Annotated in this window: 204 protein-coding genes, 6 tRNA genes, 3 rRNA genes, 1 other RNA gene, 6 pseudogenes and 1 riboswitch (1 of these 221 only partly in view); of the genes and pseudogenes, 108 read left to right on the top strand and 112 right to left on the bottom strand. The window is 58.3% G+C overall.

Annotation, left to right across the window (positions count from 1 at the left end):
• Both AABC73_RS05435 and AABC73_RS05430 read right to left on the bottom strand, forming a co-directional pair.
• Positions 1–268: the start of a FecR family protein gene (locus tag AABC73_RS05435; RefSeq protein ID WP_341522759.1), read on the bottom strand. Its footprint begins 695 nt before the window's first position; 268 of the gene's 963 nt are visible here — the first part of the coding sequence; its start codon is at positions 266–268; its stop codon lies off the left edge, out of view.
• Positions 265–810: a sigma-70 family RNA polymerase sigma factor gene (locus AABC73_RS05430; protein ID WP_341522758.1), complete on the bottom strand. Its 546-nt coding sequence runs from the start codon at positions 808–810 to the stop codon at positions 265–267. Before AABC73_RS05430 ends, AABC73_RS05435 begins: the two co-directional genes overlap by 4 nt.
• Positions 811–975: 165 nt before the next feature.
• On the opposite strand from AABC73_RS05430, the gene AABC73_RS05425 reads away from it, so the two are divergent.
• Positions 976–1,308 (top strand): DUF3509 domain-containing protein, encoded by a 333-nt coding sequence (locus AABC73_RS05425; protein ID WP_065833216.1) that lies wholly within the window; start codon positions 976–978, stop codon positions 1,306–1,308.
• A gap of 120 nt (positions 1,309–1,428) precedes the next feature.
• Here the strand turns inward: AABC73_RS05425 and AABC73_RS05420 are convergent, their stop codons facing one another.
• Entirely contained in the window at positions 1,429–1,878 is a 450-nt protein-coding gene (locus AABC73_RS05420) for a phosphate-starvation-inducible PsiE family protein (RefSeq protein ID WP_341522757.1), read from the bottom strand.
• Positions 1,879–2,147: 269 nt separating this feature from the next.
• Between AABC73_RS05420 and AABC73_RS05415 the strand changes: the two genes are divergently transcribed.
• Positions 2,148–2,411 (top strand): YebG family protein, encoded by a 264-nt coding sequence (locus AABC73_RS05415; protein WP_020294416.1) that lies wholly within the window; start codon positions 2,148–2,150, stop codon positions 2,409–2,411.
• 67 nt (positions 2,412–2,478) lie between these two features.
• Here AABC73_RS05415 and AABC73_RS05410 read toward each other — a convergent pair whose 3' ends face one another.
• The 4 genes from AABC73_RS05410 to AABC73_RS05395 all read right to left on the bottom strand — a co-directional run bounded on the left by AABC73_RS05410 (position 2,479) and on the right by AABC73_RS05395 (position 6,802).
• On the bottom strand, positions 2,479–3,582 hold the full coding sequence (locus tag AABC73_RS05410; protein ID WP_341522756.1) for a dihydrolipoamide acetyltransferase family protein: 1,104 nt from the start codon (positions 3,580–3,582) through the stop codon (positions 2,479–2,481).
• A 24-nt stretch (positions 3,583–3,606) separates the two neighbouring features.
• Positions 3,607–4,593 carry an alpha-ketoacid dehydrogenase subunit beta gene (locus AABC73_RS05405; RefSeq protein ID WP_341522755.1) on the bottom strand — a complete coding sequence of 329 codons (987 nt, stop codon included), beginning with the start codon at positions 4,591–4,593 and terminating at the stop codon, positions 3,607–3,609.
• Positions 4,583–5,683, bottom strand: a complete 1,101-nt coding sequence (gene pdhA, locus AABC73_RS05400) for a pyruvate dehydrogenase (acetyl-transferring) E1 component subunit alpha (RefSeq protein WP_341522754.1) — start codon at positions 5,681–5,683, stop codon at positions 4,583–4,585. Before pdhA ends, AABC73_RS05405 begins: the two co-directional genes overlap by 11 nt.
• Positions 5,684–5,764: 81 nt before the next feature.
• A complete protein-coding gene (locus tag AABC73_RS05395; protein WP_341522753.1) occupies positions 5,765–6,802 on the bottom strand; it encodes a Glu/Leu/Phe/Val dehydrogenase dimerization domain-containing protein in 1,038 nt (345 codons plus the stop codon).
• A 193-nt stretch (positions 6,803–6,995) separates the two neighbouring features.
• Here AABC73_RS05395 and AABC73_RS05390 point away from each other — a divergent pair, with 193 nt between their 5' ends.
• Positions 6,996–7,799, top strand: a complete 804-nt coding sequence (locus tag AABC73_RS05390) for a transglutaminase family protein (protein WP_341522752.1) — start codon at positions 6,996–6,998, stop codon at positions 7,797–7,799.
• A 282-nt stretch (positions 7,800–8,081) separates the two neighbouring features.
• On the opposite strand, the gene AABC73_RS05385 is transcribed toward AABC73_RS05390, so the two are convergent.
• The 5 genes from AABC73_RS05385 to AABC73_RS05365 all read right to left on the bottom strand — a co-directional run bounded on the left by AABC73_RS05385 (position 8,082) and on the right by AABC73_RS05365 (position 12,302).
• The gene (locus AABC73_RS05385) at positions 8,082–8,660 is read right to left on the bottom strand and encodes a hypothetical protein (protein ID WP_341522751.1); all 579 of its coding nucleotides are present in this window, start codon (positions 8,658–8,660) and stop codon (positions 8,082–8,084) included.
• 201 nt (positions 8,661–8,861) lie between these two features.
• Complete coding sequence (locus AABC73_RS05380) at positions 8,862–9,773, bottom strand: SDR family oxidoreductase (protein ID WP_341522749.1); 912 nt, start codon at positions 9,771–9,773, stop codon at positions 8,862–8,864.
• Between the two features lie 69 nt (positions 9,774–9,842).
• Positions 9,843–10,796: an alpha/beta hydrolase gene (locus AABC73_RS05375; protein ID WP_341522748.1), complete on the bottom strand. Its 954-nt coding sequence runs from the start codon at positions 10,794–10,796 to the stop codon at positions 9,843–9,845.
• Positions 10,796–11,572: a class II aldolase/adducin family protein gene (locus AABC73_RS05370; RefSeq protein ID WP_341524178.1), complete on the bottom strand. Its 777-nt coding sequence runs from the start codon at positions 11,570–11,572 to the stop codon at positions 10,796–10,798. Before AABC73_RS05370 ends, AABC73_RS05375 begins: the two co-directional genes overlap by 1 nt.
• 274 nt (positions 11,573–11,846) lie before the next feature.
• A complete protein-coding gene (locus AABC73_RS05365; RefSeq protein ID WP_341522747.1) occupies positions 11,847–12,302 on the bottom strand; it encodes a flavodoxin in 456 nt (151 codons plus the stop codon).
• 98 nt (positions 12,303–12,400) lie between these two features.
• Between AABC73_RS05365 and AABC73_RS05360 the strand changes: the two genes are divergently transcribed.
• Together AABC73_RS05360 and AABC73_RS05355 are read left to right on the top strand one after the other, a co-directional pair.
• Entirely contained in the window at positions 12,401–12,862 is a 462-nt protein-coding gene (locus AABC73_RS05360; protein WP_341522746.1) for a PAS domain-containing protein, read from the top strand.
• A gap of 51 nt (positions 12,863–12,913) precedes the next feature.
• Positions 12,914–13,519: a hypothetical protein gene (locus AABC73_RS05355; RefSeq protein WP_341522745.1), complete on the top strand. Its 606-nt coding sequence runs from the start codon at positions 12,914–12,916 to the stop codon at positions 13,517–13,519.
• A gap of 29 nt (positions 13,520–13,548) precedes the next feature.
• Here AABC73_RS05355 and AABC73_RS05350 read toward each other — a convergent pair whose 3' ends face one another.
• A complete protein-coding gene (locus tag AABC73_RS05350) occupies positions 13,549–14,511 on the bottom strand; it encodes a MerR family transcriptional regulator (protein WP_341522744.1) in 963 nt (320 codons plus the stop codon).
• Positions 14,512–14,746: 235 nt separating this feature from the next.
• Between AABC73_RS05350 and AABC73_RS05345 the strand changes: the two genes are divergently transcribed.
• The 6 genes from AABC73_RS05345 to AABC73_RS05320 all read left to right on the top strand — a co-directional run bounded on the left by AABC73_RS05345 (position 14,747) and on the right by AABC73_RS05320 (position 17,889).
• A complete protein-coding gene (locus AABC73_RS05345) occupies positions 14,747–15,313 on the top strand; it encodes an antibiotic biosynthesis monooxygenase (RefSeq protein ID WP_341522743.1) in 567 nt (188 codons plus the stop codon).
• Between the two features lie 235 nt (positions 15,314–15,548).
• Positions 15,549–16,259, top strand: a complete 711-nt coding sequence (gene folM / locus AABC73_RS05340) for a dihydromonapterin reductase (RefSeq protein WP_341522742.1) — start codon at positions 15,549–15,551, stop codon at positions 16,257–16,259.
• 21 nt (positions 16,260–16,280) lie between these two features.
• Positions 16,281–16,844 carry a GTP cyclohydrolase I FolE gene (folE, locus tag AABC73_RS05335; protein WP_020294432.1) on the top strand — a complete coding sequence of 188 codons (564 nt, stop codon included), beginning with the start codon at positions 16,281–16,283 and terminating at the stop codon, positions 16,842–16,844.
• Positions 16,844–17,215 carry a dihydroneopterin triphosphate 2'-epimerase gene (folX, locus tag AABC73_RS05330; RefSeq protein ID WP_341522741.1) on the top strand — a complete coding sequence of 124 codons (372 nt, stop codon included), beginning with the start codon at positions 16,844–16,846 and terminating at the stop codon, positions 17,213–17,215. Before folE ends, folX begins: the two co-directional genes overlap by 1 nt.
• Positions 17,216–17,258: 43 nt before the next feature.
• The gene (locus AABC73_RS05325; protein ID WP_020294434.1) at positions 17,259–17,555 is read left to right on the top strand and encodes a DUF1244 domain-containing protein; all 297 of its coding nucleotides are present in this window, start codon (positions 17,259–17,261) and stop codon (positions 17,553–17,555) included.
• Positions 17,548–17,889: a HopJ type III effector protein gene (locus AABC73_RS05320; protein WP_341522740.1), complete on the top strand. Its 342-nt coding sequence runs from the start codon at positions 17,548–17,550 to the stop codon at positions 17,887–17,889. Before AABC73_RS05325 ends, AABC73_RS05320 begins: the two co-directional genes overlap by 8 nt.
• A 301-nt stretch (positions 17,890–18,190) precedes the next feature.
• Here the strand turns inward: AABC73_RS05320 and trxB are convergent, their stop codons facing one another.
• Together trxB and AABC73_RS05310 are read right to left on the bottom strand one after the other, a co-directional pair.
• Positions 18,191–19,153, bottom strand: coding sequence for a thioredoxin-disulfide reductase (trxB, locus tag AABC73_RS05315; protein WP_331151962.1), 963 nt, complete (start codon positions 19,151–19,153; stop codon positions 18,191–18,193).
• A gap of 140 nt (positions 19,154–19,293) precedes the next feature.
• Entirely contained in the window at positions 19,294–19,893 is a 600-nt protein-coding gene (locus tag AABC73_RS05310; protein ID WP_020294438.1) for a peroxiredoxin, read from the bottom strand.
• 195 nt (positions 19,894–20,088) lie between these two features.
• Here AABC73_RS05310 and cysZ point away from each other — a divergent pair, with 195 nt between their 5' ends.
• The gene (cysZ, locus tag AABC73_RS05305; RefSeq protein WP_341522739.1) at positions 20,089–20,844 is read left to right on the top strand and encodes a sulfate transporter CysZ; all 756 of its coding nucleotides are present in this window, start codon (positions 20,089–20,091) and stop codon (positions 20,842–20,844) included.
• 253 nt (positions 20,845–21,097) lie between these two features.
• The gene (locus tag AABC73_RS05300; RefSeq protein WP_341522738.1) at positions 21,098–21,613 is read left to right on the top strand and encodes a hypothetical protein; all 516 of its coding nucleotides are present in this window, start codon (positions 21,098–21,100) and stop codon (positions 21,611–21,613) included.
• Positions 21,614–21,675: 62 nt separating this feature from the next.
• Here the strand turns inward: AABC73_RS05300 and AABC73_RS05295 are convergent, their stop codons facing one another.
• Both AABC73_RS05295 and AABC73_RS05290 read right to left on the bottom strand, forming a co-directional pair.
• Entirely contained in the window at positions 21,676–22,095 is a 420-nt protein-coding gene (locus AABC73_RS05295) for a hypothetical protein (RefSeq protein WP_341522737.1), read from the bottom strand.
• A gap of 151 nt (positions 22,096–22,246) precedes the next feature.
• A complete protein-coding gene (locus AABC73_RS05290) occupies positions 22,247–22,432 on the bottom strand; it encodes a hypothetical protein (RefSeq protein WP_341522736.1) in 186 nt (61 codons plus the stop codon).
• Between AABC73_RS05290 and AABC73_RS05285 the strand changes: the two genes are divergently transcribed.
• The gene (locus AABC73_RS05285; RefSeq protein ID WP_341522735.1) at positions 22,419–23,591 is read left to right on the top strand and encodes a glycosyltransferase family 1 protein; all 1,173 of its coding nucleotides are present in this window, start codon (positions 22,419–22,421) and stop codon (positions 23,589–23,591) included. The genes AABC73_RS05290 and AABC73_RS05285 overlap by 14 nt on opposite strands.
• 46 nt (positions 23,592–23,637) lie before the next feature.
• Here AABC73_RS05285 and AABC73_RS05280 read toward each other — a convergent pair whose 3' ends face one another.
• From AABC73_RS05280 to AABC73_RS05270, 3 genes are all read right to left on the bottom strand, one after another.
• Positions 23,638–24,747 (bottom strand): NADH:flavin oxidoreductase, encoded by a 1,110-nt coding sequence (locus AABC73_RS05280; RefSeq protein ID WP_341524177.1) that lies wholly within the window; start codon positions 24,745–24,747, stop codon positions 23,638–23,640.
• Positions 24,748–24,965: 218 nt separating this feature from the next.
• A complete protein-coding gene (locus AABC73_RS05275; protein ID WP_331151967.1) occupies positions 24,966–25,448 on the bottom strand; it encodes a glutathione peroxidase in 483 nt (160 codons plus the stop codon).
• Positions 25,449–25,565: 117 nt separating this feature from the next.
• A complete protein-coding gene (locus tag AABC73_RS05270) occupies positions 25,566–26,051 on the bottom strand; it encodes a peptidylprolyl isomerase (protein ID WP_341522734.1) in 486 nt (161 codons plus the stop codon).
• 13 nt (positions 26,052–26,064) lie between these two features.
• Here AABC73_RS05270 and AABC73_RS05265 point away from each other — a divergent pair, with 13 nt between their 5' ends.
• The 3 genes from AABC73_RS05265 to AABC73_RS05255 all read left to right on the top strand — a co-directional run bounded on the left by AABC73_RS05265 (position 26,065) and on the right by AABC73_RS05255 (position 29,523).
• Entirely contained in the window at positions 26,065–26,361 is a 297-nt protein-coding gene (locus AABC73_RS05265) for a DUF3565 domain-containing protein (protein WP_341522733.1), read from the top strand.
• An 88-nt stretch (positions 26,362–26,449) separates the two neighbouring features.
• Positions 26,450–28,540, top strand: coding sequence for a phosphate acetyltransferase (gene pta / locus AABC73_RS05260; protein WP_341522732.1), 2,091 nt, complete (start codon positions 26,450–26,452; stop codon positions 28,538–28,540).
• Positions 28,541–28,617: 77 nt separating this feature from the next.
• Positions 28,618–29,523: an acyltransferase gene (locus tag AABC73_RS05255; protein ID WP_341522731.1), complete on the top strand. Its 906-nt coding sequence runs from the start codon at positions 28,618–28,620 to the stop codon at positions 29,521–29,523.
• A 151-nt stretch (positions 29,524–29,674) separates the two neighbouring features.
• On the opposite strand, the gene AABC73_RS05250 is transcribed toward AABC73_RS05255, so the two are convergent.
• The 3 genes from AABC73_RS05250 to AABC73_RS05240 form a co-directional block, all read right to left on the bottom strand.
• Positions 29,675–30,379, bottom strand: a complete 705-nt coding sequence (locus tag AABC73_RS05250) for an OmpA family protein (RefSeq protein WP_341522730.1) — start codon at positions 30,377–30,379, stop codon at positions 29,675–29,677.
• A 98-nt stretch (positions 30,380–30,477) separates the two neighbouring features.
• Positions 30,478–31,119, bottom strand: a complete 642-nt coding sequence (locus tag AABC73_RS05245) for an MBL fold metallo-hydrolase (RefSeq protein ID WP_341524176.1) — start codon at positions 31,117–31,119, stop codon at positions 30,478–30,480.
• A 61-nt stretch (positions 31,120–31,180) separates the two neighbouring features.
• Positions 31,181–32,107: a Gfo/Idh/MocA family oxidoreductase gene (locus AABC73_RS05240; RefSeq protein ID WP_341522729.1), complete on the bottom strand. Its 927-nt coding sequence runs from the start codon at positions 32,105–32,107 to the stop codon at positions 31,181–31,183.
• A gap of 402 nt (positions 32,108–32,509) precedes the next feature.
• On the opposite strand from AABC73_RS05240, the gene AABC73_RS05235 reads away from it, so the two are divergent.
• Positions 32,510–33,712, top strand: a complete 1,203-nt coding sequence (locus AABC73_RS05235) for an HD-GYP domain-containing protein (protein ID WP_341522728.1) — start codon at positions 32,510–32,512, stop codon at positions 33,710–33,712.
• A gap of 113 nt (positions 33,713–33,825) precedes the next feature.
• Here AABC73_RS05235 and AABC73_RS05230 read toward each other — a convergent pair whose 3' ends face one another.
• The 5 genes from AABC73_RS05230 to AABC73_RS05210 form a co-directional block, all read right to left on the bottom strand.
• Positions 33,826–36,561 carry a LuxR C-terminal-related transcriptional regulator gene (locus AABC73_RS05230; protein WP_341522727.1) on the bottom strand — a complete coding sequence of 912 codons (2,736 nt, stop codon included), beginning with the start codon at positions 36,559–36,561 and terminating at the stop codon, positions 33,826–33,828.
• 269 nt (positions 36,562–36,830) lie between these two features.
• Positions 36,831–38,195 (bottom strand): DUF1329 domain-containing protein, encoded by a 1,365-nt coding sequence (locus AABC73_RS05225; RefSeq protein ID WP_065833325.1) that lies wholly within the window; start codon positions 38,193–38,195, stop codon positions 36,831–36,833.
• A gap of 28 nt (positions 38,196–38,223) precedes the next feature.
• The gene (locus AABC73_RS05220; RefSeq protein ID WP_341522726.1) at positions 38,224–40,161 is read right to left on the bottom strand and encodes a DUF1302 domain-containing protein; all 1,938 of its coding nucleotides are present in this window, start codon (positions 40,159–40,161) and stop codon (positions 38,224–38,226) included.
• A gap of 360 nt (positions 40,162–40,521) precedes the next feature.
• Positions 40,522–42,198, bottom strand: a complete 1,677-nt coding sequence (locus tag AABC73_RS05215) for a fatty acid--CoA ligase (protein WP_341522725.1) — start codon at positions 42,196–42,198, stop codon at positions 40,522–40,524.
• A gap of 435 nt (positions 42,199–42,633) precedes the next feature.
• A complete protein-coding gene (locus AABC73_RS05210; RefSeq protein WP_065833251.1) occupies positions 42,634–43,263 on the bottom strand; it encodes a LysE family transporter in 630 nt (209 codons plus the stop codon).
• Between the two features lie 87 nt (positions 43,264–43,350).
• On the opposite strand from AABC73_RS05210, the gene AABC73_RS05205 reads away from it, so the two are divergent.
• From AABC73_RS05205 to AABC73_RS05195, 3 genes are all read left to right on the top strand, one after another.
• Positions 43,351–44,313: a 2-hydroxyacid dehydrogenase gene (locus AABC73_RS05205; RefSeq protein WP_341522724.1), complete on the top strand. Its 963-nt coding sequence runs from the start codon at positions 43,351–43,353 to the stop codon at positions 44,311–44,313.
• A 147-nt stretch (positions 44,314–44,460) separates the two neighbouring features.
• On the top strand, positions 44,461–45,459 hold the full coding sequence (locus tag AABC73_RS05200) for a class I SAM-dependent methyltransferase (RefSeq protein WP_341522723.1): 999 nt from the start codon (positions 44,461–44,463) through the stop codon (positions 45,457–45,459).
• A gap of 40 nt (positions 45,460–45,499) precedes the next feature.
• A riboswitch (yybP-ykoY riboswitch) is annotated at positions 45,500–45,619 on the top strand.
• An 89-nt stretch (positions 45,620–45,708) separates the two neighbouring features.
• On the top strand, positions 45,709–46,293 hold the full coding sequence (locus AABC73_RS05195; RefSeq protein WP_065833254.1) for a TMEM165/GDT1 family protein: 585 nt from the start codon (positions 45,709–45,711) through the stop codon (positions 46,291–46,293).
• 169 nt (positions 46,294–46,462) lie between these two features.
• Here AABC73_RS05195 and AABC73_RS05190 read toward each other — a convergent pair whose 3' ends face one another.
• On the bottom strand, positions 46,463–47,278 hold the full coding sequence (locus AABC73_RS05190; RefSeq protein ID WP_341522722.1) for a M48 family metallopeptidase: 816 nt from the start codon (positions 47,276–47,278) through the stop codon (positions 46,463–46,465).
• A gap of 232 nt (positions 47,279–47,510) precedes the next feature.
• Here AABC73_RS05190 and AABC73_RS05185 point away from each other — a divergent pair, with 232 nt between their 5' ends.
• Positions 47,511–49,652, top strand: a complete 2,142-nt coding sequence (locus tag AABC73_RS05185; protein ID WP_341522721.1) for a methyl-accepting chemotaxis protein — start codon at positions 47,511–47,513, stop codon at positions 49,650–49,652.
• Between the two features lie 46 nt (positions 49,653–49,698).
• On the opposite strand, the gene AABC73_RS05180 is transcribed toward AABC73_RS05185, so the two are convergent.
• From AABC73_RS05180 to AABC73_RS05170, 3 genes are read right to left on the bottom strand one after another with little or no spacing between them, the layout of a single operon-like run.
• Positions 49,699–50,328, bottom strand: coding sequence for an SOS response-associated peptidase (locus AABC73_RS05180; protein WP_341522720.1), 630 nt, complete (start codon positions 50,326–50,328; stop codon positions 49,699–49,701).
• A gap of 51 nt (positions 50,329–50,379) precedes the next feature.
• Entirely contained in the window at positions 50,380–50,640 is a 261-nt protein-coding gene (locus AABC73_RS05175; RefSeq protein WP_341522719.1) for a DUF2007 domain-containing protein, read from the bottom strand.
• Complete coding sequence (locus AABC73_RS05170; protein WP_003318204.1) at positions 50,640–50,822, bottom strand: CPXCG motif-containing cysteine-rich protein; 183 nt, start codon at positions 50,820–50,822, stop codon at positions 50,640–50,642. The genes AABC73_RS05175 and AABC73_RS05170 overlap by 1 nt, the downstream gene beginning before the upstream one ends.
• A 122-nt stretch (positions 50,823–50,944) precedes the next feature.
• On the opposite strand from AABC73_RS05170, the gene AABC73_RS05165 reads away from it, so the two are divergent.
• Positions 50,945–52,108 (top strand): 1-acyl-sn-glycerol-3-phosphate acyltransferase, encoded by a 1,164-nt coding sequence (locus AABC73_RS05165; protein ID WP_341522718.1) that lies wholly within the window; start codon positions 50,945–50,947, stop codon positions 52,106–52,108.
• Positions 52,109–52,175: 67 nt separating this feature from the next.
• Here AABC73_RS05165 and AABC73_RS05160 read toward each other — a convergent pair whose 3' ends face one another.
• Positions 52,176–52,445, bottom strand: coding sequence for a hypothetical protein (locus AABC73_RS05160; protein WP_341522717.1), 270 nt, complete (start codon positions 52,443–52,445; stop codon positions 52,176–52,178).
• Between the two features lie 143 nt (positions 52,446–52,588).
• On the opposite strand from AABC73_RS05160, the gene AABC73_RS05155 reads away from it, so the two are divergent.
• Positions 52,589–52,795 carry a hypothetical protein gene (locus AABC73_RS05155; protein ID WP_020290451.1) on the top strand — a complete coding sequence of 69 codons (207 nt, stop codon included), beginning with the start codon at positions 52,589–52,591 and terminating at the stop codon, positions 52,793–52,795.
• A 177-nt stretch (positions 52,796–52,972) separates the two neighbouring features.
• Here AABC73_RS05155 and AABC73_RS05150 read toward each other — a convergent pair whose 3' ends face one another.
• Positions 52,973–53,554, bottom strand: coding sequence for a YajG family lipoprotein (locus AABC73_RS05150; RefSeq protein ID WP_341522716.1), 582 nt, complete (start codon positions 53,552–53,554; stop codon positions 52,973–52,975).
• A gap of 172 nt (positions 53,555–53,726) precedes the next feature.
• On the opposite strand from AABC73_RS05150, the gene AABC73_RS05145 reads away from it, so the two are divergent.
• Both AABC73_RS05145 and mqo read left to right on the top strand, forming a co-directional pair.
• Positions 53,727–53,960 carry a hypothetical protein gene (locus tag AABC73_RS05145; protein ID WP_341522715.1) on the top strand — a complete coding sequence of 78 codons (234 nt, stop codon included), beginning with the start codon at positions 53,727–53,729 and terminating at the stop codon, positions 53,958–53,960.
• A 729-nt stretch (positions 53,961–54,689) separates the two neighbouring features.
• Entirely contained in the window at positions 54,690–56,198 is a 1,509-nt protein-coding gene (gene mqo, locus AABC73_RS05140; RefSeq protein WP_341522714.1) for a malate dehydrogenase (quinone), read from the top strand.
• A 57-nt stretch (positions 56,199–56,255) separates the two neighbouring features.
• On the opposite strand, the gene AABC73_RS05135 is transcribed toward mqo, so the two are convergent.
• The 3 genes from AABC73_RS05135 to AABC73_RS05125 all read right to left on the bottom strand — a co-directional run bounded on the left by AABC73_RS05135 (position 56,256) and on the right by AABC73_RS05125 (position 57,870).
• A complete protein-coding gene (locus tag AABC73_RS05135) occupies positions 56,256–56,543 on the bottom strand; it encodes a PA4642 family protein (RefSeq protein ID WP_341522713.1) in 288 nt (95 codons plus the stop codon).
• A 67-nt stretch (positions 56,544–56,610) separates the two neighbouring features.
• Positions 56,611–57,099, bottom strand: a complete 489-nt coding sequence (locus tag AABC73_RS05130) for a hypothetical protein (protein WP_341522712.1) — start codon at positions 57,097–57,099, stop codon at positions 56,611–56,613.
• Positions 57,100–57,312: 213 nt separating this feature from the next.
• Positions 57,313–57,870 (bottom strand): hypoxanthine-guanine phosphoribosyltransferase, encoded by a 558-nt coding sequence (locus tag AABC73_RS05125; RefSeq protein ID WP_065833264.1) that lies wholly within the window; start codon positions 57,868–57,870, stop codon positions 57,313–57,315.
• Between the two features lie 184 nt (positions 57,871–58,054).
• Between AABC73_RS05125 and upp the strand changes: the two genes are divergently transcribed.
• Both upp and AABC73_RS05115 read left to right on the top strand, forming a co-directional pair.
• Positions 58,055–58,693 (top strand): uracil phosphoribosyltransferase, encoded by a 639-nt coding sequence (gene upp / locus AABC73_RS05120; protein WP_331151638.1) that lies wholly within the window; start codon positions 58,055–58,057, stop codon positions 58,691–58,693.
• Complete coding sequence (locus tag AABC73_RS05115) at positions 58,693–59,970, top strand: uracil-xanthine permease family protein (RefSeq protein WP_065833266.1); 1,278 nt, start codon at positions 58,693–58,695, stop codon at positions 59,968–59,970. The genes upp and AABC73_RS05115 overlap by 1 nt, the downstream gene beginning before the upstream one ends.
• 96 nt (positions 59,971–60,066) lie before the next feature.
• On the opposite strand, the gene hemH is transcribed toward AABC73_RS05115, so the two are convergent.
• Both hemH and AABC73_RS05105 read right to left on the bottom strand, forming a co-directional pair.
• Complete coding sequence (hemH, locus tag AABC73_RS05110) at positions 60,067–61,092, bottom strand: ferrochelatase (protein ID WP_341522711.1); 1,026 nt, start codon at positions 61,090–61,092, stop codon at positions 60,067–60,069.
• A 13-nt stretch (positions 61,093–61,105) separates the two neighbouring features.
• Positions 61,106–62,008 carry a TIGR01777 family oxidoreductase gene (locus tag AABC73_RS05105; RefSeq protein ID WP_341522710.1) on the bottom strand — a complete coding sequence of 301 codons (903 nt, stop codon included), beginning with the start codon at positions 62,006–62,008 and terminating at the stop codon, positions 61,106–61,108.
• Between the two features lie 294 nt (positions 62,009–62,302).
• Between AABC73_RS05105 and AABC73_RS05100 the strand changes: the two genes are divergently transcribed.
• The 12 genes from AABC73_RS05100 to AABC73_RS05045 all read left to right on the top strand — a co-directional run bounded on the left by AABC73_RS05100 (position 62,303) and on the right by AABC73_RS05045 (position 72,356).
• Positions 62,303–63,289 carry an NAD(P)/FAD-dependent oxidoreductase gene (locus tag AABC73_RS05100; protein WP_341522709.1) on the top strand — a complete coding sequence of 329 codons (987 nt, stop codon included), beginning with the start codon at positions 62,303–62,305 and terminating at the stop codon, positions 63,287–63,289.
• On the top strand, positions 63,286–63,501 hold the full coding sequence (locus AABC73_RS05095; RefSeq protein WP_341522708.1) for a TIGR02450 family Trp-rich protein: 216 nt from the start codon (positions 63,286–63,288) through the stop codon (positions 63,499–63,501). Before AABC73_RS05100 ends, AABC73_RS05095 begins: the two co-directional genes overlap by 4 nt.
• 138 nt (positions 63,502–63,639) lie before the next feature.
• Positions 63,640–64,602, top strand: a complete 963-nt coding sequence (locus tag AABC73_RS05090; RefSeq protein WP_341522707.1) for a DUF523 and DUF1722 domain-containing protein — start codon at positions 63,640–63,642, stop codon at positions 64,600–64,602.
• 3 nt (positions 64,603–64,605) lie between these two features.
• Positions 64,606–65,535, top strand: a complete 930-nt coding sequence (locus AABC73_RS05085; RefSeq protein WP_341522706.1) for a MerR family transcriptional regulator — start codon at positions 64,606–64,608, stop codon at positions 65,533–65,535.
• A 9-nt stretch (positions 65,536–65,544) separates the two neighbouring features.
• Complete coding sequence (gene phrB / locus AABC73_RS05080) at positions 65,545–66,993, top strand: deoxyribodipyrimidine photo-lyase (protein WP_341522705.1); 1,449 nt, start codon at positions 65,545–65,547, stop codon at positions 66,991–66,993.
• The gene (locus AABC73_RS05075) at positions 66,986–67,408 is read left to right on the top strand and encodes a nuclear transport factor 2 family protein (RefSeq protein ID WP_341522704.1); all 423 of its coding nucleotides are present in this window, start codon (positions 66,986–66,988) and stop codon (positions 67,406–67,408) included. Before phrB ends, AABC73_RS05075 begins: the two co-directional genes overlap by 8 nt.
• On the top strand, positions 67,405–68,187 hold the full coding sequence (locus AABC73_RS05070) for an SDR family NAD(P)-dependent oxidoreductase (protein ID WP_341522703.1): 783 nt from the start codon (positions 67,405–67,407) through the stop codon (positions 68,185–68,187). The genes AABC73_RS05075 and AABC73_RS05070 overlap by 4 nt, the downstream gene beginning before the upstream one ends.
• A complete protein-coding gene (locus tag AABC73_RS05065; RefSeq protein ID WP_331150217.1) occupies positions 68,184–69,431 on the top strand; it encodes an FAD-dependent oxidoreductase in 1,248 nt (415 codons plus the stop codon). Before AABC73_RS05070 ends, AABC73_RS05065 begins: the two co-directional genes overlap by 4 nt.
• Complete coding sequence (locus AABC73_RS05060; protein ID WP_341522702.1) at positions 69,428–70,228, top strand: DUF1365 domain-containing protein; 801 nt, start codon at positions 69,428–69,430, stop codon at positions 70,226–70,228. Before AABC73_RS05065 ends, AABC73_RS05060 begins: the two co-directional genes overlap by 4 nt.
• Positions 70,215–71,483 carry a cyclopropane-fatty-acyl-phospholipid synthase family protein gene (locus tag AABC73_RS05055; RefSeq protein WP_341522701.1) on the top strand — a complete coding sequence of 423 codons (1,269 nt, stop codon included), beginning with the start codon at positions 70,215–70,217 and terminating at the stop codon, positions 71,481–71,483. The genes AABC73_RS05060 and AABC73_RS05055 overlap by 14 nt, the downstream gene beginning before the upstream one ends.
• Entirely contained in the window at positions 71,476–72,015 is a 540-nt protein-coding gene (locus AABC73_RS05050) for a DUF2878 domain-containing protein (RefSeq protein ID WP_341522700.1), read from the top strand. The genes AABC73_RS05055 and AABC73_RS05050 overlap by 8 nt, the downstream gene beginning before the upstream one ends.
• 26 nt (positions 72,016–72,041) lie before the next feature.
• Positions 72,042–72,356 (top strand): YkgJ family cysteine cluster protein, encoded by a 315-nt coding sequence (locus AABC73_RS05045; protein ID WP_341522699.1) that lies wholly within the window; start codon positions 72,042–72,044, stop codon positions 72,354–72,356.
• A 246-nt stretch (positions 72,357–72,602) separates the two neighbouring features.
• On the opposite strand, the gene AABC73_RS05040 is transcribed toward AABC73_RS05045, so the two are convergent.
• The 6 genes from AABC73_RS05040 to hemA all read right to left on the bottom strand — a co-directional run bounded on the left by AABC73_RS05040 (position 72,603) and on the right by hemA (position 77,981).
• Positions 72,603–73,121 carry an acyloxyacyl hydrolase gene (locus tag AABC73_RS05040; protein WP_341522698.1) on the bottom strand — a complete coding sequence of 173 codons (519 nt, stop codon included), beginning with the start codon at positions 73,119–73,121 and terminating at the stop codon, positions 72,603–72,605.
• A 112-nt stretch (positions 73,122–73,233) separates the two neighbouring features.
• Positions 73,234–74,034 (bottom strand): glutamate racemase, encoded by an 801-nt coding sequence (murI, locus tag AABC73_RS05035; RefSeq protein ID WP_341522697.1) that lies wholly within the window; start codon positions 74,032–74,034, stop codon positions 73,234–73,236.
• Positions 74,027–74,797: a molybdopterin-synthase adenylyltransferase MoeB gene (locus AABC73_RS05030; protein WP_341522696.1), complete on the bottom strand. Its 771-nt coding sequence runs from the start codon at positions 74,795–74,797 to the stop codon at positions 74,027–74,029. The genes murI and AABC73_RS05030 overlap by 8 nt, the downstream gene beginning before the upstream one ends.
• Positions 74,791–75,624: a peptide chain release factor N(5)-glutamine methyltransferase gene (prmC, locus tag AABC73_RS05025; protein WP_065833283.1), complete on the bottom strand. Its 834-nt coding sequence runs from the start codon at positions 75,622–75,624 to the stop codon at positions 74,791–74,793. Before prmC ends, AABC73_RS05030 begins: the two co-directional genes overlap by 7 nt.
• Positions 75,625–76,707 (bottom strand): peptide chain release factor 1, encoded by a 1,083-nt coding sequence (gene prfA, locus AABC73_RS05020; protein ID WP_341522695.1) that lies wholly within the window; start codon positions 76,705–76,707, stop codon positions 75,625–75,627.
• Positions 76,704–77,981 (bottom strand): glutamyl-tRNA reductase, encoded by a 1,278-nt coding sequence (gene hemA / locus AABC73_RS05015; protein ID WP_341522694.1) that lies wholly within the window; start codon positions 77,979–77,981, stop codon positions 76,704–76,706. Before hemA ends, prfA begins: the two co-directional genes overlap by 4 nt.
• A 226-nt stretch (positions 77,982–78,207) precedes the next feature.
• Here hemA and AABC73_RS05010 point away from each other — a divergent pair, with 226 nt between their 5' ends.
• The 8 genes from AABC73_RS05010 (at position 78,208) to ychF (ending at position 85,126) form a co-directional block, all read left to right on the top strand.
• Positions 78,208–79,935 (top strand): tetratricopeptide repeat protein, encoded by a 1,728-nt coding sequence (locus AABC73_RS05010; RefSeq protein ID WP_341522693.1) that lies wholly within the window; start codon positions 78,208–78,210, stop codon positions 79,933–79,935.
• A 4-nt stretch (positions 79,936–79,939) separates the two neighbouring features.
• Positions 79,940–80,557, top strand: a complete 618-nt coding sequence (lolB, locus tag AABC73_RS05005; RefSeq protein WP_341522692.1) for a lipoprotein insertase outer membrane protein LolB — start codon at positions 79,940–79,942, stop codon at positions 80,555–80,557.
• 2 nt (positions 80,558–80,559) lie between these two features.
• A complete protein-coding gene (gene ispE, locus AABC73_RS05000) occupies positions 80,560–81,411 on the top strand; it encodes a 4-(cytidine 5'-diphospho)-2-C-methyl-D-erythritol kinase (RefSeq protein ID WP_341522691.1) in 852 nt (283 codons plus the stop codon).
• Between the two features lie 37 nt (positions 81,412–81,448).
• Positions 81,449–81,523 (top strand) — tRNA-Gln (locus tag AABC73_RS04995).
• A gap of 45 nt (positions 81,524–81,568) precedes the next feature.
• On the top strand, positions 81,569–82,510 hold the full coding sequence (locus AABC73_RS04990; protein WP_002552145.1) for a ribose-phosphate pyrophosphokinase: 942 nt from the start codon (positions 81,569–81,571) through the stop codon (positions 82,508–82,510).
• A 136-nt stretch (positions 82,511–82,646) separates the two neighbouring features.
• Positions 82,647–83,255: a 50S ribosomal protein L25/general stress protein Ctc gene (locus tag AABC73_RS04985; protein ID WP_341522690.1), complete on the top strand. Its 609-nt coding sequence runs from the start codon at positions 82,647–82,649 to the stop codon at positions 83,253–83,255.
• 164 nt (positions 83,256–83,419) lie between these two features.
• The gene (gene pth, locus AABC73_RS04980; protein ID WP_341522689.1) at positions 83,420–84,004 is read left to right on the top strand and encodes an aminoacyl-tRNA hydrolase; all 585 of its coding nucleotides are present in this window, start codon (positions 83,420–83,422) and stop codon (positions 84,002–84,004) included.
• A gap of 21 nt (positions 84,005–84,025) precedes the next feature.
• A complete protein-coding gene (ychF, locus tag AABC73_RS04975; protein WP_341522688.1) occupies positions 84,026–85,126 on the top strand; it encodes a redox-regulated ATPase YchF in 1,101 nt (366 codons plus the stop codon).
• 90 nt (positions 85,127–85,216) lie between these two features.
• Here ychF and AABC73_RS04970 read toward each other — a convergent pair whose 3' ends face one another.
• Positions 85,217–86,125 carry a LysR family transcriptional regulator gene (locus tag AABC73_RS04970; RefSeq protein ID WP_341522687.1) on the bottom strand — a complete coding sequence of 303 codons (909 nt, stop codon included), beginning with the start codon at positions 86,123–86,125 and terminating at the stop codon, positions 85,217–85,219.
• A 144-nt stretch (positions 86,126–86,269) separates the two neighbouring features.
• On the opposite strand from AABC73_RS04970, the gene AABC73_RS04965 reads away from it, so the two are divergent.
• The 3 genes from AABC73_RS04965 to AABC73_RS04955 are packed head-to-tail and all read left to right on the top strand — an operon-like array spanning position 86,270 to position 89,844.
• Positions 86,270–87,160: an NAD(P)-dependent oxidoreductase gene (locus AABC73_RS04965; RefSeq protein ID WP_341522686.1), complete on the top strand. Its 891-nt coding sequence runs from the start codon at positions 86,270–86,272 to the stop codon at positions 87,158–87,160.
• 3 nt (positions 87,161–87,163) lie between these two features.
• Positions 87,164–88,681 (top strand): aldehyde dehydrogenase family protein, encoded by a 1,518-nt coding sequence (locus AABC73_RS04960; protein WP_341522685.1) that lies wholly within the window; start codon positions 87,164–87,166, stop codon positions 88,679–88,681.
• A 5-nt stretch (positions 88,682–88,686) separates the two neighbouring features.
• A complete protein-coding gene (locus AABC73_RS04955; protein WP_341522684.1) occupies positions 88,687–89,844 on the top strand; it encodes a M20 aminoacylase family protein in 1,158 nt (385 codons plus the stop codon).
• Positions 89,845–90,037: 193 nt separating this feature from the next.
• On the opposite strand, the gene AABC73_RS04950 is transcribed toward AABC73_RS04955, so the two are convergent.
• Positions 90,038–91,414, bottom strand: a complete 1,377-nt coding sequence (locus AABC73_RS04950) for an L-serine ammonia-lyase (RefSeq protein WP_341522683.1) — start codon at positions 91,412–91,414, stop codon at positions 90,038–90,040.
• A 119-nt stretch (positions 91,415–91,533) separates the two neighbouring features.
• On the opposite strand from AABC73_RS04950, the gene AABC73_RS04945 reads away from it, so the two are divergent.
• Positions 91,534–92,448 (top strand): LysR substrate-binding domain-containing protein, encoded by a 915-nt coding sequence (locus tag AABC73_RS04945; protein ID WP_065833295.1) that lies wholly within the window; start codon positions 91,534–91,536, stop codon positions 92,446–92,448.
• Between the two features lie 47 nt (positions 92,449–92,495).
• On the opposite strand, the gene AABC73_RS04940 is transcribed toward AABC73_RS04945, so the two are convergent.
• Positions 92,496–93,824: a DUF3100 domain-containing protein gene (locus tag AABC73_RS04940; protein ID WP_341522682.1), complete on the bottom strand. Its 1,329-nt coding sequence runs from the start codon at positions 93,822–93,824 to the stop codon at positions 92,496–92,498.
• A 548-nt stretch (positions 93,825–94,372) separates the two neighbouring features.
• Entirely contained in the window at positions 94,373–96,430 is a 2,058-nt protein-coding gene (locus AABC73_RS04935; protein ID WP_341522681.1) for a methyl-accepting chemotaxis protein, read from the bottom strand.
• Between the two features lie 311 nt (positions 96,431–96,741).
• On the opposite strand from AABC73_RS04935, the gene AABC73_RS04930 reads away from it, so the two are divergent.
• Together AABC73_RS04930 and AABC73_RS04925 are read left to right on the top strand one after the other, a co-directional pair.
• Positions 96,742–97,851, top strand: a complete 1,110-nt coding sequence (locus AABC73_RS04930; protein WP_341522680.1) for a molecular chaperone DnaJ — start codon at positions 96,742–96,744, stop codon at positions 97,849–97,851.
• A gap of 121 nt (positions 97,852–97,972) precedes the next feature.
• Positions 97,973–98,049: transfer RNA gene (locus AABC73_RS04925), tRNA-Met, on the top strand.
• Between the two features lie 132 nt (positions 98,050–98,181).
• Here the strand turns inward: AABC73_RS04925 and AABC73_RS04920 are convergent.
• Positions 98,182–98,709: a transporter suffix domain-containing protein gene (locus AABC73_RS04920; protein ID WP_341522679.1), complete on the bottom strand. Its 528-nt coding sequence runs from the start codon at positions 98,707–98,709 to the stop codon at positions 98,182–98,184.
• A 203-nt stretch (positions 98,710–98,912) separates the two neighbouring features.
• Here AABC73_RS04920 and AABC73_RS04915 point away from each other — a divergent pair, with 203 nt between their 5' ends.
• From AABC73_RS04915 to AABC73_RS04890, 6 genes and pseudogenes are all read left to right on the top strand, one after another.
• Positions 98,913–100,451, top strand: coding sequence for a TolC family protein (locus AABC73_RS04915; RefSeq protein WP_341524175.1), 1,539 nt, complete (start codon positions 98,913–98,915; stop codon positions 100,449–100,451).
• Positions 100,444–101,592, top strand: a complete 1,149-nt coding sequence (locus tag AABC73_RS04910; RefSeq protein WP_341522678.1) for an HlyD family secretion protein — start codon at positions 100,444–100,446, stop codon at positions 101,590–101,592. Before AABC73_RS04915 ends, AABC73_RS04910 begins: the two co-directional genes overlap by 8 nt.
• Entirely contained in the window at positions 101,582–102,619 is a 1,038-nt protein-coding gene (locus AABC73_RS04905; RefSeq protein ID WP_341522677.1) for a DUF2955 domain-containing protein, read from the top strand. The genes AABC73_RS04910 and AABC73_RS04905 overlap by 11 nt, the downstream gene beginning before the upstream one ends.
• A gap of 200 nt (positions 102,620–102,819) precedes the next feature.
• Complete coding sequence (locus tag AABC73_RS04900; protein ID WP_341522676.1) at positions 102,820–105,198, top strand: TonB-dependent siderophore receptor; 2,379 nt, start codon at positions 102,820–102,822, stop codon at positions 105,196–105,198.
• Positions 105,199–105,567: 369 nt separating this feature from the next.
• Positions 105,568–108,069 (top strand): annotated as a pseudogene (locus AABC73_RS04895) (PAS domain-containing protein).
• Positions 108,070–108,214: 145 nt separating this feature from the next.
• A complete protein-coding gene (locus tag AABC73_RS04890; RefSeq protein WP_341522675.1) occupies positions 108,215–108,430 on the top strand; it encodes a DUF6434 domain-containing protein in 216 nt (71 codons plus the stop codon).
• Here the strand turns inward: AABC73_RS04890 and AABC73_RS04885 are convergent.
• Positions 108,427–109,329 carry a LysR substrate-binding domain-containing protein gene (locus tag AABC73_RS04885; RefSeq protein WP_341522674.1) on the bottom strand — a complete coding sequence of 301 codons (903 nt, stop codon included), beginning with the start codon at positions 109,327–109,329 and terminating at the stop codon, positions 108,427–108,429. The two genes, AABC73_RS04890 and AABC73_RS04885, sit on opposite strands and share 4 nt — an antisense overlap.
• A 107-nt stretch (positions 109,330–109,436) precedes the next feature.
• On the opposite strand from AABC73_RS04885, the gene AABC73_RS04880 reads away from it, so the two are divergent.
• Positions 109,437–110,834, top strand: coding sequence for an MFS transporter (locus tag AABC73_RS04880; RefSeq protein ID WP_341522673.1), 1,398 nt, complete (start codon positions 109,437–109,439; stop codon positions 110,832–110,834).
• Positions 110,831–112,105, top strand: coding sequence for a glucarate dehydratase family protein (locus AABC73_RS04875; RefSeq protein WP_341522672.1), 1,275 nt, complete (start codon positions 110,831–110,833; stop codon positions 112,103–112,105). Before AABC73_RS04880 ends, AABC73_RS04875 begins: the two co-directional genes overlap by 4 nt.
• 299 nt (positions 112,106–112,404) lie before the next feature.
• Here the strand turns inward: AABC73_RS04875 and AABC73_RS04870 are convergent, their stop codons facing one another.
• Positions 112,405–112,617, bottom strand: a complete 213-nt coding sequence (locus AABC73_RS04870) for a DUF3077 domain-containing protein (RefSeq protein ID WP_341522671.1) — start codon at positions 112,615–112,617, stop codon at positions 112,405–112,407.
• A gap of 572 nt (positions 112,618–113,189) precedes the next feature.
• Between AABC73_RS04870 and AABC73_RS04865 the strand changes: the two genes are divergently transcribed.
• The 4 genes and pseudogenes from AABC73_RS04865 to AABC73_RS04850 all read left to right on the top strand — a co-directional run bounded on the left by AABC73_RS04865 (position 113,190) and on the right by AABC73_RS04850 (position 117,773).
• A complete protein-coding gene (locus AABC73_RS04865; RefSeq protein WP_341522670.1) occupies positions 113,190–113,975 on the top strand; it encodes a sulfite exporter TauE/SafE family protein in 786 nt (261 codons plus the stop codon).
• A gap of 91 nt (positions 113,976–114,066) precedes the next feature.
• Positions 114,067–114,718 (top strand): annotated as a pseudogene (locus tag AABC73_RS04860) (HD domain-containing protein).
• A gap of 157 nt (positions 114,719–114,875) precedes the next feature.
• The gene (locus AABC73_RS04855; protein WP_341524174.1) at positions 114,876–116,501 is read left to right on the top strand and encodes a methyl-accepting chemotaxis protein; all 1,626 of its coding nucleotides are present in this window, start codon (positions 114,876–114,878) and stop codon (positions 116,499–116,501) included.
• A gap of 105 nt (positions 116,502–116,606) precedes the next feature.
• Complete coding sequence (locus AABC73_RS04850; protein ID WP_341522669.1) at positions 116,607–117,773, top strand: hypothetical protein; 1,167 nt, start codon at positions 116,607–116,609, stop codon at positions 117,771–117,773.
• Between the two features lie 24 nt (positions 117,774–117,797).
• Here the strand turns inward: AABC73_RS04850 and can are convergent, their stop codons facing one another.
• On the bottom strand, positions 117,798–118,439 hold the full coding sequence (gene can / locus AABC73_RS04845) for a carbonate dehydratase (RefSeq protein WP_065833316.1): 642 nt from the start codon (positions 118,437–118,439) through the stop codon (positions 117,798–117,800).
• A 150-nt stretch (positions 118,440–118,589) separates the two neighbouring features.
• Here can and AABC73_RS04840 point away from each other — a divergent pair, with 150 nt between their 5' ends.
• The gene (locus AABC73_RS04840) at positions 118,590–119,000 is read left to right on the top strand and encodes a serine kinase/phosphatase (protein ID WP_341522668.1); all 411 of its coding nucleotides are present in this window, start codon (positions 118,590–118,592) and stop codon (positions 118,998–119,000) included.
• A gap of 172 nt (positions 119,001–119,172) precedes the next feature.
• On the opposite strand, the gene rimI is transcribed toward AABC73_RS04840, so the two are convergent.
• A complete protein-coding gene (gene rimI / locus AABC73_RS04835) occupies positions 119,173–119,625 on the bottom strand; it encodes a ribosomal protein S18-alanine N-acetyltransferase (protein WP_341522667.1) in 453 nt (150 codons plus the stop codon).
• On the bottom strand, positions 119,618–120,415 hold the full coding sequence (locus AABC73_RS04830) for an energy transducer TonB (protein ID WP_341522666.1): 798 nt from the start codon (positions 120,413–120,415) through the stop codon (positions 119,618–119,620). Before AABC73_RS04830 ends, rimI begins: the two co-directional genes overlap by 8 nt.
• Before the next feature lie 143 nt (positions 120,416–120,558).
• Here AABC73_RS04830 and mksB point away from each other — a divergent pair, with 143 nt between their 5' ends.
• The 3 genes from mksB to mksF are packed head-to-tail and all read left to right on the top strand — an operon-like array spanning position 120,559 to position 125,358.
• Positions 120,559–121,827 carry an Mks condensin complex protein MksB gene (gene mksB / locus AABC73_RS04825; RefSeq protein ID WP_044901267.1) on the top strand — a complete coding sequence of 423 codons (1,269 nt, stop codon included), beginning with the start codon at positions 120,559–120,561 and terminating at the stop codon, positions 121,825–121,827.
• On the top strand, positions 121,817–122,527 hold the full coding sequence (gene mksE / locus AABC73_RS04820; protein ID WP_331149643.1) for an Mks condensin complex protein MksE: 711 nt from the start codon (positions 121,817–121,819) through the stop codon (positions 122,525–122,527). The genes mksB and mksE overlap by 11 nt, the downstream gene beginning before the upstream one ends.
• The gene (mksF, locus tag AABC73_RS04815) at positions 122,524–125,358 is read left to right on the top strand and encodes an Mks condensin complex protein MksF (RefSeq protein ID WP_341522665.1); all 2,835 of its coding nucleotides are present in this window, start codon (positions 122,524–122,526) and stop codon (positions 125,356–125,358) included. Before mksE ends, mksF begins: the two co-directional genes overlap by 4 nt.
• A gap of 152 nt (positions 125,359–125,510) precedes the next feature.
• On the opposite strand, the gene rrf is transcribed toward mksF, so the two are convergent.
• The 11 genes from rrf to AABC73_RS04760 all read right to left on the bottom strand — a co-directional run bounded on the left by rrf (position 125,511) and on the right by AABC73_RS04760 (position 137,256).
• A 5S ribosomal RNA gene (rrf, locus tag AABC73_RS04810) occupies positions 125,511–125,626 on the bottom strand.
• Between the two features lie 151 nt (positions 125,627–125,777).
• Positions 125,778–128,671: ribosomal RNA gene (locus AABC73_RS04805) — 23S ribosomal RNA — on the bottom strand.
• A gap of 251 nt (positions 128,672–128,922) precedes the next feature.
• Positions 128,923–128,998: transfer RNA gene (locus AABC73_RS04800), tRNA-Ala, on the bottom strand.
• Positions 128,999–129,028: 30 nt separating this feature from the next.
• Positions 129,029–129,105 (bottom strand) — tRNA-Ile (locus AABC73_RS04795).
• 123 nt (positions 129,106–129,228) lie between these two features.
• Positions 129,229–130,767, bottom strand: a 16S ribosomal RNA gene (locus AABC73_RS04790).
• The 16S, 23S and 5S rRNA genes sit together here with 2 tRNA genes alongside, the layout of an rRNA operon.
• A 495-nt stretch (positions 130,768–131,262) precedes the next feature.
• Positions 131,263–131,883, bottom strand: coding sequence for a protein-methionine-sulfoxide reductase heme-binding subunit MsrQ (msrQ, locus tag AABC73_RS04785; RefSeq protein WP_341522664.1), 621 nt, complete (start codon positions 131,881–131,883; stop codon positions 131,263–131,265).
• A complete protein-coding gene (msrP, locus tag AABC73_RS04780; protein ID WP_331150867.1) occupies positions 131,883–132,896 on the bottom strand; it encodes a protein-methionine-sulfoxide reductase catalytic subunit MsrP in 1,014 nt (337 codons plus the stop codon). The genes msrQ and msrP overlap by 1 nt, the downstream gene beginning before the upstream one ends.
• A gap of 64 nt (positions 132,897–132,960) precedes the next feature.
• Entirely contained in the window at positions 132,961–133,818 is an 858-nt protein-coding gene (gene pssA, locus AABC73_RS04775; RefSeq protein WP_331150868.1) for a CDP-diacylglycerol--serine O-phosphatidyltransferase, read from the bottom strand.
• Between the two features lie 155 nt (positions 133,819–133,973).
• Positions 133,974–134,990 (bottom strand): ketol-acid reductoisomerase, encoded by a 1,017-nt coding sequence (gene ilvC / locus AABC73_RS04770; RefSeq protein WP_331149392.1) that lies wholly within the window; start codon positions 134,988–134,990, stop codon positions 133,974–133,976.
• Positions 134,991–135,037: 47 nt separating this feature from the next.
• Entirely contained in the window at positions 135,038–135,529 is a 492-nt protein-coding gene (ilvN, locus tag AABC73_RS04765) for an acetolactate synthase small subunit (protein WP_020293234.1), read from the bottom strand.
• A 2-nt stretch (positions 135,530–135,531) separates the two neighbouring features.
• Positions 135,532–137,256, bottom strand: a complete 1,725-nt coding sequence (locus AABC73_RS04760; protein ID WP_331149120.1) for an acetolactate synthase 3 large subunit — start codon at positions 137,254–137,256, stop codon at positions 135,532–135,534.
• 403 nt (positions 137,257–137,659) lie between these two features.
• Between AABC73_RS04760 and AABC73_RS04755 the strand changes: the two genes are divergently transcribed.
• On the top strand, positions 137,660–138,088 hold the full coding sequence (locus AABC73_RS04755) for a DUF4124 domain-containing protein (RefSeq protein ID WP_341522663.1): 429 nt from the start codon (positions 137,660–137,662) through the stop codon (positions 138,086–138,088).
• Between the two features lie 28 nt (positions 138,089–138,116).
• Here the strand turns inward: AABC73_RS04755 and AABC73_RS04750 are convergent, their stop codons facing one another.
• From AABC73_RS04750 to mrcB, 3 genes are read right to left on the bottom strand one after another with little or no spacing between them, the layout of a single operon-like run.
• Positions 138,117–138,446, bottom strand: a complete 330-nt coding sequence (locus AABC73_RS04750; RefSeq protein ID WP_341524173.1) for a YqcC family protein — start codon at positions 138,444–138,446, stop codon at positions 138,117–138,119.
• Positions 138,446–139,201, bottom strand: a complete 756-nt coding sequence (locus tag AABC73_RS04745) for a hypothetical protein (protein WP_065836057.1) — start codon at positions 139,199–139,201, stop codon at positions 138,446–138,448. The genes AABC73_RS04750 and AABC73_RS04745 overlap by 1 nt, the downstream gene beginning before the upstream one ends.
• A gap of 16 nt (positions 139,202–139,217) precedes the next feature.
• Positions 139,218–141,539: a penicillin-binding protein 1B gene (gene mrcB / locus AABC73_RS04740; protein WP_341522662.1), complete on the bottom strand. Its 2,322-nt coding sequence runs from the start codon at positions 141,537–141,539 to the stop codon at positions 139,218–139,220.
• Positions 141,540–141,668: 129 nt separating this feature from the next.
• Here mrcB and AABC73_RS04735 point away from each other — a divergent pair, with 129 nt between their 5' ends.
• The 3 genes from AABC73_RS04735 to AABC73_RS04725 all read left to right on the top strand — a co-directional run bounded on the left by AABC73_RS04735 (position 141,669) and on the right by AABC73_RS04725 (position 144,155).
• Positions 141,669–143,207: an AAA family ATPase gene (locus AABC73_RS04735; RefSeq protein WP_341522661.1), complete on the top strand. Its 1,539-nt coding sequence runs from the start codon at positions 141,669–141,671 to the stop codon at positions 143,205–143,207.
• 100 nt (positions 143,208–143,307) lie between these two features.
• The gene (locus tag AABC73_RS04730) at positions 143,308–143,655 is read left to right on the top strand and encodes a pentapeptide repeat-containing protein (RefSeq protein ID WP_020293227.1); all 348 of its coding nucleotides are present in this window, start codon (positions 143,308–143,310) and stop codon (positions 143,653–143,655) included.
• Positions 143,656–143,861: 206 nt separating this feature from the next.
• Positions 143,862–144,155: a TfoX/Sxy family protein gene (locus tag AABC73_RS04725; protein ID WP_341522660.1), complete on the top strand. Its 294-nt coding sequence runs from the start codon at positions 143,862–143,864 to the stop codon at positions 144,153–144,155.
• A gap of 176 nt (positions 144,156–144,331) precedes the next feature.
• On the opposite strand, the gene deoC is transcribed toward AABC73_RS04725, so the two are convergent.
• Together deoC and AABC73_RS04715 are read right to left on the bottom strand one after the other, a co-directional pair.
• A complete protein-coding gene (gene deoC / locus AABC73_RS04720) occupies positions 144,332–145,120 on the bottom strand; it encodes a deoxyribose-phosphate aldolase (RefSeq protein WP_341522659.1) in 789 nt (262 codons plus the stop codon).
• Positions 145,121–145,258: 138 nt separating this feature from the next.
• Positions 145,259–146,164, bottom strand: coding sequence for a ChaN family lipoprotein (locus tag AABC73_RS04715; RefSeq protein WP_341522658.1), 906 nt, complete (start codon positions 146,162–146,164; stop codon positions 145,259–145,261).
• Positions 146,165–146,276: 112 nt separating this feature from the next.
• Between AABC73_RS04715 and AABC73_RS04710 the strand changes: the two genes are divergently transcribed.
• On the top strand, positions 146,277–146,606 hold the full coding sequence (locus AABC73_RS04710; RefSeq protein WP_341524172.1) for a Rieske (2Fe-2S) protein: 330 nt from the start codon (positions 146,277–146,279) through the stop codon (positions 146,604–146,606).
• On the opposite strand, the gene sfsA is transcribed toward AABC73_RS04710, so the two are convergent.
• Entirely contained in the window at positions 146,567–147,325 is a 759-nt protein-coding gene (gene sfsA, locus AABC73_RS04705) for a DNA/RNA nuclease SfsA (RefSeq protein ID WP_341522657.1), read from the bottom strand. The genes AABC73_RS04710 and sfsA overlap by 40 nt on opposite strands.
• Positions 147,325–148,497 (bottom strand): pyridoxal phosphate-dependent aminotransferase, encoded by a 1,173-nt coding sequence (locus tag AABC73_RS04700; RefSeq protein ID WP_341522656.1) that lies wholly within the window; start codon positions 148,495–148,497, stop codon positions 147,325–147,327. The genes sfsA and AABC73_RS04700 overlap by 1 nt, the downstream gene beginning before the upstream one ends.
• 392 nt (positions 148,498–148,889) lie before the next feature.
• Between AABC73_RS04700 and dksA the strand changes: the two genes are divergently transcribed.
• From dksA to AABC73_RS04615, 17 genes are all read left to right on the top strand, one after another.
• Positions 148,890–149,333 carry an RNA polymerase-binding protein DksA gene (gene dksA, locus AABC73_RS04695; RefSeq protein ID WP_331151023.1) on the top strand — a complete coding sequence of 148 codons (444 nt, stop codon included), beginning with the start codon at positions 148,890–148,892 and terminating at the stop codon, positions 149,331–149,333.
• 143 nt (positions 149,334–149,476) lie between these two features.
• Complete coding sequence (gluQRS, locus tag AABC73_RS04690) at positions 149,477–150,364, top strand: tRNA glutamyl-Q(34) synthetase GluQRS (protein ID WP_341522655.1); 888 nt, start codon at positions 149,477–149,479, stop codon at positions 150,362–150,364.
• 123 nt (positions 150,365–150,487) lie between these two features.
• Positions 150,488–150,664, top strand: a complete 177-nt coding sequence (locus tag AABC73_RS04685) for a hypothetical protein (RefSeq protein ID WP_004879930.1) — start codon at positions 150,488–150,490, stop codon at positions 150,662–150,664.
• On the top strand, positions 150,648–153,602 hold the full coding sequence (locus AABC73_RS04680) for an ATP-binding protein (RefSeq protein ID WP_341522654.1): 2,955 nt from the start codon (positions 150,648–150,650) through the stop codon (positions 153,600–153,602). Before AABC73_RS04685 ends, AABC73_RS04680 begins: the two co-directional genes overlap by 17 nt.
• 22 nt (positions 153,603–153,624) lie before the next feature.
• The gene (locus AABC73_RS04675) at positions 153,625–155,055 is read left to right on the top strand and encodes a sigma-54 dependent transcriptional regulator (RefSeq protein WP_341522653.1); all 1,431 of its coding nucleotides are present in this window, start codon (positions 153,625–153,627) and stop codon (positions 155,053–155,055) included.
• 716 nt (positions 155,056–155,771) lie between these two features.
• Positions 155,772–157,181 carry a polynucleotide adenylyltransferase PcnB gene (locus AABC73_RS04670; protein WP_341522652.1) on the top strand — a complete coding sequence of 470 codons (1,410 nt, stop codon included), beginning with the start codon at positions 155,772–155,774 and terminating at the stop codon, positions 157,179–157,181.
• A 15-nt stretch (positions 157,182–157,196) separates the two neighbouring features.
• Positions 157,197–157,682, top strand: coding sequence for a 2-amino-4-hydroxy-6-hydroxymethyldihydropteridine diphosphokinase (folK, locus tag AABC73_RS04665; protein ID WP_341522651.1), 486 nt, complete (start codon positions 157,197–157,199; stop codon positions 157,680–157,682).
• A gap of 238 nt (positions 157,683–157,920) precedes the next feature.
• Positions 157,921–158,721 carry a 3-methyl-2-oxobutanoate hydroxymethyltransferase gene (gene panB, locus AABC73_RS04660; protein WP_341522650.1) on the top strand — a complete coding sequence of 267 codons (801 nt, stop codon included), beginning with the start codon at positions 157,921–157,923 and terminating at the stop codon, positions 158,719–158,721.
• Positions 158,718–159,575 carry a pantoate--beta-alanine ligase gene (gene panC, locus AABC73_RS04655; RefSeq protein WP_341522649.1) on the top strand — a complete coding sequence of 286 codons (858 nt, stop codon included), beginning with the start codon at positions 158,718–158,720 and terminating at the stop codon, positions 159,573–159,575. The genes panB and panC overlap by 4 nt, the downstream gene beginning before the upstream one ends.
• 2 nt (positions 159,576–159,577) lie before the next feature.
• Positions 159,578–159,958 (top strand): aspartate 1-decarboxylase, encoded by a 381-nt coding sequence (panD, locus tag AABC73_RS04650; RefSeq protein ID WP_065836072.1) that lies wholly within the window; start codon positions 159,578–159,580, stop codon positions 159,956–159,958.
• A gap of 182 nt (positions 159,959–160,140) precedes the next feature.
• Positions 160,141–161,805, top strand: a complete 1,665-nt coding sequence (gene pgi / locus AABC73_RS04645; RefSeq protein ID WP_065836073.1) for a glucose-6-phosphate isomerase — start codon at positions 160,141–160,143, stop codon at positions 161,803–161,805.
• Between the two features lie 137 nt (positions 161,806–161,942).
• Positions 161,943–163,880: an acetate--CoA ligase gene (gene acs / locus AABC73_RS04640; protein WP_341522648.1), complete on the top strand. Its 1,938-nt coding sequence runs from the start codon at positions 161,943–161,945 to the stop codon at positions 163,878–163,880.
• 131 nt (positions 163,881–164,011) lie between these two features.
• Entirely contained in the window at positions 164,012–164,878 is an 867-nt protein-coding gene (locus tag AABC73_RS04635) for an oxygenase MpaB family protein (protein WP_341522647.1), read from the top strand.
• 149 nt (positions 164,879–165,027) lie between these two features.
• The gene (locus tag AABC73_RS04630) at positions 165,028–166,206 is read left to right on the top strand and encodes an acetyl-CoA C-acetyltransferase (protein WP_341522646.1); all 1,179 of its coding nucleotides are present in this window, start codon (positions 165,028–165,030) and stop codon (positions 166,204–166,206) included.
• Between the two features lie 159 nt (positions 166,207–166,365).
• A complete protein-coding gene (locus AABC73_RS04625; RefSeq protein WP_341522645.1) occupies positions 166,366–167,382 on the top strand; it encodes a class I SAM-dependent methyltransferase in 1,017 nt (338 codons plus the stop codon).
• Positions 167,383–167,490: 108 nt separating this feature from the next.
• The gene (locus tag AABC73_RS04620; protein WP_341522644.1) at positions 167,491–170,457 is read left to right on the top strand and encodes a DUF748 domain-containing protein; all 2,967 of its coding nucleotides are present in this window, start codon (positions 167,491–167,493) and stop codon (positions 170,455–170,457) included.
• 27 nt (positions 170,458–170,484) lie between these two features.
• The gene (locus tag AABC73_RS04615; RefSeq protein ID WP_341524171.1) at positions 170,485–170,778 is read left to right on the top strand and encodes a DUF2845 domain-containing protein; all 294 of its coding nucleotides are present in this window, start codon (positions 170,485–170,487) and stop codon (positions 170,776–170,778) included.
• 251 nt (positions 170,779–171,029) lie between these two features.
• On the opposite strand, the gene AABC73_RS04610 is transcribed toward AABC73_RS04615, so the two are convergent.
• The 20 genes and pseudogenes from AABC73_RS04610 to rlmE all read right to left on the bottom strand — a co-directional run bounded on the left by AABC73_RS04610 (position 171,030) and on the right by rlmE (position 191,343).
• Entirely contained in the window at positions 171,030–171,380 is a 351-nt protein-coding gene (locus AABC73_RS04610) for a BON domain-containing protein (protein WP_341522643.1), read from the bottom strand.
• A gap of 240 nt (positions 171,381–171,620) precedes the next feature.
• Positions 171,621–173,146, bottom strand: a pseudogene (locus AABC73_RS04605) (IS66 family transposase).
• Between the two features lie 61 nt (positions 173,147–173,207).
• Positions 173,208–173,543, bottom strand: coding sequence for an IS66 family insertion sequence element accessory protein TnpB (tnpB, locus tag AABC73_RS04600; RefSeq protein WP_341522642.1), 336 nt, complete (start codon positions 173,541–173,543; stop codon positions 173,208–173,210).
• Positions 173,540–173,866 (bottom strand): transposase, encoded by a 327-nt coding sequence (locus tag AABC73_RS04595; RefSeq protein WP_230000022.1) that lies wholly within the window; start codon positions 173,864–173,866, stop codon positions 173,540–173,542. The genes tnpB (AABC73_RS04600) and AABC73_RS04595 overlap by 4 nt, the downstream gene beginning before the upstream one ends.
• A gap of 204 nt (positions 173,867–174,070) precedes the next feature.
• Positions 174,071–175,493 (bottom strand): annotated as a pseudogene (gene ltrA, locus AABC73_RS04590) (group II intron reverse transcriptase/maturase).
• Between the two features lie 483 nt (positions 175,494–175,976).
• On the bottom strand, positions 175,977–178,082 hold the full coding sequence (gene pnp / locus AABC73_RS04585; protein WP_341522641.1) for a polyribonucleotide nucleotidyltransferase: 2,106 nt from the start codon (positions 178,080–178,082) through the stop codon (positions 175,977–175,979).
• A gap of 174 nt (positions 178,083–178,256) precedes the next feature.
• A complete protein-coding gene (rpsO, locus tag AABC73_RS04580) occupies positions 178,257–178,526 on the bottom strand; it encodes a 30S ribosomal protein S15 (protein WP_002555121.1) in 270 nt (89 codons plus the stop codon).
• Positions 178,527–178,677: 151 nt separating this feature from the next.
• Positions 178,678–179,595, bottom strand: a complete 918-nt coding sequence (truB, locus tag AABC73_RS04575) for a tRNA pseudouridine(55) synthase TruB (protein ID WP_065836082.1) — start codon at positions 179,593–179,595, stop codon at positions 178,678–178,680.
• Between the two features lie 3 nt (positions 179,596–179,598).
• Entirely contained in the window at positions 179,599–180,012 is a 414-nt protein-coding gene (gene rbfA, locus AABC73_RS04570; protein WP_341522640.1) for a 30S ribosome-binding factor RbfA, read from the bottom strand.
• Positions 180,013–180,172: 160 nt separating this feature from the next.
• A complete protein-coding gene (gene infB, locus AABC73_RS04565) occupies positions 180,173–182,704 on the bottom strand; it encodes a translation initiation factor IF-2 (RefSeq protein WP_341522639.1) in 2,532 nt (843 codons plus the stop codon).
• 27 nt (positions 182,705–182,731) lie between these two features.
• Positions 182,732–184,213: a transcription termination factor NusA gene (gene nusA, locus AABC73_RS04560; protein ID WP_341522638.1), complete on the bottom strand. Its 1,482-nt coding sequence runs from the start codon at positions 184,211–184,213 to the stop codon at positions 182,732–182,734.
• A gap of 59 nt (positions 184,214–184,272) precedes the next feature.
• A complete protein-coding gene (rimP, locus tag AABC73_RS04555; protein WP_341522637.1) occupies positions 184,273–184,731 on the bottom strand; it encodes a ribosome maturation factor RimP in 459 nt (152 codons plus the stop codon).
• A gap of 130 nt (positions 184,732–184,861) precedes the next feature.
• Positions 184,862–184,938 (bottom strand) — tRNA-Met (locus AABC73_RS04550).
• Between the two features lie 95 nt (positions 184,939–185,033).
• Positions 185,034–185,119: transfer RNA gene (locus AABC73_RS04545), tRNA-Leu, on the bottom strand.
• A 46-nt stretch (positions 185,120–185,165) separates the two neighbouring features.
• On the bottom strand, positions 185,166–185,546 hold the full coding sequence (secG, locus tag AABC73_RS04540) for a preprotein translocase subunit SecG (protein WP_065836085.1): 381 nt from the start codon (positions 185,544–185,546) through the stop codon (positions 185,166–185,168).
• 4 nt (positions 185,547–185,550) lie between these two features.
• Positions 185,551–186,306, bottom strand: a complete 756-nt coding sequence (gene tpiA / locus AABC73_RS04535) for a triose-phosphate isomerase (protein WP_341522636.1) — start codon at positions 186,304–186,306, stop codon at positions 185,551–185,553.
• A gap of 66 nt (positions 186,307–186,372) precedes the next feature.
• Positions 186,373–187,713 carry a phosphoglucosamine mutase gene (gene glmM / locus AABC73_RS04530; protein ID WP_341522635.1) on the bottom strand — a complete coding sequence of 447 codons (1,341 nt, stop codon included), beginning with the start codon at positions 187,711–187,713 and terminating at the stop codon, positions 186,373–186,375.
• A gap of 16 nt (positions 187,714–187,729) precedes the next feature.
• Positions 187,730–188,581, bottom strand: a complete 852-nt coding sequence (folP, locus tag AABC73_RS04525) for a dihydropteroate synthase (protein ID WP_341522634.1) — start codon at positions 188,579–188,581, stop codon at positions 187,730–187,732.
• 8 nt (positions 188,582–188,589) lie between these two features.
• Positions 188,590–190,500, bottom strand: coding sequence for an ATP-dependent zinc metalloprotease FtsH (ftsH, locus tag AABC73_RS04520; protein ID WP_341522633.1), 1,911 nt, complete (start codon positions 190,498–190,500; stop codon positions 188,590–188,592).
• A gap of 192 nt (positions 190,501–190,692) precedes the next feature.
• Positions 190,693–191,343, bottom strand: coding sequence for a 23S rRNA (uridine(2552)-2'-O)-methyltransferase RlmE (gene rlmE / locus AABC73_RS04515; protein WP_020293191.1), 651 nt, complete (start codon positions 191,341–191,343; stop codon positions 190,693–190,695).
• Positions 191,344–191,447: 104 nt separating this feature from the next.
• Between rlmE and AABC73_RS04510 the strand changes: the two genes are divergently transcribed.
• Positions 191,448–191,756 carry a YhbY family RNA-binding protein gene (locus AABC73_RS04510; RefSeq protein WP_020293190.1) on the top strand — a complete coding sequence of 103 codons (309 nt, stop codon included), beginning with the start codon at positions 191,448–191,450 and terminating at the stop codon, positions 191,754–191,756.
• A gap of 21 nt (positions 191,757–191,777) precedes the next feature.
• Here the strand turns inward: AABC73_RS04510 and AABC73_RS04505 are convergent.
• From AABC73_RS04505 to grpE, 8 genes and pseudogenes are all read right to left on the bottom strand, one after another.
• Positions 191,778–192,179 (bottom strand): annotated as a pseudogene (locus AABC73_RS04505) (MFS transporter).
• Positions 192,180–192,198: 19 nt separating this feature from the next.
• Positions 192,199–192,675: a transcription elongation factor GreA gene (gene greA, locus AABC73_RS04500; protein ID WP_020293188.1), complete on the bottom strand. Its 477-nt coding sequence runs from the start codon at positions 192,673–192,675 to the stop codon at positions 192,199–192,201.
• On the bottom strand, positions 192,672–195,893 hold the full coding sequence (gene carB, locus AABC73_RS04495; RefSeq protein ID WP_341522632.1) for a carbamoyl-phosphate synthase large subunit: 3,222 nt from the start codon (positions 195,891–195,893) through the stop codon (positions 192,672–192,674). The genes greA and carB overlap by 4 nt, the downstream gene beginning before the upstream one ends.
• 119 nt (positions 195,894–196,012) lie before the next feature.
• Entirely contained in the window at positions 196,013–197,149 is a 1,137-nt protein-coding gene (gene carA, locus AABC73_RS04490; protein WP_341522631.1) for a glutamine-hydrolyzing carbamoyl-phosphate synthase small subunit, read from the bottom strand.
• 275 nt (positions 197,150–197,424) lie between these two features.
• Positions 197,425–198,228 carry a 4-hydroxy-tetrahydrodipicolinate reductase gene (gene dapB / locus AABC73_RS04485; protein ID WP_341522630.1) on the bottom strand — a complete coding sequence of 268 codons (804 nt, stop codon included), beginning with the start codon at positions 198,226–198,228 and terminating at the stop codon, positions 197,425–197,427.
• Between the two features lie 22 nt (positions 198,229–198,250).
• On the bottom strand, positions 198,251–199,387 hold the full coding sequence (gene dnaJ / locus AABC73_RS04480) for a molecular chaperone DnaJ (protein WP_341522629.1): 1,137 nt from the start codon (positions 199,385–199,387) through the stop codon (positions 198,251–198,253).
• Between the two features lie 327 nt (positions 199,388–199,714).
• The gene (gene dnaK / locus AABC73_RS04475) at positions 199,715–201,634 is read right to left on the bottom strand and encodes a molecular chaperone DnaK (RefSeq protein ID WP_065836092.1); all 1,920 of its coding nucleotides are present in this window, start codon (positions 201,632–201,634) and stop codon (positions 199,715–199,717) included.
• Between the two features lie 103 nt (positions 201,635–201,737).
• Positions 201,738–202,301, bottom strand: coding sequence for a nucleotide exchange factor GrpE (gene grpE / locus AABC73_RS04470; protein ID WP_341522628.1), 564 nt, complete (start codon positions 202,299–202,301; stop codon positions 201,738–201,740).
• Positions 202,302–202,574: 273 nt separating this feature from the next.
• Here grpE and recN point away from each other — a divergent pair, with 273 nt between their 5' ends.
• Positions 202,575–204,248 carry a DNA repair protein RecN gene (recN, locus tag AABC73_RS04465; RefSeq protein WP_341522627.1) on the top strand — a complete coding sequence of 558 codons (1,674 nt, stop codon included), beginning with the start codon at positions 202,575–202,577 and terminating at the stop codon, positions 204,246–204,248.
• Positions 204,249–204,415: 167 nt separating this feature from the next.
• Here the strand turns inward: recN and fur are convergent, their stop codons facing one another.
• On the bottom strand, positions 204,416–204,823 hold the full coding sequence (gene fur, locus AABC73_RS04460) for a ferric iron uptake transcriptional regulator (RefSeq protein WP_065836130.1): 408 nt from the start codon (positions 204,821–204,823) through the stop codon (positions 204,416–204,418).
• Between the two features lie 98 nt (positions 204,824–204,921).
• Here fur and AABC73_RS04455 point away from each other — a divergent pair, with 98 nt between their 5' ends.
• Complete coding sequence (locus AABC73_RS04455) at positions 204,922–205,443, top strand: outer membrane protein assembly factor BamE (protein WP_065836095.1); 522 nt, start codon at positions 204,922–204,924, stop codon at positions 205,441–205,443.
• A 69-nt stretch (positions 205,444–205,512) separates the two neighbouring features.
• On the opposite strand, the gene AABC73_RS04450 is transcribed toward AABC73_RS04455, so the two are convergent.
• The 3 genes from AABC73_RS04450 to AABC73_RS04440 are packed head-to-tail and all read right to left on the bottom strand — an operon-like array spanning position 205,513 to position 207,671.
• Positions 205,513–205,833 (bottom strand): RnfH family protein, encoded by a 321-nt coding sequence (locus AABC73_RS04450; protein WP_341522626.1) that lies wholly within the window; start codon positions 205,831–205,833, stop codon positions 205,513–205,515.
• Positions 205,826–206,260 (bottom strand): type II toxin-antitoxin system RatA family toxin, encoded by a 435-nt coding sequence (locus tag AABC73_RS04445; RefSeq protein WP_020293177.1) that lies wholly within the window; start codon positions 206,258–206,260, stop codon positions 205,826–205,828. Before AABC73_RS04445 ends, AABC73_RS04450 begins: the two co-directional genes overlap by 8 nt.
• A 7-nt stretch (positions 206,261–206,267) precedes the next feature.
• Entirely contained in the window at positions 206,268–207,671 is a 1,404-nt protein-coding gene (locus tag AABC73_RS04440; protein WP_341522625.1) for a sodium-dependent transporter, read from the bottom strand.
• A gap of 114 nt (positions 207,672–207,785) precedes the next feature.
• On the opposite strand from AABC73_RS04440, the gene smpB reads away from it, so the two are divergent.
• Complete coding sequence (gene smpB, locus AABC73_RS04435) at positions 207,786–208,268, top strand: SsrA-binding protein SmpB (protein WP_341522623.1); 483 nt, start codon at positions 207,786–207,788, stop codon at positions 208,266–208,268.
• Positions 208,269–208,451: 183 nt separating this feature from the next.
• Here smpB and AABC73_RS04430 read toward each other — a convergent pair whose 3' ends face one another.
• Positions 208,452–209,219: a GntR family transcriptional regulator gene (locus AABC73_RS04430; RefSeq protein ID WP_020293174.1), complete on the bottom strand. Its 768-nt coding sequence runs from the start codon at positions 209,217–209,219 to the stop codon at positions 208,452–208,454.
• A 402-nt stretch (positions 209,220–209,621) separates the two neighbouring features.
• Between AABC73_RS04430 and AABC73_RS04425 the strand changes: the two genes are divergently transcribed.
• From AABC73_RS04425 to AABC73_RS04385, 9 genes are all read left to right on the top strand, one after another.
• A complete protein-coding gene (locus AABC73_RS04425; RefSeq protein WP_341522622.1) occupies positions 209,622–211,319 on the top strand; it encodes a lactate permease LctP family transporter in 1,698 nt (565 codons plus the stop codon).
• 79 nt (positions 211,320–211,398) lie between these two features.
• On the top strand, positions 211,399–212,544 hold the full coding sequence (gene lldD / locus AABC73_RS04420) for an FMN-dependent L-lactate dehydrogenase LldD (RefSeq protein ID WP_331150833.1): 1,146 nt from the start codon (positions 211,399–211,401) through the stop codon (positions 212,542–212,544).
• 71 nt (positions 212,545–212,615) lie between these two features.
• Positions 212,616–215,426: an FAD-binding and (Fe-S)-binding domain-containing protein gene (locus AABC73_RS04415; RefSeq protein WP_341522621.1), complete on the top strand. Its 2,811-nt coding sequence runs from the start codon at positions 212,616–212,618 to the stop codon at positions 215,424–215,426.
• Between the two features lie 209 nt (positions 215,427–215,635).
• Entirely contained in the window at positions 215,636–215,920 is a 285-nt protein-coding gene (locus AABC73_RS04410; protein WP_341522620.1) for a hypothetical protein, read from the top strand.
• A gap of 113 nt (positions 215,921–216,033) precedes the next feature.
• Positions 216,034–216,431: a transfer-messenger RNA gene (gene ssrA / locus AABC73_RS04405) on the top strand.
• 123 nt (positions 216,432–216,554) lie between these two features.
• Complete coding sequence (locus tag AABC73_RS04400) at positions 216,555–216,881, top strand: transposase (RefSeq protein WP_341521453.1); 327 nt, start codon at positions 216,555–216,557, stop codon at positions 216,879–216,881.
• Positions 216,878–217,213, top strand: coding sequence for an IS66 family insertion sequence element accessory protein TnpB (gene tnpB, locus AABC73_RS04395; RefSeq protein ID WP_230000024.1), 336 nt, complete (start codon positions 216,878–216,880; stop codon positions 217,211–217,213). The genes AABC73_RS04400 and tnpB (AABC73_RS04395) overlap by 4 nt, the downstream gene beginning before the upstream one ends.
• Positions 217,214–217,274: 61 nt before the next feature.
• Positions 217,275–218,843, top strand: coding sequence for an IS66 family transposase (locus AABC73_RS04390; protein ID WP_341521454.1), 1,569 nt, complete (start codon positions 217,275–217,277; stop codon positions 218,841–218,843).
• Positions 218,844–219,102: 259 nt separating this feature from the next.
• Entirely contained in the window at positions 219,103–219,306 is a 204-nt protein-coding gene (locus tag AABC73_RS04385; RefSeq protein ID WP_341522619.1) for a DUF3077 domain-containing protein, read from the top strand.
• 116 nt (positions 219,307–219,422) lie between these two features.
• Here the strand turns inward: AABC73_RS04385 and AABC73_RS04380 are convergent.
• From AABC73_RS04380 to AABC73_RS04365, 4 genes and pseudogenes are all read right to left on the bottom strand, one after another.
• Positions 219,423–219,996: pseudogene (locus AABC73_RS04380) on the bottom strand (aldo/keto reductase); the annotation flags it as partial.
• Between the two features lie 190 nt (positions 219,997–220,186).
• A complete protein-coding gene (locus tag AABC73_RS04375; protein WP_341522618.1) occupies positions 220,187–220,588 on the bottom strand; it encodes a response regulator in 402 nt (133 codons plus the stop codon).
• Positions 220,585–223,593 (bottom strand): ATP-binding protein, encoded by a 3,009-nt coding sequence (locus AABC73_RS04370; RefSeq protein WP_341522617.1) that lies wholly within the window; start codon positions 223,591–223,593, stop codon positions 220,585–220,587. The genes AABC73_RS04375 and AABC73_RS04370 overlap by 4 nt, the downstream gene beginning before the upstream one ends.
• 606 nt (positions 223,594–224,199) lie before the next feature.
• Positions 224,200–225,033: an inositol monophosphatase gene (locus AABC73_RS04365; RefSeq protein WP_341522616.1), complete on the bottom strand. Its 834-nt coding sequence runs from the start codon at positions 225,031–225,033 to the stop codon at positions 224,200–224,202.
• A 462-nt stretch (positions 225,034–225,495) separates the two neighbouring features.
• On the opposite strand from AABC73_RS04365, the gene AABC73_RS04360 reads away from it, so the two are divergent.
• Positions 225,496–227,046 (top strand): sensor domain-containing diguanylate cyclase, encoded by a 1,551-nt coding sequence (locus AABC73_RS04360; protein ID WP_341522615.1) that lies wholly within the window; start codon positions 225,496–225,498, stop codon positions 227,044–227,046.
• Positions 227,047–227,058: 12 nt separating this feature from the next.
• Here the strand turns inward: AABC73_RS04360 and AABC73_RS04355 are convergent, their stop codons facing one another.
• The gene (locus tag AABC73_RS04355; protein WP_341522614.1) at positions 227,059–227,898 is read right to left on the bottom strand and encodes a DUF1206 domain-containing protein; all 840 of its coding nucleotides are present in this window, start codon (positions 227,896–227,898) and stop codon (positions 227,059–227,061) included.
• Positions 227,899–228,097: 199 nt separating this feature from the next.
• On the opposite strand from AABC73_RS04355, the gene AABC73_RS04350 reads away from it, so the two are divergent.
• Together AABC73_RS04350 and AABC73_RS04345 are read left to right on the top strand one after the other, a co-directional pair.
• The gene (locus tag AABC73_RS04350; protein WP_341522613.1) at positions 228,098–229,117 is read left to right on the top strand and encodes an alpha/beta hydrolase; all 1,020 of its coding nucleotides are present in this window, start codon (positions 228,098–228,100) and stop codon (positions 229,115–229,117) included.
• A 171-nt stretch (positions 229,118–229,288) separates the two neighbouring features.
• A complete protein-coding gene (locus AABC73_RS04345) occupies positions 229,289–229,486 on the top strand; it encodes a hypothetical protein (protein ID WP_341522612.1) in 198 nt (65 codons plus the stop codon).
• Positions 229,487–229,946: 460 nt separating this feature from the next.
• On the opposite strand, the gene AABC73_RS04340 is transcribed toward AABC73_RS04345, so the two are convergent.
• Entirely contained in the window at positions 229,947–230,423 is a 477-nt protein-coding gene (locus AABC73_RS04340) for a hemerythrin domain-containing protein (protein WP_341522611.1), read from the bottom strand.
• Positions 230,424–230,686 lie beyond the last annotated feature (263 nt).

Genomic DNA, 230,686 nt, shown 5'->3' with positions numbered 1-230,686 from the left:
TCGTCTGCAGATAGCGCCGGGAAGACTTGCCCGGCGAACGCGCGAAAGCCTGGTCCAGAGCCATCCGTGCCGGAGCCGTCGGCAACTGCTCGAAACTGCCCCACAAGGATTGCATGCGCGCCACGGCCAGGAAGTGTCGGGGATCTTCCTGGCGCCAGGCATTGAAGGCCTGGCGATCCGCCGCCGTGACCCCGTCGTCGTGCAGCAACGCCAGCCAGCTCGCGGCCTGGCCGATCATTGCTTCGGTCGGCTCGTACTCGGCGCTCATGACAGGTGGCCCGAACCATGCAGTGCTTTGTAGCAATGCACCAGCACGCTGGCCATGTACTGTTTGACCATGCTGCTGGAGACACCTGACACCGTGGCGATTTCGCTGTAGGTCAGGCCGTCCAGGCGATTGAGCAAAAACGCCTGACGCGGCTTGGCCGGCAAACCCTCCAGCATCTGGGCGATTTTTTCCAGGATCTCCAGGGCGGCATGAATCGCTTCCGGACTTGGAATAGAGGCTTCATCGGCATGCAGCGCCAGAGCATTAAGGTAAGCGCGCTCGACCTTGCGCCGCCGTCCACCGTCGATCATCAGGCGCGTGGCCGTCGTCGTCAGGAAGGCGCGAGGCTCCTTGAGATTTTGCGGCTCGGCCAGGGTCAGCACCCGAATGAACGCGTCATGGGCCAGATCGGCAGCGCGTTGCGAGCAGCCGAGTTTCTTACGCAGCCAGCTGTGCAACCAGCTGTGATGGTCGGCGTAGAGTTCGGAGATTTGCCGCTGACGGCTGATCAGATCGCGATCAGATGCGGAGAAGTCGTGCATGTGTCAATACTTCTCAAACACGAAAAATTATCATTAGCGCGGAAGATGCCAGTTTTCAGCACTCACAGCAAGCGTACGAAATTTCCCATCAATCCACTTCAGCCGAGAACTAAAGTGCCAAAAGCCCAGTCAATTTATGCAGCCCCATAAAGCAGGTAGCCGATAATGGACAATCCTTTTCAACAGATCACTGACGCGTTCCACCCTGATTATCGGGTGAACCTGAGCATTCAAGGGCTCGACGGCAGCATCATGCTGACCCTGTCCAACGAATCCGGCGTTGTCGCCAAACGCTTGATCAGCGCCGCACAGCGCAACGATCCCAAGCGCCTGAACCGTTTGATTGAAAGCGTGCAATTTGGCATCGCGATCGAGCAAGGCCACAGCGCGATCAAGATCCTCGCGGCCATGACCGATGGCGACCTCAAGCAACTGGCACCGCCACCGATACGCAGCAACTGGTTGCGCGATCGTCCGCGATTGGCGGTAAGTGTTTAATGGCGTGTCATCGCGGTCGTGATGATGCGCAAGATTTCCACACCCACCTGATGTCCGATTCAGGCCCCGTGGCTGAGCCATTCCAGCGGGCCTGAACATCTTCTCGGCGTTTCTTGCGCCTCAGTTTTCGGCCCTGTCCTTGACCGATGGGTATTTCGACGACGCATATCGAACCACCAGAATCGAAAACGCCAGCAGCAATATCCCGCCACACAAATAAATGATCCCCAGGTCAGGCGCGTTGTGATGCGACACGTCGCCGATCAAGAGCCGGGTCAGCGCTGTGATCGCCACATAGAGCAGGAAGCGGATCGGCATGTGGTTGGTCTTGAAATAGATCCCCGTCATGGCACCCAGCTCAAGGTAGATAAACAGCAACAGAATATCGTCGACGCTGATACTGCCTTTTTCCAGCATGCCAATAAACGTCGTCACCGCCGCGTAAGCCGTGATCGCACCAATCCCGAACAGCGCCAGATAGTGAAAGGCTTCGACACAGAGATTGCCGAGCGAGTCGGCCTGGTCGTGCAGGTTCTTGCGCAGCTTCTCAGCCCATTTCAGTTCTGACATATCCAACACATCCTGTACAAAAATTAAGCAGCGGTTCCAGATTGGATGATGCTGCGTGCGCGTGACACTTTGATTTGCCTGAATACCAAGCAGGAACGAGGCCATTAGCTATGGTTGAGAGCGTGGCGGGTTGTCGCAAGACACATCCATGATTGAAAAAGATGTATGAAGGCCACTATCCAGCGCGAAAAAATTCGCCTATGCTAGGCACTGTATAAAAATACAGTAGTCGTTAAAGACAACTATCGTGAAGGCATGTGAGGTGGTGAATGGCCGTCGAAGTGGTATACCGCAGCAGCCGAGATCTGGAGCGTTTGTTCATGGATAAAGCCGAAGCTGATCGTCATGACAAAATGCTCGAACTCGCTGAGTTGCTGGCAGCAGTGTTGAACAAGGCCGTGCCTTCCCTGAGCGAAGCCCAGGTCGAAGAAGCCGGGATTTATATGGCGAAGAATCGCGATATTTTTGCCCGTGCATTCAAGAGTCAACCGGATGCGTTGAATGAACTGCTCAACGGTTCAGGGGCAGAATAAAGCCCGGTCCCCGTTGGAGCGCCGTCTGCTCGCTCCAACGGGGCCGGTGTTTGTTGCGTGACTATGCTCAGTCAGGTTTCTCCAGCTCATCCACCAACGCCCGGAAAAACCGCGCGGCTTCGCCGCCGGTAACAGCCCGGTGGTCGAAGGTCAGTGACAGCGGCAAAATCGGGTGCACCACCACTTCGCCGTTGAGCGCTACCGGCTCATCGCGAATCGCGCCCGCGCCAATGATCGCCACCTGTGGCGGGACCACGACCGGACTGGCGTAGCGGCCGAACAAGGTGCCGAAATTGGACAGGGTAATCGTCGCGCCCATCATTTCCTTCGGCGGGATCGACCGCGCCTGGACATCCGCTCGCAGCCGGCTCATGCCTTCTTTGAGATCGGCAGACTCGCGATTGCCCACATCGCGCAGGACCGGCACAAACAAGCCGTCTGGCGTGTCCACGGCAATGCCCAGATCGAGCTGTTGATGCTGTTTGATCGACAAGGATTTGCCATCGAACCAACTATTGAGAACCGGCTCCACTTTGCAGGCGGCGGCCATGGCTTTGCCGAGCCGGATCAACGGGTCGCGGGCTTGCGACCAGCGGTGCAGATCGGCATCGCCATAGATCGTCACCGGCACGACCTCCGCGTGGGACCTGGCCATGTTCAGCGCCATGCTGCGTCTGACGCCGCGCAGTTTTTCGCCGCCAAAACGGTCGCGGTCAGCTTGCGCTGCGCCCTCGACATCGGCACGGGTGATCAGGCCGTCATTACCCGAACCGCTCAACGCGCCGATGTCCACGCCCAATTGCCGCGCCAGTTGCCGGACCGCCGGTGTCGCTTTGGCAGCCAGATGCTCGCGGGTCGAAGGCGCGGCGCCGACGAAGAATTGATCATCCTGGCTGCCACCGCCTTCAAGACGCCCGACGACCGTACCCGCATCGCCCTCGCCTTCGAATGCCATCAAGGGTTCGCCCACATGCAGGATGTCGCCATCGCCGCCGTAGACCTTGGCGACCACGCCGTCATAAGGCGCGGGAATATCGACAATGGCCTTGGCGGTCTCCACTGAAACCATCAATTGATCGGCCTTGACCGTATCGCCCGCCTTGACGTGCCATTCGACGATTTCCGCTTCCTGCAAGCCTTCGCCCAGATCGGGCAGTTTGAAATATTTCATCGCAAGTCTCCTGAATCCGGGCCGTCAGGCAAAGTTGAGCACTTGATCGCAGGCGTGAAGAATGTCTTCCACGCCTGGAATGTACAGCTGCTCCAGTCGATACAGCGGCGGCGGAATATCCGGCGCCGTAACTCGCACGATGGGCGCCTGCAAATCCAGCAAGACCCGCTCGTAAAGACTGGCGGCGATCTCCGCACCGACGCCGCAGGAGCGTGGCGCTTCATGCACGATGACGCAGCGCCCGGTCTTGCGCACCGATGCTTCGAGGGTGTCCAGATCCAGCGGCTTGACGCAGGCCACGTCGATCACCTCCGCCGAGATGCCTTGTTCACTCAATGCAGCGGCGGCCTGCAAAGTTTCATGGACGCTCGCACCCCAACTGATCAGGGTTAAATCGCTGCCTTCGCGCAGGGTGAAACAGGTGTCCAGCGGCAGGCGCTTGCCGTCGTCGAGCAGCGCTTGCGGGTTCATGCGATACAGCCGGGTCGGCTCCAGGAAGATCACCGGATCAGGATCGTCGATGGCCGCCAGCAGCAGACCATAAGCCCGCGCCGGCGAGGACGGGATGACCACGCGCAGGCCGGGAATGTGAGCGAACAAAGCCTCGGTACTTTCGCTGTGATGTTCCGGCGCGCGAATGCCCGCGCCCATGGGCGAGCGCATGACCATCGGGCAACTCAGGCGTCCGCGAGTCCGGTTGCGCATGCGGCTGGCGTGGGAAACCAGGTGTTCCATGGCGGCATAGATAAAGCCCATGAACTGGATTTCCACCACCGGTTTCAATCCCTGTGCCGCCATGCCGATGACCAATCCGCCGAGCATGGTTTCCGCCAGCGGCGAATCGATCACCCGCTTGAAACCAAAACTGTCGCGCAGACCTTGTGTGGCGCGGAACACGCCGCCATTGACGCCAACGTCCTCACCCAGCACTACGACGTTTTCGTCTTCGGCCATGGCCCGATGCAGGGCAAGGTTGACCGCTTCCAGCAGGCTGACTTTTTCACTGGTCATGATGCTCACCTCCGGCGCGGCGTGCGGCCCGCTCAAGGAACCATTCACGCTGCTCGGCGAGTGCCGCCGGCCATTTGGCGTAGACGTGATCGATCACCGATTCCGGCGACTGAATACCGGCTGCGTCGAACGCATCAACCGCCTGCTGCACCAGCGCCTGGCATTCAGTGATGAGCGCCTGTTCGCGGCCTTCGTCCCAAATCCCCTGACTGGCCATGAACGATTGCAGGCGTTTGATCGGCTCTTCCAGCCAGGCCTGTTTCACTTCTTCAGCGGCCCGATAACGCGTAGCGTCATCCGCCGTAGTGTGATCGCCGAGCCGGTAGCTCAGGCATTCCAGCAGCACTGGCCCCTTGCCTTTGCGCGCACGTTCCAGGGCAATCTGCATGCGATCGTAGACGGCAAGAATGTCGTTTCCGTCGACTTGCTCGCCATGGAAGCCGGCACCGATGGCTTTTTGCGCCAGGGTTGGCGCGCCGCATTGCATGCGCCGGGGCACGGATATTGCCCACTGATTGTTGTTGATGACGAACACCACCGGCAATTGCCAGGCGCCCGCTACATTCAGCGCTTCGAGAAAATCACCCTTGCTGGTCGCGCCGTCGCCGCAAGTGGTCACGGCAACTCGATGCTCGCCGCGAATCTTGAACGCGCTGGCGACGCCGCAAGCATGCAACGCCTGAGTGGCAATCGGCACGCAGAGCGGGAAATCCTCAGCGACGGCTGGCTCGGCAAAATTGCTGCCGCGTTCGTCACCGCCCCAATACAAAAGGATTTCTTCCATGTGCACGCCACGCATCAACTGCACGGCAGTGTCGCGGTAATACGGGATAAGCACGTCTTCAGGATGCATGAGGCTGCCGATGGCAACGCCAATGGCTTCCTGACCAAGGGTCGGCGCGTAAGTGCCGATGCGCCCGGTCCGTTGCAGCGCTACGGCTTTTTGATCGAAGAGCCGGGTCAGGACCATTTGTCGGTAGAGACGGGTCAGGAGATTGAAGTCGTCGGCCCAGGGCGGCAGTTCACCTGTCAGACGACCATCCGGGGCAAGGTAACGGGTATACGCAACATTGAGCCTGGTGCTGGGCATTGCTTTCTCCTTACACGCGGGATACGCGTGCTACACGAAAACCTCGGCACTTGTGGCGACGAGGTTTTCAGGCGTCGGCAATCACCGGGTAAGGCGTGGGCCGACGTTCAAGAGGTGCTCCGCCAGCATGTCAGCGACCCGCGCGGGTGAGCGCTTTTCCGCCTGTGCGTGAGCGTAGACCTCAGTCAATCGTTGTCCGATCTGGGCAAGATGGGCGGTGATGGTGGAGAGGGTTTCCCCGCGATGTTGCAGGGCGACGTAGATGAGTCCGCCAGAATTGATCACATAGTCCGGCGCATACAGAATGCCGCGATTTTCCAGTTGGTCGGCGACCTGCAGGCTGGTCAGTTGATTGTTGGCCCCGCCCGCCACCGCCGCGCAACGTAGCTGCGCAACCGTTTTGCTGTTGAGCACCGCGCCCAGCCCGCAGGGTGCGAGGATGTCGCAAGGCGTGCTGAGCAGCGCTTCGCAGGCAATCGGATGGGCGCCAAACTGCTCCATTGCGAGCTGCACGCGTCCGCAGTCCAGATCGCTGACCAGCAAGTCGGCACCGGCCGCATGAAGTTGTTCGGCCAGGGCGTAACCCACATGCCCCAGGCCCTGAATGGCGACGCGCAGCCCTTCCAGATTGTCGCTGCCCAGACGCGCCATGGCCGTGGTCCGAATCCCGGCAAAAACGCCCATGGCGGTATGCGCCGAAGGATCGCCGGCTTCGGTGGTGCTGGTCACGTGTTGGGTGTGTTGCGCAATGCAGTCCATATCGGCACTGGAGGTTCCGCTGTCCACGGCCGTGATGTAGCGTCCGTCGAGGCTCTCGACGAAGCGTCCGAACGCCTCGAACAGAGCAGCGCGATCCGGTACATGTGCAGGACGCATGATGACCGCCTTGCCGCCACCTTGCGGAAGGCCCGCGAGGACCGCTTTGTAGCTCATGTTTCTAGCCAGACGGATGGCGTCCTCGATGGCGCTGTCTTCATCGGGATAGGCAAGATAACGACATCCACCCAAGGCAGGACCGCGCTGGCAATTGTCGATAGCGATCACCGCCTTCAGGCCGGTTTCGGGATCGACGACCAGATGCAGTGATTCGATGCGTGAACTGTGCATGAGAGCGAACATCGGCAGTGCTCCCGGAATACTTTTTTTCTAAGGCGATTATAGGCGCTGCTGGAAAAAATGATTGACCGCTGGTGCATGTGGATAAAACACATCCGCACTCACATTCGGCACTGGACGAAATCTGCGACGGGGGCTAAAACAAGTCATCGCTGCCAACAACATTCCAGTTGCCCGGATTCGGTCGGAGGGGTCAATGACGCCACGCCAGCATTGCCTGTCTAGCCTGCACCAAAGCCCTGGCGATGTGTTCGAGGCTGCGCTGTGGGTTTCGGCCGAACATGACCCAACGTTTCTTCCCCAGCAGCTGCGCGCCGAAATGGATCAATTGCAGCGCCAGGTAAACAACGCCCTTCCCTCGCTGCCGCCTTCCGAGCTGGCCCAACCCTTGTTGCGCCAACTCAACGCCATGGGGTTTGCCCAGGACGACTGGAACCCTCCTAAACCTGAATCGGCGCTGTTGCACAAAGTGGTGCAACGTCGTCGCGGCCAACCATTGGCCCTGGCGTTGATCGCCCTGGAAATCGCCAGACGACTGGATATCAAGCTGGAAGGGGTGAACTTCCCCGGGCATTTCCTGCTGCGGGTGCCCGGCGCCGACCATCTGCTGGACCCTTGTGGCGGACGACGGCTCTACCCGCAAGACTGCCGAGAGCTGCTGGTTCGCCAGTTCGGGCCAGACATGCAACTGCGCGCCGCGCACATGATTCGCGCGACGGACCTGAGCATGCTGCAACGGCTTTCGCGCAATCTTCGGCATCTGCATCAACTCAATGATGATCTGCTGGCGTCGCTTAAAGATGCTGATCGCGTGGTGGAACTGGGCCAGGCGACCACTGGCGATCATCTGGTCCGGGCCGGTCTGTATCACGCCCTGGAATGCCCGCAGGCCGAGCGATTTGATCTGGAACACGCGCTGCTGTTAAGCGACGATCCGCTGCAGCGCCTCAGGCTCGCCGAACGCTTGAGTCAGCTGCCATCGAGCAAAGCCATACACTGAGCCACCTGTGGCGACTGTTGCCGTGCATGCAACAGTTAATGTCGCAAACCACTGTTTTCTAATGCAATTAAACACTCTATTCTTGCCGGACTTTAAGCAAGCCGCTCAACTAACTTGTCTTGTTTACCCCATCGATTTTCGCTGGCGCGTTGCTGTCCCTGACGTGCCGGACTTTCAGAGTGTATCGACGTTGATTTTATAGCTCCTGGATCCACGTCTTGTTTAGCCGCTGTTAATACAGCGGCTTTTTTTTGCCCTCCGCCAAACTATGGCTTTGCGCCACTACACCTTCGATTTCAATTTGGGTGGCAGGAGTTCATCCTTGATCTTTTCGCCATTTTTTATGCGTTTGTTAAGGGCCATCGTCCCGTAACTGTCGCCTGTGGATGCAAACACCTGAAGATTTTTCATGACATGGACCGTCTTGATGTAGTCCGGCAACAACAGTTTCGAGTATTTGTCACCGGTCATTACTTTGGTCTGCATTTCATCGATACGTTTGGCGAAGAACTCCAGAGCATTGATCTTGATATCCGGGTGGGAGATTTTGCCGTCCTTGTCAAACTCCAGGGCCGCACGGCCCATTAGATCCGCAGTCAGATTATCGATCAGACCAAAAGCCAGAAGCTGTTTGCCAAAGTTTCCCAATTCTTCAGGGCTGACCTTTTCCGCATCAAAATCTTTGAATAAGGGTCGGAGTTTGCTTTGCTCCATGGCCATGGTATTGAGCGCGACGGGATTCTCGCCGATTTCCAACAAGATGCGATTGGTATCGGCACTGGTTTTTTTAATGGATGGGTCTTCCAGCCGTGGTTTGATAATGACTGGCGGCATTTCGGCGTATCGATTAACCATTCCCATGATGCTGCTCCTTTTACGTCGAATGAAGTATTCATCGAACATATCGGGAACTGGCCGGGCGACTTTATAGACAGAACACCTAACGGGTTAAATCCAGACGGGTACTACTTTCCATATGGAATATTCTTACGCCGAACAACGAAACTTCCTAATTATCAATTATTTAATCAGCCGTTTCGTTGCGCAATTAGATAGTTTTATTTAACCCATATACCTCTGCAGATTAGCCATCATTTCTTTCAGAGCCTCAACGTTATCCCCAGGATGCACTGCGCCCGCGAAATCACTAATGACTTGCCACTGCGCGGCGACGTCTTCCGGGCTGAACCCTGCATGAGGATCGAAGCCTGCGCCGAGGCTTCGCTCCCAGCGGACTTTGCCGATCCAGCCGCCGCCTACTTCGAACAAACCCGCGCTGTCCTGGCACTGTTCGCTGCCCAGATACACGACTAACGGGCTGATCAGTTCAGGCTTGAGCAACTCAAAGACATTGGGCGGGATCAGCCCTTCGGTCATTCGCGTGCCACCGGTTGGGGCGATGGCATTGACCAGGATGTTGTTCTTGCGACCTTCCAGGGCCAAGGTGCGTGTCAGGCCATATAGCCCCAACTTGGCCATGCCGTAATTGGATTGGCCGAAGTTGCCGTAGATACCGGAGGTCGAAGAGGTAAATATCACGCGGCCGTAATTTTGCTGGCGCAAATGAGGCCAGGCCGCATGCGTCACTTTATAAGCGCCCTCGACGTGCACGCGATAAACCAGATCCCAGTCGGTGTCTTCCATTTTGACGAAAGATTTATCGCGCAGGATTCCGGCGTTGTTCACCACGACGTCAATGCGACCGAAAGCGTCCAGAGCGTTCTGGACGATCTTGTCGCCATCGGTTACCGAATCGTGATTGGCCACCGCCGTGCCGCCCGCATCGCGGATCTCGCTGACCACTCGATCTGCCGCCGACGCGTTGGCGCCTTCCCCGCTGGCGGAACCGCCAAGATCGTTGACCACCACGCGAGCGCCATGGCGGGCAAACAGCAACGCATGAGCGCGCCCCAATCCGCCGCCAGCACCGGTGACGATCACTACTTTGTCGTCAAAATGGACAGGTTCACTCATGACTAGCTCCAGGAAAGGTCGGCAGCGACGCGCTCGCATCAGTGTCGTCCACCCGACTTCCAGTCACAATCAAACCAATCCTCGCTGAATAGTGCTCGATAATGCCGCTGGATGCGCCGCGTCTCGGGTCGCGCCCGCCGTCGCTTCTATCTCTATGGCAGCCCGGAACGCCAGATAGTGGCAAAGCACTAACGATGGCGCCTCCAATTGCGGGTAGTGACCGATGCCCTCCAGCAGCACGGTATCAGCGTCGGGGATCAGCTGCCGGTAGCGCTCGACCATATGCGCGCCTGAAATCGGGTCGACCGCCCCGTCAATCACTCTTAACGGCACGCCTCCCGTCTGCATGGCGCCCACCCAGCGTTCACGTTGCTCGATGCGCTCCGGGATATAACGAATCAGGCGATGCATGACTCGCTCACCCTTGTTGGCCGTGATCAGGCTCCACAGATCGTCCAGCTCACTTTCACTGGGAGCGGTGTCCGGACCGAAGATCCTGCTGAAGTTGTTGGCCAGACCGCTTCGATCGAACAACCGGCTGAATATCCAGCCCAGCGGACTCAGCAACAGTTTTTGCGCCAGGACCTTGCGGTGGGTTTCCGGAAACAGGCCGCCATTGAGGAATACGCAACTGGCCATCGCAAAGCGCCCCTCGTGATGACGAGCCAACAGCTCCTGGGCAACGCTGTCGCCGTAATCATGGGCCAGTACGTGAATCGGCCGCTCTTCATCCAGGTGCTGCAACAAGGCTTGTTGCACGTCAGCTTGCTGGATGAGGCTGTAAGCGTGGCGCGGCGGTTTGGCTGAGTCGCCGAAACCGAGCATGTCGCAGGCAATCACCCGATACCGAGTCGCCAAGGGTTGCCAGAGGAAATGCCAGTCCCAGCTGGCGGTCGGGAAACCGTGAATCAGCAACAAAGGCTCACCCTCGCCCGCCGTCCAATAACGAATGGCATGGCCCTTGAAGTCGAACGTCTGCCCACGGGTGCGCCAGATGCGCAGCGGTATCTCGGTCAGCGGCATTATTGCTTGTAACCCGCATCGGTCAGGTCGAGTTTGCGCAGCAATGCTGGCCAGGCAAGCGCGCCGCCCATGCCCTGGGCGCTTTTGGTCACGCCAGCCACCATGGCTTTCGCGCCCGAGAGAATCTGCCCATCGATGGTAATCAACTGCGCCCCGCCGCCTTGGGCCATGACCTGGATTTCGCAGGCGCGCTGGAAGATGAACATCATCAGGAAGGTATCGGCAATGCTCGCCGAACAGGTCAGCAGACCATGGTTTTGCAGCATCAGAAAATTCGTTTCGCCCAGATCGAACTGCAGGCGGGCCTTTTCCTCATGATTGAGGGCAACACCTTCGTACGGATGGTAAGAGAGGCTCGACAGAACAAACAGTGATTGCTGACTGATCGGCAAAATCCCCTGCTGCTGCGCTGATACCGCCACGCCCGCAGCGGTATGCGTGTGCAAGACGCAGGCGACGTCATGACGAACTTCATGGATCGCGCTGTGAATGGTGAAGCCGGCGGGATTGATCTCGTAAGGGCTGGCCATCAGCTTGTTGCCCGCCTGGTCGATCTTGACTAGATTCGATGCCGTGATCTCGTGGAACATCAAGCCGTAAGGATTGATCAGGAAATCATCAGTGCCCGGCACCTTGGCCGAGATGTGGGTAAAAATCAGATCGTCCCAGCCATGCAGCGCGACCAGACGGTAGCAGGCAGCAAGATCGACGCGGGTCTGCCATTCGGCCGGGCTGACCTGGTCTTTTACATTCAGTGGCGTATCGGCGGTGTGCAGAACTTGGGTAGGGTTCACGGCGGTTCCTCGGCATTCAGGGTGTACTCTGGATGCAAAGTTTAGCCATACCCGGCAAAACCGTCGGGGACCTGGCGGCCATTCTGACGGCTTAAAAGGCCAATTCGTCTTTACGGACGCTCGTCGCGCAGCTAACACCGGCCTCGTAGGAGCGAGGCTTGCCCGCGAAGAACGATGACGCGGTGGATCTGGGTCACCGCGGCGCCTGATTCGCGGGCAAGCCTCGCTCCAACGAGTCGCGTTTGATTCGCCTGAATCAGCGTTTCAGCAACTCGACGAACTGCGCGAGCCATGGCTCGGCGTCGGTCTCGGGCGTGACGCTTTCACTGGCATCCAGGCGCAGCATCTCCTGCACTTCAATGACGCCCAGTTCCGCGAACAACTCGCGGATCTGCTCGCCGCCGGCACAGAAGGTGTCCCCGTAACTGGCATCGCCCAGGCCAATGACACCGCCGGGCAAGCCGCGCCAGGCTGCCGGCAGCACATCGCGGATCTGCGAATAGACCGGCTGGATGTTGTCCGGCAGTTCCCCCATGCCGGTGGTCGACGTCACGAACAACAAGGCTTGCGGAGCGAAGGATTGCAAGCCTTCGAGGGTCACGCGCGGGTCTTGCAGAACCTCGAGACCGGCGTCGCGAAGGATTTTCCCGGCGTGTCGAGCGACTTCTTCAGCCGATCCATAGACAGAACCGGAAACGATGGCGACTTTCATGAATCATCCTGTATCAGCGGAAAAACGTCGGACATTATGCCTCAAGCCAGCCCATGACCTAGAATGCTGTCTTTGCTCCCTGCTTCGGAACTCTCCTCATGATCAATGCAAAACTGCTGCAACTGGTGGTGGACGCTTCCAATGACGGCATTGTCGTCGCCGAGCAGGAAGGTGAAGACAACATTCTGATCTATGCGAACAAGGCATTCGAAATGCTGACCGGCTATCCGGTGGACGACATCCTTTATCAGGATTGCCGCTTCCTCCAGGGCGATGATCGGCAACAGCCAGCGCTGGCAGCGATTCGCGAAGCCGTCCACAGCGGCCAGCCTTGCCGCCAGATTCTGCGTAATTACCGCAAGGACGGCACGCCGTTCTGGAACGAATTATCGATTACGCCGGTGCTCAATGAGGCCGACCAGCTCACCTATTTCATCGGCATTCAGAAAAACGTCACCAAACAGGTGGAGGCTCAACAGCGGGTGGTTGAGCTGGAGGTTGAATTGGCTATTGCCAAAGAGGAGATCGCCGCGTTAAAAAACCAGCTGAGTGCAACATAATCTGGAATTAATGGTCTGCTTCCCCAATAACCGGTTTTTTCGAGCCCCGAGATGCCCCACGACACCCTTCTCACCCAGGCTGAGCTGGATTTTATCCAGAACATGCAGCACAACCCCAAACTGAACGTGCGCGATGCGACACGCAGTTTGACGGTGAACGGTGGGATACACATTCAGGAATTGCTTACCCGTCTGGCGGCTCATGAGCAGGTGACGATCCAGGCGCAGTTTGCCAATCAGCAGATGACGTTCCCGCTGCATCTGGTGGAGGACGAGTTTCATGCCCTGCACCTGGAATTGGGCGCGCCGAGCATTTTCGAAGAAGGACCGCGCATACGTCCGTGGCGCCTGACACTGCAGGAGCCCATGCCGCTGGAAACCGAAAAAGGTACTCCGACGGCGTTATGGGTTCATGAGGTTTCGTTCAAAGGCGTACTGCTGGAAAACCGCCGCTCAACCAAACCGCCGAAGAACTTCTCCGCCTGGTTCGCGCCTGTCGGGCACGAGCCCATTTCCCTTCGTGGCACGTTCGAACGTCTCACCGAGTCGGGGCTTGCGGCGTATCGTCTGAGCCAGCGCAACAAGGAAGAGACCGAACGGCTGCGCCAGTACATCCTTGAGGAACACCAGCGCGTTCATCCAACCATGCATCGTTGATCGGTGCCGCAAAACCTTCCTGCACGCAATCACGTATCCAGATGCCCCTCGATAAACTGCCGCAAGCGCCGCTGCATGAAGCTGCCTTCGCTGCCGATGCACGCGACCGGCGACCCATCAAGACTTTCCTGCGCCAGATCGGCCCCTTCGCCAGCCAGCACCAGCGGGCAATCGAGTGCCAACGCCAGGCGTTTGAGTCGGCGCGGCAAATCAAGGGTCGGCGGGTGATTGCTGAACAGCACGACAGCCACCGGACGAACCTTGCCGCACACCAGCGTCAGTTCTTCCAGCGGCTGGCCCAGCGCCAGGACCTGAATATCGAAGTCAGGACTGCCCAGCAATAATCCCGCAACCCACAGCTCCAGCTCCCGACACTGCCCCGGCACGCCCGCGAGCACGACCTTCCTCTCGGTCAAACCATTGGACAATTGCTGGCGCTGCAAGGTACGGGCGCGCAGGAAGCTGTCCAGAAACAGCCACTCGCTCACCTGGCCGAAACGGTCGTGATGCAGCAACAATTCACGCCAGACCGGCAGCAAGATGTCCTGGAATACCACGGTCATCGGATAGCTGGAAAACACCTGGCCATAAAGTTGCTCCAGGCGGCGCTCGTCAAAGGAGCCAGCGGCCTGCCGCACTTGCGCCTGCCATTCGCCCCATTCGCCCAGCGCGATATCGCTCTCGGGGGCCACCGCCTGAATGCGCGCAGCCTGGGTCTTGGCGAGAATCTTGCTGACCTTGCTCACCGCCACGCCGCGTTCGATCCAGCCCAGAATGCTGCGCACCTCATCGATATCCGCCTGGGAATACAGGCGATGACCACTTTCGGTGCGGGTCGGCTGAATCAGGCCATAGCGCCTTTCCCACGCGCGCAACGTGACCGGATTGATGCCGGTCATGCGCGACACTTCACGGATCGGGAACAATTCTTCCTGCTTCAGATCTTGCTTGAGGCCGCTTGAATCGTGGCGGCCAGTGAGGGATTCAGTCATGACAGGGATCGCATGGAAACAGTGGGGCGCATTGTACGCCTGTGGACCAGTCTTTCGCTAAAACCCCTGCGGCTGGCACTGATACAGACGAAGTGATGAAACCCTATGGCTTATTTATGAATTTCAGGAATAATCCTTGCTTTCTAAAACGCGAAGCTGACGCAGCCCACTATCCCGGCGCTCCGTCATGTGACTTCCCTACCCGGGAATCTCACTCGTTTATCGGAGATACACAATGTCTACCACCCCCGTCACCTTGATGGTTGCTCGTCGCGTGGCCCATGGCCGCTACCAGGAACTCATGACCTGGCTGCATGAAGGCGAACAACTGGCCACCGACTTCCCCGGTTACCTGGGTTCGGGTGTCCTCGCGCCTCCGCCAGACGATAACGAATTCCAGATTATTTTCCGCTTCGCCAACGCTGAAACCATGCACGCCTGGGAGCATTCCGCCTCGCGAAGCTCCTGGTTGGTGCGCGGCAGCGGCCTGTTTGCGCAACCCTCGGAACATCGGGTCAGCGGTATCGACGGCTGGTTCGGTACAGTCGGTCAACGCCCGCCGCGCTGGAAACAGGCCGTGGCGATCTGGCTGGCGTTTTTTCCGGTCTCGCTGCTGTTCAATTTCGTGCTCAGCCCGCTGCTCAATGAGCTGCAACTGCTGCCGCGCGTGATGATCAGCACCTTGTTGCTGACGCCGCTGATGGTGTACTGGTTTATTCCGTTGTCGACGCATTTGCTGTCGTCGTGGCTGAACAGCACTCCGACACCTCGCACCTCCACGGAATCGGCTCACTCGCGGTGATCCCAACGCGCACAACATGTACAAGCATTATCTATTATGTACAGGTTTTGCGTAAGTTTTAGCGCCTATTCCCGCAGCCTTCCGCGCTGCAACCTCTCTTGCCCTAGCGTTATAGACAGGTGACCGGCGCGCCCCTGAATGGGCGCAGTTGTACAAGAGTAGCCATTGGTATAACTTTGCTGCAGCGAGCGGCCAGCAAAGGCCGACATCCAATGATTCCGACGTGCGAGCGCTCATGGCTTTGTCCCCTGCCCCGATCCTGATCACTGGCGCCAGTCAGCGCGTCGGGTTGCACTGCGCGCAACGCCTGTTGGCGGACGGCCAGCCAGTGATCATCAGCTACCGCAGCGAGCGCCCCGAAGTTGAGCAGCTGCGCGCGGCAGGCGCTGTTGCGATTCAGGGCGATTTTTCAGCCGAAGCGGGTGTCCTGCAATTCATCGCCGCCCTGAAAAGCCAGACTGACAGCCTGCGGGCCATCGTTCACAACGCTTCAGAATGGTTGGCGGAAACGCCTGGCGACGAGGCACAAGTCTTTACCCGGATGTTCAACGTCCATATGCTCGCGCCCTATTTGATCAATCTGCATTGCGAGCAGCTGTTGCATCGCTGCGAGGTCGCGGACATTATCCATATCAGCGATGACGTGACCCGCAAAGGGAGCAGCAAGCACATCGCTTATTGCGCCAGCAAAGCAGGACTCGACAGCCTGACCTTATCCTTCGCCGCCAGGTTCGCGCCGCGGATCAAGGTCAATGGTATCGCCCCGGCCCTGTTGATGTTTCAACCTCATGACGATTCGGTCTATCGCGCCAAAGCCCTGGCAAAATCGGCCATGGGCATTGAGCCCGGTCCCGAGGTGATTTACCAAAGCCTGCGTTACCTGCTGGATAACCCATATGTCACCGGCACAACCCTTACCGTAAACGGCGGACGGCACGTCAAGTAAGCTGCCCCGAGGATCCTTTTGATGAGCTCATCCCTGCCACAGCATTACCGCGAAATTCTCGTCGGTCTGGGCGAAAACCCTGACCGCGAAGGTCTGCTGGATACCCCGAAACGTGCCGCCAAGGCGATGCAATACCTGTGTCATGGCTACGCGCAGAGCGTCGAGGAAATCGTCAACGGTGCGCTGTTTGCCTCCGACAACGACGAAATGGTCATCGTCCAGGACATCGAGCTGTACTCGCTGTGCGAACACCATCTGCTGCCCTTCATCGGCAAGGCACATGTCGCCTACATCCCGACCGGCAAGGTGCTGGGGTTGTCCAAGATCGCCCGCCTGGTGGACATGTTCGCCCGCCGCCTGCAGATCCAGGAAAACCTGACCAGACAGATCGCCGACGCGATTCAGGAAGTCACCAATGCCGCCGGCGTGGCAGTGGTCATCGAAGCCAGACACATGTGCATGATGATGCGCGGCGTCGAGAAGCAGAACTCGACCATGAACACCTCGGTGATGCTCGGCGCATTCCGTGACTCGAGCACGACCCGTCTGGAATTCCTGCAATTGATCGGACGGAGCAGAAACTGATGGCAAGACTTGAACCAGGCACCGCGCGCATCCGGGTCAAGGACCTGTGCCTGCGCACCTTCATCGGCATCAACGAAGATGAAATCGTCAATAAACAGGACGTGCTGATCAACCTGACGATTCTTTATGCCGCTCAGCAAGCCGTGCGCGACAACGACATTGGCCACGCCTTGAATTACCGCACCATCACCAAGGCCATCATTCAGCATGTCGAAGGCAATCGCTTTGCCTTGCTGGAACGCCTGACCCAGGAAGTGCTGGATCTGGTGATGAGCCACGAGCCGGTGCTGTACGCCGAAGTCGAAGTCGACAAGCCCCATGCCTTGCGTTTCGCCGAGTCGGTGTCGATCACCCTCGCCGGGCAGCGCTGAAACTCTTATCATTGCGCCCTTAATTGCCTGCGAAGAGCCCATCATGACCCCGCAAGAACGCCTCGAACTCGAAGCCGCCGCCTTTCGCCGACTGGTTGCGCATCTGGACAGTCGCAAGGACGTGCAGAACATCGACCTGATGAACCTTTCCGGTTTCTGCCGCAACTGCCTGTCCAAATGGTACAAGGCCGCGGCGGACGAAAAGCACATCGACGTCAGCCTCGACGAAGCCCGCGAAGTGGTTTACGGCATGCCGTACAGCGAGTGGAAAGCTCAATACCAGCAAGAAGCCAGCGCCGAACAGCAAGCGGCGTTCGCCAAGGAACACAAGCATGACTGATCTGAACACCCTGCGCGCCAGTCTGGCGAGTGGCGAACATCTGTTTGCCGACACACTGGCCTTCATCGCGACCGGCTACGACTATCAGCCGCAAGCGTTCAGCAACGGCCCGGTTGAAAACGCGGCCGGGCAAAACGAAGGCTCGTGCAAAACCCTGGGCCTCGCGCTGCTGGAAGGTTTGAGCGATGAAGAGGCGTTGCTGGCATTTGGCGAGCATTACCGGTCGGTAAAAGCCACGCCAGACGGCAGCGACCACGGCAATATCCGCGCATTGATCGCCCATGGTCTGGCCGGGGTGAAGTTTACGGGCGAGCCGCTCACGCGTAAGGGCTGAGTCTTTTCACGAGCATCGTGGGAGCGAGCTTGCTCGCGAAGAGGCCGGTGCCATTGCGGCAAATCTTCATCGCCAGCACCAATGCCTTCGCGAGCAAGCTCGCTCCCACAGGTGGAATACGGTCATCTCGTGGGACCGGATTTATCCGGGAAGACATTGGTGCAGACAACACATCTGTGGCAGCTGTGGGTTGCCTCCAAACATAGAATCTCCCACACACAAGTCCGCAGTGGGAAAGCTGTAGTGTATCTGCCACAAAAAAAACCGGCCTGAGCCGGTTTTTTAATGCCGCAAAACGCTATCAGAACGAGGCGTTGGCCAGGCCGTCCAGATACCGTTCAACGTCCAGTGCTGCCATGCAACCGGCACCGGCAGAGGTAATTGCCTGACGGTAAACGTGGTCAGCCACGTCGCCCGCAGCGAAGACACCTTCCACGCTGGTAGCAGTCGCGTTGCCTTCACGGCCGCCCTGCACAACCATATAGCCATCTTTCAACGCTAGCTGACCTTCGAACAACGAAGTGTTCGGCGTATGGCCGATCGCGATGAATACGCCATCGACTTTCAGCTCATCGCTGCTGCCATCGTTGTTCTTCAAACGAGCGCCGGTCACACCCATCTTGTCACCCAGGACTTCGTCCAGCGTGGCGTTAAGCTTGAGTTCGATCTTGCCTTCGGCAACCCGTGCGTGCAGCTTGTCGATCAGGATCTTCTCGGCGCGGAACGTTTCGCGGCGGTGTACCAAAGTCACTTTGCTGGCGATGTTGGCCAGATACAGCGCTTCTTCAACAGCGGTATTACCACCGCCGACCACGGCCACTTCACGGTTGCGATAGAAGAAACCGTCACAGGTTGCACAGGCTGAAACGCCTTTACCCATGAACGCTTCTTCGGACGGCAGGCCCAGATAACGAGCGCTGGCGCCGGTGGCAATGATCAAGGCGTCGCAGGTGTAAGTGCCGTTGTCACCCTTGAGGCTGAACGGCTTGCCGGCCAGATCGACCGCATTGATGTGGTCAAACACGATCTCGGTTTCAAAACGCTCGGCATGCTCACGCATACGATCCATCAGCGCCGGTCCGGTCAGGCCGTGGGGATCGCCGGGCCAGTTGTCGACTTCAGTGGTGGTGGTCAACTGACCGCCAGACTGCATGCCGGTAATCAGCAAAGGCTTGAGGTTGGCGCGCGCGGCATACACCGCAGCGCTATAACCGGCAGGGCCGGAGCCGAGAATAATCACTCGGGAATGACGTACATCAGACATGACACACTCCTATCGACCGACCATCTATGCCGTGGTCGGAACGGCTGGAATAAAAAAGGACCACCGAAAGCACTTGGGGAAGGCTCACAACACGGCAGCCCTGAAAAGTCTGTGGCTGCGACCGAAGTCGCAGCGACGGATTACAGGCTGGTAGCGTTTTGCGCCAGGTAATCAGCTACGCCTTGAGCGTCGGCTTTCATGCCTTTTTGACCTGGACGCCAGCCGGCAGGGCACACTTCGCCATGCTCTTCAGTGAACTGTAGCGCTTCCACCAGACGAACCATGTCATCTACATCACGACCCAACGGCAGATTGTTCACAACCTGGTGCTGAACCACGCCTTCACGGTCGATCAGGAACGAGGCACGAAGGGCAACGCCATCATCGTGTTCGATGCCGTAGGCGCGAGTGATTTCGTGCTTGACGTCGGCAACCATGGCGAACTGAACTTCACCAATGCCGCCCTTCTCCACCGGCGTGCTGCGCCAGGCGTAATGAGTAAACTGCGAATCGATGGAAACGCCAACCACTTCAACGCCCAGATCGCGGAATTTAGCGATGCGGTTGTTGTGGGCGATGATCTCCGATGGGCAAACGAAGGTGAAATCCAGCGGCCAGAAAAACAGCACCACGTATTTACCGCGCAGCGAAGAAAGCTTGAAGCTGTCGACGATGGAACCATCGCCCAATACGGCCGCTGCGTCGAAGTCCGGTGCCTGCTTGTTAACCAGTACGCTCATGAAGTCTCCCGGGAGGTTCAGATTTAATAGGAAAGGGTTGATAAGTTGGCGTGCAGCTTATCGAGGGTGCCAAGATTAAGGAAATATCGTTTCACAATCCACCTCATAGCCGGGGTCTATACAGAGGCGTTGCCGCTTTCACCCCTGCGCCAAAGCCGGTAAGGTCGGCGGGTTTACCACTGATCGGAGGCTGCCATGCCTGCTCCTGCTCTCTCAGGCCCGCAATACCTGCGCGAAGGCCTGAAACTGATCCTCAGCCCCGGCTTGCGCCTGTTTGTCCTGCTTCCTCTGGGCATCAACTTGTTACTGTTTATTGGCCTGATCTATCTGGCCATGCATCAATTCGGCATGTGGGTTGATGCGTTCATGCCCGAGCTGCCTGGCTGGCTGAGCTTCCTCGATTACATCCTGTGGCCGCTGTTCGTCACGTTAGTGGTGCTGATGGTGTTCTTCACCTTCACCATGATCGCCAACGTCATCGCCGCGCCGTTCAATGGTTTCCTGGCGGAAAAAGTCGAAGTCGTGCTGCGCGGCACCGACGACTTCCCGGCCTTCAGTTGGGGCGAACTGGTCGCGATGGTGCCGCGCACCTTTGGCCGGGAAATGCGCAAACTGGGGTATTTTCTGCCACGCGCCATCGGGCTGTTCATCCTGTCATTCATTCCGGTCGTCAACCTCGTCGCCGCGCCGCTGTGGCTGCTGTTCGGCGTCTGGATGATGGCCATCCAGTACATCGACTACCCGGCGGATAACCACAAACTGGGCTGGAACGAAATGCTCGCCTGGTTGCGCTCCAAGCGCTGGCAGAGCCTGAGCTTCGGCGGGATTGTGTATCTGGTGCTGCTGATCCCGGTGGTCAACCTGCTGATGATGCCGGCAGCCGTTGCCGGAGCGACCTTGTTCTGGGTGCGTGAGCGCGGGGCTGAGGCGTTGCTTCCCAAGATACGCTGAATCGATAAGAGGCTCTGAACACTCAGGGCCCTCTTAATGTGAGGGGCGAAAATTCTCCGCTGCAGGCAAAAATTTGCCGCATCTTCGCTGATGAGAGATTCGGCAAACGTCACGTTTTCTACATGACCATACGGATATCCGCGTATATATAAACCGACATTTGCTGGCTTTCATATTCAGTAACAATCGCACGTCCAATTCTGGCACCTGCTTTGCTTATTATCATTACCCACAACAATAAAATGATATGGCAATGCAAAACACTATAAATTCAGCAACCCTCACTCTTGATAGCGGTATAGGCAAATCTGTATCAGGAACTTCTGTTAATTCAACAAAAATTAGCGATATTGATAGAAGCTTTGCAGACACACTAAAGAGCATGACGACTGACGCGCCTCAAACATCACCAATGCGCAATACGAAAGTGACAGACTTGTATGAATGGTTGGTCGAGGGAGGAGCACAAGATCCCGAGTGGGCCAATGAATCTGCCTGTCTGTACGGATGCGAATACATTGATACTCCGATGTTATACGTCGGCGATTGGCCAATCATAAGGATCGCGGCAACCGGAGAAATTTTCACCCCGGAAAAAGAGGCCTACTTCAAACAAATTGCTGATCTTTACCATGAGGGACGGGTAAAGCTATACGAAAACGAATTCGCCAAGGGCACGCCTCCCTCGGAAATCCTCAAGAAAATATTTGAGTACAACGACACCTTACCCGATGAATTCCGAAAAATGTCAGGATGGCTGCAACCCTAAGCCGCGAGTGCTTAGGCGGTGCGGGTGCATCCACTCGCACCGCTCTTAACCTCGCCGAGGTATTACCAGTTTACTGTCAAGCTTCCTTTTAAACCCCACTCAGGATTAAATGGACGCCCCCTGCTTGTCACTAAAAAGTAAAATGGCAATGCAGCATCACCACGACCAAATCCGCTACTGGAGCCGGAATTCTGCAAGGAAACATCCTTACAGATATTAGTCGCCACTTGACATAACTTAACATTATATCCTTGACGAGACGGCGTCCAACTCCAGCTTACACTCCTTACTTTTACCCTATCTGGAGCATCAAGGCTAAAGGGAATATTAACCCGATGTGTTTCACCTGACGAATAAATATAAGGGAACTCAACCTCAGAAAAGTACTGACCGGCTATAGTACCCTGCGAGATCGTCAACAGCACTGTTAACGCTCCTACATCCAACGCCTTACGTCTAAAATTATTGTTAGAAAATTTCATCTTTTAAGTTTCCTGCGTAGTCATTTTTTAAGAACGACCTCATTGGAGGTCAAACTTTAATATCGAATGGTTAAATTCGAAATCTGACGTCATCCAGAAAACATTCCGCATCAACACTACAAAGTCATATAAAACCACTTACGGAAACGCCTTACTCCCGCTTCGGAAAAAAGGCATAGAACCGCGTAGTCCTTTGAATCAAATCACTAACAATCAAATCAATCAAAACTGCTAAACGCCGTGCCAAGGGATCAAAACCCACCGTCACAAATCCATCATCCCACCGCCACATAACCGAAATCATCGCGGCCGACACTGGCTCTATGAGCACATCCATGCGTATCACCTTCATTACCGAAACCTTCGCTCCCGAAATCAATGGCGTTGCCAATACCCTGGCGCGGTTGTGTGAGGGGTTGCGCCTGCTGGGCCACAGAATCGAGTTGGTGCGGCCTCGGCAGAGCCAGGATGAGCGGCCGGCGGCGGAAGATGTGGTGCTGACACGCGGCTGGCCGATTCCGGGCTATCCGGGTCTGCAATGGGGGCATTCGTCGATGCACAAGTTGCTGCGCCGCTGGCAGCGGCAGCGGCCGGACGTGCTCTACATCGCCACCGAGGGCCCACTGGGATTATCAGCGCTCAGGGCTGCGAGGCGGTTGGGGATTGCCGTGGTCAGTGGCTTTCATACCAACTTCGCGCAATACACCCATCAATACGGCCTGGGTTGCATCGCTCGCCTGCTCACCCACTATCTGCGTTGGTTCCACAACCGTTCCCGAGTGACGCTGGTGCCGAGTATCAGCCAGAAAATGGAGCTTGAGCGGCGCGGCTTCGAGCGTATCGAATTGTTGTCCAGGGGCGTCGACAGCCAGTTGTTTCATCCTTCGCGACGTTCCCAGGCCCTGCGCGAACGCTGGGGCCTGCAAGCCGGTGACACAGCGGTGCTGCACGTGGGCAGGCTTGCGCCGGAGAAAAACCTGGGCTTGCTCAAGTCGACCTTTGAAGCGCTGAAAAGCCGATACCCGCGACGGCATTTGAAGTTGATCGTGGTCGGCGACGGCCCTGAGCGTGGCATGCTTGAAGGGCAAATACCCGAGGCGATTTTTTGCGGCACGCAGCGTGGCGAAGAGCTGGCGACACATTACGCGTCGGCCGATGTGTTTCTCTTTCCCAGCATGACCGAAACGTTTGGCAATGTGGTGCTGGAAGCGCTGGCCTCGGGCCTCGGTGTCGTGGCGTACGACGAAGCGGCAGCCGGCCAGCACATTCGTCACGGCCATAACGGCGCGCTGGCAATGCCGGGGGATGAGGAAGCGTTCATTGACGCGGCCTGCTGGCTACTCGACGACAGCGAAACCCTGCGCCGCGTGCGCCTCAACGCCCGCCAACACGCGAGTCGCCAAGGCTGGGGCGCGATCATCGATCTGTTCGAGCGCCAACTTCGCAACGCCTGTGCAGTCCCTGAGTTACAGGCAGTCCCGCACGTTCAACGCTGACGTTACCCACGCAAATCCGGCCGCGTGGCGAACGTCAGCAATCTGTTCAGACCAACGTAGTCAGCGCCTCGCGGCTGAACGGCAGGATGTCCTGCTCGCGGCCGTCACGCACCTTCACGGCCCAGTCAGGATCAACCAACAAGGCGCGGCCCACTGCTACCAGATCAAACTCGTCGTCACCCAGTCGCTGCAAGAGATTTTCCAGACTTGCCGGCTGCGCGATCTTGTCGGTGTTGACCATGAACTGCAGGAATTCGCCATCAAGCCCGACACTGCCAACGGTGATCGTTGGCTTGCCGGTGAGTTTGCGGGTCCAGCCGGCGAGATTGAGCTCAGAACCTTCAAATTCAGGCTCCCAGAAACGGCGTGTCGAACAGTGGAAAATATCCACGCCCGCGTCGGACAGCGGCTTGAGGAATTCCGCCAAAGCTTCGGGCGTCTGCACCAGACGTGCACTGTAATCCTGCTGCTTCCACTGGGAAAAACGGAAGATGATCGGATAGTCGCTGCCTACCGCCGCGCGCACGGCCTCGATCAGTTCGACGGCGAAACGCGAGCGATTGGCCAGGCTGCCACCGTATTCATCGGTGCGCTGGTTGGTCCCTTCCCAAAAAAACTGATCCACCAGATAGCCGTGAGCGCCGTGGATCTCCACGCCATCCATGCCAATGGCCTGCGCATCTTTGGCGGCCTGGGCGAATGCGCCGATCACCTCGTCGATATCCTCCTTGCTCATGCCGTGGACCACGACATTGCCATCCTTGAGTTTTTCCATCGGACCGTAAGCCGGAACGCTGCCATCCGGTTCGGTGCCCAAACGGCGAACAGCGCCCACATGCCAGAGCTGAGGAACGATCTTGCCGCCTTCGCCATGCACCGCTTCAACCACTTTTTTCCAACCAGCCAAGGGTGCGTCACCAAAAAACTGCGGCACATTCGGATAACCGTTGGAGGCCTTGTGGTTGATGGTCGTGCCTTCGGTAATGATCAAGCCAACGCCTGCCGCTGCGCGCCGGCGGTAGTACTCAATGACCTTGGAGTTCGGCACATGACCTGGGGAAAAGGAACGCGTCATCGGCGCCATGACAACCCGCGACGACAAACTCAAGCTGCCTAACTGGAAGGGTTTGAACAGGGCTTTTACGGGCATGCAGATGTCCTCGGACGAATGAGTGGTCTCCAGACGTCGCGTGATTCGGACTGTCTGTGGAAACGCAGGTACTGACAAAGAGCGGCGTCCAGCATAAAGCCCTCCAGGAGCGGCAGCCCATTACTATTGATCTGAGTGATTGTGCAATAGAAGGGTCAGGACAGACCCTGAGACAGGATGAATCGGCCGGGTAAACGAAGCTGTCACCCGGCGAAGCGCTTGAGTCAGGCCAGGGCCTTTTCAATTGCAGTGATGACTGCAGGATCATCCGGTGCGGTACGAGGCGAGAAACGCGCAAGCACGCGGCCATCCTTGCCCACCAGGAATTTTTCGAAGTTCCAGGTGATGTCGCCCGGAAACTCCGCGCCTTCACCCGCCAACAGGCGATACAGCGAATGACGATGCTGGCCGTTCACTTCAAGCTTGTCAGCCAAGGGGAACGTCACGCCATAGTTGAGGCTGCAGAATTCCTGAATCTCCTGCTGGGTGCCCGGTTCCTGGCCCGCAAACTGGTTGCAGGGCAAGCCCAGCACACTGAAGCCTTTATCCTTGTACTGCTGATAGAGGTTTTCGAGCGCCGCATATTGAGGCGTCAAACCGCATTTGGAAGCCACATTGACGACCAGAACCACTCGCCCCTTGAACGGCGAGAGCGGCAGTTCCTGGCCATCCAGAGCTTTCAGTTTCAAGTCGTGAAAAGCACTCATGACAACTTCCTTATGACAGCGGACTAAAAAAGGCGCCTCACCAGGCGGCACAGAACATGATGTTCTCGCTGAACCTGCCAAAGCGCCTTGCCAGCTTTGTGAGCTTAGCAGCACAAATCAGTGGTGATGGCCGCCTTCGCCATGCACGTGACCGTGAGCGACTTCTTCCTGACTGGCGTCACGGATATCTACGATCTTTACTTCGAAGTTCAGACGCTGACCGGCCAACGGGTGGTTGCCGTCAACGGTGACATCGTCGCCATCCAGGTCGCGAATGGTCACGATCTGCATGCTGCCGTCCGGGCCGGATGCGTGGAACTGCATGCCGACTTCCAGTTCGTCAACGCCTTCAAACATGCTGCGGCTCAGCGTGCTGACCAGTTCTGCGGAGTATTCGCCGTAGGCGTCTTCCGGTTCGATGGACACTTTCAGTTCGTCACCGACGTTTTTGCCATCCAGAGCCTTTTCCAGGCCCGGAATGATATTACCTGCACCTTGCAGGTAGACCAGCGGCGCGCCACCGGCGGAGCTGTCGATGACCTCACCAGCGTCGTTGGTCAGGGTATAGTCGATGGAGACAGCCTTATTGGCGGCGATCGGCATGAGGGCAAGACCTTTGCTTAAGATTGAAGAACGAGCAAGTTTAACCAAGCAATCGCTCGAAAGCGAACGCAACTCTGACGGACGGCCCATATTGGAAAACCCGACGGTGATCGGCTTTCAGCAGGACGAGCAAGGCCACTGGATCGCCATGCTGTCCTGCGGCCACACGCAACACCTGCGACACCAGCCGCCATGGCAATCTCGCGCCTGGGTTCTGGATCCGGCGCAGCGCACACAAAAAATAGGCCAAAGCTTTCGCTGTGGCTGGTGTGCGCAGAGGCCGGATGACGATAATCTTACGCCCCGTTGAGACGCTGCGATTCGACAGCGCCCCCGCTTTTCCGGTCGACTGGCTGATCTTCGCCACGGCCCTTGTACTGCTCAAGCGAGAACCCTGAATGCAGACTTTCTTTATTGCCCCCACAGACTTTGGTGTGGGTTTGACATCCATCAGCCTTGGACTGGTACGCACCCTTGAGCGTGCCGGGCTGAAAGTCGGCTTTTTCAAACCGATTGCGCAACCGCATCCCGGCGATCTGGGGCCGGAACGCTCCACTGAGCTGGTGGCGCGCACTCACGGCCTGAAGCCGCCACGCCCGCTGGCCCTGGCCCATGTGGAACGCATGCTCGGCGATGGCCAGCTCGATGAATTGCTGGAAGAAATCATCGCCCTGTATCAACAGGCGGCTGTCGGCAAGGATGTGCTGATCGTCGAAGGCATGGTGCCAACCCGTCACGCCAGCTACGCGGCGCGGGTCAATCTGCACTTGGCGAAAAGCCTGGATGCCGAAGTGATCCTGGTCTCCACACCGGAAAACGAAGTGCTCAAGGAGCTGTCGGGCCGGGTCGAATTGCAGGCGCAGCTGTTTGGTGGTCCCAAGGATCCCAAGGTGCTCGGCGTGATTCTCAACAAGGTCCACACCGATGAAACCATGGAGGCGTTTGCTGCCCGCCTGAAGGAACATTCGCCGTTGCTGCGCAGCGGTGATTTCCGCCTGCTGGGCTGCATCCCGTATCAAGCCGAACTCAACGCGCCGCGCACCCGCGATGTGGCCGAGCTGCTGGGCGCGCAGGTGATCAACGCTGGCGACTATGAACAGCGGCGCATGTCGAAAATCATTATCTGCGCGCGCACCGTGCTCAACACCGTACAGCTGCTCAAGCCGGGTGTGCTGGTGGTAACTCCGGGTGATCGCGACGACATCATTCTCGCCGTCAGCCTTGCGGCCATGAACGGCGTGCCGCTGGCCGGCCTGTTGCTGACCAGCGACACCGTGCCCGACCCACGCATTCTGGAACTGTGTCGAGGCGCCTTGCAGGCGGGGCTGCCCGTGTTGTCAGTCAGCACCGGTTCATACGAAACCGCCACGCTGCTCAACCAGCTCAACAAGGAAATCCCCATCGATGACCGCGAACGCGCCGAGATCATCACCGATTTTGTCGCCAGCCACCTCGACGCCAACTGGTTGCACCAGCGTTGCGGCACACCGCGCGAGCTGCGTCTGTCGCCAGCGGTGTTTCGCTATCAGTTGATCCAGCGGGCGCAATCGGCCAATAAGCGCATTGTGCTGCCCGAAGGCAGCGAGCCGCTGACCATCCAGGCGGCGGCAATCTGCCAGGCGCGTGGCATTGCCCGTTGCGTGCTGCTTGCCAAACCCGAAGAAGTGCACGCCGTGGCCAAGGCGCAAGGCATCGAACTGCCGCCAGGGCTGGAAATTCTCGACCCGGATGTGATTCGCGAGCGCTACATCGCGCCCATGGTCGATCTGCGCAAAAGCAAAAGCCTGAACGCGCCGATGGCCGAGCAACAGCTGGAAGACACCGTGGTGATCGGCACCATGATGCTGGCGCTGGATGAAGTCGACGGACTGGTTTCCGGCGTCATTCACTCCACCGCCAACACCATTCGCCCGGCCTTGCAGCTGATCAAGACCGCGCCGGGTTGTACGCTGGTGTCCTCGGTGTTCTTCATGCTCTTTCCAGAGCAGGTCCTGATGTACGGCGACTGCATCATGAACCCGCACCCAACCGCCAGCGAACTGGCGGAAATTGCCTTGCAGAGCGCCGATTCCGCCCTGGCCTTCGGCATTACGCCTCGGGTGGCGATGATCAGCTACTCAAGCGGCAATTCGGCCAGCGGTGAAGAAGTGGAAAAGGTGCGCGAAGCGACGCAACTGGCCCATGAAGCGAAACGCGACCTGCTGATCGACGGCCCGCTGCAATACGATGCCGCTGCCAACGAAAATGTGGCCCGGCAACTGGCGCCGGACAGCTCGGTGGCCGGCCGGGCGAACGTGTTCGTCTTCCCCGACCTCAATACTGGCAACACGACCTACAAGGCCGTGCAACGCAGCGCCGATTGCGTCAGTCTTGGGCCGATGCTGCAAGGTCTGCGCAAGCCAGTGAATGATTTGCCCCGTGGCGCGCAGGTCGATGACATCGTCTACACCATCGCCCTGACCGCGATTCAGGCTGACACCCTTTCCTGACACACACATTCACCACACTGCAGATGCCGTCGGCGCAACCCGACGGCATCGAATACCTTTCTGGAGCCTGATCCGTCATGGATTTTTTGCCTGCACCTTTGCGCGGCGTCATCGCCTCGCTGCTTTTGGCGCTGAACACTATCGTTTTATGCGCGACGTTGTTCGTGGTCGCGCTCTTCAAGTTCTGCCTGCCCTTCCCGGCCGCCCAGCGCGTAACGGACTGGCTGATGAGTCACATCCACGAAGCCTGGATCGGCAACAACAGCCGCTGGATGACGTTGCTGGGGCATACCCGCTGGCACCTGAGCGGCCTAGAAGGCCTGGATTATCAACATTCTTATCTGGTGACCAGCAACCATCAGAGCTGGGTCGACATCATGGTTCTGCAACATGTGCTGAACCGCCGCATCCGCCCGCTGAAGTTCTTCCTCAAGCAGGAGCTGATCTGGGTGCCGGTGATTGGCCTGGCGTGGTGGGCGTTAGGCTTTCCGTTCATGAAGCGTTACTCCAAGGCTTATCTGGCCAAACACCCGGAAAAGAAAGGCAAGGATCTGGCAACGACGCGACGCACCTGTGCGCGGTTCCGTAACAATCCGGTCGGCATTTTCAACTTCGCCGAAGGCACGCGCTTTACCGAAGGCAAGCACGCCGCCCAGAGTTCACCGTTTCGCCACCTGCTCAAACCCAAGGCCGGCGGCATCGCCTTCGTGCTTGATGCCATGGGCGAACAGCTGGCATCCATCATCAACGTGACCATCCACTATCCGGGCGGGCGTCCGGGTTATTGGGATCTGTTGTGTGGCAATGTCAGGGAAGTGGTCGCGCATTTCGAAGAGATCAGAATCCCGGCGCATTTCATCGGCAAGAACTACGACCAGGATGGCGAGTACCGCCTGGAATTCCAGCAGTGGATCAACAAGCTGTGGGAAGACAAGGATGCGTTGCTGGACCGGATGTACCGCGAGTATCCGCCGACTCGCTGAGCCGCTGAAAACGCAACCCCTGTAGTCGGCCAGCACAGAGGATTCGTAGGACCGGCTTTAGCCGGGAGGGCGGCAGGTATGACGACGCAACTGCTCCGAATGTACCGGCCTCCTCCCGGCTAAAGCCGGTCCTACGGGATCTCACTACACTTTACTGCTGAGGCTGATCATATTGCTGGCCAGGAATCGGCTTGAGATTGACCTCTACCCGACGGTTCTGGGCGCGGCCGTTGACGTCGGCGTTGCTGGCAATCGGTTGATCGGGACCGGCGCCGCGTACGGTCAGGTGCCCGGAATCCACGCCTTGGGACGTCAGGTAGGTGCTGACACTTTGTGCGCGCTGCAACGAAAGGTCCATGTTGTGCTGACGGCTCCCGGTGCTGTCGGTGTAGCCGATGATCTCGATAATGTTCTGGTTGTACTGCTTCAAGGAGCCGGCCAGATTGTTCAGCGGCGAATAGAAGCTGCTGGCAATGGCGGCCGAATCCGTGGCGAAGGTGATATTGCCCGGCATGATCAACTTGATCTGATCGCCCTGACGCTGAACCTCGACGCCCGTGTTAGCCATGCTCGCGCGCAACGCAGCTTCCTGCTTGTCGGCGTAGTAACCGTAACCAGCCGCACCGACGCCCGCAACGGCAGCGCCGATCAAGGCACCTTTGCCACGGTTGTTGTGATCGATTGCCGCACCGGCGATGGCGCCGGCCAGCGCGCCGATGCCGCCATATTTCGCTGTTTTGCTGAGGCCGCCAGAACTCTCGGCCTGGCCCTGATTGTTATACGGATTCTGCGATGCACAGCCAGACAGCATGGCCACGGCAGTAGCGACAATGATCAAACGACGCGAGGTAAACATGGAAAAGCTCCTGATTCTATGAACGTCAAGGCTGGCGCCTAACGCGGGAATTAGAGCACGCAAAACGTCAAAAATTCCTTAACGCTGCCTGAATGGCCTTACGCGCGGACGAAGGGATTCTCACGCATCTCGTCACCCAGACGCGTCTGCGGACCATGACCGGTGATAACCGTCGCGTCTTCATCCAAAGTATAGAGCCGCTGCTGGATGGAGCGCACGATGGTCGCCTGATCACCGCCCCACAAGTCTGTGCGACCAATCCCGCGACGAAACAAGGTATCGCCGGCAATCAACAACTGGGCGTCGGCAAACCAGAAACTCATCGAACCCGGCGTATGCCCCGGTGTGTGCAAGGCGACCCCACAACCGCAAGCCAGCTCTTCTTCATCCTCCAGCCAACGATCCGGCGACGGCACCGGCGTATATGGCACGCGAAACATCTGGCACTGCATTTCCAGGTTGTCCCACAAAAACTGATCGTCCTTATGCAGATGCAGCGTCGCGCCGGTTTTTTCCTTCAGTTGCCCGGACGCCAGGAAGTGATCCAGATGGGCGTGGGTGTGAATGATACTGACCAGCTTCAAACCCAACGCCTCAAGGCGAGCAATGATCATTTCATGGTTGCCGCCCGGATCGACCACGATGGCCTGCTTGCTGATCGGGTCACCAATGATCGTGCAGTTGCACTGCAACGGGCCGACGGGAAAAGTTTCGCGGATGAGCGCGGGTTTTGCGGGGATCATGGGGGTTCCTGGAAAACAGTGGCCAAAAGTTGGAATGCGATTCGTTGAAGCAAGGCGATCAGTCGTGAAACGGCGCCACCGGTTCGCGGCTGCCGACGAAGAAGCTGTCCGCCACAAGACGCAACGGTTGCAGGTCCAGATCGCTGGTCTGGTTGCGGATCAGCGTTTCGAAGTGCCGATAAACCGCCGGATATTCTCCCTCTTCACTGACCTGCTGGGCAACGCCATCAATGCTCAGATTGGCGCCGCCGTTATCCAGACGCAGCGTCCCTTCCTTGCAGCGCACTTCGATGCTCCACAACTCATCATGGCCGTGATCGAAATCGAACTCGGCGCGAACATCCAGGTGGCTGGAATCCGATAGCCGCAGGGACGCAGCAATAGGCGATTGGCAATTGCTCGGCACGCGAAGCTCGGCGGATTGCACGAACAATGCCAGCGGCAGCAAATGGGTGGCGATGGACAGCGCATTGATGCCCGGATCGAAGACGCCAAGCCCACCCGGCTGCCAGATCCATGCCTGACCGGGATGCCACTTGCGCACGTCTTCCTTCCAGTCGATCTGCACCGACTCCAGGGTCCGGCTCGCCAGCCAGTCCCGCGCAACCTCGACCCCAGGGGCGAACCGGGAATGCCAGGCAAACAAGCCACTGATCCCTTGCGTCCCAGCCTGATCAATCAAGGCCATGGCTTCGCCCAGCGTCGCGCATGGCGGCTTCTCCACCAACACGTGTTTACCGGCAGCAATGGCTTCGCTCACCAGAGCAAATCGGCCCTGGGGCGGCGTGCAGAAGACAATAGCGTCCACTTCCGGACCATGGGCCAGCATTTCGCCGAGCGAGCTGAAGTTCTCCGCGCCTGGGCAGGGTTGCCCGAGACTGGCTACCGCCAATAGCCGGAACGCAGGATTGGCGAGTATCGCCGGTACGTGCTGATCCTGGGCTATCTTGCCGTAACCGACTAACCCGAGACGAATCGGCTGCATGGTAGGTTCCTTTTTGTGCTTGTTGGATGCAGCAAACTAGACGTAAATCAGTGCGCCGACAACTGGTTCACAGCACGCTGAAAAGAATGTGTAGCTACACGCCCGAGGGTAAATCCAGTCGCCGCATGTTGCGTGCGTTAACGAACAATAATGAACATTAATCGGAAACGTTGGCCGACAAACAACTGTTTGATAAGCGGCTGATTTTTACATTCGTCTATACGCAAATAAATATATTTATCGAGCGCTTCTGGCACGCAAAATAATCAGTCATTAACTTACTGAAATTATTGAATATTTTATAAATCATCGGCGAATCAAAAGTTATCGATCATGCTGGTTATTTTCAAAACTTTTTTAATATACTGGCATTACGCAATCAGTACCTTCAAGGCGGCAGTCATGCTGAAAAAAATCCTTGTTACCGATCTTGAACTGGGCATGCATATCCATGAATTCTGTCGCACACCGGGCAGCGAGGTACCGTGGGTAAATCAGATCGAAGTGCCGCTCAATGACATTGACGAGCTGCAAAGGATTCAACAATCAGCCGTCAGGGAAGTCTGGATCGACACCAACCTGGGCAGACCTGCCTCCGCCCTGCACCAACCTCAACCTGCAGCACCGCTTGATAACACCGCACCTGCCAGCCTGGAAAAGGAACTGACCCAGGCCAAACTGATTTTCGGCCGCGCCAAGGCTGCGGTAATGATGATGTTTACCGAAGCGAAGATGGGCAGAGCGATGAATGTCGCGGATGCCGATCTGCTGGTCGAAGAGATATCCAATTCAATACTGCGTCATCCCCACGCGCTGATCAGTTTGTCGCGTCTGAAAACCTCAGACGAATACACCTATATGCATTCGGTGGCGGTCTGCGCCTTGATGGTCGCCCTTGCGCGGCGCATGGGGCTGACCGATGACCAGGTACGTCACGCGGGCCTCGCGGGCCTGATGCACGACGTGGGCAAAATGATGATCGACCCGGAAATCCTCAACAAGCCCGACCGGCTCACCCCTGAAGAATTCGCGGTCATGAAGCATCATCCGGAAGCCGGCTTGAAAATCCTCGAGGAGATTCAGCAGGTCAACGCCATGGTGCTGGATGTCTGCGTCCACCATCATGAAAAAATGGACGGCAGCGGTTACCCGCATGGATTGGCCGGCGATGAAATCAGCGTGTATGCCAGGATGGGTGCAATCTGCGACGTCTATGACGCGGTAACCTCGGAACGGCCTTACAAAAAGGGCTGGGGCGCGGCGCAGTCGATTCGGGAGATGGCCACCTGGAAAGGTCATTTCGATGAAAAAGTATTTCAGGTCTTCGTCAAGACCTTGGGCATTTACCCGGTTGGGGCGCTGGTCAGGCTGGCGAGCGGTCGCTTGGGCATCGTCATTGAACAGAATGAAAAATCACTGTTGTTGCCCAAGGTCAAAGTGTTCATGTCCGCCCGCACCAAACGCCCGATCGAACAGCGCTTGGTCAACCTCGCCAACGCGCAAGACCACGACACAATCCTGAAAGTCGAGTGCCCGGAGGATTGGGGGATTACCGATGTGGAAGAATTATGGTCGGGGATGAAATCCGGGTCGTTGACGCAATAACGGAGCCAACTTTGTGGGAGCAAGCTTGCTTGCGAAGGCTGTATTTCAAACGACGATCATTTTTTGATGTACTGCCCTCTTCGCGAGCAAGCTCGCTCCCACAGATGTACCCCTCACCCCAACAAACCCAACTCCTTCGCCCGCGCCACTGCCTGAGTGCGACGTTCGACGCCGAGCTTGCTGTTGATGTGGCTGGCGTGGGTCTTGACCGTGTGCAGCGAAATGAACAGCTGATCGCTGATTTCCTGATTCGAACAACCCTGGGCGATGAGCTGAAGCACGCTGAACTCCCGGACGCTGAGGGTATCGGTCGTATGCACCGGCTCGATGGGTTCACGCACGCGGATCTCAATAGGCAGTTTGCTCATCAGCGTATCGCGCAGCTGGCAAGGCTCGGCTTGCAGCAACTGCTCACGCAACCAGCATGGATGGCGCTGGATCAATTCATGGAATGGCAGTAAAGCGCCTCCAGAAGCGGCATGCAGGCAGCGACTGAACAACAGCCGCGCGCTTCCTTCTTCCGCAGTGCCCAGCAGCAAAAGGATCTGCTGAATCAAGGCCGTCAGCGTCAGCAACTGGCCATCGACCTTCTGCGAGTAGCTTTCCAGCGCCTGCAAGCGCTGGGTACACGCCGCGACATTGCCCTGAATCCGCTCCAGGACGGCGCGTTGCAACTCGACTTGCTGCGGCAATTGCGGATGACACTCCGGCGCTGCGGCGGGCGCGGCGCCGCTGTAGGTCTGGGTCAGCCGCAGGAGCCAGGCTTCGGCCAGATCGACGCGCCCTTGGGCCAGCCACAGTTCACATTTGACCAACGTGATCATCGCCAGGTAATACACGGGCGGCACGTCCCAGATATGCATCAGCCGCTCGGCTTCACCGAGTTCGGCAAATGCTTCGGCAAAGCGGCCTTCGCGCCCTTCCAGCCCGGCGATCACACAATGGCCGATCAACACGCTGATATCGCGACAGGCACGGGCTTCAGCCAGACCGGCCAACAAGTATGCACGGCCATCTTCGGCCTGCATGCGCAGGGTCAGCAGGTAGCCTTCGTACAGCGTCAATCGCGCACGGATCGCATACAAACGTTGCGACGATAGCCCCTTGAGCCGTTGCATGCCCTGATGAACTTCGTCGAGTGAACGGTTGATTTCACCGCGTGCCTGCAGCACTCGCGCACGATCGTAATGCGCGAGCGCTTCGAACAGAGGATTGGCAACGCGCTGGGCCAACTCCAGCGCATCCCGGTTCAGCGCACGGGCTCGCCACAGATCGCCATCGACAATGGCCAGGCCGGACAACGTCGACAGGCACAATAACCGCTGGCCGTAGCGTTTTTGCGGCAGGCTGAGCAACGCCTCGGAGCAATACAGCTGGGCGCGGGCGCTGTCGCCTCGGCCCCTGGCAATGATGCCGCTGAGCGCCAGCCATTGAGCGAGCATGGAGTTTTGCGCCGTGGACGACGGCGCGGGCAGAAAGCGACTCAGGTTGCTGGCCAACTCTTCGGCGGCATCCAGCTGACACGCCAGACCCAACGCCCAGGCGTACAAAACAATCAGCCGCGGCGTGCTGATCAGCAAGCTATCGGGCAGGTCCATTTTCCAGCGCAACAGCATGCCGACGTTCTGTTCGGCCAGCAGTTGTTCTTCGGACAGGTTCTGCACCAGATTGGCGGCGACATCCAGATGGCCCGCGCGCAAGGCCTGCTCCACCGCTTCGTCCAACAATCCCTGATCGCTGAACCAGCGGCATGCATTCAGGTGCAGCCGGGTTTGCCGCAGCTCGGCATCGGGCCGGGCCCGCAGCAGATCGGAAAACAAATGGTGATAGCGAAACCAGCGGCCATGCTCGTCCAGCGGCACCAGAAACACTTGATGGGATTGCAGGAAACGCAGCATTTCCGCGCTGTCGTGACTGTCGCGCGCGGCATTGCACAACTCGATGCAAAAACGTTCAAGGCAAGCGGTCTCGTACAAAAACGCTTGAACTTCAGCGGGCAGGCAATCGATGACTTCTTCGAGCAAATAGTCGCGGATCAACCCTTCGCCACCGTGCAGCGCCTGAGGCAGCGCGTTGTCACCGCCCGCTTCGGACGCAGCCAGCAGCCAGAAACGCAGCCCGGCGACCCAGCCTTCACTGCGCAGAATCAGGCTTTGCAACGCCTCGCTGTCCAACGAACTGCTGTGCTGATCTAGCAGCGCCCGCGACTCGCAATGGGTCAGGCGCAAATCCTGTTCGGTGAGTTCGAGTAATTGTCGCGAAAGGCGCAAGCGCGCCAGATGCCAGTCCGGTCGTTGCCGGCTGGTGACCATGATGATCAGGCCGGCGGGCAAATGATTGAGGAAAAATTGCAGGCAGCGATCCAGCACCGACCCTTGCGCCAGATGGTAATCATCGAGGACCAACAACAGCGGCTTGCTCAGCAATAGATGCACGGCCAGTTCATCGAGCAGGCCGTCCAGCCATTCTTCAAAGGCAAACGGTTGATGACGCTGGCGCATCTTCAACAAACCGAGCGCCTGGGCGCCCAACTGGGGGAAAAACTGCTGCAACCCGGCCAGTAAACGTTCAAGAAAACGCCCCGGATCGCTGTCGCGCTGACTCAGCCCGACCCAGACGCTCTGCCATTGAGGCGGAAGACTCTGACAGAACTCCACCGCCAGCGAACTCTTGCCGAATCCGGCCGGCGCGCTGACCAGCAGCAGACGCCCGGACAAGCCAGCCGCCAGCCGCTCGCACAAGCGAGGACGGGATATGTATCCGTCAGGTAACGGGGGTCGAAAAAATCGCCCTTCCAGCGCGGGTACCGCGCTGTCTGCGAATCCTTGCATACGGGACAGATCAGTCATGGCCGGCTCTTGTTGTTGAAGCGCTATTAGCGGCTAAGCAGATAGTCCCGAGACTAGCGGTTAAGTGTCACCTTTTGAAGGCGGTTGCGGAAAAGACTGTAACAAATTTCCTACAATCATCATTGCGAATACCCGGACATAGAAAAGCCCCGGTCAAGGGGCTTCAGGTTCATCGATTATCCTGGCGGTGCTGTAGGACCGGCTTTAGCCGGGAGGACGTCCTCCCGGCTAAAGTCGGTCCTACGGTTTTCACGCCTGATCAAGCCAGATCAACGCACCCCTTCCTGACGCAGGGCATTCGGGGTGAACTCGCTGGTGGTTGCGGTGAAGCCGAAGTCGTACGCGCTTTTCTCTTCGTTCTTCATGCCCAGAGCCAGGTAGCGACCCGATTGCAGGTCATACAGGGTTTCCAGGGCGTACCACGGCACTTGCTTGTCGTAGTAGTTCTCGGCGTGAGCTTCCGCCACGCGCCACAGTTGGCCGCGACCGTCGTAGTGGTCGATCACTGCTGCCTGCCAGGTGTCTTCGTCAATGAAGAAATCACGCTTGGCGTAAATATGGCGCTGGCCTTCCTTCAAGGTTGCCGTCACATGCCAGACACGACGCAGCTCGTAGCGCGCCAGATCCTGATTGATGTGACCGGCCTTGATGATGTCGGCGTACTTGAGCTTCGGATCGTCCAGCTTGTGGCTGTTGGAGGCGATGTACAGTTCCTGCTTGCCGATCAATTTCCAGTCGTAACGATCAGGCGCACCGTTATACATGTCGAGGTTGTCGGAAGTGCGCAGGCCATCGGCCGCAGTACCCGGACCGTCATAGGACACTTGCGGCGCGCGACGGACGCGACGTTGACCGGCGTTGTAAACCCACGCCGAACGCGGTTCCTTCACCTGATCGAGGGTTTCGTGAACCAGCAGCACGCCACCGGCCAGACGTGCCGGCGCGGTCACTTCCTGCTTGAAGTAGAACAGGATGTTGCCAGGGTTCTTCGGATCGAAGTCTTTCATCTTGTCGCGAAACACAAACTGATCGCGGAAGTACACCAGGCTGAACGAGCCGTTGGGTTGCGGAGTGGCCTGGGTGACCAGACGCGTCACGCTACCGCCGCGATAGCGGGTGATGTGGTTCCAGATCACTTCGACGCCCGTTGCGGGGATCGGGAACGGCACCGCAGTCTCGAAGTTTTCCAGACCGTTGCCGCCGCCCACCGACTTGGTGTTGGTGGCGTTTCTCTTGATCGCGGCGAATACGTCATCCGGCACTGTCGCGCCGCGATGGGACGGATAGACCGGCATCTTGAAGGTTTCCGGGTAGCGCTTGAACATCGCGTACTGCCCCGGCGCAAGCTTGTCCTTGTACTGCTCGACATTGGCGGCGGTAATCGTGAACAGCGGCTTCTCGCTGGCATACGGGTTGGCAAGGAAACCCTTGCTGTCCACCGCGCCGGCGTTCTTCGGCATCGGACTCCAGGCGGGGATCGTGTTCGCGGCGTTGCCGGCTTTTTCCGCGCCCATTGGCGTCAGCGTGGTTCCAAGCTTGGCGGCTTCCGATTCAGACACAGCGGCCATGACACCGGTTGCCAGCAATGACAGGCTCAAGACACCGATTTGCAACAGACCTTTTGTTATTTTCATTTTCATAATCGTCCTGAAAACCGTGTTCTTAGAAATTCATGCCGAAGCTGAGCGCAACAAAATCGCGGTCATCAACAGTCGTGTACTTGCCATCAAAGAAGTTGGTGTACGAGAGGTTCGCCGTGTAGGTGTTCTGGTATTCGGCATCCAGGCCGAGGCTGACAGCCTTGCGCCCTTCCTCGAAGTTACCGCCGGGACCCGGTGAGTAACCTTCGACGTCATGCGACCAGGCAACGCTCGGACGCAGGTTCACGCCAGCGAACACACTGTTGTAATCCCAGATGGCCCGGGCGCGATAACCCCATGAGTTGGCCGTGGTGAAACCGTCGTTTTCGCAGTAGCGGCTCAGGTTGTTCTGCGCAGCGCCGGTCAAGGTGCTGGCGTTGAGCGTGGTGCATTGACCACCCGGCAGCGGGCCAGGACCGTAGCTTGGGTCGCGGCCATAACGAACCTTTGAGGTATTTTCCAGACCGCCAACGTGGGTCCAGCCAACTTCACCGACTACGGTCAGACGTTCTGCGCCCATCACCTGGTCGAAGAACTGGGTGAAGGTGGTTTGCATCTGGGTGATTTCTTTACGGCGATAGCCCGGCTGATCGGTGTTCGGCCGACCGGTCAGCACCGAAACGTTCGGGTTGAGCGGCGACAGGCCCGAATACAGGATGTCAGTAGTGTTGACCTGTACCGGAGCGTTCGGACGATAGCTGACCTCGCCGCTCCACGCCGTGCCGGTCGGCAAGGTGGTGGAGAAACTCAGGCCGTACAGGTGAATGTCTTCCGGGTATTCAACGTAGTAGCTGGAGTTGCCAGCGACGACGACCGGCAGCAGCGTCGGCGCCAACGCGGTAGCGGTGGCGACCGGAATGCCATTACGCGCCAACGAACCCACCAGACCCGCCGCGCTGTAGGCACTGGCCGGGCCGCCTTTGCCGCTGAAGATCGGCGCACGGCTGTGATAGTTCATGAAATAGGCGCCGAACTCGGTGTCCAGCGGTTCGAAGTTGTAGTGCATTGCCAGGCCGAACTGGCCGCTGTCCCGGGCGTCACGGTCCGGGCCGCGACGCACGATGGCGCCTTCATCAGGATTGCCGAAGCGCACGCCTTGCTGACCAAGCGAGTTGAGCACGGCGGCGCGAGCACCGGCAGGCAAACCTGCAGCGGTCAGCGAGCTGTTCAGGCCGTTGCGACTGCGCAATACGGCGAGGTTGTTATCGCAGCCGTCGGAAATCACGTCCGGCTGGGAGAAGAATGTGCCGCAGTTGTCGGTAACGGTCTGGTCCCATTCCAGCTGGTAGAAGCCTTCAGCCGAGAGGTTTTCGGTGATGCTTTGCGACAGGTAGAACATGTTGACCGGAATCAGGCCTTCCTTGATTTCCGCGCCGGGACGCCGGAATGCCGAAACATCGACCGGGTTGATGCTGTTGATGCCGTTCTGGATGAAGGTACTTTCACCCCAGCTGACCACTTGCTTGCCCAGACGTACCGAACCTGGCTCATCGCCAATGCTGTAGTTGTGGTAGACGAACGCATCGAGGATCTGGCCTCCGGAAGATTTGGCGCCCTCTTTGCGGTTGGAATCGCTAATGTCCTTGAATTGACGCCCTTCGTCCTTGAGCTCGAAGTCATACCAGTACTTGCCACGCACGAACACACCGGTGTCGCCGTATTTCAGCTCCAGATCATGGATGCCCTTGAAGATCTTCGAAAACGTCTCCCCACGTTTGAAGTTCAAGTGACCGTCATCGGACGTTTGCGACAGGCCATGCCCGCCGTTGTTGGAGCCGATGAGGTTCTTGTTGGCCTTTTCAGTCGACCAACTGGCGCCCACAGAGAGCGACGAGTCGAACTTGCCTTCGATTTCGCCGATGTTGAAACTGACGCCGAATGCAGGACCGGCGAGCGTAGAAGCGAGGCTGACGGCCAGGGGCAATCTCGCCCGGCGCCAGAACTGGTTTGCTGATGTCATCGACGCTACTCCATGTGCTTTTATTTTTTTTGGCAGTGGGTACTGCTAAAAACGACCGGGCTTCTCGTCGAAACTCCGATTTTGACACTAATCGGGTAACCCAGAGGGTCACGACACGACGTTGCATCTTTTTGCGCTCTTACCCAGCCCCTGGTGCCGACTATATCCAGCCGGTTGCAGCGCTAGATCCCTCTAAAGTGTGATTTGCAGCATCAAACCCTCTGGCACCCGTATTTCGCGCGATCGCTGCAGCGAGCCCGGTGAGGAGAGTGAAGTGAAATCAGTGTTTGACAAGGCAGGCGCTTGTCCAGGGGCTGTCGGCGGGACCTGCCGCACTCGAGGAGCGCGGCAGGTTGGGTATCAGAGCGTCGAGAGAAAGGTACTGTTACTGTTTTGCCATTCGACGATGTCTACGCGCATGCGCTTCTTGTCGAGTTTGCCGACGCTGGTCTTGGGAATTTCAGTAACAAGCGCGATCTGATGCGGGATCGCCCACTTGTTGATGTGCCCCAGTTCCACGAATGGCTTGAGGTGTTCCTTCAAATCCCGCGCGTCGATGCTATGCCCGTCGCGAATCACCAGCAGCGCGAAAGGTCGCTCGCCCCACTGCGGATCGGCAATACCCACCACGGCCACTTCGCGCACTGCCGGATGGCGGCTGCACAGGTCTTCGAGGTCCAGCGACGAGATCCACTCGCCACCGGTCTTGATGACGTCCTTGATGCGATCACGAATATCTATGACGCCCATGCTGTCCAGCGTCGCCACGTCACCGGTATGCATCCAGCCACCGGCCCAGAGCTCGGCGCCTTTTTGCGGCTCACGGTAATAGCCTTCGCTCAGCCAGGGCGCGCGCAACACCAGTTCACCCTGGGACTCGCCATCGGCGGGCAGGAAGTTGCCGTCTTCGTCGACAATCGCCGCGTCCACCAGAATCCCCGGCACGCCGGCCTTGATCCGATAAGTGATGCGCTCGTCTTCACTGCCTGCGCGCAGTTCGTCATTCAAGTGAGCAACGGAAATCAGCGGCCCGGTTTCCGACATGCCATAAGCGCCGGTCAGCTGAATGCCTCGGGCCTTGGCGGACTCGTACAAGGTGCGATTGAGGGAGCTGCCGCCAATGATGATCTTCCAGCCAGCAAAATCCACGTCTTGCGCGGCCTTGGCGTTGAGCACCATTTGCATGATGGTCGGCACGCAATGGGAGAACGTAACCTTCTCCTTACGCCATAGCTCGACAAGGAATTCAGGGTCGTAACGTCCCGGATACACCTGCTTGATGCCAAGCATGGTTGCCGCATACGGCATGCCCCACGCATGCACGTGAAACATTGGCGTGATCGGCATGTACACATCATCGGTGCCCAGCAAGCGTTCGGCGCTGCCGACAATGGTCGCTACACCCATGGTGTGCAGGACCAGTTGCCGATGGCTGAAATACACGCCTTTCGGGTTACCCGTCGTGCCTGTGGTGTAAAACGTGGTGGCGATGGAGTTTTCGTCGAAGTCTTCGAATTCGTACTGGTTGCTCGCTTGCGCCAGCAGGGTTTCGTACTCGCCGACCAGCCCAGGCAAATCAGCAGTCTTTTCCGGCAGATCAGTGAGCAGCAGGGTTTTCTCAACCGTGGTCAGGTGCCCGGCAAGGGCCTGATACAGGCCGACGAACTCACTGTTGACCAGCACGAACTTATCTTCGGCGTGGTTCATGGTGTAGAGGATTTGCTCAGGGGACAGGCGCACGTTAACCGTGTGGATCACCGCGCCAATCATTGGAATGGCAAACATGCATTCCAGATAGCGATGGCTGTCCCAATCCATGACCGCGACGGTATCGCCAGCCTTGACGCCTGCGGCAGTCAGGACATTGGCCAGCCGACAGATCCGCTCGGAAAGCTCTGGATAGGTATAGCGAACAGTGTCGCGGTAGACGATTTCACGCGTTTTTTCATAGCGACTGCCGGACATCAATAGCCGCTTGATCAACAGGGGGTACTGATAGGCGCCATCGGCTGGTGGAATAACGCGGGTCTGCAGCATGGGAGTTCCTTTTCGAGTGCAAAGTCGAGGCTTGAAAATATGCACTCTAGAGGCCCGGCCCGCCAGCCAAATCAGCCGAAGGGATGATTTGCTGGATGAGCGTCAGGGAAGGCGAATTGCCAGCTTTCTCTCAAAACCATGGAGGCTTTCACCCTGAAGCTGACACCGCGCCATACCGCAGCAGACAAGAGATCCGTAGGACCGGCTTCAGCCGGGAGGCCGAGAGTTCTAACGACGTAGCTGCTGCGCCTGGAATGACCTCTTCCCGGCTAAAGCCAGTCCTACGCAATGCATTCCAGGTGGTGTGATGATCCGTAGGACCGGCTTCAGCCGGGAGGCCGAGAGTTCTAACGACGTAGCTGCTGCGCATGGAATGACCTCCTCCCGGCTAAAGCCAGTCCTACGCAATGCATTCCAGGTGGTGTGATGGCTTTATCAGCGAATCTCGGTAAACGCCAGCTTCAAGCCCAATGCCACCAGCACGGCGCCCATGGCCCGATCAAACCAGTGGCCCATGCGTGCGAAGCCTGCACGCACACGCTCCTGACTGAACAGTCGCGCCACCATGCAGAACCACAGGCCGGTCGCCACAGCCAGGTAAACGCCGTAACCCGCCTGCACCCACAATGGCGTGTGTGGATTGATCACCACGGTGAACAGCGACAGGAAAAAAAGCGTCGCCTTGGGGTTCAGGCCGTTGGTGACAAAGCCGCTGGTAAAGGCGCCGCGCGCGGTGCGCTCGCCCACCGCAACCTTGACCGGCGCGTCGCTGGCGTTGGCCGGTTTGGCGCGCAAGGCCTTGAAGCCGATGTACAGCAGATAGGCCGCAGCAGCCCATTTCAACGCGTTGAACAGCACGATGGACTGGGAAACGATCAGGCCGATCCCCAGCAACGAATAGCCCACATGCACAAAAATCGCGGTGCCCACACCCATGGCCGTATAGGTCCCGGCTTTGCGGCCGTGAGTCACGCTTTCACGCACCACCACGGCGAAATCCGGGCCGGGACTGGCGACGGCGAGCAGGTGAATCAAGGCAACGGTCAGAAATTCCGCCCAATACATGCGTTTCTCCAAAAATGTAAGCAAGCGTTTCGCTCTGTTAGGCTGACCACATTAAGCCTTCGAAACTTCCAATAACAGGTACAGCTGATGAGCAATCACGGTAAGGCAGTTTTTCTCGACCACACGTCCCTGGATCTGGGCGATCTGGACTTCAGCACGCTGCGCGAATGTTTCGCCGATTTGGTGCTGCATGCCAGCACCACGCCCGATCAGGTGATTGAACGTCTGCAAGGCGCAACCGTGGCGATCAGTAACAAGATCATGGTTGATGCCGCCACGTTCGCCGCCTGTCCTGACTTGAAGCTGGTTCTGGTCACTGCGACCGGCACCAATAACGTCGATCTGGAGGCCGCCCGCCAGCACGGCGTCACGGTGTGTAATTGCCAGGGTTACGGCACGCCGTCGGTGGCGCAGCACACGCTGATGTTGTTGCTCGCCCTCGCCACCCGGCTGCCGGATTACCAGAACGCGGTGCAACACGGCCAATGGCAGAAGTCGAAACAGTTTTGCCTGCTGGATTTCCCGATTTTCGAACTGGAAGGCAAAACCCTGGGTTTGCTGGGGCATGGCGAACTCGGCGGCGCGGTGGCCAAGCTGGCTGAAGCCTTTGGCATGCGCGTCCTGCTGGGACAAATCCCCGGCCGCCCGGCCCGCGCGGATCGCTTGCCGCTGGAGGAGCTGCTGCCGCAGATCGACGCTTTGACCTTGCACTGCCCGCTCAACGAGCACACCCGCGACATGATCGGCGCCCATGAATTGAGCCTGCTCAAGCCCCATGCGTATGTGATCAACACCGCGCGCGGCGGGCTTATCAATGAACAGGCGCTGGCGGATGCGCTGCGCAACGGTCATCTGGGCGGCGCGGCATCGGATGTCTTGACCTTGGAGCCGCCAGTGGCTGGCAATCCGCTGCTGGCTGGCGATATTCCGCGCCTGATCATCACCCCGCACAGCGCCTGGGGCGCGCGTGAGGCACGGCAACGGATCGTTAGCCAGGTGACGGAAAATGCGCTGGGGTTCTTTGCCGGTCAACCGGTGCGGGTGGTGTAGGTCCGGCTCGTAGGACCGGCTTCAGCCGGGAGAGCGTCATTCACGTTCGAATTCGCGGCTAAAGCCGCTCCTACGGACTCATGCCTCGGCGTAACCGGCTATGGCCCAAGCTCTGCTAGACTGCGCCCCTTTTCAAGGAGCCCTTCAATGGACCCGCGCAGTGAAGTGTTACTCCGTCAGGCCGAGCTGTTTCAGGGCTCGTTGCTGCTGGCCGGCTTGGCAGCGGATGATCTGCTTGGCCGTTTGCCAGAAGCACGCGGCTGGTGCTGGCATGCGGGCGATCAAGCCGCGCTGGATGCCCGTTTCGAAGGCCGCACGCACTTTGGCGTCGACGCGCCGCAAGAAGCCTTCGACGCTGCCGTGGTGTTCCTGCCCAAGTCCCGGGACCTGACCGACTACATCCTCAATGCCCTGGCTTCGCGGCTGGCAGGCCGCGAGTTGTTTCTGGTCGGTGAGAAACGCAGCGGCATCGAAGCGGCGGCCCGCCAGTTGAGCCCGTTCGGTCGGGCGCGCAAGCTGGACAGCGCGCGGCATTGCCAGCTGTGGCAAGTCACGGTCGAGGAAGCCCCGCAAGCGGTAACTCTGGAAAGCCTCGCCCAGCATTACGAAGTGGAAATGGATGATGGCCCGCTGAAAGTTGTCAGCCTGCCGGGCGTGTTCAGTCACGGTCGTCTGGATCGCGGCTCGGCGCTGTTGTTGCAGAACATCGACAAGCTGCCCAGCGGCAATCTGCTGGATTTCGGCTGTGGTGCCGGTGTATTGGGGGCTGCGGTAAAACGTCGCTACCCGCACAACAACGTGATCATGCTCGACGTGGACGCCTTCGCCACAGCCAGCAGCCGTCTGACGCTGGCCGCCAATGGCCTGGAAGCCGAGGTGTTGACCGGCGACGGAATCGACGCGGCGCCCATGGGTTTGAGCACGATTCTGAGCAACCCGCCGTTCCACGTCGGAGTACATACCGATTATCAGGCAACGGAAAACTTGCTGCGAAAAGCACGCCAACATCTGAAATCAGGTGGCGAACTGCGCTTGGTGGCGAATGCCTTCCTCAAGTATCAGCCGCTGATCGAAGAGCATCTGGGCGTGTGCGCGATCAAGGCTCAGGGCAACGGTTTCCGCATCTATCGTGCCAAGCGCGCCTGAAAATAAGCGCTTGCCGAATGCGGTCTGCGTAGGCAGAATCCGCTCCGTCCTAGGGGAGTAGTCTCCCACGAGCGCCATGCTCGTCCGGTACGCATCAACATACTTGGTCCTCAGACCATGGTGCGTACGACCCCGAATCCGCTCAGACGGATCGGTGGTTTGACCAGACCTATGACACGAACACCTTACCCGGGGCGGGGAGGTCGTACGTGTCATAGCCGTGTCGACCCGCCCCTTAGGAAAACCCTGATGCTGGAATCCCTGTTGGTCCCCACTGCTGTCGTGGCACTTGCCGAAATTGGCGACAAGACCCAACTGCTCGCTCTCATTCTCGCCGCGCGCTTTCGCAAGCCCTGGCCGATCATCGCCGGTATTGTCGCGGCCACCCTGGCCAACCACGCTGCGGCGGGCGCGGTCGGCGCCTGGTTTGGCAGTTTCTTTTCTGACGCCACGCTGCACTGGATTCTGGCCGCGAGCTTCACCGCCACCGCATTGTGGACCCTGGTCCCCGACAAGATGGACGATGACGAAGCCGGCAATGGCCGCAAATTCGGGCCGTTCCTGACCACACTGATTGCGTTCTTCATCGCGGAAATCGGCGACAAGACGCAAATCGCCACAGTGATGCTGGCGGCGCAATATTCCTACCTTTGGCTAGTGATCATCGGCACGACGCTGGGCATGTTGATCGCCAACGTTCCGGTGGTCCTGGCGGGCAACTTCGCCGCTGACAAGCTGCCGCTGACCTTGATCCGGCGCCTGGCGGCGTGCGCCTTCTTCGTGCTGGCGCTGGTTGCGGTGTACAAGGCGATGCAGGTGAGTGGCTGGGTTTGATCAACCTTGATCGTTAAGCAAAGAATGGACTTGTACAGACTGTGCAGGACCGGCTTTAGCCGGGAGGGCGAGCGTTCTGACAACAGAGCCGCTGCGAATGGGCTGGCCTCCTCCCGGCTAAAGCCGGTCCTACGCGAATCCCCTCCCACCGTTCGCTCCTTCTTTTCGGTTACTTCTTCGCAGCCTGATACAACGGCATCACCTTGGGAATCGCCGCCTGCAACGAAGCGACCCGAGTCGCCGATGCCGGGTGAGTGCTCATGAATTCCGGCGGGGAATCGCCGGAGTTCTGGCTCATCTTCTCCCACAGCGTGATGGCCGCGTTCGGGTTGTAGCCAGCGCGTGCCGCCAGCTCCAGACCGAGCAGATCCGCTTCGTTTTCATTACCGCGACTGTTCGGCAAGGTCAGGCTGTAATTGACCACGGTATCGGCCAGCGCGAGGCTGTCCTGCCCCAATCCGAGCAAGGCACCCGCGCCCTGCTTGGCCATCGCTACGCCATACGCCTTGGACATCGCTTCGCGGCCGTGTTCGCGCAATGCGTGGGCGATCTCGTGACCCATGACTGCGGCGATTTCATCATCGCTCAGTTTGAGTGTGTCGATCAGTCCGCTGTAGACAATGATCTTGCCGCCGGGACCGCAGTTGGCGTTGAGGTCGTCGCTCTTGATCAGATTGACTTCCCACTGCCACTGCGCAGAATCCGGACGCAGCTTCGGCGCCTGGGCAATCAGCCGGTCGGCAATCGCATGCACGCGTTTGGCATTGGCGCTAGTGGTATCGAGCACGCCTTTGCCGGACGCCTCTTTCACCGTTTCCTGATAGGACTGGGCGTACATCTTGTTCACTTCGTCAGTCGAAAGCATGCTGAACATGTATTGCTTGCGCTCGACACCCACCGCATCCCCGCTGGTGGTGTTTACAGACTGGCAACCGCTGAGCAACAAGCTGGTACTCAAGGCACATAAGGCAACTGAACGACGCATAGTGAATCTCCCTGGAAACATGCTGGTGATTCTGGACGGCGAACAGCCAATACGCCAGAGATCATCCGATAGCCCTTTTGGTCAGCTGATCCGGCTGATGGTTCCCAACAAACGGACATATCCAATAACGACGTACTGGTACGATTTACGTCCATTTGAGGGGATGTTATTCATGCTTCCATAAAGCTTAGCCGATAGACAGTTCAGACGTAATCTCACGTCCGGAGCCTCTATGAAGTTCAAATCGATCCAGTCTTCAATCGCTGCACTGGCGGGCGCCATTGTGCTCAGCGTTGTTGTCGCATTAGTGCTGTATGCATTGTTTTCTGGAGCGCGGACCCAGACGATGGTCGAACAACGAACCCTGGCGCAATTCGAGCAGTCGGTGGAAGCGCGTCTGGGTGCCCTCGCCCGGACCCAGGCCAGCGATATCAAGCGCGAGCTGGAAACGCCACTGCTGATCACCGCCGGCCTGGCCAGAACCAACGCGTTGCTGGGCATCAATGACAGCAAGGGCGATGCGCAGCTGAAAATCAGCCGCGAGCAAATGCTCAATCTGCTGCGCAACACCGTGGAGCAGAATCCGAAGATTCTCGGCGCTTACATTGGTTGGGAGCCGAACGCTGTGGATCACAACGACGCCGCTTACGTGGATTCCACCACCGCCGGTGCCGATCCAAAAGATGGCCGCTTCATGCCATGGTGGTACCGCAAGACTGACGGCAGCCTGGCACTCGAAAAGCTCGCCAGCCTTGAGGACACCAAGCTGTTGTCCACCGGAGTGCGCTCAAGTGAGTATTACTTGTGCTCCCGGGAAACCAAAAAAGCCTGTGTCATCGACCCCGCGCCTTACAGCGTCGGCGGCAAAATGGTCATGCTCTCGTCGTTCATCGAGCCCATCATGATCAACGGGACCTTCCAGGGCATCGTTGGCGCGGACCTGTCGGTGAACTTCATTCAGGACATGCTTGAAGCCGCTGACAAAAAGCTCTACGACGGCGCGGGCGAAATGGCTTTGATCTCCAGCAACGGTGCACTGGTTGCCTACACCAAAGACCCGTCCAAGCTCGGCGAAAAAGCCACCACCATTCTGGACGCCAGCGAAGTCGCCAACCTTGCCAAAATCAACATTGGCGAGGTGCGCTACGAAACTGACAAGGAACACGGGCACATCGAGGTGTACATGCCATTTGGCATCGGCGCGACCGATGCGCGCTGGACCTTGATGATTCAGCTGCCCCTCAGCGCTGTCATGGCCGACCTGAACACGCTGCAAAGCGATCTGAGCAAGCAACACGACACCGACATTTTCGGCATGGCCATGGTCGGCTTGTTGATCGCGGGCGTCGGCTTGCTGGTGATCTGGCTGGTAGGACGCGGGATCGCGCGGCCACTCAAACAAATGGTCACCATGCTCAACGATATCGCCCAGGGCGAAGGTGATCTGACCAAACGCCTGCACAGCGACCGGGCCGACGAAACCGGGCAGATTGCCCAGGGTTTCAATACCTTCCTCGGCAAATTGCAGGTCATGATCAGTCAGGTTGTGACCTCGGTGCAGAAGGTCAGCGACTCCTCGGAGCACACTGCCGATATCGCCATCCGGACCAATCTGGGCGTGCAGAAGCAGATGTCGGAAATCGATCTGGTCGCCACGGCGGTGCATCAAATGACCGCCACCGCTCAGGACGTCGCCCGCAACGCCACACAGGCAGCGCAAGCGGCAAGCCATGCGGACAGCGCTGCCCATGAAGGCATGCAGATTGTGCAGAACACCTCGAATTCAATCAGCAACCTGGCTGTGGAAATCGGCCGAGCGGTGACTGTCGTGCAGACGCTGGCCAAGGACAGCGAGAACATCAACGCGATCCTGACCACCATTCGCGGGATTGCCGAACAGACGAACCTGCTGGCCTTGAATGCCGCCATCGAAGCCGCCCGCGCTGGCGAGCAAGGCCGTGGCTTTGCGGTGGTTGCCGATGAAGTGCGCAACCTGGCGCAGAAGACGCAGCAGGCGACCCAGGAAATCCAGAGCATGATCCAGCAACTGCAGAGCGGCACTCGCGAAGTGGTTCAGGTCATGGAAGGCAGCCAGAGCAAGACCGCCGAGAGTGTCAGCCATGCCGCCGATGCTGCGCAGGCGCTGGACACCATCACCAAGGCAGTGTCGGTGATCAACGACATGAACACCCAGATCGCCAGTGCCGCCGAGGAGCAAAGCGCCGTCGCCGACGACATCAATCGCAACGTGATCAATATTGGCCAGGTCGCCAACGAAGTCGCCGGCGGCGCCGACGAGTCCAGCCAGGCCAGCGCCGAATTGACCAAGTTGGCCGAGCAGCAGCGGCGGTTGATCAATCAGTTCAAGGTGTAATTCGGTAGGACCGGACTTGTCCGGGAAGGCGACAGTGCAGACAGCACTACAAAGGCGTCAAACACTCCGGCGCGTTGAGCTTCGGATCATTTACCAGATTGGCCAGCGGCCGTTCGCGCAGGGCGGTTTGCGGGCTGGCGAGCAGTGCTTGCAGGGTGGGCAACGGCGTGTCGGCGGCCAGCCAGTCCTTCTGCCCCTGGGCATCGAGAATCAACGGGCGGCGCTGGCTGGCGGCAAGTTGGGTGACCACCGCAACACTCAAATACGTATGCCCTTGCACCGGATACGCTTCCCAGATGGCCGCGAAAAACAAGGCCGAGCCCTCCCCCGGCGTCAGCCAGAACGGCCGTTTGCGGGTCGTGCCGCGCCATTCGTAGAAACCATTGGCCGGCAGCAGACAGCGCCGCGAGCGAAACGCATCGCGAAACATCGGTTGTTCGACCAGGGTTTCGGCGCGGGCATGAGCTGGCGTGCGCGACAGATCGGTCAGCCAGGCCGGAGTCAAACCCCAGCGCGCGCGGGCCAGTTCAAGATCGCCTTCGGTTTCGCTGCTGGCACGCAGCATCAATACCGGGTCGGCCGGGGAAATGTTCCACTGCGCCTGTTGGTCAGCCGGAAAACCGGGCAAGGCCGCAAACGCGGGCGTCCAACGAAACAGGGCATAACGTCCACACATGAGGGCAACAAAACTCTTCTGGCAGCTAAAAAAACGGAATCGGGCAGCGCGTCAGCACACCAGCACGTCGGGAAAATTGTCCGGCTCGTCTCCGGACACGGGCAGCGCTGCATTGTACGCAGTGATCAACTCCCGTGCGTGTTCGGCCTGATCGTTATCCACCGACAGACCCAGCACACCAAAAATCGGCAGTTCACCGACCCCACCGAGCAAATCCCGGCCGGTCAGGTGCGCCTGCACGCCTTCACTGGCCAGCATGCCTTGCAGCAACTCGCCCTCCAGCAGGTTTTCCGGCTCGTAGATTTTCTGCATCACTCATTCTCGCTGCGCACGTCCAGGTTCCAGTCTTCGCCGTCGGTCTGCAGATCGAAAACGATCGGTCGACAGCACACCGGGCAATCCTCGATGTACTGCTGATCGCCGCCGGAAAGGTCCAGCACCGCTTCGACCGGTTCGCCACAGTAAGGGCAGTCGTAACTCTGTAATTCCTGCATCAAGGTCTCCAAGACTAGTTGTGCGTATAATCGCGCTCTATTTGAAGGCTGATGTACTAGAGTCTGGACGTTATTTTCAGACCCAGCCTTCCTTTTCCTGCCATTCCCTACAAGAGAGCATGATGGGCGAATTCGATGCCATCCGACCTTACGACGACGCCGAAGTCCCAGCTGTACTCGCGCGCCTGCTCAGTGACAAAGCATTCCTGGCGATCCTGACTCATTTCCGCTTCCCGCGCCTGGCCGGCGCGTTTGGCTGGGTGCTGCAACCGGTGCTGGCGCGCAAGCTGCGTCGCGAGTTTGCCGGTATCGATTCGGTGGCCACGCTTCAGGACAAGGTCGAGTATTACGTCGACCACACCATCGAGCGCGCCACTGACGGTGTGACCTACACCGGCGTCGAGCAGTTCAAGTCCGGCAGTGCCTATCTGTTTCTGGCCAACCATCGCGACATAGTGATGGACCCGGCCTTCGTCAACTACGCGATTTATCACGCAGGCTTGCCGACTCCGCGCATTGCCATCGGCGACAATCTGCTGCAGAAGCCCTTCGTCAGCGACCTGATGCGCCTGAACAAGAGCTTCATCGTGCACCGTTCGATCATCGGACGCCGGGAAAAGATGGCGGCGTACCAGCTGTTGTCGGCCTACATCAATCACTCGATTCGCAACGATTGCCAGTCGATCTGGATCGCCCAGGCCGAAGGCAGGGCCAAGGACGGCGACGACCGTACTGAATCGGCGATCCTGAAAATGTTCCACATGAGCCGCAAGGACGAGCCGTTTGGCGAAGTGATCCGTTCGCTGAACCTGACGCCCGTGTCGATCAGCTACGAATACGACCCGTGCGATCATGCCAAGGCACGCGAACTGTACATCCGCGCCACTACCGGGAGTTACACCAAGGTGCCGGGCGAGGATGACGTCAGCATCGCGTTGGGGATTACCGGCTACAAAGGCCGGGTGCATGTGAACTTCGCGCCGCCGATCACCGAGTTGTTCGAAGACACCAAAGCGCTGGCCATCGAAATGGATCGGCAGATTCTCGGCGGCTATCGCCTGTTCCCGGTGCATTACCTGGCTTATGCGCAATGGGCTGATGCCGAGCCGGCACTCGGCGTGCCACTGGCGGCGGATGTGTTTGCGCCCGAGGAACTGGCCAAAGCCCAGGAAGAATGGCAGCGCCGCCTCGAAGGATGCCCGGAAGAACATCAGCCGTTTCTGGTCCAGCAATACGCGATGCCGGTACGCAATCAGTATCGGGTCAAAGCCGGGATTGCGCTGTAACTCGCGAACGGCGGCAAAAAAACAAGGCGCTCTTCAAGAGCGCCTTTTTTATGGGTCACAGCAAGGGCTACAGACCGGTGCTGACCCACGACAGCAGCAACGCAAACCCCAGACAAGCCCCACCCACGCGATAACACAGGCGGTTCATGCGCAATAACGAGACGTCCATCAGATGCATGGGCTCGTCGATCTGCGACAACGCGCTGAGCACTGCGAGCTGCTTGAGTTCGCGTTGTTCCCGGTTTCGCGTCACGGACAGCAGGCCGATTCCGGGGCAAGCGGCCAGCAATGCAAGCAGGTTCAGGGTAAAGGCAGGCGTGAGAGGTAACAGCGACATTGCAGCCTCGATGGCGTTTCAAAGCGCGCCGTGGGATTCAGAGTGGACAGAACTCTAATTTAGCCACCGTCACCTTAACGTAACCTGAACCGGGCACTGTATGGCACCTCGAGGGATAACCTCGATCCCTTCTGGAGCCATCCATGCTGCACGCCAAGAATCAGGACCGCCTGTATTTGATCGCCCCGAGCGACGAACAGGAAGCATTGATCGACGCTTTGTCCTTCAACGTCCAGGACCGCCACTGGCTGGTGTACTGCGCCCTCGGCGGCCATCAGCACCATGATCTGCCGGACATGGACCAGCAGACCGGTTTCAGTTTTCTGGATTTTTATCAGCAGGCGGCATGAGATAAAGAGCCTGCTGGAGGCTTGCCCGCGAAGCCTTTTTTCATACCCAGAAAAACGGTTAAACGCACTGGCCTCTTCGCGAGCAAGCTCACTCCCACCAAGCCTGCTTTCGTCACACAACAAAAAACCCGGCCTCTTCACAGAGGTCCGGGTTTTTTTGATCCAGCGCTAACGCTATTACTGCGCCAGCGTGCGGCCGATCGTCTGATCCTGGAACAGACGCGTCAGCGCATCACTCAACACGTCGCTGACCAGCTTGGTGTTGGTTTCCTGGTTCGGCGCCATGCCGAAGCGCTGGTCCAGGGATGCGGCATAACGACCGCTGTAGCTTTTACCGTTGTTCTGCACGTCAGCGCGGAACGTCGAGCTGATGGTCGCCTCGGTTACGTACAGGCCTTCTTTCGGGGACTGATATTTCAGGTCGGCGAGGGTCACGGTCAATTGCGGACCGCTGCCACTGGAACTCGGCGTGAAGCCCAGCAAACGTACAGCCGCTTCGGCCTGGGCTTGCAGCTTGGGCAACAGATCGGCACTGGATACGCTGATCGCGCTGGTTTCCGGGTACATGCCGCCACGGGTACCCAGTGTCGGGCCAGGACGACCATCAACCACACGCACGACCACCGGCTGGCCACGGCCGACCGGCGCAAGCTGGGCGTTCAGCTTGGGCTGCGGACTGAGTTGTTGCGGGCTGTGGGCACAGCCGACCAGCGTAAGACTGCTAACAGCAAGCAAACCAAACAAAATGCGACGCAGCATGCTCATCTCTCCATGGGCAGGGCACTAAATGTGCCGCAGTATAGCGGCGCTCACGGCACGCCAACCAGTTAAAATCGGACTGCAAACAGACCGCAATGGTTCAGCAACACAGGTGTCACCGTCATGTCACGTCCAGCGTGCAACCTATGCTCAACCCAACAGGAGCATCGTCATGGACTTTCTCTGGTCACTGTTCAGCCTGCGTCGTCAATACCGCCACTACGCCCGCGTCGACCAATCCGGCATTTGCCAGGCATTCAAACGCTGCCGTCAGGCTCCGGCAGGCAGCGAATGGGTCGAAATCGTCGAAGAAAATCTCTCCTGGCTCGGCGCTCCACTGCCCGCCAACGCCCGCAGGCAGAGAGCTTCAAGCCGGTCCGCTGCGCATCACATGCTCACCGTCTGACCGGACGACGAATAAAAGTCACTTAATCAGATCAATTCCCGTCGTTTCATCGCTATAATCTCCCCCCGATTATAAGGACGTCTCCTGATCGGGCCTCGCAGCACTGCTAATCACTGGATTAGCGCCTTCGTATTGCCCACAGAGAGCCGCCCACACAGATCATGTGCAGGCATCTGTACTCGCTGGCTGGCGAATCGTTTCGAACCTTTCCTGCCATAAAGCGCCTTACTCTTGCCTGCCTTCGATCTGCCAGAGTTGCCATCGCGCAGCCCTTTTTGAGGTTTGAGGTTCACGTTTCCAAAAGAGCGTGAAAAAAACGGGTTTCACAACTTCACAAGAGTGTGGCAAGCAAATGAATAGGTACGCGTTTGTAAATGCACCATTATCAGCGTCTGACCCAGCCCCTTTGAACAGGATTGATCGCTGCTGCGCAGTCTCCATGACCGGAGTCTGAAGCCTGTCCCCTACGGATTTGGTTGCATTACCGGAGGCCTTGACGATAGTCGAATGGCCGCTCGGCCTGAAAAATGCGTTCATGCAAGCTTTATGAACCGCTTTCAGGTCCGCTTGGTGACCTCCGTTGACGATGCGAAAAATTGCGAAGAACCGGACATGCCGATCCTGGCCAGCGTTACCTGGGGACTACTTTGATCCATGCCCCGCGACCTGGCGACCGACCTCGGGATCGTATGCCGTCAATTTGGTGCTGCAGATTTTGGAGACGCGTTAATGGCGCATAACGAAGCAGTTGATGTGGTATTGGTCGGGGCAGGCATCATGAGTGCCACCCTCGCCGTACTGCTCAAAGAGCTCGACCCCAGCCTGAAGCTGGAAGTCGTTGAGCTGATGGATTCTGGCGCTGCGGAGAGTTCCAACCCGTGGAACAACGCCGGTACCGGCCACGCCGGGCTTTGCGAACTGAACTACACGCCGCCTGCGGCCGACGGTTCCATCGACATCAAAAAAGCCGTACACATCAACACCCAGTTCGAAGTTTCGAAGCAGTTCTGGGCGTATCTCACGCAAAAGGGCACTTTCGGCTCTTCGAAGTCGTTTATCGCCGCGGTGCCGCACCTGAGTTTTGTCCAGGGCGCGGAAGGCGTTTCGTTCCTCAAGACTCGCTATGAAGCCATGCGCAAGCATCACGCGTTTGCGTCCATGGAATACACCGAAGACAAGGCCACTCTCGCTGAGTGGATGCCGCTGATGATGCCCGGCCGCCCGGCCGATGAGCAGATCGCCGCGACCCGTGTGATGCACGGCACCGACGTCAACTTCGGCAACCTGACCAACCAGTTGCTCAAGCACCTGACCAGCACTCCGGATTCACAGGTCAAGTACTGCAAGCGCGTAACCGGCCTGAGCCGTAAAGGCGCGGGCTGGAGCGTCAGCATCAAGGACGTGAACAGCGGCAGTACTCGCGAAATCGACGCCAAATTCGTCTTCCTTGGCGCAGGTGGCGCGGCCTTGCCGTTGTTGCAAATGTCGGGCATCGAAGAAAGCAAAGGTTTTGGCGGCTTCCCGGTCAGCGGCCAGTGGCTGCGTTGCGACAACCCGGAAGTGGTCAAGCGTCACCAGGCCAAGGTCTACAGCCAGGCAGCCGTCGGTTCGCCGCCGATGTCCGTACCGCACCTGGATACGCGCGTGGTGGATGGCAAGAAATCCCTGCTGTTCGGGCCTTACGCCGGTTTCACCACCAAGTTCCTCAAGCACGGCTCGTTCCTGGATCTGCCATTGTCGGTTCGTGCCGCCAATATCGGACCGATGCTGGCCGTGGCCCGGGACAACATGGATCTGACCAAGTATCTGGTCAGTGAAGTCATGCAGTCCATGGAGCAGCGTCTTGAGTCTCTGCGCCGCTTCTACCCGGAAGCCAAGGCCGAAGACTGGCGCCTGGAAGTGGCCGGGCAACGGGTACAGATCATCAAGAAAGATCCCAAGAAAGGCGGCGTACTGCAATTTGGTACCGAACTGGTGTCTGCGAAGGACGGTTCTCTCGCGGCCCTGCTGGGCGCTTCACCTGGCGCTTCGGTAACAGTGTCGATCATGCTGGACCTGATCGACCGTTGCTTCCCGGAAAAAGCCCGTGGCGAGTGGGCTGCCAAGCTCAATGAGATCTTCCCGGCGCGGGAAAAGATTCTCGAAACCGATGCGCAACTCTATGAGCGCATCAGTACCGAGAACAACGAGCGCCTGGAGCTGATCGAAAAACGCAGCCCGGTACAGAGCATCGCGTGATCGCTCAGCCGTAAAAAAACGCCCTTCGGGGCGTTTTTTTTTGCTCTGAGGTTGCGATCAGCCGCGAGCTTTTTCGATCAGCTCGATGTATTCCTCGGCATTGCGCTGGTCCTTGATCAGGGCGATGAAGTCGTTGCCATGCTCGTCCTTGCCATCAAAGTCGTAACCGGCTTCGCGGAAGAACACCAGGAATCGCTCGAAATCATTGACCCGCAGGCCACGGTAGGCCTTGATCAGCTTGTGCAGCGACGGCGCTATGGCGTCGACCGGCTCGAAATCGAGAAACAACTTGATCTGCGCATCGCCGATCTCGTCTCCGATCAACTGTTTCTTATCTTTACGCATTGCTGACTCCAACTGAATCGCGGACATGTTAACCGGCGGGCAGTTTACCCCCCGCCCGGCTCAAGGCTCAACGCATACGCGCAGGTGTGGTGTGCAAATCGGCCCAGACGTGGCCGTTGGCATAGGTCAGGAACTGACAGTAAACCTTCTCGCTGCGCAGCAGATCGACCATCATCCGGTATTGGTTAACCGGGTAATACAGGGTCAGCACGCGGCTTTTCTCGTCGTAAGTCGGCTTCTTCAGGCTTTTGCTTTCGCCATCGAAATGGATCAACACCTCGGAAATGCTCGCGCCCTTGTTCAGCGGCTTGCCCTTGAGGCGCAGCAGGATCGGCGACGTAACCGGAATCGGTTGCTGATTGGACTGCCGCTGGCTGCCGATCACCACGGAATATTCAGTGATCTGCAACAACTGCTGCTGTTCGGGCTCGCCTTCCCGGACGTTCAGATCGTCGGGCGGCAGGTACTGGGCATGCATCGGCTCGGCTGAAACGCTTGCCACGAAGGGCAAACTGCACAACAGCGCCAACGTCGCGCTACGGATCAAAAACTTCATTTCGACTTCCCGCAAGGACTGGGCTGGCACTTTAGCATGGCGATCAACTACCTTCGGCACACAGGATTCGTAGGACCGGCTTTAGCCGGGAGGGCGGAAAGTCTGACGACGCAACTGCTGCGAATGTATCGACCTCCTCCCGGCTAAAGCCGGTCCTACGGGTTGTTATGAGAATCAAGACGGTATCTACAGGATTGGGTTCAATCCAACCAATTACATCCCTTTAACTGCATAAATGCCGGCCGCGTTGCGCCAGTAGCCTTTGTAATCCATGCCATACCCGAAGATGTAACGGTCGATGCACGGCAGGCCGACGAAATCGGCTTTCAGGTCCGGACGGGCTTTGCGGTCGTGGTCCTTGTCGATCAGCACGGCAGTGTGGACGGCGCTGGCACCGGCATGTTTGCAGAAGTCGACGATCGCGCCCAAGGTGTGACCTTCATCCAGAATGTCGTCGATGATCAGCACGTCGCGATCGATGAATGAAACTTCCGGCTTGGCTTTCCAGAACAGATCGCCGCCACTGGTTTCGTTGCGATAACGGGTCGCGTGCAGGTACGACGCTTCCAGTGGGAAATTCAGATGCGTCAGCAGTTTGCCAGCGAAGATTAGCCCGCCGTTCATCACGCAAAACACTACCGGGTTACGGTCGGCGAGTTCGGCATTGATCTGCGCACCGACCTTGGCGATAGAGGCTTCGACTTCGGCTTCAGTGTAAAGGCAGTCAGCCTCGCGCATGATTTGACGGATATGCTCGAGATCAGCAGACATGACGCTCTCCAATGGGGGCAGTGTGAGAAAAGCGGGCAAAGGTACGCATCCGCTCGGGTCAGGGCAAGCAATTCTGGACTAACGTGTCAGGATTCGTACGAAAACGCCGTATCACCCGTAGGACAGTAACAGCTGAATAGATTAACCTAGGCCGTTTTTTTGCCCCCCGCCGGAGCCTTTCCTTATGCCTGTCCGTGAAATCCGTCATCCGCTGATCCAGCACAAGCTCGGCCTGATGCGCCGTGCCGACATCAGCACCAAAAATTTCCGTGAGCTGGCCCAGGAAGTCGGCGCCCTGCTCACTTACGAAGCCACCGCTGACCTGCCGCTGGAAACCTACGACATCCAGGGTTGGGCCGGCACCGTGCAGGTCGAAAAGATCGCCGGCAAGAAGATCACCGTGGTGCCGATCCTGCGCGCTGGCATCGGCATGCTCGACGGCGTACTCACCCTGATTCCGGGCGCCAAGGTCAGCGCCGTGGGCGTGGCCCGCAATGAAAAAACCCTCGAAGCACACACCTATCTGGAGAAACTGGTCCCGGAAATCGACGAGCGCCTGGCGATGATCATCGACCCGATGCTCGCCACCGGCGGCTCGATGGTGGCGACGATTGACCTGCTGAAGAAAGCCGGCTGCAAGGAAATCCGCGCCATGGTGCTGGTTGCCGCGCCGGAAGGCATTGCCGCCGTCGAGCTTGCGCACCCTGACGTGACGATCTACACCGCGTCCATCGATGAGCGCCTCAACGAGCACGGCTACATCATTCCGGGCCTGGGCGATGCCGGTGACAAGATTTTCGGCACCAAGCAAAAGGACGCGTAATGAAGCAGGACGAGTTCAACGATCCACTCTGGCGCACGGTTTTATCGGGCGCGCAGATGCTCTTCGTGGCGTTCGGCGCGCTGGTATTGATGCCGCTGATCACCGGGCTGGATCCTAACGTCGCACTGTTTACCGCAGGCCTTGGCACCTTGCTGTTCCAGCTGGTGACCGGGCGGCAAGTGCCGGTTTTCCTGGCGTCGAGCTTTGCCTTCATCACGCCGATCATTCTCGCCAAGGGCCAGTTCGGCCTGGCCGCGACCATGGGCGGGATCATGGCGGCAGGTTTCGTCTACACCTTCCTCGGCCTGGCGGTGAAGATCAAAGGCACCGGTTTCATCGATCGCCTGCTGCCACCGGTAGTGATCGGCCCGGTGATCATTTCCATCGGCCTGGCCATGGCACCAATCGCCGCGAATATGGCGATGGGCAAGGCGGGCGACGGCGCGGAACTGATTCCATACAAGATCGCCATGTGGATTTCCATGCCTGCGCTGCTGACCACGCTGATCGTAGCGGTGTTCGGCAAAGGGATTTTCCGTCTGGTGCCGATCATTTCCGGGGTATTGGTGGGTTTTGCCCTGGCGTTTTATTTCGGCGTGGTCGACACCGCAAAAATCGCCGCCGCTCCCTGGCTGGCGCTGCCTGCGTTCACCGCTCCGGAATTCAACTGGCAGGCGATTCTGTTCATCGTGCCGGTGGCGCTGGCTCCGGCCATCGAACATATCGGTGGGGTGATCGCAGTCGGTAGCGTGACCGGACGCGACTATTTGAAGAAACCGGGCTTGCACCGCACCTTGCTGGGCGACGGGATTGCTACCACGGCAGCCGGTCTGTTCGGCGGGCCGCCCAACACCACCTATGCCGAAGTGACGGGCGCGGTGATGCTGACCAAGAACTACAACCCGAAGATCATGACCTGGGCGGCGATCTTTGCTATCAGCCTGGCGTTTATCGGCAAATTCGGCGCGCTGCTACAGAGCATTCCGGTGCCGGTGATGGGCGGGATTCTCTGCCTGTTGTTCGGTTCGATTGCGGCGGTGGGCATGAACACGCTGATTCGCCACAAGGTCGATCTGGCCGAAGCGCGCAATCTGGTGATTGTCTCGGTGACGCTGGTGTTCGGTATCGGCGGCGTGTTGATCGGCACCGGCAACGGCCCGGACGATTTCGGCCTCAAAGGGATTTCCCTGTGCGCCGTGACCGCGATAGCGCTGAACCTGCTGCTGCCGGGGAATGACAGCTGGAAGAACAAGCATCTGGATGATCAATTGCCGTAGGGCACGGCATTGATCCGTCGGACGTGGCATTGAACCGTAGCACCGGCTTTAGCCGGGAGGACATTCTCCCGGCTAAAGCCGGTCCTACGGCCTGACCTACAACATCAACGGCGCTCGCTCGCACAGGCGGTTCAGCGCCGCCGCCCAGTTCGGATCGTCGTTCAGGCACGGAATCAACACCAGCTCCTCGCCCCCCGCCGCCTTGAACTGCTCAGCGCCCCGATCACCAATCTCTTCCAGGGTTTCGATGCAGTCGGCGACGAACGCCGGGCACATCACCAGCAATTTCTTCACGCCCTGCGCAGCAAGCTCTTCGAGATGGGCTTCGGTGTAGGGTTCAATCCATTTCGCCCGGCCAAGCCTCGACTGGAACGACACCGACCATTTGCCATCGGCGATGCCCATCCGTTTGGCGAACGCGGCGGCGGACTGAATGCACTGGGCGCGATAACAGGTCGCCAGCACTTCCGGTGGTGCGGCCATGCAGCAATCCGGACCTTTCAAGCAATGACTGCGCGTCGGGTCAAGCTTGAGCAAGTGACGCTCCGGCAATCCATGAAAACTCAGCAACAGGTGATCATGCGGCTGCTGCAAATGCGGGCGGACGTTCTCCACCAATGCATCGAGGTATTCCGGCTGGTCGTAAAACGCCTGCAGGATCGAAAACTGCATCTTCATGCCTTTGCTGCGCACGACCCGTTTGGCTTCTTCGATAACCGTGGTCACCGTGCTGTCGGCAAACTGCGGATACAGCGGTGCCAGCGTGACCTTTTTGATGCCTTGACCGGAAAGGCGCGTCAGCACCGTTTCGATGGAAGGCTCGCCATAACGCATGGCCAGTTCCACCGGGCCGTGCGTCCACTCCTTGGTCATTGCCTGATGCAGGCGCTTGCTCAGCACCACCAGCGGCGAACCTTCGTCCCACCAGATCGAGGCGTAAGCGTGCGCGGACTGCTCGGGGCGCTTGATCAGGATCAGCGACACCAGCAAGCGACGAACCGGCCACGGCAGGTCGATAACGTAAGGGTCCATGAGGAATTGATTGAGGTAACTGCGCACGTCCGCCACCGAAGTGGAGGCCGGAGAACCCAGATTGACCAGCAACAACGCGTGATCGGTCATGCAACATCCTATTTCAGTGGCGGCCCAGCAAATCGTCGAGGGCTGCGTGCAGTTCGGTAAATCGAAAGGTAAAACCAGCCGCTTCAAGCCGCGCCGGGCGAGCCCGCTGCCCGCCGAGCAACAACACCGACAACTCGCCCATCAGTATTTTCAGGGCGAGACCGGGGAGCGGCATAAACGCCGGGCGATGCAGCACGCCAGCAAGGATCCTGGCGAATTCACGATTGCGCACCGGTGATGGCGCGCAGACATTATACGGACCCTGAGCGTCATCGTTTGTTAACAGAAAATCTATCGCGGCAATCTGGTCCTGGATGTGAATCCACGGCATCCACTGCCGCCCGCCGCCAATCGGCCCGCCCATGCCCAACTTGAAGGGCAACAATAATCGCTGCAGAAAACCACCTTCATTGGACAACACCAAACCCGTGCGAATGACCACCACGCGAACGCCCAGGGCCTCGGCACGTTGCGCGGTTTCTTCCCACGCGCCGCACAGCTTGCTGGCGAAATCTTCTTTGACCGGCTGCGCGGTCTCATCCAGTTCGCGCTCTCCGCCGTCGCCATACCAGCCCACGGCTGAGCCACTGATCATCACCCGAGGTTTTTGCTCGCGGCGCTCAAGCCAGGCCAGCAATTGTTCGGTCAGCCCGATGCGGCTGTCCCACAACAGCACCTTGCGCTTGCGGGTCCAGGGACGGTCGGCAATCGGCGCGCCAGCCAGGTTGATCACTGCATCCACCGGCTCTTCGCCCAGATCGTTGAGATGCGCGATGCCCCGCACCGACTCGCCACACAAACGCGTGACTTCCCTGGGGCGTCGACTCCAGACGGTGAGTTGGTGACCTTGTTTTTGCCAGAGTCGGCAGAGCTGACGTCCTAGCAATCCAGTACCGCCGGTCAGCAATATGTGCATGGCAGGTTTCCTTGCGTAGCGTTCGGGGCTATTGCGTAGTCTATTTTTCAGGACCCATGAATTCATAAGCCAAGGCTGTGCTTGAACGATAGGCCAAACCTGAGGAGCGTAAAGCGGGACTATCCGTTCGCATCGTCACAAAAAGGTTTTCAGAGACACCCGACTCAAGCTTGAGCCGTACGAGCAAGGGTCAGCAGCCTGCGCACAGCAGATGGCTGCAAGTTATACCAAAAAACAATATTGTACAGGTTTTAACTACGGCGTAGTCTGTGCAGACAAGGTAACGAGGCCCCTATGACTGTACCTATCGCAATCATCGGTACCGGCATCGCCGGACTCTCCGCCGCCCAGGCGTTAAACGCCGCCGGGCATTCCGTACATCTTTTCGACAAAAGCCGCGGCAGTGGCGGAAGGATGTCCAGCAAACGCAGTGATGCAGGCTCGCTCGACATGGGCGCCCAGTATTTTACTGCTCGCGACCGCCGCTTCATGACGGCTGTTCAGCAATGGCAAGCCCAGGGCTGCGTTGAACAGTGGACGCCTTCGCTCTACAACTTTCATGCAGGCCAGCTCAGCCCGTCCCCGGACGAGCAAGTGCGCTGGGTCGGCAAACCCGGCATGAGTGCGATTACCCGCGCCATGCTCGGCGATCTGCCCGTGACGTTTTCCTGCCGCATCACTGAAGTGTTTCAGGGTGAACATCACTGGAATCTGCAGGACGCGGAGGGCCAGAGCCATGGTCCGTTCAGCCACGTGGTGATCGCCACACCAGCACCTCAGGCCACGACGCTGCTGGCTGCTGCGCCGAAACTCGCAGGCGTGGCCGCCGGGGTGAAAATGGACCCGACCTGGGCCGTCGCCCTGGCCTTCAACAAACCCTTGGAAACACCGTTGGAAGGCTGCTTCGTACAGGACAGCCCGCTGGACTGGCTGGCGCGCAACCGCAGTAAACCCGGCCGCGACGTGACCCTCGACACGTGGGTGCTGCATGCGACCAGCAGCTGGTCCAAGCAGCATCTGGACATGCCCAAAGAAACCGTGATCGAGCATCTGCATGGCGCGTTTGCCGAGTTGATTGGCTGCGCGATGCCAGCGCCGAGTTTCAGCCTGGCCCATCGCTGGTTGTACGCGCGGCCCGCCAGCGCTCATGAATGGGGCGCGTTGTCCGACTCCGATCTGGGCATTTATGTGTGCGGCGACTGGTGCCTGTCCGGACGCGTCGAAGGCGCCTGGCTCAGCGGCCAGGAAGCTGCGCGGCGCTTGATGGAACACCTCAATTGAACCGGCTCAATCCCGGCAAACTGCTGCTGTCGAAGTGGACAGCAGCACAGCCGGTCAATCGCGAGAAACACTTTCTGGTCACCGAACTGTTTCGCGATGAAGCAGGCACGGTGCTGGAGATCGAACTACAAGCCGTGCTGACGCAACGCAGCGAGCGCCTGGCGTGGCAAACCTTGCAGAACGCTGACGCGTGGCGGATGGGCTGGAAGTAAATCCAGCTTCGGTCTGGCTCCAACGGGCGCCCCTACAAAACCTGTACAAATAATTTGACTTGTACAAATGCGAACCTATGATGGACTGAAGTTGTACAGAGACTTAAATCTGTATAAGTCCTGATCAGAGGTTTCGCCATGACCACGCCTGCAGTTCATAAACCGAAGCTCGGCATCAGCGCTTGTCTGCTGGGCGCCGAGGTGCGTTTCAATGGCGGTCATAAAGAATCTCAGCTGTGTACTCGTGCGCTGACCGAATACTTCGAGTTCGTTCCGGCCTGTCCCGAGGTCGCCATCGGCATGGGCATTCCCCGTGAACCGATCCGGCTGGTGGGCGACGCGCAACATCCGCAGGCGCTGGGCAGCGTCAATCGCGAACTGAACGTCACGCAGGCGTTGGCCGATTACGGTGTGCAGATGGCCACCGAACTGGACGACATCAGCGGCTATATCTTCATGCAGAAGTCGCCTTCGTGCGGGCTGGAGCGGGTCAAGGTTTACCGGGAAAACGGTGCACCTGTTGATGGCGGCGGGCGCGGCATCTATGCCCAGGCGTTTTGTGCGCGTCATCCCAACCTGCCAGTGGAAGAAGACGGTCGCCTCAACGACCCAGTGCTGCGGGAAAACTTTATTACCCGAGTGTTCGCCTATGCCGCCTGGCACCAATTGCTCAACGCTGGCCTGACCCGACGCAGCCTGACCGAATTTCACTCGCGCTATAAATATCAGCTGATGGCCAACAATCCGGTGCAGTACAAGGCGCTGGGCAAGCTGCTCGGCACCATGGGCCGCAGCGACCCGAATGACATCGCGACGCAGTATTTCAGCGACCTGATGAGCGCCCTGAAAAAATGCGCCACCCGCCGAACCCACACCAATGTCCTGCAGCACTTGACCGGCTACCTGAAACAGACCATCGACGCCGCCGACAAGCAGGAAATCCAGCAGCTGATCACGCAATACCATCAAGGCATCGTGCCGCTGATCGTACCGCTGACTTTGCTCAAGCATCACTTCCGCCAACACCCCGATCCGTATGTGGCGCTGCAGGTGTACATGCAGCCCCATCCGGAAAACCTCAGCCTGCGGAATGCGCTCTGAACCATGAATGAAATCCCTCCTGCCGATCACGAAAGTGAAGCCGAGCCCGAGCTGGAAAGCGGCTGGCTGCCGATTCGTGAGGTTGCCCGGCAAACCGGCGTCAACGCCGTCACGCTGCGCGCCTGGGAACGCCGCTATGGTTTGATCGTCCCGCATCGCACGCCCAAGGGGCATCGTCTGTATTCCGATTACCACGTGCTGCGGGTCATGAATATTCTGACCTGGCTCAACCGTGGCGTTTCGGTCAGCCAGGTCAAGCATCTGATCGACAGTCGCCAGCCAGACGCCAGCGTGCCGGGTAACGATTGGGATGCTTTGCGGCGAACCCTGGTAACTCACATCGGCGAACTGGCCGAACGCCGGGTCGACGACGTGTTCAATCAGGCGATGTCGTTGTATCCGCCGCGCACGCTGTGCCAACAGCTACTGCTGCCGTTACTGGCCGAGCTGGAATGCCGCTGGCAAGGGCAGTTCGGCGGGCAAATGGAGCGCGTGTTCTTTTACTCCTGGCTGCGCAGCAAGCTCGGCGCGCGGATCTATCACAACAATCGCCAGCTGAGCGGCGCACCCGTGTTGTTGGTCAATCACTCCGATCTGGCATTGGAACCTCATCTGTGGCTGACAGCCTGGCTGGTGAGCAGCAACGACTGCGCGGTGGAAGTATTCGACTGGCCACTCCCGGTCGGCGAACTGGCCCTGGCCAGTGATCTGCTCGAACCGCGCGCGGTGCTGCTGTATTCAAGCAAGGCCTTGAACATCAGCCTGCTGCCCAAGTTGCTGGCCAATATCACCTGCCCCGCGCTGCTCGCCGGATCGGCCGTGCGCATTCATTACAACGAACTCAACGTGGCGCCGACCCGCATCGAAGGCCTGGCCCTCGCGGAAGGTCCGCTTGGCGCGCAAACCGCCTTGCAAGAGCTGGGGCTTATCTAAGGAATGACTATGCAACTGCTTTGGCTGCGCAGTGATTTGCGCACTCACGACAACACTGCACTGACCGCTGCCATGGAGCAGGGTCCGGCAGTGGCCGTCTACCTGATCAGCCCCGAGCAATGGCGGCGTCATGATGATGCGCCGTGCAAAGTGGATTTCTGGCTGCGTAATCTGGTGGAACTGGAAAAAGCCCTGAGCGGGTTGAACGTGCCGTTGTTGATTCGCCACGCTGACACCTGGGATCAGGCGCCGGACGTGTTGCGCCAATTGTGCCGTGAACTGCACATCGAACGCGTGCATGCCAACGAAGAATATGGCATCAACGAAACCCGCCGCGATCTGGCCGTGGCGAACGCCCTTGAGCAGGACGGCATCCACTGGCGCAGCTATCTGGATCAACTGTTCTTCAAGCCCGGCACCGTACTGACCAAGACCGGCAACTATTTCCAGGTGTTCAGCCAGTTCCGCAAGGTCTGTTATGCGCGTATGCATCAGGCCATGCCGCGCCTGATTCACGCGCCGCATAAACAGCAGGCGCTGAGCATCGTCAGCGATTCGATACCGACGCAGGCGCAAGGTTTCGCGACGCCGAGTGTCGCGCTGCAAGCCTTGTGGCCTGCCGGTGAAGACGAAGCACAACGCCGACTGGAAGCGTTCAGCGACGAACAGATCGACTATTACCGCAGCGAACGCGACTTCCCGGCCAAGCCCGGGACCAGCCAGCTATCGGCGTATCTCGCGGCCGGGGTGATTTCCCCGCGTCAGTGCCTGCATGCGGCGTTGATCAGCAACCATGGCGAGTTCGAAACCGGCAGCATCGGCGCAGTCACCTGGATCAACGAGTTGCTGTGGCGCGAGTTCTACAAACACATTCTGGTGGGCTACCCGCGCGTCTCGCGGCATCGCGCATTTCGTCCCGAGACCGAAGCGCTGAAATGGCGCGATGCCCCGCAAGAGCTGACGGCCTGGCAACAAGCCCGCACCGGCCTGCCGATCATTGATGCCGCCATGCGCCAATTACTGGAAACCGGCTGGATGCACAACCGGTTGCGCATGGTGGTGGCGATGTTTTTGACCAAGAACCTGCTGATCGACTGGCGTGAAGGCGAGCGTTTCTTCATGCATCATCTGATCGATGGCGATCTGGCCGCGAACAATGGTGGCTGGCAGTGGAGCTCTTCCACTGGCACCGATTCGTCGCCTTATTTCCGGATCTTCAACCCGCTGGCCCAGTCGGAAAAATTCGACGCCGAAGGCCTCTTCCTCAAGCAATGGCTGCCGGAACTGGCCGGGCTGAACAAAAAAGAAGTGCACAACCCGGCAGCGGCCGGCGGCCTGTTTGGTGTGGCTGATTACCCGAAACCCATTGTCGATCTGAGCAGCAGCCGCGCCCGTGCCCTGGCCGCGTTCAAAGCGCTGCCCCATCGCCAACCTGCTGCCGAGCCAAGCCATGAGTGATTTCCTGCGGCGTTTCGCCCGTGACTTTGCCGCGCTGGACAAAACCAGCCTGCATCGCCTCGGCACCTTGTACAGCGACGACGCGGTGTTCACCGATCCGCTGCACAAGATCCGGGGCCTCGCGAACATGCAGGACTACTTCGCCCAGCTGTACGCCAATGTCACCCAGCTGCATTTCGATTTTTACGCTTTCGACGAAGTGGCAACGGGCAGCGGTTACTTGCGCTGGACCATGAGTTACGCACATCCGCGCCTGGCCAACGGCCGCCTGATCCGCGTCGATGGCTGCTCGCACCTGCTCTGGCGGGACAAGGTTTATCAACACCGGGATTACTTCGATGCCGGCGCATTGCTTTACGAGCACCTGCCAATCATGGGTCGGGGCATTTCGTGGCTGAAAGGGAGACTGGCATGACCGATCCAAACGCGCGCCGCATCTGGCTGACTGGCGCCAGCAGCGGCATTGGCCTGGCACTGGCCGAGCAGCTGCTCAAGGACGGTCATTTGCTGGCGCTGACCGCCCGCACCGTCAAGCCCCTTGAAGACCTGGGAAACCGGTATCCCGGACAAGTGCTGCTGGCCCCGGGCGATGTCACCGACGGCGAGCAAGTCACGGCAATCGGCGACCGGATCAACCAGCTCTGGGGTGCGCTGGATACCGCGATACTCAACGCTGGCACCTGCGAATACATCGACAGTAGCCACTACGACGCGGCGCTGTTCGAACGTGTGGTGCGCACCAATCTGCTGGCCAGTTCCTATTGCGTGCAGGAAGCGCTGCTCTTGCTGCGCAATGGCCGTGAACCTCACCTGGTTGGCGTTTGCAGTTCGGTCACCTTTCTGCCGTTGACCCGCAGCGAAGCTTACGGCGCGTCCAAGGCCGGCTTGCGCTATCTGTTCGAGTCGTTGCGCGTTGACCTGGCCCAGGAAAACATCGATGTCACCGTGGTCAGCCCAGGTTTTGTCGATACACCGCTGACTGCCAAAAACGACTTTGCCATGCCCATGCGCTGGTCGGCGCAAAAGGCCGGCAAGCACATCGCCGAACGCCTGCAGCGTAGTCGCCGTCCGCTGGAAATCGCCTTCCCCTTACCCTTCATCCTGATGCTGCGCCTGTTGTCGCTGTTGCCGACGCGTCTGCAACTGGCCCTGGGCAAACGCATGGCACGCGCTCCGGCCAAGGACGAGCGATGAAAATCGCCATCATTGGCAGCGGCATTGCTGGCCTGACCAGTGCTTATCTGCTCAACCGCTCGCATGACATCACGGTGTTCGAGGCGGCGGACTGGATCGGCGGTCACACCCATACGGTGGATGTTCAAGTCAACGGTCGCGAGTACGCCATCGATACCGGCTTCATCGTGTTCAATGACTGGACGTATCCGAACTTTATTCGCTTGCTGGAAACCCTCGGCGTCGGCTTCAAGCCCACCGAAATGAGTTTTTCAGTCAGCGATCCAAAAAGCCGCACCGAATACAACGGCAACAATCTCAATAGCCTGTTCGCCCAGCGCAGCAATCTGTTGTCGCCAACGTTCTGGGGCATGCTGCGCGATATCCTGCGCTTCAATCGCGAAGCGCTAGATGATCTGCAAAGCCAGCGCATCGCCGCCGACACCACCTTGGGTGCCTACCTGAAAAGTGCCGGCTATGGGCAGCGCTTTACCGAGCATTACATCGTGCCCATGGGCGCGGCGATCTGGTCGATGTCCCTGGCGGACATGCTGGCCTTCCCGTTGCAGTTCTTCGTGCGGTTTTTCAAGAATCACGGGCTGCTGTCCGTCAACCACCGCCCGCAGTGGTGCGTCGTCGAAGGCGGTTCCAGTCAATATATCGAGCCGCTGACCGCTTCGTTTCGCCAACACATTCGCCTGGCCTGCCCGGTTCACAGCGTTCAGCGTGGCGCGCAATGCGTGACGATCAACAGTGCGGCGGGCAGCGAGCGCTTCGATAAGGTGATTTTCGCCTGCCACAGCGATCAGGCCCTCAAGCTGCTGGCGGAACCGACCGCCACTGAGCAGGAAATCCTGGGCGCCCTGCCCTATGCCGAAAACGACGTGGTGTTGCATACCGACATCGGCCTGCTGCCCAAACGGCGGTTGGCGTGGGCCAGCTGGAATTATCGACTGGGCGGCGATGCGCAGCAGATGGCCGCCGTCACTTACGACATGAACATCCTGCAGGGCATCGAAAGCGACACCACGTTCTGCGTCAGCCTGAACCAGACCGCCGCCATCGATCCGCAGAAAATCCTCGCTCGCTACAGCTATTCCCATCCGCAATACAGCCTGGCCGGCGTTGCAGCCCAGGCGCGCTGGCAAGAACTCAACGGCGCCAACCACACCTGGTTCTGTGGCGCGTATTGGGCCAATGGCTTCCACGAAGACGGCGTGGTCAGCGCTCTGCGCGTGGCCGCCGAGTTTGGAGAATCCCTGTGAACAGCGCCCTGTACAGCGGCTGGATCAGCCATCGCCGATTCGCGCCGAAGGCCCACGACTTCCGTTATCGGATCGGCCTGCTGTATCTGGATCTGGACGAACAAGCGGCGGTGTTCGGTTTGTCGCCGCTGGCCGGGGAGCGACGATTTGCGGCGTTTTCCTTTCGCGAAACGGACTATCTGCACGCGCTGACCGGATGCGGCGTGCCGCTCATCGAAGCCGTGCGCGAACGGGTCAACGCGGCGCTCGGCCACATGCCGCTGGGCAAGGTCTGCCTGCTGACCCAGGCGCGTAGCTGGGGTCTGGCGTTCAATCCGGTCAGTTTCTTTTATTGCCATGAGCGGGACGGCACGCTCGCGGCGATCCTCTGCGAAGTCACCAATACGCCCTGGGGCGAGCGTTATCACTACGTGCTGCCCGCCAATGGCGAAGGTCATCAGCATTTCGCGGTGGCAAAGGCGTTCCACGTGTCGCCGTTTTTGCCACGGGACCTTGAATACCGCATGAGCTTCAGCCAGCCCGCCGCCCGTCTTGGTGTGCACATGGCCGACTGGCAGGGCGAGCTGAAGATGTTCGACGCCACGCTGAACCTCGAGCGCCAGGATCTGAATCGCCAGACGCTGCATCGCTATCTGCTGACGTTCCCGTGGATGACCGCCAAGACCTGTCTGGCGATCTATTGGCAAGCCGTGCGTCTGTTCATCAAACGTATCCCGATTTTTCCGCACCAGGCCGCAGAAGGCGAATTTCGCACCGCCGCCGCGCAACCCAAGGACCAGCACCATGAAAAGCAGTAGCAGTGGGTTTTCTGCCAATCTGGGGACCAACAGCCTGACCGCCAACCTCCTGCGCCGTGGGGTGCTGCGCCAGTTGGAGAAGTTGCGCGCCGGGCAATTGGTCGTCGTCGAGGGCGATGAGCGTTATGTGTTCGGCCGGGCCGGCGCGCCGTTAATGGGTGAGATCCATGTGCTGGATTCGGCCACCTGGGGCATGGTCGCCAGCTCCGGTTCGATCGGCGCGGGCGAAGCGTTTATCCACGGTTACTGGACTTCGCCGGACCTGACTGCGGTGATCCGGGTTTTCGTCAGCAATCTGGATGTGCTCGATGGCATGGAAGGCGGGATGGCCCGTCTTGGGCGGCCGTTCATTCAGAGCCTGCACTGGCTCAATCGCAACACGCGGGAAGGCTCGCAGAAAAACATCGCGGCACACTACGATCTGGGCAACGAGCTGTTCGAGCAATTCCTCGACCCGACCATGATGTATTCCGCCGCACAATTCCTCACTCCCGAAGACACGCTGGAGCAGGCGCAGCTGAACAAGCTGGAGCGCATCTGCCAGAAACTGGGGCTCAAGGCGGACGATCATTTGCTGGAAATCGGCACCGGCTGGGGCAGCATGGCGATCTATGCGGCCCAAAATTACAGTTGCCGAGTCACCACCACGACCTTGTCGAAAGAGCAATTCGCCTATACCGAACAGCGCATCACCCAACTGGGCCTGCAGGATCGAATCACCTTGCTGCTCAAGGATTACCGCGACCTGACCGGGACGTTCGACAAGCTGGTTTCCATCGAGATGATCGAAGCCGTCGGCCATCGTTTTCTGCCGACCTATTTCAAGCAGTGTTCGCACTTGCTCAAGGACAACGGCTTGATGCTGCTGCAAGCCATCACCATTCGTGAGCAGCGCTACGAGCAAGCCAAGCGCAGTGTCGACTTCATTCAGCGCTATATCTTCCCCGGCGGCGCGTTGCCGTCTGTGCACAAAATGATCGAAATCGTCGGCCGTGACACCGACATGAACCTGCTGCACATGGAGGATTTCGGCCTGCATTACGCGCGCACCTTGCGTTTGTGGCACGAGAATTTCAGCCACGCCCATGGTTATTTGATGGAGTTGGGTTACGACGACTACTTCCTGCGCCTGTGGGAGTTTTACCTGTGTTATTGCGAAGGCGGTTTTCTCGAACGCACCATCGGCACGGCGCAACTGCTGCTGGCCAAACCGGCCGCCTTGCCGCAACCGTTGCTGGGTCGCTTCGATGCTTAAACAGATCGCCAACGCCGCGCTGTTCCAGGCGGGCTGGTTCGCCTGTGTCATCGGCGGTGACAGCTTCTGGTTGCTGATCCCGATTGGCGTACTGCTCGTGCATCTGCTGTGGATAAGTTCGTGGGCGGCAGAAGGCAAGCTGCTGCTGTGGATAACCGGGCTGGGCACGATTCTCGACAGTGCGCTGCTGATGCTGGGGGTATTTGATTTCGATGCGGGCGGGCCGCTGATTCCGCCATGGCTGATGCTGCTGTGGGCGATCCTGGCGACGACGTTAAATCACTGCCTGAGCTGGACCGCCAAACCCTGGTGGCGCGCCAGCCTGCTGGGCGCGATCGGCGGGCCGATGTCGTATTACGCCGGTTCGCAATTGGCCGGCGTGCATCTGCCGCTAGGCCTGTGGCCGAGCATGTTTGTCCTGGCCGTGATATGGGCGGCGGTGTTCCCTTTGCTGCAATGGCTGGCCGGGTATTTTCAGGCACTGCAGCCCGATCAACAGCGCGGGCACCGGTCAGGCATTCCACACGAGTGACCTGTGCTGGCATACACTGCGCGCCTATGACGCCGACCCTGATCCCGACCAATCAAATCCCCACAGAAACCGCAGTGACCTGCTCGACCTGTGCGGCCTGCTGTTGCCAGCTGGAAGTGATGCTGATCACCGACACCGGCGTGCCTGAACGCTACATCGACAATGACGACTGGGGCGGCGAAGTCATGCTGCGCCTGGATGATGGTTGGTGTGCGGCACTGGATCGCAACAGCATGATGTGCACGATCTATGAAAAGCGACCGCTGATCTGCCGCGAGTTCGAGACGGGCTCGGAGGATTGCATGAATGAGCGGCGGGGGATTGAGACCGCTTATTTATAAGGCGAGCAATATAAATACAATCTGTGGGAGATTCTATGTTTGAGGGCAACCCACAGATGCCGCAGATGTGGCGTCTGCACCGACGCCTTCCCGGATAAATCCGGTCCCACGGGATGACCGCATTTCACCTGTGGGAGCAAGCTTGCTTGCGAAGGCGATATTCAGACCCGAAAATCAGGCCGGATATGATTGACTCTTCGCGAGCAAGCTCGCTCCCACAATTCAATGCCCGATCGACCCGAAAGCTTACAGCGGCATCGTGTAATGCAACGCGTAGCTTTCAATACCATCGTTTGGCTCTTTGATACCTGCGTTTGAATAGTGCGTCGCGCGGATACCTACTTCATGTCCGCCGGCAAAGCGCAGACCGAAGCCGATGCGGTCTTCAAAGTTGAAGGCTGAACCCAGTTTGTTGTCTTCTACTTGCGTGTGGGAAAAAACCGCTACACCAATGCCCGCTTCAATGTAGGGCTTGACGGTTTCGCCGGAAAACTCATAAACGAACACCGGGGAAAACGACAGGCTATTGTTGCTAGAGCGTTTGTCGCCATCCCAGTACGTGTAAGCCCCGTCCCAATAGCCGGTCAGGCGGCCCACATCGCTCTGCAGCCAGCTCTTGTCCCAGTCAAACTTCATACCCAGCCGATAAGTCTGTGTTTCTTCGCCGGTTTGACCCACCGAGAACTCGACACCTGCGGCTTGAGCGGTGGTATTGACCCCCGCGAGTGCGGCCGCAATCGCGGCCAAACAAAGAAGACGCTTCATCAGAAACTTCCTACTCGATTGCAGTTATAAGGATTTTTACTTCACCAGATTCGCTATAGAAATCCGGAGCCGCACGATAGTTCAGTGCAAAACAGTGCATTTCACGATTTTTTTACAAATCGAAGCTTCTCACACTGTCAGATTTTTTCCAGAGTACGGGTAGGATGTTTCTGAATTTAGTTGGATTCGCACTTGTCCAGAACAGCGTTTCCCGAGCCGGAATATCGGCCAACAGGTCGTTCTGGATCAGCAGTCGCTGGAGTTGCCGGGCAACTGCGCCGCCCGTATCGATCAGGCTGATCGACTCCGGGATCATTTCGCGCAGCAAGGGCTTTAGGAAGGGATAGTGGGTGCAGCCAAGAATAATCGTGTCGCAGCCTTCGGCCAGCAGCGGATCAACGTAGCTTTGCAGCAATGCGCGAATGGTCGGGCTGAACAGATCGCCGCTCTCGATCAACTCCACCAGACCAGGGCACGGCTGGGTGACGACCCGCACATCGCCGGCAAAACGATCAAGCAACGCAGCAAATTTAGCGCTTTGCAGGGTTCCCGTGGTGGCCAATACACCGACCACGCCACTGCGAGTGGCAGCCGCCGCCGGTTTGACCGCAGGCTCCATGCCGACAATTGGCCAGTCTGGATAACGCTCGCGCAACTGAGCAGCGGCGGCAGCGGTCGCCGTATTGCACGCCAGGACCAGCGCCTTGGCGCGCTGCTGGTGAAAAAAATCGGCGATGATCAGGCAGCGCTGGCGAATGAATTCCGGGGTCTTCTCGCCATACGGGATGTGCCCGCAATCGGCGACGTACAGCAGCGACTCATTCGGCAACAGGTTGCGGATTTCACCCAGCACTGAAAGGCCGCCGACACCTGAATCGAAAACACCTACCGGCGCATCACTCGCTCTACTCATGCTTGCCCTGTTCGCTGGCTGCTCCACAGACACTGCATCCCGGATCACGCTTGACCTTCAATTCGCGAAAACGGGTGGTCAATGCATCGATCAATAACAGGCGTCCCACCAACGGCTCGCCGAATCCAGCCAGCAGCTTCAGCGCCTCAAGGGCTTGCAGACTGCCGACCAAGCCGACCAGCGGGCCGATCACGCCGGCTTCGCTGCAAGTCAGTTCCGCTTCGCTGCCGTGACCGTATAAACAGTGGTAACACGGGCTCTCCGGACGGCGCGGGTCGAACACCGACAACTGCCCTTCCAGACGAATCGCCGCGCCACTGACCAAGGGTTTGCGTCCCGCAACACAAGCCGCATTGACCGCGCCACGGGTGGCAAAGTTATCCGAGCAGTCGAGGACCAGATCCACGGCATCAACGGCGGCAGCGAGGGAGTCATCGTCCAGGGCGCGGCGATGGGCGACCAGCTTGATTTCGGGATTGATCGCCGTCAGCCGGGCAATGGCCGAATCGACCTTGCTCAACCCGACGCTGGACGTGTCATGAATGATCTGGCGTTGCAGGTTGGTCAGGTCGACCGTGTCGAAATCCGCCAGATGGAGCTCGCCGACACCCGCCGCCGCCAGGTACAACGCCACGGGCGAACCCAGGCCACCGAGGCCGACGATCAATACCCGGCTTTGCTTGAGACGCAGCTGGCCGTCGATGTCGACATGCTGCAACAGAATCTGTCGGCTGTAGCGCAACAGCTCCGCGTCAGTCAGCACGGCATGCGTCCGAAGGTGATGCGTTCGTGCTCACCCAGATCGCGACGAGTCTGGATTTTTTCGAAACCATGGCTGCTAAGCAGATCACGCACGGCGACACCCTGATCGTAACCATGCTCCAGCAGCAACCAGCCACCGGCGTTCAGGTGCGCCGGGGCCTGATCGACGATCAGGCGCAGGTCATCCAGACCGTCGGCACCGGCGACCAGCGCGCTGCTGGGCTCGAAACGCACGTCCCCGGCGACCAGATGCGGATCTTCCGAGGCGATATAAGGTGGGTTGCTAATGATCACGTCGAACTGCTGGCCTTCGATGGCGCTGAACCAATGGCTGTTCAGGACCTTGGCGTTGTCCAGGTGCAGACGCTGGCGATTGCGCTCGGCAAGGGCCACGGCTTCGATCACCCGATCCACCGCCGTCACCTGCCAAAGCGGACGCTCGCTGGCCAGTGCCAGGGCGATTGCGCCAGTGCCGGTGCCCAGATCCAGAACTTTGGTCGGCGCAAAGCCCGGTACCAGTTCCAGTGTCGCCTCGACCAGCATTTCGGTTTCCGGACGAGGAATCAGCGTGTGTGGCGCCACTTCCAGGTCCAGCTTCCAGAAACCCTGCTGGCCGAGAATGTAGGCCACCGGCTCGCCGGTCCGGCGCCGTTGCAGATAGGACGCGAAGGTCAGCGCGGCTTCGCTGCTGACGATGCGCTCCGGCCACGTGTGCAGAAAACTACGCGGTTTACCCAGCGCGGCGGCCAGTAACAATTCGACATCCAGACGCGCGGTCGGCGAATCGGGAAGCTCTGCGCTTCTTAACAAGCTGGCGATGATGGTCATTTACTCACCCAATGCCGCAAGTTGATCTGCCTGATATTCGGCGAGCAGCGGCTCTATCACTGCATCGACCCCGCCGGCCAAAACTTCATCCAGGGAGTACAAGGTCAGATTGACGCGGTGATCCGTTACTCGTCCCTGAGGGAAATTGTAGGTACGAATGCGTTCGGATCGATCACCCGAACCCACCAGCAGTTTACGCTCGCTGGCAATGGCGTTGGCCGCAGCGCTGGTTTGCTGATCGTTGAGTTTGGCAGATAACCAGGACATCGCGCGGGCGCGGTTCTTGTGCTGCGAACGCTCTTCCTGACATTCGACGACGATACCCGACGGAAGATGGGTAATACGCACCGCCGAGTCGGTCTTGTTCACGTGCTGACCGCCAGCGCCGGAAGACTTGTAGGTATCGACGCGCAAGTCCGACGGGTTGATTTCAATGACTTGATGCTCATCGGGCTCGGGCAACACCGCGACGGTACAGGCCGAGGTGTGGATACGACCCTGGGATTCGGTCTCGGGGACACGCTGTACACGGTGCGCGCCGGATTCGAACTTGAGCTTGCCGTAAACGTTCTCGCCTTCGACCCGGGCAATCACTTCTTTATAGCCGCCATGCTCGCCGATGTTTTCCGAGAGGATCTCCACCCGCCAGCCACGCCGCTCGGCGTAACGCGAATACATGCGGAACAGGTCGCCGGAGAAAATCGCCGCCTCGTCGCCACCGGTACCGGCACGAATTTCGAGGAACACGTTGCGCCCGTCGTTGGGGTCCTTGGGCAGCAGCATGCGCTGCAGCTGGCTTTCCAGCTCAACCAGCAATTGCTTGGTCTCGCGGACTTCCTCGACGGCCATTTCACGCATGTCCGGATCGCTGTCCTTGAGCAGCGCCTGGGCGCCGTCCAGATCAGCCAGAGCCTTGAGCAGCAGTTTATAAGCCTCGACGATCGGCTCGACCTCGGCGTATTCCCGGGAATAGGCGCGAAATTTGTTCTGGTCGGAAATGACTTCCGCATCGCCAAGCAACGCAGTCAATTCCTCGAAGCGGTCGCTGAGGATATCCAGCTTATTGAGCAGTGACGCTTTCATTGCGGGGGTTTATCCGTCGAGCCCTCGTTAAGGGCAAAAAGTTCCTGGGCCATGGCCAGCGCATCGAGGCGACCTTCAGCAGACAGTTTTTTCAGTTGCACACTGGGTGCATGCAGCAATTTATTGGTCAGGCCGCGCGCCAGTTGCACCAGCACTTCTTCGGCATTGGCGCCGTTGGCCAGCATGCGTTGCGCCTTGAGCAGCTCTTCGTCACGCAGGCGCTCGCTCTGCTGGCGATAAGCGCGCAGCACATCGACCGCAGCCAGTTCGCGCAGGCGGAACATGAATTCGTCGGCGCCAATGGTCACCAGCTGCTCGGCAGCCATCGCGGCGCCCTGACGGCTTTTCATGTTTTCGGCGACCACTTCGTGCAGATCGTCGACGGTATACAGGTAAACGTCGTCCAGCTCGCCGACTTCCGGCTCGATATCCCGGGGTACGGCGATATCGACCATGAAAATTGGCTTGTGCTTGCGCAGCTTGAGTGCACTTTCCACCGCGCCCTTGCCCAGAATCGGCAACTGGCTGGCAGTGGAGCTGATCACGATGTCGCTGTTGACCAGTTCGGCCGGGATATCCGCCAGCAACACCGCGTGGGCGCCAAACTCTGCGGCCAGGATGCTCGCGCGTTCCAGCGTCCGGTTGGCGACCACGATGCGCTTGACGCCCAGGTCGTGCAAATGGCGGGCGACCAGACTGATGGTCTCGCCCGCGCCAATCAGCAAGGCCTGGCTGCGTTGCAAGTCACTGAAGATCTGCTTGGCCAGGCTGACGGCGGCAAAAGCCACGGAAACCGGGTTTTCGCCGATGGCCGTGTCAGTACGCACCTGTTTGGCGGCACTGAACGTGGCCTGAAACAGCCGGCCCAGCAACGGACCGATGGTTCCGGCTTCCCGGGCCACGGCATAGGCTGATTTCATCTGGCCCAGGATCTGCGGTTCGCCCAACACCAGCGAGTCGAGGCCCGAGGCGACGCGCATCATGTGGCGCACGGCGGCATCGTCCTCGTGCACATAGGCACTGGCACGCAATTCTTCAAGGCTCAGCTGGTGATAGTCGGCCAGCCAGGCCAGGATGGATTCGGACGCGAGTTCGTCGTGTTCGATGTACAACTCACTGCGGTTGCAGGTCGAGAGGATCGCGGCTTCGCGGCTGTTGGTCAGGCGGCAGAGCTGCTGCAAGGCCTCAACTAACTGTTCAGGCGTAAATGCCACGCGCTCGCGGACGTCTACCGAGGCAGTCTTATGGTTAATACCAAGTGCAAGGAAGGCCATTCAAGGTCGCTGATGGTGACGTGAAGCCGGCAATTGTCCTACTTCAATAGATTCAGAACAACCACCGCAGACTATTGTCCTAGTACAGCCGCTGCATAAACGCCTCAAAACGGGACCTGCGGCCTGCAAAAAAACGCACACCCAGCAGTTTTCCAACCGGCTGTGGGTTTGCTTCCAGCCTTGTGTCATGATGCCCAGACCGCAGGTAAGTCGTCCCTTCTTATATATGAATAGATCCTCCGCGTTATTCCTCGCCCTTGTCTTTCTGAGCGGCTGCCAGTCGATGGCCCCCGTTGAACCACAGGCAACGCCTGTGCCGAAGGACACGACTCCAGCGCCTGACGCCAAGCCTCAGGTCTATGGATCGTTCACTCAGGAAACCTTTGTCAGCCTGATGAGCGCCGAGCTCGCGGGTCAGCGCAATCGTTTCGATATCGCCCTGGACAACTACGTCACCCAGGCGATCAACACTCAGGATCCCGGTGTTTCCGAGCGCGCGTTCCGGATCGCCGAGTACCTGGGCGCCGACCAGGCTGCGCTGGACACCTCGCTGATCTGGGCCAGGAACGACCGAACCAATCTTGAAGCCCAGCGCGCCGCCGCGATTCAGCTGGCCCGCGCCGGTCGCTATGACGACTCCATGGTCTACATGGAAAAGGTCCTTCAGGGTCAGGGCGACACACATTTCGATTTTCTTGCGCTGTCCGCTTCGGAAACCGATCCCGAGACGCGCAATGCGCTGCTCAAAAGTTTTGACCGGCTGCTCGCCAAATACCCGAACAACGGCCAGCTGATTTTCGGCAAGGCGCTGCTGCTGCAACAGAACGGCGACGCCGAGAACTCCCTGAAGCTGCTGGAAGACAATCCGCCAAAAGAAGGTGAAGTGGCGCCGATCCTGCTGCGCGCCCGCCTCCTGCAAGGCATGGATCGCGGCAAGGAAGCGTTGCCGATCCTCGAAAAAAGCATCAAGAAATACCCGGACGACAAACGCCTGCGCCTGACTTACGCGCGCATGCTGGTTGAACAGAACCGCATGGCGGACGCCAAGGTGCAGTTTTCCAGCCTCGTCCAGCAATTCCCTGAAGACGACGATCTGCGCTACTCCCTGGCGCTGGTGTGCCTGGAAGCCAAGGCTTGGGACGAAGCGGCTGGCTACCTCGAAGACTTGATCGCCCGTGGCGCACACGTCGACTCAGCGCACCTGAATCTGGGCCGCATCCACGAAGAACGCAACGATCCACAAAGCGCTCTGGCTGAATACGCCCAAGTGGGTCCCGGCTCCGATTTCCTGCCCGCGCAGCTGCGTCAGGCCGATATCCTGATGAGTAACGGCAGCGCCGCCGAAGCCTCGAAACGCCTCGCCGAAGCCCGTGAAGCGCAACCCGATTACGCCATTCAGCTGTACCTGATCGAAGCCGAAACCCTGGCCAACAACAACCAGGCCGAACGTGGCTGGCAAGTGTTGAATCAGGCGCTCAAGCAATACCCGGATGATCTGAACCTGCTGTACACCCGGGCGATGCTGGCCGAAAAGCGCAACGATCTGGCACAAATGGAAAAAGACCTGCGCACGATTCTCAAGCGCGAACCGGAAAACGTCATGGCCCTGAATGCCCTGGGTTACACCTTGTCGGATCGCACGACACGGTATGCCGAGGCCAAGGACCTGATCGAAAAAGCTCACACCCTGAACCCGGATGACCCGGCTGTTCTCGACAGCCTCGGCTGGGTGAACTACCGCCTGGGCAACCTGGATGAAGCCGAACGCCTGCTGCGCCAGGCTCTGGAACGCTTCCCGGACCACGAAGTCGCTGCCCACCTCGGCGAAGTGCTGTGGGCCAAAGGCGAGCAGCGCGAAGCCCGTAAAATCTGGGGCAAAGCCCTGGAGCAGCAACCCGACAGCCCTATTTTGCGCAGCACTTTGCGGCGCCTGACCGGATCCGAGACTCTTTAATTCTATGTTTTTGCGCCACGTAATCGTATTCAGCCTCATTGCCCTGCTCGCCGGCTGCGCCGGTATTTCCTCCCGCGAAGCCCTGGAAGGCAAGGGAGATCCGGCGCAATGGCGCCAGCACAAACAGCAGCTGAGCAGCCTCGATGGCTGGCAGATCAACGGCAAGGTCGGCATCCGTGCGCCCAAGGATTCAGGCAGCGGCACGCTGTTCTGGCTGCAACGACAGGATTACTACGACATTCGCCTGTCTGGCCCACTGGGTCGCGGCGCGGCGCGTCTGACCGGCCGCCCCGGCGCCGTCAGCCTGGAAGTCGCCAACCAGGGCCGCTACGAATCGCCGGACCCGGAAACACTCCTGCAGGATCAGCTGGGCTGGAAACTGCCGGTCTCGCATCTGGTCTGGTGGGTACGCGGCCTGCCCGCGCCTGACAGCAAAAGTCGTCTGCAACTGGACGGCAACAGCCGCCTGGCAAGTCTCGAACAGGACGGCTGGCAGGTTGAATACCTGAGCTACGTCGAGCAGAACGGCTACTGGCTGCCCGAACGCGTCAAATTGCATGGTCAGGACCTCGACGTCACGCTGGTGATCAAGGACTGGCAACCGCGCAAACTGGGGCAATAAGCATGAGCGCACCTCGCCTGACCTTGCCTGCTCCGGCAAAACTGAACCTGATGCTGCACATTCTTGGCCGTCGCCCTGACGGCTACCACGAACTGCAAACCATCTTTCAGTTTCTCGATTACGGCGACGAACTCAGTTTTGCGGTTCGCCAGGATGGCGAAATCTGCCTGCAAACCGACGTTGCCGGCGTCCCGCACGACAGCAATCTGATCGTCAAGGCCGCTCGCGCGCTGCAAAAACAATCGGCCTGCACCCTCGGTATGGACATCTGGCTGGAAAAACGCCTGCCCATGGGCGGCGGAATTGGCGGCGGAAGCTCCGATGCCGCCACGACACTGCTCGGTTTGAATCATTTGTGGAAGCTTGGCTGGGACGAAGACCGACTCGCCGCGCTGGGCCTGACGTTAGGCGCGGACGTGCCGGTTTTCGTGCGTGGACACGCCGCATTTGCTGAGGGTGTGGGTGAAAAACTCACTCCCGTAGACCCCGAAGAACCGTGGTATCTGGTGCTCGTGCCGCAAGTATCTGTAAGTACAGCAGAAATTTTTTCAGATCCACTGTTGACACGTAACACTCCTCCCATTAAAGTGCGCCCCGTTCCCAAGGGAAACAGTCGAAATGACTGCTTACCGGTTGTAGCAAGGCGTTATCCAGATGTACGTAACGCTTTGAATTTGTTAGGTAATTTTACCGAAGCAAAATTAACCGGAACTGGAAGTTGTGTGTTTGGGGCCTTCCCAAACAAAGCTGAAGCTGATAAAGTCTCGGCCCTTCTGACAGAGACCCTTACAGGGTTTGTAGCAAAGGGAAGCAACGTGTCAATGTTGCATCGCAAGCTGCAAGAACTGCTCTAAAAGGAACCGAGTACTGGGTACTCGATGCAACAAATACAGGGGCGTCGCCAAGCGGTAAGGCAGCAGGTTTTGATCCTGCCATGCGTTGGTTCGAATCCAGCCGCCCCTGCCATTTTCTATACTCATCCAGGTTACCCTCAGCCTCTAGGTACTGCGCGTGTCCAAGATGATGGTCTTTACGGGGAACGCTAACCCCGATCTGGCTCGACGTGTCGTACGTCAGCTGCATATCCCACTAGGTGATGTCTCCGTCGGCAAGTTTTCCGATGGCGAAATCAGCACTGAGATAAATGAAAACGTCCGCGGTAAAGACGTCTTCATCATTCAGCCGACTTGCGCACCGACCAACGATAACCTGATGGAACTCGTCGTGATGGCTGATGCCTTCCGCCGCTCCTCAGCGTCCCGAATCACTGCGGTGATTCCTTACTTTGGTTATGCCCGTCAGGATCGCCGTCCGCGTTCCGCACGTGTGGCTATCAGCGCGAAAGTCGTTGCTGACATGCTTACCGTGGTGGGGATCGATCGTGTTCTCACGGTTGATCTGCATGCTGACCAAATCCAGGGTTTCTTCGATATTCCGGTAGATAACATCTACGGCTCCCCTGTTCTGGTGGATGACATTGAAGATCAACGCTTCGAAAACCTGATGATTGTTTCCCCGGATATCGGTGGCGTCGTGCGTGCACGTGCCGTTGCCAAATCCCTGGGCGTAGATCTCGGGATCATCGACAAGCGCCGTGAGAAAGCCAATCACTCTGAAGTGATGCATATCATCGGTGATGTCGAAGGGCGTACCTGTATTCTGGTCGATGACATGGTCGATACCGCCGGCACCTTGTGCCACGCGGCTAAAGCCTTGAAAGAGCATGGCGCTGCCAAGGTCTTTGCCTACTGCACACACCCTGTGCTGTCGGGTCGGGCGATCGAAAACATTGAAAATTCCGTGCTGGACGAACTGGTGGTAACCAATACCATTCCGTTGTCCGCTGCAGCACAGGCCTGTAGCCGTATCCGTCAACTGGATATTGCTCCGGTAGTCGCCGAGGCGGTCCGCCGCATCAGCAACGAAGAATCGATCAGCGCGATGTTCCGCTAGGGTTTAGCCCGGCAGATATCTCGTTGACGAAAAGCGCCCCGCCCTGACATTCGGTCAGGGCGGGGCTTTTTTGCCCATACCGTCTTAGCGCTGGTCGCAAACGCGAAGACGAATGTGGTTAATTTGGAGAAACAACATGAACGATTTTACTTTGAATGCTGAACTGCGTTCCGACCTGGGGAAAGGTGCGAGCCGCCGCCTGCGTCGTCTCGCAAGCCTGGTTCCAGCTGTAGTCTACGGTGGCGAAAAAGCCCCTGAGTCCATCAGCATGCTGGCTAAAGAAGTTGCCAAGCTGCTGGAAAACGAAGCTTCGTACAGCCACATCATCGAGCTGAACATTGCTGGCAAAAAGCAAAACGTCATCATCAAAGCTCTGCAACGTCACCCGGCCAAAGGCCACGTGATGCACGCTGACTTCGTACGCGTTGTAGCTGGCCAGAAACTGACCGCTATCGTACCTGTACACTTTGTTGGTGAAGATGCTCCGGTCAAGAAAGGCGGCGAAGTTTCGCACGTCACTTCCGAACTGGAAGTAACCTGCCTGCCGAAAGATCTGCCTGAGTTCATCGAAGTAGACGTGTCTGCTCTGGAAATCGGTTCGATCCTGCACTTGTCCGATCTGAAAGCGCCTAAAGGCGTTGAGTTCGTGGCACTGGCGCACGGTAACGACCTGGCTGTTGCCAACGTTCACGCTCCACGCGTTGCACCGACCGAAGACGCAGCAGAAGAAGGCGCCGCCGAGTAATTCATTACTTGGTAACGCCGGAGTTGCTCGGGAAGCATCGTGAAAGACAGCAGGCAAATCGGGCAGGATCGCGGAGTTTACATCATGGTAAATGAGCAGCTTTTGTCCCCGTTTGCCGCTGTCATCGGCGGTGTTATCCACAGCTCAAAAGAAGGGCCCCTGTCGTGACTGCCATACAACTGATCGTTGGCCTGGGAAATCCAGGCGCTGAATACGAACAGACCCGGCATAACGCAGGGGCTCTTTTTGTTGAACGTATCGCCGACGCGCAACGAGTCAGTCTCGTCGCCGAGCGCAAATTTTTTGGCCTGACCGGGCGCTTCAGTCACCAGGGTCAGGATGTTCGCCTGTTGATCCCCACCACGTTCATGAACCGCAGCGGCCAGTCCGTCGCGGCACTCGCCGGTTTCTATCGTATTCCGGCCGAGGCGATCCTGGTGGCCCACGACGAACTTGATCTGCCTCCGGGCGTTGCCAAGCTCAAACAGGGCGGCGGCCATGGCGGTCACAACGGGCTGCGCGACATCATCGCGCAGCTTGGCAATCAGAACACCTTTCACCGCCTGCGGCTTGGCATCGGCCACCCGGGCGACGCCAGTAAGGTCTCCGGTTTTGTCCTGGGTCGAGCGCCTCGCGCCGAACAGGAAAAACTGGACGCCAGTATCGACTTTGCCCTCGGCGTGCTGCCGGATATCTTCGCCGGGGAATGGAACCGAGCGATGAAAAACCTGCACAGCCAGAAGGCCTGACATCACTCGAGGGGAAACACCATGGGCTTCAATTGCGGCATCGTCGGCCTGCCCAACGTCGGCAAATCCACTCTGTTCAACGCCCTGACCAAGTCCGGGATTGCAGCGGAGAACTTCCCCTTCTGCACCATCGAACCGAACACCGGGATCGTGCCGATGCCGGATCCGCGCCTTGCGGCATTGGCGGCCATCGTCAATCCCAAGCGTATCCTGCCGACCACCATGGAATTCGTCGACATCGCTGGCCTGGTTGCCGGTGCGTCCAAAGGCGAAGGCCTGGGCAACAAGTTCCTGGCCAACATCCGCGAGACCGATGCGATCGCTCACGTTGTGCGCTGCTTTGAAGACGAAAACGTGATTCACGTTTCCAACAGCGTCGATCCAAAGCGCGACATCGAAATCATCGACCTGGAACTGATCTTCGCCGACCTCGACAGCTGCGAAAAACAGCTGCAGAAAGTCACGCGCAACGCCAAGGGCGGTGACAAGGATGCAGTGGTCCAGAAAGGCCTGCTGGAGCAATTGATCGCTCACTTCACCGAAGGCAAGCCAGCGCGCACCTTGATGAAGACCATGAACGCCGACGACAAGGCCGTGGTTCGTGGCTTCCATCTGCTGACCACCAAGCCGGTCATGTACATTGCCAACGTCGCTGAAGACGGTTTCGAGAACAACCCGTTGCTGGACGTTGTTCGCGCCATCGCCGAAGAAGAAGGCGCAATGCTGGTGCCGGTCTGCAACAAGATCGAAGCCGAAATCGCCGAACTTGATGACGGCGAAGAAAAGGACATGTTCCTTGAAGCCCTGGGCCTCGAAGAACCGGGCCTGAACCGCGTAATCCGCGCTGGCTACGAAATGCTGCATTTGCAGACTTATTTCACCGCTGGCGTCGAAGAAGTCCGCGCCTGGACCGTCCGCGTCGGTGCCACCGCACCACAAGCCGCTGGCGTGATCCACACCGACTTCGAAAAAGGCTTCATCCGCGCCGAATGCATCGCCTACAACGACTTCATCCAGTTCAAGGGCGAAGCCGGTGCCAAGGAAGCAGGCAAATGGCGTCTGGAAGGTAAAGACTACATCGTCAAGGATGGCGACGTGCTGCACTTCCGTTTTAACGTCTGATCGATTGCGTGCCCCCGCACGCAGCTTGATCAACCTCAAAACCCCCGTAATCGCCCCGCGATACGGGGGTTTTGCGTTTGGGGCCGCTGCTCAGCGCCCCTGGAACGCGGTCATTTCCTGCATCAGCTGGTTCAACAGACGACTCGATCCCACGCTCAGTTGCCTGCCCAGGCGACTGATGAGATGCACCTGAGAATTGCTGAACACCTCGGATTCCAGGGGCAGCGCCAGCAGCTTGCCACTTTCCAGTTCATCGACCATGACGAAGGTCGGCAGCAAAGTGACGCCGCCCTGCATGGCGAAGCGTTTGAGCATGGCGAAGGTGTTGCAGGTCAGGGTCGGAATCAGCGAAACCCCGGACTGCTGCTCGGCCTGAGTCAGGATCTGGCGAATACCGTAGGACACGCCGAGCAATCCCAGGCGATAAGTGTCCAGGCCCTTGAGCGGCAGCAGGCCCGGCGTCTGCGCGAGCGGATGATCGGGGCTGACCGCCACGCAAACCGGCTGCTTCTGATGGGCATGTGAACGGATTTTCGGATCGGTCGGCGGATTGAACACCAGGCCGATATGCGCCTCGTCTTCCACGACCTGACGAATCACTTCGTTGGTGCCGCACACATTCACTTGCAGTTCGACCTTGGGATAAAGCGTCGAGAATTTCGCCAGCGGTTCGGCCAGCCCATCGATGAAACCCTCGCCGATTGCCAGGATCACCGAGCCACTTTGCAACCCGCGCAAGGCTTGCAGCGATTCGAGCAACACTTCCTGCTGCGACAGGCGTTGGCGGTAATAACCCAGCACCTTTTCCCCCGCCTCCGTCGGCTTGACGCCGCGTCGATGCCGCTCCAGCAGCGGCGTGCCCAGTTCGTGTTCGAGTTGGGCGATCTGTCGGCTGACCGCTGAAGGCGCCACGTCGAGAAAATCCGCAGCGCCACGCACGCTGCCCAAACGCACAGCTTCGAAGAAGTACAGGATGCGTCGATCTTGAACCAGACTCATAACCACCTGCGTTGCGCTGAACGCAACAAAAATGAATTTAGCAATTATTGCTGCGTGGGCAGACCGATGTCCATACTCGAGCCATCCGCAATTAAAACTGAACGTGCGGCCTTGCGTGCCAAACAGCTGAGCGAGCATTTCGAGATGACTATAAAAGTAGGTGTGATTGGGTTGGGCAACATGGGTGGCGGCATGGCTGCGACCCTGGCGAGCAAAGGCTTCGACGTCAGCGGCTTCGATTTGTCGGCGGCAGCGCTGAGCGCAGCCCAGAGCAAGGGCGTCAAGCCGGTCACCGACAGAACCGCGCTGATCAAACAGGTCGACGTGCTGATTCTGTCGCTGCCCAAGGCCGAACACGTCGAAGCGGTATGCCTGGGCGCTGATGGCATCCTCGCCCAAGGCAACCGTGGCCTGATCGTCGTCGATACCACGACGTCCACACCTGAGGCCAGCCGCAAGGTCGCCGCGGCCCTGGCAGAAAAAGGCATCGGCTTTATCGATGCTCCGGTTTCCGGCGGACCTAAAGGCGCTGCCACCGGCACCATGTCCATGGTGATCGGTGCTGAAGACGAAGACCTCGCCAAAGTCATGCCGGTCCTCGAAGGCATGAGCGGCACCCGCGTACACGTCGGCAAATGCGGCGCGGGCAACGTGGCGAAAATCGCCAACAACATGCTCGCCGCCTGCCACCTGATCAGCACCGCCGAAGCGGTGAGCATGGCGGCCAAGGCTGGCGTCGATCCGGAAAAACTCATGCTCGGCCTCAACGCCGGTTCCGGCCGCAGCGGCGCGACCCAGGTGATGTTTCCGACCTGGGTGCTGAACAAAACCTACAACTCCGGCTTCACCATGGGCCTGATGCGCAAAGACGTCGGCCTGGCGACCGATCTGGCTGCAAGCCTGGATCTGGACTTGCCGCTGGCGCGCATCGTCGCGCAACTGTGGGCCGCCAGCAGCGAAACGCTGCCGGATGGCGAAGACTTCAACTGCATCGTGCAACGCACCGATGCCCAGCTGTTCGGCAAAGGGGAATAACCCATGAGCACGCAAAAAATTCTCGAACTGATGCGCCCGTATTGGGGCGACCGCAGCACCGTCGGCAGCTATGTGGGCGGCGAATTCGTCGCAGGCCATGGCGCGCCGGTTGAAGTGCGCAACGCCCACGATGACAGCCTGATGCTGAGCTACGCCGACGCCGACGCTTCGCTGGTCGAAGTGACCGACAAGGCCGCGAAAACCGCTCAAATCCAGTGGGCCGCATTGACCGCCCAGGCGCGTGGCCGCTTGATGTATCAAGTCGGCGCGCTGATTCGCCAGGAAGCCGCCAATCTGGCGCAGATCGAATCCCTGACCGCCAACAAGCCGATCCGCGACGCGACAGTCGAAGTGGCGAAAGTCGCCGAGATGTTCGAATACTACGCTGGCTGGGCTGACAAGTTGCACGGCGAAGTGATTCCGGTGCCGACCTCGCACCTCAATTACGTAACCTACGAACCGCTGGGCACCGTGCTGCAAATCACCCCGTGGAACGCACCAATTTTCACCTGCGGCTGGCAGATCGCTCCGGCTATTGCCGCCGGGAACGCGGTGATCCTCAAGCCGTCCGAACTGACTGCGCTGTCTTCGCTGGCCGTTGCTGTGTTGATCGAACGCGCGGGTGTGCCTAAAGGGCTGGTCAACGTGATCGCCGGTTTCGGCCACACCATCGGTCAGGCGCTGATCGCCAAGGCTGATATTCGCAAAGTGGTGTTTGTCGGCTCGCCAGCCACTGGCCGCCACATCGCCATCGCCGCTGCGCAACGCTGTATTCCGTGTGTGATGGAGTTGGGCGGCAAGTCGGCCAACATCGTTTTCGAAGACGCTGATCTGGAAGTCGCCCTGCGTGGCGCGCAGGCGGCGATTTTCTCCGGCGCCGGGCAAAGCTGTGTTTCCGGTTCGCGACTGCTGGTTCAGGAATCGATTTTCGAACGTTTCACCACCGCCCTTGCGGCAGCGGGTAAGCAATTCAAGGTCGGCGATCCGAGCAATCCAGACACCCAGATCGGCCCAATCAACAACGCCAAGCAGTACGCCCACGTGAAAGCCATGGTTGAAGGCGCGCTGAAAGACGGCGCCAAACTGGTCGGCGTCGATGCCGATCCGCTGCCGAAAGGTCCGGGTTACTACGTCAATCCAACGGTTCTTGCCGGCAATAACGCGCTGTATTGCGCCCAGGAAGAAATCTTCGGCCCAGTGGTCGTGGCCATTCCGTTCAAGGATGAAGCCGACGCAATCCGCATCGCCAACGACAGCCGCTTTGGTCTGGCGGGTGGCGTGTGGACCCGTGATGTCGGGCGCGCCCACCGCGTGGCCAAGCAAGTGCGGGCCGGGACCTTCTGGGTTAACGGCTACAAGACCATCCACGTCAGCTCGCCCTTCGGTGGCTACGGCGAAAGTGGTTACGGCCGTTCGTCTGGCGTTGATGCATTGCGCGAGTACAGCGAAGTCAAAAGTGTCTGGGTCGAAACCGCTGCCGTGCCTGCGGTCAGTTTTGGCTACGGCGCGAGCCTGGAGTAAATCTGATGACTGTTTCCAAGAATCTGATCGAAGACGCCATCGCCTGGCGTCGCGACTTTCACTCGGCACCTGAGCTGGGTTTCGAAGAGCTGCGCACCTCTGAACGGGTTGCGCAATTGCTGGAAAGCTTCGGCATCGAGGTCCATCGCGGCCTCGGCGGCACCGGTGTGGTCGGTACCCTGCGCACCGGCGATGGCCCGACCATCGGCATTCGTGCCGACATGGACGCGCTGCCTATTCAAGAGTTGGCGAAGCATTCCCACAGTTCGAATCACAAGGGCTGCATGCACGCCTGTGGTCACGACGGGCATACCGCCATCTTGCTCGCCACCGCTCGCCATCTGAGCGAGACGCGCAATTTCACCGGCACGGTGCATTTCGTGTTTCAGCCCGCCGAGGAGAATCTTGGCGGTGCTGGCAAGATGATCGAAGACGGTTTATTCAAGCGCTTCCCGATGCAGGCGATTTACGGCCTGCATAACTGGCCGGGCGTGCCAGCCGGGCACGTGGTGATCAATCCGGGGCCGATGATGGCGTCGCTGGATACGTTCGAAATCGTCCTGACCGGCAAAGGCAGCCACGCCGCCATGCCGGACAAAGGTGCCGACCCGATTGTTGCCGCAGCGGAACTGGTGCTGGGTTTGCAGACCATCACTTCGCGACGCCTCTCGCCGCTGGACTCGGCAGTGATCAGCATCACCCAGTTCAACGCCGGAGAAGCGATCAATGTGATTCCAGAAACCGCTGTGTTGCGCGGAACTGTGCGCTGCCTGCAATCGCCGGTTCGCGACAAGGTTGAAAAGCTGATCGGCGAATTCGTCGAGCAACTGCCGACAGCGTTCGGGGTCAGCGGCAAGCTGGATTACACCGTCGGTTACCCGGTCACGGAAAATAATGTCGATGCCGCCGCGACGATGCGTCGCGCGGCCATTGCGGCAGTGGGCGAGGACAAGGTTCAGTGGGGCTGCAATCCGTCCATGGCGTCCGAAGACTTCGCGTTCATGCTCAATGAATGTCCAGGTGCTTATGTCTGGCTCGGCGTGGATGGCGAAAAACCTTCAGCGGCGCTGCACAACCCGTACTACGACTTCAACGACCAGGCCATCGAGCCGGGTGTTGCGGTGTGGACGAGTCTGGTAGAGCAGGAATTGCCGCGGGATTAACAAAGCCGCTCAGTACCTGTGCAGACTGTGTGAAAACGTCACGAGCGATGACAAGACAAGGCAAAAACAGGCGAAAAAGCGGAGTCTAGGCGTTCTAAATGAGCATTTTTCGCCTGTTTTTAACGCCGTATTGTCGAGCGCAGTAGTTTTCACACAGTCTGCACAGGAATGAGCCAATCTCAACGTCGCGCTATCAGCACTCCACCCACTTCACCGCCAACCCGCCGCGTGATGTTTCCTTGTATTTGTCGAGCATGTCGGCGCCGGTGTCGCGCATGGTGCGGATGGCTTGATCCAGCGAAATGAAGTGCTCGCCATCGCCGCGCATGGCCATTTGCGCGGCATTGATGGCTTTTACTGCAGCGATGGCATTGCGCTCGATGCACGGCACTTGCACCAGACCGCCCACCGGATCGCAGGTCAGTCCCAGGTTATGCTCCAGACCGATTTCCGCTGCGTTTTCCACTTGCTCCGGCGTCGCGCCGAGAATCTCCGCCAGACCCGCCGCCGCCATGGCGCACGCCGAACCGACCTCGCCCTGACAGCCGACTTCCGCACCGGAGATCGACGCATTCTTTTTGCACAAAATCCCCACCGCTGCGGCGCTCAGGAAGAACCGCACGACGTCATCTTCGTTGGCATCAGGATTGAATTTCATGAAGTAATGCAGGACCGCCGGGATAATCCCCGCTGCGCCGTTGGTAGGCGCAGTGACCATGCGCCCGCCTGCTGCGTTCTCTTCGTTGACCGCCAAGGCAAACAGGTTGACCCATTCCATGGCGCTCAAGGTCGAGCTGATCACGTTCGGCTTGCCCAGCTCTTGCAGGCTGCGATGCAGACGGAACGCCCGACGCCGCACATTCAGACCGCCAGGCAATATGCCTTCCTCGCTCAAGCCTTTGTTCACACAAGCCTGCATGGCGCTCCAGATATGCATGACCTTCGCGCGGATTTCTGCCTCGGTGCGCCAGACTTTCTCGTTCTCCAGCATCAGACCGGAGATGCTCAAGCCGTGCTTCTTGCACAGACGCAACAATTGCGCGCCACTGGAAAAATCGTAAGGCAGTTCGGTGGTATCGCTGTCCAGGACGCCGCTGGCCGCCTGCTCGGCATCGATGACAAAACCGCCGCCCACAGAATAATAAGTCTGCTCATACAGCTCGCCAGTGGCACCATAAGCGCAGAGCGTCATGCCGTTGGGGTGATAAGGCAGGCTTTCCTCCAGCAAGCGCATGTCGCGCTGCCAATCGAAGGTGATCTGATGGTCGCCCGCCAGCAGCAATACCTGCGCCTCAAGCACCGCTTGCACACGCGGGGCGACTTGAGCCGGGTCGACCTGATCGGGCCATTCGCCCATCAAGCCGATAACCACGGCCCGGTCGCTGCCATGCCCGATCCCGGTTGCAGACAACGAACCGTACAAACGCACTTCCACGCGCTCGACCTGGTTCAGCAGCTCCATTTCACGCAGCTGGGTGCTGAAGATCGCCGCAGCCCGCATCGGTCCCACGGTATGAGAACTGGAAGGGCCGATGCCGATTTTGAACATGTCGAAGACGCTGATAGCCATACAGATTTCTCGATTCGTGAGAGGCTTGAAGAACCACTTTTCTATGCTTGGCATTCTTGGCATTGCCCGGCTGATCGACAAACGAAACTTCCTAAGCCACGGTTAAGCAGAACTGATCAATGAGCAAAATCCTCAACGCGCAAATGCACGCCTGGCTTCAAGTCTTCGCCTGTGCTGCCCGGCACCTGTCGTTCACCCGTTGCGCGGATGAGCTGCATGTCACGCCCGGAGCGATCAGCCAGCAGATGCGCCAGCTGGAAGAACGCCTGGGTTTCGCGCTGTTTCATCGGGTGGGACGCGGGCTGGAACTGACCGCCGAAGGCCAGCGCCTGGCAGTGGTCGCCAACGAAGTGCACAGCCGCATCGATGACGAATTGCGCCTGCTGCACTCCGGCCGAATCGGCGGGGTGTTCAAGCTGCGCTGCATTCCGTCGTTCCTCAGCAAGTGGCTGATGCCGCGCCTGCCGCTGCTGGAACAGGCGTTCCCGGACATTCAATTGCGTATCGTCGCCGAAGACAGCAGCGGCTCGTTGCGCGACGACGATTTCGATCTGGCCATCGACCTCAACGACGGCAGTTATCCGGGCCTGATGACCACGTCATTGCTGGAGGAGGAATTGTTTCCGGTCTGCTCCCCTGCCCTGCAGCAAGGCAAGCCGCCGCTGGATACGCCCAGCCAGCTGGTGCATTACCCGTTGCTGCACGACATCACCGCCTGGCGTGGCAGCTATGAATATGCGGAGTGGGAGTTTTACCTGAATGCCATTGGCGCATCCGGCATCGATGTGCGACGCGGCCACACGTTCAATCGCAATCACCTGACCATCGAAGCGGCGATCATGGGCATGGGCGTGGCCATCGCGCGCAAGGCACTGATCACCAACGAGCTGGAAGAAGGCTCATTGATCGTGCCGTTCGGCCATCCGATTGCAGCGCGCAAGAAATACGTTCTGGTTTACCGCGAGGGCGCACTCAACACCCCGGCGCGGCGTGCGGTGCATGACTGGTTGGTGGAGCAGGCGTTGATGCGTTGATGCCAACGCCTGTTGGAGCTACCGGGGTAGCTCCAACAGTTCGTGGTCTAGTGGAAGAACTCGGCGATCATCACGGCACCGATAAACGTGCCGAAGTTCGCCAGGAATGACACCAGTACGATGCGCCAGCCCAGCAGGCGGAAGGCCGGCAAGTCCTTGGCAATCGACAGGCCCGCGAAGGCCAGCATCGGGGTGATCACCGCCAGCATGTTCACCGCACCGACCATCTGCGAAACCTGCGCAGCCCAAGGGTTCAGCGGCGAGGTCATGAACATCGCAATCACCGAGACAGTGCAGACCGCCGGGATCTTGCGCTTCAAGGCAACACACAACATCTCGCCGATGAATACGGCCAGGATCATCACCGCCACGCCACCGAAGGCTGCCGACGAAAGTGTCTTGTAGCCCACATAGTTGGCGATCAGGGCCAATGCGCCCGCTGCCAGCCACGCGCTGATCTTGCCAGGCCAGCCCAGCTCGCGAACTTCCAGCTGCACGTCGTCGTGCTTGGGCCCGGAGGTCAGGACCGAAGCCTTGGTGGTGCGGCCGATGATCGGCTCCAGCACGCGATAGCCCCAGACTGCCAGCGGCAACGAGATGAACAGCGTGAAGTACGTGCCAATGGTAGTGGTGATCAGGTTCGACGCGGCGGCCAGCGCCATGACTTCCTTGGCCACTTCCGGCGTCTGCTGGGCCGCGATGGCGCCAGCGGCGGCGGCCATCATGCTGCCCGAACCGATGCCGGAACCCATCGCCAGCGAGTTGGGATGGAAAATCCCCAGGCTGGTAATAAAGCCGGCGACGATAGCGATGAACAGCGCACCGAACAAAGTGCCGGTCAGGTATTCGGCCAACACGCCGCGGCCTTCGGGAGAGTCCATGCCGTAACGCTCGCCGATGATCGCCAGGCTAGGCTCGCGGCCCACCGAGAAGGTCGCGCCAATCGCTTCGCGCTTGATCCCCAGCATCAAGGCGACCGGCAGACCAAGGATAACCGTGCCGACAAAGTGGCCGAACTCTTGAAACACCAGCGCCCAGCCGGAGGCGAATACCACTGGCAAGGAGCCGCCCACCACCATGCCCAGCTTGGCGATGAACACCAGCAGCGCAGGTTGCAGAATCGAAGCGGAGCGCATTTGATCGCCGTAATCCAGGCCGATGGTGCCCGGCACCCGACGACTGATCAGGCCAATGCCTGCACCGATCAGCAATGCCCAGACCATTGGCAGCAGCACGACTTTGCCGGGGCCCAGGGGAATACTGATGGCGCCGATCGACTCGGCAATAATCAGGATGACTGCGGCCCAGACGTACAGTTTGACCGTCGACGAAACAGCACGGCTATCACCCAGTGTCACGGCTTGCGAATGTTGCATGGTAATCCCCTTCACCTGCTGAACAGCCGTCATGCGGCCGATCAATAGTTGTTGTTTTTCAGGAGGCGCCGACGGCACCCAGGGCAGTTTCAAATCCATGCCAGGCATGGAGGCTCACGCGAGGCGGGCCATATCTCTTATTGCGCGAATCTGTCGAGCAGATCGGCCTTTGGCTACCGCAACTGGCGAGGCGAAAAATACCCTGACGAAGGGAACTTCAACGCGTCTAACCACTCTGCGGTGCAGCTCGAGTATGGGTAGCGTGAGGGCTCACACCAATATTGCTGAATGGATTTATTGTTGCCTTAAACAGAACACCGAATGCCGGGGAAGCATGCAGCAAACGTAGCATTTTGTAGGAGGAGACTTGTCCCCGAAAGACGGCAGTCTCAGACAGCGTTAACGTTGTGGACTTTCGTTGTCCGGACCATCGTATTCGGGGACAAGTCCCCTCCTACCGGTCGTTAGAGATTCCGGTAGGAGCGAACTTGTTCGCGAAGGGGCATACCTGACGCCGCTTCGCCAACAAGTTGGCTCGTGCGCTTCTATCAATCCAGACGGAACCGCGCCGTGTTGTCGCTCAACGCACGACTGCCTCTGCTCAAGGTATCCGCCGCCTGATTGACCGCACGAGCACCATCGAGCAAACGCCCCGCAGCCTGATCGACTTGCTGGATATTGCCGCTGACTTCATCGGCCGTACTGGCCTGCTCTTCCACTGCTGTGGAAATTTGCGCGAGGGTGTCGGTGACGCCTTGCACCGCACTGGCGATTTCCACCAGACGCTGACCCAGCCCGGTCACCGACTCGGCATCGGTGATGGCCTGGCCGCATGCGGCTTCCATCAGCCCGACGGCCTGGCTCACTGTCGAGCGCAGGCTGTCGACCGTGCCGGCGATTTGCGCAGTGGACGCTTGCGTGCGCTGCGACAGGCTACGCACTTCATCGGCTACTACCGCAAAACCACGCCCCTGCTCGCCGGCCCGCGCCGCCTCGATGGCCGCATTGAGCGCCAGCAAGTTGGTCTGTTCGGCGATGCCGCGAATGGCATCCACCACCGACTGGATCTGCTGGCCTTGCTCGCTGACCCGCCCCAACGCCGACGCGGTATCCGTCAGACGCTGATTGAGCTGCTGAATACTGTCCGTGGTGCGCTGGCTGTCGCGGCTGCTTTCTTCGGCAATCTTGCGCGTTTGCCGCGCGCTGTCGGACGCTTGCTCACAGCTTCTGGCCACGCCCTGAGACGTCGCCGCCAACTCGGTGGCCGCTGCGGCGATCTGACTGATCTGATGCTGCTGCTCTTCGACTTCATTGAGCGTGCCGCTGGACTGAGCATTCAGGGTCAGGACTGCCTGGCCGAGCTGCAAGGTTTCGTGATTGACGCCTAGCAAGCTGGTGCGCAGCTGGACCACGGCCACGTTAAGCGCAGTGCTGATCGAGGCCAGCTCATCACGTCCTTCCACCTGCACCTGAACACACAGGTTGCCATCGCGCAGGGACTCAGCCAGGGTCGTGATACCGCTGGCACTGCGCCGGATCGACGCTTGCAGACAGGCAAACAGATAAAGCGCGGCCAGCAGCAGCAAGCCAAAGCAAATGCCAATGGGGATGAACTGCATGTTGGATTTTTCGCGGTAATACGCCAGGCGCGTATCCAGCGATTCCAGTGAGTGATTGCGCAGCGTGGCCAGATCGCCGAGCAGTGCATCAACACTGCGCTCGAACGCTGGCGGATCGAGTTTGATACTGCCGCCAAAGACACCGTCATCCAGGACTTTCAGTTCTGTGTCCAGGCGTTGCATGGTGGCGTTGTACTCGTCCGCCCAGGTGCGCAACTCCGAAGGCAACTTGGCCTGCAGCGCCGCACCCGTCTTGAGCATCTGATCGCTGGCATCGCTGATCCGGCCACGCAACTCGCGCACTTGCAGGCGGCTTTGCAAACTGAACTGCCCGGTGACCACCGACGTTTGCCCGATACTTGCCATGCGTCCGATGCGTTCGATCAGCTCCGGGATCTGCTGCGTCGACATTTGCATCAATAGATAGGTTTCAAGCCAGGGATCGAGGATCAAGCCGCTGTCTGTGGCGATCTGCTCGCGCAATGCCTGAAGATTACTCAGTGCGGTGGTGAAACGGTCATATCCGTCCGGCCACCAGCCCACCGTACGCAATGAAGCGATGTCCATGCCACTAACTGAAGCTTGCAGCGTTTCATAGCGTTTCGCGACGTCGGCATCGGAGCCCTCGGTCTTGAGCGTGGTGCCCAACGATTCAAGGGCCTGCGTTATGCGTGGATTCGCCGCATCCATGGCAGACATCGCCGCTTTGGCGGCCGGAGTCGGCTCGCGAAGAATATCGGCAGCCTTCCACCGTGCAGCGTTATCGCGCTGCCCTGAAAGCTCGCGATCAAGCACATCCAGCGCCAATAACTGGCGAACGCCCGAACGCTCGCCCGAAATCAACGCAAGTTTGCTGCGGTAGTCCTGCCCGATCATCCACAGACTGCCCACCAGCGGCAGCATGAATAACAGAAACAGAACCTGAAACTTGCGAGCAAAACGGAACCGTCCCAGCAACCGCATTCCCGGCGATAACACACTGTACATGTCCGACTACTCCCCTGGACGCTCTGCAAACACGGCAACGGCCGTGGCAGTTATCACTGAATACGCTAACGGCAAAATGCCATGCTATTGATTAAACGGCGATATTCGCCTGATTTCTTATTATTCGGACCAACGGAACCTGAGCAGGCTGTCAGGAACAACGCTTCGGCTAATAACACAGCAAAGCAAGATTCGGACCGTAGGACCGGCTGTCGGCGTGATGTAGGAAACATCGGGTTTTTCAGCGGGCACTCCACAAATACATCAATGACGTTTACGCTTTTAGCATTTCAGGCATGAGGAATATGAAAATGGCCGGTGACAATCCGCAACTGAGTGTGGCCTCCCAACCCACTGGACCCAAACCCAGTTCCTATCAGAAACGCTTCAATAGCCTCTTAAAGAAGATCCAAACTCATCGTGGCACCCTTGAGGCGTGGAACAGCGCCGAACTGGCGTACCAAAAACTCTGGGCAGAAGAATTCATCCCAACGCTGGATAAGCTGCAGGGTTATCAGCTGGAGTTACTGCTCATCCTCGACGCCGCCAGCATGCGAATGAAATTCAGCAAAAAAGATCTTGGTACGCTCCAACGCCTCGTTCATGAGCTGATCGATGAATTGATGGCTGGCGGTCATCCGCAGCAAGCCGAGCTAAAAGAGATCTTCTCCCGGCACGCCGGAGTTGATTTCGACACTTTTCGAGAAGAAGAGACGGCTCAGTTCAAGGCTATTCTAGAGCGCGAGCTTGACGTCGAGCTCGACGACGACAGCGCAACTACCCCCGAGGAACTCGCCCAGATTTTATTTGCCAAACTGAGCAATGACGCAGGCGAAGCGCCCAAACAATCAGCCAACCGGAAGAAAACGGCGCGGGAAATCCGCCAGGAACAAGAACTGGCGAAAGGTAGCCAGTCAGTTCGCGAAATCTACCGCAAGCTTGCCAGCGCACTCCACCCGGACCGGGAAACCGACGAAGCCGAGCGCACTCGGAAAACCGCGCTCATGCAGCGGGTAAATCATGCCTATGCCGCAAAGGATCTTCTGAGCCTGCTGGAACTGCAACTTGAGATCGAACAGATCGACAGTGACCACATCAGCACTCTGCCGCAGGAGCGCATCAAGCATTACAACAGGGTGCTGGCTGAGCAGGTCAAGGAGCTGGAAGAAGAGATCAGCTTTCGCAATTTCATATTCAACGAGCAATTCGAACTGCCGCCGTTCGAGACCACCAAACCCGCCGGTATCCCCCGCAAATGTGACAGAAAACTGGGCGAACTGGTTGAGGAGCTTTTCGATCTTGAATACGTCGTGGAAGACTTGAAGCCGGATGCCAAAAATATAAAATTCTTCCTGCGCTCCCAGCGCGAGACGTTTGATGAATGGGACAACCAGAGTCTGTTGGATGATCTGTTCCGCTAGACCGGGAAGAATCTACAGCCCGTGGATTGAAGGCGAAAACCTAACCGCTTGATCACACGGATAAATTTTTCAGATCAACGCTTGACACATATCCGTTATCCGCGAATAATGCGCGCCACTTGGCTACATAGCTCAGTTGGTTAGAGCATAGCATTCATAATGCTGGGGTCCGGGGTTCAAGTCCCTGTGTAGCCACCAAGTACCGGTTTACAGACATCTTCGGAAGTCTATAGACCCATCAAGAAGCCCGCCTCGTGCGGGCTTTCTTGTGTCTGGCTGTATGGTTTTATCACTGCCCGGTCACCTCCCTCGCCTCCTGCTCGCCTCAATTCAACCCGCCGCCTCATTCACGACGCGTGCGGTCCGGATAAACAGCGCGCGCACTTTGTCCCAGAAATTTCCGCCCAGGACGAAGAAACTGCCGATAAACATTGCGTCTCCCAGTGCCTGGGCCTGCCAGAGGTTAGGCCGCAGCCCCGGCCAGATGGTGTCGATATAGGGTTCGAGAAATGCAGCGATGAGCGGCAGGCAGAACATGACTACGCCGATCTTGTGGCGCGTCGGCCCCACTTCGAGGTCGACAGACGGGGCCAGATTTGAAACATAACCGAACACGCTGCGTTTCAATTGCTGGAATCCGGACTTGCCCATGATTGCGATGACAAGAATCAGCAGGACCTTGTTGCTGATGAACAGGATGCCGGTCAGGGCTGCGATCCTTGAACCCGGCACGCCGACCGCGGCCATGATCGGTACCGTCAACCAGGAGCCGGCCATTACACAGATAATTGCGATGCCTGTCTTGAAGCGCCAACCGGCAGAGTGTGGCGCGACACTGTCTTGAGTGTTCATTGTCATCGTCCCTTTTTTATTGATTTTCAGCTGCTCGTACGACCCTCCGAATAGCGTAGCAGGGGCTACGCTAAAACGACCAAGCCCGGTTGAGGCGAGCAGGTCCAGGTAGTTTCAGGTCGTGATGACATCAATCAGGTCTCCATCCGGTCGGCCACGCTTCAGTGGCCTTCGTTGAAGGAAAGCACTTGATGCACCCAGGCATAGCCATGCTGATTCCGCTGGGCCAACTTCTTCTATTGGGGATGTTCGGCCTCGCAGGCTGCATGCGCGTGGGCCCGGAGTTCCAGCCTCCGGGTGAAACCTGGGTCGAGCGCTGGACAAGCCCGGCGCTTGAGCAATCCAGCCGACGCGGGACGGACCCGGATGTGCGCCAATGGTGGAAAGTTTTCAACGACCCGGTTCTCGACCGGCTGATCGCCGAGTCCGACGCGCACAACGCTAACCTGAAAATCGCCGGATTACGCGTGATGCAGGCGCGCGCTCAACTGGGCATCGCGCAAAGCGCCCGCTACCCGCAAGTGCAGCAGGCCAGTGCCGACGCCTTGTACTTCAATCGCCGGCAATCGGGCGGGAGCAATCCGCAAGACAGCCATTTCTGGCAATACAGCGCTGGCTTTGACCTGGGCTGGGAACTGGATTTCTGGGGACGCTTCAGTCGTGCCATCGAGTCGTCCGATGCCGCCTGGTTCGCGGCGCAAGCCAACTATGAAGACGCGCTGGTGTTACTGCGCGCCCAGGTCGCCTCCACTTATTTTGCGGTGCGGACAACCGAGGCGCGATTGCGCGTCGCTCGGGAAAACGCCGAGCAGCAAAAACGCAACTTCGAGATAACCCAGCGCCTGTTCAACAGCGGTCAAACCGCCGAGCTGGATCTCCAGCAGGCCCGCACCCAATACCTCGGGACGCTGAGTATCATCCCCAGCCTTGAAGATCAGCTGCAACGGACCCGCAACGCGTTGATGGGGCTGATTGGGCGACCTCCCGGTGTTTTTTCAGAGCTGACCAGCAATGAAGGGCTGATTCCACTGGTCAGCCAGGCCGTGCTGCAGGAAGTACCGGCCATGCTGCTGACCCGCCGCCCCGACGTCCGCGCCGCCGAGCTGGATGTCGCGTCCCAGTCCGCACTGATCGGCGTGGCACAAAGCGACTTCTACCCGTCGCTGACGTTGCTCGGCAGCATCGTCTGGTCGACTGATTCACTCAGCGGCACGTCTCGCAGCCTGGACAGCGTGGGTGGCCCGAGTCTGCGCTGGAACCTGTTCGACCACGGCCGGATCAGCAATAACGTGCGGGTTCAGGATGCGCGATTGCAGCAGCTGATCGAGGTCTACCGCGAAAAGGTGCGCCAGGCGGCCCGCGAAGCAGACGATGCGGCCTATGGCCTGATCAAATCCTTGCAGCGCGAACAAATCCTGCAGCAAGCCCAACTGGCGGCCAGACGCTCACTGGTCCTGGCGAGTACGCAGTATCGCGAAGGTTATTCCGACTTTCAGCGGGTGCTGGACGCGCAGCGGGCCTTGCTCGATCAACAGGACAATTACCTGCTTGCCCGCAGCGACGCCGTCAACAATCTCATCGATCTGTACAAAGCCTTGGGAGGCGGTTGGTACAGCGCCCAGCCTAAAGTCGATCCGGCGACCCGCAAGGTGATGCAGGAACGCTCTGACTGGGGCGGACTCATGGATGAGCCCGCAGTTGCAGCACCTGCCCTTCGCCAACCCGATACGGTGAACGAACATGAGTGAAGTCGCCCCGCCCTCCCCCGATGCCTGCGATTCGCCCGCTGCCAAAGCACCGCCGCCAGCAGCTGATCCGAGCAAAAAAGGCATCAAATGGGTGCTCTTGCTGATCGTTCTGAGCCTGGGATGGTATTTGTTGGCGGACCGCTTCACGCCCTACACGCAACAGGCGCGAGTCGGTGCGTTTGTGGTTCCGGTGGCCGCCGAAGTCGCCGGTCGCGTCATCCGGGTGAACGTGCGCAACAATCAGGACATCAATACCGGCGACATACTCTTCGAGGTGGACCCGCAGCCCTATCAGATTGCGGTAGATCGCGCCGTAGCCGACCTTGAGTCCACGCGTCGGCAAATCGGCGCGAGCAGCGCAGGAATTGTCTCCGCGCAGGCTTCCCTGCGCGCGGCGCAAGCGAACGAACTCAAGGCGCGGCAGGACAATCAGCGTCTTGAAGGCCTGTATCGGCAGGACCGCGGAACCATATCGGTACGTCTGCTGGAAGTGTCCCGCGCCAGCCTCGAACAAGCGGCCAGCCAGGTGGCGGCTGCCCGCGCCGAAGTTCAGCGGGCGCGCGAACAGGAAGGCGGCAACGACGAGGTCAACGCCACCTTGCGCAGTGCGGCCACGGCGCTGTCCAAGGCCCAGCTGGATCTGGCCAATACCAGCGTTCGCGCGCGCTCCTCGGGACTGGTCACTGATTTGCGCACTGACGTCGGGCAATTTGCCGCCGCCGGTACGCCGGTGATGACCCTGATCGCCATTCATGACGTTTGGATCACTGCGGACATGACCGAGAACAACCTGGGCCTGATCAAGCCCGAGACGCCGGTGGCGATTATTCTCGATGCGCTGCCCGGCGAGGTGTTTGCCGGACGCGTGCGCAGCATCGGCTTTGGCGTGAGCGTGGGCCAGCCGCCAGCGCCCGGGACCTTGCCCAGCATTCAGAACAGCCGCGACTGGTTGCGTCCGGCGCAACGCTTTCCGGTGATCATCGAGTTTTCCGCTGCGTCGAAAACCCGATTGCAAGACAGCGGCGCGATCCGCGCCGGGGGACAAGCCGAAATAATGGCGTTTCCCGTTCAGGGTAATCCACTGAACCTGCTCGGCCGTTTGTTCGTGGCAATGATGAGTTGGCTCTCCTATGCCTATTGAACGCAGGCCTATTGAGCGCGGGCCACGCGTTCAGCGCGCCTTGCGCCTGGCGACCGGCACTGCGCTATGCCTGGCGGCCAGTTTTGGCCTGGGATTACCGATTCCTTTCATGGCGCCAGTGCTGGCCTTGCTGCTCCTGTCCACGCTTGCTCGCCCGCTGACGTTCAAGGCGGGCGTGGTCCTTGCGCTGGCCGCGTTGCTGACCACCGGTTTCGGCCTGGTGTTGATCCCGATCCTGCGTTATTACCCGCTCAGCGGCGTACTGCTGGTCAGTACAGGTCTGTTGCTGGCATTCCGCATTGGGCTGCGCGGCGGCAACAATCTGATCGTTACATTTCTGGTCATCGGCCTGACCATGATCTCCTCGGCGGGGATCGCCAGTTTTGCCTTGGCGGCGACGGTCATTGAGGCTTTGGTCAAAGGCTTGATCCTCGCCGTGGTGGCGGTTGCCGTGAGTCACTGGCTGTTTCCCGAAACCGTGGATGCAGCCGCGCCACCCGCCACCCGAAACTTGCCTGCCACGCAAGTCGGTCAACTGGCGCTGCGCGCCACCCTTATCGTCCTGCCGACATTCCTGCTCGCGCTGCACGATCCGGCCAGCTATCTGCCTCTCATCCTCAAGGCTGTGAGCCTTGGCCAACAAACCTCCATGACCACCGCCCGCAATGCCGGTCGCGAGCTGGTCGGCTCGACATTGCTTGGCGGTCTGCTGGCGATCCTGTTCTGGTGCGCCCTCAGTCTGTTTGTCCATCTATGGATGTTTTTCCTGTGGATGCTGCTGTTTGGCCTGGTGCTGGCGCGCAAGCTGTATGCCTTGAGCCCGACGCGGCTGACTCCGGGATTCTGGCTCAACAGCATGATCACGCTGATCATCCTGTTAGGCCAATCGGTTCAGGACAGCGCCGCAGGCAAGGACGTCTACACAGCGTTCGCAGTGCGAATGGGCTTGTTCATCATCGTGACGCTGTATGCCTGGCTGATGGTAAGCCTTCTGGAATGGCGCAATGCATGGCGGCCGACCCACTGACTCAGTTACTGGCCAGTCGATAAATCCCCACGCTTGGAAAAACATCTCAATTGCAAGTAATTACCATTTACTTAAATGTGAAAATTTCGTAGTCTGCGCCCATTCACCACGTAGTCCATTTCCCAAACATGCGCGAGATAGAGCGCTGCGTGTGTTTGCGCGGTCGACACGTGTTTTTTGCTTAACGTAGGAATCACACGATGCTCCGTCCCGTTTTGCCCGCCTTGACCACTGCGCTCGCGCTCGGCTTGTCCACCTCCGTACTGGCTGCTCCGGTCCATCTCGACCTGCCGGCCCAACCGTTGGCGACTTCTCTCACGCAGTTGAGTCAGGTCAGCGGTATGCCGGTGATATTTGACACGAAGCAGGTTTCCGGCAAACAGGCGCCGACGGTGCGTGGTGATCTGGAACCGGCGCAAGCCTTGCAGCGCTTGCTGGCAGGCAGCGGTCTGACGGCCAGCGTCGAAGGCAATTCGGCACGGGTGATTCAACCCACCTCCCCCCCGGGCGCCATTGCGCTGGACGGCGTGAACATCAACGCCGACTACGGCGTTGCTGGCCAGGCGACGACTGAAGACACCAAGTCTTACACCACCGGCTCCATGAACACCGCGACCAAGCTGCCGCTGTCGATCCGCGAGACGCCGCAGTCGGTCAGCGTGATTACCCGCCAACGCATCGAAGACCAGGGCATGAATGACCTGAACGACGTGGTCAAATATGCGCCGGGGATCACACTGCACAAGACCGCTTCGGACCGTCAGGAATTTCTGGCGCGCGGTTTCAAGATCGACAACATCATGTACGACGGCCTGCCGTCGAGCATCAGTACTTACACCCAGGACGTAATTTCCAGCGCTGACCTGAGCATCTACGATCGGGTCGAAGTGGTCCGTGGTGCGACCGGCCTGATGACCGGCGCGGGCAGCCCGGCAGCGACGCTCAATCTGGTGCGCAAGCGCCCGACCGCCACGCCGCAGGTCAGCATCACCACCAGCGCAGGCAGCTGGGATCGCTATCGCACCGAAGTGGATGCGTCGAACAAACTCAATGACTCCGGCACTGTTCGTGGTCGCGTCGTCGCGGCGTACCAGGACGGCAACAGCTTCACCGATGTGCGCGAAAACCAGCGCCAGACCTTCTACGGAATTCTCGAAGCGGATATCAACGATTCGACCACCTGGACCATCGGTGCCTCCAAGCAGCGCGACGACAACACGTCGGATTGGGGTGGCTTGCCAAGCGGCCCGAATGGCGAAGACCTGCACTTGCCACGCTCGGCGTTTCTCAGCAACAACTGGTCGTACTGGGACAAGGACAACTACAGCCTGTTCAGTGATATCACCCACCGCTTCGACAACGGCTGGTCAGCCAAGCTTGCGGCCCAGAAGATCTGGGCCAAGGCCGACACGTTCTCTACTTATCTGGGTAACTACGACGGCGCCGGCTTCCAGCAGTACGCCGGCAAATACCGCGACGACGATGACCAGACCAACCTGGACGCGTCGCTGTCCGGCCCCTTCCAGCTGTTTGGTCGTGAGCACGAACTGGCGGTCGGCGTCAGCCATCGTCAGGAGAAGTTTGATCAGTGGGGCGGCTGGACCGACGGCACTCCGGTGGATATCTGGAACTTCGACCACAGCCGGATCGCCAAACCTGCTGTTGACGAGTCCCTGTACGAAAGCCGCAATACCGCCACCGAAAAAGGCGCGTATGCCGTTGCGCGCTTCAACCCCATCGATCCGCTGCACGTCATCATCGGCAGCCGCGTCAGCTGGTATGAATACAACGACCGGGTTGGCGACGGCGACTATAAGGTCACCCGCGAAGTCACGCCGTACGCCGGGATCATCTATGACCTGAACGACACCTACTCGGCCTACGCCAGCTACACCGAAATCTTCAAGCCGCAGACCGAGAAGGACTCCGGCGGCACCGTGCTGGACCCGATGACCGGCAAGAACTATGAAATCGGTCTGAAGGGCGAGTACTTCGACGGCGCGCTGAATGCTTCCGTAGCACTGTTCGAAATGGAACAGGAAAACCGCGCTTACCTGCTCGACAATCAGAACCAGAGCAACTGCCCGTCCTTCCCGGCGACCAGTTGCTATGGCGCAGCCGGCAAGGTCCGTAGCCGTGGTATCGACACCGAGTTGAGCGGTGCATTGACGCCAAACTGGCAGTTCTCTGCGTCTTACACCTACGTGCTCAGCCAGTACGTCAAAGATGCCACCGAAGGCAATGAAGGCAAACTGTTCGCCCCGGATCAGCCCAAGCATCTGTTCAAGGCGGCGACCAGCTATAACCTGCAAGGTGGGCTGAGCAAGGTGCGTGTGGGTGCGGATGTATTCGCTCAGAGCAAAACCTTCAACCGCGTCGGTAACGGCACCGCTGACCAGGACGCTTACGGCGTTGTTGGCCTGATGGCCGGTTACAAGTTCGACGAGCACTGGGACGGTCGGGTCAATTTCAACAACGTACTCAACACTCGCTACTGGCAGGGCATCCCGAATGCCAGCGGCGCTGGCCAGTACGGCGATCCGCGCAACCTGATGTTCTCGTTGAAATGGTCGCTCTGACTGTTCACAACCAAGGCTGACATACGGCTGGAGAAAACACCCCGCACCGACCAACGGGGTGTTGTTCATCACTTCAGGCATCGGCAGTGCTCACTGTCCAGTGCCCGTTTTTTTTGATAGAACCTGTTGCATCGCCCCTTAAAATAAATACCCGTTCGCCATCCCCTGCCAACTTCCGAGTCGTACCGAATCGAACAGTTAAATACGAAGTTGAACGTATCTTTCTGTTAAGCGCGGTATATCCGTCAAGGCTTCAAACTTTCTCAATAAAATATAAATTTATTGCTACCGGCAGTGTCAGAACTTCGGATGACTGCAGCTTTTGATCGAGCCTCAATAAACCTAGCGTTCAGGTAGTTTCACCTGACTCTGAATGCCCTGCGCATTCTGAACCATGAAGTGCAAGGTCAGCCTGATGAGCCGAACGATGAGTTTTATACCGTGAACACTTTTCTATCCCTGCTGCCCGGCGGCGGCCAAGCCGGTGAGGCGATTCGCGCCCATGACTGGTCGACCTCCGGTTTCGGCGCGCTGCCGACCTGGCCGGCTACCTTGCGCCATGCGCTGGGGCTCATGCTCAACTCGCCAGACAGCATGTATCTGATCTGGGGGCCGGAACTGCGGTTCTTCTATAACGATGCCTATCGTCCGGTGCTGAGTGGCCGCGAACGCGACGCCATGGGCCAGCCTGTGGCCGCGTTGTGGGGCGGCGTATGGGAGCAAGTCCGGCCACTGGTGGAAATAGCCCTGGGCGGATCATCCTGCCGCATCGACAATCATCCGGTCGTCATGCAGCGCTCGGGCGTCGATCAGCAGAGCTGGTGGAACCTCTCCTTCTCGCCGATCTATGGTGACGCAGGCGCTGTGGATGGCGTGCTGTGCCGACCCATCGAAACCACCGAGATGGTGCGCTCGGCGGCCTTGTTGCGCTCAAGTGAGGAATTCAACAGGCGAGTGCTCGCCAGCAGCACCGACTGCATCAAGGTGCTGGACCTCGACGGCCGGCTGGCCTGGATGAGCGAGGGCGGACAGCGCGTCATGGAAGTCAGCGACTTCAATGCCATTCGGGGCTGCCCGTGGCCGGACTTCTGGAAGGATCGGGGCAACCTCGAAGCTGTTAACGCTGTCGAGCTGGCCAAATCAGGTCGCGAAGGCCTTTTCGAAGGCCAGGCCTCGACGATGAGCGGCATCATCAAATGGTGGGACGTGCGTGTCAGCCCGATCCTGGGCAGCGACGGCCGGCCGGAGAAGCTGCTTTGCGTGTCGCGGGATATCACCGCCGCCAAACAGGCTGAAGCTGAACTGCGCATTTTGAATGAAACCCTCGAGCAACGGGTCACGGATCGCACCTGTGAGCTTGACCGCCTGTGGCGACTGTCGGCCGACATCATGCTGGTTGCGCGCTTTGATGGCTGCATCATCGCGGTCAACCCGGCCTGGACCAAGCTGCTGGGTTGGACAGAAGAGGAACTGCTTGGCCGCGAATTCCTGGAGTTCGTGCATCCCCTGGACGTTGCAGACACCGAAGCAGCTGCCACGAAACTCTCCAATGGCACAAGCATCCCTAACTTCATCAATCGCTATCAACATAAAGACGGTTCATGGCGCTGGTTGTCCTGGACCGCCGTGCCCGATCAATCCTGCATTCATGCCGTCGGCCGCGACATCCAGGCCGAACGGGAAGCCACCGAAGCATTGCGGTTGTCCGAAGAAGCGCTGCGCCAATCGCAGAAACTGGAGGCAGTCGGCCTGCTGACTGGCGGCGTCGCCCACGATTTCAATAACCTGCTGACGGTCATCAAGTCATCCACCGACCTGCTCAAGCGCCCCAACGTCAAGGAGGAACGCCGCATTCGCTACGTTGAAGCGATCTCCTCGACCGTGGATCGGGCCGCGAAACTTACCGGCCAGCTGCTGGCTTTCGCCCGGCGACAGGCGCTGAAGCCGGAGATTTTCGACGTCTGCCAGAACATCCACTCCATCGGCAACATGCTGGACTCGTTCACCGGTACACGGGTCAAGGTGCTCATCGAAGTGCCCGATTACCCGTGCTTTATCAAAGCGGACACCAGCCAGCTCGATAACGCGCTGGTCAACATGGCGGTCAACGCGCGGGACGCCATGCAAGGCGAAGGCACGCTGACGATCCAGGTCAGTGCGGTCGACCGCTTGCCTGCTGCGCGGTCGCATCCCGGCCGCGACGAAGACTTCATTCGAATCGACCTTACCGACACCGGCAAGGGCATCAGCCCGGAAGATATCGAGCACATCTTTGAGCCGTTCTTCACCACCAAAGGCGTTGGCCACGGAACGGGGCTTGGGCTGTCTCAGGTATTCGGTTTTGCCAAGCAATCGGAGGGCGACATTCTGGTCCATAGCCAGGTCGGCAGCGGTACACGCTTCTCACTGTTCCTGCCTCGCTGCTCCACGCAACCGAGCACTAATGAACTGCGCGACTTGCAGATATCCCTCGATGACATCACCGACCTGAGAGTGCTGGTGGTGGAAGACAACGACGACGTCGGCGATTTCGCAACCTAGACGCTGATTGAACTGGGCTTCCGCGCCTACCGCGCCGCCAATGGCAACGACGCACTGGCCGAACTGTCCAGAAATGCTGCAACCTACGACGTGATTTTTTCCGACGTCATGATGCCCGGCATCACCGGCCTGGAACTGGCCCACGAAGTCGAGCATCTGTATCCGGCCCTGCCAGTAGTGCTGACCACCGGTTACAGCGAAGTATTCGTCCAGGAAGGTGTGGAAAAATTCAGGCTGCTGCCCAAACCGTACTCCATCGAAGCGATGTCCAATGTGCTGCGCGAGGCGGTGCTGGAGAGTCGCAAGGGGACGGGGGGAAACGTAATCTAATGACCGGTTGGAGCGAGGCTTGCCCGCGAATCAGGCGCACCGGTGGTGCCAGACCCACCGCGTTATCGATCTTCGCGGGCAAGCCTCGCTCCAACGAATCGCGGGAGCTTCGGCGCCCAATATCTATCCAAAGAGGTATTCAGTTATGACCTTCAACTGGCACAGCGACCCCATCACCCGCACCACCGAAATCGACAAGCACTACAAGAATACCCAGAACGTGCGCCGGTTTCTGACGGAGCAGTGTGGCGATGACTTCAAGTTCGACCGGCCTTTCATGGCCTGGATCAACGATGGCCGCGCGAAGAACATGGGTGATGTGGCGGATGAGTGGCAGCGTCGGCGGTCAAGCAACGCCTAGGCAGTCCCGCCCGCGTTCACTGCGCCGCGAATTGCATCGAGCAGCATGGTGAACGCCGGGTTGTCGTTGTCAGAGCGCCAGATCAAATGCAGCTCGCTTTGCACGCCCTCCCCCAGATCGATCTCGCGAAAGGTCACGCCCTTGAACACCACGTTGGCGGCGCAGCGCGGTACCAGGGCCAGGCCCATGCCGGCGTTGACCAGCGCCAGAATCGTCAATGACGAACCCAGCCACTGCACATACTGCGGCGCCACCCGCGCCGAACGGAACATGCCGGTCAGCAGCTCGTTGAACGGCGGATAAGCCGCGTGGGAATACATCAGAAACGGTTCGCCATCCAGATCGGTCACCGCAACCGTCGCTGATGTCGCCAGACGATGGGTGCTGGGCACGGCGAGCAGGAACGGTTCGCGCACCAGGCACTCGGTGGCGAAACCCGGTTGCAGCAACGGTGAGCGAACGATGCCCAGATCGATGCGTCGCGCGCGCATGGCTTCGTGCTGTTGATAGGTGTTCATCTCCTCCAGGGAGATTTTCACGTGGGGCTGCTTGAGTCGCGCCTCGGCGATCACCTTGGGCAGGAATTCATACACCGCGCTGCCCACGAAACTAATGGTCACCGAACCGATGTCGCCTTCCGCGAAACGTTTGGCCGCTGCCGCCGCTTGTTGTGCACGCTCCAGCAGATTTTGCGCCTCAATGAAAAAGGCCCGACCGGCGGCGGTCAGCGCCACGCTGCGCGTGCTGCGGGTAAACAGCGCGACGCCCAAGTGATGCTCCAACAATTGAATCTGTCGACTCAAGGGTGGCTGAGTCATGTTCAGCCGTTCAGCGGCGCGGCGAAAATTGAGTTCCGTGGCCACGGTGGTGAAACAGCGTAACTGGGCAAGCTCGAACATTGATTCAATCCAGGTATCAATCAAGTGCCAATCTAGATTAGACCGGAACAAAGACTGCGTCCATCATCGACTCGTCCCCAAAAAAATAATGATCGGGAGTCGCCCCAGTGAACACAGTCCAAACACCGACGGACGCCACACCGCTTGCCCGGGCTGCTGCCAAGGTCAAGCGTCACGTATTGCCGCTGTTCGTCATCATGTTCATCGTCAACTACATCGACCGGGTGAACATTGGCTTCGTGCGCAGCCACATGGAAACCGACCTGGGCATTGGCGCTGCCGCCTACGGCTTGGGTGCCGGGCTGTTCTTCGTCGGTTACGCGATATTCGAAGTGCCTTCCAACATGTTGCTGCAACGCTACGGCGCTCGCGCCTGGCTGACGCGCATCATGTTCACCTGGGGCGCGGCGGCCATGGCCATGGCGTTCGTCCAGGGCGAGACCAGTTTCTATGTACTGCGCTTTATTCTCGGCGCAGCGGAAGCGGGCTTCTTCCCCGGCATCATTTATTACTTCACTCAATGGCTGCCAGGTGCAGATCGCGGCAAAGCCATGGCCGTCTTTCTCAGCGGCTCAGCCATTGCGTCAGTAATTTCCGGCCCGGTGTCAGGCGCGCTGCTCAACGTCAACGGGTTGAACCTGCATGGCTGGCAGTGGATGTTCCTCATCGAAGGCTTCGCTTCAATCGCCCTCTGCGGATTTGTCTGGTTCTGGTTGCAGTCACATCCCAGCGAAGCGAAATGGCTCAGCGACGAAGAGAAGGCCGCGCTGATTGGCGCCATCGCCGAGGAACAGCGGGCTCGTGAAGCGACTCAGACCGTCAAGCCGTCGATGTTCAAGTTGCTCGCCGACAAACAGATCGCGCTGTTCTGCTTCATCTATTTCTCCATCGCCCTGACCATCTATGGCGCCACGTTCTGGCTGCCGAGCATGATCAAGAAAATGGGCAATCTGGGCGACTTCCAGGTGGGCCTGTTCAACTCGATCCCGTGGATCATCTCAATCATCGCGATGTACGGCTTCGCCGCCATGGCTGGCAAATGGAAATACCAGCAAGCCTGGGTCGCCTTGACGCTGGTGATCGCTGCGTTCGGCATGTTCATGTCCACCACCGGCGGTCCGATCTTCGCCTTCGTTGCAATCTGTTTCGCCGCCATCGGCTTCAAAGCGGCATCGGCACTGTTCTGGCCGATCCCTCAGGGTTATCTGGATGCGCGGATTGCTGCAGCCGTGATCGCCTTGATCAACTCGATCGGCAACCTCGGCGGCTTTGTTGCACCAACGGCATTCGGCTACCTGGAACAGACCACCGGCTCCATCGAAGGCGGCTTGTACGGCCTGGCAATCACCTCGCTGGTCGCCGCCGTGGTGATCTTCTTTGCCCGCACGACGCCCCGTGGCGACAAGCCCAGCGTGTTGACCGGCAAGCCCGTTGAAGTCCCCGTTCCGAAAACCTCCGTAAATCGCCAAGCCTTGAAATCTGGCCCATCGGGAGCAGCCTCTTGAAAATCAAACGAGTCACCGTCACGCCAATTGCCTTTCGTGATCCACCGTTGCTCAACGCCAGCGGTATCCACGAACCCTTTGCCCTGCGCTCGATCATCGAGATCGAAAGCGACAATGGCTATATCGGGTTGGGCGAAAGCTACGGCGATGCCCCGGCGCTGTTGATCCAGCAGCAACTGCAAAACCAGCTGATCGGCCTCGACCCGTTCAATCTCAACCAGCTGCGCACCATCGTCCAGGCAACTGTCGCCGCCAACAAACCTGCGAGCATCGCCGGAGCGGAACTGGCACCCGGCTCCCACGCCAGCAAAGCCGTCAGCAACGCTTACTCGGCGTTCGAAGTCGCGTTCCTCGACTTGCAGGCGCATTACCTGAACGTGCCATTGGTTGACCTGCTGGGCGGCGCGATCCGCGATGAAATCCCGTTCAGTGCCTACCTGTTTTTCAAGTACGCCGAGCACGTTGATTCGCCCTACAAACCAGACAGCTGGGGCGAGGCGCTGAACGAAGAACAGATCGTCGCCCAGGCGCGGCGCATGATCGAGGCGTACGGCTTCAAGAGCATCAAACTCAAGGCCGGCACACTGCCGCCGGAACATGAAGTGTCGTGCATCAAGGCGCTGAAAAAAGCCTTCCCCGGTTTTCCGCTGCGCATTGACCCGAACGGCAACTGGTCACTGGAAACTTCGATTCGCATGGCCGAACTGCTGGGCGATGACTTGCAGTATTACGAAGACCCGACGCCGGGCCTGGAAGGCATGTCCGAACTGCACAAACGCACCGGCCTGCCGCTGGCGACCAATATGGTGGTCACCGACTTCGACGAATTCCGCCGCAGCGTAGCGCTGAACAGCGTGCAGATCGTGCTGGCTGACCACCATTATTGGGGCGGTCTGCGCGACACTCAGGCGCTGGCGAAAATGTGCGACACCTTCGGTCTCGGCGTGTCCATGCATTCCAACTCGCACCTGGGCATCAGCCTGATGGCCATGGCCCACGTCGCGGCCTCGGTGCCGAACCTCGATTACGCTTGCGACACCCACTACCCGTGGCAGGAACCCGACGAAGAAGTGATCAAGGGCGGCAAGCTGCCGATTGTCGATGGCTGCGTAAAAATCACCCGCGCGCCGGGACTGGGCCTTGAACTGGATCGCGATCAGCTAGCCAAGCTGCACGATCAATTCCTCACCTGCGGCATTCGCCAGCGCGATGACGTGAAGCAAATGCAGCGTTACAAACCAGACTGGAAAGCCGTCAAACCCCGCTTCTGATAAACCGTTTTTGTTGGGCCCGGCATGTCCCCTGTGCCGGGCTTTTTTTTGTAGAAGATTCGTTTTCTCCTGCCGCATGGGATCCGTAGGACCGGCTTCAGCCGGGAGCTCATTCGTTCTGACGATACATTTGCTGCGAATCGACTCCCGCCCTCCCGGCTAAAGCCGGTCCTACGAGGTGTATCAACAAAAAACCCGCCATCATCTGGCGGTTTTTTTGTGGCATTTTGCTGAGGTCGTTGGACCTGTCGGTATCAAACCGCACGATCATAGATACTGATCAAACAGGCCGCAGCGTCTCAGGCGAGTTTCTCCAGCTTGATCACGGATTGATCGATAACGGTTCTGGCAAGCTCGACCAGATGCATCACTGAAAACACCAGATGCCGGTCGGGTCCGCTCAAACGGTCGCCGCTTTCATAGGCCGTTGCCGCTGCACATTGCAGCAGCTCGGATGCGTGGTTCAGGGCGTCTTCGATGTTTGGAGGAGGAACAAGTGTGAAATTCGTCATATTTAAAACTCTGAAGTCAGATGGGCCAGCCAGGGATCGCTACTAAACGAAAGGTGGCAGCTGTGCGCAGGTTAGTAGACCGGGACTTCAGAACCGGCGCACCCGAAGGCGCCCCACGCACAGCCACCATAAAGATGGACATTTCAAGGAAACGCTGTGCGACTGAAGTTTACGGGCTACTAAACCCAATCACTGATTTCTCAGCGACCGGCGCACCTTAGTAGCCAAAATCCACAGACGCAAGCGGCCGGAATTATCTCGGAAACTTCACTCAAGAGAAACAGACATGTCCGGCAAGCTGTCAGATGATGGCCCGCAAAACATGCGCTGGTCTGGCAGGTTTCTGGTTATTTCGTTGGAGCGAGGCTTGCCCGCGAATCGATCTTTCATGGGACATCTTTATTGGCTGAGTTTACGCCTTCGCGGGCAAGCCTCGCTCCAACGGATCCTCACCTTGGGTAACGTCAAAAAAGCATAAAGATAGATCGCATCGATATAAGCCGTTATAAGAAACATCGTTATGCTGCCGCCAGAATTTTCTGGCAATCGCGATTCAGTCGTAGGAAGCAGTAATGGATTTTGGTGGTTTGGGGTTAGTGGTCGCAGGCTTGGTGGTTGGATTCATCGTCGGCATGACTGGCGTGGGCGGCGGCTCCCTGATGACTCCGATTCTGCTGTGGTTTGGCATCAACCCTGCCACGGCGGTGGGCACCGATTTGCTGTATGCGGCGATTACCAAATCCGGCGGCGTGTGGGTCCACCGCAAAAACCAGAACATCGACTGGTCCATTACCGGCTGGCTGACGTTGGGCAGTGTCCCGGCGGTACTGCTGACGTTGTGGTTCCTGAGCACGTTGCATACCTCCCCGGACGCGATGAATGCCGTTATCAAGCAGGCGTTGGGCGTCGTTCTTTTGCTCACCGCGCTCGCCGTATTCTTCAAGAAACGGCTACTGGCTTTTGCGCACAATCGCGCAGGCGGCCACTACAACCCAAGCGGCCCAAGCCTCAATGCGTTGACGGTGCTGACCGGTCTGATCCTCGGCACCATGGTCGCCCTGACCTCCATCGGCGCCGGCGCCCTGGGCACCGTGGCGTTATTCATCCTCTACCCTTTTCTGCCCACCCGCCGCCTGGTCGGTACCGAAATCGCCCACGCGGTACCGCTGACGTTGGTCGCAGGCCTGGGTCACGCGAGCATGGGCAACATGGATTGGGGCATCCTCGGTTATTTGCTGATGGGCTCGTTGCCGGGCATTTACATCGGCAGTCACTTGTCCGGCAAGGTTTCGGACGACGTCCTGCGTCCTTGCCTGGCAACAATGCTGGCGTTCATCGGCTACAAGCTGGTTTTTTAACTGGCTGGCGCTACGCAGGACCCCGCCTGCGTCAACCGCGCTATGCTCTGCAAGGTAGGATTCAGCCCAACGAAGACCGCCGGATACGCCGATGACCTCAGCTTTCGCCCCGTTTCAGGACCTCGCCTCGCTGCTGATACCCCGGCGAAAAAATCGATGGCTCCCATGATGTTTCGCATCTGCAGCGGGTTTGGAGCAACGTCTGCCTGATTCGTAATGACGAAGGCGGCGATCAGGAAATCCTTCTGGCGGCGACGCTGCTGCATGACTGCGTGGCGGTGGAAAAGAATTCGCCGTTTCGCTCCAGCGCATCGCGACTGGCGGCAGCCAAAGCCACGGAGTTGTTGACCGAGATGGGGTGGAGTGAAAAACGAATCGAAGCGGTCGCCCACGCCGTCGAGGCACACAGTTTTTCAGCGGCGATTACGCCCACGACCCTTGAAGCCAGAATCCTCCAGGACGCCGACCGTCTCGACGCCATGGGCATGATCGGTGTCGCGCGAATGTTCTACGTTTCGGGCCGAATGGGCGGCGGTTTGTACGACCCGGCAGATCCTCACGCCGCTCAGCGACCCTACGATGACAAGCGCTTTGCAGTGGACCACTTCAACACCAAGCTTTTTCATTTGGCCGACGGCTTTCAGACCGAAACGGGCGCACGCCTGGCAAAGGTGCGCCATGAGCGAATGCAGCGATTTCTGATTGAACTGATGCAGGAAGTGGGCGCGCCGCTGCCGATTTAAATGGGGCTTAACAAAATTTGACGCCAATTTTTACGATGTCATAAAGACATCACACAGCTGACCTATAACCGACTCTCCGGTATTACCGTTGAATTGGGCTTGGTCCTTCGTGAAAAAGTTATTGCCTCGTATTTCGCGTCAGCAGTCGTCGACGTCCATCTTGCGCCGCGTCAAAATCACGCAACGCCTAGTGCTGTGTTTCAGCATCACGGCGCTGTTGATGGTCGCGCTAGGGGTGTTTTGTCTGCTGCAAATGCAGGCGATCCGCAATCAGGGTGAAGCGGTGGAAAGCGGCTCGCTGCCCAGCATCGCCATGGCCGATGCCATTGCCATCAATCTGGTGAAACTGCGCGGCGAAACCTCGCGCCTGATCGCCAACGCCGACGATCCAGGCGCGGTAGTCAGCAGCAAAATCAACGTCGAACAGCTCAAGAACGAAGTCGAAAAAGGTTTCGCCGAATACCTTGGCCATGTCAAAGACGCCACTGAGCGCGACTCATTGGTTGCCTTGCAAGACGCCTACAAAGCCTTCATTCCTGGTCTCTATGACGAAATCACCCTGATCGAGCAGCGCAAGCTCGACGACGCCCGCATGCTCTCCAACACCATGCTGTCCTTGCAGGGCGACCTAATGGACATGCAAGTGCAACTGCTGCGCGAACTCAACAAGCAAAGCGCCGCCGCGGCGGTGGAAAAGGCCAGCAACAGTTTTGAGCAAACCCGCATTATCGCCCTGAGCGCCATCGGCATTGCCCTGGCATTGACCCTGCTGCTGGCCTGGCGTCTGAGCGTCAGTATTATTCGCCCGGTGCGTCAGGCGTTGCAGATCGCCAGCACCATTGCCAGCGGCGACCTGAGCCCGCAAACCATCCCCGAAGGCAAGGACGAAACCGCCCAGTTGCTGAGCATGCTCGGCCAAATGCGCGGCAACCTGCACGGCACAATCGAGCAGATTTACGCAGCGGCAACGCAGCTTTCCCAGTCGGTACAGGAAATGAGCACCATCTCCGAAGCCAGCGCGGAAAACCTGCGGCTGCAGAACTCGGAAATCGAGCAGGCGGCGGTTGCCGTCAATCAGATGAGCCAGGCGGCCGTGGAAGTGGCAGGCAACGCCAGCAATACCGCGACGGAATCCCTGGCCTCCAGCGATGCGGCCGCCAAAGGCCAGCTGCGCCTTTCGGACACCATCGTTTCGATCAAGCAACTGACGGGCAATGTGCTGGAAACGTCGCATCAGGCCGAAGGCCTGGCTGAACGTACGCTGAGCATCAGCAAGATCCTCGACGTGATCCGTGCCATCGCCAATCAGACCAACCTGTTGGCACTTAACGCAGCGATTGAAGCGGCGCGGGCCGGGGAAGCCGGACGCGGATTTGCCGTGGTCGCCGATGAAGTGCGCTCACTGGCGCAGCGCACCAGTGCCTCCACCACCGAGATCGAAGGGTTGATCACCGGCGTGCAGCAAAGCACCCAGGAAACCGCCAGCGCACTGCGCCTTACTGCAAATCAGGCAAATCTGACGCTTGAACAGGCGGCGGCCACCGGCGAGGCATTGACGGTCATCATCAGTTCGACTTCGACCATCAACGACCGCAACCTGCTGATTGCCAGCGCCGCCGAGCAGCAGGCCCAGGTGGCTGGCGAAGTCGACCGCAACCTGAGCAGCATTCGCGACCTGTCCAACCAATCCGCTTCCGGCGCCCAGCAAACCACCATGGCCAGCAATGCCCTGTCGATGCTGGCGACCGACCTCAAGGCCATGGTTCAGCGGTTTGTTCTCTGAAGGACGAGCAAATTTATTCCAGTAGTCCATTCCTTGATGGTGGCAATGTGCTTCATTATTGAAACAAACCCCGTCGCGGGACACATTGCCACTAAGGATATGAGCATGCACAAAGCCACTGTATGGACTGCAACCCTCGCCGCACTGACGCTGAGCACCGTCGCCCAGGCTGATGTACACATAAAGCTGGGCAGCCGGGAACGGGTTTCTCAACTCTTCGCTTACCCCAACAATTGCAGCGTAATCTGCTTCCGTGACTGGACGCTGGAACAGACCGCTGAGCATTACCTGAACCAAAGCGTCCAACGCGACGGTTATACCGGCGGCGTCAGCGTGAAAAGTGACAATGACGTGCTCTACGCCGATATCAGCGGCGTGCCTGACGACTACGGCACACCGTTGACAGCACTGCTCGACGCGGGCGAGCTGGCCATAAGCGGAGCGAAGAAGCTCAATCTCGACCAGAAATGGCAATACAACTGGTACCTCTTCCTGCCACTGGGCATGGCTCTGGAAAACCGCAAGAGCGTCGAATTGCTGCACTTTCCGCCGGACACTTCGCTGACGCTGGCTCAGGATTATCTGGTCTCTGCGACCACTGATCGCTGGGCCACGCTACTGACGCTCAACGGCATTCCTGCCGCTCAGACGCCGGGATATCAGACGATCATCGACATTGCACCAATTGCAGCTCCCGCCAATGCCGGCAGTTCGCTGGAAGAGGTTTACAGCTATTTCCAGAATTACCAGACCACCATGCTCAAGGAGCTCAGTCAGAACGCCAAAGGCAACTCCTTACCGATGGTGGCGTTTGGCGCACCTGTGAGGAAATGGATCAACCAGCAATATGGTGCCAATGTGCCCGTGCTGGGCTTGGCGACTATCAGCCCGAGTGCCGGACAAAAAGTCGCGGTGCTGGGCTCGAACCATCCAAGCTATATCTGGTACGCGGATAACAAGGCGAACTATGGCGGCGATCAGGCCAAGGCCGATGCGGCTGGCCTTGCGGTAATGGGGCAGGATTTGAGCGCAGCCTGTTGGCAAGCGGCAATGGGACAGACACCTGGGGTGGATCCGGCAACTACGCTGAGCGCGTGCATGCAGAAATGGCAGGTGACCGACAAGGTGCAGACGTGTGAGCTGTTTTATACCGCCGAACGCGACCTGACCGCAGAACAAGCCGCGGCCAAATGCGGCACGAGCGAGGTAACGCGCTCACTGCAGCAGTTGCAGAAACCGCTGACCGTTCCGGCCAGCCATCCGTATCTGTAACATCGCTGGAGCGAACGCTCGGGGTTAGACCCCCTGCGGTCGCAACCGATATTGCGGTGGTAGTTGCTCGAAGCCGCTGATGGTCGCGTTCAGGCTCTTGAAGCGACCGTCCTTGATGCCATAGATGCAACCGTGGATGGACAGGCTCTGCCCGCGATGCCAGGCGTTCTGCACAATACTGGTGTGACCGACGTTCGCCACTTGCTGAATAACGTTGAGCTCGCACAAACGGTCGACTCGTTCTTCCTCGGTCGGCAGCTTCGCCAGCGCTTCGCGGTTCTCGTAATACAGGTCACGAATCGAGCGTAACCAGCCGTCGATCAGGCCCAGCTGACGGTCTTGCATCGACGCGCGCACGCCGCCACAACCGTAGTGGCCGGTGACCAGAATGTATTTGACCTTGAGTACGTCGACGGCGTACTGGATCACCGACAGGCAATTGAGGTCGGTGTGCAGCACGACGTTGGCTACGTTGCGGTGCACAAACAAGTCACCTGGCAACATGCCGACGATTTCGTTGGCAGGGACGCGCGCATCCGAGCAACCGATCCAAAGGTATTCCGGGGTTTGCTGCCGTGCCAGCTTGGCGAAAAACTCGGGATCTTCCTTGGTGATCGCATCAGCCCAACGTTCGTTGTTGTCGATCAGGTCTTGTAGCTCGTTCATGCTTGTACGCCTCGAAGATGTGCCCAGCGTTTGACTGGGCCTCGACGACCCAAGTCACGCTTATTTGCCACTACTCGCCTGACGGAACAAAGGAATCTTCAGAGTTGTGGCCGGTCCACCTATTAAGGACCCAAATAACGAGGATTCGCCATGACTGATTCACGCCGTCCGTTCGATGCCACCCAACCCGAGCCTATCGATGACAACGAAGACCGTATGGGCTCAATGGAAGAACTGGACTTTGACGAGGAAGAACCGAGCGCCCGCATCGGCGATCTGATGCCCGAGGACGAACTGGCGCATGAGATCCCGGAAAAACGTGTGCGGGAAGCCGGTATGACGGGCGCATCGACACCCGATCATCACCCTACCGACGACGACCTGGATCCAGAAATGCTGATCCGCGAAGACGGCGCCCGCTCTGCCAAGGAAGCAGGCGAAGACAACCCGGCGGACTTCGAGCTGAGCGTGGTCGATGAGGACGATATCGGCGGCGGCGATGGTCTGGATGAAGCGGAGCTGGGCCGTCTTGACCCGCTGGATGGCAAGCCGGAGAAGTGAACTGGATGCAGTGAACGAAACGGCCTCTTCCCGGTAAATCCGGTAGGACCGGACTTGTCCGGGAAGGCGTCGGCCCAGGCAACGAAGATGTGGCAGCCAAAATGATGTCGGCTCATCCCAGGTTATCGGGGACAAGTCCCCTCCTGCCGGTTTGCGTTGCACCTACATTGATTTACTCAAACAACGTGCAGGCCATCACCAGCGCATCTTCACGCCCGCCAACCGCAGGGTAGTAATCCCGACGTCGACCAATCTCGTTGAAGCCAAAGCGCTCATACAAGCGATAAGCCGGGCGATTGCTGTCGCGCAGTTCGAGAAAGCATTCGCGGGCATTGAGCGCATAAGCCCGGGACATCAGATGCTCAAGCAGGCGCAGCCCCAAACCTCGGCCCTGGCTTTCAGGTTTGACGGTGATGTTGAGCAGATGCGCTTCGTCAATGATGACTTGCACAACGCCATGCCCGACCTGCTGGGCACCTTCGAACATCAGCCAGATTTCATAAGACTTGAGCCCATCGAGAAAGATGCCCCGCGTCCAGGGATGGCTGAAGGCGGCGTACTCAATCTTCAATACGGCGTCGAGATCCGCCTCGGTCATCGGGCGGAAAGTTACTGCGTCACTCATCTATCGGTTTCCAGCGCGCCATCAGCCGACGCATGGCTTGCCAGACATCCGCCTTGCGTTGAGGCTCGTCCATTAATAATTCCAGACCCGGCAAAGCCCAGGCTGAACCCAGGCCATCGACCTGAAGTTCATTGTTATAGGATTCAGCATTGGCTTCCCCGGCAAAGCGCACCGAAGGCAAGCCAATCAGCCACAGGCAGGCGCAGGGTTCATCTTCAAGGCGTGCCGAGACGAAACCTTGCACAAAATCACGCGCGGCTTCCGGCCCCTGGTCCAGATTGCCCCTGACCAGCAGCGGCCAGCGCACCGGCTCGCCGATGATTTGCGGGCTGTCCGGCAAACCGGCGGCGCGCAGCATATCTTTCAGTAACAAATAAGACGGATCGCGACTCTGGAACGCCTGGCCTGTGGGTAACTCCACCAGCAGCAGGCATCGCCCGGCGCGCAGGAGTTGCAGCGCAAAGCGCGGTGGCGGCACGACAGGCGCTTTCACCGGAGCAGGCGCGGCAGCTTCGACAACCGCAGCAGGCGCACGGGTGCTGGCCAGCGACGGACGCGGCACTTCGATTTTCGGCCGCTCGACGGGACGCGCAGGTGCTACGGAAGGCTCGGCAACCGCTGCGCGCTCGGTAATCTGCGGGATGGCGATGGCCTGCACGTCCTCGACCGCAAGCAGCGGTTCAAGCAGCTCAGGCCGTGACGGTGCAGCAAAGGGCAATTCAGTGCGCGGCAGCCAATTGACCACCTGCATGGCGGTCATATAAGCGCGGCGGCGGGACTCGTTTAGCAAAGGTCAGCCACCTGTGGATAAGTTAAGGAGGCGATTCTACCGCCCTTCGCCGATTCCCGCCGCAGTTCATCGTCCGGAGGTGAAATGTTGCGCAGCCGATGCAGTACAATCGCTGCTTTTATTTGCCAACCACCGGCCAACCAATGATCGAACCTAAGCGCGTCTTGCGCGCCCTTGCCGAACACTGGGCGCTTCTTGAGCCATTGTGCGAACACTTCGACCAAGGCACCTTGAGCTTGAGCGAATTGCGCCTGCAACTGGCCGCACAACAGATGGACAGCACGCCGCAGGACATCACCAATCTGCTAGATGTGTGGATTCGTCTGGATATCCTGGTCCCCGTGGCCAAAAGCCCCAATCGTTTCGAACTCAACGCGCAGATCCACGACTTCCTGTCCTATCTGCGTCGCGAGCACCGTTTGGGCCTGTGCCTGGAAATCGAAGCCTATCTGCGCCATCTCGAGCGATTGGCGGGCTACATTCAGGATGCATTCGATATTCGCGACGCCGATGACCTCGCCCGGCAGCTGCGCCTGCTGGACATGCGCGTGCGCGACGTCCTGAAAAAACTCGCCAACGACGAACAGGCTCTGGTGGCTGTTGCCGATCGGGCCAAGACCAGCGACCGGCAGATCCCCCTGCGACAGCGCTATGCCGAAGTGCTGGCGACCTGGGACGAATACATCGAACCGATGATTCAACTGGTGAATGCCGACGGCGCGTTCGAACAAGGCGTGCGCAAGGTCGAGAATGTGCTGCTGCGCATGCTCACCGAACAGCAGCGACTCGGCCATCTGGTGGACGACGACATGCTGCTGCGCACCCACGCGCGCATCCTCGAAATGCAGACCAGCGCCCAGTTGACCTTGCGGCACGCACGGGAACTGCTGCTGCCACTGCGCGAGGAAGCTCGTCGGCATAACGCTGTTACCCGTGGCGCGGCGCTGGCACTGTCGGCGATTCGCCGTAAAGGTCTGGACGCCGTGCCGCAAGCGGCGATGCCGATGTTCACTCGTCCGCAAAGCACCTTTCTGGGCAGCGCGAGCCAGGTCGAGGCTTACGTATACGCTCTGGCGCGCTTCGAACCCAAGCCGGCCAAATTCCCCAAGGCCAACGCCAAGCGCAAAGGCGAGCCGCCACAAGCGCCGCGCACGGTCAAGGAAATGCTGGAGCGTTGCGAAGACGCCCTGCCACTGCCAGACCTGATGGTCTGGCTGCTCGAGCAGGAGCCGGACGGCGCTACTGATGAATTGCTGTATTGGTTCTCGCGCCTGTCGCGGGACAAACGCTTCGCTCGTGAACGCCTCGAACGACGCGATTATTTCACTCAGGAGCATCAGGTCAGCCTGAGCTCTTTTGCCCTGCTCTCCAGCCGTGATGAGCAGCCAGGGAATCCAGTCAATGCATCTTGATCTCTCCGAAATGTCCCAGCTGGCTCCGATCTTTCGCGAGCTGTTCAAGGGTTATCACATCAGCCGCCGCGACCCCGAGCTATATGCGCAACTGTCCAACGCTCAGGATCAATACCGCACATTGTTCAAGGCCTTGGGCTTCGAACTGGTGTGCGACACCCGTGGCTTTTATTATTTCGTCCCCGACCTCGCTGCCGCGCAGGTCAACAAGACCGCGCAACGCCTGGCGCTGTTCACCTTCATTCTCGTCGAGCATCTGGCCGATCAGGGTCGTGATCCGGTAGCCGTACTCGATGGCGGCAGCCTGGGCCGTGATGAACTGCCCTCGCTGCTGGAAAAATACCGCGACCTGTTTATCCAGGCCGAAGTCCAGACCCAGGACGAGCTGGAAGAAAAGATCATGCGCCGCATGACTCAGCTGGGTTTCGCCAGCGAGGACAACGGTATTTACCGCTTCCTGCCGCCCATGCATCGCTTTCTGGATGTCTGTCTGTCGGTGCAACAGGATCGCGATCTGGCGGCCAGCATCCACAGCGTATTGCCTTTGCCGACGCCGGTACTCATCGATGACGACAGCGACGAAAAACTGCTGGAGACCGATGATCCGCTGGATCTTGCCGAGTTTGACGAATCCACGGAAAGCGAAGAACAGGCCCTGGCCCGGGCTATTGCTGACGAGCAAAAGGATATAAATGCATGAGCCAGGAACGCTACGGCATCCGCCGCTTTGCCCTGCTGAATACTGCCGGTTACAGCCTCGGGCTGTTTCCGCTGGAACACCCGCTGTCGGTGTATGGCGCGAATAACCTGGGTAAAAGCGCCTCGATCAACGCCCTGCAATTCCCGATTCTGGCGCGCATGTCAGACATGAGTTTCGGCAAATACACGCTGGAACAATCGCGTCGGTTCTACTTTGCGTCGGACACCAGCTACATTCTGGTCGAAGTGTCACTGCCCCATGGTCCACACGTGATTGGCGTGGTCGGACGCGGCCCGGGCGGCGGTTTCGGTCACCAGTTCTTCGCCTATGCGGGCGAGCTGGATCTGGGCCACTACCAGAAGAACGACACCTGCCTGCGTCAGAAAGAGCTGTTCAGCAATCTGGAAAGCCAGGGCCTGAAAGCTTATGAGCTCAAGCCTGACGAGCTGCGGCGTTTGCTGGTTGGCGGCCACACCTCGATTCCGCTGGACCTGACGCTGATCCCACTGCGTTCGACCAGCGAACAGAGCCTGAAAACCTTCCGCGCACTGTTCATCAACTTGCTGCACATGCGGGAAATCACCGCTGCCAAGCTCAAACAATTGTTTCTCGATGCCTTCGAGCACAGCCTGCGTTCCGGCAGCGTCGATTACATCGCCGCGTGCGAAGAAGCCTTCCGCGATGTACGCCGCATGGAACAGGACTACAACTCTCTGGTCCTTGCCGGCCCGCTGGTGGAAGCGCTGGCGGCAGGCGTGAAACAGCGCGACCTGCTGCGCGGCAAACTGCATCGCCTTTCGCCGCTGCTGGACTCCCTGCTGGGTACATGGCTGGATTACTCCGATGCCCGCAAGGAAGAGCTGGTTATTCAGGCCGAACATTATTGCGGCCAGCAGGATGTACTGCAGAACGATCAGCGTGGCGGCACTCAGGAACTAATGCGCCTGGAACGTGAAATCAGTGGCATTCAACGTTGGGTCGGCGAGCTGGCCGTACTCAAGAATCGCTTTGCGCTGGTGGACGACGCCAAAGTGCTTGAGCAGCAATTGCTGGCCGCGAAAGATGCCCACGATGAACTGGCAGGTGCCTTGGCACAGTCACGGCAATTCAGTGCGGAAGACCTCGACGAACGCTTGCGGGATCTGGAAAAACGCCTGAAGTCGGTGAAGCAGCAACTCGATCATGCCGACAACAACAGCTATGCCCGATTGCGCGAAGAGTTTTCCCAGCCGGACGTTGAACGCTTGATGCGCCTGTTCAACAGCGCCCTGTTCAGCTTGCCACTGGGCGAACAAGGGATCGCGCTGGATGATGGCGATGCCTGGGTCAAATCCCTGGAGCTGATCCTCGATAGCTTCAAAGGCGATCAGTTCCAGGTGCCGGGTCTGACGATCAATCTGTCGAACATCGAGCCACCGGCACTTCAGGCCTTGGCCGACCGCGCTGCATTGCGCGATCAAAAAGAACGTCTGGAAAAAGAACTCAAGCAACTCAAGACTCAGCAAGCCGTCGCGGCTGACCGCTCGGCCAGCAAGACACTAACCGAGGCCTTGTATCAACAAGTGCTGGATGCACAGAAAGCGCTGGAAGACTTCCGCCGCTGCCAGACGCTGAGCGCAGAAGAGTCCGACAAACTTGAACAGCTGGCCCAGATGGAAGCTGCGCAGGACGAGTTGAAACGCTCCAGCGATGCCTTCACCGAGCGCGTCCAGCAACTGTCGGCCAAGCTGCAACTGATCGCACGGCAGATTGGTGATCTTGAATCCAAACAACGCACCCTGGATGACGCACTGCGTCGTCGTCAGTTGCTGCCCGCCGATCTGCCGTTTGGCACGCCGTTCATGGATCCGGTGGACGACTCGCTGGAGAACCTGCTGCCGCTGCTCAACGATTACCAGGATAGCTGGCAGGGTTTGCTGCGCAGCGATGGCCAGATCGAAGCGCTGTACGCGCAGGTTCGTCTCAAAGGTGTGGCCAAGTTCGACAGCGAAGATGATGTAGAGCGTCGTTTGCAGTTGCTGATCAATGCTTACGCGCACCGCACCGACGAGGCACTTACCTTGGGCAAGGCGCGTCGTGCCGCTGTGACAGATATCGCGCGCACCCTGCGCAACATCCGCAGCGACTACGACAGCCTTGAGCATCAACTGGCGCTGTTCAACCGGGAGATCAACAAGCGCCAGGTTTCCAACCTTGAGAGCTTCCGCATCGTGCTCGCGCCGAACAAAGAAGCACTCAAGCATATCGACCAGATCATCCACAGTGCTGGTCAGTATGAAGAAGGCGAAACTCTATCGGTCTTCGACTTGAGCCAAAGTGCCGAGCAGGACAACAAGAATGAAGAGGCAAAGGAATACCTGGCGCGCCTGGTAGCGGCGAATCATAACCAGCTGGGCTTGAAGGATTTGTTCGAGCTGGCGTTTGAGATCACCAAGGTCAACGGTCAACCGATCATCCACACCGACATCGACGGTGCAGCCTCCAACGGCACCACGATGACCATCAAGGCTCTCACCAACATGTACTTGTTGTTGCACTTGATGGATCGCGATCAGGCTGGACGTATTCGCTTGCCTTATTACCTGGATGAAGCAGCTGACATCGACGAGAAGAACCAGGCTGCACTTCTCGAAACAAGTCTGCAGCTTGGCTTTGTGCCTATCCTCGCCAGCGTGAAGCCGCAAGTGTCGGCACATGTCGCCATCGACCTTGAAGGCGGCAGCGGGCCTAACGGCATCTATATCGACGAAGCTGACTGGAAATACATTCGTCGTCGTGATGACGTGAAGGCCGTGGTTGTTGAGGAGGTCGCTGAGGAAGCGGCTGAATAACGCCTTCAAGCAGGTAACGAAAGGCCGCATGCGAATGCGGCCTTTTTTATTGGCTATAACCAAGTGCGAAGTATGTGTCGGTTAGATATATATTTCCGAGCAAACAAACAAAACCCCTGAACGCGTAAGCGATCAGGGGTTCTGGAATTCAATCTTGACGATGACCTACTCTCACATGGGGAAACCCCACACTACCATCGGCGATGCATCGTTTCACTGCTGAGTTCGGGATGGGATCAGGTGGTTCCAATGCTCTATGGTCGTCAAGAAATTCGGGTACCGACGCGTCTTTCGACGTTTCGGCAAATCGGGTATGTGATAGTCAGGTGTCATTTGTGTGCGTCCGAACTTTCGGTTCGTGTCGTCTTCACAGTCACCGCAATCTGTCTCTTTCGAGTCGCAAATTGCTTGGGTGTTATATGGTCAAGCCTCACGGGCAATTAGTACAGGTTAGCTCAACGCCTCACAGCGCTTACACACCCTGCCTATCAACGTCGTAGTCTTCGACGGCCCTTCAGGGGACTCAAGGTCCCAGTGAGATCTCATCTTGAGGCTAGTTTCCCGCTTAGATGCTTTCAGCGGTTATCTATTCCGAACATAGCTACCCGGCAATGCCACTGGCGTGACAACCGGAACACCAGAGGTTCGTCCACTCCGGTCCTCTCGTACTAGGAGCAGCCCCTCTCAAATCTCAAACGTCCACGGCAGATAGGGACCGAACTGTCTCACGACGTTCTAAACCCAGCTCGCGTACCACTTTAAATGGCGAACAGCCATACCCTTGGGACCGGCTTCAGCCCCAGGATGTGATGAGCCGACATCGAGGTGCCAAACACCGCCGTCGATATGAACTCTTGGGCGGTATCAGCCTGTTATCCCCGGAGTACCTTTTATCCGTTGAGCGATGGCCCTTCCATACAGAACCACCGGATCACTAAGACCTACTTTCGTACCTGCTCGACGTGTCTGTCTCGCAGTCAAGCGCGCTTTTGCCTTTATACTCTACGACCGATTTCCGACCGGTCTGAGCGCACCTTCGTACTCCTCCGTTACTCTTTAGGAGGAGACCGCCCCAGTCAAACTACCCACCATACACTGTCCTCGATCCGGATAACGGACCTGAGTTAGAACCTCAAAGTTGCCAGGGTGGTATTTCAAGGTTGGCTCCACGCAGACTGGCGTCCACGCTTCAAAGCCTCCCACCTATCCTACACAAGCAAATTCAAAGTCCAGTGCAAAGCTATAGTAAAGGTTCACGGGGTCTTTCCGTCTAGCCGCGGATACACTGCATCTTCACAGCGATTTCAATTTCACTGAGTCTCGGGTGGAGACAGCGCCGCCATCGTTACGCCATTCGTGCAGGTCGGAACTTACCCGACAAGGAATTTCGCTACCTTAGGACCGTTATAGTTACGGCCGCCGTTTACCGGGGCTTCGATCAAGAGCTTCGCGTTAGCTAACCCCATCAATTAACCTTCCGGCACCGGGCAGGCGTCACACCCTATACGTCCACTTTCGTGTTTGCAGAGTGCTGTGTTTTTAATAAACAGTCGCAGCGGCCTGGTATCTTCGACCAGCAGGGGCTTACGCAGTAAATGCTTCACCTCCACCGGCGCACCTTCTCCCGAAGTTACGGTGCCATTTTGCCTAGTTCCTTCACCCGAGTTCTCTCAAGCGCCTTGGTATTCTCTACCCAACCACCTGTGTCGGTTTGGGGTACGGTTCCTGGTTACCTGAAGCTTAGAAGCTTTTCTTGGAAGCATGGCATCAACCACTTCGCGCACTAAAAGTGCACTCGTCATCAGCTCTCGGCCTTAGAATCCCGGATTTACCTAAGATTCCAGCCTACCACCTTAAACTTGGACAACCAACGCCAAGCTGGCCTAGCCTTCTCCGTCCCTCCATCGCAGTAACCAGAAGTACAGGAATATTAACCTGTTTTCCATCGACTACGCTTTTCAGCCTCGCCTTAGGGACCGACTAACCCTGCGTCGATTAACGTTGCGCAGGAAACCTTGGTCTTTCGGCGTGGGTGTTTTTCACACCCATTATCGTTACTCATGTCAGCATTCGCACTTCTGATACCTCCAGCAAGCTTCTCAACTCACCTTCACAGGCTTACAGAACGCTCCTCTACCGCATCACCCGAAGGTGATACCCGTAGCTTCGGTGTATGGTTTGAGCCCCGTTACATCTTCCGCGCAGGCCGACTCGACTAGTGAGCTATTACGCTTTCTTTAAAGGGTGGCTGCTTCTAAGCCAACCTCCTAGCTGTCTAAGCCTTCCCACATCGTTTCCCACTTAACCATAACTTTGGGACCTTAGCTGACGGTCTGGGTTGTTTCCCTTTTCACGACGGACGTTAGCACCCGCCGTGTGTCTCCCATGCTCGGCACTTGTAGGTATTCGGAGTTTGCATCGGTTTGGTAAGTCGGGATGACCCCCTAGCCGAAACAGTGCTCTACCCCCTACAGTGATACATGAGGCGCTACCTAAATAGCTTTCGAGGAGAACCAGCTATCTCCGAGCTTGATTAGCCTTTCACTCCGATCCACAGGTCATCCGCTAACTTTTCAACGGTAGTCGGTTCGGTCCTCCAGTTAGTGTTACCCAACCTTCAACCTGCCCATGGATAGATCGCCCGGTTTCGGGTCTATTCCCAGCGACTAGACGCCCTATTAAGACTCGCTTTCGCTACGCCTCCCCTATTCGGTTAAGCTCGCCACTGAAAATAAGTCGCTGACCCATTATACAAAAGGTACGCAGTCACCCAACAAAGTGGGCTCCCACTGCTTGTACGCATACGGTTTCAGGATCTATTTCACTCCCCTCTCCGGGGTTCTTTTCGCCTTTCCCTCACGGTACTAGTTCACTATCGGTCAGTCAGTAGTATTTAGCCTTGGAGGATGGTCCCCCCATGTTCAGACAAGGTTTCTCGTGCCCCGTCCTACTCGATTTCATTACCAAGAGATTTTCGCGTACAGGGCTATCACCCACTATGGCCGCACTTTCCAGAGCGTTCCGCTAATCTCAAGATAACTTAAGGGCTGGTCCCCGTTCGCTCGCCACTACTAAGGGAATCTCGGTTGATTTCTTTTCCTCAGGGTACTTAGATGTTTCAGTTCCCCTGGTTCGCTCCATACACCTATGTATTCAGTGTAAGGTAACCATCTTATGATGGCTGGGTTCCCCCATTCAGACATCTCCGGATCACAGTCTGTTTGCCGACTCCCCGAAGCTTTTCGCAGGCTACCACGTCTTTCATCGCCTCTGACTGCCAAGGCATCCACCGTATGCGCTTCTTCACTTGACCATATAACCCCAAGCAATCTGGTTATACTGTGAAGACGACATTCGCCGAAAATTCGTACGCTTGCTCACTTAAGAGCAACTCACACATTTTACCTTAGCCTGATACCCACCAGTGAAAGTGGCTACCAGTCTATATTTCTATCACATACCCAAATTTTTAAAGAACGATCTAATCAAAGACTAGAAATCAACATTCACCATCACACGATGGAATGCTCATTTCTAAGCTTTACAGGCAACAGAAGCAGTAAGTGGTGGAGCCAAACGGGATCGAACCGTTGACCTCCTGCGTGCAAGGCAGGCGCTCTCCCAGCTGAGCTATGGCCCCGTATTTCTACAGGCGTTTCCCACACAAAATTGGTGGGTCTGGGCAGATTCGAACTGCCGACCTCACCCTTATCAGGGGTGCGCTCTAACCAACTGAGCTACAGACCCAATTTCGAGCTTGTAGCCGCTAGCCTGAGCTATCAGCGTGGAGCTTAAAGCTGCTTCTAATCGTCTTCTTCAATGAATCAAGCAATTCGTGTGGGAACTTACGCTACAGCTAAGGTCTTCGATTAAGGAGGTGATCCAGCCGCAGGTTCCCCTACGGCTACCTTGTTACGACTTCACCCCAGTCATGAATCACACCGTGGTAACCGTCCCCCCGAAGGTTAGACTAGCTACTTCTGGTGCAACCCACTCCCATGGTGTGACGGGCGGTGTGTACAAGGCCCGGGAACGTATTCACCGCGACATTCTGATTCGCGATTACTAGCGATTCCGACTTCACGCAGTCGAGTTGCAGACTGCGATCCGGACTACGATCGGTTTTCTGGGATTAGCTCCACCTCGCGGCTTGGCAACCCTCTGTACCGACCATTGTAGCACGTGTGTAGCCCAGGCCGTAAGGGCCATGATGACTTGACGTCATCCCCACCTTCCTCCGGTTTGTCACCGGCAGTCTCCTTAGAGTGCCCACCATTACGTGCTGGTAACTAAGGACAAGGGTTGCGCTCGTTACGGGACTTAACCCAACATCTCACGACACGAGCTGACGACAGCCATGCAGCACCTGTCTCAATGCTCCCGAAGGCACTCCGCCATCTCTGGCAGATTCATTGGATGTCAAGGCCTGGTAAGGTTCTTCGCGTTGCTTCGAATTAAACCACATGCTCCACCGCTTGTGCGGGCCCCCGTCAATTCATTTGAGTTTTAACCTTGCGGCCGTACTCCCCAGGCGGTCAACTTAATGCGTTAGCTGCGCCACTAAGAGCTCAAGGCTCCCAACGGCTAGTTGACATCGTTTACGGCGTGGACTACCAGGGTATCTAATCCTGTTTGCTCCCCACGCTTTCGCACCTCAGTGTCAGTATCAGTCCAGGTGGTCGCCTTCGCCACTGGTGTTCCTTCCTATATCTACGCATTTCACCGCTACACAGGAAATTCCACCACCCTCTACCATACTCTAGCTTGCCAGTTTTGCATGCAGTTCCCAGGTTGAGCCCGGGGATTTCACATTCAACTTAACAAACCACCTACGCGCGCTTTACGCCCAGTAATTCCGATTAACGCTTGCACCCTCTGTATTACCGCGGCTGCTGGCACAGAGTTAGCCGGTGCTTATTCTGTCGGTAACGTCAAAACCGATACGTATTAGGTAACGGCCCTTCCTCCCAACTTAAAGTGCTTTACAATCCGAAGACCTTCTTCACACACGCGGCATGGCTGGATCAGGCTTTCGCCCATTGTCCAATATTCCCCACTGCTGCCTCCCGTAGGAGTCTGGACCGTGTCTCAGTTCCAGTGTGACTGATCATCCTCTCAGACCAGTTACGGATCGTCGCCTTGGTGAGCCATTACCCCACCAACTAGCTAATCCGACCTAGGCTCATCTGATAGCGCAAGGCCCGAAGGTCCCCTGCTTTCTCCCGTAGGACGTATGCGGTATTAGCGTCCGTTTCCGAGCGTTATCCCCCACTACCAGGCAGATTCCTAGGCATTACTCACCCGTCCGCCGCTCGCCACCAGGTACAAGTACCCGTGCTGCCGCTCGACTTGCATGTGTTAGGCCTGCCGCCAGCGTTCAATCTGAGCCATGATCAAACTCTTCAGTTCAAACATCTTTGGGTTTTGAGAAAAACCCTAAACTTGGCTCAGCAATCGTTGGTTATTTCTTTGATTTCTCGCGGAGTAACTTACGATGCTGATAATCAGTTGACTTCAGTCTGACAGCGCAAGCACCCACACGAATTGCTTGATTCAATTGTTAAAGAGCGGTGGGTTGATTCTTTCGTCTCAACCGAGGCGCGCATTCTACAGCAGCGCCAGTTACTGTCAAGCGGTTGTTTTCTGAAATTTTCAAAGTTTCCTTTGCAACTTCAACCACTTGCGCTTCGATCAACTTCGCGTTGCTCGTGAGCGGGAGGCGAATTCTACAGCGTTACAATCTGCTGTCAACCACCTTTTTTCACCGCTTTCGATCAACTCATCGAAACCTCTTCCTCGCCAATCAAACCGGCTAACTACTTGATTACCAAGGAGTTTTCCGTTTCATCTGCTCCGGAAGAGGTGCGAATTATAGACAGATTCGGGAGGCCGTCAACCGTTAATTTACGCTTTTGTCACAACAACATTCTTTTTCGTTCTAACACGCTGGATTCGCCGAGTAATCATTGGGACTCGCATCAGTAGAAGGACTGCGCCAATGACAGCGTAAAGCGCCCATTCCTTGAGATCCGCCCTGACAATCCAGAGCATATGCAACAGCCCCAATCCTAAAATTACATATATAAGCCGATGAAGCTTCTTCCATCGCGCGCCCAACCGCCGCTGACTGTAGCGATTGGACGTCACAGCCAACGCCAGCAAACACAGGAACGCCAGACTCCCCACAATAATGTAAGGCCGCTTGACCAACTCCGTACCCAACTGCGCCCAGTCCAGCCCAAGGATGAATACTGCATACGCGCTCATATGCATGACGACATAAGCAAAGCACCAGAGCCCAAGCTGCCGACGAACCGAAATCCAGCCCGGCCAACCGGTCATGCGCTGCAACGGCGTCATTGCCAGGGTGATCAACAACAGGATCAAGGTGCCCAATCCCAAGCGGTCCACCAGAACCTTTCCCGGATCAGGCCCCAAAGCGAAAATCCACGCCTGATAAAGCCAAAGGATCGGTGCAACACAGGCAGCCAGAAAGACGCCGAGGCGCCAGAACGGGTAACGCATCAGTAGTTTTTCCGTAAATCGAGGCCTGTATATAAGGAGGCAACCTCCTCCCCATAGCCGTTGAACATTTCGGTCTGTCGAATATTGGGGCTGAACAGCCCGCTCGGTAGCCGGCGTTCATGCGCCTGCGTCCAGCGCGGGTGGTCGACGGTCGGGTTAACGTTGGCATAAAAGCCGTATTCACTCGCGGCAATACTCTGCCAAGTGGTCTTAGGCTGCTCACTGACAAGGCTGATACGCACGATGGACTTCACACTCTTGAAGCCATACTTCCACGGCACCACCAAACGCAGCGGCGCGCCGTTCTGGTTGGGCAGCTCGCGCCCGTACATGCCTACCGCAAGAATGGCCAACGGGTTCATTGCCTCGTCGAGCCGCAAACCTTCTACATAAGGCCAATCGATCAAGGCAAAACCGGAACGCTGACCCGGCATGGTTTTCGGGTCCTGCAAGGTCTCGAAGCGGATGTATTTTGCCTTGGCGGTCGGTTCGACCTGCTTAAGCAATTCCGAGATAGGGAAACCTATCCAGGGGATGACCATCGACCAGGCCTCGACACAACGTAGCCGGTAGATGCGTTCTTCCAACTGATACGGCTTCATGAAGTCTTCGAGTGCGTAGCGACCCGGCTTTGCGACCTCGCCGTCGATGACCACACTCCATGGCTCGGTCTTCAGCGACCCGGCGTTTTGCGCTGGATCGCCTTTGTCGGTACCAAACTCATAGAAATTGTTGTAGTGGGTCGCGTCCTTGAAAGGCGTGATCGCCTCATCCTTGACGTTGACCGCCTGCCATTTCGTCGACGGAAGTTTCTCCGCAAACCACGACGGCGCCTTACCCGGTTCGACATCGGCATAACGGGAAGGATCAGCGGCACTGGCCCAGCGCGGCATGGCGCTGACAGCCAAACCGGCGATCGAGCTGCCCAACAGCGCACGACGGGAGAGATAGAGAGATTCGGGAGTGACGTCCGACTCTTTGCAGTCGGACGGCGAGGGAAGCTTGATTAGCATGATGACTCCGCAGTCTATGGGGAACTGATGCACCAATAGACTGTGGAGTATGGGGGAAATTACATCAGTCGGTGGTTCGGTGACGACGCAGTCGTAACAAATATTGAACCGGGCCGGATGCTGCGTAAGCGAGGAAGATCAGCAGCAGGATGCGCGGTGGATCACTGAATACGACAGCAAACACCAAAACCACCGCAAGAATCGCAACAAAGGGAACGCGGCCCTTGAGGTCAAGCTCCTTGAAGCTGTTGTACTTGATGTTGCTGACCATCAGCATCCCGGCAGCCGCTACCAACAATGCCACCAGGAACGACAGCTTCGAGCCCTGAATGCCATAGTCGCTGAACGCCCACACCGTACCGGCCACGACGCCCGCCGCAGCCGGACTCGCCAAGCCAATGAAATAGCGTTTGTCGGCCTTGCCCACCTGGGTGTTGAAACGCGCCAGACGCAGCGCCGCACCCGCAACGTAAATGAAGGCAACCATCCAGCCCACTTTACCCATATCGCCCAACGCCCAGCCAAATGCCAGTAACGCGGGCGCAACGCCGAAGGCAACCATGTCGGACAAGGAATCGTATTCGGCGCCGAAGGCGCTCTGAGTATTGGTCATGCGCGCCACTCGACCGTCCAGGCCATCCAGCACCATGGCGACGAAAATGGCGATTGCAGCAAATGCGAAATATTTGCTCGCCCCGGCGGCATCCCCGGCGCTCAAGGCACTCTGGGCGCTCATCGAGCTGATGATGGAGTAAAAGCCGGCGAACAGATTCGCCGTAGTAAACAGGTTTGGCAGCAGATAGATACCGCGATGCCGGACCTTGCGCCCTTCGGCGTCATGCCCTTCTTCAATATGCTCATCGATCGGTAGCAGGCTTTCGGCGTCAGAGGCCTTGCTTGGCTCTTCAGGACGTTCGCTCATGGACTTTACCTTGCAACGGTGTGGAAAGTTTCGACAGATGTCTGCGACGAGGGTTCGTCGGCAAACGATGCAGCTTTATACCAGAAGCGTCAGGCCCATACGAAAAAACGCGGCCAATTGGCCGCGTTTCCGTAATGCAGAACGAGTCGAAAGACTTAGTTCTTGTCTTTGTCGACGATCTTGTTGGCTGCGATCCAAGGCATCATCGAGCGCAATTGTTCGCCGATGATTTCGATGCCATGCGCAGCGTTGTTACGACGCTTGGCGGTCATCGAAGGGTAGCCAGTGGCGCCTTCAGTGATGAACATCTTCGCGTATTCACCGTCCTGGATGCGCTTGAGAGCGTTGCGCATGGCTTGACGGGATTCAGCGTTGATGACTTCAGGACCGGTCACGTATTCGCCATATTCGGCGTTGTTGGAGATCGAGTAGTTCATGTTGGCGATACCGCCTTCGTACATGAGGTCAACGATCAGCTTCAATTCGTGCAGGCATTCGAAGTACGCCATTTCCGGAGCGTAGCCGGCTTCAACCAGAGTTTCGAAGCCTGCCTTGACCAGCTCAACAGTACCGCCACACAGAACGGCTTGCTCACCGAACAGGTCGGTTTCGGTCTCGTCCTTGAAGGTGGTTTCGATGATGCCGGTACGACCACCGCCAACGCCCGAAGCGTAGGACAGAGCAACGTTTTTGGCGTTGCCCGAAGCATCCTGGTAGATCGCGATCAGGTCGGGAATACCGCCGCCTTTGACGAACTCGGTACGAACGGTGTGACCTGGCGCTTTAGGAGCGATCATGATCACGTCCAGGTCAGCGCGCGGCACGACCTGGTTGTAGTGAATCGCGAAACCGTGGGAGAAGGCCAGTGTTGCGCCTTGTTTCAGGTTCGGCTCGACTTCGTTCTTGTACAGCGCGGACTGGAATTCGTCCGGAGTCAGGATCATGACCAGATCAGCAGCAGCTACAGCGGAAGCAACGTCAGTCACTTTCAAGCCGTGAGCTTCAGCCTTGGCGACAGTAGGCGAACCCTTGCGCAGGCCAACGGTGACATCTACGCCGGAGTCTTTCAGGTTGCACGCCTGGGCGTGGCCTTGGGAACCGTAACCGATGATGGCAACTTTTTTGCCCTGGATGATCGAAAGGTCGCAGTCTTTGTCGTAATAAACTTTCATGAAATTCCCCTGTTATCGTGGCCGTTCAGGCCATTTGCTTAATTGAGTTAGATGCTCAGCACTTTGTCGCCGCGGGCAATGCCCGTAACGCCGCTACGTACTGTTTCCAGGATCGCGGCAGTGCCGATGGCCTGAATGAAGCTGTCCAGTTTGTCGCTGGTACCGGTCAGTTGCACGGTATAGACACTGGCTGAAACGTCAACGATTTGCCCGCGGAAGATATCCGTGGTGCGCTTGATCTCGGCGCGCTGGGCGCCGGTGGCCTTGACCTTGATCAGCATCAGTTCGCGCTCGATGTGGGCGCTTTCCGACAGATCCACCAGCTTGACCACTTCGACCAGCTTGTTGAGGTTTTTGGTGATCTGCTCGATCACCTCATCCTGGCCCACGGTGGTCAACGTCAGGCGCGACAGTGTCGGGTCTTCGGTCGGCGCCACAGTCAGGCTTTCGATGTTGTAGTTACGCTGCGAAAACAGACCTACGACGCGAGACAAGGCACCCGGTTCGTTTTCCAGCAAAAGGGAAATGATGTGCCGCATGATTAAGTCCGCTCCGTCTTGCTCAGCCACATATCGCGCATGGAGCCGTCTTTGATCTGCATCGGGTAGACGTGCTCGGTGACGTCGACCTGAATATCGATAAACACCAGACGATCCTTCATGGCGAAGGCTTCTTCCATCATCGGCTTCAAGTCTTTGAGATCGGTGATGCGCATGCCGACGTGGCCATAGGCCTCAACCAGCTTCACGAAGTCAGGCAGCGACTCCATGTAAGAGTGCGAGTGACGACCGCTGTAGCTCATGTCCTGCCACTGGCGAACCATGCCGAGTACGCCGTTGTTGAGCAGGATGATCTTCACCGGCAGGTCGTACTGCAGGCAGGTCGACAGCTCCTGGATGTTCATCTGGATACTGCCTTCACCTGTCACGCAGGCTACGTCCGCGTCCGGGAAGCTCAACTTGACGCCCATGGCTGCCGGGAAACCGAAGCCCATGGTGCCCAGGCCGCCGGAGTTGATCCAGCGATTGGGTTTGTTGAAGCGGTAGTACTGAGCAGCAAACATCTGGTGCTGGCCCACGTCGGACGTGATGTAAGCATCGCCCTTGGTCACTTCGCACAGGGTCTCGATGACTTTCTGCGGTTTGATGACGCTGCCGTCGCCCGGGTTGTACGGGAACATGTCGCGATCGCCGCGCCATTCTTCGATCTGCTTCCACCAGTTGGCGACCAGCGTCTTGTCCGGGGTCTCGCCGATATCCTTCAAGGTGGCAACCATTTCGGTCAACACGCTCTCTACCGGACCGACGATAGGCACGTCAGCCTTGATGGTTTTGGAGATCGATGCAGGGTCGATGTCTATGTGGATGATCTTGGCGTTCGGGCAGAACTTCGCTGCGCCGTTGATCACGCGATCGTCGAAACGCGCGCCCACTGCCAGGATCACGTCAGCATGGTGCATCGCCAGGTTGGCGGTGTAGCTGCCGTGCATCCCGAGCATGCCCAGGAACTGGCGATCCATGCCCGGATAGCCGCCCAGGCCCATCAAGGTATTGGTCACCGGAGCATTCAGCGCCTGCGCCAGCTCGGTCAATGGCTCGGAGCCATTGCCCAGAATCACACCGCCGCCGGCGTAGATGATCGGACGCTTGGCCGCCAGCAGCATTTCCACGGCTTTGCGGATCTGGCCGGAATGACCACGAACCGCCGGGCTGTAGGAACGCAGCTTGGCTTTCTTGGGGAACACGTATTCGAATTTTTCCGCCGGGTTGGTCATATCTTTCGGGATATCGACCACAACCGGACCTGGACGACCGGATTGCGCCAGGTAGAAAGCCTTCTTCAGGACTTCCGGGATTTCCGAGGCGTGTTTGATCATGAAGCTGTGTTTCACGATCGGACGGGAAATACCGATCATGTCGGTTTCCTGGAACGCATCGGTGCCCACCAGCGTACTGGCGACCTGCCCAGACAGAACCACCATCGGGATCGAGTCCATGTAGGCCGTTGCGATACCGGTAATTGCGTTGGTTGCGCCAGGACCCGAGGTTACCAGCACGACGCCAGCCTTGCCGGTAGCGCGCGCGTAGCCATCAGCCATGTGCGTCGCCGCTTGTTCGTGACGAACAAGGATATGGCTCACGGCAGGTTCTTTGAACAGGGCATCGTAGACATGCAGGAGGGCGCCACCAGGGTACCCGTAGATATGTTTAACGCCTTCGTCACGCAAAAAGCGGACGATCATTTCGCCGCCGGATAAAAGCTCCACGTTGTTCACCTCTAAAACGCCAGAATACCGCCCACAAACGAGGACGGGTCTTAATAGGTTTTACTGCCAAGCAGAGCATGAGCGACGGTGGTCGCCGACTACGTCAGCACTGACTGAGCAAGTATTGGGATGACCCCTGAGTGTTGCGGGGCTTTCCCACCCAGCGCGAGGTAACGCGTTGCGGGTGTAACAGGTCGGCGCGGGTGTGCGCCTCATGATCTACCGAGATGGCCTGCTTCTGGCAGTCCTTCTACAGCGAACTTTGGATTGTTGTGATTCGACCCTCCCAAGTCAAGTAATCCGTGAGCTTTCTTCTCAGTAACCGCATGAAAAATCACCGAATGGGACCGCGCGAGGGTGCTTATGGTAGCGTGCGCGGAGCACAACACTTCAAGGAAGCAGCATGCGCAGCGTGATTTTCTCCGCCCTCCTCGTACTGGCAATCGGCAATACCAGCCAGGCCGCGCAGATCTACAAATGGGTAGATGCCCAAGGCGTCACTCACTTCGACGCCCAGCCTCCGGCGGGTCAGGCGGCGCAGCAAATCAATACGGCACAACCACCACCGGCATCGGCCCCGACGCCGCCACCGGGTGATGTTGATGGAGCGGCGCAGCAACGGGCCATCGACAAGAAGGTCAAGAAACAGATCGCGACCGAAGAGGCCAAGCGCAAGGAGAACTGCACCAAGCTGCGCACCAACCTCGCGCAACTGCAGAACAACCCTCGCGTGCGTGAGCAGGTCGAGGGCGAGACCAAGCGTCTGTCGGAAGATGAGCGCCAGGATCGCATCAGCGAAACGCAAAAGGCCATCGAGGACTTTTGCGGCTGAGCGATTTTAGCCGGACACGGGCTAGCGCTTACGTGAACTCGGTGATCAGTCGATCGAAATGAGCCAGCAGCTGTTGCAGGTACCGAGTCTCCTGGGCGCGAGAGGCGTAGACCATCTCCGCCATTTCGAGAATCCCGGACGCATTGGGCAGCGGCAGGTTCTGCTCGAGAATGATCTTCATGCGCGGCAGGAAGATCCACTGCAACCATTGCTCGAAATCCAGGGTGTCGACACAAAACGGCTCGACACTGGACAGCGCCTGCTCACTGGGTGGCGAATCTCTCCACCACCCCAGCACTCTCAACTCACGCTCGATCAGCAGCAAATGTTCCGCTACCTCAGGAAAGCGTTTATCCATCATGCGCCAACCTTGGCTTTCTGGCGGGCCTGGGCAGCACCGGCCGAGTCACCCTGCTTTTCACGGGCCTGGGCGATGATGTCCCAGAGACTGGCTTGCAGGCTTGGACGACCATTGGCGTAAGTCAGGCCGCGCTGCGCAAGCTGTTCGGCCTGAGCGGCATCGCCCTGAGCCAGGCGAACCTGCGCCAGACGATAGATGACTTGTGGTTCACGAGGCGCAACACGCTGCGCACGCTCCAGGCTCGACGACGCACCATTGAGGTCGCCGCCGTTCTGCTGTTGCTGCGCGGTAGTCAGCAATGCCAACACCGGACCGTCCAGCTGTTCATCCGCCGACAGGCCACCGCCCGACGAAGGAATACCGCTCGGCGCAGACGCGGCAGGCGCGCTGTAAGGCGTGTTGTTGATCGGCGCGGTATTGATCGGCGCCTGATTCGCTGAGGTATCAATCGGCGCGCTGGTGCTGAACGGCACCTGCTCGGCCGGCGCGGCATACGTGCCGATAGGCGCGGCACTGCCAGTCCCGCCACCGGGAATCATTACGACCACGCCGGAATCCTGCGGAACGGATTGGGCCTGCGCCGGAGCCTGCCCGGCGTTTGGTCGGTAAGCACCGTTACGTGACGCGGCAACACGTTCGCTGTTGGAAACTTTCGAGCTGGAATCGACTACCGGAATCGAACCACGCTCCACACTGGCACAACCATTGAGCAAAGCCAGAGCTGTTAACGCTGGTATCAACCACTTGTTCACTTGACGTCCTCTTTGCTTAGTTCAACCAACCCTTGACCCAATCCATCACTGAATCGGCGGGGGCCGTATTCCCGCCACAGGCCGGGCCAGGTGCGGGTTCGCTGCCGCGAATATACGGCATCTGGACGGCGTTCGGGCAGCTTGCATCGGTGCCCTGTCCGGTCGCGGCATTGACCCATGCCTGAATTACGTTATCCGGCAACGGCATGTCCAGTGGCAACGGATCGGCCTTGCGCATGAAACTGGTCCAGATCTGCAACGGCCCGGTCGCACCGGTAAAAGGCGTCTTGCCATTATCATCGCGCCCCATCCAGACCACTGCCAACAAATCCTGGCTGAAACCCGCGAACCAGCTGTCGCGGGAATCGTTGGTCGTACCGGACTTGCCCGCCAGATTCAGCGAGCTTGGCAATACGTTATAAACCGACTTGCCCGTACCCTCGCGCATCACGCGCTGCATGGCATTTTGCAGCAGATAGATAGAGCCCGGATCGAAGCGCTGCTGAATCTGGAACGGATAGCGCTTGAGCGGTTCTCCTTCGGCAGTCAGCACGCTGCGAATCGAGCGCATCGGGGTATTGAAGCCACCATTGGCGATGGTCTGGTACATCGTCGCAACCTGCATCGGGCTCAACGAGCCGGCGCCCAGCAACATCGACGGATAGGTCGGCCAGTCAGCCTGCACCCCCAGCTTGCCAAGGGTCTTGAAGACATTCGGTACGCCCAGTTCCAGGCCGATCTTGGCGCTGGACAGGTTGTAGGAGTGCGCAAGCCCTTGGTACAGGAAGATATTGCCGTGGGCCTTGTGATCGTAATTCTGCGGTTTCCAGATCTGGCCATCCGCGCCCTTGACCTGGAACGGCTCGTCGGCCACCCAACTGGTCAAGGTGTATTTGCTCGGCTGCTCAAGCGCCGTCAGGTAAATGACCGGCTTGACCAATGAGCCGATCTGGCGCACGGCATCGATGGCCCGGTTGAACCCGGCATAGCCCGGCTGGCGGCTGCCGATCAGGGCCTGGACTTCGCCGGTTTCCGGGTTGGTCACGACCATCGCCGCTTCCATCTCGTCCACACCCTTGCGCCCGCTCAGCTTCTTGAACGTCTCGGTCATGGCCGCTTCGGACTTCATCTGCAGAATTGGATCGAAGCTGGTGAAGATCCGCAGACCCTCTTCGGTCAAGTCTTCGTCGCGATAGTCTTCGCGCAACTGGCGTTTGACCAAATCGAGGAAAACCGGGAACGAGCTGTCTGCCAGACTGCCGGTTCGGGTAACCCCCAAAGGCATTTTCTTCGCCGCAGCGACCACTTCGGCCGTTGCCACGCCCTGCTGTTCAAGCAGATCAAGGACCAGATTGCGCCGCTCAAGCGCACGCTCGGGATTGCGTCGCGGATTGTAGTAGGACGGGCCTTTGACCAGACCAACCAGCAACGCCACCTGATGCAACTTGAGTTCAGACAGCGGCTGACTGAAGAAATACTGGCTGGCCAGACCGAAACCATGCACGGCGCGCTGGCCATCCTGACCGACGAACACTTCGTTGAGGTAGGCCTCGAGAATTTCCTGCTTGCTGTAATGAATCTCCAGCAAGACCGCCATCATCGCTTCAGTCAGCTTACGCGTGATGCTGCGCTCGTTGGTCAGATAGAAGTTCTTGACCAGCTGTTGCGTCAGGGTACTGCCGCCCTGGCGCATCTGCCCGGCGGAGGCATTGATCCAGAACGCACGGGCGATGGCCTTGGGCGAGACGCCGAAGTGGTGATAGAAGTCGCGGTCTTCGACGGTAACCAGAGTATCGAGCAGATACGGCGGCGCCTGATCCAGCTTGATCAGGATCCGGTCTTCGAGGTTTTTCGGATACAGGCCGCCAATCATCAGCGGTTCAAGGCGGGCCACCGCGAGTTTTGCGCCATTGCCCGAACTCAGGTCGGCAACATAGTCGCCCGAAAAGCGCACACGAACCTGCTGCGCCGGGTCGGCACCTTCGTAAAACTGGAAGCCGCGGGTATTGAGGTCAACCGTATTGCCGTTCACCGCCGCTGCGCCCGGGCCATTGGCCACGCTTTCGCGACGATAGCCCAAGGCATCAAGCTCGATAAGGAAGTCGTCCTTGGTGAGCTTTTGCCCGACGAACAACTCCAGCGGCCGTGCGTATACCTTGGCCGGAATAGTCCAGCGCTTGCCGGAAAACTTCTCCTGCACGATGGCATCGAGATAGATGGCGAAGCCGGCCAGCACGACGAGACCGACGAGACTGAGCTTCAAAGCCCAGCCCATCCAGGTGCGCAGGCGGCTGGGGGTAGGTTTTTTTGGGGTTCGGGAAGAGCGAGTACGAGTCATGGCGGCGGATTATACGCACTTTGCAAGCGTTCGAAAGGCGGCCTTGACGGCGGTTTGCAGGCTTGCGCCAAGCGGCCATAATGGCCGCCTTGAGCCATTCACCGAATTATCACTTCTGAAGGATCGTCCGTGAGCCAGTCACTCCTTGCAGCCTTGCAAAACCCCGCCCTTTTTCCGCATCCGGTCGAGGGTTTCCAACTCATCGAAACGCACATTTCGTGGGTCCTGCTGACCGGTCCCTACGTCTATAAATTCAAGAAACCGGTGAATTTCGGCTTTCTTGACTTCACGACCCTGGCGGCTCGTGAGCACTTCTGCAATGAAGAGCTGCGCCTGAACCAGCGCCTGACTGAAGATCTGTACCTGGAAGTCCTGCCGATCACCGGCACGGCCGACGCCCCACAACTGGGCGGCGACGGCGAAGCCATCGAGTACGCGCTGAAGATGCGTCAATTCCCGCAAAGCGGCCTGCTCAGCACCTTGCAGGCCAACGGCGAGTTGACCACCACGCATATCGACGAGATGGCGCGACAGATCGCTCAGTTTCATATCAGCGCTCCGGTGGTCCCGGCCGACAACGAACTAGGTTCGCCTGACAGCGTCATGGCCCCGGTCCTGCAAAACTTTGAGCAAATTCGCCCGCTAATCAGTGAAAAGGCCGACCTGCTACAACTCGATGCCCTACAAGCCTGGGCAGAATCCAGCTTCAATCGTCTCAACACGTTACTGGGCCAGCGCAAGGCCGAAGGTTTTATCCGCGAATGCCACGGTGACATCCACCTGGGCAATATCACGCTGATCGACAACAAAGTCGTGATCTTCGACTGCATCGAGTTCAACGAGCCGTTCCGCATGACCGATGTCTACGCCGACATCGGCTTTCTGGCAATGGACCTGGAAGATCGCGGCCTGAAATCCCTGTCGCGGCGCCTCATCAGCCAATACCTGGAACTGACCGGTGACTATCAAGGCCTGGAGCTGCTGAATTTCTACAAAGCCTACCGCGCACTGGTTCGCGCCAAGGTTGCATTGTTCAGCCTGCCCGCCGACGCCGATCCGGTACAACGCGGAGCCACCCTTCGTCAGTACCGCAACTATGCGAATCTGGCCGAGAGCTACAGCGCGATCCCTTCGCGCTTCCTGGCGATCACTCACGGCGTGTCGGCGGTGGGCAAAAGTCATGTGGCCATGCGCTTGGTGGAATCCCTGGGGGCGGTCCGCTTGCGTTCCGATGTCGAACGCAAACGCCTGTTCGTGGCCAAAGACGCCGAGCTTTACGGCGCAGACGCGAGCATCGCGACATATGAAAGCCTGCATGAATTGGCTGGCGTGATTTTGCGTGCAGGCTTCCCGGTGGTGGTTGACGCGACTTATCTCAAGCAGGCCCAACGCGCGGCCGCTGCCAAAGTGGCCGAAGCCACCGGCGTGCCGTTCCTGATTCTCGATTGCGAAGCCCCGCAGGCAGTGATTGCCGGCTGGCTGGCTCAGCGTCAGGCGGCAAATGTCGATCCGTCCGACGCAACGCTGGAAGTGATCGAGGCCCAACAGGCCAGTCGCGAGCCTTTGACCGCTGAGGAAGTGCTGCACAGCAAGCACGTGCAGACTAATCAGAGCTCAGATCTGGATAGCCTGGTCGAGAACATTCGTCAGCGTCTTCCGGGCCTCTGAAACATGTTCGAGCCGTTTGGCATTTAGGGCTTCACGGCTCGAAAATAGTGGCGATATACTGGCGCCATAATTCCAACGTAACGGAAAAACGAGAGGCGCTATGACTCAGCCGAAAATTCTGGATTCCTTCCTGTACGCGCTGCTGCGCAAGGACGATGTGGCCGGATTCAACCTGCAGAAACCCAGGTCCGGCACCGTGGATCTGGCTGGGGGTGATTTTCGCGGCCTTGATCTGCGCGCCCTGGATACCGAACGCATCGACTTCACCGATGCGTATTTCCGTTCGGCTGATTTGCGCGGACTGGATTTGCGCAATACGCCCATGGAAGGCGCCAGCATTGCCCACGCGCAGATCTCGGGTGCGTTTTTCCCGGCAGAGCTATCAGCAGACGAGATTCTGATGTCAGTCAACTTTGGCACGCGGATGCGTTATCGCACGGCGAGATAGCTCAGTTGAACCAGCTCTGTTCAAACTGCCGGCATGCGCAACGCATGTCGGCATGCCTGGCTACACGCACGTTCTGTTACCAGTTGCCCTCCTGCTGATTGCAATGCTCGCCTCTGCTGCCTACACGCCTACAGCCCACGGACTACACTGACTGTGGTTCGCCTGCGTTTATTTAACGTCGGAGCTCAGCATCGCATGGAGGCATGATGAACGATGAACTGCAACACCTCAAAAACCTCGGTAAAACGTCATCTCAACGGTTGCACGCTGTCGGTATCCACAGCCCATCGGATTTACGGCGAATGGGGTCTGTCGGGGCGTATCAGGCTGTACGCAAGCGCGGTTTCCGGGCAACCAAAGTGCTGTTGTACGCAATCGAGGCAGCACTCATGGATATTCACTGGATTGATCTGCCGATTGATCGCAAAACTGATCTCAATCATCAATTAAACGGCACGGCACGGCAGACGAAGCTTTTTGAAAGCCCTTACGAGGAATGAAAAATAAACCGTTGACATGCAAATGAGAATCGCTATGATTATCACAACTGGTCGCGAGACTGGCCGATACCTGAGAGACCTTGGTTCGGTGTTTCAGATTATCTCCTCATCAGGCTAATCACGGTTTTTGACCCGGCTCTTTGCCGGGTCTTTTTTTGCCTGCGAAAAAGTCGGCGTCAATAGCAGTTGCCGTGCGGCCCAGGCGCGAGAACGCCCAGCTGGATCAGCAGATCGTCCAACAAACTGGACGCGCCGATACGCACGCGCTCGGCGGTGAGCCAATGAGGACCGAAGCGCGCCTGGGTCATGTCGAGATACTTCTTGGCGTCCTGGAACGTACGAATGCCACCCGCGAACTTGATACCGACCTGCCCTCCCACTTCGGCAATGCTTTCCAGCATGATTCGCGCGGCCTGGGGCGTCGCGCTGACGACCACCTTGCCAGTACTGGTCTTGATGAAATCCGCACCCGACAGAATCGCACCACGACTGGCATCCAGAATCGTCTGCGGATCACGCAGATCGCCGGTTTCCAGCGTCACCGTCAAACGGGTGCGCGGGCCACAGGCATCCCGACACGCGGCCACCAGATCCATTCCGACTTGTTGATCACCGGAAAGCAGCGTGCGAAACGGGTAGACCACATCGATTTCATCCGCGCCGGCCATTACCGCAGCCCGGGTTTCGGACGCGGCAGACTCAATATTCGCGGAGCCGTACGGGAAGTTGACCGCAGCCACCACGCGTATGTCCGGCGTGCGCAGCCGGTCAAGCGCGGTGCGGGCCAGCAGGACAAACTTCGGATAGACGCAAATGCTGGCAACAGGCCCCAAGGGGGTCAGGGCGCGCTGACACATGCCGATAATGCGCTGGTCGGTGTCGTCTGCATTGAGTGCCATTAGATCAAGCAGGCCAATTGCCCGCCGTGCCAACTGCTCATCGTCAGCGTTTATATCTGTGTTCATGTCTCGCCTCGATCCTTTGCAAGTTCAGGAGCAAGACAATATATGAGCCTCAGCCTCGCAAACCGGCTGGCGGACCTTCAAGGAACGGGACTACGTAAAAAACAGAAATTTCCGAAGAGAAACCCTGGTCTGCGCCGCTCAGTTTTCAGAGGCGGGCTTACGCATCCCGGCGCAATAATCCTGAGCTGGCGTGGCTGCGGTAGACCAGACGTAATCCGCGCTGGCGGGATCCACATCCGTGCCGAACTGACTCAGGATCAGCACAACCGGAGGTTCTTGCGCGCCGAGATCCGCCATATGCAGCGGCACACCGAGGTCTTTGCGCACATGCCAGCTCCCGGCAAACAACAGCGCCGGAGCGGGCGCAGCCATAAGCCGCTCGGCCATCCGCCGGTCACGCAGCTGCTGAATGGCGACCATCGCGGGCAACTGTTCTTCAGGCAACAGACCGCAATGGGACGCGCGAACCTGTTCCAGCAACTTTTCGCGCACGTTGGGGGACGTTGACAACGTGCCCTCAACTCGCGGCGGCTGCTTGTAGATCGACATGACTTCAGCGCTGTCAAGATTGGCGGAAAGCAGCGGATAGGGTTGCGCCAATGCGTAACGGACAATGGGACCATACAAGGCCCAGTCCCAGCCCTTCTGCCACTGCAATGCGCCGGAAAGGTCGGGCGGAAATTCGCCTCGGGCGATGGCGGCGCGAACCGTATCAACCGATGCCTGCTGATCGGGATTGATCATCTCCAGCAGCAGGCTGCCCTGCTGGCGACGATCGGCCAGTACCTGTAAAAGCCAAAGCTGTAATGCGTGGTGATCGGGATTGTCATGCAACTCCCCAACCAGGACACGCGGCGCCAGGGAGAGCCGTTCGGCAAGCTGCTGCGGCGTCAGCTCTTGCCCGCTCTTGATGTCATGAATCATGCCTGAATCCAAATCCTCACGCCCAAGCGGGCTCTGCGAAAGGGGTATATTCGGCAACGAAGGTGGCCCTTGGCAAGCACTCAGCAGCAGCAGTGCCAGTATCGGAAGCAGACGGCGCATCATTCCAACCTCTCAATCGACGAAGATCATGGCCGCAATGCCACGAGAACTGCCACACTCCACCCAGACATAAACGGTAAAGATTATTCTGCCGCCCACCAAGGAGAACCCTCTGAAATTGCTCTGTGCCGGTCGCGATATACCGGAAGGCCAAAGCCGTGGCCTGGAACTGGACGGCCGTAACCTGATAGCGATACGTCGTGACGGCCAGATATACATCTACCAGAATCGCTGCCCGCATCGCGGCGTCGCCCTGGAATGGCACGAACACCAGTTTCTGGACCCCAGCGCCAGCCTGATCCAGTGCGCGACCCACGGCGCACTGTTCCTGATCGAAAGCGGCGAATGCGTGGCCGGACCTTGCGAAGGGCAATCGCTGACGGCGATTGCCTGTCATGAGGATCAAGACGGGATCTGGATCATCTCCAACGACAACGCCTGAGCGGGATCGAGCGCCCAGCGAAGCTGCAAGGGCCGGTCGATGAATATCTCCTCGGATGTCAGCTGCACGCCATAGGCCAGCACTTCAACCCCCGCGGCCATCGCGTCGCGCAACGCGGCTGCATAACCGGGATCGATCTCTGCTGCGGGCCTGACCGCTTCGACGCCGGTCAGGTTGACGCAGTACAGCAACACTGCGCGCACGCCGTCGCGCGCCAGACTCGCCAATTCCCGCAAGTGCCGGGCGCCGCGCAGGGTGACGGCGTCGGGAAATGCCGCGACCGGTGAACCGTCAAAGCCCAATGTCACGCTCTTGACCTCGACGAACGCCGGGCCTGCGGGGTAATCCAGACGAAAATCCACCCGACTCTTTTCCTGCCCGTACGGCACTTCACGCTTGAGGCCGGTGAAACCGTTGAGTTCACTGATGACACCGGCGCGCAAGGCTTCTTCCACCAGATGATTGGCGCGCCCGGTATTGATGCAGGCCAGCCGTCCTTGCGGGGTTTCGCTGATTTCCCAAGTGCCGGGCAACTTGCGTTTAGGGTCGCTGGAACGGCTGAACCAGACCCGTCCGCCCGGCATCATGCAATTGAACATCGAGCCGGTGTTGGGGCAATGAATGGTCAGCAGCTCGCCGCTGGCGGTTTGGATATCGGCCAGGAAGCGCTTGTAACGCACCACCAGCAAACCTTGTTCGAGTTCCGGAGAAAAACGCATCAGCTTTGCCAGCTGCGCAGACCGCGAGCGATTCGCTCAACGGCTTGTTGCAGACGCGGCAAGCTCTGGGTGTAGGCAAAGCGCACGTGGTGACCCGCCTGAAAGCGGCCGAAGTCCAGCCCTGGGGTGATTGCCACGTGCTCGGTTTCCAGAAAGTGTCGGCAAAACGCAAACGCATCGCCGCCGAACGCGCTGATGTCGGCGTATAGGTAAAACGCGCCCTCGGGCTCCACCTGGATCTTGAAGCCCAGTTCACGCAAGGCTGGCAGCAGGAAGTCTCGGCGCAGGCCGAATTCAGCGCGACGCTGTTCGAGAATTTCCAGGGTTTGCGGCTCGAAACAGGCCAACGCGGCGTATTGCGCCATGCTCGGCGCACTGATGTAGAGGTTCTGCGCGAGTTTCTCCAGATCCGCGACCGCGTCGGGCGGTGCGACCAGCCAGCCAAGACGCCAACCGGTCATGCCGAAATATTTCGAAAAGCTATTCAGGACGAACGCCTCATCGTCGACTTCCAGCACGCTGGCCGCATCTATGCCGTAAGTCAGGCCGTGGTAAATCTCGTCCACCACCAGATGGCCGTTTCGCGCCTTGAGCGCTGCCGACAATGCCGCCAGTTCGTCGCGATGCAGCAGCGTGCCGGTGGGGTTGGCGGGCGAAGCAACCAATGCGCCCACGCTGTCCTGATCCCAATGTTTCGCCACCAACTCGGGCGTCAGTTGATAACGCACGTCCGGGCCGACTGGCACCAGTTGCGCGGCGCCTTCGACCAGACGCAGAAAATGGCGATTGCAGGGGTAACCAGGATCGGCGAGCAACCAATGCTTGCCGGGATCGACCAGCAAGCTGCTGGCGAGCAAAAGCGCACCGGAACCGCCGGGGGTCACCAGAATCCGGTCGGGGTCGAGGCTCACGCCATAACGCTGCGCATAAAATCCGGCGATGGCTTCGCGCAATTCTGGCAAGCCACGCGCAGCGGTGTAGCGGGTTTTGCCCGCCGCCAGCGCGGCTTGCCCGGCGGCAATAATCGGCGCGGCGGTGGTGAAGTCCGGCTCACCGATCTCCAGGTGGATGACGTCGTGCCCCGCCGCCTGCAGTTCATTGGCCCGGGCCAGCAACGCCATGACATGAAAGGGTTCGATGGCGCGACTGCGCGCACTGTAGGGCTGAGCCATTGGCCTTCCTTAATCAAAAAAACAGAGCCGGATAAACAGGCTGGATACCTTGTGCGAACGATTCTACCCAACCTCGCGAATGCCTGTGATTTAAAAAGACGAGGACGGCGCAGCGCTGTGCTTTTAACCGTTCGACCAATGATTGAAGGGATAAATATCCAAATGGGTGTAACTCAGACTGTGGGAATCAAGCCTGCCAAGGTTTTTTCCCACCTCCTGCCGTGGCCGGAGCTATGATTCAACTGTGCTGTCGTGCGCTGATGCTCGACAACCGGGAGTAGCGCGCTCCGATTTGATCTGGTAAGTTCGCCCGCTTGCAGCCGCAGGGCCGGCAGGTGTCGGCGATGTCTAAATCCTGCGCAATGGATTAAAGAGTGAGAGGCGGTCCATTCATGCCCACCCAAGAAAAGCAGCAGAACAACCAGATAGCTGGTGACTTCAAGCCTTACGAAATCAGTAAGGGCGAGGAGTACATGAGCGAAAAGATGCGTGCTCACTTCACCAAGATTCTCGGCAGCTGGAAGTTGCAGTTGATGCAAGAGGTCGATCGGACCATGCATCACATGAAAGATGAAGCTGCCAACTTTCCGGATCCGGCGGATCGCGCCAGCCAGGAAGAAGAATTCAGCCTGGAGTTGCGTGCCCGTGATCGCGAGCGCAAGTTGATCAAGAAGATCGACAAGACGCTGCAGCTGATCGAAGACGAAGAATATGGCTGGTGTGAATCCTGCGGCGTAGAGATCGGCATCCGCCGCCTCGAAGCCCGCCCAACCGCTGACCTTTGCATCGACTGCAAGACGCTGGCGGAAATCAAGGAAAAGCAGGTCGGCAAGTAAGCGACCCGCAGCCTTGAACCAGGGACGCTTCGGCGTCCTTTGTTGTTTCTGGATCTCCTGGGCAAACACCCGATTCTGTAATAGCGAATCCGGATGAAAAGCCCAATTTCGAGTTCCCGCCAAACCCCAGTAATATCTCGCCCATGAAATCTGCCACCTACATCGGGCGCTTTGCGCCGACGCCCAGCGGTTATCTGCACTTTGGCTCGCTGGTCGCAGCACTGGCCTCGTACCTTGACGCCCGCTCGGTTGGCGGTCTTTGGCTGATGCGCATGGAAGATCTCGATCCGCCAAGAGAAGTCCCCGGAGCGCAAGCGGCGATTCTCGATACCCTGGAACGCTACGGTTTTGAGTGGGATGGCGAGCTGGTCAGTCAAAGCCAGCGCCATGACGCCTACGCACAGATCGCCAATCGCTGGCTCAGCCACGGGCTGGCGTATGCCTGCACATGCTCGCGCAAACAGCTGGAACCGTTCGCCGGGGTGTATCCGGGAATTTGCCGGGACGCTGGTCACGATTGGGAAAATGCCGCCATCCGGATTCGCGTGCCAGAAGTGCAGTATCAATTCGAGGATCGGGTTCAGGGCAATTTTCAGCAGCATCTGGGTCGCGAAGTCGGGGATTTCGTGATCAAGCGCCGCGACGGTTTGTTCGCCTATCAACTGGCGGTGGTGATCGACGACGCCTGGCAAGGCATCACCGACGTGGTGCGCGGTGCCGACTTGCTCGACTCCACCCCGCGCCAGCTGTACCTCCAGGAATTGCTCGGTGTTCCGGCGCCCCGCTACCTGCATGTGCCACTGATCACCCAGCCGGACGGCAACAAACTGGGCAAATCCTATCGCTCACCACCGCTGACGACTGATCAGGCGACGCCTTTATTGTTGCGGGCGTTGCGCGCGCTGGGACAGCCGGTCGATAGCCAACTGGCTCATGGCACGCCGCAAGAGGTTCTCAAGTGGGCAATCGGCCACTGGAACGTTGCGTTGATCCCCCAGGTTCGCAACCTTGAAGAAGCCCGGATAGACTGAGTTAGAGCGGTCGCGATCAACTTGTATAGACGGGTGATGAAACGCCTCTTGCAGGTTGCGCGCCATCCGTTACCATGCCGCTCCTCATCCCCAGCAATGCGAACGAATCGCGAAGGAGGCCAAATGTATATTTACCGATTGGTCCTGTTGCTGGTGGTCGGCATTTACCTGTTCTCTCCGGCCATCATGGATTGGTGGATAGATGCGACCGGCGCCTGGTATCGCCCGTATCTGCTGTGGCTGATCCTGATCGTGGTCACCTTCATTCTCCAGAGCCAACGAGATGCCGATGAGCTTTAGCCTGACCCAGATGATTCTGGTCAGCGCCGCCTATTTATTAGTGCTGTTCGGCGTGGCATGGATCAGCGAGCGTGGTGTCATTCCCCGCTGGATCATTCGTCACCCGCTGACTTACACCTTGTCGCTGGGCGTCTACGCCAGTGCCTGGGCGTTCTACGGGACGGTCGGCCTGGCCTATCAGTACGGCTATGGATTTCTCTCCAGTTATCTCGGGGTTTCCGGGGCGTTCCTTTTGGCGCCGGTGTTGCTGTATCCGATCCTGAAAATCACCCGCACCTATCAGCTTTCATCGCTGGCCGATCTGTTTGCGTTCCGCTTCCGCAGCACCTGGGCGGGCGCGCTGACCACTATTTTCATGCTGATCGGCGTACTGCCACTGCTGGCGTTGCAGATCCAGGCGGTGGCCGACTCCATTGGCATCCTCACCCGCGAGCCGGTGCAGAACCGCGTTGCCCTGGCCTTTTGCGCGCTGATTACCCTGTTCACGATTTTCTTCGGCTCGCGCCACATTGCCACCCGGGAGAAACACGAAGGCCTGGTGTTCGCCATTGCCTTTGAGTCAGTGATCAAACTCATCGCCATTGGCGGCATCGGCCTGTACGCGTTGTATGGCGTCTTTGATGGTCCGCAAGCGCTGGAACAATGGCTGCTGCAGAACCAGAGCGCGCTCGCCGCCCTGCATACACCGCTGCAGGAAGGTCCATGGCGCACCTTGCTGCTGGTGTTCTTCGCCTCGGCCATCGTCATGCCACACATGTACCACATGACATTTACCGAAAACCTCAGCCCGCGCTCGCTGGTCAGCGCCAGCTGGGGCCTGCCGCTGTTCCTGTTGTTGATGAGCCTGGCTGTGCCATTGATTCTCTGGGCCGGGCTCAAGCTCGGCGCGACCACCAGCCCGGAATACTTCACGCTGGGCATCGGCATTGCGGCCAACAGCAAAGCTCTGGCTCTGCTCGCCTATGTCGGCGGGCTTTCGGCGGCCAGCGGGCTGATCATCGTCACGACCCTGGCGCTGTCGGGCATGGCCTTGAATCATCTGGTCCTGCCGCTTTATCAGCCGCCCGCCGAAGGCAATATCTACCGTTGGCTGAAGTGGACCCGGCGCGGCCTGATTGTTGCGATCATCATGGCCGGCTACGGTTTCTATCTGTTGCTCGGCGCGCAACAGGATCTGGCCAATCTGGGCATCGTCGCGTTCGTGGCGACTCTGCAATTCCTGCCGGGGGTGCTTTCGGTGCTGTATTGGCCGGCGGCCAATCGTCGCGGCTTCATCGCCGGTTTGCTGGCGGGCATCACGGTGTGGATGGTCAGCATGCTGTTGCCGTTGATCGGCAACTTCCAGGGTTTTTACATCCCGCTGCTGAACATGATCTACGTGCTGGACGATACCAGTTGGCACATGGCGGCAATCGCCTCGCTGGCCGCCAACGTGTTGCTGTTCACCCTGATTTCGCTGTTCAGCAATCCCAGCCCGGAAGAAGCCAGCGCCGCCGAAGCCTGCGCGGTGGACAACGTGCGCCGCCCGCAACGCCGCGAACTGCACGCCGCGTCGCCGCAGGAGTTCGCCACGCAACTGGCCAAACCGCTGGGCGCCAAGGCTGCGCAGAAGGAAGTCGAGCAGGCGTTGCGCGATCTTTACTTGCCGTTTGATGAGCGTCGTCCGTACGCGCTGCGGCGTCTGCGCGATCGCATTGAAGCCAACCTGTCTGGATTGATGGGTCCCAGCGTGGCCCAGGACATGGTCGAGACCTTCCTGCCGTACAAATCCGGTGGCGAAAACTACGTCACCGAAGACATCCACTTTATTGAAAGCCGCCTTGAGGATTACCACTCGCGCCTGACCGGGTTGGCTGCGGAACTCGACGCCCTGCGCCGCTATCACCGGCAGACATTGCAAGAGCTGCCGATGGGCGTGTGCTCGTTGGCCAAGGATCAAGAGATCCTGATGTGGAACAAGGCCATGGAAGAACTGACCGGCATTGGCGCCCAGCGCGTGGTCGGCTCGCGGCTTGAGACCATCACCGAACCCTGGAAAGAGTTGCTGCTGGGGTTCATCAATCTTCCCGACGAGCATCTGCACAAGCAGCGCCTGGCACTGGATGGCCAGACCCGCTGGCTCAATCTGCACAAAGCCGCCATCGACGAGCCCTTGGCCCCCGGCAACAGCGGCCTGGTATTGCTGGTCGAAGACTTGACCGACACGCAGATGCTCGAAGACAAACTGGTGCATTCCGAGCGACTGGCCAGCATCGGTCGTCTCGCCGCTGGCGTGGCGCACGAAATCGGCAACCCGATTACCGGCATCGCCTGCCTGGCGCAGAACCTGCGCGAAGAGCGCGAAGACGATGGCGAACTGACCGAAATCAGCAGCCAGATTCTGGAGCAGACCAAGCGCGTTTCCCGCATCGTGCAGTCGCTGATGAGCTTCGCTCACGCCGGCGGCCATCAACATACCGACGAAGCGGTGTGCCTGGCCGAGGTCGCACAGGATGCCATTGGTCTGCTGGCCCTGAACCGGCGCAACTTCGAAGTGCATTTCTATAACCTGTGCGATCCCGACCACTGGGTCGATGGCGACCCGCAGCGGCTGGCCCAGGTGCTCATCAATCTGCTCTCCAATGCCCGTGACGCCTCGCCTGCGGGCAGTGCGGTGCGGGTGCGCAGCGAAGTTTCCGAACACACTGTCGACCTGATTGTGGAAGACGAAGGCAGTGGCATTCCGAAAGCAATCATGGATCGATTGTTCGAACCCTTCTTCACCACCAAGGATCCGGGTGAAGGTACCGGACTGGGCCTCGCACTGGTCTATTCCATCGTTGAAGAGCATTATGGACAGATCACCATCGACAGCCCGGCCGACCCCGAGCACCAGCGCGGTACCCGTATTCGGGTGACATTGCCGCGACATGTCGAAGCGACGTCCGCTGTGAACTGAGACCGTCGAGAGAACCAAATCAATGCCGCATATTCTGATCGTCGAAGACGAAACCATTATCCGCTCGGCCCTGCGTCGCCTGCTGGAACGTAACCAGTACCAGGTCAGCGAAGCGGGTTCGGTGCAGGAAGCCCAGGAACGATTCAGCATCCCGTCGTTTGATCTGATCGTCAGTGATTTGCGTTTGCCCGGCGCGCCCGGCACCGAGCTGATCAAGCTGGGTGAAGGCAAGCCCGTGCTGATCATGACCAGCTACGCCAGCCTGCGCTCGGCAGTGGACTCCATGAAAATGGGCGCCGTCGACTACATCGCCAAACCATTCGACCACGATGAAATGCTCCAGGCCGTGGCGCGGATCCTGCGTGACCGTCAAACCGTGCAAAGCATGCAGGCCGATCGCAGTCTGGCCAAGGCCAACGGTGCGGACAAAGGTGTGGTCGACAACAGCAATGGCGAAATCGGCATCATCGGCTCTTGCGCACCGATGCAGGACCTTTACAGCAAGATTCGCAAGGTCGCGCCGACCGATTCCAATGTGTTGATCCAGGGTGAATCAGGCACCGGCAAGGAATTGGTGGCGCGTGCGCTGCATAACCTTTCCCGCCGCGCCAAGGCGCCGATGATTTCGGTGAACTGCGCAGCGATCCCGGAAACCCTGATCGAGTCCGAACTGTTCGGCCACGAAAAAGGCGCCTTTACCGGCGCGAGCGCAGGTCGTGCCGGTCTGGTTGAAGCGGCCGACGGCGGCACGTTGTTCCTTGATGAAATTGGCGAGCTGCCCCTCGAAGCCCAGGCGCGATTGCTGCGCGTGCTTCAGGAGGGCGAAATTCGCCGGGTTGGCTCGGTCCAGTCGCAGAAAGTCGACGTGCGCCTGATTGCTGCGACGCACCGCGACCTGAAAAGCCTGGCCAAAGTCGGCCAATTCCGGGAAGACCTTTATTACCGCCTGCATGTGATCGCACTGAAACTGCCGGCCCTGCGTGAACGTGGCGCTGATGTCATCGACATCGCCCGCTCCTTTCTTGTGAGGCAAAGCGCCAAGGTTGGCCGCACTGACCTTAAGTTTGCCCCGGATGCCGAGCAAGCTATTCGCCATTACACTTGGCCAGGCAACGTGCGCGAGCTGGAAAACGCTGTGGAACGCGCGGTCATCCTGTGCGAAAGCCCGGAAATTTCGGCCGAGTTGCTGGGTATCGACATCGAACTGAGCGACCTGGACGACGAGGACTTCATTGGCCTGCCCGCTCAGCATAATGCGTCCAGTTCCACCAGCCACGAGCCGACCGAAGACTTGTCCCTTGAGGATTACTTCCAGCATTTCGTCCTGGAACATCAGGATCACATGACCGAAACCGAGCTGGCCCGCAAACTGGGCGTCAGCCGCAAGTGTCTGTGGGAGCGTCGTCAGCGCCTGGGCATACCGCGCCGCAAAGGGGTGGCCAGCGAGACCTGATAGAGAAACGCCGCGCAGGGCTCTGGCCCGAGCGTGCGCGGCTTGTGTCGAAGGTGTTACCTCCGCAGGTTCAACGTAACAAAAGCCGGGTCTTACGGTAACGAAGTCCCGGCTTTTTTATGTCACCAGAAAGCGACTCCAACGCCCGAACGCCCGGTTTTAAAGGGTTTCCAAAAGTTGGCACAGGTTCTGCAATATCACTGGTACAAGAACAACAAAAACTCGCAGTAGTAAAACCCATAATAAAAACAATACGAATCGACTCACGCATAACAAGAACAACACGGCGGAGGCGCAGCTAACTGATTCTTTTGGAGAGGAGTTGTATTTGGGGCGTGCCCCACGACCAGGCTGAGAACAACAAAAACTACCCCAAGGTAGCGCCTGAACTGGTTGGATCGAATGATCATTGCAACGCAGCGACCAAAGCAATCCGTTTGCTCTTGACTCCCGATTGGGAGGGTTCACAGACCAAAAGTCTCGTGAATGGGCACTCAACAAAAACAAAAAGCCCGAACAGACAATAAAAATAAAGAGCACACACTTTGGGGGAGCTTCGGCTCCCCCAGTAGCTTCCGTAACAAAACCGTTCACCCCCTTCTTGTAAGCCTGTCGCGCAGCTTCCTACACCATCCCCCGACTAAATGCTAGAATCCCCGCCCATCGTGCGGTCACTCTTCGTATTTGGCCGAATATTCCTTCAAACAGTGCATCCCATGCTGAAGAAGCTGTTCCAGTCTCTCCGTTCCCCACTGCGCAAACCGCAGCAACACATCCGCAGCACACCTGAAGTGCTCAACAGCAGCCAACACTCGCTGCAACGCAGCCAGTTCAGCCGCTACGCGGTCAGCATTGTCGAGCGCCTGCAAAACGCTGGCTACCAGGCTTATCTGGTCGGTGGCTGCGTGCGGGACCTGATGCTGCATATCGAACCCAAGGATTTCGACGTCGCCACCAGCGCCACGCCGGAACAGGTTCGCGCTGAATTTCGTAACGCCCGAATCATCGGCCGGCGCTTCAAGCTGGTCCATATTCACTTCGGCCGCGAAATCATCGAAGTCGCCACCTTCCGCGCCAATCATCCGGTGGATGATGAGGACGAAGACAGCAACCAGTCTTCGCGTAACGAGAGCGGCCGGATTCTGCGCGACAACGTTTACGGCACGCTTGAAGAGGACGCCCAGCGTCGCGACTTCACGATCAACGCCCTGTATTACGACCCGGTTTCCGAGCGCGTACTCGATTACGCCAACGGCGTACACGACATCCGCAATCGCTTGATCCGCCTGATCGGCGATCCGCAGCAGCGCTATAAAGAAGACCCGGTGCGCATGCTCCGCGCCGTGCGTTTCGCCGCCAAGCTGGATTTCGGCATCGAAAAACACAGCGCCACGCCGATCCAGCCATTGGCGCCGATGCTGCGCGATATCCCGTCGGCGCGTCTGTTCGAAGAAGTGCTCAAGCTGTTCATGTCCGGCTACGCCGCGTCGACCTTCGAAATGCTGGTCGACCTGGAACTGTTCGAACCGTTGTTCCCGGCCAGCTCCAAGGCTCTGGAATACAATCCGACCTACACCCACACGCTGATCAGTGAAGCCCTGAGCAACACCGACCTGCGCATCAAACAGAACAAGCCGGTAACCCCGGCGTTCCTGTTTGCGGCCCTGCTCTGGCCAGCTTTGCCCGCCAAGGTGCTACGTCTGCAGGAACGCGGCATGCCGCCGATTCCGGCCATGAACGAAGCGGCGCAAGAGTTGATCCTTGAGCAGTGCCAGCGCATCGCCATTCCGAAGCGCTTCACCATGCCGATCCGTGAGATCTGGGACATGCAGGAACGTCTGCCGCGTCGCTCCGGCAAACGCGCCGACATGCTCCTCGACAACCCACGGTTCCGCGCCGGTTACGATTTCCTCCTGCTGCGCGAAAGCGCTGGCGAAGAGACCGACGGCTTGGGCGAATGGTGGACCGATTATCAGGAATGCAACGACAGCGAACGCCGCGAGATGATTCGCGACCTGAGCAGCAAGCCTGACGCCACGGGCGCCCCGCCGCGCAAACGCCGCCGTACCAGTGGTGCCAAGCGCAAACGCGCCGCTGGCGACGCGCCGAATACTTCCGGCGAATGATCCAGGGTTGCTGACATGGAACGCGTCTATATAGGCATGGGCAGCAATCTGGCCGATCCCGCCGAGCAATTGCGCAGTGCTATCACAGCATTGACGCAGTTGCCGAATAGCCAGTGGATCGGCGTTTCAGCCTTGTACATCAGCGATTCCCTGCTGCCAGGCCAACCACGCTTCACCAATGCGGTTGCCGCGCTGGATACCGGGTTGGCGCCGCTGGAACTGCTCGACAGGCTGCAAGCCATCGAACTGGACCAGGGCCGCGAACGTCACGAACGCTGGGGGCCGCGCACTCTGGACCTCGACATCCTGTTGTTCGGTGAGCGCCTGATCGACGAAGCACGCCTCAAAGTGCCGCACTATCACATGCACGCCAGGGCCTTCGTGCTCTACCCGCTGGCCGAGCTTGCCCCTGATTTGCAGCTGCCGGACGGCCGCTCCCTGAGTCAAATGCTCGCCGATTGTCCCTTCGAAGGACTTGAGCGCCTGCCCGCCCGCACCTGACCGGTAACAGCCTGACTGTAACCGCTCTGCGGTAACCGGTAGCCGGGGGGTAACACGCGCAATTGACTTCACGCCCCCTCCTCACGAAGATAGGCGTCCCCGCCAGCCTGTTCGCTGGCCAATGGGCGCAAGCAGGACTCGGTAAACACCGCAAAAACGACGGTGTACCTGCTTTTCCAGGATGAATCTCACGCGTTGCTCGCCGTAGTGTTCACAGCGCCTGATCGAGGACTTTTCCATGCCAGATATCACTGTTACGTCGTTGCTGGGCCTGAAACAAAAGGGTGAGAAAATCACCATGCTGACCTGCTACGACGCGACCTTTGCCCATGCTGCAAGTCAGGCCGGCGTAGAAGTGCTGCTGGTCGGCGATTCGCTGGGCATGGTCCTGCAAGGTCATGACAGCACGTTGCCTGTTACCACCGCCGAGATGGCCTATCACGTGGCCTGCGTCAAACGCGGCAATCAGGGCGCGCTGATCATGGCCGACCTGCCATTCATGTCCTACGCAACCCTCGATCAAACCTTCGCCAACAGCGCAGCGCTGATGCAGGCCGGTGCGCACATGCTCAAGATCGAAGGCGCGGCCTGGCTGGCCGAATCGATTCGGCTGCTGAGCGACCGTGGTGTCCCGGTTTGCGCGCACATGGGCCTCACCCCGCAAGCGGTGAACGTGCTGGGCGGTTACAAGGTGCAAGGCCGACAGGAAACCCAGGCGCGGCAAATGCGAGCCGATGCCATCACGCTTGAGCAGGCTGGCGCGGCGATGCTGCTGCTCGAATGCGTGCCCAGCGAACTGGCCGAGGAAATCAGCCATGCGGTGAAGATTCCGGTCATTGGCATCGGCGCGGGTAGCGCCACTGATGGCCAGGTGCTGGTCCTGCACGACATGCTGGGGCTCGCCATCACCGGTCGGGTACCCAAGTTCGTGAAGAACTTCATGATCGGGCAGCCCGATATTCAATCGGCATTGCAGGCCTATGTTGCGGCAGTCAAAGACGTCAGCTTCCCGGCAACTGAACACGGATTTTCAGCATGAACACAGTTAAAACCGTGCGCGAATTACGCGCGGCAGTCGCACGTGCGCGCAGTGAAGGCAAGCGGATCGGCCTGGCGCCGACCATGGGCAACCTGCACAGCGGTCATGCGGCGCTGATTACCAAGGCTGCGCAACGCGCGGACTTCGTCGTCGCCACCATCTTCGTCAACCCGCTGCAATTCGGCCCCAACGAAGACCTGGCCACTTACCCGCGTACCCTGGCCGCGGATCAGGAAAAACTGCTCCAGGCCGGCTGCCATCTGCTGTTCACGCCGACGGTTGAAGAAATGTATCCCCACGGCATGGCCGACCAGACCATCGTCAGCGTACCGAGCCTGTCCGAAGGTTTGTGCGGCGCCAGCCGTCCAGGCCACTTCGACGGCGTTGCGACGGTGGTCAGCAAGCTATTCAATATGGTCCAGCCGGATCTGGCCGTGTTCGGCGAGAAGGATTTCCAGCAACTGGCGGTGATCCGCGCGCTGGTCCGCGACCTGAACATGCCGATCCAGATTATCGGCGAACCGACGGTTCGGGCGGCGGACGGTCTGGCGTTGTCCTCGCGCAACGGCTACCTCAGCGAAGAACAGCGCGCCATTGCGCCTGAGTTGTACCGCGTGATCTGCCAGATTGGCGAGGCCATCGGCAAAGGTGAACAGGACTTCAGCGCGCTGCTTGATCAGGGCAAGCAGCGGCTCGAAACCGCCGGTTTGCGCCCCGACTACCTGGAAATTCGCGAAGCCACCAGCCTGCGTCCGGCGACTGCCGAGCACAGTGATCTGGTCGTTCTGGCTGCGGTTTTCCTGGGCAAGACGCGCCTTATCGATAACCTGCACTTGAACAGGGAACATGCATAAACATGCAAAGCATCATGCTGAAAGCCAAGCTGCACCGTGCTGAAGTCACTCACGCAGTGCTTGACTACGAAGGTTCATGTGCGATTGATGGCGAATGGCTGGACCTGTCCGGGATTCGCGAGTACGAACAAATCCAGATCTACAACCTGGACAACGGTGAGCGTTTCACCACCTACGCTATCCGGGGCGAAGCAGGTTCGCGGATGATTTCGGTCAACGGCGCGGCCGCTCATAAGGCGAAAGTCGGTGATCGCGTGATCATCTGCGCCTATGCTCAGTACTCCGAAGCCGAGCTTGAGCATTTCAAGCCACGAATGCTGTACATGGCTCCCGGTAATGAACTTAGCCACACCAGCAATGCCATACCGGTACAGGTGGCCTGACGAACCAGCACCGAACATGTTTAATGCCCGGACGATGTTGTGTGAAAAAGTACCGAGCCCAGGTAAAGCGAAGCGCAGACAAACAGGCGCTCAGGTATTAGTCTCCAAGACCGTAAAACCTGTTTGATCCCGCTCGCTTTTAAGGTCCAAAGCCAGTTCCAAGTACAAGGAAACCCGCAGCGATGGCGTACTACCGCACCCCTTCCGACGTGACCAGCCTGCCCGCTTGGCAGGCACTCAATCAACACCGCGAAGCCATGCAGGATTTCAGCATGCGCGAAGCGTTCAACGAAAACCCGCAGCGTTTCAGCGAGTTCACCCTGAGCAGTTGTGGTCTGTTTCTCGATTACTCGAAAAACCTGATCACCAGTGAAACCCGCGACTTGCTGGTGAGCCTGGCCAATGAAGTCGGCCTCAAGGAAGCTATCAAGGCGCAATACGATGGCGAGCTGGTCAACGCTTCCGAAGGTCGCCCGGCGCTGCATACCGCGCTGCGTCGTCCGGTTGGCGACAAGCTGCAGGTCAACGGCGTCAACGTGATGCCTGAAGTTCACAAAGTGCTCAACCAGATGACTGATCTGGTCGGCCGCATTCACGACGGTCTGTGGCGCGGCTACACCGAGAAGCCAATCACCGACGTGGTGAACATCGGCATCGGTGGTTCGTTCCTCGGCCCGGAGCTGGTGTCCGAAGCGCTGTTGTCCTACGCGCAAAAAGGCGTTCGCTGTCATTACCTGGCGAACATCGACGGCAGTGAATTCCACGAACTGACCTTGAAACTGCGTGCTGAAACGACGCTGTTCATCGTTTCGTCGAAGACCTTCACCACCCTGGAAACCCTCAAGAACGCGACCGCCGCCCGTGCCTGGTATCTGGCGCAAGGCGGTTCCGAGGCCGAGCTGTATCGTCACTTCATCGCGGTGTCGAGCAACAATGCCGCTGCCGTGGCGTTCGGCATCCGTGAAGAAAACATCTTCCCGATGTGGGACTGGGTCGGCGGTCGTTATTCGCTATGGTCGGCTATCGGCCTGCCGATCGCGCTGGCCATCGGCATGTCCAACTTCAAGGAACTGTTATCCGGCGCGTATTCGATGGACCAACACTTCCTGACCGCGTCGTTCGAACAGAACATGCCGGTGCTGTTGGCGCTGCTGGGTGTCTGGTACGGCAATTTCTGGGGCGCGCAAAGCCACGCGATCCTGCCTTACGACCACTACCTGCGCAACATCACCAAACACTTGCAACAGCTGGACATGGAATCCAACGGCAAGAGCGTGCGCCAGGATGGCACGCCGGTTTCCACCGACACCGGCCCGGTCATCTGGGGCGGCGTAGGCGCCAACGGTCAGCATGCTTATCACCAGTTGCTGCACCAGGGCACGCAGATGATTCCGGCGGACTTCATCGTGCCGATTGTCAGCTTCAACCCGGTCGCCGATCACCACCAATGGCTGTACGCCAACTGCCTGTCGCAAAGCCAGGCCTTGATGATGGGCAAGACCCGCAGCGAAGCCGAAGCTGAACTGCGTGACAAGGGCATGGCCGAAGGCGACGTGCAAAAGCTCGCGCCACACAAAGTCATCCCCGGCAACCGTCCGAGCAACACCCTGGTGCTCGAACGCATCAGCCCCCGTCGTCTCGGCGCACTGGTGGCAATGTACGAACACAAGGTCTTCGTGCAAAGCGTGATATGGGGCACCAACGCCTTCGATCAGTGGGGCGTGGAGCTGGGCAAGGAAATGGGCAAGGCGGTTTACCAGCGCCTGACCGGCGGCACCGACGAGCCGGCTGACGACGCGTCGACCCAAGGCTTGATCAATTATTTCCGTGGTCGTCACCGCGGCTGATCTGGCGCTCAACGCAACACCCAAACCCGCCGTTCTCGCAAGATACGGCGGGTTTTGCGTTTCCGGGCCTGGATTAAACCCACTCAGGCTCGACGCACTACACTGCCCTGTGACCTCCACAAGAATAAGGAACCGTCATGTTCGATATCAGCAGATATCCCCAAGCCGATGCCGTGCGCCAGGCGGCGCAGCTGAACGCCGCCGACTATCAGCGCATGTACCGCGAGTCAGTGGAACAACCCGACCTGTTCTGGGCCGAACAAGCGAAAATCTTCCTCGACTGGTCCACGCCGTGGAACGAAGTGCAGCGTGCCGATCTCAAGACCGGCGAAGCCCAGTGGTTTGCAGGTGGCAAACTCAACGTCAGCTACAACTGCATCGACCGCCATCTCAAGCAGCGCGGCGAGCAGATAGCCATTATCTGGGAGGGCGACAATCCTTCTGAATCCGCTGAAATAACCTACAAAAAACTCCATCACAACGTCGCTCGCCTCGCCAATGTGCTGAAAAGCCGTGGCGTAAAAAAAGGCGATCGGGTGTGTATCTACATGCCGATGATTCCTGAAGCCGCCTACGCCATGCTCGCCTGCACGCGAATCGGCGCAGTGCATTCGGTGGTCTTCGGTGGTTTTTCGCCGGATGCCCTGCGCGACCGGATTCTCGATGCCGACTGCCGTACGGTGATTACCGCTGACGAAGGCGTGCGCGGCGGTAAATATGTGGCGCTCAAACAGAACGTCGACAAGGCACTGCAGAGTTGCCCGAATGTCAGCACAGTACTGGTGGTGCAACGCACTGAAGGCGATGTGGATTGGGTGCCGGACCGCGATATCTGGTATCACGAAGCCGTGCGCGGCATGAGCGATGACTGTCCGCCAGAACCAATGGACGCCGAAGATCCGCTGTTCATCCTCTACACCTCTGGCAGCACCGGCAAACCCAAAGGCGTCCTGCACACCACCGGTGGCTATTTGCTGCAGGTGGCGATGACCCACAAATACGTGTTCGATTACCGCGACGGCGAAGTCTTCTGGTGTACGGCGGATGTCGGCTGGGTGACTGGCCACAGTTACATCGTCTATGGCCCGCTGGCGAATGGCGCGACGACCCTGATGTTCGAAGGCGTGCCCAGCTACCCGGACAGCTCGCGCTTCTGGCAAGTGATCGACAAGCATCAGGTGAATATTTTCTACACCGCGCCCACCGCGTTGCGCGCGTTGATGCGTGAAGGGCTCGCCCCCTTGCAGGACACCTCCCGGGAAAGCCTGCGTTTACTTGGCAGCGTCGGTGAGCCGATCAACCCGGAAGCGTGGGAATGGTATTTCCATCACGTAGGCAAAGAGCGCTGTCCGATTGTCGATACCTGGTGGCAGACCGAAACCGGCGGCATTCTGCTGACCCCGCTGATCAGCGCCAGCCGGATCAAACCGGGCTGCGCCACGCAACCGATGTTCGGCGTGCAACCGGTCTTGCTCGACGACAAGGGTCAGGAAATCCAGGGTGCGGCCAGTGGCCTGCTGGCGCTCAAGGCCAGTTGGCCTGGGCAGATTCGCAGCGTGTACGGCGACAAGCAGCGCATGATCGATACCTACTTCAAGCCATATCCCGGTTATTACTTCACCGGGGACGGCGCGCGTCGCGACGAGGACGGCGATTACTGGATCACCGGGCGCGTGGATGACGTCATCAACGTTTCCGGCCATCGGATCGGAACCGCCGAAATCGAAAGCGCCCTGGTGCTGCACGACAGTATTGCCGAGGCGGCCGTCGTCGGTTATCCACACGACGTCAAAGGCATGGGCATCTACGCCTTTGTCACGCCGATGAATGGTGTCGAACCCAGCGAGGAGTTGCGCAAAGAGCTGCTTGCCCATGTCAGCTCGGAAATCGGCAGTTTCGCCAAGCCCGAGCTGATCCAATGGGCGCCAGCACTGCCCAAGACGCGCTCGGGGAAAATCATGCGGCGCATTCTGCGCAAGATTGCCTGCAATGAACTGGACACTTTGGGCGACACCTCCACCCTCGCCGACCCAAGCGTGGTGCAAGGGCTGATCGACAAACGCTTGAATCGTTGAGCGAAGCGGGGCATGGTCCCGCACAGGTTCCGTAGGACCGGCTTCAGCCGCGAGAGCAACCTCACGGCTGAAGCGGCTCCTACGGGATTACGCGTCAATTCAAGTGGTTATGTTTTGTTCGATGAGAGCCCATGGAATTCATCCGAAGTCGTATCGAAACCCAAGTCATGAGCCTCACTGGGCTGTCACTCGGCCAGCTGGATCTGGAAAACCCCAAGGGCGATCCCGGTTTGTTCGGGCCAGAAGCCATCTGCTGGCAAGTCCACGGTGACTTTCCCAGCATGTTGATCGGCGGTATCAGCGCCCTGATGTTGCAGGCGCTGCATCCGCTGGCCCTGGCCGGCGTCTGGGATCACTCCAACTTTCGTCAGGACATGCTCGGCCGTTTGCGGCGCACCGGACAATTCATCTCCGGCACCACCTTTGGCTGCACTCAGGACGCCAATTGGCTGATCGACAAAGTGCGTACCATTCATCTGCAAGTGATCGGTACTGCGCCCGACGGCCGGCCTTATGCCGCCAGCGATCCGGATTTGCTCACCTGGGTGCATGTCGCCGAGGTCAGCAATTTTCTCGCTGCGCATTTGCGCTACCTGAATCCGGACCTTTCCCTCGTGGATCAGGACAAGTACTACAACGAAACGGCGCTCATCGCTGAACGGCTCGGCGCGCGAAATGTGCCGCGTTCGTCGCAGGAAATCGCCGACTATCTTGCAGGCATCCGTCCGCAATTGATGTGCGACGAGCGCAGTCGGGAAGTCTTGCGTCTGTTGCTGGCGGCGCCCGCGCCCAGCCTGATGGCCAAACCCATGGGTGCGTTGATGATGCAGGCGGGTATCGAGCTGTTGCCTGACTGGGCCAGCGCGATGCTCGATCTGCATCAGTCCGCCTTGCAGCGCAAGATGATCCGCGCCGCCGTCAAACGCAGTGCTCCGGTATTGCGCTGGGCGGTGCGCAACGGCTCGATTCATCGCGCCCGGAGGCGTATGGGCCAGTAAGCGAAACAGCACGCCAAATCGGATACTGGTCGGTTCTCGGTTGGAAGCGCCCGCCATTTGTGTGACAACATGGGCCTATTCATCACAACGACTCGGGACCGAAGCATTACTCCCGACGTAAAACCCTAACAAAAATGAGGATCAGCGCCATGCAAGACGTCGTTATCGTTGCCGCCACTCGTACCGCTGTCGGAAGTTTCCAGGGTTCCCTGGCAAATGTTTCCGCTGTCGATCTGGGCGCGGCCGTCATCCGCCAGTTGTTGGCGCAGACCGGCCTTGATGGCGCGCAAGTCGATGAGGTGATCATGGGCCAGGTTCTCACCGCTGGCGCCGGGCAAAACCCCGCGCGGCAGTCGGCAATCAAGGCGGGCCTGCCGTTTGCGGTACCGGCCATGACCCTCAATAAAGTCTGCGGCTCGGGCCTCAAAGCCCTGCATCTGGCGACCCAGGCCATTCGTTGCGGCGATGCTGAAGTGATCATCGCCGGCGGCCAGGAGAACATGAGCCTGTCCAACTACGTCATGCCGGGCGCACGCACCGGATTGCGCATGGGCCACAGCACGTTAGTGGACACCATGATCAGCGATGGCTTGTGGGATGCATTCAACGATTACCACATGGGCATCACTGCCGAGAACCTCGCCGACAAGTACGAAATCAGTCGTGAAGCGCAGGATGCCTTTGCCGCGCAATCACAGCAGAAAGCCGTAGCCGCCATCGAAAGCGGGCGCTTCGTCGAGGAAATCACGCCGATCCTGATCCCTCAGCGCAAAGGCGATCCGATCGCTTTCGCCACTGACGAGCAGCCGCGTGCCGGCACCACCGCCGAGTCGCTGGGCAAGCTCAAGCCTGCCTTCAAGAAAGACGGCAGCGTGACAGCGGGCAACGCCTCATCGCTCAATGACGGCGCCGCCGCCGTCATCCTGATGAGCGCCGCCAAGGCTGAACAACTCGGCCTGCCGGTGCTGGCGCGTATCGCGGCCTATGCCAACGCGGGCGTCGACCCGGCGATCATGGGCATCGGCCCGGTCAGCGCCACCCGCCGCTGCCTGGACAAAGCCGGTTGGTCCATTGAGCAACTGGACCTGATCGAAGCCAACGAAGCCTTCGCGGCACAAGCGTTGTCGGTCGGCAAGGAACTCGGTTGGGACATGGCCAAGGTCAACGTCAACGGCGGCGCAATCGCCCTGGGCCACCCGATCGGCGCATCGGGCTGCCGCGTGCTGGTGACCCTGCTGCATGAAATGATCAAGCGCGACGCCAAGAAAGGTCTGGCGACCTTGTGCATCGGCGGCGGGCAAGGCGTTGCACTGGCGCTGGCGCGGTAAACATAAGCGCCAACGCTCTTCCCGTAGGACGGGTTTTAGCCGGGAGAACGCCCTCCCGGCTAAAGCCGGTCCTACGGGATTGCGCCTTATTCAGCGATCTCTCCCCTGCATCACTTACCTGATAAACTGCCGCGCCCATTCCAGCCCAAGGCGCTTTGCATGTCTTCCTTGATTCAGGCGCTAAGCGTCGCCCTCGATAACCGCCAATCCTTGCTGGCCCAGCTGCACCACCAGGGCACGGACTGTTATCGGCTGTTCCACGGCAGCCAGGAAGGCGCCAGCGGCCTGACCATCGACCGCTACGGCCCGCAACTGCTGGTGCAGAGTTTCCACACACGCCTTGAGCGTGACGCGCTGCTGGAATTGCACGCGACGGTTAACGCCCGCCTGAACCTCGACACGCTGCTGGTCTACAACGACCGGTCGCAAGGCAATTCCCGCATCGACCGGGACGACGCCGTCTACCAGGCGGAAGATGCCGCGCTGCAAGACCTGATCGGTCACGAATGGGGCCTGAATTACCGCGTCCGCGGACGACACGCTGGCCAGGATCCGCTGTTGTTCCTCGACCTGCGCAACACCCGCGGCTGGGTCAAGCAGCACAGCGCAGGCAAAAGCGTGCTCAATCTGTTCGCCTATACCTGCGGCGTCGGCCTGAGCGCCGCAGCGGGCGGTGCCCGGGAAGTCTGCAATCTGGATTTCGCCGAAGGCAATCTCGCAGTCGGCCGGGAAAACGGCGCGCTCAACCCACAATTGCCGAGCATGCAATTCATCCAGTCCGATTACTTCCCGGCGATCCGGCAACTGGCCGGGCTGCCCATCGCTCAGCGGCGCGGGCACAAGCTGCCGGACTACGTGAAGCTGGATCAGCGCCAGTACGATCTGGTGTTGCTCGACCCGCCCGCCTGGGCGAAAAGCGCCTTCGGCACGGTCGATCTGCTGCGCGATTATCAAAGCCTGCTCAAGCCCGCGCTGCTGACCACGGCGGACAATGGCGTGCTGATCTGCTGCAACAATCTGGCGAAAGTCAGCATGGAAGACTGGCGTGAACAGGTACTGCGTTGTGCCACCAAGACCGGGCGCCCGGTGCGAGAGTGGCAGATCATGCCGCCGGCCGAGGACTTCCCGTCCATGGACAATCAGCCGCCGCTCAAGACATTGATCCTCCAGCTCTAAGCCACACAGCTATCAGAGAGTTCCTACAAGAACGAAAGGCGTCACCTTCGGAACCAGATTGGCGTGCCATACTCAAAGCACCTCCGATATAGAAAGACGACGCCTCACATGTACAAAGGATTGAAACGCGCGATTGGCGCCCTACTGGTGGTCTTCGGCCTCTATACCGTACTGGGCTTTTTCATTCTCCCCGGCGTCGCTTTGCGTATCGCCAACCAGCAACTGGCGAATTACTCCACAGTTCCTGCGCGACTCGACCGGCTGGAGCTCAACCCCTTCAGCCTGGAAGTGACCCTGTGGGGCCTGAATATCGGGGCGCCCGGCAAAGAACAGGTCGGTTTCGAAAAGCTGTACGCCAATCTGCAGATCGACAGCCTCTGGACCCGCGCGCTGCATTTGCAGGCCGTGGAGCTGCTCAAACCCAAGACCGAGCTGTTGTTCGACAAGCAGGGCAAGCTGAATCTGGCCCAGCTGTTCAAGCTGCCGCCCAGCGAACCGGTGAAAGACGAGGCACCCGCCAAGCCATTCCCGCTGCGTATTGACCAGATCAAACTGGCGGACGGCTTTGTCCACTTCCAGGACCTGCGCCCCAGCGAACCCATCGAATTCCTCTACGACAAACTCAACTTCGAGCTGAAGAATCTCAGCACCCTTCCCGAAGACAACGCCGACATGACGCTGGTCGCGGCGGGTCCAGAAGGCGGGCAGATTGATTGGATCGGGCGCATCAGCCTGGTGCCGATCACGTCCGAAGGCACGCTGAAAATCACCGACGGCAAGATGAAAGTCTGGTGGCCCTATGTGCGCGACGCCTTGCCGCTGGCGTTGCAGGATGGCGTGCTGAACTTCAGCACCGCCTACACATTGAACCTGTCCAAGGACACCGAGCTCAAGCTGACGGACCTGGCCCTGAGCGTTGCGCCGTTTGCGATCAATGCGCCTGACGGCCGCCCGCTGGTGCGCCTGCAACGTCTGGACGTCAGCGAGACCTCGGTGGACCTGGCCAAACAATTGGTCAGCGTCGGCAAGATCCGCAGCAACAAGCTCGAAACCTGGGCCGCGCGGGAAGCCGACGGGCAACTGGATTGGCAAAAGCTGTTCGCCAGCCAACCAGGGAAAACTGCACCGCAGCCCGCCAAAGCCCCGACTGTGGACGAAAAAGCCCCGGAACCGGCCGCACCAACCGACGCGCAGGCGCAAGCTGCTGCCAAACCGGCAACGGCGTCCAAGCCCTGGCAGGTGCTGCTCAAGGACGTGCAGCTGCGCGACTATCAAATCCACCTCGCCGATCGCGTGCCGAAAGAACCCGTAGCCATTGATGTCGGCCCGCTGAATCTGGACGTGCACAATTTCGACAGCCTGAATAAATCGCCCTTCACCCTCAAGCTGGACAGCGGCATCGGCAAGCAAGGCAATCTCACTGCTGCGGGCGACGTGAACCTGAACCCGGTCAGCGCCAGGCTGCAAGTGACCACCAAGGACATCGACCTGCGCGTCGCCCAGGCTTATATCAGCCCGTTCATCCGCCTTGAGTTGCGCAGCGGCATGCTCGGCAGCGATCTGGCGGTCAATCTGAAAAACACCGAGCCGCTGGCGTTCAGCATTAACGGCAAGGCTCAGGTGAGCCAGCTGCATACGCTCGATACGCTGAAACAGCGGGATTTCCTCAAGTGGCAACAGCTGACGCTTGAAGGGCTGAATTATGAGCACGGCGACAGCCTGAACATTGCCAAAGTTAACCTGGCGCAACCCTACGCGCGGTTCATGATCAACGATGACCGGACCACCAACGTCGATGACTTGCTGATCCCGCAACCGGCGGATAAAGCCCCGGCGGCCAAGACCAGCGCCAGTGCGAGCAAAGAAAAACCACTGGGTATTCATGTCGGCGAAGTGAACATCAATGACGGCTCGGCCAACTTTGCCGATTTCAGCCTGACCCCCAACTTCGCCACCGCCATCCAGCAACTCAATGGCCAGATCGGCACGCTGGACAATCGCCAGTCAAAACCCGCCACGGTCAACATCAACGGCAAAGTGGATCGCTACGCGCCGGTGACTATCAAGGGCAGTCTCAACCCTTTCGACCCAATGGCCGCGCTGGATATCGCCACAAGTTTCAAGCGCGTGGAATTGACCACCCTGACGCCCTACTCCGGGAAATTTGCCGGCTATCGCATCCGCAAGGGTCGACTCAATCTTGACCTGCATTACAAGATCACCAAAGGCCAGTTGCAGGCGGAGAACAAAGTGGTGGTCGAGCAATTGCAGCTGGGGGAAAAGGTCGACAGCCCGGACGCGATGGACTTGCCGATTCGCCTGGCTATCGCGCTGCTCAAGGATACCGACGGCAAGATTTCCATCGAGCTGCCGGTTTCCGGTGACCTGAACAACCCGCAATTCAGCGTCATGCCGATTGTCTGGCAGACCCTGCGCAATCTGGTGGTGCGCGCCGCAACTGCGCCGTTCAAGTTCATTGGCGGTCTGGTCAGCGGCGGAGGCTCCGAGGACCTCGGCAGCGTGTCGTTCGCGCCGGGCGTCAGCGAGTTGAGTGGCGATGCGCAAAAGGCCCTGGACAAGCTCTCAGCCGCGCTCAAGGAGCGTCCGGCCTTGCGCCTGGAGATCGAAGGCACCGCTGCGGCGAGCGCCGACGGTCCGTTGATTGCCCAGGCACGACTGGAACGCGAGTATCAGTACACCTATTACAAGATCCTCCAGCGCCGGGGCGATAAAGTCCCGGCCCAGGCTTCGCTGCTGGAAGTGCCGGATAGCGAAAAATCGCCGATGCTCGAAGGCATCTACCGCGCCCGCCTGAAGAAACAGCCATTGGCGCAGTGGGTTGACCTGGGCAAGGAAGAGCGCTCCAAAGTCATGCGCGACGAGATTCTCAAGTTCTGGAGCGGCAGTGACACCCTGCTGCGCGAACTGGGCCAGGAGCGGGCGAGCAGCATCAAGGATTACCTGGTCGACAAAGGCCAGCTGGCGGACGAGCGCGTGTATTTCGTCGATGCTTCCTTGGGTGAAGCGCAGAAGAATGGCACCGTAATCAGCCCACTGCATCTGGATAGCGAGTAAGCCTTGAACACTTCTTTTGCAGTACGCCTGTTACTCAGCGTGGGCCTGCTGTCGCTGAACTGCGCGGCGCAGGCTTCGACGCTGCGTTGCGGCAGCCAGCTGATCAGCGTCGGCGACCGGGCCTTCGAGGTGCAGCAGAAATGCGGGATACCGGTGAGTCAGGACGTCATCGGCAGCAAGGAAACGTTCAACAGCACGTACCGCAGATCTGAAGAGGTGCGGGTCGAAGAATGGATCTACGGCCCCGACCACGGCATGTATCAGTATTTGCGTTTTGAAGGAGGTCGGCTGGTGAGGATTGAGAGTCAGCGGCAACGGTGAGCACCAGATATATTGTTGGAGCGAACCTGGTGGGAGCGAGCTTGCTCGCGAATTGCTCTTTTCGGTATCACACCGCCTTCGCAAGCAAGCTTGCTCCCACCGCCCGACCGACAATAGAAAAGGCCCCGACGTAAACGCCGGGGCCTTTAATGACCACATCCTTGTGGTCTTCGCATGAACCTTCAATCAGTCAGTCATCCGCCCTTGCGGGCGACGACTGCTTGTATAAATGTTCAGCGCATATTCTTAGCTTATTCAGCTTTCAGGCCGTCAGCCGAAACAGCTTTGACGCCTTTGATTTTCTTGGTGATGGCAACAGCGGTAGCTTTTTGAGCATCAGTCACTGCGACAGTGGAGGACAGGGAAACCACGCCTTTGTTGGTTTCAACCTTGATATCCGAACCTGGGATGCCTTTCTCAGTCAGCAGGTCAGTTTTTACCTTGGTAGTGATCCAGGTATCGCTGGTCGCTTCTTTGGTTTTTGCTACTTCGTTAGCAGCAACGACCATCGGAGCTTGAGTCGAGGTCTGTGCGAAAGCAGCGTTAGCCATGGTCAGAGTCAGGGCAGTGGCGGTAGCAGCAGCGATAGCAAACTTCTTCATACGAGTAACTCCTGTTTTTCTCTAAATCTGCGCCAGCAAGTGGCAGCAGGGTTACGTTATATATCGCAATCGCTGTGCCAACCCTCAGATAACCACAAAACCTATGTAAATCAACAGGTTGAAAAAACATAGATTTCATGGAGTCGTGCAGATTGCCCGTTCGTCTTTCTGGGCGCGTGCAAGTTGCATGTTTCCGACAGTCGTTCCTGTGTATGCGTCCGGGCATCACGCCTTGCGTGATTAGACCGGCTGCCACCTATGCGGCAGCAACTGATCAATTTCACTCGCCCGCTGCGTTGGTAGGCGCGTAAGGACATCCTTCAGATACGCGTACGGATCATGGCCATTGAGCCGCGCAGACTGGATCAAACTCATAATCGCCGCCGCCCGTTTGCCGCTGCGCAGCGAACCTGCAAAGAGCCAGTTTTTGCGACCCAACGCCCACGGTCGGATTTGGTTCTCGCACCAATTATTGTCAATGGGTACGGCCCCGTCATCGAGGTAGCGCGACAACGCTGCCCAGCGTTTCAGGCTGTAATCCAGTGCTCTGCTGATGGCTGAGCCTTCAGGCACGAGATCGCGCTGGGCCATCATCCAGGCATGCAGCCTATCCATCACCGGTACGGCTTTTTCTTGCCGTATTCGGCGCCGTAAATCCGGCTCCAGGTCGCGCACTTCACTCTCGATTTCGTAAAGCAACTGGATGTAGCGCAGGGCCTGTTCGGCGAGCGTGCTCTTGTTGGTCGCGTGCAGTTCGAAGAACTTGCGCCGCGCATGGGCCATGCAACCGATCTCGGTCACGCCGAGTCCGAAGCTGGCCTTGTAGCCGCCAAAATCATCACAGACCAGTTTACCTTTCCAGTCTTGCAGGAAGTTGCGAGCATGTTCACCAGCGCGGCTGGGGCTGAAGTCATAAACAACAGCTGCTGTTTCGCAGAACTGGCTGGTGGCGTAGGCCCAAACATAGGAGCGGTGGGTTTTCTTTGAGCCCGGCACGAGCATCTGCACGGGTGTTTCATCGGCATGAACAACCTGTTGCCCAAGCACTACGTCGCGCAGTGCATCGACCAGAGGTTGCAGCTGCACCCCAGTCACACCCACCCATTGAGCCAAAGTTGAACGTGGAATCGCCAAGCCGGCACGACCGAAGATCGATTCCTGACGGTAAAGAGGCAGATGGTCAGCAAACTTCGCGATCATGACGTGGGCCAGTAACCCGGCAGTCGGGATTCCCTTATCAATGATCTGCGCCGGAACCGGCGCCTGGATCAGCGTTTCGCAGTCATCACAGACCCACTTGCCACGGACATGGCGCTCAACGGTAAATACCCGGGCGTGTAGTCCAGCTTTTCGCTGACGTCCTCACCGATACGCTTGAGTGCGCAGCCACATGGGCAGTGAGTGTTGTCCGGTTCGTGATGGATTAGCGTGCGTGGAAACTCTGCCGGCAAAGCAGTGCGTTTGGGCTTTTGCTTTTTCTCGGTCGGAGCGAGCACTGTTTGCAAGGCTTGAAGCTCTGCTTCAATCGCCGCGATATCGGTATCGATCAGGTCATCGAGCAAACTGGCCTGCTCAGGATTCATCTGCTCGCTGCGCTTGGCAAACTTCAAACGCTTGAGTTGTGCGATCTCGTGGGTGAGCTTCTCGATAACCGTTTGATCGCGGTTAATCTTCTTGCCCATCGTGTCGACTTGCGACAGCAACTGCGCTGCCAAAGCACGCAGTTGGTCGGGGGACATTTGGTCGAGATCGGGCGAGGAAGTCATGCGCCGGATTTTGCCAGAGCAGTCGCGTCGCGGCGATAGACCGATAGGCTAATGGCAGCCGTTAAAGCAGTGTGATCGAGCCTCCAAAACCTGCGCGTTGCCATGGCAGACCCAACACCAATGCCTGAAGTTGCTCAGTATCCAGTTCCATCTCAGAGCCGTGGCGAATACCAGGCCAGTGGAACTTGCCTTGGTTCAACCGGCGCGCCGCCAGCCATATTCCGAAGCCGTCATGCACCAGCACTTTCATGCGATTGGCGCGGCGGTTGGCGAACAGATAAGCACAGTGCGGCTGCGCCGTACCGAACACCGCGATCACCCTGGCTAACGCCGTCTCGGTACCGGCGCGCATGTCCATCGGCTCGGTGGCGAGCCAGATGGCATCGATGCGGATCAAAGAACAAGCCCTCGGACAAAGCGGGCGCATCCGTCAGGGTCGGAAGTTGGCCATTTCACGATGAGCGATTGCTCGCCAAGCGCCAGCTCAATGATCGCCGACGCTTCGGTCTTATGTTTTGGTTCAACCGGCGCGACTTTCAAAGGAATGAAAGCTGGCAGCGCGACTGCCTGCCGATCACGGTAAAGCGGTATCCACCGGCGAACGACATTGGCATTAATCCCGTGACTCATCGCAATAGCTGCCACGGAAACACCGGGCTGCTCGCACTCTTGAACGACTTGGGTCTTGAAGGATTTCGGGTATGACTTACGTTGGCGCATGACGATCCTGGCATTAAGGGTAATTGCGTCCGCTTAAAATACGCGGACACAATCGCCCTTATTGCTCGGGCTCGGAAGGCGTGTTCCCCGGCCCCTTACGTTCCTGTGAATCTTCTAAGTCTTTAATTGCGCTATCGAGTAGGAGGCGGCCTCACAGCCGCCGTCCTCTCACACCACCGTACGTACGGTTCCGTATACGGCGGTTCAGGTTATGCGACTAAGCCGGTTTATCGTATCCAGTATCGAGACCAGCCCAAGCTGATCCCACAGTTTCTTCGGCAGCGCCTGATTCATATGTGACGCTCCCGAGTTCCACCATGGGCCACGGCCATTGAACGCTGATTTGCAAGCCCGCTCTTCTTTGAGTCCCAGGCGTATCAGGCTGCGCGCCCTCGTTGAGGGCCACTTCCATTGACGCCATAGGACGCATCGAAGTCTGCGTCGGACCCAGCCGTCCAGTTCCTCAAGTGGTTTCCTGCTCTGGCTGAACTTGAAATAGCCTGCCCAACCGCGCAACACCGGGTTGATTCGCTCGATGATCGTAGCCATCTTGCAACCCTGTGCGCCTTGCAGCAGCTCTTTGAGCCGGTCGCGCAAGCGATTTAGGCTCATCGACGCCACTTTCAGCCTCGGCTGTTTATGCCAGCTCATCCCATAACCCAAGTAATCACAGACCCAGGGCCGCGCCACACGGCTCTTCTTCCGATTCAGCGCTAGTTTCAGCCGCTGATTCAGGAAGCGCTCAACCCCGGCCAACACCCGTTCGCCAGCACGACGGCTACGCACATAAATGTTCGCATCATCGGCATACCGCACGAAGCGATGACCCCGTCGCTCCAGCTCACGGTCAAGTTCGTTGAGCAGGATGTTCGACAGCAACGGCGAGAGCGGGCCGCCTTGCGGCGTCCCCTCCTGCCGTCGGCTGACGATCCCGCCCGACATGACTCCAGCCTCGAGGTAGCGGCGGATCAGCCTGAGCACTTGCTTGTCTTCGACTTGACGCTCGACGTAGGCCATCAATACATCGTGATTGACCCGATCAAAGAACTTCTCCAGATTGAGCTCCACGCACCAGCGGTGACCCGCCGCCACATGGGCACGGGCTGTTTCGATGGCTTGATGAGCGCTTCTACCCGGACGAAAACCGTAGCTGTAATCCGAGAACAGAGGATCGAAAATCGGCGTGAGCTGCTGTAGCAAAGCCTGTTGGATCAGACGGTCCACGACACAGGGGATGCCTAGCTGCCGTGTTCCACCTTTGGGTTTAGGGATTTCGACGGCGCGCACACCTTGCGGGTGATACTCGCCGGCCAGCAACCGAGCCTTGAGGATCGGCCAATACTGATTCGTGTAGTCCGCCAGTTGCTCCACCGTCATGCCGTCGGCACCCGGTGCGCCCTTGTTGCTGACCACGCGTTGATACGCACGCCGCAGGTTGGCGGGTGCAAGCACCCGCTCCATCAGCGTGTCCGGCTCCGCGTTCGTCCACGTCACAGACGCCGCCGATGCCTGCGCACTGCCAGCCGCAAGCCCTGGATTCTGTCCAGAACTTGGGGTTACAGCCCTCTTGTCGAGAGATTTCTGCTTTTCGGACATTCGACGAGACTCTGACGTCTACTGGCGGCATAACCTGTTCGGCCCTTCATCGGCCCGGTTACGGCGATTACTACGGCTTCAGCTGACTTCTGCACACTCATCCCGTCGCCTCTCGGCGCTCGGTAGCACAGTGGCAAGCATGCAGATCTCCCAGGGTAATTCGCGCGACCTTCCTGCTTATGCCCGTCGGATATACGTCACAGCGTTCCGTGCAAGTATTGGGCTTTGACGATTATGGCCGTCTTACCCCACTGTGCCGCCTCATCCGCTTCCTGTTCGTCAGGCCAGCATTTTGCCTCGGGCTTCCTTCAGATTCGCAGTCACCCGCGACACCCTTGCCTCTGGCTAACACTTCCCCTTGCCGGGTGTGTAGAGGACTTGCACCTCCAAGTCGTTTGGCTCACCACCACAGTGAGCTAAACAGCGCCAGTCACGGCGCTACGCGCCATGCCTGGCGCACCATAAAAAAAGGACCCCGAAGGGTCCCTTTTTCATCGTTCAGCTAATCCGCAGATCAGACGCCCGATGCCTTTGCTGCTGCAACGTCCTTGATCGACAGCTTGATACGGCCGCGGTTGTCCACGTCCAGTACCAGTACTTCGACTTCCTGACCTTCCTGCAACACGTCGGTCACTTTCTCTACGCGAGCGTCGCTCAGCATGGAGATGTGCACCAGGCCGTCTTTGCCAGGCAGGATGTTGACGAATGCACCGAAGTCGACGATGCGCTCAACCTTGCCGACGTAGATCTTGCCGATTTCCGCTTCTGCGGTGATACCCAGAACGCGCTGACGTGCTGCCTCAGCGGCTTCCTTGGTTTCGCCGAAGATCTTGATCGAGCCGTCGTCTTCGATATCGATCGAAGCCTTGGTCTCTTCACAGATCGCACGGATGGTCGCGCCACCTTTACCGATAACGTCACGGATTTTGTCGGTGTCGATTTTCATCGCGATCATGGTCGGAGCATTTTCCGACAGCTCGGTACGCGACTGACCAATGATCTGGTTCATCTGACCGAGGATATTCAGGCGCGCTTCCAGGGCTTGGCCCAGAGCGATTTCCATGATTTCTTCGGTGATGCCTTTGATCTTGATGTCCATCTGCAGCGCGGTAACACCTTTGGCGGTACCGGCTACCTTGAAGTCCATGTCGCCCAGGTGATCTTCGTCACCCAGGATGTCGGTCAGGATGGCGAATTTCTCGCCTTCTTTGACCAGACCCATGGCGATACCGGCAACTGGCGCCTTCATCGGCACACCAGCGTCCATCAGTGCCAGGGAAGCACCGCAGACCGAAGCCATGGAGCTGGAACCGTTGGACTCGGTGATTTCCGATACAACACGAATGGTGTACGGGAACACATCGGCAGCAGGCAGCATCGCCTGAACCGAACGACGAGCCAGACGGCCGTGACCGATTTCACGACGACCCGCGCCGCCCATGCGACCACACTCGCCCACCGAGAACGGAGGGAAGTTGTAGTGCAGCATGAACGGGTCTTTTTTCTCGCCTTCCAGGGTATCGAGCAGCTGTGCATCACGGGCAGTACCCAGTGTTGCAACAACCAGAGCCTGGGTTTCGCCACGGGTGAACAAGGCCGAACCGTGGGTCTTGGGCAGAACGCCAACTTCGATGTTCAACGGACGTACGGTGCGGGTGTCGCGACCGTCGATACGCGGCTTGCCGTTGACGATGTTCTCGCGCACGGTGCGGTATTCGATTTCGCCGAAAGCAGCTTTGACTTCGCTGGAAGTCGGCTGGCCTTCTTCGCCGGACAGCTTGGCAACGATCTGGTCTTTCAGTTCACCGAGACGGGCATAACGCTCGTGCTTGATGGTGATGGTGTAAGCCTGGGAAATCGCTTCGCCAAATTCGCTACGGATAGCGGCCAGCAGAGCGGTGGCTTCAGGCTTTGGCTGCCAGTCCCAAGTCGGCTTGGCGGCTTCAGCGGCGAGCTCCTTGACGGCGTTGATCACAACCTGGAACTCGTCGTGAGCAAACAGTACGGCGCCCAGCATCTGGTCTTCGGTCAGCTCTTTGGCTTCGGATTCAACCATCAGCACGGCTTCGGAAGTACCGGCAACGACCATGTCCAGGCTCGAAGCCTTGAGTTGCTCGTAAGTCGGGTTCAGCAGGTAGCCAGTGCTTTCGTGGAAAGCAACGCGGGCGGCGCCGATAGGGCCGTCGAACGGGATACCGGAAATAGCCAGTGCCGCCGAGGTGCCGATCATGGCAGCGACGTCTGGATCAGTCTTTTTGCTGGTGGACAGAACGGTGCAGACAACCTGCACTTCGTTCATGAAGCCTTCTGGAAACAACGGGCGGATCGGACGGTCGATCAAACGCGAAGTGAGGGTTTCTTTCTCGGAAGGACGGCCTTCACGCTTGAAGAAACCGCCAGGGATCTTGCCGGCAGCGTAGGTTTTTTCCTGATAGTGCACGGAAAGTGGGAAGAAGCCTTTGCTTGGGTCAGCTGTCTTGGCGCCGACCACAGTCACTAATACGCTGACGTCGTCGTCAACGGTGACCAATACTGCGCCGGAAGCTTGACGGGCGATACGGCCTGTCTCGAGGGTTACGGTCGATTGACCGAATTGAAATGTCTTGATTACCGGGTTCACGGTTTCCTACCTTCTTTGTTGGCTCTTGGGGAACTGGTTTCTTGCGAATTCTTGGGCGGTGCGGGGAATCGGCCCCACGACAGTCCAGATACAACTAGAGGCTGGGAGCCCGCCCGACTCGCCGAAACAACCGGCGAGCCCGCGACAGACAACCAACCTCTATCCGAGTCGTTATTAGCGACGCAGACCCAGACGACCGATCAGGGCGCTGTAACGGCTAACGTCCTTACCTTTCAGGTAATCCAGCAGCTTGCGACGCTGGTTTACCATACGGATCAGACCACGACGCGAGTGGTGGTCCTTACCGTTGGCCTTGAAGTGGCCTTGCAGTTTGTTGATGTTGGCGGTCAGCAGTGCAACTTGCACTTCTGGCGAACCAGTATCACCAACAGCTTGCTGGTAGTCGGTTACGATCTGAGCTTTTTCTTCAACGCTGAGTGCCATGTGGGCAATCCTTTTATCAGGAAACCGTACCAGAGGTGCGGTTTCAACAGGCCGAGAGCAAACTCTCGTATTAAAAAGTGAGGACTGACCATGCCTGTTAACAGCCATCCTCATACCGTTGAAGCAGGAAACCCCGCTTCACCGGGTCCGGTCATTCTGACCGAATCAATCGACGCGGCGCGATCCGCCCGTCTTCGCTCACTTCACCGATACCGATGAAGCGACCTTCGTGATCTTGTACCCGAACCATGCCGAACTGCGGCGCGTCCGGTGCTCTCACCGGTTGACCATGCAACCAGTAAAACGAACTGTGTTCCGAAAACTGCAGCAGCGGCCAGTGTTGCAGACCGCTGTCCGATGGCATCAGGAAGCGATCAACCGCTTCATTACCGCCGTCGGCATGCACTTGCTCCAACTCTTCCAGCGTAACCGTCTGGGCCAGGCTGAAAGGTCCGGCTTGTGTACGACGCAGCTGCGCGACGTAGGCGCCACACCCGAGTGCCTCACCAATATCTTCAACCAGTGTGCGGATATAGGTGCCTTTGGTGCAGTCCACCGACAAGCGTGCAGTCTCGCCTTCGCTTTCCAGCAATTCCAGGCGCGCAATAGTAACAGAACGCGCCTCGCGCTCCACTACTTCCCCGGCCCGAGCCAGTTTGTAAAGGGGCTGGCCATCACGCTTGAGCGCTGAGTACATTGGCGGTATCTGACTGATTTGCCCACGAAAAGCGGGTAAAACAGCTTCGATATCTGCACGACCAACGGTCACCGGACGCGTCTGTAAAACTTCGCCTTCGGCGTCGGCCGTCGTCGTTGTCTTGCCCAGTTGCATCACTGTCTCGTAGGACTTGTCCGAATCGAGCAGGTATTGCGAGAACTTGGTAGCCTCGCCAAAGCACAACGGCAGTACACCCGTGGCCAAGGGATCGAGACTGCCGGTGTGCCCGGCCTTTTCTGCATTGAGCAACCAGCGCACTTTCTGCAGGGCCGCGTTGGACGTGAAGCCCAGTGGTTTGTCGAGCAGGATGATCCCGCTGACGTTCCGGCGTATACGCTTGACCTGAGCCACTCTTTATTCCTCGGTGCTTTCTGGCTTCGCGGTCTGCGCCGCGCTTTCCGGATGCTGACCGTCTTCAGCCACTGCGCGCTCGATCAAAGCCGAGAGGTGCGCGCCACGCACGACGCTTTCGTCGTAGTGGAAGTGCAACTGAGGAACGCTACGCAGCTTCATTTCGCGGGCCAATTGCATGCGCAGGAAACCTGCAGCGGAATTGAGCACCTTGATGGTCTGGGCGATTTCTTCAGCACTGTCCTGACCCATCACGGTCATGAAAATCTTCGCGTGACCCACATCACGGCTGACATCAACAGCCGTAATGGTGACCAGACCTACGCGCGGGTCTTTGATTTCGCGGCGGATCAGCTGGGCCAGCTCGCGCTGCATCTGATCGCCAATGCGTTGGGTACGGCTATATTCTTTTGCCATGTTTTGCTACCTGATACTGACCGGGGCCGAAACCCTTGCGGTCTGAAAGCGGCAAACGCCCGGCCTGACGGAAGTCGGACCGGGCGTTGCGTTTAGAGCCCATGACAGGACGCGGGGCATTTGCATGCGGCGACCTGGCATGGCTCCGATAGCTCGCGACTTAGAGGCTGCGAGCCACTTGGACCTTCTCGAAGACTTCGATCTTGTCACCGACCTTGACGTCGTTGTAGCTCTTGACGCCAATACCGCATTCCATGCCGGCACGAACTTCGGCAGCGTCGTCCTTGAAGCGGCGCAGGGATTCCAGCTCGCCTTCAAAGATAACGATGTCTTCACGCAGAACACGGATTGGACGGTTACGGTGAACAACACCTTCAAGAACCATACAACCGGCGATTGCGCCGAATTTCGGAGAACGGAACACGTCACGCACTTCGGCGATACCCAGGATATTTTCCCGAACGTCGCTGCCAAGCATACCGGTGAGGGCTTTCTTGACGTCTTCGATGATGTCGTAGATCACGTTGTAGTAACGCATATCCAGACCTTCCTGCTCGACGATCTTGCGCGCGCCAGCATCGGCACGCACGTTGAAGCCGAACAGAACAGCGTTGGAGGCCAGTGCCAGGTTGGCGTCGCTTTCGGTGATACCACCGACACCGCCACCGACTACGCGCACTTGCACTTCATCGTTACCCAGGCCGCCCAAGGCGCCCTGCAATGCTTCCAGCGAGCCACGGACATCGGATTTGAGGACGATGTTAAGCGTCTTCTTCTCTTCCTGACCCATGTTCTCGAAGATGTTTTCAAGCTTGCCGGCGTGAGCACGGGCCAGTTTGACTTCGCGGAACTTGCCCTGACGGAACATCGCGACTTCTCGCGCTTTCTTCTCGTCAGTCATTACGCTCATCTCGTCGCCAGCGTCCGGCGTGCCATCAAGACCCAGGATTTCGACCGGAATCGATGGACCTGCTTCCTTGATAGACTTGCCGTTCTCGTCGAGCATGGCACGGATACGGCCGAAGTTCGAACCGACCAGAACCATGTCGCCTTGACGCAGCGTACCGTCCTGAACCAGAACCGTCGCGACAGGACCACGGCCCTTGTCCAGACGGGACTCGACCACAACACCACGGCCAGGAGCCGAAGGCGTTGCCTTGAGTTCCAGGACTTCGGCTTGCAGCAGAACAGCTTCCAGCAGGTCGTCTACACCGGTACCCACTTTCGCGGAAACCGAAACGAACGGCGTATCACCGCCCCACTCTTCGGATGTCACGCCGTGAACCGACAACTCGCTACGGATGCGATCGAGATCAGCGCCCGGCTTGTCGATCTTGTTCACTGCAACTACCAGTGGAACGCCAGCAGCCTTGGCATGCTGAACAGCTTCAATGGTCTGCGGCATCACGCCGTCGTCCGCTGCAACTACCAGGATCACGATATCCGTTGCCTTGGCACCACGAGCACGCATTGCGGTAAACGCAGCGTGACCCGGGGTGTCGAGGAAGGTGACCATGCCGCGTTCGGTTTCAACGTGGTAGGCACCGATGTGCTGGGTGATGCCGCCGGCTTCGCCTGCAGCTACCTTGGCACGACGGATATAGTCGAGCAGGGAAGTCTTACCATGGTCGACGTGGCCCATTACGGTCACAACCGGAGCACGGGAGAACGATTCGCCTTCGAACTTCAGGGACTCGGCCAGGGAATCTTCCAGGGCGTTGTCGCTGACCAGGGTGACTTTGTGGCCCAGTTCTTCAGCAACCAGTTGGGCAGTTTCCTGATCCAGTACCTGGTTGATGGTGGCTGGAGTACCCAGCTTGAACATGAACTTGATGATTTCAGCAGCCTTGACCGACATCTGCTGGGCAAGATCGCCAACAGTGATGGTCTCGCCGATCTTCACTTCACGCACGACAGGGCCGGTTGGGCTCTGGAAACCGTGGGCGTTGCGTTTCTTCAGCTTGGCCTTGCCGCGACCACCGCGACGGAAGCTGTCGCTTTCTTCGTCGGTAGTACGTGGCGCAACACGTGGCGCTGGCGCTTTCTCTTTAACAGAGGCGCGATGCGGAGCGTTCTTGCGATCGCCGTCGCCGCCACGAGCATTTCTGTCGTCGCTGCGTGGCTTGTCCGGACGACGCTGTTCGTCACGCTTGCGCGCATCAACAGCTGGGGCCGGAGCAGGCGCGGCAGAAACAACCGGCGCTTGTGGCGCAGGCTCGGCAACCGGAGCTGGAGCCGTCGGCGCTGCAACAGCGTTGTTGACTGCAGCAGACCCGGCAGGCTGATTGCGTGCGTCTTCTTCGGCGCGGCGCTTGGCTTCTTCCTCAGCCTTTTGACGAGCAGCATTTTCTACTGCGCGACGTTCGTCCATTTCGCGTTTGCGCTCGGCTTCGATTTCTTCCGGGCTGCGCTGAACGAATACTTTTTTCTTGCGAACTTCAACGCTGATGCTCTTGCTGCCAGCAACGCGCAGGGTGCTCGTGGTTTTGCGCTGCAAAGTGATCTTGCGCGGCTCTTCCACTTTAGCCTTGTGACCGCTTTTCAAATGCGTCAACAGGGCTTGCTTCTCGTTATCGGTCACAACTTGCTCGGCGGCGGTGTGCGGCAGACCTGCCTCACGCATCTGCTGTAACAGGCGCTCTACCGGTGTGTCGACCACTTTGGCCAGTTCTTTCACCGTGACTTGCGTCATGCACTTCTCTCCTCAGGCCGCGCCTACTTACTCGAACCAATGGGCTCGGGCGGCCATGATCAACTTGCCGGCACGAATATCGTCAATGCCGTCGATGTCGAGCAGGTCGTCAATAGACTGCTCGGCCAGGTCTTCGCGGGTAACAACGCCGCGCACCGCCAGTTCCATCGCCAAATCCTTGTCCATACCCTCAAGCGAGAGCAGGTCTTCGGCCGGATGGGCGTCTGCCAGCTTTTCCTCAGTAGCGATGGCTTTGGTCAACAAACGATCCTTGGCCCGAGCGCGAAGCTCGTTGACGGTATCTTCGTCAAAGCCGTCGATGTTGAGCATCTCCTCCACCGGTACATAGGCAATCTCTTCCAGGCTGGTGAAGCCTTCATCAACCAGTACCTGCGCGAGATCTTCATCGACTTCCAGCTCTTCGATGAAGTTGCGCAGAATGTCGCCGGTCTCTGCTTGCTGCTTAGCCTGGATGTCCGATTCAGTCATCACGTTCAGGGTCCAGCCAGTCAGTTGACTTGCCAGACGAACGTTTTGACCACCGCGACCAATGGCCTGCGCCAGGTTGTCCGCGCCAACGGCGATGTCCATTGCATGGGCATCTTCATCAACGATGATTGCCGCGACTTCAGCCGGGGACATCGCGTTGATGACGAACTGCGCCGGGTTATCGTCCCAAAGGACAATATCCACTCGCTCGCCGCCCAACTCGCCAGAAACAGCCTGAACGCGCGAACCACGCATGCCGATGCAGGCGCCTTGCGGATCGATTCGTTTGTCCTTGGAGCGAACAGCGATTTTTGCACGCGAACCCGGGTCACGAGAGGCAGCCATCACCTCAATGAGACCTTCGGCGATTTCCGGAACTTCAATCCGGAAAAGCTCGATCAGCATCTCTGGCGCAGTACGCGACAGGATCAGCTGAGGGCCACGGTTTTCAGTGCGTATTTCTTTGAGCAATGCCCGAACGCGGACACCTACGCGGAAAGTCTCCCGCGAAATGATGTCTTCACGTGCCAGCAAGGCTTCAGCATTGTTGCCAAGATCAACGATGACATTGTCACGCGTCACTTTTTTAACAGTACCGGAAATGATTTCGCCCAAACGCTCACGATAAGCGTCGACGACCTGAGCACGCTCAGCCTCACGGACCTTCTGCACAATGACTTGCTTGGCGGTCTGAGCTGCGATGCGACCGAATTCGATGGAATCGATCTTCTCTTCAATCAGATCGCCCGCAACAGCACCAGGCTTTTTGGCTTGCGCCTGGTCGACAGCCAATTCGTATGCCGGATCGTCCAGATCTTCGTCTTCGACCACTGTCCAGCGACGGAAAGTCTCGTAGGCACCCGTCTGACGATTGATTTCTACACGCAGTTCAACTTCATCTTCAAAGCGCTTCTTGGTAGCAGTGGCAAGCGCCAGCTCCAGTGCTTCGAAAATCACTCCTGCCGGAACGCCCTTTTCATTGGACACCGACTCAACAACCAGCAGTACTTCTTTGCTCATCGTACGCCTCGCCTTTCGCAAGCCATTGGATCCGCGGGATCCGCAGTATCTGGCACGTCTCAGTCAAACGTGGGAATAATGTTGGCCTTGTCGATCAGATCGATCGGCAACAGATACTCGTGGTCTTCTACATGCACCACGACATCCTGTTCCTCCACCCCGCGGAGAAGGCCCTGAAAGTTGCGTCGACCATCGAAGGGTGAACGCAGCTTGATCTTCACTTGGTCGCCGGCAAATTTCGCAAACTGCTCAAGAGTGAACAGCGGGCGTTCCATGCCAGGCGAGGAAACTTCAAGGGTGTATTCAGCAGCAATCGGATCTTCAACATCCAGAACGCCACTGACCTGACGGCTCACGATGGCGCAATCGTCCACCAGCACACCGCCCTCTTTATCGATATAAATACGCAACATTGAGTGGCGACCTTGAGCCGAAAACTCAATGCCCCAGCATTCATAGCCCAGGGCCACGACCACCGGGGCCAGCAAGGCCTGCAACTGTTCTAGCTTGCTCGACACCTGAACCCCCTCGTGCATGCTTTAAAAATAAAAAAATGGGCGAAAAGCCCATCCATGAAAACGCCGTCGAAAGCGGCGTCATAAACTGTCCAGCTAACAAAAAGCCCCTAAAAAGGGGCTCCGCTAAAACTGGTTGCGGGGGCTGGATTTGAACCAACGACCTTCGGGTTATGAGCCCGACGAGCTACCAGACTGCTCCACCCCGCGACAAAGCTGGGGCGGAAGTATACGGCTGATCCCTTACAGGGTCAATCGAACATCCACCTACAAGAAAGCCCGCTAATGCGGGCTGCCCTGATAATTGGTACCGAGAAGGGGACTCGAACCCCTACACCCATTGGGCACAACCACCTCAAGGTTGCGTGTCTACCAATTCCACCACCTCGGCAATACAACTTTTTTGACAGCCTCAAATATCACTGCCTGTTGAAACCTTACTTCTTCTCTGGGGCTTGAGGTATGTCAGCTGGAACTACCGCTGGCTTTTGCCCTTCGAGAACCGGAACATCATCTGCTGCCGGCTTTTGCTTGACTTCCATTACCGCTGGATCTGGCAAACCTACCTGAGTCAGCTGTTGAGCTTTCTCTTTAGCAAAGTAACCTAACCCCAAGCTGGTTATGAAAAAAGCTGCGGCGAGTATAGCAGTAAACTTACTAAGAAAGGTAGAGGAACCTTGGCTTCCGAATACAGTATTTGATGCACCTGCTCCGAATGACGCGCCAGCGTCCGCACCTTTACCCTGCTGCAGCAATACCAGAGCAACAACGCCCAGAGCGCCCAACAGATGAAAAACGACTACGACTGTTTCCAGCATTTTTTCAGTTTCCCGCGGCGCGACAGATCGCACCGAACTCATCTGCATTCAGGGACGCTCCACCAATGAGCCCCCCATCGATATCCGGCATGCTGAACAGTTCGACCGCATTGGCCGCCTTCACGCTGCCGCCATAAAGAAGTCGCACGCCTTGTGCGACCTCAGCATTCTCTTTCGCCAGTTGTGCACGAATAGCGGCGTGCACATCCTGCGCCTGTTGAGGCGAAGCAGTCAGCCCGGTGCCAATGGCCCAGACCGGCTCGTAAGCAATTACCGCATTGACCAGAGCTTCAATACCCAGCGCTTCAATGACACTGCCAAGCTGCTGCCCGACAACTGCAAGCGTTTCGCCAGCTTCGCGCTCTTCGCGAGTTTCGCCAATACACAGCACGGGCGTCAGGCCACTTGCCTGAGCCGCAGCGAACTTGCGAATCAGAACCTCATTGCTTTCGCCCATGATCTGGCGACGCTCCGAATGCCCTACAAGCACAAGACTGCAACCTGCATCAGCCAGCTGACTCGGCGATACTTCACCGGTCAACGCACCCTGCCCTGCTTCGTGGGCGCAATTCTGCGCACCAACAGGAATCGACTTGCCTTGCAAACCATCAATCACCAGATTGATGTGCAGGCTCGACGGAAATACCGCGACATCAACACCGCCAGGGAGAGCCTGTGCAGCAAGGCCCTCGATCAGCTCAGCGACGCTGGCGCGGGTACCGTGCATCTTCCAGTTACCAGCTACCATAGGGCGACGCATGCTGTACCTCGTCGGTCAAAGTGGGCGCAGATGTTACCCAACAGTTTCAACACTGGCAAGCCGAAATCAGGCGCAAACTTCTGCAACCAGCTTTGCAAGCTCGTCGGCATAGGCACGAACCTGGGCTTCATCCTCACCCTCAACCATCACGCGAACCAATGGCTCAGTGCCAGACTTGCGCAAAAGCACGCGACCACGACCGGCCATTGCGTCAGTTACACGCTGGCAAGCCTGCTTGATCGCCGGATGCTCAACCGGGTTCACACCGCCTTCAAATCTTACATTGACCAGCACTTGCGGGCATTTGCGCAACGCCTGGCGAGCCTCGGCCAGACTTTGATTGCTGCGACGCAGGGCCAGAAGCACTTGCAGTGCAGCGATAATCGCATCGCCGGTAGTCGTGTGCTGGAAGCAGACGATATGGCCGGAGTTTTCACCACCCACTTGCCAGTTACGCTCTTGCAGCTCGGCGATGACGTAACGATCGCCAACATTTGCCCGCACGAACGGAATGTTCAGCTCACCCAGGGCCAACTCAAGCCCCAGATTACTCATCAGCGTGCCGACCACGCCGCCCTGAAGGCGACCGCGCTCGTGAAGATCACGGGCAATGATGAACAGCAGATCATCGCCATCGACGATGGCACCGGTGTGATCGACCATCAGGACACGGTCGCCGTCGCCGTCAAAGCCGATACCCAGATCCGCATGCTCCGCAAGGACCGCAGCCTGAAGCGCGCCCATATGGGTCGAACCGCAATCCTTGTTGATATTCAGCCCGTCAGGCTGTGCCGACAGAACGGTTACCTGAGCGCCCAGCTCGCGAAACACGTTGGGGGCAACCTTGTAGGTGGCGCCATGGGCACAATCGATGACCAGCTTGAGCCCGGCAAAGTCAGTACTCGAGGGCACGCTGCTTTTGCAAAATTCAATGTAGCGACCCGCAGCGTCATTGATACGCGACACCTTGCCGAGCTTTTCCGACTCGACGACGGTCATGGGCGTGTCCAGCAATTCTTCGATCATCATCTCGATCTCGTCAGGCAGCTTGGTGCCCTGGCCCGAGAAAAACTTGATGCCGTTGTCGTAATGCGGATTGTGCGAGGCGCTGATCACGATACCCGCTTCAGCGTGAAAGGTACGCGTCAGATAGGCGATCGCTGGCGTAGGCATTGGCCCGAGCAGCATGACGTCTGCGCCCGCAGCCGACAGACCTGCTTCCAGAGCCGATTCGAACATGTAACCGGAAATTCTTGTGTCTTTGCCAACCAGGATTCGACACGCGCCGAGGCGGCGAAACGCCATACCCGCAGCCCAACCCAGTCTCAGCATGAAATCAGGGGTAATCGGGAACTGCCCCACACGGCCACGAATGCCGTCTGTTCCAAAGTATTTCTTGGTAGTCATCGCTGCTCCATCATTCTTATTCGGCCGCTTCTACAGCGGCGATCATGCGCACCACATCAACCGTTTCGGCGACATCATGCACACGTAAAATTCTTGCGCCCTTGGTCATGGCCAACGCTGCCAGTGCCAGACCTCCGAAAAGACGCTCGCCCACAGGTCGAGCCAATGCACCGCCTATCATGCTCTTGCGTGAGACACCAACCAACAGCGGACGTCCCAAAGCATGCAGCTCTTGCATGTGTTTAAAGAGACTCAGGTTGTGGTCGAGGCTTTTCGCGAAGCCAAAGCCCGGATCAAGAATGATGCGCTCGTTCGGTATACCCGCAGCTGTGCACTGCGCCATACGCTCCCTCAAGAACTCACTGACTTCACCCAGCAAATCTTCATAGTGCGGATTGTCCTGCATGTCGCCAGGCTCACCGCGCATATGCATGAGGCATACGGGAAGGCCGGTCGCAGCGGCAGCATCAAGTGCCCCCTCGCGACGCAACGAACGCACATCATTGATAAGCCCGGCGCCGAGACGCGCCGTCTCGCGGATTACCGCGGGCGTGGAGGTGTCTACGGAAATAATGACATCCAGCTCGCGATGCAACGCCTCGACGACCGGAGCGACCCGCTCAAGCTCTTCAAGGGGAGATACGGAGCGTGCGCCGGGCCGCGTCGACTCGCCACCGACGTCGATAAGCGTCGCGCCTGCAGCAACCATTGCCTCCGCGTGACGCAATGCGGCGTCCAGACGGTTGTAGCGACCGCCATCCGAAAACGAATCGGGGGTAGCGTTCAGGATTCCCATCACGTGCGTAAGGGCTAAATCAAGAACCCGGTTGCCACAAGGCAACCGGGTCGGGTACAGCACAGAAGTCATGTCAGACCTTAGTGTTCAGCAGCTGGACCGCCGATCGGGGTTTCTGGACGGATGTCCGGAGGAGTGACCGGCGCACTTGGCGTACCCGAACCACCTTCCCAATCGCGCGGCTCGCGCGGAGCACGGCCAGCCATGATGTCGTCGATTTGCTCGGCATCGATCGTTTCGTACTTCATCAGCGCATCAGCCATCGCATCCAGCTTGTCGCGATTATCCGTAAGGATCTGCTTGGCCGTGCCGTAGCACTGGTCAATGATGCTGCGCACTTCGGAGTCGATCAAACGAGCCGTCTCAGCCGACAAACCGCTGCTTGGACCACCACCACCGCGACCCAGGTAGCCTTCGTTCTCATCTTCGCCGTACAGCAGCGGACCGAGTTTTTCCGAAAGACCCCATTTGGTCACCATGTTCCGGGCAATCTGGCTTGCACGCATGATGTCGTTGGATGCGCCGGTGGTCACACCGTCGAAGCCCAGCGTCATCTCTTCAGCGATACGACCGCCATACAGCGAACAGATCTGGCTGATCAAGGCACGCTTGGACAGGCTGTAACGGTCTTCCTCGGGGAGGAACATGGTTACACCCAGCGCACGACCACGAGGAATGATCGAGACTTTGTAGACCGGATCATGCTCAGGCACTACACGACCGACAATAGCGTGACCCGCTTCGTGATAAGCAGTGTTCTGCTTTTCTTTCTCGGACATGACCATGGATTTGCGCTCGGCGCCCATCATGATCTTGTCTTTGGCCAGCTCGAACTCTTTCATCTCAACAATGCGCTTGCCGGTACGGGCTGCGAACAGCGAAGCCTCGTTGACCAGGTTGGCAAGGTCGGCACCGGAGAAGCCAGGCGTACCACGAGCGATTACGCCCGGATTAACGTCTTCACCCATAGGCACTTTGCGCATGTGGACTTTGAGGATCTGTTCGCGACCACGGATATCCGGCAGACCGACCACGACCTGACGGTCGAAACGACCTGGACGCAGCAAGGCTGGATCGAGTACGTCAGGACGGTTGGTAGCCGCAATGACGATGATGCCATCGTTCATTTCGAAGCCGTCCATCTCTACCAGCAACTGGTTGAGAGTCTGTTCGCGCTCGTCGTGACCACCACCCATGCCAGCGCCACGATGGCGACCCACGGCATCGATTTCGTCGATGAAGATGATGCAAGGTGCGTGTTTCTTGGCTTGTTCGAACATGTCACGGACGCGGCTTGCACCGACACCCACGAACATCTCTACAAAGTCAGAACCGGAAATAGTGAAGAACGGCACTTTCGCTTCGCCGGCAATCGCCTTGGCAAGCAGGGTTTTACCGGTACCCGGTGGACCTACCATCAGCACGCCGCGTGGAATGCGGCCGCCAAGACGCTGGAATTTGCCCGGATCACGGAGAAACTCGACCAGCTCGCCAACTTCTTCCTTGGCTTCGTCGCAACCTGCAACATCAGCCAGGGTCGTCTTGACCTGATCTTCCGACAGCAGACGCGCCTTGCTCTTGCCGAAACTCATCGGCCCGCCCTTGCCTCCCGCACCACCTTGCATCTGGCGCATGAAGAACATGAACACGGCGATGATCACGAGGATCGGGAAGCTGGCAACCAGTAGCTGAGTCCAGATGCTCTGCTGCTCAGGCAGCTTGCCTTCGACAACCACATTGTTATCGACCAGATCGCCGATCAGACCGTTGTCCTGAATGGCCGGACGAATGGTCTTGAAGGTGTCGCCGTCGCCGCGCTTGCCGGTGATGACGTAACCATCAACGGCAACCTTCTCAACCTTGCCATCCTTGACCTGCTGGATGAACTCGGAATAGTTGAGGGTCTGCGGCTCGTTCGGGCTGGAGAAGTTGTTCATCACCGTCACAAGGACAGCCGCGATGATCAACCACAGGATCAAATTCTTTGCCATATCGTTCAATTAGCTACCCTCTGAAGCAAGCTCCACGCAGGAGCGTGCCTCGCATGATATTCACCGGCCTAACTTACTACAGAACCTACAGATGTGGCAGGCACCGTCTGTAACCCTTTGTGAAACTTTGACTACAGCATGTTCGTTTATGCTTCAACCGCAGGGCCATTTGAAAAAAACTATCGGCCCGTTTCAATTGCGCTCGATGCTTTCCGAGCCTTCAATGCCGCGAAAGCCCCGACCCAACAAGTACTGCTCCCGAGAGCGGTCCCGTGATGACTCCGGCTTGCGCATCTGGACCTTGTCGAACAGCTTGCGGATATCCTTGTGGTACTTGTCGAAGCCTTCACCCTGGAAGACCTTGATCAGAAAATCACCACCTGGCCGCAAAACCCGCCCTGCGAGATCCAGTGCCAACTCGCACAGGAACATGGCGCGAGGCATATCGACAGCGCTCAATCCACTCATATTGGGGGCCATATCGGAAATCACAAGGTCTACCTGCGTTTTACCGACAGCCTCCAGGATCTGCGCGAGCACGGCATCCTCGGTGAAGTCGCCCTGAATAAAGGTCACATCGGGGATGCTGTCCATTTCCAGAATGTCGGAAGCAATCAGTCGACCTTGACCACCAATCAGACGACTGGTCACTTGCGACCAGCCGCCCGGCGCGGCGCCGAGGTCGATTACGGTCATGCCAGGCCGGATGATCTTGTCCTTTTCCTGGATCTCCAGGAGCTTGTAGCTGGCGCGAGAACGATAGCCGTCCTTTTGCGCCATTTTGACGTATTTGTCGTCGAAGTGTTCTTTGAGCCAGTTATGGCTTGTCTTGGAACGGGCCACGGGGCACCTCAAAAATAAACGAGTCGTGATTAACTGGGCGGTCCCGGACTCGCTCGGGTAAACTGGCCGCCGCTTTTTACAAGATCAGACGCAGGGGTCAGATTATGCCGCTCACTCAGGAGCAGAAGAAACAGTACAAATCCATTGGCCACCATCTGAAACCGGTATTGACTGTGGCCGACAATGGTTTGACTGAAGGTGTGTTAGCAGAGCTTGAACGCGCATTGGGCGATCACGAGCTGATTAAAATCAAACTCAACATCCTCGAACGCGAAAGCCGTCTTCAGGCCATTGCAGAACTGTGCAAGGCTGGTAAAGCGGATCTCGTACAGGTCATCGGCAAGATGGCACTGATTTATCGCAAGAATCCAAAGGTAAACAAGCTGCTGTCGAACGTCCACCGCGCCGTTTGATGTAACAAAGCCAGGGCCGCACTAGCGCGCCCTGCTGCTCCTTCCCGGCACTGGTTGCAAGACCAGTAGCAAGCCAGACAAGCCCAACACCAGATAACTCACCAACTGCAGATGCAGCGCATCGGGCAGCCAGTAACGCAATCCGAAATAACTGGTTGAGGCCAACAGCGCGATCAGCAGAAGCTGGCCACGCAGGTCAAGCCACGCACTCAAAACACCTTCCGCACTTGCCAGAACCGCCATCTGAAGCATCGCGCATACAGCCGCGAAACCCACCAGCACCGCTCCGGAAAAATTCGCGAATTCATGAATCAATAACGGCGCCAGACCGGTCTAGTCCAGCACCGTCAACAGAGCCAGATGCAACAACACCAGGCCGCCCACCCACAAAGTCTGGGCGAGCTGCCAGATGATCGCGCCCATTGCGAATGGGCGCCCCAGGTCAAATGTGCCTGACTTCAACAATCTCGTACTCGATAACGCCGCCGGGCGTCTTGACGGCTACGACGTCACCTTCTTCCTTGGCGATCAGGGCACGAGCAATGGGCGAACCCACTGATATCTTGCCCTTCTTTATATCGGCTTCATCCTCACCAACGATCTGATAGGTCACACGATCGTCGGTTTCGACGTTGGCGATTTCCACAGTCGTGCCGAAAATCACCTTGCCGGTGCGTTCGATGGTCGTGACGTCGATGACCACGGCATTCTGCATGCGGCCTTCGATATCACGGATACGCGCTTCGACCATGCCCTGCTGTTCGCGAGCGGCGTGGTATTCGGCGTTTTCCTTGAGGTCGCCCAGTTCACGTGCAGTGCCGATGTCCGAGCTGAGCTTGGGACGAACGACCTTGGTGAGATGGGCGTGTTCTTCTTCCAGGGCTTTCGCGCCCTGGACGGTCATTGGATATTTGATCATGCCTTCAACCCTGCATGTAGATCCTGCAAGCGCCGCACAGTCTTTTCCGGACCGAACTTGAGCGCTTCGCAGATGGCCTCGCCTGCAGCAATGGTAGTGGTGCAGTAAATCTTGTGCTGCAAGGCATTTCGGCGAATGGAGTAGGAATCAGCGATCGACTGGCGCCCTTCCGTGGTGTTGATGATCAGCGTGACTTCGTCATTCTTGATCATGTCGACCACATGCGGACGGCCTTCGGTCACCTTGTTGACGCGGCGAACTTTCAGGCCAGCCTCTTCGATAAGCTTGGCGGTACCGGCCGTCGCGACGATCTGGAAGCCCAGGCTGATCAGGTCGCGAGCGACACCGGCAACCAATGGCTTGTCGTCGTCACGCACGCTGATGAACGCAGTGCCGCCGGTCGGCAGAACTTCGCTGGCGCCCATCTGGGCTTTGGCAAAAGCCTCGCCGAAGGTGTCGCCGACACCCATCACTTCACCTGTGGACTTCATCTCAGGGCCAAGGATCGGGTCAACGCCAGGGAACTTGGCGAACGGGAATACCGCTTCTTTCACGCTGTAGAAGTTCGGGATGATTTCTTTGGTGAAATTCAGTTCTTTCAGGGTTTTACCGGCCATGACGCGGGCTGCGATCATCGCCAGGGAAACACCGATACACTTGGAAACGAACGGCACGGTACGCGAGGCACGCGGGTTCACTTCAATTACGTAGATGTCTTCACCCTGCAACGCCAACTGCACGTTCATCAAGCCGACAACGCCCAGTTCCAGGGCCATTTTCTTGACCTGCTCGCGCATCTCGTCCTGGATATGCCCAGGCAGCGAGTACGGCGGCAGCGAACATGCCGAGTCACCGGAGTGAACGCCAGCCTGCTCGATGTGCTGCATGATTGCGCCGATCACCACGTCCGTACCGTCGCAAACTGCGTCGACGTCCATTTCGATGGCGCAGTTCAGGAAGTGGTCGAGCAGCACCGGGCTGTCATTGGACACTTTTACTGCATCACGCAGGTAGCGCTTGAGTTCATCTTCTTCGTAGACGATTTCCATCGCCCGGCCGCCCAACACGTAGGAAGGACGCACCACGAGAGGGTAACCAATCTTGCCTGCAGCACGAATCGCTTCGTCTTCGCTGCGCACAGTCGCGTTTGGCGGCTGACGCAGGTTCAGGCGCTCAACCATCTGCTGGAAGCGCTCACGGTCTTCTGCACGGTCGATAGCGTCAGGGCTGGTGCCGATGATCGGTACGCCAGCTTCTTCAAGGGCGCGCGCCAGTTTCAGCGGGGTTTGGCCGCCGTACTGGACGATCACGCCTTTCGGCTTCTCGACGCGGACGATTTCCAGCACGTCTTCCAGGGTCACTGGTTCGAAGTACAGGCGATCCGATGTGTCGTAGTCGGTGGACACGGTTTCCGGGTTGCAGTTGACCATGATGGTCTCGTACCCGTCTTCGCGCAGGGCGAGTGCCGCGTGCACACAGCAATAGTCAAACTCGATGCCCTGGCCAATACGGTTAGGACCGCCGCCCAGGATCATGATCTTGTCGCGCGTCGTCGGATTGGCTTCGCACTCTTCCTCGTAGGTCGAATACATGTAGGCCGTATCGGTCGAGAACTCGGCAGCGCAGGTGTCAACGCGCTTGTAGACCGGATACACCTCAAGCTTGTGACGATGGCGACGCAGGTTTTTCTCGGTAACGCCCAGCAATTTGGCCAGACGCGCATCGGAGAAGCCCTTGCGCTTGAGGCGATACATCAGGTCGCGGTCGATCGTCGCCAGACCCAGGGTCTTGATCTTCTCTTCGTCCTTGATCAGGTCTTCGATCTGCACCAGGAACCAGGGATCGATCATGTTCATGGCGAAGATTTCTTCGACAGTCATGCCGGCACGGAAGGCATCCGCGACGTACCAGATACGCTCGGCGCCCGGCACGGTCAGTTCGCGCTTGAGCACGCCCATGCTTTCCGGGTTGGTCAGGTCCAGTTTCGGATCCAGACCGCTCACGCCGACTTCAAGGCCGCGCAGGGCTTTCTGCAAGGATTCCTGGAAAGTCCGGCCGATGGCCATGACTTCGCCTACCGACTTCATCTGGGTAGTCAGGCGTGCGTCGGCTTTCGGGAATTTCTCGAAGGCGAAGCGCGGCAGCTTGGTCACCACGTAGTCGATGGACGGCTCGAAGGACGCCGGAGTCTTGCCACCGGTGATTTCGTTTTGCAGTTCGTCGAGGGTGTAACCGATGGCCAGCTTGGCGGCGACGCGGGCGATAGGGAAACCTGTCGCTTTCGAAGCCAGCGCCGAGGAACGCGATACACGCGGATTCATCTCGATCACGACCATGCGGCCAGTGTCCGGGCAGATACCGAACTGGACGTTGGAGCCGCCGGTTTCAACGCCGATCTCACGCAGTACCGCCAGCGAGGCGTTACGCATGATCTGGTATTCCTTGTCGGTCAGCGTCTGGGCTGGCGCAACAGTGATGGAGTCGCCGGTGTGGACGCCCATCGGATCGAAGTTTTCGATGGAGCAGACGATGATGCAGTTGTCCTTTTTGTCGCGGACCACTTCCATCTCGTATTCTTTCCAGCCGATCAGGGATTCGTCGATCAGCAGCTCTTTGGTCGGCGACAGGTCCAGACCACGGGTGCAGATCTCTTCGAATTCTTCACGGTTGTAAGCGATGCCGCCACCGGTGCCGCCCATGGTGAACGACGGACGGATGATGCACGGGAAGCCGAGCTTTTCCAGAACCGCGTAGGACTCTTCCATGGTATGGGCAATGCCGGAACGCGGGCAGTCCAGGCCGATGGACTTCATGGCCTTGTCGAAACGCGAACGGTCTTCAGCCTTGTCGATGGTGTCGGCATTGGCGCCGATCATCTCGACGTTGTACTTCTCCAGAACACCTTCGCGCTCCAGATCCAGCGCGCAGTTCAGTGCAGTCTGGCCGCCCATGGTTGGCAGCAGTGCATCCGGGCGTTCTTTTTCGATGATCTTGGCAACGGTCTGCCATTTGATCGGCTCGATGTACGTTGCGTCGGCCATCGACGGATCGGTCATGATCGTCGCCGGGTTGGAGTTCACCAGGATGACGCGGTAACCCTCCTCGCGCAGGGCTTTGCAGGCCTGGGCGCCGGAGTAGTCGAATTCACAGGCCTGGCCAATCACGATGGGGCCGGCGCCAAGAATCAGGATGCTTTTAATGTCTGTACGTTTTGGCATGGGTTGTCACTCGAATACGTAGGTCTGCTTCTCTGCGATGGCTGGGCGGCCATTTACCGGACGACGTGTCGTTCGGGGCCTGCCCAGTCACCAGCGCGTTACATTCTCAAGGCAACCGGTCAGCGTCGCTTGGCCATCGCTTCGATGAAGCGATCAAACAGTGGCGCAACGTCGGTCGGACCCGGGCTCGCCTCAGGGTGACCCTGGAAGCTGAAGGCGTCCTTGTCGGTGCGTTCGATACCTTGCAGGCTGCCGTCGAACAGCGATTTGTGAATCGCGCGAACATTGCCTGGCAGGGTCGCTTCGTCCACCGCAAAACCGTGGTTCTGGCTGGTGATCATGACAACGCCGGTATCCAGATCCTGAACCGGGTGGTTCGCACCATGGTGACCCAGGGCCATCTTGATGGTCTTCGCGCCAGAAGCCAGTGCCAGCAATTGGTGACCCAGGCAGATGCCAAACACCGGAATGTCGGTTTCCAGCACATCCTTGATCGCCTGAATCGCGTAGTCGCATGGCTCTGGATCGCCAGGACCGTTGGACAGGAACACGCCATCCGGATTCATCGCCAGCACATCACTGGCCGGAGTTTGCGCAGGCACAACAGTGACCCGGCAACCGCGCTCGACCAGCATGCGCAGAATGTTCAGCTTGACGCCGTAATCGTAGGCCACAACGTGATACTTCAAGTCGCTGGCGGCGATTTCAGGGCTGCTGTCGGTCTGCAACGACCAGACGCTGGTGCGCCACTCGTAGCTTTCCTTGACGCTGACGACTTTCGCCAGATCCATGCCCTTGAGGCCGGGGAAGCCGCGTGCAGCTGCAATGGCCGCTTCGTCGGAGATGTTGTCGCCGGCCAGGATGCAGCCGTTTTGTGCGCCTTTCTCACGCAGGATGCGGGTCAGGCGGCGAGTATCAATGCCTGCGATGGCAACGACGCCGTTGGCTTTGAGGTAGTCGCCAAGGGACATCTTGTTGCGCCAGTTGCTGGCTACCAGCGGCAGGTCACGAATGACCAGGCCTGCAGACCAGACGCGATCCGATTCGGCGTCTTCCGGCGTAGTGCCAGTGTTGCCGATATGTGGATACGTCAGCGTGACGATTTGTTGGGCATAGGAAGGATCGGTAAGGATTTCCTGATAGCCGGTCATGGCAGTGTTAAACACCACCTCACCAACGGTTTGACCGTCGGCTCCAATGGCTTCGCCGCGAAAAATGCTGCCATCAGCAAGGGCGAGTATGGCTGGCTTAGTCAAGAAGACCTCCCGTAAGTAAAGCCTGAAAGGGCGTTCGCAGTTTGCAAAAAAGCGGAATGACGTATAGACACGTCACCCCGCTTTCTTATCGAATCATCTGCGCGCTTTTAGTGGACACACTAAAGCTGTAGCTTACAGAAAAGCCCTGTTTTGGTCTACCGGCAATGAGGCGAAAAGACGGGGGAATGCGACAGAAGTTCAATCGGCGGGGGTAAAACAGGGTCAAAACTCACGCTTATGGTGAGTTTTGACCCTCGATTGCGTGATCAGAACGATCAACGCAGGTCCAGCACGTCCTGCATGTCGTACAAGCCAGGCTCGCGCCCCTCAAGCCACAGAGCGGCCCGAACAGCGCCTTTGGCGAAGGTCATGCGGCTTGATGCCTTGTGGGTGATCTCGACGCGCTCACCATCGGCGGCGAACAGCACGGTGTGATCACCGACTATATCGCCGGCGCGAATGGTCGCGAAACCGATGCTCTGGCGATCCCGCGCGCCAGTCTGCCCTTCACGCCCGTAGACCGCGACCTTTTCCAGATCACGACCCAGGGCGCCGGCGACCACTTCACCCATGCGCAGCGCCGTACCGGACGGCGCATCGACCTTGTGCCGGTGATGCGCTTCGGTGATTTCGATATCGACATCATCGCCCAGCACGCGAGCAGCCGTGTCGAGCAATTTCAGGCACAGGTTCACACCCACGCTGAAATTGGCGGCGAACACGATCGGGATATCCTTGCCCGCTTCAGCCAGGCGCTGCTTCTCTTCAGCACTGAAGCCCGTAGTACCGATAATCATGGCCTTGCCAGCCTTGCGGCAGAACGCCAGATTTTTCAGCGTCACGGACGGATGCGTGAAGTCGATCAGTACGTCGAATTCATCGACAACCTTGGCCAGATCACCCGACAACGGCACGCCAATTCGACCCAATGCAGCCAGCTCGCCCGCATCAGCACCTACCAGCGTGCTGTCCGGACGATCGATCGCGGCAGTCAAACCGGCGCCCGGCGCCTGCTGAACGGCCTCGATCAGAATTTTGCCCATGCGCCCGGCGGCGCCCATCACAGCTATACGTCGCATGCCTTGCTCCCGTTGAATGCGCTTACAAATCGCCGAAGAAACGTTTCATACCGTCGAACCAACCGGTGGCTTTCGGCGAGTGCGAGCTGTCACCTTCCAGCGTTGCACGGAACTCTTCGAGCAATTCGCGCTGACGACGGCCGAGATTGACCGGAGTTTCCACAGCGACACGGCACATCAAGTCGCCTGCACCGCCGCCACGCACCGGAGCAACGCCCTTGCCACGCAGGCGGAACTGCTTGCCGGTTTGCGTACCCTCGGGAATCTTCAGCTTGACCCGACCATCCAGCGTCGGCACTTCCAGCTCACCGCCCAGTGCAGCATCGGTAAAGCTGATCGGCACTTCGCAATACAGATGCTTGCCATCGCGCTGGAATATCGCGTGTTCGCGCACGTTAATCACGACATACAAGTCGCCGGTCGGACCGCCTTGAGCACCCGCTTCACCTTCGCCGGACAGACGAATGCGATCACCGGTATCAACGCCAGGCGGCACTTTCACGGACAGGGTCTTGTATTCCTCGACACGGCCTTCGCCATGACAGGAATCGCACGGATCGGAAATAACCTTGCCATGACCATGGCAGCGCGGGCAGGTTTGCTGCACGGAGAAGAACCCCTGCTGCATGCGCACCTGACCAATACCGCCGCACGTCGGGCAAGTCACTGGCGAAGAGCCTTTCTTCGCACCCGAACCATCGCACGGCTTGCAGTTGACCAGCGTGGGTACACGGATATTCACCGTGGTGCCACGCACAGCTTCTTCGAGGTTCAGTTCGAGGGTGTAACGCAGGTCGCTGCCGCGCTGAGCGCCGCCACGTCCGCCGCCACCGCCACGACCACCGCCGAAGAAGTCGCTGAATACATCGCCGAATATATCGGAGAAGTTCGCACCGCCCGCGCCGCCGCCGAAACCACCGCCACCCATGCTTGGGTCAACGCCGGCATGGCCGTACTGGTCGTAGGACGCGCGCTTGCTTGCATCGGACAGCACTTCATAGGCCTCGTTGGCCTCTTTGAACATGTCTTCCGACGCTTTGTCGTCAGGGTTGCGATCCGGGTGATGCTTCATCGCCAGACGACGATAAGCCTTTTTCAGATCCGCTTCGCTGGAGCCTCGCTCCACCCCCAATACTTCGTAATAGTCACGCTTTGCCATAATTCTTCCGCACTCTTGAGGACGTTCGGCAAAACCCTCCTGAGCTTCGCCAAACTCGTTGAGCCCCATACAGGCCCGGACCCAACTCACGTCAATTCAACGATCCTGGTCTTCGTTCAACAGCCAGTCACCTGACCGAGAAAGCGGCAGAACAAGCCACCATGCAGGAGCATCGCGACCTTGCCACAGGGCTCGCGCAGTCAAGCCGCAAGCCATCAAAAAATTCGTCTAGGCCAGACACGCCAACGCGGGAGCAAGCTCCCGCGCGGCGACATCCTACCAGTGGCCACTCGCAAGCGGTCAACTGGCGCTCAAGTGAGCCTGCGCTTACTTGTGGTCTTTTACTTCTTCAAACTCTGCATCAACAACGTCGTCAGCAGGCTTGCCTTCTTCCTTCGCGGCCTTTGCACCGGCTTCCGGCTGTTCAGCCTGATCGGCGTACATTTTCTGCGCAACCGGAGCGGACACTTTGGACAGCTCTTCGACCTTGGCGTCGATGGCAGCCTTGTCGTCGCCTTTGATGGCGGCTTCCAGGGCAACCAGCGCAGCTTCGATTGCGGTTTTTTCTTCCGCAGTCACTTTCTCGCCAGCGTCGGAGATCATTTTGCGAGTCGAGTGAACCAGTGCGTCGCCCTGGTTACGGGCCGCTGCCAGCTCTTCGAACTTGCGGTCTTCTTCAGCATTGACTTCAGCATCACGAACCATCTGCTGAATCTCTTCCTCGGACAGACCGGAGTTGGCCTTGATCACGATGGACTGCTGCTTGCCGGTAGCCTTGTCTTTGGCGCCTACGTGCAGGATGCCGTTGGCATCGATATCGAAAGTCACTTCGATCTGCGGAACGCCGCGTGGCGCTGGTGGAATCTCGGCCAGGTCGAACTTGCCCAGGGACTTGTTCTGGGCAGCTTGCTTACGCTCGCCCTGCAGAACGTGAATGGTCACTGCACCCTGATTGTCGTCGGCAGTCGAGAACACCTGGGATTTCTTGGTAGGAATCGTGGTGTTTTTCTCGATCAGCGCGGTCATCACGCCGCCCATGGTTTCGATACCCAGCGTCAGCGGGCTGACGTCCAGCAGCAGAACGTCTTTGACGTCGCCAGCCAGAACCGCACCCTGGATAGCAGCGCCCATGGCAACGGCTTCGTCCGGGTTGACGTCTTTACGTGCTTCTTTGCCGAAGAACTCGGTAACCAGCTTCTGAACCAGCGGCATACGAGTCTGACCACCGACCAGAATCACGTCGTTGATCGCGTTGATTTCGATACCGGCATCTTTCAAGGCAATGCGGCAAGGTTCGATGGTGCGCTGAACCAGGTCTTCAACCAGCGATTCCAGCTTCGAACGGGAGATCTTCACGTTCAAGTGCTTAGGACCGGTCGCATCTGCAGTGATGTACGGCAGGTTGACGTCGGTCTGCATGCTCGAAGACAGCTCGATCTTGGCTTTTTCAGCAGCTTCTTTCAGGCGCTGCATCGCCAGCGGATCACCCTTGAGGTTCATGCCGCTTTCTTTCTTGAATTCGTCTACGAGGTAGTCGATCAAGCGGATGTCGAAGTCTTCACCACCGAGGAACGTGTCACCGTTGGTTGCCAGAACTTCGAATTGATGCTCGCCATCGACTTCAGCGATTTCAATGACCGAAACGTCGAAAGTACCGCCACCCAAGTCATAAACGATGACAGTGTGGTCGCCTTTCGCTTTGTCCATACCGTAGGCCAGTGCGGCTGCGGTAGGTTCGTTGATGATGCGTTTTACGTCCAGGCCCGCGATACGGCCGGCATCCTTGGTCGCTTGACGCTGGCTGTCGTTGAAGTAAGCCGGAACAGTGATGACTGCTTCAGTCACCGCTTCGCCGAGGTAGTCTTCGGCAGTTTTCTTCATCTTTTTCAGGATTTCAGCGGAAATCTGCGGCGGAGCCATTTTCTGGCCGTTGACTTCGACCCATGCGTCGCCGTTGTCAGCCTTGACGATCTTGTAAGGGACCATCTGGATGTCTTTCTGAACCACTTCTTCGTCGAAACGACGACCGATCAGACGCTTCACCGCGTACAGGGTGTTGTGCGGATTGGTCACTGCCTGACGCTTGGCCGACTGACCGACGAGGATTTCGCCGTCGTTGGCGTAAGCAATGATCGAAGGCGTGGTACGCGTGCCTTCGGCGTTCTCGATAACCTTGACGTTACCGTTTTCCAGAATGGAGACGCAGGAGTTGGTGGTCCCCAGGTCGATACCGATAATTCTGCCCATCTTTTGACTCTCCCGAAACTTTGATTGGGTTGCCGCAACTGCGCTTACACATTGCGGTAGCTCTTAAACGCTTGGCCTATAAATGGGGGCCAGACAGCTGATTTCAAGCCTGCTCGTCAATTGACGGCTGAACAGGCGATGGTGCCTTGCTGACCACGACCATAGCCGGGCGCAGCAGGCGACCATTAAGCTGGTAACCCTTCTGAAACACTTTCAAAACGCTGTTTGGTTCGACATCCGCGCTCTCCTGCATGGCCATTGCCTGATGGTGCTCGGCATTGAATGGCTGGCCGTGCGGCTCGATTGCTTCCAGCTGATAACGCTTGAGCGTGTCGTGAAACATCTTCAACGTCAGCTCGATACCTTCACGCATCGGACGAATGTTTTCGTCGTTCGCATCGGACAACTCAAGGCCACGCTCAAGGCTGTCGACGATAGGCAGCAGGTCGCCAGCAAATTTTTCGAGAGCGAATTTGTGTGCCTTTTCGACATCCTGTTCTGCACGGCGGCGGACATTCTGCAGATCCGCAGCCACTCGCAGGGACTGGTCCTGTGCCGCAGCCAGCTGCTCTTCAAGCACTTGCACACGAGTTACCAATTCTTCACCGGAAGCTGCATCGGCAGCCTGGTCCTGGGTCTGCGCATCCAGATTCTGTTCGTCAGCCATAGATTTCTCCTTTCAAAAACATCCGCGAGCTCAACTCGCGCTTCTGTCCCCCTATATGGGAGCGGATTTTTCAGCTTCAAGGGCTAGTGAGGCGAGATCGAGCAATACCCTTACGAAATTTCTGACATAGCCCAAGTCCTTATGGCGCTTGAAAAAATGCCCCGATGGGCTAAAAAAATCTGTGCCGCAACTGAATCAGGCAAAAAAACGCCGTTGTCACCGGCAAATAAAACACTGTATAAATAACCAGACAAATCGCCTGGGAGCCACTCCATGCTGGTGCACCTTTCCGTACACAACTACGCCATCGTTGAACATCTCGATCTCGAGCTGGACCGAGGCATGAGCGTAATCACCGGCGAAACCGGTGCTGGCAAATCGATCATGCTCGATGCGCTGGGCCTGACCCTCGGGGATCGCGCCGACAGCGGAGTCGTTCGTCCCGGCGCGGACAAGGCCGACATCCTGGCCACCTTCGATCTGGCCGATATTCCCGAAGCCAGCATCTGGCTGCAGGAGCGCGACCTGGACAATGACGGGCCGTGCATCCTGCGCCGGGTCATCACTGCCGAAGGTCGCTCGCGGTCCTACATCAACGGCACGCCCTGCCCGCAAGGCGACTTGAAAGCCCTAGGCGAGCTGTTGATTGATATCCACAGCCAACATGAGCATCAGTCCCTGCTCAAGGCCGACACTCATCGCCGCCTGCTGGACGAATACGCCGGCGCGACTGATCTGGCACGCCAGGTTCAACTCGCCGCGCAACGCTGGCGGCAGACCCGCCAAGAGCTTGACCGACTGTCAAACTCGGGCGACGAACAACGCTCACGTCACCAACTGCTGAGCTATCAGCTCGAAGAGCTGGAAAGCCTGAGCCTGGGCGAAAACGAGCTGGAACAGCTGGAGCAGGAACACAAGAACCTGACCAACGCCGAAAGCCTGCTGAGCATTTGTCGGCAAGTGGTCGAGCAGTGCAGCGAAAATGATTCCGGCAATGTGCTCAATGCGCTGACCGCCAGCCTGCATCGCCTGAGCAGCGTCAATGACTCGCCCACCGCGCTGAGTGAAGCGACCAATCTGCTGTCCAGCGCACAGATTCAGGTCGAGGAAGCGGTCGGCGAACTCAACCGCTTTCTGGACCACTTCGACGCTGATCCGGCACGCCTGCAACAGCTGGAAGAGCGGCTCGACGCGATCTATACCCTGGCGCGCAAACATCGCATCCAACCCACTGAAGTCGCCACGCTGCAACAGAAGCTGCTCGATGAAATCGAAACGCTGAACGCCAACGACGAAGCCATCGAACGCCTTGAACACGAACTGGCGGCCTTCGCGCGGCACTATAAAGAGAGGGCGCGGGAGCTGAGCGACTTGCGGCATCGCTCTGCGCCTACGCTGGCGCATGCGGTCGAGCAGGAAATTCAGCGGCTCGGCATGCCCGGCGGGCGCTTCAGCATTGAACTGCGGGTCAACTCCGAGAAAGAACTGCTGCCCAATGGGCTGGAACTGGTGGAATTCCTGGTCAGCGCCAACCCGGGTCAACCGCTCAAGGCTTTGGCCAAGGTGGCTTCCGGTGGCGAACTGTCACGCATCAGTCTGGCGATTCAGGTGATCACCGCGCAGACGTCGCGGGTACCGACGCTGGTATTCGATGAAGTCGATGTGGGCATCGGCGGACCGACGGCCGAAATTGTCGGCCAACTGCTGCGACGCCTGGGTGATCGCGGTCAGGTCATGACCGTAACGCATTTGCCGCAAGTCGCAGCGCAAGGCCACCAGCATCTGTTCGTGCACAAGGTCCGCGACAGCGATGTCACCCGCACGGCTGTGTCGAAGCTCAGCAAGACCGAACGCATCGAAGAAGTCGCACGCATGCTGGGCGGTATCGACCTGACCAAAGAGTCGCTGGCGCATGCGAAGAAGATGGTGGTGACGGCCAGGAGCTGAGCGAACGCAGGCCCTGTTGAGCGAGGCTTGCCCGCGAAGAACGATAACGCGGTGGGTCTGGTCCTCCATCGAGGCGCCTGATTCGCGGGCAAGCCTCGCTCCAACGAAGCCACGAAAACGCACAAAGGCGACCCTAGGGTCGCCTTTGTTGCTACATCAAAAAAGGTTTAGACCTTTTTCTTGCGCACGTAGAGCACCAAGTTGTGATCCACCAACTCGTAACCGTGCTTCTCGACAATCGCCTTCTGAAGCTTCTCGATTTCTTCTTCGAAGAACTCGATGACTTCGCCGGATTCCACGTTGACCATATGGTCATGGTGGCCGCCGTCAGCCAATTCGAATACTGCATGACCGCCGTCGAAATTGTGGCGAACCACCAATCCGGCAGCTTCGAATTGCGTCAGTACACGGTAAACCGTGGCCAGACCGACGTCCTCGCTAGCCTCCATGAGCGCCTTGTAAACATCCTCCGCGCTCATGTGACGCTGCTCGGCGGAATCGAGCATCTGTAGAATTTTGACCCGTGGCAGGGTCACCTTTAGTCCGGCTTTTCGTAGTTCGCTATTTTCAACCATGGTCAGCTTTCTCACAGACGCTGCTTCGCAGCTTCTCTTAATGCAGGTATGATCGGGGTTTACGTTGTCCCAGCCAAGATAGTGGAAGTCGCCCACCGATGCAAAACACCAAGCTCCTGCTAACCAGTTTCACCCTTGTGGGACTGCTCGCACTCGCCGGTTGTTCATTCCCCGGGGTTTACAAAATCGACATCCAACAGGGCAATGTCGTCACGCAAGACATGATAGACCAGTTACGGCCCGGAATGACCCGACGGCAAGTACGGTTTATCATGGGCAACCCTTTGCTGACTGACACATTCCACGCAGATCGCTGGGATTACCTGTACAGCCTGCAGCCTGGAGGTGGCGAACGCCAGCAAGAGCGCGTGAGCGTTATCTTCAATGGCAATGACCAGCTCGTCAGCCTCTCCGGTGACTTCATGCCGGGCGTTAGCCGTGACGACGCCATTCTGGGCCGCGATAACGGCACTACGGCGCCTGCCGGCAATGTCGAGCAGCCGAAAGCCGAAGAGCCGGCCAAGCCTGGTTCGCTGCTTGAGCAGATCCAGCAGGATGTGGATAAAGTCGAAACCGTACCGGTGCCGACTCAGGAACCTCTGGAAACATCGCCGCAGTAATTGTCATTCGCTGCGACAACAAAAAGCCCGGCGTGCCGGGCTTTTTAGTCTCTGCGGATCGGTGAACCGCTAATTCTGCTCCCGGTCCTGGCGTGCCTTGGCCGCTTTAGCCGCACGTAACCGTCGCACTTCTTTCGGATCAGCCAGCAACGGGCGATAGATTTCGATCCGCTCGCCCTCTTTCAGTGTCCGCAACTCAGCATTCGCCACCACTTTTCCGAAAATGCCTACAGCACATTGCGCCAGATCCAGCTCTGGAAACTCCGCTCCAATGTCAGACAAGAGCAGCGCCTGACGCACCGTGGTGCCCGCAGGCACTTTGACACAGAGCATCAGTTGTCGGTCGACAGCGGCGTAAACCACTTCGACCGTGATTTCGGCCTCAGCCATGCAGTTCTTTCGCCCGCTGGCAGAACGCATCAACCAGCGTGTTGGCAGCCTGGTTGAACAATGGCCCAAGGGTGGCGCGAACGATGGGACCGGCATAATCGAACGACAGATCCAGGCTGATCTTGCAGGCTTTTTCGCCCAGCGCCTTGAACGTCCAGACGCCGTGCAGCTGGTTGAATGGCCCTTCGACCAGATCCATCACGATCGACTGCCCAGGTACGAGCGTGTTTTGCGTTACAAAATGTTGGCTGAGCCCGCCTTTGGCGATTTCCAGGCTGGCACGCATGCGTTCGTCGCTTGCCTCCAGCACCTTCGCCGAAGAACACCAGGGCAGAAACTCGGAATATCGAGCCACGTCATTTACCAGGTCGTACAGAGCTTGAGCCGGATAAGGCAAAAGGGCGGAGCGTTGAATATGCGTAGTCATGTCAGCGTCACTTCCAAAGCTGAGCGGCAAACACAACAAGAATGCCGAACGGCGCCACATAGCGCATCAAAAAGAACGTCAAGGCGAACAGCACCGGGCTGCGGATCGACAGTTCGTCACGCACTGCCTCGCGGCCCATCACCCAACCTGCGAATACCACGAAACACAAACCACCCAGCGGCAGCATGATCCGCGAAGTGAAGAAATCGATGACGCCGAAAAAGTCCAGGCCCCCGGCTGCGCCCCATTGATAGAGATGGAATACGCCGCCATCGTTCACGAAAAATTTGGCCTGCTGCCAGATGTTGAACGAAAACACGGTGCCAAGCCCGACGAACCAGCAGCTGAATGCCAGCCAGAACGTGACCCAGGCGCGGCGGATTTTAGTCCGCTCCACCAGATACGCAACCATTGGTTCAAGCAGAGAAATCGCCGAACTCCAGGCCGCTACCGCCACCAGGACGAAGAACACTACGCCCATTAGCTGACCGAACGCTACGTTGCCGAAGGCAAATGGCAAGGTCACAAACATCAGACCGGGGCCTTCGCTCGGGTTCAGGCCAGCGGCAAAGACGATGGGAAACAACGCCAGCCCGGCCAGCAGCGACACGAACGTATCCAGCAAGGCAACGCCAACGATAGTCCCGGAAATCGACGAGTTCTTCGGCATATAAGCGCCGTAGATCATGATCGAACCGACACCGACGCTCAGGGAAAAGAACGCGTGGCCCATGGCAGGCAGCAAACCGTCGAGCAGCCTGGACGGATTGAAGTCGAACATGAAATGCACGCCTTCCATGAAATGCCCGGTGGTCAGGCTGTAGCCCAGCAGAATCACCATCAGGATAAACAACAGCGGCATCATGATCCGCAGGCTGCGCTCAAGCCCGGCTACCACGCCCTTGGCGATAACCACCGCCGAAAGCAGCATGAAGATTGTGTGCCAGAGCACCAGACGCCACGGATCGGCGATCACGTTACCGAAATAAGCGCCAACCTTATCCGCCGTAACGCCCTGGAAATCCCCGCGCCCCATGTCGATGATGTAATCCAGCGACCAGCCGCCCACCACGCTATAAAAAGACAGGATCAGCAGCGCGGTGATCATTCCGGCAAAAGCGCCCCAGGACCAGCGTGCTGAGTGCCCGGCCTCGATCGCCAATACCTTCAAGGCATTGGCCGGGCTCAAACGCGAGCGACGGCCGATCAATGTCTCGGCGAGCATCACCGGCACGCCGATCAGCACGATGCAGGCCAGGAACACCAGTACGAACGCACCGCCGCCATAGATGCCGACCATGTAGGGGAATTTCCAGATACTGCCCAGGCCCACGGCAGAACCGGTCGCTGCCAGAATGAACACCCAGCGGCTTGCCCAGCCGCCATGGACCGAAACCTTGTCCGTCGACATCGTAGACACGTCCAACCAAAAAAAGAGACGCATTGTCCGGGATTCAATCAACCTGCTCAAGCACGCAGCTTCCCCATAGCCGATATCGAAGCGAGTCCCTATAATGCGTCGCCTATGGCTAAGCTCAAGAAACAACCCACAGGGACCATCGCGCAAAATAAAAAGGCGCGTCACGATTACTTCATCGAACACAAGTTCGAGGCCGGTCTGGTCCTGGCTGGCTGGGAAGTAAAAAGCCTGCGTGCCAACAAGGTACAGCTGGTCGACAGTTATGTGCTGCTCAAAGATGGCGAGGCGTGGCTGATGGGTAGCCATATCTCACCGTTGACGACTGCAAGCACACACGTCATCGCTGACCCGACACGCACCCGTAAACTCCTTCTGAACCAGCGTGAGCTTGAGAAGCTCATTACGTCGGTGCAGCAGAAAGGCTATGCCTGCGTAGCCCTTTCCATTTACTGGAAAGCGCACTTGATCAAGTGCGAAATTGCACTAGGCAAAGGCAAGAAGGAATATGACAAGCGCCACACCGAGCGGGAACGCGACTCTGATCGCGAACTGCAACGGGCCGTGCGCAGCAAGGGCAAGGATGATTAGGCTGCCCGTTTTGTAGGAGATTTCGCCGCGCTGTCGACACGGCGCTGCCGTCCAGCAAAACCGGCTCCAACGAGCATTTCAACTCGATGGCTGTGCGTTGTTTAAACTTGTTCGCGAAGCAGTATTCCTGATCACGCGGGACCTACGCCTCGCCAACAAGCTGGCTCCTACAAGATTTGCAGCTCACATCCCATTGCGCCGCTCTGCCCGAGCGGTGCGTTGCACCTGCTGGCGCACTTCCTCCAATACCTCCTGCACATACAGCAAATGACGGCTGGACACTTCCCGCGCGTCTTCGCCACGGCCTTCGATGATCGCCAGATACAGCTCGCGATGCTGACTGATCAGCATGTCCCGGGTTTCCGTGCGCTGTTTGTACATCCCGCCGATATTGATCAATACGTTGCGCTTGAGCAGATCGAACAACCCGCGAATCGTGTGCAGCAACACGGCGTTGTGGCTGGCTTCAGCAATCGCCAGGTGAAAGCTGGCATCGGCCGCGCTTTCTTCAACACGACTGACTTCGCCTTCTCTTGAGTAGCAATCCTGCAGCGCTTCGAACGCCATGCGCAGGCGCTCGCGATCCACATCGGTGGCACGAATCGCGGCGTAATATGCACAGGACGCTTCGAGGGTGTGGCGGAACTCCAGCAAATCGCGTTGGGCATCCGGGCTGCTTTCCAGCAGATGCAACAGCGGATCACTGAAGGTCGATCCGAGATTTTCCACCACATAATTGCCGCCGCCCTGGCGACTGATCAGCAACCCCTTGGCCGTGAGTTTCTGGATCGCCTCGCGCAGTGATGGGCGGGACACACCAAACTGTTCCGCAAGCGCACGCTCGGCGGGCAAACGCCCTCCCGATTTCAACGTACCTTCAAGAATCATTCTTTCCAGCTGCTCGACAATATCGTCGGACAAACGGCGCTGGCGCACCTGATCAAAGCCCATAAATCCTCGCTTCACACCCCGAACACTTGTCGGGACTGCCTATTCTGGCTGATTACCGTCGGCTCGACACCTGCCAGATGCTGCTGAAATCAACCCATCAGGACTGCTTTTCCAGCCGTATCCGACCAAAGTCGTAGTACGGCAAATTGACACACCACGGCCAAGGCTTTTACCCTAGCGCCAAGTCATTGTAAATTGGTATTACCAATTAGCCAATGCCAGCGTTTTGAAGGCTAACTTCTTCAGCGCTGCAAGACCTTTCGAGCGAAAGGCTTGAACTGGTGGACCCTGTGATTCGTTCGTCACTATCGACAAGACGTTTGCTGGCATAACGTCGAATCGAAGCTGCGCACGTGGACATGGCACACCAGGCCTAACCAAAAATAATTAGGGGCCACCCACATGCAGACCTGGCAACAACTCTATAACCCTCTGGGCAGCCTCGGCCTTTCCGCCGCCGCCGCACTCATCCCAATCGTGTTCTTCTTTCTGGCCTTGGCGGTGTTTCGCCTCAAAGGTCATATCGCAGGCAGTATCACGCTGGCGTTGTCAGTGCTTGTGGCGATTTTTGCTTTCCAGATGCCAGCTGACATGGCCCTCGCGGCTGCCGGATACGGCTTCGCGTATGGCTTGTGGCCCATTGCCTGGATCATCGTGGCTGCGGTTTTTCTCTACAAACTGACCGTCAAGAGCGGCCAGTTCGAGATCATCCGCAGTTCGGTCATGTCCATTACCGATGACCAGCGTCTGCAAGTGCTACTGATCGGCTTCTGCTTCGGCGCGTTCCTGGAAGGTGCCGCCGGTTTCGGCGCACCCGTGGCCATTACCGCTGCGCTGCTGGTCGGCCTGGGTCTGAATCCGCTGTACGCGGCCGGCCTGTGTCTGATCGCCAACACCGCACCGGTTGCGTTCGGCGCGTTGGGTATTCCAATCGTAGTGGCCGGTCAGGTTTCCGGGATCGACCCTTTCAAGATCGGCGCCATGGCCGGTCGTCAACTGCCGCTGCTGTCGCTGTTCGTACCGTTCTGGCTGATGTTCATGATGGACGGCCTGCGCGGCGTCAAGGAAACCTGGCCGGCTGCGCTGGTGGCAGGCTTGAGCTTCGCGATCACTCAGTACCTGACGTCCAACTACATCGGCCCTGAACTGCCGGACATCACCTCGGCGCTGGTCAGCCTGGTTTCCCTGACCCTGTTCCTCAAGGTCTGGCAGCCACAGCGCGCCGCAGATTCCGAGTTCGTGGCCGCCACCGCTGACGGCGCGGCAATCCTGGGCAATCCGGGCGGTTTCGGCCAGCCACGCACGTCGGGCAAATCCCCTTACACCTTGGGGCAAATCCTCAAAGCGTGGTCACCGTTTCTGATCCTTACCGTAATTGTCACCATCTGGACACTCAAACCGTTCAAGGCCATGTTCGCCGCCGGTGGCGCGATGCAGGCGTGGACCATGAACTTCGCCATTCCGCACCTTGACCAACTGGTCATGAAAGGCGCACCGATTGTTGCCAAGGCGACGGCGATGCCCGCCGTCTACAAGTTCGATCTGATCGCAGCGTCCGGTACTGCCATTCTGTTCTCGGCGATCCTGTCGATGATCGTGTTGAAGATCAGCGCCGGTACTGGTCTGACCACTTTTAAGGAAACGTTGAAAGAATTGCGTTGGGCCATTGTGTCCATCGGCATGGTGCTGGCCTTCGCCTTCGTCATGAACTACTCGGGTATGTCTTCCACGTTGGCGCTGGTATTGGCTGGCACTGGCGCAGCCTTCCCGTTCTTCTCGCCATTCCTGGGCTGGCTGGGCGTATTCCTGACCGGTTCCGACACGTCCTCCAACGCGCTGTTCGGTTCGCTACAGGCCACGACTGCGCACCAGATCGGTGTCAGTGACGTGCTGATGGTCGCAGCCAACTCCAGCGGTGGCGTGACCGGCAAGATGATTTCGCCGCAATCCATAGCAGTGGCGTGCGCTGCCACCGGGCTGGTGGGCAAGGAATCGGACCTGTTCCGGTTTACTCTCAAACACAGCCTGTTCTTCGCCACCATCGTCGGCTGCCTCACCTACGCCCAGGCCTACTGGTTCACCGGCATGCTGGTGCACTAAAAATGAGACAAGCGCCGGGTGCGTCAATGCGCGCCCGGCGGCTACTTATCAGGCTATTTACAAGAGATTGCGAGAGCCCATGATCATTTCCGCCTCCACTGATTATCGTGCCGCAGCGCAACGCAAGCTGCCGCCGTTCCTGTTTCACTATGCCGACGGTGGCGCTTACGCCGAGCACACCTTGCGTCACAACGTATCGGACCTGGCCAGCATTGCCCTGCGCCAGCGGGTCCTGAAGAACATGTCAGAGCTGAGCCTGCAGACCACGTTGTTCGGCGAAAACCTGAGCATGCCGGTTGCGCTGGCCCCCATCGGACTTTGCGGGATGTACGCCCGGCGCGGCGAAGTACAGGCGGCGCGTGCGGCGGCAGCCAAGGGCATTCCATTTACCTTGTCCACCGTTTCGGTGTGCCCCATCGAAGAAGTCGCGCCTGCCATCGACCGCCCCATCTGGTTTCAGCTCTACGTACTCAAAGACCGCGGCTTCATGCGCAATGCCCTGGAGCGGGCCAAGGCCGCCGGGGTCAAGACCCTGGTGTTCACGGTCGACATGCCGGTGCCGGGTGCTCGTTACCGCGACGCCCATCACGGCATGAGCGGCGCGAACGGTCCGCAGCGGCGGATTCTGCAAGCCATGACTCACCCACAGTGGGCCTGGGACGTTGGCGTCAAAGGTCGCCCGCATGACCTGGGCAACATCTCCGCCTACCTTGGCGCGCCTACGGGCCTGGCCGACTATATCGGCTGGCTGGGGGCGAATTTCGATTCGTCGATTTCATGGAAGGATCTGGAGTGGATCCGCGAAACCTGGGACGGGCCGATGCTCATCAAGGGCATCCTCGACCCCGAAGACGCCCGGGACGCAGTGAAATTCGGCGCTGACGGCATCATTGTTTCCAACCATGGCGGCCGCCAGCTCGACGGTGTTCTGTCGAGTGCCCGCGCCTTGCCGGCCATCGCCGATGCAGTGAAGGGCGACCTGAAGATCCTCGCCGATTCCGGCATTCGCAGCGGTCTGGATGTCGTGCGAATGATTGCCCTGGGTGCCGATGCCGTGCTGATTGGACGCGCATTCATTTATGCCCTGGCGACCCATGGCGAAGCGGGCGTGAAGAACCTTCTCGACCTGTTCGAAAAGGAAATGCGCGTGGCCATGGTGCTGACCGGGGCCAAATCCATCAGCGAGATATCTCGCGATTCACTCGTCCGTGAACTGGGCGCCTGAGCGCCTGCACCCACGCACGCGGCTCGCCAGAAGCCGCGGCGCCCCGAACCTGACTTCCTGAGGAAGACCGCATGAGCCTGCCCGCCTCCTTCCTGAACGATGTCCATCATCTGGTCCCGGCCAACCGACGCTTCGACGACCCGCTGTCGACGCTCGCCTTTGGCACCGACGCCAGCTTCTATCGCTTGATTCCCAAGCTGGTGATCCGCGTCGAATCCGAAGACGAAGTCGTGGCCCTGCTCAAACTCGCGCAACAGGCAAAAGTCCCGGTGACCTTTCGCGCGGCGGGCACCAGCTTGTCGGGGCAAGCCATCAGCGATTCGGTTTTGCTGGTGCTCGGCGACAACTGGAACGGCCGCGAACTGCGTGACCAAGGTACGCAAATCCGCCTGCAACCCGGCGTGATCGGTGCCCAGGCCAATGCCTGGCTGGCGCCGTTTGGCCGCAAGATCGGCCCGGACCCAGCCTCGATCAACGCCTGCAAGATCGGCGGCATTGTCGCCAATAACGCCAGCGGCATGTGCTGCGGTACGGCGCAGAATACCTATCACACCCTGGCAGGCATGCGTCTGGTGCTCGCCGACGGTACATGCCTCGACACCGAAGACCCGTCCAGCGTCGCCGCCTTTCACAGCAGTCATGCCGACTTGCTGCAGCAGCTGGCGCGACTGGGCCGGGAAACCCGCGCCAACACCGAACTGGCCGACAAGATTCGCCACAAATATCGCCTGAAAAACACCACCGGCCTGTCCCTCAATGCGCTGGTGGATTTCGACCAGCCGCTGGATATTCTCAGCCACTTGCTGGTCGGCTCCGAAGGCACACTGGGTTTTATCAGCGCAGTCACTTACGACACCGTGGTCGATCACCCGAACAAAGCCTCGGCGCTGATTGTGTTTCCAGATGTTGAAACCTGCTGCAACGCCGTCACCGTGCTGAAAACCCAGCCGGTGGCGGCTGTCGAGCTGCTGGATCGCCGCAGCATGCGTTCGGTACAGGACAAACCCGGCATGCCTGGCTTCGTCCGCGAACTCTCGGAAAACGCCTGCGCGTTGCTCATCGAAGCCCGCGCCGCCAGCCGGGATTTGCTGCACGAACAATTGGCGCAGATCATGACGTCCCTGGCGGCGTTTCCCGTCGAAAAGCAAGTCGACTTCACCGAAGATCCGCTGGAAAACGCGCGCCTGTGGGCGATCCGCAAAGACACCTTTCCCGCTGTCGGCGCCGTGCGGCAAACCGGCACCACAGTGATCATCGAAGACGTGACCTTCCCGGTCGAACAGCTGGCCATCGGCGTGCGGCGCCTGATCGCGCTGTTCGACAAGCATCATTACGACGAAGCGATCCTGTTCGGCCACGCGCTGGAAGGCAATCTGCACTTCGTCTTCACTCAGGGTTTCAATAATCCCGAGGAAGTCGCGCGTTACAAAGCGTTCATGGATGACGTGGCACAGCTGGTTGCCGTCGAGTTTGGCGGCTCGCTCAAGGCCGAGCACGGCACCGGGCGCAACATGGCGCCTTTCGTCGAACTGGAATGGGGCCACGACGCCTATCAACTGATGTGGCAGCTCAAACGCCTGCTCGATCCCAACGGCATTCTCAATCCCGATGTGGTCCTCAGCGAAGATCCGCAGATCCACTTGAAGCACCTCAAGCCGTTGCCCGCGGCTGACGAAATTGTCGACAAGTGCATCGAATGTGGCTTCTGCGAGCCGGTCTGCCCGTCGAAAGGCCTGACCCTCAGCCCGCGCCAGCGCATCGTTATCTGGCGTGACATTCAGGCGAAGAAACGCGCGGGTGTCGACACCACAGACCTGGAGCGTGACTACCACTACCAAGGCATCGAAACCTGCGCTGCGACCGGCCTGTGCGCGCAACGCTGTCCCGTTGGCATCAACACCGGCGAGCTGGTCAAGAAACTGCGCGCTCAGGGGGCCAAACACGCCAAGGCCGCCGGTTGGCTGGCGCACAATTTCAAGACAGCGTTGCAAGGTGCGCGCTTTACCCTGCACGCCGCCAATGGCGCGCGGATGCTGCTCGGCGCACCGAGGCTGGCGAAACTGTCCGGCGCGTTAAGCAAGGCTTCCGGCGGACGCGTGCCGCAATGGTCACCGGCCATGCCTCAGGCGGAACATGCGATTCGCTTCACCCCGCCAGTCGAAGATCAGCGTCCGCGCGTGGTGTATCTGGCGGCCTGCGTTTCCCGGGTCATGGGCCCGGCAGCCGGTGACCGCGAGCAGACATCGTTACTCGACAAGACCCGCAGCCTGCTGGAAAAAGCCGGTTACCAAGTGGTGTTTCCCGACAATCAGGAAAGCCTGTGCTGCGGACAACCCTTCGAGTCCAAGGGCTACAAGCAACAGGCCGACGACAAACGCCTGGAATTGCTGGCCGCGCTGAGCAAAGCCAGCCGTGGCGGGCTCGATCCGATCTATTGCGACACCAGCCCGTGCACGCTGCGCCTGGTGCAGGACCTCAAAGACACTCGTTTGGATCTATACGATCCAGTGCGTTTCATTCGCACGCATCTGCTGGACAAGCTGACCTTCACACCCCAGCAGGAAGCCATCGCCGTGCATGTGACTTGCAGCACGCAGCATCTGGGCGAAAGTCAGGCACTGATCGAGTTGGCGCGGTTGTGCAGCGTCAACGTGGTGATTCCGGAAGGCATTCACTGCTGTGGCTTCGCTGGCGACAAGGGCTTCACCACGCCAGAGCTGAACGCCCACTCGCTGCGCAGCCTCAAGGACGCGGTGCAATTCTGCAATGAAGGCATTTCCACCAGTCGTACCTGCGAGATCGGCCTGTCACAACACGGTGGCATCGACTATCACGGGCTGGTGTATCTGGTGGATCGCGTCACCCAAGCCAAAACCGTTTGATCCCATCACAGGGGCCGAGAATCGCCCCTTTTTGGTGCTTTTTGACCGTAATGTGGCGTTTACAAATAATCGCGAAAAGAAATAGAACCCCTGCGTTTCAGCACAGTCAGTTTGTTTAAGCCCCGCAAATGAATTGGGGTTATCGACAAACCTCGGACATCGGCCTCATAGACCGGCCATACCGAGTCCACAGGCTCAAGGAGATACACATGAAGCGCACAGCATTGACTGGATTGTTCCTCACCGCCGCACTGTTGGGTTCCCCGGTGTTCGCCGCCGATGATTTGTGTGGTGGCAATATCAAAACCCTGGAGAACGCGGTGGTTTCCAGCAACACCAATTTCAGCGCTGACTCCAAAGCGGAGCTGCAAAAAACCGTCGATGCGGCAAAAGTTGCCCAGAAGAATGGTGATGAGAAAAAATGTATCGCGATCACTACCAAAGAACTCACCGAGCTGAAAAACATCGGTTCGGGTAGCGAAGGCGCCAAGTAACACGCCTGTAACGGCCGGCCCAGCGGCTGGCCGTAGCTCAAACCGCGTCAAAAGGTCGACGTGACTCCCTCACTGGAGTACACTCCGCGACCTGACTGTGAAAGCAGTCAACTGGGGCCGTTTAGGATTCGACGCCGGTTGCGAAACTTTAGGTGCATGCCGACTTGGTAACAGAAGTCGTAAATCCACTGTTGCAACTACTTATAGTTGCCAATGACGAAAACTACGGCCAGGAAATGTCCATCGCTGCGTAAGCAGCCTTAGACCCTGAGCTTCTGGTACCTTCGGGTCCAGCAATCACGAGGGGATGTCTGTAAACCCAAAGTGATTGTCATATAGAACAGAATCGCCGTGCAGTACGTTGTGGACGAATCGGCTAAAACTTACACAACTCGCCCAATGCACCCTGCCCGTCGGGCGGCTGAGGGTTAACTCAATAGACACGGCTAAGCATGTAGGACCGACAGCGGAGTACTGGCGGACGGGGGTTCAAATCCCCCCGGCTCCACCAAATTCAGCAGTACAAAAAAGCACCGTAAGGGGCCGGGGAACACGCCTTCCGAGCCCGAGCAATAAGGGCGATTGTGTCCGCGTATTTTAAGCGGACGCAATTACCCTTAATGCCAGGATCGTCATGCGCCAACGTAAGTCATACCCGAAATCCTTCAAGACCCAAGTCGTTCAAGAGTGCGAGCAGCCCGGTGTTTCCGTGGCAGCTATTGCGATGAGTCACGGGATTAATGCCAATGTCGTTCGCCGGTGGATACCGCTTTACCGTGATCGGCAGGCAGTCGCGCTGCCAGCTTTCATTCCTTTGAAAGTCGCGCCGGTTGAACCAAAACATAAGACCGAAGCGTCAGCGATCATTGCGCTGGCGCTTGGCGAGCAATCGCTCATCGTGAAATGGCCAACTTCCGACCCTGACGGATGCGCCCGCTTTGTCCGAGGGCTTGTTCTTTGATCCGCATCGATGCCATCTGGCTCGCCACCGAGCCGATGGACATGCGCGCCGGTACCGAGACGGCATTGGCCAGGGTGATCTCGGTGTTCGGTGCGGCGAAGCCGCACTGTGCTTATCTGTTCGCCAACCGCCGCGCCAATCGCATGAAAGTGCTGGTGCATGACGGCTTCGGAATATGGCTGGCGGCGCGCCGGTTGAACCAAGGCAAGTTCCACTGGCCAGGTATTCGCCAAGGCTCTGAACTGGAGTTGGCTCCCGAGCAACTTCAGGCTTTAGTACTGGGCCTGCCATGGCAACGCGTAGGCTCCGGCGGCTCGATCACACTGCTTTAACGGCTGCCATTAGCCTATCGGTCTATCGCCGCGAACTGCTTGCTCTGGCAAAATCGGCGCCATGACTTCGCTCCCCAATCTCGACCACCTTACCCCTGAACAACTGCGCGCTTTGGCGGCGCAGTTGATACAGCGTGTCGAGACGCTCGACCATCAAGTCGACACACTGGGTAAGACGGTTGAGACGATGGGCAAGAAGATCAACCGCGATCAAACGGTTATCGAGAAGCTCACCCACGAGATCGCACAACTCAAGCGTTTGAAGTTTGCCAAGCGTAGCGAGCAGATGAATCCTGAACAGGCCAGCTTGCTCGATGACCTGATCGATACCGATATCGCGGCGATTGAAGCAGAGCTTCAAGCCTTGCAAACAGTGCTGGCTCCGACCGAGAAAAAGCAAAAGCCCAAACGCACTGCTTTGCCGGCAGAGTTTCCACGCACGCTAATCCATCACGAGCCGGACAACACTCACTGCCCATGTGGCTGCGCACTCAAGCGTATCGGTGAGGACGTCAGCGAAAAGCTGGACTACACGCCCGGCGTATTTACCGTTGAACGCCATGTCCGTGGCAAATGGGTCTGTGATAACTGCGAAACGCTGATTCAGGCACCGGTTCCTGCACAGATTATTGATAAGGGCATCCCAACCGCCGGGCTGTTGGCCCACGTCATGATCGCCAAGTTTGCCGACCACCTGCCGCTTTACCGTCAGGAATCGATCTTCGGTCGTGCCGGCTTGGCGATTCCACGTTCAACTTTGGCTCAATGGGTGGGTGTGACTGGGGTGCAGCTGCAACCTCTGGTCGATGCACTGCGCGACGTAGTGCTAGGGCAACAGGTTGTTCATGCCGATGAAACACCGGTGCAAATGCTCATGCCGGGAACGAAGAAGACTCACCGCTCCTATGTTTGGGCCTACGCCACCAGCCAGTTCTGCGAAACAGCAGCTGTTGTTTATGACTTCAGCCCCAGCCGCGCTGGTGAACATGCTCGCAACTTCCTGCAAGACTGGAAGGGTAAACTGGTCTGTGATGATTTTGGCGGCTACAAGGCCAGCTTCGCACTCGGCGTGACCGAGATCGGTTGCATGGCCCATGCGCGGCGCAAGTTCTTCGAACTGCACGCGACCAACAAGAGCACGCTCGCCGAACAGGCCCTGCGCTACATCCAGTTGCTTTACGAAATCGAGAGTGAAGTGCGCGACCTGGAGCCGGATTTACGGCGCCGAATACGGCAAGAAAAAGCCGTACCGGTGATGGATAGGCTGCATGCCTGGATGATGGCCCAGCGCGATCTCGTGCCTGAAGGCTCAGCCATCAGCAGAGCACTGGATTACAGCCTGAAACGCTGGGCAGCGTTGTCGCGCTACCTCGATGACGGGGCCGTACCCATTGACAATAATTGGTGCGAGAACCAAATCCGACCGTGGGCGTTGGGTCGCAAAAACTGGCTCTTTGCAGGTTCGCTGCGCAGCGGCAAACGGGCGGCGGCGATTATGAGTTTGATCCAGTCTGCGCGGCTCAATGGCCATGATCCGTACGCATATCTGAAGGATGTCCTTACGCGCCTACCAACGCAGCGAGCGAGTGAAATTGATCAGTTGCTGCCGCATAGGTGGCAGCCGGCCTAATCACGCAAGGCGTGATGCCCGGACGCATACAAAGCACCTCGCGTTGAGCAGGTGCTTTTTTTGTGTCTTCAGGAATCTGTCCGCAGAGCCGGTGGAACTCACCTGAATCAAGAGCGAGCAAAGCCTGCCCACAACTGGCAGTCAAACGCTTCCCCACTTGCAGCCCCGCATCGCTACCCTTGCGCTCGCCGCTGCCAAATCAGCGGCCTGGGAGTAGGAACCCGGAAATACCTAGGCTCCAATAATCCAGGAGCAAACCATGACTCATCACGAACAAACCCACACCATCGAACTGTTGCTCAACGACGTCGACGAACTCCTCCGCTGCGCCAAGGCGACCGCCTATGAAAGCGCGGATGCATTGCGTGGCAGCCAACGCGACCATGCGTTTTCGGTTGTTCATTTGATTGAGATGGCGCGAGGGAAAATGGATCAAGTCGTGCAAGGCATAAAAATCAATTAGCTACGACACAAATTCGACTTATTCCTGCACCAAACCCAACCAAAAAAAGACGTCCAAAGACGTCTTTTTTTGCGCGGAAGTTCAAGGGCGGACCTTGATGAGTCCCGTCCCACCCATCACTTCTTACGCGGAATAACCCCCCGAAGCCGTCTCAACCTCCGAATTAAATCGAATCCGGGTGGTGATTTCTTCGTTGATCTCGCTCATCGCCCGGTGTGGCAGGGTCGTGATGTAAAAGTTTTCCTGGATACGGCTTGGCGTTGCTGAGGTTGTCAGGAAGGCGGTGCCGCGCTGGACTGCCCAGGCGAGTGCGACTTGTGCCGGGCTTTTTCGCAGGTTTCGGGCGATGTCGGTGATCACCGGCTCTTGCAGCACATTCGGTTCCATCCCGTGGTCCAACGGGGCGAAAGCCAGGAGAACAATCCGTGCTGTTTGCAGAACTGGAGCATCTCCCATTCAGGCAAAAACGGGTGCGCTTCGATTTGCACCACGGCCGGTTTGATCCGTGCAGCGGCGACGATCTCTTTCAGTGCATCCAGCGTGATGTCCAAGCGGGTCCCGTGGGTCCTGATTGTCGCCGGGCTGGAAGGCGAACGGTGTGTGGATCAGGCAGCAATCAATGTAGTTGACCTGCAACCGTCGCCAGCTCGCTTCGAGCGCGGGTTTGGCTCGCTCGGGGCGGTGGAATGTTGTTTTCGCCCTGGCCGTAAGCCTGTTGATTCAAACGCAAGCTGGCCGAACGAGTGAATAACCATTTGCTGGTAGCGAGCCAGCGAGGCGGATAACTGGGAACGGGGATAGCGATTCGCCGTCGCCATGCCCGCAGCCGGGTCCAGGCCTGAACCGACGCTGAGGGCTTTTCGACCGTGGGCGCGGCGGGTTACATCGAGTTCGGGGCTGCGCTACTGCTCGCGATACCTCCAGCAAGCACCTCCTTCAACGCCTCACCCAACTGGGCTTCGCTGAAAGGCTTCGCGATGCAATGCCGGTTCGCCCATAAATCGGGTATGCCGACTCGGCCGTAACCTGAGCAAAACACGAAAGGTATGCCGCGCCCGGTGATCGCGGCGGCTATTGGAAAAGACGTGCCGCCGATGATGTTAACGTCGAGAATCGCCAGATCGTACTGGCCCGTGAGCGCGTAGTTCAAGCCGTCGGCGAGGGTGCTGGCGTGAAATGCCGTTGCGTAACCCAGGTCTTCGAGCATGGCTTCCATCAGCATCGCCAGCATTGTTTCGTCTTCGACAATGAAAACCCGGGGCAGCGCTGGGGGCGCATTCATAAGGCGTCTCCCGAGGTTTCAATCCATGGGATGAGCATCGAATAATGCAGACCTGAACTCGGGAAATCCACCTGCGCCTTGCCTTGCAGCTCGCCCTCGATGCTGCGACGGATCAGTCGAAAACCAAAGCCTTTGACCACGTTTTCCGCGGCTGGCGGGGCGCCTGTTTCGACCCAGTCGATTTTCAGCGTCTGCGGGTTTTCGGCCGGATTCAGAGTGGCGGTGATCGTAACGCGGCCGCTGGACGACATTAAGGCGCCATGCTGCAGCGCATTGGTCATCAATTCGTGGAACACCATGGAAAGGGTCAGTGATGTCCTGGGCTCGAGTGTGACCTGATCGCCGTTGAACGTGATCTGGTTCGTCCCGCGACCCGTGGCCTGTAGCTGGAGGACCAGATCCGCAAGTTGACTGGAGGTCCATTCGGCCTGCGCAAGGGCGTCATGCGCCTGACTCAAGGCAAACAGTCGCGCGTCGAAACTCTTGCGAAACGACGCCAGGGAATCAGAGCTGCTGGCAGTGAGGGCCGCCATCGCCTGGACGGTCGCCAGCGTGTTTTTTACCCGATGATTGAGCTCGTTGAGCAGTGCCGCCCGCGCTGTGCGATCCTCCTGCTGTTGCCGCTCCAGCCGGGTGGTAATCGATTGCGCCAGACGCTGGGCAGTGCCGCTCTGCTTCAGGAAAATCGTCTCACCAGCAAGACTTGGTCCGTCGTGGGCGCGCAGATTGAAAGTGAAAACGCTTCCCGGACCCGGCCCACTTTGCACCCGTAACTGACCCCCGTGCGCGGCGATGATGCCTTGGGAAATGTAGAGCCCCAGGCCGTTGCCATTAGGATTGCCTTTCTTTACCGACCAGTAGCGCTGGAAAATATGGGGCAGGTGTTCCGCAGGTATTCCAATGCCATTGTCACTCACGCGAAACAGCACATCGTCCCCGTTGCGGGTCGCGGCAATATTGATCTGACCGCCTTGCGGCGTGAACTTGATCGCGTTCCCCACCAGATTGGAGAGCACTTGAAAGATTCGCTCGGGATCAGCGTCGATCACCAGTCCCGGCTCGGCCGTGCAATTGAGTTCAATGTTTTTGTCTGCCGTCAGCGTAACGAGCAAACTGCAGCTTTCTTCCAGCAGGCTGGTGACCGTCAGCGGGAAGCAGGACAGTTGATAACGGCCAGAGTCGATTTTCGCCGTATCGAGTAAATCTTCCAGGAGGCTGTTTATGCGGGTCGTCGCCTTTTCAATGGTCCCCAACGCGCCGCGAATGCGACCGTTCTCGACGATTGAGTCACTGGTAGCCCAGCGCTGCAGCATGCCGCACTGCATGATGATGATGGACATGGGGTTGCGCAGGTCATGGGAAACCACGGCCACCAGTTCGTCACGCAAGCGCACCGCTTCCTGCTCGCGGTGTACCTGGCGTTCCAGATCGTGCTCCAGTGCCGAACGGCGAATATCCTCGGCGGCATAGAGATCGCCCCTGGACCAAGGCTGCGCGATCCCGGTGACCTGCTGCTCCCAGAGATCAAACGATTGCCGAGGGTGCAGACGATGGCTGGCAGAGCCGACCGGTGCGGGGCTCAAGTGCTGAGCCGGATTTCCACTCCAGTTCATCGTTGAGGTCAGCTGGGGGCGAAACCACATGACGGCGTTGTCGATGGGCTTGGGCAGGATGAAGGCGATGACTCCGCTTGCCACGTCGCAATAGGCGGCGCTGGCGGGATTTTCCTGATGAATCGAGTTGGAATGGAATACGCCCAGGCCTTGAAGACCAATGGCGCGCTCCTTCAATTTTTTCTGCGTCAGACCGACATCACGAATCCAGAGATATAGCGCTCGCACCTGCTCCTGACTCGGGCAGTTTCCGAACAGGTGAAGTCGATCCTCGATCAGCACTGCGGCCCCCTCGGCCAGGGTCAGGGACTGAAGGAGTTCGGGCCGGCTCACCAGCCCATCCAGAATTTCCCGGTCGGCACGGCCCATGGCCGATGCCAGCTCCCCGAGCAAGATGACTTTCTCCTCTCGTTCCCGCTGGATCTGAGTCGCAACAATCGAGGCGATTTTCACCGACAACAGCTGACCGATCAGCGTGCAGGCATCGCGAAACTCACGCGGAACCAGTAGCGGCTCGGGATGACCACAGGCAATAAGCCCCCAGAGCTCGCCGTTGTCCAGCAACGAAATGCTCATCGACGAACGCACGCCCATGTTCTTCAGGTATTCACAATGAATCGGGGAAACGCTGCGCAGGGTCGAGAAACTCATATCAAGCGGTTGCCCTGTCGCAGGCCTGAGCAGCGGCACCAACGGAACGGGCGTATAGGTAGCGTCAGGAATCACCCTGATCCAGTTCAGGCGATACAACTCCCGGGCCTGCGCGGGAATGTCGGAACCGGGAAAATTCAAACCGTGATAACTCGGCAAACTGCCGGTCAGCGCCTCGGCCACAACCTTGCCATGCCCCTCGGGCTCGAAGCGGTAGATCATTACCCGGTCATAACCGGTCAGCGCCTGGATCTCATGCACGCTGATATCGAACAGCGTCTCCAGCGTATTGACCGCCTGCAGGTTGCGCAGCACCCGGGCAATGACCCTGGAATGCTCCTGCGTGGATTCTAGAAAAGGCTCGAGTTCGATAATCCAGGCGTCTTCGCTACGGTGCAGCGTGGCGCTGTAGTCCGAATCGCCAAAACTCAGACGAATCGGATCATTGTCACCCAGACCGGAACCGGAACACGCCCGTTCAATGTGGTCCGCCTGTTGTGGCGACACCAGCATCGCCATGGTTTTGCCCAACAGTTCACTGCTGTCGAGCCCTAAGACCCTGGCACAGTTGGCGCTGACCTGCTCGATGCGCAGAGGCATACCGCTGAGGGCAAGCAATACGCCATGAGGCTGAATGGCTCCGGGAATGCGGATCGGCTCATTTGCGCAGTCGGCCAACGCAGCGTCGAGCTCAGGTGCTGACGCTATAGCCAGGCTCGCGTCCTGCGTGTAGTCGTTCATTGCGCAAACTCCTGGATCCTGCAAACGGGAACAGCCCGGTCCGACTGGAAGTATGGACGTTAAAAGCGGTGTAGGCCGGACACACCAAGTTGTCGAGAGGACAGGAGGCCAGGTCGACAATCAGGCAGATGCGAAGGTACGGCGTGCAGATTTGGAAGGTAGCCCCGCGTTGAAAAAGCCTGATGGACGCGGCCGACGGGGGCAACGGGGGCAACGGGGGCAACGGGGGCAACGGGCCACCATAACAGCAGATCGATACACACGGGACCTCTTTAAAGCAATTCTATTCATTTGGGCGTTAAATCTGCCTCAGCTACGACAGGACGAGAGATCCTTGGTGTAATCCGGAAGCCTGGCTTTTATCAAATTACTCATCTAAGGCTTAGCCTGAGAATCGTCAGCGCGCGAAGTTAATAGTTTGCCGACTCAATAAAAGGTGGCGACTTGTACTCTGAATTGAATGACAGATCGCAAAGCAGTCCAGAACCGATCCGAAGGAAATACCTCGCGCTAACGGAATCGGCGTTTTTGCGGGGCCGGACTTGTCCGGGAAGGCGTCGGCGCAGGCTATCGAGTTGGGTCAGGCAAATTGAGTGGCCAAGCACTTCACTCGTCCAGCGAAGATCCGATCATCTGCGCCACTTGCCGATAGACCTGCGGGCTGGCGACCAGCAGCGGGTTGCCTTGGGTCAGACCCTGGTTACGCAGGAAGTCGTTCTGCAAGCCGCCGGCCTCTTTGACCAGCACCAGTCCGGCCAGGCAATCCCAGCTGTTGATATGGGTTTCGTAGTAACCGATCAAACGGCCTGCCGCGACATACGCCACCATCAGCGCCCCCGAACCATTGCGAATGAAGGTGCCGCCTTGCTCCAATAACTGGGTAATGAACGGAATGAAGTGCTCTTTGCCGCGCCGCAGGGATGTGCCGACGCCCATCACGCCGTGGCGAATATCGGGGGCACTGTTGACGCTCAGACGCTGCCCGTTGAGCCAGGCGCCCTGCCCCGAACAGGCATGAAACAGCTCGTCATGGATGGCGTCAGCAACTGCGCCGACCATGGGCTCGCCATCAACCAGCAGGCCAATGGATACACACCAGGCGTGCAGGCCGTTGACGAAACAGCGGGTGCCATCGATAGGGTCAACGACCCAGATACAGCGCGCATCAAGCGTCGCGCCGCCGGTTTCTTCGCCGAGGAAACCGTCGTCCGGGAAGCATTCGGCCAGCCGCTTCTTGATAAAGGCCTCGGTCTCCTGATCGACGATACTCACCAGATCCTGGGTCTGATCCCCCTTGTGATTGACGATCAGACTTTCCCGTTCCTTGTAAGGGCCAAGGGCGCGACGCGCAGCTTCCATCGCCAGGTCTCGGGCGCATTCATACCGGGCCTGCAAGGCCTCGGGGCTCAATGGAGCATCTATTGAAGGATGACGCTGCATGGGTCGCTCCTGGTCTTGGCGATGTCGAATTCAGATGAAGATGAATTCCTGGTGGAAAACAGCGGACAGGACGCATTGAAAGGGAAGCCATTCTGGCAGCGCATAAATCTGAAGTCGACCCTCGAAAACCAGAGCCATCGCGCTTGACGCGAAATCAGCGGCGGCATGATCCAAAACATTCCAATGTTACTGATGGCGTCTCATTCAACCCAGTAAAAAACACTTGCATAAATCAACTACCAACCTGACACCCTGAAGTTAATCAAGACTTTATATGTAAAACGAACCCTCGCGACCAGCAGATACATCTACGTAATGTCTGCCGAAAGTGCCAAACAACCAGCGTCATTTTTTTGGAAATCAAACAAATGGCCAATTGCTAGTCGAGCCGTAACTGGATAGACTCACTTTCCACAAGGACATGGTTCTCATCCAATAATAACTCTCCCTTTGAGAATCTATATGCCCGTAGTGATCCATGAAGTTGCAATACCCGAGCACCGCTTAAAACGTCTTCCGCTGATAGTGCTCACGGTTTTCTTCATCGGATTCGTCTGCATTGCCTTGCTTGGCTTACTTGCACTGCACCTGGCCGATGCCAAACAGCATGAATTGAAGCAGGCCGAGATATCTTCATCCAACATTGCACGAGCGATGGCGCAACAAGCCCAAGACACCTTCGATGAAGCGGATTTCGCTCTGCAGAACCTGATCGGCTGGCTGCAAGCCTACGGCCACGAGTCGCCACAAAAAATACGTCTTCACGACCTGCTGCTCAGCCAGGTTCAGGCGCTGAGCCAACTGCATGGTCTGTTTGTCTTTGACGCCAACGGTAACTGGTTGATCAGTTCATTTGCGCAGATGCCTACCCAGACGACTGTCGCGGATCGCGCCTATTTTAAATACCATGAACGTAATCCCGATTTGTCACCGCATATTGGCGCGCCCATTCGCAGCCGCGAAAACGGCGAATGGATCATTCCGATATCGCGAAGGATCAATAATACCCAGGGAGAATTTGCTGGCGTGGTACTTGCGGCACTCAACATGACGTACTTCGATGACTTCTTCAAAGGTTTCAACATCGATGCCAATGGAGCAATGTTGCTGGCTTTGGCCGACGGAACGTTGCTCACCCGACGGCCCTGGACCAGCAATCTCATTGGAGTATCAATCGCAGAGGGAGAAATATTTCGCGAGCATAACGCCAATCCCCTGTCGAATACTGCGCTGATCAAATCTTCCCTCGATGGCCAAGTCCGAATCGTAGGTTATAAATGGCTGGCCAAGTATCCGTTGGTGGTGGCCGCTGCCAGTTCAGAGAGCGCCATTCTTCATGAATGGTATAACACGGCTTTTCGCACCAGCTTGATCACCGGCGGCGTTATTGTAGTGATATGTCTTTTTGGTTTCCTGGTGATTGTGCAAGTTAAAAACGGCATCAGGGTGGAGGCGGATCTGCGCAAGGCGCAGAGCGCTCTGGAGCTTCTGGCCACCCATGACACCCTGACCGGGCTCGCCAATCGCCGGTTGTTCGAAACAGCGTTCAAAACGGAATTGAAACGCGGGGCACGTCAACAGCAGCCTGTCAGCCTGATCATGATGGATATCGATTTTTTCAAAAGCTTTAACGATGCCTACGGGCACATTGCGGGTGATCGTTGTTTGGCGCAGGTGGCCCAGACCGTGCAGCAGAGCAGCCAGCGACCTTCGGATCTGGCCGTCAGATTCGGTGGCGAGGAATTTGCCGTTCTGCTGCCGGGTACCGATGCAGCGGGTGCATGGAGTATTGCCGAGTTGATTCGCAACCGCGTCGCGGGCCTGAATATCACTCACAGCACCAACCCTCTCGGCAAACTGACCATCAGCCTCGGTTGCCACACGCTCATCCCCACAGGCGAGGAGGCCATTGCTGACATCATCGGCAAGGCCGATACAGCGCTCTATAACGCCAAACGAACGGGCCGTAATCAGACAAAGGTGTTCGAGACTGAGCCCCTCCTCCACGTTTGAACATCTCAGCCTTCACAGACCGACATGCTTTTTGAGTGCATGGGGCGCATCCGGCACATCCATGTTGATCTTGCGCCATATCGCTTCGGCAAAGCTGTAAACGGCAAACGCCATCAGCCCAACCGCAACCACCGACAGCACCAGCCAACCCATGGGCAGGCTTTGCAGACCGTTCATGGCGTCTTTCATCCCGGGCGGGTGCATGGCCTGGTAACTGGAACCGCTGAGGGCGAGCAGCGCCGAGATTTCGATGAAGGCCACGCCACGCGCAATCAGGCCGAAGCGAGAAATAGGCCGCACATAGCGCATGACCTGCTCGTCGGCTTCGAAATACTTTTCGAACGTCGCTTTCCAGCCTTTGACGATATGAATAATCCCCACCACCAACGGCACCAGTGCCGCGAGATAGATCAGCAGGTTCGAGTGATCCCATGAAAGCAGTGTCGCCAGAAAGTCTTCGGTCTTGCCGCCGTCTTTGGAGCCGCTGGAGCTTTTCAAACCGCTGATCAGCAGGCTCAAGGCGAAGAACGCCAGCAGCCCATTGCTGACGGCGCCCGCCAGGAGGCCTGCTCGAATGGCGATACCTTTGAAACCTGTGCCGTGATGGTCCACATCCCGGGTCGCCTGCAACAGACGCCAGGCGGCAAAGGCGATCAACCCGACTACCACGATGCCCACCAGCACATGCCCAAACGGCTGACTGAGTACTTTTTCCAGGCTGCTGTGGCTGTCAGTCGGCTGCCCGGAACCCAGAGCAGCCAGCAAAGCGAAAGCACCGATGATGAGATAAACCAGACCACGGGCGGCGTAGCCACCACGGGCGAGTAATACAAGGCCACGATTGGGCGACATGTCAAAAGTCCACAACGAGAAGATAGGGCATAGACAAGGACAGTCAGTAGTTCGTTGCAACGACGTGAGCAACTGTCTCTCTCAGGTTGACAGTGAAACGCTAACCAGCCGCTTTATCACTTTCTTGATGAACACTAATCTATGTCCATGGTGCTGAAACAGCCCAACCATTACTCACTGATCATCAAGGACTATCATCATGAACTTCATCCAGAAAGCCGCTTCCCTGACCGTACTTGCCCTGTCCATCAACACGGCCTTCGCCGCTGAAAGCACTTATGTCGAACACCAGACCCAAGGGTTTCTCAACGCCCTGGCAGCAGGCGGCGGCAAGCCGCTTGAGCAGCTGAGCCCGAAAGACGCTCGTGCAGTGCTGACCGGTGCGCAACAGTCGGTGAAGGTTGACCTTTCCGGAGTTCAAGTCAGCGACCGCACCATCAAGGTGGCAGGCGAATCCATCGGTTTGAAAATCGTGCGCCCCGCCAACGTCAAAGGTGACTTGCCAGTGTTCATGTTCTTCCACGGTGGCGGCTGGGTGCTGGGCGACTACCCGACTCACGAACGCCTGATTCGTGACCTGGTGGTGAATTCCGGCGCGGTGGCGGTTTACGTCAACTACACGCCGTCTCCGGAAGCGCATTACCCGACTGCGATCAACCAGGCTTACGCCGCGACCAAATGGGTTGCCGAGCATGGCAAGGACATCGGCGTCGATGGCTCACGCCTGGCTGTGGCCGGTAACAGCGTCGGCGGCAACATGGCGGCGGTGGTCAGCTTGATGGCCAAGGAACAGAACACCCCGAAACTGCGCTTCCAGCTGTTGTTGTGGCCGGTGACCGATGCGAAGTTCGATACCGGCTCGTATAACGAATTCGCCGAAGGTCACTTCCTGACCAAAGGCATGATGCAGTGGTTCTGGGACAACTACACCACTAACGCCAGCGAACGTGCGCAGATCCATGCCTCGCCATTGCAGGCCAGCACCGATCAACTGCGCGGCCTGCCGCCAGCGCTGATCCAGACTGCCGGTGCCGATGTGCTGCGTGATGAAGGCGAAGCGTACGCCCGTAAGCTCGACGCCGCTGGGGTCGAAGTGACGGCAGTGCGTTACAACGGGATGGTGCACGATTACGGTCTGCTCAACCCGCTGCATCAGATCCCTGAAGTAAAAGCCGCCATGCGTCAGGCCGGTGCCGAACTTAAAGCGCATCTGAACTGACAGAGCCTCAGCCATAAAAAACGTCGCGATCCGAAAAGGTCGCGGCGTTTCATCGGTTAGGTAATTTTTCGCTGGCTCATCCATCCCATTCGGCGCAGGATTTTCTCGCTGATTTCTCGCCGCTGAAGCGCGGCATGGTGTTCACCGACTTATTAATGGAGATGCTTACCGATGCTTATCCAAATTGAAGAAGGTACTCACGGGGCCAATTGGGTCGTGAAGCTGGACAACTACCCGGTCAAATGTCGAAGTTTGATTGAAGCCAAGGAATTTGCTGACCGAATGGCTTCAAGACTCAACGCACCGCATACTTTTCCAGCGAAAGCTCAGGGCAACTCGGCAAGACAGGCGTCTGCCCAAGCGCGCTGAGCATGTTCGACGTTGTATCAAGCCCGGCTATTGCCGGGCTTCGCGTTTCTGCGACATCCATTTCACACGCCTTTCACGTTTGCGCCCCTAACCTGCAATCACTCCTGTTGAATCCCATTGGCCCGCCGCGTAGCGGGTCTTTTTTTGTCTGCTGTTTGGACACCGGCCCCTTGGGAGCGAGCTTGCTCGCGAATCAGGCGGCTCGGTGGGCCAGATGTACCGCGTCATCGTTCTTCGCGAGCAAGCTCGGCTCCTACAGGTCCAATCCAATTCGTTGGAGCGAGGCTTGCCCGCGAATCAGGCGGCTCGGTGGGCCAGGTGTACCGCGTTATCGTTCTTCGCGAGCAAGCTCGGCTCCCACAGATTAAGTGATTCGTGGGAGCGAGCTTGCTCGCGAAGCTTCGATCCTGATGAAACCGGATCATCGCCTCGCCACCAAGCTGGCTCTTACCAAGTGCTTTTATGCCGCCTTGTTAACCGCCGACAGCTGTTTTTTCAACTCGGCTTTCAAGGCTTCCATCTGCGCGCCGATTTCTTCAAGACGCCCTTTACCGAGCAGTTCCTTGCACTGAGGGAACATCTCGGTTTCTTCTTCCTCGATGTGATGCTCAAGCAGCTCCTTGACCACCTTGACCCGACCGGAAAATTCCGGCGTGCCTGGATCGGTCATTTTCAGATCCGGCAGGACCAGCGAGTCCACGGTGCGGTGCTCTTCCTTGGCTTCGTAATACATGATGTCCTGCTCCTTGCTCCCGGCTTCCTTGAAAGCGGGATAGAGGATTTCTTCCTCAAGCTGGGTATGGATGGTCAGTTCCATTTCCAGCTTGGCCAGCAAATCGGTACGTTTTTTGATCGCGCGGTCGGTGGACTCGCTCAGCTGAGTGAGGATGTCTTTAACGCGCACATGGTCTTGTTCCAACAGCTCGATAGCGTTCATCAGGTTTCTCCGCAAGAGGGCGACTGTATGCGTCGCCTTGATTTTTTAGTTGCTGGTTCAGCTTCAACACTTAAATCGTGTAGCAACTAACAGAGCAGCTTTCATGCCCAAAGTCGGAGAACGATAAACACTAGCCGAATCAACTAATTAGCAAACCGCTGACGGTTTCTACCCATGCAAAATGCATGAACCCGGTACTAGCCTCCCGGCATTTTGCGTTATGTATCTTGCAGACTTTACTATCGGCAAAATTCGGTTAAAAC

The sequence above is a fragment of the Pseudomonas sp. G.S.17 genome (genome assembly GCF_038096165.1).
GTDB lineage: Bacteria > Pseudomonadota > Gammaproteobacteria > Pseudomonadales > Pseudomonadaceae > Aquipseudomonas.
This window is presented reverse-complemented; position numbering and strand designations above follow the sequence as displayed.

What these genes read in the sequence shown, in the direction of transcription:
- AABC73_RS05430 (WP_341522758.1), bottom strand. Translation starts at nt 810, where the DNA reads ATGCACGACTTCTCCGCATCTGATCGCGATCTGATCAGCCGTCAGCGG.
- AABC73_RS05425 (WP_065833216.1), top strand. Translation starts at nt 976, where the DNA reads ATGGACAATCCTTTTCAACAGATCACTGACGCGTTCCACCCTGATTAT.
- AABC73_RS05420 (WP_341522757.1), bottom strand. Translation starts at nt 1,878, where the DNA reads ATGTCAGAACTGAAATGGGCTGAGAAGCTGCGCAAGAACCTGCACGAC.
- AABC73_RS05415 (WP_020294416.1), top strand. Translation starts at nt 2,148, where the DNA reads ATGGCCGTCGAAGTGGTATACCGCAGCAGCCGAGATCTGGAGCGTTTG.
- AABC73_RS05410 (WP_341522756.1), bottom strand. Translation starts at nt 3,582, where the DNA reads ATGAAATATTTCAAACTGCCCGATCTGGGCGAAGGCTTGCAGGAAGCG.
- AABC73_RS05405 (WP_341522755.1), bottom strand. Translation starts at nt 4,593, where the DNA reads ATGACCAGTGAAAAAGTCAGCCTGCTGGAAGCGGTCAACCTTGCCCTG.
- pdhA (WP_341522754.1), bottom strand. Translation starts at nt 5,683, where the DNA reads ATGCCCAGCACCAGGCTCAATGTTGCGTATACCCGTTACCTTGCCCCG.
- AABC73_RS05395 (WP_341522753.1), bottom strand. Translation starts at nt 6,802, where the DNA reads ATGTTCGCTCTCATGCACAGTTCACGCATCGAATCACTGCATCTGGTC.
- AABC73_RS05390 (WP_341522752.1), top strand. Translation starts at nt 6,996, where the DNA reads ATGACGCCACGCCAGCATTGCCTGTCTAGCCTGCACCAAAGCCCTGGC.
- AABC73_RS05385 (WP_341522751.1), bottom strand. Translation starts at nt 8,660, where the DNA reads ATGGGAATGGTTAATCGATACGCCGAAATGCCGCCAGTCATTATCAAA.
- AABC73_RS05380 (WP_341522749.1), bottom strand. Translation starts at nt 9,773, where the DNA reads ATGAGTGAACCTGTCCATTTTGACGACAAAGTAGTGATCGTCACCGGT.
- AABC73_RS05375 (WP_341522748.1), bottom strand. Translation starts at nt 10,796, where the DNA reads ATGCCGCTGACCGAGATACCGCTGCGCATCTGGCGCACCCGTGGGCAG.
- AABC73_RS05365 (WP_341522747.1), bottom strand. Translation starts at nt 12,302, where the DNA reads ATGAAAGTCGCCATCGTTTCCGGTTCTGTCTATGGATCGGCTGAAGAA.
- AABC73_RS05360 (WP_341522746.1), top strand. Translation starts at nt 12,401, where the DNA reads ATGATCAATGCAAAACTGCTGCAACTGGTGGTGGACGCTTCCAATGAC.
- AABC73_RS05355 (WP_341522745.1), top strand. Translation starts at nt 12,914, where the DNA reads ATGCCCCACGACACCCTTCTCACCCAGGCTGAGCTGGATTTTATCCAG.
- AABC73_RS05350 (WP_341522744.1), bottom strand. Translation starts at nt 14,511, where the DNA reads ATGACTGAATCCCTCACTGGCCGCCACGATTCAAGCGGCCTCAAGCAA.
- AABC73_RS05345 (WP_341522743.1), top strand. Translation starts at nt 14,747, where the DNA reads ATGTCTACCACCCCCGTCACCTTGATGGTTGCTCGTCGCGTGGCCCAT.
- folM (WP_341522742.1), top strand. Translation starts at nt 15,549, where the DNA reads ATGGCTTTGTCCCCTGCCCCGATCCTGATCACTGGCGCCAGTCAGCGC.
- folE (WP_020294432.1), top strand. Translation starts at nt 16,281, where the DNA reads ATGAGCTCATCCCTGCCACAGCATTACCGCGAAATTCTCGTCGGTCTG.
- folX (WP_341522741.1), top strand. Translation starts at nt 16,844, where the DNA reads ATGGCAAGACTTGAACCAGGCACCGCGCGCATCCGGGTCAAGGACCTG.
- AABC73_RS05325 (WP_020294434.1), top strand. Translation starts at nt 17,259, where the DNA reads ATGACCCCGCAAGAACGCCTCGAACTCGAAGCCGCCGCCTTTCGCCGA.
- AABC73_RS05320 (WP_341522740.1), top strand. Translation starts at nt 17,548, where the DNA reads ATGACTGATCTGAACACCCTGCGCGCCAGTCTGGCGAGTGGCGAACAT.
- trxB (WP_331151962.1), bottom strand. Translation starts at nt 19,153, where the DNA reads ATGTCTGATGTACGTCATTCCCGAGTGATTATTCTCGGCTCCGGCCCT.
- AABC73_RS05310 (WP_020294438.1), bottom strand. Translation starts at nt 19,893, where the DNA reads ATGAGCGTACTGGTTAACAAGCAGGCACCGGACTTCGACGCAGCGGCC.
- cysZ (WP_341522739.1), top strand. Translation starts at nt 20,089, where the DNA reads ATGCCTGCTCCTGCTCTCTCAGGCCCGCAATACCTGCGCGAAGGCCTG.
- AABC73_RS05300 (WP_341522738.1), top strand. Translation starts at nt 21,098, where the DNA reads ATGCAAAACACTATAAATTCAGCAACCCTCACTCTTGATAGCGGTATA.
- AABC73_RS05295 (WP_341522737.1), bottom strand. Translation starts at nt 22,095, where the DNA reads ATGAAATTTTCTAACAATAATTTTAGACGTAAGGCGTTGGATGTAGGA.
- AABC73_RS05285 (WP_341522735.1), top strand. Translation starts at nt 22,419, where the DNA reads ATGAGCACATCCATGCGTATCACCTTCATTACCGAAACCTTCGCTCCC.
- AABC73_RS05290 (WP_341522736.1), bottom strand. Translation starts at nt 22,432, where the DNA reads ATGGATGTGCTCATAGAGCCAGTGTCGGCCGCGATGATTTCGGTTATG.
- AABC73_RS05275 (WP_331151967.1), bottom strand. Translation starts at nt 25,448, where the DNA reads ATGAGTGCTTTTCACGACTTGAAACTGAAAGCTCTGGATGGCCAGGAA.
- AABC73_RS05270 (WP_341522734.1), bottom strand. Translation starts at nt 26,051, where the DNA reads ATGCCGATCGCCGCCAATAAGGCTGTCTCCATCGACTATACCCTGACC.
- pta (WP_341522732.1), top strand. Translation starts at nt 26,450, where the DNA reads ATGCAGACTTTCTTTATTGCCCCCACAGACTTTGGTGTGGGTTTGACA.
- AABC73_RS05255 (WP_341522731.1), top strand. Translation starts at nt 28,618, where the DNA reads ATGGATTTTTTGCCTGCACCTTTGCGCGGCGTCATCGCCTCGCTGCTT.
- AABC73_RS05250 (WP_341522730.1), bottom strand. Translation starts at nt 30,379, where the DNA reads ATGTTTACCTCGCGTCGTTTGATCATTGTCGCTACTGCCGTGGCCATG.
- AABC73_RS05240 (WP_341522729.1), bottom strand. Translation starts at nt 32,107, where the DNA reads ATGCAGCCGATTCGTCTCGGGTTAGTCGGTTACGGCAAGATAGCCCAG.
- AABC73_RS05235 (WP_341522728.1), top strand. Translation starts at nt 32,510, where the DNA reads ATGCTGAAAAAAATCCTTGTTACCGATCTTGAACTGGGCATGCATATC.
- AABC73_RS05230 (WP_341522727.1), bottom strand. Translation starts at nt 36,561, where the DNA reads ATGACTGATCTGTCCCGTATGCAAGGATTCGCAGACAGCGCGGTACCC.
- AABC73_RS05225 (WP_065833325.1), bottom strand. Translation starts at nt 38,195, where the DNA reads ATGAAAATAACAAAAGGTCTGTTGCAAATCGGTGTCTTGAGCCTGTCA.
- AABC73_RS05220 (WP_341522726.1), bottom strand. Translation starts at nt 40,161, where the DNA reads ATGACATCAGCAAACCAGTTCTGGCGCCGGGCGAGATTGCCCCTGGCC.
- AABC73_RS05215 (WP_341522725.1), bottom strand. Translation starts at nt 42,198, where the DNA reads ATGCTGCAGACCCGCGTTATTCCACCAGCCGATGGCGCCTATCAGTAC.
- AABC73_RS05210 (WP_065833251.1), bottom strand. Translation starts at nt 43,263, where the DNA reads ATGTATTGGGCGGAATTTCTGACCGTTGCCTTGATTCACCTGCTCGCC.
- AABC73_RS05205 (WP_341522724.1), top strand. Translation starts at nt 43,351, where the DNA reads ATGAGCAATCACGGTAAGGCAGTTTTTCTCGACCACACGTCCCTGGAT.
- AABC73_RS05200 (WP_341522723.1), top strand. Translation starts at nt 44,461, where the DNA reads ATGGACCCGCGCAGTGAAGTGTTACTCCGTCAGGCCGAGCTGTTTCAG.
- AABC73_RS05195 (WP_065833254.1), top strand. Translation starts at nt 45,709, where the DNA reads ATGCTGGAATCCCTGTTGGTCCCCACTGCTGTCGTGGCACTTGCCGAA.
- AABC73_RS05190 (WP_341522722.1), bottom strand. Translation starts at nt 47,278, where the DNA reads ATGCGTCGTTCAGTTGCCTTATGTGCCTTGAGTACCAGCTTGTTGCTC.
- AABC73_RS05185 (WP_341522721.1), top strand. Translation starts at nt 47,511, where the DNA reads ATGAAGTTCAAATCGATCCAGTCTTCAATCGCTGCACTGGCGGGCGCC.
- AABC73_RS05180 (WP_341522720.1), bottom strand. Translation starts at nt 50,328, where the DNA reads ATGTGTGGACGTTATGCCCTGTTTCGTTGGACGCCCGCGTTTGCGGCC.
- AABC73_RS05175 (WP_341522719.1), bottom strand. Translation starts at nt 50,640, where the DNA reads ATGCAGAAAATCTACGAGCCGGAAAACCTGCTGGAGGGCGAGTTGCTG.
- AABC73_RS05170 (WP_003318204.1), bottom strand. Translation starts at nt 50,822, where the DNA reads ATGCAGGAATTACAGAGTTACGACTGCCCTTACTGTGGCGAACCGGTC.
- AABC73_RS05165 (WP_341522718.1), top strand. Translation starts at nt 50,945, where the DNA reads ATGGGCGAATTCGATGCCATCCGACCTTACGACGACGCCGAAGTCCCA.
- AABC73_RS05160 (WP_341522717.1), bottom strand. Translation starts at nt 52,445, where the DNA reads ATGTCGCTGTTACCTCTCACGCCTGCCTTTACCCTGAACCTGCTTGCA.
- AABC73_RS05155 (WP_020290451.1), top strand. Translation starts at nt 52,589, where the DNA reads ATGCTGCACGCCAAGAATCAGGACCGCCTGTATTTGATCGCCCCGAGC.
- AABC73_RS05150 (WP_341522716.1), bottom strand. Translation starts at nt 53,554, where the DNA reads ATGCTGCGTCGCATTTTGTTTGGTTTGCTTGCTGTTAGCAGTCTTACG.
- AABC73_RS05145 (WP_341522715.1), top strand. Translation starts at nt 53,727, where the DNA reads ATGGACTTTCTCTGGTCACTGTTCAGCCTGCGTCGTCAATACCGCCAC.
- mqo (WP_341522714.1), top strand. Translation starts at nt 54,690, where the DNA reads ATGGCGCATAACGAAGCAGTTGATGTGGTATTGGTCGGGGCAGGCATC.
- AABC73_RS05135 (WP_341522713.1), bottom strand. Translation starts at nt 56,543, where the DNA reads ATGCGTAAAGATAAGAAACAGTTGATCGGAGACGAGATCGGCGATGCG.
- AABC73_RS05130 (WP_341522712.1), bottom strand. Translation starts at nt 57,099, where the DNA reads ATGAAGTTTTTGATCCGTAGCGCGACGTTGGCGCTGTTGTGCAGTTTG.
- AABC73_RS05125 (WP_065833264.1), bottom strand. Translation starts at nt 57,870, where the DNA reads ATGTCTGCTGATCTCGAGCATATCCGTCAAATCATGCGCGAGGCTGAC.
- upp (WP_331151638.1), top strand. Translation starts at nt 58,055, where the DNA reads ATGCCTGTCCGTGAAATCCGTCATCCGCTGATCCAGCACAAGCTCGGC.
- AABC73_RS05115 (WP_065833266.1), top strand. Translation starts at nt 58,693, where the DNA reads ATGAAGCAGGACGAGTTCAACGATCCACTCTGGCGCACGGTTTTATCG.
- hemH (WP_341522711.1), bottom strand. Translation starts at nt 61,092, where the DNA reads ATGACCGATCACGCGTTGTTGCTGGTCAATCTGGGTTCTCCGGCCTCC.
- AABC73_RS05105 (WP_341522710.1), bottom strand. Translation starts at nt 62,008, where the DNA reads ATGCACATATTGCTGACCGGCGGTACTGGATTGCTAGGACGTCAGCTC.
- AABC73_RS05100 (WP_341522709.1), top strand. Translation starts at nt 62,303, where the DNA reads ATGACTGTACCTATCGCAATCATCGGTACCGGCATCGCCGGACTCTCC.
- AABC73_RS05090 (WP_341522707.1), top strand. Translation starts at nt 63,640, where the DNA reads ATGACCACGCCTGCAGTTCATAAACCGAAGCTCGGCATCAGCGCTTGT.
- AABC73_RS05085 (WP_341522706.1), top strand. Translation starts at nt 64,606, where the DNA reads ATGAATGAAATCCCTCCTGCCGATCACGAAAGTGAAGCCGAGCCCGAG.
- phrB (WP_341522705.1), top strand. Translation starts at nt 65,545, where the DNA reads ATGCAACTGCTTTGGCTGCGCAGTGATTTGCGCACTCACGACAACACT.
- AABC73_RS05075 (WP_341522704.1), top strand. Translation starts at nt 66,986, where the DNA reads ATGAGTGATTTCCTGCGGCGTTTCGCCCGTGACTTTGCCGCGCTGGAC.
- AABC73_RS05070 (WP_341522703.1), top strand. Translation starts at nt 67,405, where the DNA reads ATGACCGATCCAAACGCGCGCCGCATCTGGCTGACTGGCGCCAGCAGC.
- AABC73_RS05065 (WP_331150217.1), top strand. Translation starts at nt 68,184, where the DNA reads ATGAAAATCGCCATCATTGGCAGCGGCATTGCTGGCCTGACCAGTGCT.
- AABC73_RS05055 (WP_341522701.1), top strand. Translation starts at nt 70,215, where the DNA reads ATGAAAAGCAGTAGCAGTGGGTTTTCTGCCAATCTGGGGACCAACAGC.
- AABC73_RS05050 (WP_341522700.1), top strand. Translation starts at nt 71,476, where the DNA reads ATGCTTAAACAGATCGCCAACGCCGCGCTGTTCCAGGCGGGCTGGTTC.
- AABC73_RS05045 (WP_341522699.1), top strand. Translation starts at nt 72,042, where the DNA reads ATGACGCCGACCCTGATCCCGACCAATCAAATCCCCACAGAAACCGCA.
- AABC73_RS05040 (WP_341522698.1), bottom strand. Translation starts at nt 73,121, where the DNA reads ATGAAGCGTCTTCTTTGTTTGGCCGCGATTGCGGCCGCACTCGCGGGG.
- murI (WP_341522697.1), bottom strand. Translation starts at nt 74,034, where the DNA reads ATGAGTAGAGCGAGTGATGCGCCGGTAGGTGTTTTCGATTCAGGTGTC.
- prmC (WP_065833283.1), bottom strand. Translation starts at nt 75,624, where the DNA reads ATGACCATCATCGCCAGCTTGTTAAGAAGCGCAGAGCTTCCCGATTCG.
- prfA (WP_341522695.1), bottom strand. Translation starts at nt 76,707, where the DNA reads ATGAAAGCGTCACTGCTCAATAAGCTGGATATCCTCAGCGACCGCTTC.
- hemA (WP_341522694.1), bottom strand. Translation starts at nt 77,981, where the DNA reads ATGGCCTTCCTTGCACTTGGTATTAACCATAAGACTGCCTCGGTAGAC.
- AABC73_RS05010 (WP_341522693.1), top strand. Translation starts at nt 78,208, where the DNA reads ATGAATAGATCCTCCGCGTTATTCCTCGCCCTTGTCTTTCTGAGCGGC.
- lolB (WP_341522692.1), top strand. Translation starts at nt 79,940, where the DNA reads ATGTTTTTGCGCCACGTAATCGTATTCAGCCTCATTGCCCTGCTCGCC.
- ispE (WP_341522691.1), top strand. Translation starts at nt 80,560, where the DNA reads ATGAGCGCACCTCGCCTGACCTTGCCTGCTCCGGCAAAACTGAACCTG.
- AABC73_RS04985 (WP_341522690.1), top strand. Translation starts at nt 82,647, where the DNA reads ATGAACGATTTTACTTTGAATGCTGAACTGCGTTCCGACCTGGGGAAA.
- ychF (WP_341522688.1), top strand. Translation starts at nt 84,026, where the DNA reads ATGGGCTTCAATTGCGGCATCGTCGGCCTGCCCAACGTCGGCAAATCC.
- AABC73_RS04970 (WP_341522687.1), bottom strand. Translation starts at nt 86,125, where the DNA reads ATGAGTCTGGTTCAAGATCGACGCATCCTGTACTTCTTCGAAGCTGTG.
- AABC73_RS04965 (WP_341522686.1), top strand. Translation starts at nt 86,270, where the DNA reads ATGACTATAAAAGTAGGTGTGATTGGGTTGGGCAACATGGGTGGCGGC.
- AABC73_RS04960 (WP_341522685.1), top strand. Translation starts at nt 87,164, where the DNA reads ATGAGCACGCAAAAAATTCTCGAACTGATGCGCCCGTATTGGGGCGAC.
- AABC73_RS04955 (WP_341522684.1), top strand. Translation starts at nt 88,687, where the DNA reads ATGACTGTTTCCAAGAATCTGATCGAAGACGCCATCGCCTGGCGTCGC.
- AABC73_RS04950 (WP_341522683.1), bottom strand. Translation starts at nt 91,414, where the DNA reads ATGGCTATCAGCGTCTTCGACATGTTCAAAATCGGCATCGGCCCTTCC.
- AABC73_RS04945 (WP_065833295.1), top strand. Translation starts at nt 91,534, where the DNA reads ATGAGCAAAATCCTCAACGCGCAAATGCACGCCTGGCTTCAAGTCTTC.
- AABC73_RS04940 (WP_341522682.1), bottom strand. Translation starts at nt 93,824, where the DNA reads ATGCAACATTCGCAAGCCGTGACACTGGGTGATAGCCGTGCTGTTTCG.
- AABC73_RS04935 (WP_341522681.1), bottom strand. Translation starts at nt 96,430, where the DNA reads ATGTACAGTGTGTTATCGCCGGGAATGCGGTTGCTGGGACGGTTCCGT.
- AABC73_RS04930 (WP_341522680.1), top strand. Translation starts at nt 96,742, where the DNA reads ATGGCCGGTGACAATCCGCAACTGAGTGTGGCCTCCCAACCCACTGGA.
- AABC73_RS04920 (WP_341522679.1), bottom strand. Translation starts at nt 98,709, where the DNA reads ATGACAATGAACACTCAAGACAGTGTCGCGCCACACTCTGCCGGTTGG.
- AABC73_RS04915 (WP_341524175.1), top strand. Translation starts at nt 98,913, where the DNA reads ATGCTGATTCCGCTGGGCCAACTTCTTCTATTGGGGATGTTCGGCCTC.
- AABC73_RS04910 (WP_341522678.1), top strand. Translation starts at nt 100,444, where the DNA reads ATGAGTGAAGTCGCCCCGCCCTCCCCCGATGCCTGCGATTCGCCCGCT.
- AABC73_RS04905 (WP_341522677.1), top strand. Translation starts at nt 101,582, where the DNA reads ATGCCTATTGAACGCAGGCCTATTGAGCGCGGGCCACGCGTTCAGCGC.
- AABC73_RS04900 (WP_341522676.1), top strand. Translation starts at nt 102,820, where the DNA reads ATGCTCCGTCCCGTTTTGCCCGCCTTGACCACTGCGCTCGCGCTCGGC.
- AABC73_RS04890 (WP_341522675.1), top strand. Translation starts at nt 108,215, where the DNA reads ATGACCTTCAACTGGCACAGCGACCCCATCACCCGCACCACCGAAATC.
- AABC73_RS04885 (WP_341522674.1), bottom strand. Translation starts at nt 109,329, where the DNA reads ATGTTCGAGCTTGCCCAGTTACGCTGTTTCACCACCGTGGCCACGGAA.
- AABC73_RS04870 (WP_341522671.1), bottom strand. Translation starts at nt 112,617, where the DNA reads ATGACGAATTTCACACTTGTTCCTCCTCCAAACATCGAAGACGCCCTG.
- AABC73_RS04865 (WP_341522670.1), top strand. Translation starts at nt 113,190, where the DNA reads ATGGATTTTGGTGGTTTGGGGTTAGTGGTCGCAGGCTTGGTGGTTGGA.
- AABC73_RS04850 (WP_341522669.1), top strand. Translation starts at nt 116,607, where the DNA reads ATGCACAAAGCCACTGTATGGACTGCAACCCTCGCCGCACTGACGCTG.
- can (WP_065833316.1), bottom strand. Translation starts at nt 118,439, where the DNA reads ATGAACGAGCTACAAGACCTGATCGACAACAACGAACGTTGGGCTGAT.
- AABC73_RS04840 (WP_341522668.1), top strand. Translation starts at nt 118,590, where the DNA reads ATGACTGATTCACGCCGTCCGTTCGATGCCACCCAACCCGAGCCTATC.
- rimI (WP_341522667.1), bottom strand. Translation starts at nt 119,625, where the DNA reads ATGAGTGACGCAGTAACTTTCCGCCCGATGACCGAGGCGGATCTCGAC.
- mksB (WP_044901267.1), top strand. Translation starts at nt 120,559, where the DNA reads ATGATCGAACCTAAGCGCGTCTTGCGCGCCCTTGCCGAACACTGGGCG.
- mksE (WP_331149643.1), top strand. Translation starts at nt 121,817, where the DNA reads ATGCATCTTGATCTCTCCGAAATGTCCCAGCTGGCTCCGATCTTTCGC.
- mksF (WP_341522665.1), top strand. Translation starts at nt 122,524, where the DNA reads ATGAGCCAGGAACGCTACGGCATCCGCCGCTTTGCCCTGCTGAATACT.
- msrQ (WP_341522664.1), bottom strand. Translation starts at nt 131,883, where the DNA reads ATGCGTTACCCGTTCTGGCGCCTCGGCGTCTTTCTGGCTGCCTGTGTT.
- msrP (WP_331150867.1), bottom strand. Translation starts at nt 132,896, where the DNA reads ATGCTAATCAAGCTTCCCTCGCCGTCCGACTGCAAAGAGTCGGACGTC.
- pssA (WP_331150868.1), bottom strand. Translation starts at nt 133,818, where the DNA reads ATGAGCGAACGTCCTGAAGAGCCAAGCAAGGCCTCTGACGCCGAAAGC.
- ilvC (WP_331149392.1), bottom strand. Translation starts at nt 134,990, where the DNA reads ATGAAAGTTTATTACGACAAAGACTGCGACCTTTCGATCATCCAGGGC.
- ilvN (WP_020293234.1), bottom strand. Translation starts at nt 135,529, where the DNA reads ATGCGGCACATCATTTCCCTTTTGCTGGAAAACGAACCGGGTGCCTTG.
- AABC73_RS04755 (WP_341522663.1), top strand. Translation starts at nt 137,660, where the DNA reads ATGCGCAGCGTGATTTTCTCCGCCCTCCTCGTACTGGCAATCGGCAAT.
- AABC73_RS04750 (WP_341524173.1), bottom strand. Translation starts at nt 138,446, where the DNA reads ATGGATAAACGCTTTCCTGAGGTAGCGGAACATTTGCTGCTGATCGAG.
- mrcB (WP_341522662.1), bottom strand. Translation starts at nt 141,539, where the DNA reads ATGACTCGTACTCGCTCTTCCCGAACCCCAAAAAAACCTACCCCCAGC.
- AABC73_RS04730 (WP_020293227.1), top strand. Translation starts at nt 143,308, where the DNA reads ATGACTCAGCCGAAAATTCTGGATTCCTTCCTGTACGCGCTGCTGCGC.
- AABC73_RS04725 (WP_341522660.1), top strand. Translation starts at nt 143,862, where the DNA reads ATGAACGATGAACTGCAACACCTCAAAAACCTCGGTAAAACGTCATCT.
- deoC (WP_341522659.1), bottom strand. Translation starts at nt 145,120, where the DNA reads ATGAACACAGATATAAACGCTGACGATGAGCAGTTGGCACGGCGGGCA.
- AABC73_RS04715 (WP_341522658.1), bottom strand. Translation starts at nt 146,164, where the DNA reads ATGCGCCGTCTGCTTCCGATACTGGCACTGCTGCTGCTGAGTGCTTGC.
- sfsA (WP_341522657.1), bottom strand. Translation starts at nt 147,325, where the DNA reads ATGCGTTTTTCTCCGGAACTCGAACAAGGTTTGCTGGTGGTGCGTTAC.
- AABC73_RS04700 (WP_341522656.1), bottom strand. Translation starts at nt 148,497, where the DNA reads ATGGCTCAGCCCTACAGTGCGCGCAGTCGCGCCATCGAACCCTTTCAT.
- dksA (WP_331151023.1), top strand. Translation starts at nt 148,890, where the DNA reads ATGCCCACCCAAGAAAAGCAGCAGAACAACCAGATAGCTGGTGACTTC.
- gluQRS (WP_341522655.1), top strand. Translation starts at nt 149,477, where the DNA reads ATGAAATCTGCCACCTACATCGGGCGCTTTGCGCCGACGCCCAGCGGT.
- AABC73_RS04685 (WP_004879930.1), top strand. Translation starts at nt 150,488, where the DNA reads ATGTATATTTACCGATTGGTCCTGTTGCTGGTGGTCGGCATTTACCTG.
- AABC73_RS04680 (WP_341522654.1), top strand. Translation starts at nt 150,648, where the DNA reads ATGCCGATGAGCTTTAGCCTGACCCAGATGATTCTGGTCAGCGCCGCC.
- AABC73_RS04675 (WP_341522653.1), top strand. Translation starts at nt 153,625, where the DNA reads ATGCCGCATATTCTGATCGTCGAAGACGAAACCATTATCCGCTCGGCC.
- AABC73_RS04670 (WP_341522652.1), top strand. Translation starts at nt 155,772, where the DNA reads ATGCTGAAGAAGCTGTTCCAGTCTCTCCGTTCCCCACTGCGCAAACCG.
- folK (WP_341522651.1), top strand. Translation starts at nt 157,197, where the DNA reads ATGGAACGCGTCTATATAGGCATGGGCAGCAATCTGGCCGATCCCGCC.
- panB (WP_341522650.1), top strand. Translation starts at nt 157,921, where the DNA reads ATGCCAGATATCACTGTTACGTCGTTGCTGGGCCTGAAACAAAAGGGT.
- panC (WP_341522649.1), top strand. Translation starts at nt 158,718, where the DNA reads ATGAACACAGTTAAAACCGTGCGCGAATTACGCGCGGCAGTCGCACGT.
- panD (WP_065836072.1), top strand. Translation starts at nt 159,578, where the DNA reads ATGCAAAGCATCATGCTGAAAGCCAAGCTGCACCGTGCTGAAGTCACT.
- pgi (WP_065836073.1), top strand. Translation starts at nt 160,141, where the DNA reads ATGGCGTACTACCGCACCCCTTCCGACGTGACCAGCCTGCCCGCTTGG.
- acs (WP_341522648.1), top strand. Translation starts at nt 161,943, where the DNA reads ATGTTCGATATCAGCAGATATCCCCAAGCCGATGCCGTGCGCCAGGCG.
- AABC73_RS04635 (WP_341522647.1), top strand. Translation starts at nt 164,012, where the DNA reads ATGGAATTCATCCGAAGTCGTATCGAAACCCAAGTCATGAGCCTCACT.
- AABC73_RS04630 (WP_341522646.1), top strand. Translation starts at nt 165,028, where the DNA reads ATGCAAGACGTCGTTATCGTTGCCGCCACTCGTACCGCTGTCGGAAGT.
- AABC73_RS04625 (WP_341522645.1), top strand. Translation starts at nt 166,366, where the DNA reads ATGTCTTCCTTGATTCAGGCGCTAAGCGTCGCCCTCGATAACCGCCAA.
- AABC73_RS04620 (WP_341522644.1), top strand. Translation starts at nt 167,491, where the DNA reads ATGTACAAAGGATTGAAACGCGCGATTGGCGCCCTACTGGTGGTCTTC.
- AABC73_RS04610 (WP_341522643.1), bottom strand. Translation starts at nt 171,380, where the DNA reads ATGAAGAAGTTTGCTATCGCTGCTGCTACCGCCACTGCCCTGACTCTG.
- AABC73_RS04595 (WP_230000022.1), bottom strand. Translation starts at nt 173,866, where the DNA reads ATGCGCCAACGTAAGTCATACCCGAAATCCTTCAAGACCCAAGTCGTT.
- rpsO (WP_002555121.1), bottom strand. Translation starts at nt 178,526, where the DNA reads ATGGCACTCAGCGTTGAAGAAAAAGCTCAGATCGTAACCGACTACCAG.
- rbfA (WP_341522640.1), bottom strand. Translation starts at nt 180,012, where the DNA reads ATGGCAAAAGAATATAGCCGTACCCAACGCATTGGCGATCAGATGCAG.
- infB (WP_341522639.1), bottom strand. Translation starts at nt 182,704, where the DNA reads ATGACGCAAGTCACGGTGAAAGAACTGGCCAAAGTGGTCGACACACCG.
- nusA (WP_341522638.1), bottom strand. Translation starts at nt 184,213, where the DNA reads ATGAGCAAAGAAGTACTGCTGGTTGTTGAGTCGGTGTCCAATGAAAAG.
- secG (WP_065836085.1), bottom strand. Translation starts at nt 185,546, where the DNA reads ATGCTGGAAACAGTCGTAGTCGTTTTTCATCTGTTGGGCGCTCTGGGC.
- tpiA (WP_341522636.1), bottom strand. Translation starts at nt 186,306, where the DNA reads ATGCGTCGCCCTATGGTAGCTGGTAACTGGAAGATGCACGGTACCCGC.
- glmM (WP_341522635.1), bottom strand. Translation starts at nt 187,713, where the DNA reads ATGACTACCAAGAAATACTTTGGAACAGACGGCATTCGTGGCCGTGTG.
- folP (WP_341522634.1), bottom strand. Translation starts at nt 188,581, where the DNA reads ATGACTTCTGTGCTGTACCCGACCCGGTTGCCTTGTGGCAACCGGGTT.
- ftsH (WP_341522633.1), bottom strand. Translation starts at nt 190,500, where the DNA reads ATGGCAAAGAATTTGATCCTGTGGTTGATCATCGCGGCTGTCCTTGTG.
- AABC73_RS04510 (WP_020293190.1), top strand. Translation starts at nt 191,448, where the DNA reads ATGCCGCTCACTCAGGAGCAGAAGAAACAGTACAAATCCATTGGCCAC.
- greA (WP_020293188.1), bottom strand. Translation starts at nt 192,675, where the DNA reads ATGATCAAATATCCAATGACCGTCCAGGGCGCGAAAGCCCTGGAAGAA.
- carB (WP_341522632.1), bottom strand. Translation starts at nt 195,893, where the DNA reads ATGCCAAAACGTACAGACATTAAAAGCATCCTGATTCTTGGCGCCGGC.
- dapB (WP_341522630.1), bottom strand. Translation starts at nt 198,228, where the DNA reads ATGCGACGTATAGCTGTGATGGGCGCCGCCGGGCGCATGGGCAAAATT.
- dnaJ (WP_341522629.1), bottom strand. Translation starts at nt 199,387, where the DNA reads ATGGCAAAGCGTGACTATTACGAAGTATTGGGGGTGGAGCGAGGCTCC.
- dnaK (WP_065836092.1), bottom strand. Translation starts at nt 201,634, where the DNA reads ATGGGCAGAATTATCGGTATCGACCTGGGGACCACCAACTCCTGCGTC.
- grpE (WP_341522628.1), bottom strand. Translation starts at nt 202,301, where the DNA reads ATGGCTGACGAACAGAATCTGGATGCGCAGACCCAGGACCAGGCTGCC.
- recN (WP_341522627.1), top strand. Translation starts at nt 202,575, where the DNA reads ATGCTGGTGCACCTTTCCGTACACAACTACGCCATCGTTGAACATCTC.
- fur (WP_065836130.1), bottom strand. Translation starts at nt 204,823, where the DNA reads ATGGTTGAAAATAGCGAACTACGAAAAGCCGGACTAAAGGTGACCCTG.
- AABC73_RS04455 (WP_065836095.1), top strand. Translation starts at nt 204,922, where the DNA reads ATGCAAAACACCAAGCTCCTGCTAACCAGTTTCACCCTTGTGGGACTG.
- AABC73_RS04450 (WP_341522626.1), bottom strand. Translation starts at nt 205,833, where the DNA reads ATGGCTGAGGCCGAAATCACGGTCGAAGTGGTTTACGCCGCTGTCGAC.
- AABC73_RS04445 (WP_020293177.1), bottom strand. Translation starts at nt 206,260, where the DNA reads ATGACTACGCATATTCAACGCTCCGCCCTTTTGCCTTATCCGGCTCAA.
- AABC73_RS04440 (WP_341522625.1), bottom strand. Translation starts at nt 207,671, where the DNA reads ATGTCGACGGACAAGGTTTCGGTCCATGGCGGCTGGGCAAGCCGCTGG.
- smpB (WP_341522623.1), top strand. Translation starts at nt 207,786, where the DNA reads ATGGCTAAGCTCAAGAAACAACCCACAGGGACCATCGCGCAAAATAAA.
- AABC73_RS04430 (WP_020293174.1), bottom strand. Translation starts at nt 209,219, where the DNA reads ATGGGCTTTGATCAGGTGCGCCAGCGCCGTTTGTCCGACGATATTGTC.
- AABC73_RS04425 (WP_341522622.1), top strand. Translation starts at nt 209,622, where the DNA reads ATGCAGACCTGGCAACAACTCTATAACCCTCTGGGCAGCCTCGGCCTT.
- lldD (WP_331150833.1), top strand. Translation starts at nt 211,399, where the DNA reads ATGATCATTTCCGCCTCCACTGATTATCGTGCCGCAGCGCAACGCAAG.
- AABC73_RS04415 (WP_341522621.1), top strand. Translation starts at nt 212,616, where the DNA reads ATGAGCCTGCCCGCCTCCTTCCTGAACGATGTCCATCATCTGGTCCCG.
- AABC73_RS04410 (WP_341522620.1), top strand. Translation starts at nt 215,636, where the DNA reads ATGAAGCGCACAGCATTGACTGGATTGTTCCTCACCGCCGCACTGTTG.
- AABC73_RS04400 (WP_341521453.1), top strand. Translation starts at nt 216,555, where the DNA reads ATGCGCCAACGTAAGTCATACCCGAAATCCTTCAAGACCCAAGTCGTT.
- AABC73_RS04390 (WP_341521454.1), top strand. Translation starts at nt 217,275, where the DNA reads ATGACTTCGCTCCCCAATCTCGACCACCTTACCCCTGAACAACTGCGC.
- AABC73_RS04385 (WP_341522619.1), top strand. Translation starts at nt 219,103, where the DNA reads ATGACTCATCACGAACAAACCCACACCATCGAACTGTTGCTCAACGAC.
- AABC73_RS04375 (WP_341522618.1), bottom strand. Translation starts at nt 220,588, where the DNA reads ATGAATGCGCCCCCAGCGCTGCCCCGGGTTTTCATTGTCGAAGACGAA.
- AABC73_RS04370 (WP_341522617.1), bottom strand. Translation starts at nt 223,593, where the DNA reads ATGAACGACTACACGCAGGACGCGAGCCTGGCTATAGCGTCAGCACCT.
- AABC73_RS04365 (WP_341522616.1), bottom strand. Translation starts at nt 225,033, where the DNA reads ATGCAGCGTCATCCTTCAATAGATGCTCCATTGAGCCCCGAGGCCTTG.
- AABC73_RS04360 (WP_341522615.1), top strand. Translation starts at nt 225,496, where the DNA reads ATGCCCGTAGTGATCCATGAAGTTGCAATACCCGAGCACCGCTTAAAA.
- AABC73_RS04355 (WP_341522614.1), bottom strand. Translation starts at nt 227,898, where the DNA reads ATGTCGCCCAATCGTGGCCTTGTATTACTCGCCCGTGGTGGCTACGCC.
- AABC73_RS04350 (WP_341522613.1), top strand. Translation starts at nt 228,098, where the DNA reads ATGAACTTCATCCAGAAAGCCGCTTCCCTGACCGTACTTGCCCTGTCC.
- AABC73_RS04345 (WP_341522612.1), top strand. Translation starts at nt 229,289, where the DNA reads ATGCTTATCCAAATTGAAGAAGGTACTCACGGGGCCAATTGGGTCGTG.
- AABC73_RS04340 (WP_341522611.1), bottom strand. Translation starts at nt 230,423, where the DNA reads ATGAACGCTATCGAGCTGTTGGAACAAGACCATGTGCGCGTTAAAGAC.